The 230,686-nt window shown below is 70.6% G+C and carries 200 protein-coding genes, 2 tRNA genes, 1 other RNA gene and 3 pseudogenes (2 of these 206 cut by a window edge); 75 read left to right on the top strand and 131 right to left on the bottom strand.

The window, feature by feature from the left end:
• The 4 genes in view from F8O02_RS02345 to uraH are tightly spaced (each overlapping or abutting the next) and all read left to right on the top strand, a layout consistent with a single transcriptional unit that may run on beyond the window.
• Nucleotides 1–533: the 3' end of a M20 family metallo-hydrolase gene (locus F8O02_RS02345; RefSeq protein ID WP_158035612.1), read on the top strand. It extends 844 nt beyond the left edge of the window; 533 of the gene's 1,377 nt are visible here — the last part of the coding sequence; its start codon lies beyond the left edge, outside the window; the stop codon is at nt 531–533.
• Nucleotides 530–1,393 carry a MurR/RpiR family transcriptional regulator gene (locus tag F8O02_RS02340; protein WP_158035611.1) on the top strand — a complete coding sequence of 288 codons (864 nt, stop codon included), beginning with the start codon at nt 530–532 and terminating at the stop codon, nt 1,391–1,393. Before F8O02_RS02345 ends, F8O02_RS02340 begins: the two co-directional genes overlap by 4 nt.
• Nucleotides 1,390–2,064 carry a 2-oxo-4-hydroxy-4-carboxy-5-ureidoimidazoline decarboxylase gene (locus tag F8O02_RS02335; RefSeq protein ID WP_158035610.1) on the top strand — a complete coding sequence of 225 codons (675 nt, stop codon included), beginning with the start codon at nt 1,390–1,392 and terminating at the stop codon, nt 2,062–2,064. The genes F8O02_RS02340 and F8O02_RS02335 overlap by 4 nt, the downstream gene beginning before the upstream one ends.
• A complete protein-coding gene (uraH, locus tag F8O02_RS02330; protein ID WP_158035609.1) occupies nt 2,061–2,381 on the top strand; it encodes a hydroxyisourate hydrolase in 321 nt (106 codons plus the stop codon). The genes F8O02_RS02335 and uraH overlap by 4 nt, the downstream gene beginning before the upstream one ends.
• On the opposite strand, the gene F8O02_RS02325 is transcribed toward uraH, so the two are convergent.
• Complete coding sequence (locus F8O02_RS02325; RefSeq protein WP_225734061.1) at nt 2,366–3,001, bottom strand: nucleotidyltransferase family protein; 636 nt, start codon at nt 2,999–3,001, stop codon at nt 2,366–2,368. The genes uraH and F8O02_RS02325 overlap by 16 nt on opposite strands.
• Nucleotides 3,002–3,039: 38 nt before the next feature.
• Between F8O02_RS02325 and F8O02_RS02320 the strand changes: the two genes are divergently transcribed.
• A complete protein-coding gene (locus F8O02_RS02320; RefSeq protein WP_158035608.1) occupies nt 3,040–4,149 on the top strand; it encodes an XdhC family protein in 1,110 nt (369 codons plus the stop codon).
• A gap of 74 nt (nt 4,150–4,223) precedes the next feature.
• On the opposite strand, the gene F8O02_RS02315 is transcribed toward F8O02_RS02320, so the two are convergent.
• From F8O02_RS02315 to modA, 8 genes are all read right to left on the bottom strand, one after another.
• The gene (locus F8O02_RS02315) at nt 4,224–5,282 is read right to left on the bottom strand and encodes an adenosine deaminase (protein ID WP_225734060.1); all 1,059 of its coding nucleotides are present in this window, start codon (nt 5,280–5,282) and stop codon (nt 4,224–4,226) included.
• Between the two features lie 137 nt (nt 5,283–5,419).
• Nucleotides 5,420–8,359 carry a molybdopterin-dependent oxidoreductase gene (locus tag F8O02_RS02310; RefSeq protein WP_318655763.1) on the bottom strand — a complete coding sequence of 980 codons (2,940 nt, stop codon included), beginning with the start codon at nt 8,357–8,359 and terminating at the stop codon, nt 5,420–5,422.
• The gene (locus tag F8O02_RS02305; protein ID WP_158035606.1) at nt 8,356–9,291 is read right to left on the bottom strand and encodes an FAD binding domain-containing protein; all 936 of its coding nucleotides are present in this window, start codon (nt 9,289–9,291) and stop codon (nt 8,356–8,358) included. Before F8O02_RS02305 ends, F8O02_RS02310 begins: the two co-directional genes overlap by 4 nt.
• Nucleotides 9,292–9,374: 83 nt before the next feature.
• Nucleotides 9,375–10,478 carry a molybdenum cofactor biosynthesis protein MoaE gene (locus tag F8O02_RS02300; protein ID WP_158035605.1) on the bottom strand — a complete coding sequence of 368 codons (1,104 nt, stop codon included), beginning with the start codon at nt 10,476–10,478 and terminating at the stop codon, nt 9,375–9,377.
• Nucleotides 10,475–10,909, bottom strand: a complete 435-nt coding sequence (gene moaC, locus F8O02_RS02295) for a cyclic pyranopterin monophosphate synthase MoaC (RefSeq protein WP_233448647.1) — start codon at nt 10,907–10,909, stop codon at nt 10,475–10,477. Before moaC ends, F8O02_RS02300 begins: the two co-directional genes overlap by 4 nt.
• Nucleotides 10,910–11,082: 173 nt before the next feature.
• Nucleotides 11,083–12,375, bottom strand: coding sequence for a molybdopterin molybdotransferase MoeA (locus F8O02_RS02290; protein WP_158035603.1), 1,293 nt, complete (start codon nt 12,373–12,375; stop codon nt 11,083–11,085).
• A gap of 4 nt (nt 12,376–12,379) precedes the next feature.
• A complete protein-coding gene (locus F8O02_RS02285) occupies nt 12,380–13,186 on the bottom strand; it encodes an ABC transporter permease (protein ID WP_158035602.1) in 807 nt (268 codons plus the stop codon).
• Entirely contained in the window at nt 13,164–14,120 is a 957-nt protein-coding gene (gene modA, locus F8O02_RS02280; protein ID WP_225734059.1) for a molybdate ABC transporter substrate-binding protein, read from the bottom strand. Before modA ends, F8O02_RS02285 begins: the two co-directional genes overlap by 23 nt.
• A gap of 158 nt (nt 14,121–14,278) precedes the next feature.
• Here modA and moaA point away from each other — a divergent pair, with 158 nt between their 5' ends.
• From moaA to F8O02_RS02235, 9 genes are all read left to right on the top strand, one after another.
• Entirely contained in the window at nt 14,279–15,346 is a 1,068-nt protein-coding gene (moaA, locus tag F8O02_RS02275; RefSeq protein WP_158035601.1) for a GTP 3',8-cyclase MoaA, read from the top strand.
• A gap of 14 nt (nt 15,347–15,360) precedes the next feature.
• On the top strand, nt 15,361–15,594 hold the full coding sequence (locus tag F8O02_RS02270; RefSeq protein ID WP_179416213.1) for a MoaD/ThiS family protein: 234 nt from the start codon (nt 15,361–15,363) through the stop codon (nt 15,592–15,594).
• 150 nt (nt 15,595–15,744) lie between these two features.
• Complete coding sequence (locus F8O02_RS02265) at nt 15,745–16,815, top strand: ABC transporter substrate-binding protein (RefSeq protein ID WP_218859501.1); 1,071 nt, start codon at nt 15,745–15,747, stop codon at nt 16,813–16,815.
• 13 nt (nt 16,816–16,828) lie between these two features.
• Nucleotides 16,829–17,650, top strand: coding sequence for an ABC transporter ATP-binding protein (locus F8O02_RS02260; RefSeq protein WP_158035599.1), 822 nt, complete (start codon nt 16,829–16,831; stop codon nt 17,648–17,650).
• 79 nt (nt 17,651–17,729) lie between these two features.
• A complete protein-coding gene (locus tag F8O02_RS02255; protein WP_158035598.1) occupies nt 17,730–18,533 on the top strand; it encodes an ABC transporter permease in 804 nt (267 codons plus the stop codon).
• The gene (locus tag F8O02_RS02250; protein WP_158035597.1) at nt 18,530–19,393 is read left to right on the top strand and encodes an ABC transporter permease; all 864 of its coding nucleotides are present in this window, start codon (nt 18,530–18,532) and stop codon (nt 19,391–19,393) included. The genes F8O02_RS02255 and F8O02_RS02250 overlap by 4 nt, the downstream gene beginning before the upstream one ends.
• The gene (locus F8O02_RS02245; RefSeq protein ID WP_158035596.1) at nt 19,390–20,604 is read left to right on the top strand and encodes an acetamidase/formamidase family protein; all 1,215 of its coding nucleotides are present in this window, start codon (nt 19,390–19,392) and stop codon (nt 20,602–20,604) included. Before F8O02_RS02250 ends, F8O02_RS02245 begins: the two co-directional genes overlap by 4 nt.
• A gap of 158 nt (nt 20,605–20,762) precedes the next feature.
• Nucleotides 20,763–21,890 (top strand): amidase family protein, encoded by a 1,128-nt coding sequence (locus F8O02_RS02240; RefSeq protein WP_158035595.1) that lies wholly within the window; start codon nt 20,763–20,765, stop codon nt 21,888–21,890.
• Nucleotides 21,887–22,525 (top strand): helix-turn-helix domain-containing protein, encoded by a 639-nt coding sequence (locus tag F8O02_RS02235; protein ID WP_158035594.1) that lies wholly within the window; start codon nt 21,887–21,889, stop codon nt 22,523–22,525. Before F8O02_RS02240 ends, F8O02_RS02235 begins: the two co-directional genes overlap by 4 nt.
• A gap of 110 nt (nt 22,526–22,635) precedes the next feature.
• Here the strand turns inward: F8O02_RS02235 and F8O02_RS02230 are convergent, their stop codons facing one another.
• The 6 genes from F8O02_RS02230 to dnaK all read right to left on the bottom strand — a co-directional run bounded on the left by F8O02_RS02230 (nt 22,636) and on the right by dnaK (nt 29,966).
• The gene (locus F8O02_RS02230) at nt 22,636–24,108 is read right to left on the bottom strand and encodes a flavin-containing monooxygenase (protein WP_158035593.1); all 1,473 of its coding nucleotides are present in this window, start codon (nt 24,106–24,108) and stop codon (nt 22,636–22,638) included.
• A 112-nt stretch (nt 24,109–24,220) separates the two neighbouring features.
• Nucleotides 24,221–25,651 (bottom strand): allantoinase AllB, encoded by a 1,431-nt coding sequence (gene allB, locus F8O02_RS02225; protein WP_158035592.1) that lies wholly within the window; start codon nt 25,649–25,651, stop codon nt 24,221–24,223.
• A 193-nt stretch (nt 25,652–25,844) separates the two neighbouring features.
• On the bottom strand, nt 25,845–26,264 hold the full coding sequence (locus tag F8O02_RS02220) for a heat shock protein transcriptional repressor HspR (protein ID WP_158035591.1): 420 nt from the start codon (nt 26,262–26,264) through the stop codon (nt 25,845–25,847).
• 15 nt (nt 26,265–26,279) lie between these two features.
• On the bottom strand, nt 26,280–27,287 hold the full coding sequence (locus F8O02_RS02215) for a DnaJ C-terminal domain-containing protein (protein WP_158035590.1): 1,008 nt from the start codon (nt 27,285–27,287) through the stop codon (nt 26,280–26,282).
• Nucleotides 27,288–27,410: 123 nt separating this feature from the next.
• A complete protein-coding gene (locus F8O02_RS02210) occupies nt 27,411–28,094 on the bottom strand; it encodes a nucleotide exchange factor GrpE (RefSeq protein WP_158035589.1) in 684 nt (227 codons plus the stop codon).
• Nucleotides 28,095–28,106: 12 nt separating this feature from the next.
• Nucleotides 28,107–29,966, bottom strand: a complete 1,860-nt coding sequence (gene dnaK, locus F8O02_RS02205) for a molecular chaperone DnaK (RefSeq protein ID WP_158035588.1) — start codon at nt 29,964–29,966, stop codon at nt 28,107–28,109.
• A gap of 399 nt (nt 29,967–30,365) precedes the next feature.
• Here dnaK and F8O02_RS02200 point away from each other — a divergent pair, with 399 nt between their 5' ends.
• Nucleotides 30,366–30,953 (top strand): deaminase, encoded by a 588-nt coding sequence (locus F8O02_RS02200; protein ID WP_158035587.1) that lies wholly within the window; start codon nt 30,366–30,368, stop codon nt 30,951–30,953.
• Here the strand turns inward: F8O02_RS02200 and F8O02_RS02195 are convergent.
• Nucleotides 30,932–32,089 carry a pseudouridine synthase gene (locus tag F8O02_RS02195; RefSeq protein ID WP_218859503.1) on the bottom strand — a complete coding sequence of 386 codons (1,158 nt, stop codon included), beginning with the start codon at nt 32,087–32,089 and terminating at the stop codon, nt 30,932–30,934. The genes F8O02_RS02200 and F8O02_RS02195 overlap by 22 nt on opposite strands.
• Before the next feature lie 407 nt (nt 32,090–32,496).
• Between F8O02_RS02195 and recQ the strand changes: the two genes are divergently transcribed.
• Nucleotides 32,497–34,545 carry a DNA helicase RecQ gene (gene recQ, locus F8O02_RS02190; protein WP_218859505.1) on the top strand — a complete coding sequence of 683 codons (2,049 nt, stop codon included), beginning with the start codon at nt 32,497–32,499 and terminating at the stop codon, nt 34,543–34,545.
• Between the two features lie 12 nt (nt 34,546–34,557).
• Here recQ and F8O02_RS02185 read toward each other — a convergent pair whose 3' ends face one another.
• Complete coding sequence (locus F8O02_RS02185; protein ID WP_179416214.1) at nt 34,558–36,861, bottom strand: helix-turn-helix transcriptional regulator; 2,304 nt, start codon at nt 36,859–36,861, stop codon at nt 34,558–34,560.
• 165 nt (nt 36,862–37,026) lie between these two features.
• Here F8O02_RS02185 and F8O02_RS08975 point away from each other — a divergent pair, with 165 nt between their 5' ends.
• The gene (locus F8O02_RS08975; protein WP_179416215.1) at nt 37,027–37,347 is read left to right on the top strand and encodes a hypothetical protein; all 321 of its coding nucleotides are present in this window, start codon (nt 37,027–37,029) and stop codon (nt 37,345–37,347) included.
• 95 nt (nt 37,348–37,442) lie between these two features.
• On the opposite strand, the gene F8O02_RS02180 is transcribed toward F8O02_RS08975, so the two are convergent.
• Nucleotides 37,443–37,527, bottom strand: a tRNA-Ser gene (locus tag F8O02_RS02180).
• A 132-nt stretch (nt 37,528–37,659) separates the two neighbouring features.
• On the opposite strand from F8O02_RS02180, the gene ffs reads away from it, so the two are divergent.
• From ffs to F8O02_RS02145, 7 genes are all read left to right on the top strand, one after another.
• An RNA gene (ffs, locus tag F8O02_RS02175) (signal recognition particle sRNA small type) lies at nt 37,660–37,756 on the top strand.
• Nucleotides 37,757–38,001: 245 nt separating this feature from the next.
• Complete coding sequence (locus F8O02_RS02170) at nt 38,002–40,512, top strand: DNA polymerase III subunit gamma and tau (RefSeq protein ID WP_158035585.1); 2,511 nt, start codon at nt 38,002–38,004, stop codon at nt 40,510–40,512.
• A 160-nt stretch (nt 40,513–40,672) separates the two neighbouring features.
• On the top strand, nt 40,673–41,266 hold the full coding sequence (recR, locus tag F8O02_RS02165; RefSeq protein ID WP_158035584.1) for a recombination mediator RecR: 594 nt from the start codon (nt 40,673–40,675) through the stop codon (nt 41,264–41,266).
• 257 nt (nt 41,267–41,523) lie between these two features.
• A complete protein-coding gene (locus F8O02_RS02160) occupies nt 41,524–42,861 on the top strand; it encodes an aspartate kinase (protein ID WP_158035583.1) in 1,338 nt (445 codons plus the stop codon).
• 239 nt (nt 42,862–43,100) lie between these two features.
• On the top strand, nt 43,101–44,183 hold the full coding sequence (locus F8O02_RS02155; RefSeq protein WP_158035582.1) for an aspartate-semialdehyde dehydrogenase: 1,083 nt from the start codon (nt 43,101–43,103) through the stop codon (nt 44,181–44,183).
• 260 nt (nt 44,184–44,443) lie between these two features.
• Nucleotides 44,444–45,928 (top strand): malate:quinone oxidoreductase, encoded by a 1,485-nt coding sequence (locus tag F8O02_RS02150; RefSeq protein ID WP_225734058.1) that lies wholly within the window; start codon nt 44,444–44,446, stop codon nt 45,926–45,928.
• A gap of 410 nt (nt 45,929–46,338) precedes the next feature.
• Nucleotides 46,339–47,691, top strand: a complete 1,353-nt coding sequence (locus tag F8O02_RS02145; RefSeq protein ID WP_225734057.1) for an MFS transporter — start codon at nt 46,339–46,341, stop codon at nt 47,689–47,691.
• 5 nt (nt 47,692–47,696) lie between these two features.
• On the opposite strand, the gene F8O02_RS02140 is transcribed toward F8O02_RS02145, so the two are convergent.
• From F8O02_RS02140 to F8O02_RS02125, 4 genes are all read right to left on the bottom strand, one after another.
• Nucleotides 47,697–47,963: a hypothetical protein gene (locus F8O02_RS02140; RefSeq protein WP_158035580.1), complete on the bottom strand. Its 267-nt coding sequence runs from the start codon at nt 47,961–47,963 to the stop codon at nt 47,697–47,699.
• A gap of 31 nt (nt 47,964–47,994) precedes the next feature.
• Complete coding sequence (dcd, locus tag F8O02_RS02135) at nt 47,995–48,600, bottom strand: dCTP deaminase (protein WP_158035579.1); 606 nt, start codon at nt 48,598–48,600, stop codon at nt 47,995–47,997.
• A gap of 30 nt (nt 48,601–48,630) precedes the next feature.
• Nucleotides 48,631–51,456 (bottom strand): energy-coupling factor transporter ATPase, encoded by a 2,826-nt coding sequence (locus F8O02_RS02130; protein WP_158035578.1) that lies wholly within the window; start codon nt 51,454–51,456, stop codon nt 48,631–48,633.
• 176 nt (nt 51,457–51,632) lie between these two features.
• Nucleotides 51,633–52,679: an enoyl-CoA hydratase/isomerase family protein gene (locus F8O02_RS02125; protein ID WP_158035577.1), complete on the bottom strand. Its 1,047-nt coding sequence runs from the start codon at nt 52,677–52,679 to the stop codon at nt 51,633–51,635.
• Nucleotides 52,680–52,966: 287 nt separating this feature from the next.
• Between F8O02_RS02125 and F8O02_RS02120 the strand changes: the two genes are divergently transcribed.
• Together F8O02_RS02120 and F8O02_RS02115 are read left to right on the top strand one after the other, a co-directional pair.
• Nucleotides 52,967–53,452, top strand: coding sequence for an acyl-CoA thioesterase (locus F8O02_RS02120; protein ID WP_158035688.1), 486 nt, complete (start codon nt 52,967–52,969; stop codon nt 53,450–53,452).
• Between the two features lie 117 nt (nt 53,453–53,569).
• Nucleotides 53,570–54,595, top strand: coding sequence for a lipid II:glycine glycyltransferase FemX (locus tag F8O02_RS02115; protein WP_179416216.1), 1,026 nt, complete (start codon nt 53,570–53,572; stop codon nt 54,593–54,595).
• A gap of 87 nt (nt 54,596–54,682) precedes the next feature.
• On the opposite strand, the gene F8O02_RS02110 is transcribed toward F8O02_RS02115, so the two are convergent.
• From F8O02_RS02110 to F8O02_RS02050, 13 genes are all read right to left on the bottom strand, one after another.
• A complete protein-coding gene (locus F8O02_RS02110) occupies nt 54,683–55,936 on the bottom strand; it encodes a carboxylate--amine ligase (RefSeq protein ID WP_158035575.1) in 1,254 nt (417 codons plus the stop codon).
• Nucleotides 55,937–55,968: 32 nt separating this feature from the next.
• Complete coding sequence (locus F8O02_RS02105) at nt 55,969–57,162, bottom strand: DegT/DnrJ/EryC1/StrS family aminotransferase (RefSeq protein ID WP_158035574.1); 1,194 nt, start codon at nt 57,160–57,162, stop codon at nt 55,969–55,971.
• Between the two features lie 68 nt (nt 57,163–57,230).
• Entirely contained in the window at nt 57,231–57,812 is a 582-nt protein-coding gene (gene epsC, locus F8O02_RS02100; RefSeq protein WP_225734056.1) for a serine O-acetyltransferase EpsC, read from the bottom strand.
• Between the two features lie 38 nt (nt 57,813–57,850).
• Nucleotides 57,851–58,798: a cysteine synthase A gene (gene cysK / locus F8O02_RS02095; protein ID WP_158035573.1), complete on the bottom strand. Its 948-nt coding sequence runs from the start codon at nt 58,796–58,798 to the stop codon at nt 57,851–57,853.
• 138 nt (nt 58,799–58,936) lie between these two features.
• Nucleotides 58,937–59,623 carry a uracil-DNA glycosylase gene (locus F8O02_RS02090; protein WP_158035572.1) on the bottom strand — a complete coding sequence of 229 codons (687 nt, stop codon included), beginning with the start codon at nt 59,621–59,623 and terminating at the stop codon, nt 58,937–58,939.
• Nucleotides 59,620–60,558 carry an SDR family oxidoreductase gene (locus F8O02_RS02085; protein ID WP_179416217.1) on the bottom strand — a complete coding sequence of 313 codons (939 nt, stop codon included), beginning with the start codon at nt 60,556–60,558 and terminating at the stop codon, nt 59,620–59,622. Before F8O02_RS02085 ends, F8O02_RS02090 begins: the two co-directional genes overlap by 4 nt.
• 10 nt (nt 60,559–60,568) lie before the next feature.
• Complete coding sequence (locus tag F8O02_RS02080; protein ID WP_179416218.1) at nt 60,569–62,038, bottom strand: glycosyltransferase 87 family protein; 1,470 nt, start codon at nt 62,036–62,038, stop codon at nt 60,569–60,571.
• 149 nt (nt 62,039–62,187) lie between these two features.
• The gene (cas6e, locus tag F8O02_RS02075) at nt 62,188–62,850 is read right to left on the bottom strand and encodes a type I-E CRISPR-associated protein Cas6/Cse3/CasE (RefSeq protein WP_158035570.1); all 663 of its coding nucleotides are present in this window, start codon (nt 62,848–62,850) and stop codon (nt 62,188–62,190) included.
• Nucleotides 62,847–63,629, bottom strand: a complete 783-nt coding sequence (gene cas5e, locus F8O02_RS02070; RefSeq protein ID WP_158035569.1) for a type I-E CRISPR-associated protein Cas5/CasD — start codon at nt 63,627–63,629, stop codon at nt 62,847–62,849. Before cas5e ends, cas6e begins: the two co-directional genes overlap by 4 nt.
• A gap of 8 nt (nt 63,630–63,637) precedes the next feature.
• Entirely contained in the window at nt 63,638–63,955 is a 318-nt protein-coding gene (locus tag F8O02_RS02065) for a hypothetical protein (protein ID WP_158035568.1), read from the bottom strand.
• 138 nt (nt 63,956–64,093) lie between these two features.
• Nucleotides 64,094–65,722, bottom strand: a complete 1,629-nt coding sequence (locus F8O02_RS02060; protein WP_158035567.1) for a polysaccharide deacetylase family protein — start codon at nt 65,720–65,722, stop codon at nt 64,094–64,096.
• A gap of 209 nt (nt 65,723–65,931) precedes the next feature.
• Nucleotides 65,932–68,274: a 5-methyltetrahydropteroyltriglutamate--homocysteine S-methyltransferase gene (gene metE / locus F8O02_RS02055; RefSeq protein ID WP_158035566.1), complete on the bottom strand. Its 2,343-nt coding sequence runs from the start codon at nt 68,272–68,274 to the stop codon at nt 65,932–65,934.
• Nucleotides 68,193–69,413 carry a methylenetetrahydrofolate reductase gene (locus F8O02_RS02050; RefSeq protein ID WP_158035565.1) on the bottom strand — a complete coding sequence of 407 codons (1,221 nt, stop codon included), beginning with the start codon at nt 69,411–69,413 and terminating at the stop codon, nt 68,193–68,195. The genes metE and F8O02_RS02050 overlap by 82 nt, the downstream gene beginning before the upstream one ends.
• Before the next feature lie 562 nt (nt 69,414–69,975).
• On the opposite strand from F8O02_RS02050, the gene F8O02_RS02045 reads away from it, so the two are divergent.
• Nucleotides 69,976–70,049, top strand: a tRNA-Gly gene (locus F8O02_RS02045).
• A gap of 82 nt (nt 70,050–70,131) precedes the next feature.
• On the opposite strand, the gene F8O02_RS02040 is transcribed toward F8O02_RS02045, so the two are convergent.
• On the bottom strand, nt 70,132–72,294 hold the full coding sequence (locus tag F8O02_RS02040) for a DUF6541 family protein (RefSeq protein ID WP_158035564.1): 2,163 nt from the start codon (nt 72,292–72,294) through the stop codon (nt 70,132–70,134).
• Between the two features lie 377 nt (nt 72,295–72,671).
• On the opposite strand from F8O02_RS02040, the gene F8O02_RS02035 reads away from it, so the two are divergent.
• Nucleotides 72,672–74,768: a polysaccharide deacetylase family protein gene (locus F8O02_RS02035; RefSeq protein ID WP_158035563.1), complete on the top strand. Its 2,097-nt coding sequence runs from the start codon at nt 72,672–72,674 to the stop codon at nt 74,766–74,768.
• 113 nt (nt 74,769–74,881) lie between these two features.
• On the opposite strand, the gene F8O02_RS02030 is transcribed toward F8O02_RS02035, so the two are convergent.
• The 15 genes from F8O02_RS02030 to F8O02_RS01960 all read right to left on the bottom strand — a co-directional run bounded on the left by F8O02_RS02030 (nt 74,882) and on the right by F8O02_RS01960 (nt 88,120).
• The gene (locus F8O02_RS02030; protein WP_318655762.1) at nt 74,882–76,243 is read right to left on the bottom strand and encodes an ATP-dependent DNA helicase; all 1,362 of its coding nucleotides are present in this window, start codon (nt 76,241–76,243) and stop codon (nt 74,882–74,884) included.
• Complete coding sequence (locus tag F8O02_RS02025) at nt 76,240–77,994, bottom strand: hypothetical protein (protein WP_158035562.1); 1,755 nt, start codon at nt 77,992–77,994, stop codon at nt 76,240–76,242. Before F8O02_RS02025 ends, F8O02_RS02030 begins: the two co-directional genes overlap by 4 nt.
• Nucleotides 77,995–78,402: 408 nt before the next feature.
• Nucleotides 78,403–78,690 carry an HU family DNA-binding protein gene (locus F8O02_RS02020; protein WP_158035561.1) on the bottom strand — a complete coding sequence of 96 codons (288 nt, stop codon included), beginning with the start codon at nt 78,688–78,690 and terminating at the stop codon, nt 78,403–78,405.
• A gap of 117 nt (nt 78,691–78,807) precedes the next feature.
• A complete protein-coding gene (gene rpsN / locus F8O02_RS02015) occupies nt 78,808–79,113 on the bottom strand; it encodes a 30S ribosomal protein S14 (RefSeq protein ID WP_158035560.1) in 306 nt (101 codons plus the stop codon).
• Between the two features lie 6 nt (nt 79,114–79,119).
• Nucleotides 79,120–79,287 (bottom strand): 50S ribosomal protein L33, encoded by a 168-nt coding sequence (rpmG, locus tag F8O02_RS02010; protein WP_158035559.1) that lies wholly within the window; start codon nt 79,285–79,287, stop codon nt 79,120–79,122.
• Entirely contained in the window at nt 79,287–79,523 is a 237-nt protein-coding gene (gene rpmB / locus F8O02_RS02005; RefSeq protein ID WP_158035558.1) for a 50S ribosomal protein L28, read from the bottom strand. Before rpmB ends, rpmG begins: the two co-directional genes overlap by 1 nt.
• A 224-nt stretch (nt 79,524–79,747) precedes the next feature.
• On the bottom strand, nt 79,748–80,161 hold the full coding sequence (locus F8O02_RS02000; RefSeq protein WP_225734055.1) for a Fur family transcriptional regulator: 414 nt from the start codon (nt 80,159–80,161) through the stop codon (nt 79,748–79,750).
• 47 nt (nt 80,162–80,208) lie between these two features.
• Nucleotides 80,209–81,051, bottom strand: a complete 843-nt coding sequence (locus tag F8O02_RS01995; protein WP_158035557.1) for a metal ABC transporter permease — start codon at nt 81,049–81,051, stop codon at nt 80,209–80,211.
• Complete coding sequence (locus tag F8O02_RS01990; RefSeq protein WP_158035556.1) at nt 81,048–82,028, bottom strand: metal ABC transporter permease; 981 nt, start codon at nt 82,026–82,028, stop codon at nt 81,048–81,050. Before F8O02_RS01990 ends, F8O02_RS01995 begins: the two co-directional genes overlap by 4 nt.
• On the bottom strand, nt 82,025–82,924 hold the full coding sequence (locus F8O02_RS01985) for a metal ABC transporter ATP-binding protein (protein ID WP_158035555.1): 900 nt from the start codon (nt 82,922–82,924) through the stop codon (nt 82,025–82,027). The genes F8O02_RS01990 and F8O02_RS01985 overlap by 4 nt, the downstream gene beginning before the upstream one ends.
• 190 nt (nt 82,925–83,114) lie before the next feature.
• Nucleotides 83,115–84,101, bottom strand: a complete 987-nt coding sequence (locus F8O02_RS01980; RefSeq protein ID WP_158035554.1) for a metal ABC transporter substrate-binding protein — start codon at nt 84,099–84,101, stop codon at nt 83,115–83,117.
• A 217-nt stretch (nt 84,102–84,318) separates the two neighbouring features.
• A complete protein-coding gene (locus F8O02_RS01975; protein ID WP_158035553.1) occupies nt 84,319–85,653 on the bottom strand; it encodes a hypothetical protein in 1,335 nt (444 codons plus the stop codon).
• Nucleotides 85,634–86,428 carry a TIGR03943 family putative permease subunit gene (locus tag F8O02_RS01970; RefSeq protein WP_158035552.1) on the bottom strand — a complete coding sequence of 265 codons (795 nt, stop codon included), beginning with the start codon at nt 86,426–86,428 and terminating at the stop codon, nt 85,634–85,636. Before F8O02_RS01970 ends, F8O02_RS01975 begins: the two co-directional genes overlap by 20 nt.
• A complete protein-coding gene (locus tag F8O02_RS01965; protein WP_158035551.1) occupies nt 86,415–87,506 on the bottom strand; it encodes a permease in 1,092 nt (363 codons plus the stop codon). Before F8O02_RS01965 ends, F8O02_RS01970 begins: the two co-directional genes overlap by 14 nt.
• Nucleotides 87,507–87,517: 11 nt before the next feature.
• Nucleotides 87,518–88,120, bottom strand: a complete 603-nt coding sequence (locus F8O02_RS01960) for an ECF transporter S component (RefSeq protein WP_179416219.1) — start codon at nt 88,118–88,120, stop codon at nt 87,518–87,520.
• A gap of 323 nt (nt 88,121–88,443) precedes the next feature.
• Between F8O02_RS01960 and ykgO the strand changes: the two genes are divergently transcribed.
• Entirely contained in the window at nt 88,444–88,566 is a 123-nt protein-coding gene (ykgO, locus tag F8O02_RS01955; RefSeq protein ID WP_028245785.1) for a type B 50S ribosomal protein L36, read from the top strand.
• A 103-nt stretch (nt 88,567–88,669) separates the two neighbouring features.
• Here ykgO and F8O02_RS01950 read toward each other — a convergent pair whose 3' ends face one another.
• The 4 genes from F8O02_RS01950 to F8O02_RS01935 form a co-directional block, all read right to left on the bottom strand.
• Entirely contained in the window at nt 88,670–90,355 is a 1,686-nt protein-coding gene (locus F8O02_RS01950; RefSeq protein ID WP_158035549.1) for a dihydrolipoamide acetyltransferase family protein, read from the bottom strand.
• A gap of 64 nt (nt 90,356–90,419) precedes the next feature.
• On the bottom strand, nt 90,420–91,379 hold the full coding sequence (locus tag F8O02_RS01945; protein ID WP_158035683.1) for an alpha-ketoacid dehydrogenase subunit beta: 960 nt from the start codon (nt 91,377–91,379) through the stop codon (nt 90,420–90,422).
• A gap of 155 nt (nt 91,380–91,534) precedes the next feature.
• Nucleotides 91,535–92,779 carry a thiamine pyrophosphate-dependent enzyme gene (locus F8O02_RS01940; protein ID WP_158035548.1) on the bottom strand — a complete coding sequence of 415 codons (1,245 nt, stop codon included), beginning with the start codon at nt 92,777–92,779 and terminating at the stop codon, nt 91,535–91,537.
• Between the two features lie 29 nt (nt 92,780–92,808).
• Complete coding sequence (locus F8O02_RS01935) at nt 92,809–93,906, bottom strand: histidinol-phosphate transaminase (RefSeq protein ID WP_158035547.1); 1,098 nt, start codon at nt 93,904–93,906, stop codon at nt 92,809–92,811.
• A gap of 259 nt (nt 93,907–94,165) precedes the next feature.
• Here F8O02_RS01935 and F8O02_RS01930 point away from each other — a divergent pair, with 259 nt between their 5' ends.
• Nucleotides 94,166–95,386 (top strand): MFS transporter, encoded by a 1,221-nt coding sequence (locus F8O02_RS01930; protein ID WP_179416220.1) that lies wholly within the window; start codon nt 94,166–94,168, stop codon nt 95,384–95,386.
• A gap of 9 nt (nt 95,387–95,395) precedes the next feature.
• Here F8O02_RS01930 and F8O02_RS01925 read toward each other — a convergent pair whose 3' ends face one another.
• From F8O02_RS01925 to F8O02_RS01905, 5 genes are all read right to left on the bottom strand, one after another.
• Nucleotides 95,396–95,848, bottom strand: coding sequence for an Lrp/AsnC family transcriptional regulator (locus F8O02_RS01925; RefSeq protein ID WP_158035545.1), 453 nt, complete (start codon nt 95,846–95,848; stop codon nt 95,396–95,398).
• Between the two features lie 31 nt (nt 95,849–95,879).
• A complete protein-coding gene (locus F8O02_RS01920; RefSeq protein WP_218859509.1) occupies nt 95,880–97,076 on the bottom strand; it encodes a pyridoxal phosphate-dependent aminotransferase in 1,197 nt (398 codons plus the stop codon).
• Between the two features lie 111 nt (nt 97,077–97,187).
• A complete protein-coding gene (locus F8O02_RS01915; protein ID WP_158035544.1) occupies nt 97,188–99,203 on the bottom strand; it encodes an amidase in 2,016 nt (671 codons plus the stop codon).
• 64 nt (nt 99,204–99,267) lie between these two features.
• The gene (locus F8O02_RS01910; RefSeq protein WP_225734054.1) at nt 99,268–100,923 is read right to left on the bottom strand and encodes an amidohydrolase; all 1,656 of its coding nucleotides are present in this window, start codon (nt 100,921–100,923) and stop codon (nt 99,268–99,270) included.
• 145 nt (nt 100,924–101,068) lie between these two features.
• Nucleotides 101,069–102,397 (bottom strand): MFS transporter, encoded by a 1,329-nt coding sequence (locus tag F8O02_RS01905; RefSeq protein WP_158035542.1) that lies wholly within the window; start codon nt 102,395–102,397, stop codon nt 101,069–101,071.
• Nucleotides 102,398–102,610: 213 nt separating this feature from the next.
• Here F8O02_RS01905 and F8O02_RS01900 point away from each other — a divergent pair, with 213 nt between their 5' ends.
• Complete coding sequence (locus F8O02_RS01900; RefSeq protein WP_179416221.1) at nt 102,611–103,819, top strand: helix-turn-helix domain-containing protein; 1,209 nt, start codon at nt 102,611–102,613, stop codon at nt 103,817–103,819.
• Here F8O02_RS01900 and F8O02_RS01895 read toward each other — a convergent pair.
• Nucleotides 103,798–104,262 carry an Lrp/AsnC family transcriptional regulator gene (locus F8O02_RS01895; protein ID WP_158035540.1) on the bottom strand — a complete coding sequence of 155 codons (465 nt, stop codon included), beginning with the start codon at nt 104,260–104,262 and terminating at the stop codon, nt 103,798–103,800. The two genes, F8O02_RS01900 and F8O02_RS01895, sit on opposite strands and share 22 nt — an antisense overlap.
• A 77-nt stretch (nt 104,263–104,339) precedes the next feature.
• Complete coding sequence (locus tag F8O02_RS01890; protein WP_158035539.1) at nt 104,340–105,719, bottom strand: NAD-dependent succinate-semialdehyde dehydrogenase; 1,380 nt, start codon at nt 105,717–105,719, stop codon at nt 104,340–104,342.
• A 470-nt stretch (nt 105,720–106,189) separates the two neighbouring features.
• Here F8O02_RS01890 and F8O02_RS01885 point away from each other — a divergent pair, with 470 nt between their 5' ends.
• A complete protein-coding gene (locus tag F8O02_RS01885; protein ID WP_158035538.1) occupies nt 106,190–107,563 on the top strand; it encodes an aspartate aminotransferase family protein in 1,374 nt (457 codons plus the stop codon).
• Between the two features lie 917 nt (nt 107,564–108,480).
• On the opposite strand, the gene F8O02_RS01880 is transcribed toward F8O02_RS01885, so the two are convergent.
• Together F8O02_RS01880 and F8O02_RS01875 are read right to left on the bottom strand one after the other, a co-directional pair.
• Complete coding sequence (locus tag F8O02_RS01880; RefSeq protein WP_158035537.1) at nt 108,481–110,016, bottom strand: APC family permease; 1,536 nt, start codon at nt 110,014–110,016, stop codon at nt 108,481–108,483.
• Entirely contained in the window at nt 110,013–110,942 is a 930-nt protein-coding gene (locus F8O02_RS01875; RefSeq protein WP_179416222.1) for a universal stress protein, read from the bottom strand. Before F8O02_RS01875 ends, F8O02_RS01880 begins: the two co-directional genes overlap by 4 nt.
• Nucleotides 110,943–111,285: 343 nt before the next feature.
• Here F8O02_RS01875 and purB point away from each other — a divergent pair, with 343 nt between their 5' ends.
• Entirely contained in the window at nt 111,286–112,665 is a 1,380-nt protein-coding gene (gene purB, locus F8O02_RS01870; RefSeq protein ID WP_158035535.1) for an adenylosuccinate lyase, read from the top strand.
• Between the two features lie 33 nt (nt 112,666–112,698).
• On the opposite strand, the gene F8O02_RS01865 is transcribed toward purB, so the two are convergent.
• Nucleotides 112,699–113,688 carry an NAD(P)-dependent oxidoreductase gene (locus tag F8O02_RS01865; protein ID WP_158035534.1) on the bottom strand — a complete coding sequence of 330 codons (990 nt, stop codon included), beginning with the start codon at nt 113,686–113,688 and terminating at the stop codon, nt 112,699–112,701.
• 112 nt (nt 113,689–113,800) lie between these two features.
• On the opposite strand from F8O02_RS01865, the gene F8O02_RS01860 reads away from it, so the two are divergent.
• The 3 genes from F8O02_RS01860 (at nt 113,801) to F8O02_RS01850 (ending at nt 117,290) form a co-directional block, all read left to right on the top strand.
• Complete coding sequence (locus tag F8O02_RS01860) at nt 113,801–114,805, top strand: proline racemase family protein (RefSeq protein ID WP_158035533.1); 1,005 nt, start codon at nt 113,801–113,803, stop codon at nt 114,803–114,805.
• 82 nt (nt 114,806–114,887) lie between these two features.
• Entirely contained in the window at nt 114,888–116,144 is a 1,257-nt protein-coding gene (locus F8O02_RS01855) for an MFS transporter (protein ID WP_179416223.1), read from the top strand.
• 270 nt (nt 116,145–116,414) lie between these two features.
• Entirely contained in the window at nt 116,415–117,290 is an 876-nt protein-coding gene (locus tag F8O02_RS01850; RefSeq protein WP_179416224.1) for a universal stress protein, read from the top strand.
• 187 nt (nt 117,291–117,477) lie between these two features.
• Here the strand turns inward: F8O02_RS01850 and F8O02_RS01845 are convergent, their stop codons facing one another.
• From F8O02_RS01845 to dnaB, 24 genes are all read right to left on the bottom strand, one after another.
• Entirely contained in the window at nt 117,478–118,692 is a 1,215-nt protein-coding gene (locus F8O02_RS01845; RefSeq protein ID WP_158035530.1) for an MFS transporter, read from the bottom strand.
• Nucleotides 118,693–118,704: 12 nt separating this feature from the next.
• Entirely contained in the window at nt 118,705–119,697 is a 993-nt protein-coding gene (locus F8O02_RS01840; protein ID WP_158035529.1) for a C-terminal binding protein, read from the bottom strand.
• A gap of 47 nt (nt 119,698–119,744) precedes the next feature.
• Nucleotides 119,745–120,536: an aspartate/glutamate racemase family protein gene (locus F8O02_RS01835; RefSeq protein ID WP_158035528.1), complete on the bottom strand. Its 792-nt coding sequence runs from the start codon at nt 120,534–120,536 to the stop codon at nt 119,745–119,747.
• The gene (locus F8O02_RS01830; RefSeq protein ID WP_158035527.1) at nt 120,533–121,810 is read right to left on the bottom strand and encodes an NAD(P)/FAD-dependent oxidoreductase; all 1,278 of its coding nucleotides are present in this window, start codon (nt 121,808–121,810) and stop codon (nt 120,533–120,535) included. The genes F8O02_RS01835 and F8O02_RS01830 overlap by 4 nt, the downstream gene beginning before the upstream one ends.
• 37 nt (nt 121,811–121,847) lie before the next feature.
• Nucleotides 121,848–122,222: a RidA family protein gene (locus F8O02_RS01825; protein ID WP_179416225.1), complete on the bottom strand. Its 375-nt coding sequence runs from the start codon at nt 122,220–122,222 to the stop codon at nt 121,848–121,850.
• 106 nt (nt 122,223–122,328) lie between these two features.
• Nucleotides 122,329–123,201, bottom strand: coding sequence for a substrate-binding periplasmic protein (locus F8O02_RS01820; protein ID WP_158035523.1), 873 nt, complete (start codon nt 123,199–123,201; stop codon nt 122,329–122,331).
• A gap of 64 nt (nt 123,202–123,265) precedes the next feature.
• Nucleotides 123,266–123,910: an amino acid ABC transporter permease gene (locus F8O02_RS01815; protein WP_158035521.1), complete on the bottom strand. Its 645-nt coding sequence runs from the start codon at nt 123,908–123,910 to the stop codon at nt 123,266–123,268.
• A 3-nt stretch (nt 123,911–123,913) separates the two neighbouring features.
• Nucleotides 123,914–124,552 carry an amino acid ABC transporter permease gene (locus F8O02_RS01810; protein WP_158035519.1) on the bottom strand — a complete coding sequence of 213 codons (639 nt, stop codon included), beginning with the start codon at nt 124,550–124,552 and terminating at the stop codon, nt 123,914–123,916.
• A 1-nt stretch (nt 124,553) separates the two neighbouring features.
• Nucleotides 124,554–125,339 (bottom strand): amino acid ABC transporter ATP-binding protein, encoded by a 786-nt coding sequence (locus tag F8O02_RS01805; RefSeq protein WP_158035517.1) that lies wholly within the window; start codon nt 125,337–125,339, stop codon nt 124,554–124,556.
• 167 nt (nt 125,340–125,506) lie between these two features.
• Nucleotides 125,507–126,007 carry an SDR family NAD(P)-dependent oxidoreductase gene (locus tag F8O02_RS01800; protein WP_225734053.1) on the bottom strand — a complete coding sequence of 167 codons (501 nt, stop codon included), beginning with the start codon at nt 126,005–126,007 and terminating at the stop codon, nt 125,507–125,509.
• Nucleotides 126,008–126,234: 227 nt separating this feature from the next.
• Nucleotides 126,235–126,768: an aminotransferase class III-fold pyridoxal phosphate-dependent enzyme gene (locus tag F8O02_RS01795; protein ID WP_158035513.1), complete on the bottom strand. Its 534-nt coding sequence runs from the start codon at nt 126,766–126,768 to the stop codon at nt 126,235–126,237.
• A complete protein-coding gene (locus F8O02_RS01790; protein ID WP_158035511.1) occupies nt 126,765–127,052 on the bottom strand; it encodes an aminotransferase class III-fold pyridoxal phosphate-dependent enzyme in 288 nt (95 codons plus the stop codon). The genes F8O02_RS01795 and F8O02_RS01790 overlap by 4 nt, the downstream gene beginning before the upstream one ends.
• 36 nt (nt 127,053–127,088) lie before the next feature.
• A complete protein-coding gene (locus tag F8O02_RS01785) occupies nt 127,089–128,087 on the bottom strand; it encodes an NAD(P)-dependent oxidoreductase (protein WP_158035509.1) in 999 nt (332 codons plus the stop codon).
• A gap of 15 nt (nt 128,088–128,102) precedes the next feature.
• Nucleotides 128,103–129,080 carry a phosphotransferase gene (locus F8O02_RS01780; protein ID WP_158035507.1) on the bottom strand — a complete coding sequence of 326 codons (978 nt, stop codon included), beginning with the start codon at nt 129,078–129,080 and terminating at the stop codon, nt 128,103–128,105.
• 2 nt (nt 129,081–129,082) lie between these two features.
• A complete protein-coding gene (gene solA / locus F8O02_RS01775; protein WP_218859511.1) occupies nt 129,083–130,282 on the bottom strand; it encodes an N-methyl-L-tryptophan oxidase in 1,200 nt (399 codons plus the stop codon).
• Between the two features lie 10 nt (nt 130,283–130,292).
• Nucleotides 130,293–131,432 (bottom strand): tyramine oxidase subunit B, encoded by a 1,140-nt coding sequence (locus tag F8O02_RS01770; RefSeq protein ID WP_158035505.1) that lies wholly within the window; start codon nt 131,430–131,432, stop codon nt 130,293–130,295.
• A 43-nt stretch (nt 131,433–131,475) separates the two neighbouring features.
• Nucleotides 131,476–132,858 carry an aldehyde dehydrogenase family protein gene (locus tag F8O02_RS01765; RefSeq protein ID WP_158035503.1) on the bottom strand — a complete coding sequence of 461 codons (1,383 nt, stop codon included), beginning with the start codon at nt 132,856–132,858 and terminating at the stop codon, nt 131,476–131,478.
• A 229-nt stretch (nt 132,859–133,087) separates the two neighbouring features.
• Nucleotides 133,088–133,315: an aldo/keto reductase gene (locus tag F8O02_RS09315; RefSeq protein ID WP_263970863.1), complete on the bottom strand. Its 228-nt coding sequence runs from the start codon at nt 133,313–133,315 to the stop codon at nt 133,088–133,090.
• Entirely contained in the window at nt 133,312–133,947 is a 636-nt protein-coding gene (locus tag F8O02_RS01760; RefSeq protein WP_263970862.1) for an aldo/keto reductase, read from the bottom strand. The genes F8O02_RS09315 and F8O02_RS01760 overlap by 4 nt, the downstream gene beginning before the upstream one ends.
• Before the next feature lie 204 nt (nt 133,948–134,151).
• Nucleotides 134,152–135,594: an aspartate ammonia-lyase gene (locus tag F8O02_RS01755; protein ID WP_158035501.1), complete on the bottom strand. Its 1,443-nt coding sequence runs from the start codon at nt 135,592–135,594 to the stop codon at nt 134,152–134,154.
• Between the two features lie 68 nt (nt 135,595–135,662).
• A complete protein-coding gene (locus F8O02_RS01750; protein WP_158035500.1) occupies nt 135,663–136,097 on the bottom strand; it encodes a YibE/F family protein in 435 nt (144 codons plus the stop codon).
• On the bottom strand, nt 136,090–136,698 hold the full coding sequence (locus F8O02_RS01745) for a DUF308 domain-containing protein (protein ID WP_179416227.1): 609 nt from the start codon (nt 136,696–136,698) through the stop codon (nt 136,090–136,092). The genes F8O02_RS01750 and F8O02_RS01745 overlap by 8 nt, the downstream gene beginning before the upstream one ends.
• A gap of 13 nt (nt 136,699–136,711) precedes the next feature.
• Nucleotides 136,712–138,301, bottom strand: coding sequence for a sodium/proline symporter PutP (putP, locus tag F8O02_RS01740; RefSeq protein ID WP_158035496.1), 1,590 nt, complete (start codon nt 138,299–138,301; stop codon nt 136,712–136,714).
• Nucleotides 138,298–139,713, bottom strand: a complete 1,416-nt coding sequence (gene dnaB / locus F8O02_RS01735; protein ID WP_158035494.1) for a replicative DNA helicase — start codon at nt 139,711–139,713, stop codon at nt 138,298–138,300. Before dnaB ends, putP begins: the two co-directional genes overlap by 4 nt.
• A 719-nt stretch (nt 139,714–140,432) precedes the next feature.
• On the opposite strand from dnaB, the gene F8O02_RS01730 reads away from it, so the two are divergent.
• Complete coding sequence (locus tag F8O02_RS01730; protein WP_179416228.1) at nt 140,433–141,473, top strand: LacI family DNA-binding transcriptional regulator; 1,041 nt, start codon at nt 140,433–140,435, stop codon at nt 141,471–141,473.
• A 151-nt stretch (nt 141,474–141,624) separates the two neighbouring features.
• Here F8O02_RS01730 and F8O02_RS01725 read toward each other — a convergent pair whose 3' ends face one another.
• The 8 genes from F8O02_RS01725 to F8O02_RS01690 all read right to left on the bottom strand — a co-directional run bounded on the left by F8O02_RS01725 (nt 141,625) and on the right by F8O02_RS01690 (nt 148,210).
• Nucleotides 141,625–143,100: an APC family permease gene (locus tag F8O02_RS01725; protein ID WP_158035490.1), complete on the bottom strand. Its 1,476-nt coding sequence runs from the start codon at nt 143,098–143,100 to the stop codon at nt 141,625–141,627.
• Nucleotides 143,101–143,150: 50 nt separating this feature from the next.
• Nucleotides 143,151–144,353 (bottom strand): tyramine oxidase subunit B, encoded by a 1,203-nt coding sequence (locus F8O02_RS01720; protein WP_218859513.1) that lies wholly within the window; start codon nt 144,351–144,353, stop codon nt 143,151–143,153.
• Between the two features lie 84 nt (nt 144,354–144,437).
• A complete protein-coding gene (locus tag F8O02_RS01715; protein WP_158035488.1) occupies nt 144,438–144,851 on the bottom strand; it encodes a Rid family hydrolase in 414 nt (137 codons plus the stop codon).
• Nucleotides 144,852–145,175: 324 nt separating this feature from the next.
• Nucleotides 145,176–145,628, bottom strand: coding sequence for a 50S ribosomal protein L9 (gene rplI / locus F8O02_RS01710; protein WP_158035486.1), 453 nt, complete (start codon nt 145,626–145,628; stop codon nt 145,176–145,178).
• Nucleotides 145,629–145,658: 30 nt separating this feature from the next.
• Nucleotides 145,659–145,922, bottom strand: coding sequence for a 30S ribosomal protein S18 (gene rpsR, locus F8O02_RS01705; protein WP_158035485.1), 264 nt, complete (start codon nt 145,920–145,922; stop codon nt 145,659–145,661).
• Between the two features lie 46 nt (nt 145,923–145,968).
• Entirely contained in the window at nt 145,969–146,532 is a 564-nt protein-coding gene (locus F8O02_RS01700) for a single-stranded DNA-binding protein (protein ID WP_158035483.1), read from the bottom strand.
• Between the two features lie 2 nt (nt 146,533–146,534).
• A complete protein-coding gene (gene rpsF / locus F8O02_RS01695) occupies nt 146,535–146,870 on the bottom strand; it encodes a 30S ribosomal protein S6 (RefSeq protein ID WP_158035482.1) in 336 nt (111 codons plus the stop codon).
• A gap of 212 nt (nt 146,871–147,082) precedes the next feature.
• A complete protein-coding gene (locus F8O02_RS01690; RefSeq protein WP_158035480.1) occupies nt 147,083–148,210 on the bottom strand; it encodes a M20/M25/M40 family metallo-hydrolase in 1,128 nt (375 codons plus the stop codon).
• A 150-nt stretch (nt 148,211–148,360) separates the two neighbouring features.
• Between F8O02_RS01690 and F8O02_RS01685 the strand changes: the two genes are divergently transcribed.
• The 5 genes from F8O02_RS01685 to F8O02_RS01665 all read left to right on the top strand — a co-directional run bounded on the left by F8O02_RS01685 (nt 148,361) and on the right by F8O02_RS01665 (nt 153,334).
• Complete coding sequence (locus F8O02_RS01685) at nt 148,361–149,296, top strand: GNAT family N-acetyltransferase (protein ID WP_179416229.1); 936 nt, start codon at nt 148,361–148,363, stop codon at nt 149,294–149,296.
• Complete coding sequence (locus tag F8O02_RS01680) at nt 149,293–150,009, top strand: MurR/RpiR family transcriptional regulator (protein WP_158035476.1); 717 nt, start codon at nt 149,293–149,295, stop codon at nt 150,007–150,009. Before F8O02_RS01685 ends, F8O02_RS01680 begins: the two co-directional genes overlap by 4 nt.
• Nucleotides 150,006–151,145 (top strand): o-succinylbenzoate synthase, encoded by a 1,140-nt coding sequence (menC, locus tag F8O02_RS01675; RefSeq protein ID WP_158035474.1) that lies wholly within the window; start codon nt 150,006–150,008, stop codon nt 151,143–151,145. The genes F8O02_RS01680 and menC overlap by 4 nt, the downstream gene beginning before the upstream one ends.
• A gap of 175 nt (nt 151,146–151,320) precedes the next feature.
• Entirely contained in the window at nt 151,321–152,202 is an 882-nt protein-coding gene (locus F8O02_RS01670) for an aminodeoxychorismate lyase (protein WP_158035472.1), read from the top strand.
• A 148-nt stretch (nt 152,203–152,350) separates the two neighbouring features.
• Nucleotides 152,351–153,334: an aminodeoxychorismate lyase gene (locus F8O02_RS01665; protein ID WP_158035470.1), complete on the top strand. Its 984-nt coding sequence runs from the start codon at nt 152,351–152,353 to the stop codon at nt 153,332–153,334.
• 82 nt (nt 153,335–153,416) lie between these two features.
• Here F8O02_RS01665 and F8O02_RS01660 read toward each other — a convergent pair whose 3' ends face one another.
• On the bottom strand, nt 153,417–154,847 hold the full coding sequence (locus F8O02_RS01660; RefSeq protein WP_158035468.1) for a C1 family peptidase: 1,431 nt from the start codon (nt 154,845–154,847) through the stop codon (nt 153,417–153,419).
• Nucleotides 154,848–155,077: 230 nt separating this feature from the next.
• On the bottom strand, nt 155,078–156,337 hold the full coding sequence (locus F8O02_RS01655; protein ID WP_158035466.1) for an FAD-dependent oxidoreductase: 1,260 nt from the start codon (nt 156,335–156,337) through the stop codon (nt 155,078–155,080).
• Nucleotides 156,338–156,516: 179 nt separating this feature from the next.
• Between F8O02_RS01655 and F8O02_RS01650 the strand changes: the two genes are divergently transcribed.
• Nucleotides 156,517–157,440 carry a tyrosine-protein phosphatase gene (locus F8O02_RS01650; protein ID WP_179416230.1) on the top strand — a complete coding sequence of 308 codons (924 nt, stop codon included), beginning with the start codon at nt 156,517–156,519 and terminating at the stop codon, nt 157,438–157,440.
• A 36-nt stretch (nt 157,441–157,476) separates the two neighbouring features.
• On the opposite strand, the gene F8O02_RS01645 is transcribed toward F8O02_RS01650, so the two are convergent.
• Complete coding sequence (locus tag F8O02_RS01645; protein ID WP_158035463.1) at nt 157,477–158,565, bottom strand: NADH:flavin oxidoreductase/NADH oxidase; 1,089 nt, start codon at nt 158,563–158,565, stop codon at nt 157,477–157,479.
• A 361-nt stretch (nt 158,566–158,926) separates the two neighbouring features.
• The gene (locus F8O02_RS01640) at nt 158,927–160,564 is read right to left on the bottom strand and encodes an amidohydrolase (RefSeq protein ID WP_158035461.1); all 1,638 of its coding nucleotides are present in this window, start codon (nt 160,562–160,564) and stop codon (nt 158,927–158,929) included.
• Between the two features lie 477 nt (nt 160,565–161,041).
• Here F8O02_RS01640 and F8O02_RS01635 point away from each other — a divergent pair, with 477 nt between their 5' ends.
• The 4 genes from F8O02_RS01635 to F8O02_RS01620 all read left to right on the top strand — a co-directional run bounded on the left by F8O02_RS01635 (nt 161,042) and on the right by F8O02_RS01620 (nt 164,922).
• Nucleotides 161,042–162,055 carry an ABC transporter substrate-binding protein gene (locus F8O02_RS01635; RefSeq protein WP_158035459.1) on the top strand — a complete coding sequence of 338 codons (1,014 nt, stop codon included), beginning with the start codon at nt 161,042–161,044 and terminating at the stop codon, nt 162,053–162,055.
• Nucleotides 162,056–162,152: 97 nt separating this feature from the next.
• Nucleotides 162,153–162,974 carry an ABC transporter permease gene (locus F8O02_RS01630; protein ID WP_158035457.1) on the top strand — a complete coding sequence of 274 codons (822 nt, stop codon included), beginning with the start codon at nt 162,153–162,155 and terminating at the stop codon, nt 162,972–162,974.
• Nucleotides 162,971–163,753, top strand: coding sequence for an ABC transporter ATP-binding protein (locus F8O02_RS01625; protein WP_158035456.1), 783 nt, complete (start codon nt 162,971–162,973; stop codon nt 163,751–163,753). The genes F8O02_RS01630 and F8O02_RS01625 overlap by 4 nt, the downstream gene beginning before the upstream one ends.
• Entirely contained in the window at nt 163,750–164,922 is a 1,173-nt protein-coding gene (locus F8O02_RS01620; RefSeq protein WP_158035454.1) for a Rossmann-fold NAD(P)-binding domain-containing protein, read from the top strand. The genes F8O02_RS01625 and F8O02_RS01620 overlap by 4 nt, the downstream gene beginning before the upstream one ends.
• A gap of 139 nt (nt 164,923–165,061) precedes the next feature.
• On the opposite strand, the gene F8O02_RS01615 is transcribed toward F8O02_RS01620, so the two are convergent.
• The 5 genes from F8O02_RS01615 to F8O02_RS01595 are packed head-to-tail and all read right to left on the bottom strand — an operon-like array spanning nt 165,062 to nt 170,231.
• Entirely contained in the window at nt 165,062–166,633 is a 1,572-nt protein-coding gene (locus F8O02_RS01615; RefSeq protein ID WP_158035452.1) for a GMC family oxidoreductase, read from the bottom strand.
• The gene (locus F8O02_RS01610) at nt 166,630–167,796 is read right to left on the bottom strand and encodes an amidohydrolase (protein WP_158035450.1); all 1,167 of its coding nucleotides are present in this window, start codon (nt 167,794–167,796) and stop codon (nt 166,630–166,632) included. Before F8O02_RS01610 ends, F8O02_RS01615 begins: the two co-directional genes overlap by 4 nt.
• Nucleotides 167,789–168,463, bottom strand: a complete 675-nt coding sequence (locus tag F8O02_RS01605; RefSeq protein WP_158035448.1) for a DUF1028 domain-containing protein — start codon at nt 168,461–168,463, stop codon at nt 167,789–167,791. The genes F8O02_RS01610 and F8O02_RS01605 overlap by 8 nt, the downstream gene beginning before the upstream one ends.
• A complete protein-coding gene (locus F8O02_RS01600; protein WP_158035446.1) occupies nt 168,463–168,909 on the bottom strand; it encodes a RidA family protein in 447 nt (148 codons plus the stop codon). The genes F8O02_RS01605 and F8O02_RS01600 overlap by 1 nt, the downstream gene beginning before the upstream one ends.
• Nucleotides 168,906–170,231 carry a flavin-containing monooxygenase gene (locus F8O02_RS01595; protein ID WP_158035444.1) on the bottom strand — a complete coding sequence of 442 codons (1,326 nt, stop codon included), beginning with the start codon at nt 170,229–170,231 and terminating at the stop codon, nt 168,906–168,908. The genes F8O02_RS01600 and F8O02_RS01595 overlap by 4 nt, the downstream gene beginning before the upstream one ends.
• 362 nt (nt 170,232–170,593) lie before the next feature.
• Between F8O02_RS01595 and F8O02_RS01590 the strand changes: the two genes are divergently transcribed.
• On the top strand, nt 170,594–171,523 hold the full coding sequence (locus F8O02_RS01590) for a LysR family transcriptional regulator (protein WP_179416231.1): 930 nt from the start codon (nt 170,594–170,596) through the stop codon (nt 171,521–171,523).
• Between the two features lie 44 nt (nt 171,524–171,567).
• On the opposite strand, the gene F8O02_RS01585 is transcribed toward F8O02_RS01590, so the two are convergent.
• Nucleotides 171,568–172,029 carry a hypothetical protein gene (locus F8O02_RS01585; protein WP_158035441.1) on the bottom strand — a complete coding sequence of 154 codons (462 nt, stop codon included), beginning with the start codon at nt 172,027–172,029 and terminating at the stop codon, nt 171,568–171,570.
• Between the two features lie 93 nt (nt 172,030–172,122).
• Between F8O02_RS01585 and F8O02_RS01580 the strand changes: the two genes are divergently transcribed.
• Nucleotides 172,123–175,623, top strand: a complete 3,501-nt coding sequence (locus F8O02_RS01580; protein ID WP_179416232.1) for a glycosyltransferase — start codon at nt 172,123–172,125, stop codon at nt 175,621–175,623.
• A gap of 133 nt (nt 175,624–175,756) precedes the next feature.
• On the opposite strand, the gene F8O02_RS01575 is transcribed toward F8O02_RS01580, so the two are convergent.
• Together F8O02_RS01575 and F8O02_RS01570 are read right to left on the bottom strand one after the other, a co-directional pair.
• Entirely contained in the window at nt 175,757–176,131 is a 375-nt protein-coding gene (locus tag F8O02_RS01575) for a DUF2304 domain-containing protein (protein WP_158035437.1), read from the bottom strand.
• On the bottom strand, nt 176,128–176,856 hold the full coding sequence (locus tag F8O02_RS01570) for a glycosyltransferase family 2 protein (RefSeq protein ID WP_158035679.1): 729 nt from the start codon (nt 176,854–176,856) through the stop codon (nt 176,128–176,130). The genes F8O02_RS01575 and F8O02_RS01570 overlap by 4 nt, the downstream gene beginning before the upstream one ends.
• A 208-nt stretch (nt 176,857–177,064) precedes the next feature.
• On the opposite strand from F8O02_RS01570, the gene F8O02_RS01565 reads away from it, so the two are divergent.
• The 5 genes and pseudogenes from F8O02_RS01565 (at nt 177,065) to F8O02_RS01550 (ending at nt 182,543) form a co-directional block, all read left to right on the top strand.
• A complete protein-coding gene (locus tag F8O02_RS01565) occupies nt 177,065–177,952 on the top strand; it encodes an ABC transporter permease (RefSeq protein WP_158035435.1) in 888 nt (295 codons plus the stop codon).
• A pseudogene (locus tag F8O02_RS09125) lies at nt 177,952–178,701 on the top strand (ABC transporter ATP-binding protein); the annotation flags it as partial. The gene F8O02_RS01565 and the pseudogene F8O02_RS09125, both read left to right, overlap by 1 nt.
• Nucleotides 178,690–179,193, top strand: coding sequence for an S-layer homology domain-containing protein (locus F8O02_RS09120; RefSeq protein ID WP_225734075.1), 504 nt, complete (start codon nt 178,690–178,692; stop codon nt 179,191–179,193). The pseudogene F8O02_RS09125 and the gene F8O02_RS09120, both read left to right, overlap by 12 nt.
• Before the next feature lie 453 nt (nt 179,194–179,646).
• Nucleotides 179,647–180,213 carry a hypothetical protein gene (locus F8O02_RS01555; protein WP_158035432.1) on the top strand — a complete coding sequence of 189 codons (567 nt, stop codon included), beginning with the start codon at nt 179,647–179,649 and terminating at the stop codon, nt 180,211–180,213.
• Nucleotides 180,210–182,543 carry a hypothetical protein gene (locus F8O02_RS01550; protein WP_158035430.1) on the top strand — a complete coding sequence of 778 codons (2,334 nt, stop codon included), beginning with the start codon at nt 180,210–180,212 and terminating at the stop codon, nt 182,541–182,543. The genes F8O02_RS01555 and F8O02_RS01550 overlap by 4 nt, the downstream gene beginning before the upstream one ends.
• 98 nt (nt 182,544–182,641) lie before the next feature.
• Here the strand turns inward: F8O02_RS01550 and F8O02_RS01545 are convergent, their stop codons facing one another.
• Together F8O02_RS01545 and rfbB are read right to left on the bottom strand one after the other, a co-directional pair.
• Nucleotides 182,642–184,054 (bottom strand): sugar nucleotide-binding protein, encoded by a 1,413-nt coding sequence (locus F8O02_RS01545; protein WP_158035678.1) that lies wholly within the window; start codon nt 184,052–184,054, stop codon nt 182,642–182,644.
• 8 nt (nt 184,055–184,062) lie between these two features.
• The gene (gene rfbB, locus F8O02_RS01540) at nt 184,063–185,064 is read right to left on the bottom strand and encodes a dTDP-glucose 4,6-dehydratase (RefSeq protein WP_158035428.1); all 1,002 of its coding nucleotides are present in this window, start codon (nt 185,062–185,064) and stop codon (nt 184,063–184,065) included.
• Nucleotides 185,065–185,144: 80 nt separating this feature from the next.
• Between rfbB and rfbA the strand changes: the two genes are divergently transcribed.
• A complete protein-coding gene (gene rfbA / locus F8O02_RS01535) occupies nt 185,145–186,011 on the top strand; it encodes a glucose-1-phosphate thymidylyltransferase RfbA (protein ID WP_158035426.1) in 867 nt (288 codons plus the stop codon).
• An 8-nt stretch (nt 186,012–186,019) separates the two neighbouring features.
• Nucleotides 186,020–186,883, top strand: a complete 864-nt coding sequence (locus F8O02_RS01530; RefSeq protein ID WP_158035424.1) for a glycosyltransferase family 2 protein — start codon at nt 186,020–186,022, stop codon at nt 186,881–186,883.
• 208 nt (nt 186,884–187,091) lie between these two features.
• Here F8O02_RS01530 and F8O02_RS01525 read toward each other — a convergent pair whose 3' ends face one another.
• The 8 genes from F8O02_RS01525 to glf are packed head-to-tail and all read right to left on the bottom strand — an operon-like array spanning nt 187,092 to nt 196,282.
• A complete protein-coding gene (locus tag F8O02_RS01525; RefSeq protein ID WP_158035421.1) occupies nt 187,092–188,339 on the bottom strand; it encodes a polysaccharide biosynthesis protein in 1,248 nt (415 codons plus the stop codon).
• Nucleotides 188,336–188,698, bottom strand: coding sequence for a DUF2304 domain-containing protein (locus F8O02_RS01520; protein ID WP_158035419.1), 363 nt, complete (start codon nt 188,696–188,698; stop codon nt 188,336–188,338). Before F8O02_RS01520 ends, F8O02_RS01525 begins: the two co-directional genes overlap by 4 nt.
• Nucleotides 188,699–188,715: 17 nt before the next feature.
• Complete coding sequence (locus F8O02_RS01515; protein ID WP_158035418.1) at nt 188,716–189,405, bottom strand: glycosyltransferase family 2 protein; 690 nt, start codon at nt 189,403–189,405, stop codon at nt 188,716–188,718.
• A gap of 17 nt (nt 189,406–189,422) precedes the next feature.
• Nucleotides 189,423–191,327, bottom strand: coding sequence for a DUF6541 family protein (locus F8O02_RS01510; protein WP_158035416.1), 1,905 nt, complete (start codon nt 191,325–191,327; stop codon nt 189,423–189,425).
• Entirely contained in the window at nt 191,327–192,448 is a 1,122-nt protein-coding gene (locus tag F8O02_RS01505) for an acyltransferase family protein (protein ID WP_158035415.1), read from the bottom strand. Before F8O02_RS01505 ends, F8O02_RS01510 begins: the two co-directional genes overlap by 1 nt.
• Nucleotides 192,445–193,371, bottom strand: a complete 927-nt coding sequence (locus tag F8O02_RS01500; RefSeq protein WP_218859515.1) for a glycosyltransferase family 2 protein — start codon at nt 193,369–193,371, stop codon at nt 192,445–192,447. Before F8O02_RS01500 ends, F8O02_RS01505 begins: the two co-directional genes overlap by 4 nt.
• Nucleotides 193,362–195,065, bottom strand: coding sequence for a glycosyltransferase (locus F8O02_RS01495; RefSeq protein WP_158035411.1), 1,704 nt, complete (start codon nt 195,063–195,065; stop codon nt 193,362–193,364). Before F8O02_RS01495 ends, F8O02_RS01500 begins: the two co-directional genes overlap by 10 nt.
• The gene (glf, locus tag F8O02_RS01490) at nt 195,062–196,282 is read right to left on the bottom strand and encodes a UDP-galactopyranose mutase (protein ID WP_158035410.1); all 1,221 of its coding nucleotides are present in this window, start codon (nt 196,280–196,282) and stop codon (nt 195,062–195,064) included. The genes F8O02_RS01495 and glf overlap by 4 nt, the downstream gene beginning before the upstream one ends.
• A gap of 100 nt (nt 196,283–196,382) precedes the next feature.
• On the opposite strand from glf, the gene F8O02_RS01485 reads away from it, so the two are divergent.
• From F8O02_RS01485 to F8O02_RS09115, 6 genes and pseudogenes are all read left to right on the top strand, one after another.
• Complete coding sequence (locus F8O02_RS01485; protein WP_263970861.1) at nt 196,383–197,396, top strand: glycosyltransferase; 1,014 nt, start codon at nt 196,383–196,385, stop codon at nt 197,394–197,396.
• A 34-nt stretch (nt 197,397–197,430) separates the two neighbouring features.
• The gene (locus F8O02_RS01480; protein WP_158035406.1) at nt 197,431–197,730 is read left to right on the top strand and encodes an acyltransferase family protein; all 300 of its coding nucleotides are present in this window, start codon (nt 197,431–197,433) and stop codon (nt 197,728–197,730) included.
• A 60-nt stretch (nt 197,731–197,790) separates the two neighbouring features.
• Nucleotides 197,791–199,128, top strand: coding sequence for an ISL3 family transposase (locus F8O02_RS01475; RefSeq protein ID WP_225734052.1), 1,338 nt, complete (start codon nt 197,791–197,793; stop codon nt 199,126–199,128).
• 306 nt (nt 199,129–199,434) lie between these two features.
• Entirely contained in the window at nt 199,435–200,736 is a 1,302-nt protein-coding gene (locus F8O02_RS01470) for an ISL3 family transposase (RefSeq protein WP_158035404.1), read from the top strand.
• A gap of 361 nt (nt 200,737–201,097) precedes the next feature.
• The gene (locus F8O02_RS01465) at nt 201,098–201,268 is read left to right on the top strand and encodes a hypothetical protein (protein ID WP_225734051.1); all 171 of its coding nucleotides are present in this window, start codon (nt 201,098–201,100) and stop codon (nt 201,266–201,268) included.
• Nucleotides 201,269–201,550: 282 nt separating this feature from the next.
• Nucleotides 201,551–202,372: pseudogene (locus F8O02_RS09115) on the top strand (SGNH hydrolase domain-containing protein).
• Between the two features lie 14 nt (nt 202,373–202,386).
• Here F8O02_RS09115 and F8O02_RS01455 read toward each other — a convergent pair.
• On the bottom strand, nt 202,387–204,012 hold the full coding sequence (locus F8O02_RS01455; RefSeq protein ID WP_158035399.1) for a hypothetical protein: 1,626 nt from the start codon (nt 204,010–204,012) through the stop codon (nt 202,387–202,389).
• A 17-nt stretch (nt 204,013–204,029) separates the two neighbouring features.
• Nucleotides 204,030–204,824 carry a glycosyltransferase family 2 protein gene (locus F8O02_RS01450; RefSeq protein ID WP_158035398.1) on the bottom strand — a complete coding sequence of 265 codons (795 nt, stop codon included), beginning with the start codon at nt 204,822–204,824 and terminating at the stop codon, nt 204,030–204,032.
• Between the two features lie 83 nt (nt 204,825–204,907).
• Between F8O02_RS01450 and F8O02_RS01445 the strand changes: the two genes are divergently transcribed.
• Complete coding sequence (locus tag F8O02_RS01445; RefSeq protein ID WP_158035397.1) at nt 204,908–205,402, top strand: GtrA family protein; 495 nt, start codon at nt 204,908–204,910, stop codon at nt 205,400–205,402.
• A gap of 583 nt (nt 205,403–205,985) precedes the next feature.
• Here F8O02_RS01445 and F8O02_RS01440 read toward each other — a convergent pair.
• The 5 genes from F8O02_RS01440 to F8O02_RS01420 all read right to left on the bottom strand — a co-directional run bounded on the left by F8O02_RS01440 (nt 205,986) and on the right by F8O02_RS01420 (nt 212,143).
• Nucleotides 205,986–206,627, bottom strand: coding sequence for a YczE/YyaS/YitT family protein (locus F8O02_RS01440; RefSeq protein WP_158035396.1), 642 nt, complete (start codon nt 206,625–206,627; stop codon nt 205,986–205,988).
• 239 nt (nt 206,628–206,866) lie between these two features.
• Nucleotides 206,867–208,597, bottom strand: a complete 1,731-nt coding sequence (locus F8O02_RS09340; protein ID WP_158035395.1) for an ATP-binding cassette domain-containing protein — start codon at nt 208,595–208,597, stop codon at nt 206,867–206,869.
• Complete coding sequence (locus tag F8O02_RS01430; protein WP_158035394.1) at nt 208,597–209,445, bottom strand: ABC transporter permease; 849 nt, start codon at nt 209,443–209,445, stop codon at nt 208,597–208,599. The genes F8O02_RS09340 and F8O02_RS01430 overlap by 1 nt, the downstream gene beginning before the upstream one ends.
• Entirely contained in the window at nt 209,442–210,389 is a 948-nt protein-coding gene (locus F8O02_RS01425) for an ABC transporter permease (RefSeq protein ID WP_158035393.1), read from the bottom strand. The genes F8O02_RS01430 and F8O02_RS01425 overlap by 4 nt, the downstream gene beginning before the upstream one ends.
• 137 nt (nt 210,390–210,526) lie before the next feature.
• Nucleotides 210,527–212,143: an ABC transporter substrate-binding protein gene (locus F8O02_RS01420; protein ID WP_158035392.1), complete on the bottom strand. Its 1,617-nt coding sequence runs from the start codon at nt 212,141–212,143 to the stop codon at nt 210,527–210,529.
• 193 nt (nt 212,144–212,336) lie between these two features.
• Here F8O02_RS01420 and F8O02_RS01415 point away from each other — a divergent pair, with 193 nt between their 5' ends.
• A complete protein-coding gene (locus tag F8O02_RS01415; protein ID WP_179416234.1) occupies nt 212,337–214,220 on the top strand; it encodes a sigma-54-dependent Fis family transcriptional regulator in 1,884 nt (627 codons plus the stop codon).
• Here the strand turns inward: F8O02_RS01415 and F8O02_RS01410 are convergent.
• On the bottom strand, nt 214,184–214,927 hold the full coding sequence (locus F8O02_RS01410; protein WP_179416235.1) for a helix-turn-helix domain-containing protein: 744 nt from the start codon (nt 214,925–214,927) through the stop codon (nt 214,184–214,186). The genes F8O02_RS01415 and F8O02_RS01410 overlap by 37 nt on opposite strands.
• 150 nt (nt 214,928–215,077) lie before the next feature.
• On the opposite strand from F8O02_RS01410, the gene F8O02_RS01405 reads away from it, so the two are divergent.
• From F8O02_RS01405 to F8O02_RS01390, 4 genes are all read left to right on the top strand, one after another.
• On the top strand, nt 215,078–216,133 hold the full coding sequence (locus F8O02_RS01405; protein ID WP_158035389.1) for a zinc-dependent alcohol dehydrogenase family protein: 1,056 nt from the start codon (nt 215,078–215,080) through the stop codon (nt 216,131–216,133).
• 316 nt (nt 216,134–216,449) lie between these two features.
• Nucleotides 216,450–217,517, top strand: coding sequence for a 5-methyltetrahydropteroyltriglutamate--homocysteine S-methyltransferase (locus tag F8O02_RS01400; protein WP_158035388.1), 1,068 nt, complete (start codon nt 216,450–216,452; stop codon nt 217,515–217,517).
• A 234-nt stretch (nt 217,518–217,751) separates the two neighbouring features.
• Entirely contained in the window at nt 217,752–218,714 is a 963-nt protein-coding gene (locus F8O02_RS01395; RefSeq protein WP_158035387.1) for a variant leucine-rich repeat-containing protein, read from the top strand.
• Nucleotides 218,693–219,253, top strand: coding sequence for a hypothetical protein (locus F8O02_RS01390; protein WP_158035386.1), 561 nt, complete (start codon nt 218,693–218,695; stop codon nt 219,251–219,253). Before F8O02_RS01395 ends, F8O02_RS01390 begins: the two co-directional genes overlap by 22 nt.
• A 421-nt stretch (nt 219,254–219,674) precedes the next feature.
• Here F8O02_RS01390 and F8O02_RS01385 read toward each other — a convergent pair whose 3' ends face one another.
• Complete coding sequence (locus tag F8O02_RS01385) at nt 219,675–220,577, bottom strand: SPFH domain-containing protein (RefSeq protein ID WP_158035385.1); 903 nt, start codon at nt 220,575–220,577, stop codon at nt 219,675–219,677.
• Nucleotides 220,578–220,749: 172 nt separating this feature from the next.
• On the opposite strand from F8O02_RS01385, the gene F8O02_RS01380 reads away from it, so the two are divergent.
• The 6 genes from F8O02_RS01380 to purT all read left to right on the top strand — a co-directional run bounded on the left by F8O02_RS01380 (nt 220,750) and on the right by purT (nt 228,440).
• The gene (locus F8O02_RS01380; RefSeq protein ID WP_158035384.1) at nt 220,750–222,066 is read left to right on the top strand and encodes a variant leucine-rich repeat-containing protein; all 1,317 of its coding nucleotides are present in this window, start codon (nt 220,750–220,752) and stop codon (nt 222,064–222,066) included.
• 89 nt (nt 222,067–222,155) lie between these two features.
• Entirely contained in the window at nt 222,156–222,422 is a 267-nt protein-coding gene (locus tag F8O02_RS01375) for a glutaredoxin family protein (protein WP_158035383.1), read from the top strand.
• 314 nt (nt 222,423–222,736) lie between these two features.
• A complete protein-coding gene (locus F8O02_RS09305; RefSeq protein WP_158035382.1) occupies nt 222,737–224,332 on the top strand; it encodes a hypothetical protein in 1,596 nt (531 codons plus the stop codon).
• A gap of 242 nt (nt 224,333–224,574) precedes the next feature.
• A complete protein-coding gene (locus tag F8O02_RS01365) occupies nt 224,575–224,841 on the top strand; it encodes a PLDc N-terminal domain-containing protein (protein WP_225734049.1) in 267 nt (88 codons plus the stop codon).
• A 386-nt stretch (nt 224,842–225,227) separates the two neighbouring features.
• Nucleotides 225,228–226,736 (top strand): hypothetical protein, encoded by a 1,509-nt coding sequence (locus F8O02_RS09300; RefSeq protein WP_179416237.1) that lies wholly within the window; start codon nt 225,228–225,230, stop codon nt 226,734–226,736.
• Between the two features lie 414 nt (nt 226,737–227,150).
• Nucleotides 227,151–228,440 carry a formate-dependent phosphoribosylglycinamide formyltransferase gene (purT, locus tag F8O02_RS01350; RefSeq protein ID WP_158035380.1) on the top strand — a complete coding sequence of 430 codons (1,290 nt, stop codon included), beginning with the start codon at nt 227,151–227,153 and terminating at the stop codon, nt 228,438–228,440.
• Nucleotides 228,441–228,591: 151 nt separating this feature from the next.
• On the opposite strand, the gene F8O02_RS01345 is transcribed toward purT, so the two are convergent.
• The gene (locus F8O02_RS01345; protein WP_158035379.1) at nt 228,592–229,002 is read right to left on the bottom strand and encodes a hypothetical protein; all 411 of its coding nucleotides are present in this window, start codon (nt 229,000–229,002) and stop codon (nt 228,592–228,594) included.
• A 62-nt stretch (nt 229,003–229,064) separates the two neighbouring features.
• Between F8O02_RS01345 and F8O02_RS09365 the strand changes: the two genes are divergently transcribed.
• Complete coding sequence (locus F8O02_RS09365; RefSeq protein ID WP_325065431.1) at nt 229,065–229,460, top strand: FAD-dependent oxidoreductase; 396 nt, start codon at nt 229,065–229,067, stop codon at nt 229,458–229,460.
• On the opposite strand, the pseudogene F8O02_RS01335 reads toward F8O02_RS09365, so the two are convergent.
• Both F8O02_RS01335 and F8O02_RS01330 read right to left on the bottom strand, forming a co-directional pair.
• Nucleotides 229,429–230,064, bottom strand: a pseudogene (locus F8O02_RS01335) (LysR family substrate-binding domain-containing protein); the annotation flags it as partial. The gene F8O02_RS09365 and the pseudogene F8O02_RS01335 overlap by 32 nt on opposite strands.
• A gap of 24 nt (nt 230,065–230,088) precedes the next feature.
• Nucleotides 230,089–230,686, bottom strand: partial view of a variant leucine-rich repeat-containing protein gene (locus F8O02_RS01330; RefSeq protein WP_158035376.1) — the 3' portion only. The gene runs 2,378 nt beyond the window's last position; the window shows 598 of its 2,976 coding nt (coding positions 2,379–2,976); its start codon lies off the right edge, out of view — the gene reads right to left on this strand; the stop codon is at nt 230,089–230,091.

The raw sequence follows: 230,686 nt of genomic DNA, 5'->3' as shown, positions 1-230,686 counted from the left end.
TTCTCGGCGCGAGCCGGGCGATCACCGCGATCATGGACCTCGCCGAGCGCACCGGCGCCTCGGCCACGGTCGGGCACATCGCCGTCGCCCCCGACGCCGTCAACGTCGTGCCCGGCAGCGCCGAGTTCAGTCTCGACTACCGCACCGACGACGATGCCCGCCGGGACGCGGAGATCGAGCGGATCCGCCAAGAGCTGCTGCGGATCTGCACCGCAGGAGGCCTCGAGCTTGAGATGGCCGACACGCACCGGGCGGCGACCGTCACGTGCGCACCCGGGCTGCGCGCGGCGGTCGAGCAGGGCATCACGGAGACCACCGGCGAGCAGCGCCCGCTGGAGCTGTTCAGCGTGGCCGGCCACGACGCGATGGCGATGGCGGGGATCACCGACATGGCGATGATGTTCATCCGCTGCCGGGGCGGAATCAGTCACAACGCGGCCGAGGCGGTCACCCTCGATGACGTCGCGCGCGCGCTGGACGCGTTCGAGCGGGCCGCCTTGCTCGTCGCTGTGCGGGGAGGGGGCGGACGATGACGGCCGGCCTCCCCGCCCCGGACCCCGCGCAGGCCATCGCCGCCGCGTATGACACGCTCACCGACGCCGAGCGGCGGGCGGCGACGTTCCTGCTCGAGCACCTCACCGACGTGCCGCTGTACTCGTCGGCGGAGCTGGCCGACCGGGCCGGGGTCTCCCCGCCCACGCTCAGCCGGCTCGTCCGCCGGCTCGGCTACCCCGGCGCACGCGCGTTCCGCGGCGCGGTCGCCGCCGCCCACGCGCCGGGCCGCCCAGCCGCCGCGCCCGCCCCGTCCGGGCTCGCCGCCCATGTGCAGCGGCAGCAGGACGTCCTGCGGCGCACGCTCGCCCGCGTCGACGGCGACGCGCTGCGCGAGGCGGCCGCCCGCGTGCGCGACGCCCGCCGGGTCGTGGTCGCCGGCCTGCGCAACAGTCACCCGATCGCCCTGCACCTGCGCGAGCAGCTGCTGCAGCTGCGCGGCGGGGTCGCGCTCGCGGCGCTGCCCGGGCAGACCATCGCCGAGGAGCTCGCGGATCTCGCACCCGAGGACGTTGCGATCGTCATCGCGATGCGCCGCCGTCCCCCCGTCGTCGCCCCGCTGCTCGCCGCCCTGGCCGACCGGAACGTGACGGTCGTCGTCATCGGCGACTCCACGGCGCGCACGATCCTGCCGGCGGCCGGCCCGGTGACGCTGTTCGAGGCCGACGTCGCCGACGGGCCGGCCCTCGCCAGCTACACCGCCGCGTTCGCCCTCGCGGAGCTGCTGGCCGACGCCGTCGCGGACGTCATGCCGGACGTGCCCGCACGCGTCGCCGCGATCGACGACCTGTTCACCGCGCTCGAGGAGCTCGAGCGCCCGACCCGACGGAGGCGACCATGACCGACACCCCGCACCCGGTGTCCGCGAAGCCCGACGCGTCCACGCGCGCCGCCCTGCGCCGACGGCTGCACGACCGGCTGACGCAGCCGCTGACCCGGTGCCTGGCCGTGCCCGGCTGGGTCGACCGCGTCCTCGACCGGCTGGCCGACACGGGGGACGCGGCCCCGACCGCTCAGCGGCTCGTCACCGCGGCGCGGGCCGCGCTGCCGCTCTCGGACGCCGAGCTCGACCTGGCGCTCGCCGGCCACCCGCCCATCGGCGAGCGGGCGACGGGACCCGGCGCCGGGTTCTCCGACCGGGAGCAGGCCGCGATCACCGCGGACGCGGACGACCAGGCGGCCGTGGCCGCCCGGCTGGCGGCCGGCAACCGCGCGTACGAGCGCCGGTACGGGCACGTGTTCCTCATCCGCGCGGCGGGCCGCTCGCAGCGGGAGATCCTCGCCGAGCTGGAGCGCCGGCTGCAGCTCGATCCGGCCGGCGAGCGCGCCGAGACCGAGCGGCAGCTGGAGGAGATCACCCTGCTGCGGGTCGCGTCCCTCGCCGAGGCGGGCTCGCCGGCCGCGCCGGCGCCAGACGCGCCAGCACCGGGCGCACCGACGCCAGTCACACCAGCACCGGACGCGCCCGGGGCCGGCGACGGCGCCCCACACGCCGGAGAGGGGCCCCGATGACCACGATCAGCACCCATGTGCTCGACGCGACGAACGGCCGCCCGGCGGAGGGGATGGCCGTCACCCTGCTCGATGCGGCCGGCGAGGCGCTCGCCGGCGGGCGCACCGACGCCGACGGACGCGTCGGCGACCTGGCCGGGCAGCTGCCGGCCGGCGAGTACGCGCTGCGCTTCGCGACCGGGGCCTGGCACCGGGCGCAGGGCCGCGAGAGCTTCCATCCGAGCGTGACCGTCGCGTTCCAGACGGCCGGCGAGCCCCACCTGCACGTGCCGCTGCTGCTGAGCCCCTACTCCTACACGACCTACCGGGGCAGCTGATGTCCCGGGCGGCGGTCGACGTCCCGGCCGCAGGCGAGGTCGCGGCAGTCCGCCCATCGCACGGGATGCGTCGCGAGGTGTCCGCGCGCGCCCTCGTCCCCGTGCGCGCCCGCGACGATCGCCGCCCAGTGCGCCCGGCCGAGCCACACCGGATGCCCGGGCCCCTCTGCGTGCCGGGCGCGCACGAGCGCGCCGGCGGGATCGGCCGCCCCGCGGGCCACGGCGAGCACCCGCTCGAACGCCTCGACGCGCATCCGCGGCAGATCGACGAGCGAGACGACCGCGCCGACGACCCCGTCGGCGTGCGCCGCCAGCCACCGCAGGCCGGCGCGCAGGGAGGCGGACTGCCCGCTGGCCCACTCCCGGGCGACGACCGGCACGACCCGGGGGTCGCCGGGCAGCCGGGCGAGCGCCTCGTCCGCGCGCGCGCCGAGCACGACGACCACCGGGTCGAGCCCGGCCGCCATCTGCAGTCGGGCCGCCCGGGCGAGCCAGTCGTCGACGAGCGCCTTGGGGCGGCCCATCCGGCTGCCCGCGCCGGCGGCGAGCAGGATCCCCGCGGCGCGCGCGTCCGCCCCGGCGCGACCCGCCGACGTCATCGCGGCACCGTCCTCGTCCATGCCGTCCAGCCAAGCACATCCGCGACCCGGGAGGCGCCATGCTCGAGCTGATCGATCGCTGCGCCGCGCTGATCCGCGCCGGCCGCCCCTTCGCCCTGGCCGTCATCGCGTCCGCATCCGGCTCGTCGCCCCGCGAGGTGGGCAGCGGGATGCTCGTCGTGCCCGGAGCGACCGGGGCGCCGCCCACGCGGGCCGACGCGGCCGCCGACCCGGACCGTGACGCGGGCGCTGGCACGAGCCCCGGCTGCGGCACAGGCTCTGACGCGACCCCCGGCACAGGCGCCGGCGGGAGCTGCGCCACGGCCGCCGACCCGCTCGCCGGGCTCGACGACGTCGAGCTCGTGGGCAGCCTCAGCGGCGGATGTGTGGAGTCGGCGGTCATCGGCGCGGCGTTGGAGGCTCTCGCCGACGGCCGCTCGCGACGCGTGGTCTCGGGACCGGAGGGCGACGTGTTCGCCCCCGCGCTCACGTGCGGCGGCCTGCTCGACCTGCTCGTGGTGCCGGTGCGCCCCGGGGACGCGTTCGCCGACGCGCTGCTGGCCCAGGCGGCGACCCCACCGGGGCGACGGCGGATCGTCGTGCCGGCGGTGGACGCCACTGGAACGGCCTGCCCCGCGGTGGTCGTCGAGGCGCGGCCGCGGCCGACCACGATCATCGTCGGCGCCGAGGCGTTCGCCCAGGCGCTCGCGGCCCAGGCGGCGCTGGTGGGCGACCGGGTGGTGGTCTGCGACCCGCGCCCGCTGTTCGCGACCCGCGCCCGGCTGCCGCAGGCGGACGAGATCATCGTCCGCTGGCCGCCCCGCGCCCTCGCAGAGCTCGCGATCGGCCCGGACACCGCGGTGTGCGTACTCACCCACGATGAGCGCCACGACGCCGAGACGGTCGCCCTGGCCCTGCGGCGGGGTGCCGGGTACGTCGGCGCGCTGGGCAGCCGGCGCACGCACGAGCGGCGGCTGCGGCGGTTGCGCGCCCTCGGGGTCGAGGACGCGCTGCTCGCCCGCCTGCACAGCCCGATCGGCCTCGATCTGGGTGCGGTGACCCCGGCGGAGACGGCGGTGTCGATCATGGCCGAGATCGTGCTCGCCCGGCGAGGCGGCGGCGGGGCGCCGCTGGGGCGCACGTCGGGACCCATCCACCGGCGAGACTGAACGGCGTCGTCCGCCGGGGCGGTCCCACGGTCTGCTCTCGCCCGGCGCGTCCGCCATCCGCCGGGCCCGCCGGCTCAGGCCTCGTGCGCGGCAACCCAGTCGTCGATCTCCTGACGGATCGCCGCCTGACGCGCGGGGGTGGCGAAGGATGCGTCGACCGACTCCCGCGCGCAGGCGACCAGCTGCGCCTCGGTAAGCCCGATGCGGTCGCGTGCCGCGATGAAGTTGTCGCCGAGGTAGCCGCCGAAGTAGGCCGGGTCATCGGAGTTGATGGTGACCGGCACCCCGTGGGCGATGAGCGTCGGCAGCGGATGTCGGGCGAGGTCGGGCGTCACCTGCAGGGCGAGGTTCGACAGCGGGCACACGGTGAGGGTGATGTGTTCGTCGGCGAGGCGGCGCATGACGGCCGCACTGCCGGCGGCGGCGACCCCGTGGTCGACGTGCTCGACGTGCAGCACGTCCAGCGCCTGCGTCACGTCCTCCGGGGTGCCCTCCTCCCCCGCGTGCGCGACGAGCCGCAGCCCGGCCGCGCGGGCCCGGGCGAACACGCGGGCGTGCTTCGCCGGCGGGTTGCCCTGCTCGGAGGAGTCGAGCCCGATGCCCGTCCACTCGGTGCCGATGAGGTCGCCGTACCGGTCGAGCATCGCGTCGAGCGTGCGCAGCGAGGTCTCCTCGGGCAGGTGGCGCAGCACGCACATGACGAGCGTGCCGGTGACGCCGAGCTCGGCCTCGCCCTCGCGCAGCCCGTCCCGCAGCCCCTCGACGACCTCCTCGAGGGGCACGCCGCGCTCGGTGTGTCCCTCCGGGTCGAAGAACATGTCGACGTGCCGCAGACCCTGGGCGTGCGCGTGCCGCAGGTAGGCGAGCACGAGGTCGGCGAAGTCTCGTCGGGTGCGCAGCGCCGACATGCACGCGTAGTACAGGTCCAGGAACTCCTGCAGGCTCGCGAAGCGGTATGCGGCGCGCAGCTCCTCGACGCTCGCGTACGGCAGGGTCACCCCGTTGCGCCGAGCGAGCGCGAAGGCGAGGTCCGGCTCGAGCGTGCCCTCGATGTGCAGGTGCAGCTCGGCCTTCGGCAGGCTCATCAGCGGGTCTTCGCCTGTCGCCGCCGCCCTGCGGGTCCTCTGCTCCACGTCCATGTCGCTCCTCTCGATCGTCCGCTCCATCATCCTCCCGCCGCCGCCCGGCCGCACGGTCCGGTCGTGCCGAGCCTCGGCAGGACGCCCCGACAGTCCCTCCCCCGCACGGCGGGCCGCGGCCCGCCGGCGCCTCAGGCCGGCGGCCCGAACACCGGGTCGGGCGCCGCGGGCGGCGGCGCGACGGCGCCCGGCACGACGGGCCGGCCGCCGATGCAGGCACCCCAGTCGGGGTTCGGGCCCACGCCGCCGTAGTCGGGGCCGAGGCCGCGCCCGCGCAGGTCGAGCCCGTCGTCGACACCGGCGTCGCGCAGCGTCCGCCACACTCGGTCACGGCTGAGGGGCAGCACAGGCATGCGCACGCCGGTCGCCCGGCGCACCGCGCTGGCCAGCGCCGGGGCGACCGGGTCGTAGGGCGCCTCGCTCATCGACTTCGCCCCGCGGGGGCCGATCGCGTCGACGGTGTCGGCGAAGAGCACCTCGGTCTGCGGGGCGTCCGACATCTGCGGGATGTGGTAGTTGCGGAACGTGGCGGTGGTCACCCGGCCGTCCTGCGCGACGATCTCCTCGAACAGCGCCGTGCCGAGCGCCTGGACGACCCCGCCCTCGACCTGCCCGCGCAGCTGCTCCGGGTTGAGCACCACGCCAGCGTCGACGGCATGCACGGACTGTAGGATGCGCACGGCGCCTGTGACGACGTTCACCGCGACGCGGAATCCCTGCACGTTGAAGGCGAGCGAGCGGGGCGTGCCGTCGTGGCGTCCCGAGGCGACGAGTTCCCACGGCTCGCCACGGCCGCGGCGGGCAGCGATGATCCGCGCGAAGTCGACGGGGCCGGCCGGGGTGTCGACGCCGTCCGGGCCGAGCCGGCACGCCGCGGCGGCGCAGCCGGCGACCTCGGCCGCGGCGGCGAGGATGTCGGCGTGCAGCCGCCGGGCGGCCACGAGCACCGCCTGGCCGGCGACGACTGAGCCGGCGGAGCCGAACGCGCCGGTGTCGTAGGGCGCCGTGTCCGTGTCCGACGGCCGCAGCACGATTCGCTCCGGGCGGGTGGCGAGCTCGTCGGCGGCGAGCTGGACGTGCACGGTCGTGGTGCCGTTGCCGAACTCGGCGGTGCCGACCCCGAGCCGGTAGCGGCCGTCGGGCAGCAGCGCGACGGTGACACCGGAGAAGTGGCCGCGCGGGGGCATGGTCGCGATCATCGTGGCGGCGACCCCCTCGCCCGTGCGCCACTCGGTGCCGGTCGGTGCCGGATCGCCGGCGCCGCTGTGCAGACGCGCCTCGACGAGGTCCAGGCACTGGCCGAGCCCGTGGCTGCCGAACCCCAGGTCGCCGTCTTCGACGGCCGTGTCGATCAGCGGGTCGTCGGGGCGCACGAGACTGCGCCGACGCATCTCGAACGGGTCGAGGCCGAGCCGCTCGGCGAGCTCGTCGACGGCGCTCTCCAGGGCGAAGGCCACCTGCCCGAGCCCGTAGCCGCGGAACGCCCCCGAGGGCCGGTTGTCGGTGTAGACGACCTCGGCGTGCACGCGCTTGTGCGGGGTGCGGTAGATCGACAGTGACTCGCCGCACGCGTGGTGCAGCACGGCCGGGCCGTGATTGCCGTAGGCGCCCGTGTCGCTGAGGATGTCGACGTCCAGCGCTGTGAGCCCCTCGGCCCGGGTGCCGGCCGCGGTCACCCGCACGCGCATGGGATGCCGGCAGGGCGCCTGGGTGAACTGGGCGTACCGGTCGAGCTCGTACTGCACGGGCCGGCGGGTCGCGATGAGCGCGAGCAGCACGAGGTCCTCGACGATGAGCTCCTGTTTCGCGCCGAAGCCGCCGCCGACACGCGGGGAGTACACGCGCAGCCGGTCGCGAGGCAGGTCGAAGATCCGGCACAGTTCGTCGCGCACGAGGAACGGCACCTGCGAGCTGGTGCGGATGACGTACCGGCCGTCGCCGTCGATCCAGCCCCGCGCCCCGTGGGTCTCCATGTGCGCGTGCTGGACGCGCTGCGTGCGCCAGGTGCCGGTGACGACCGCGTCAGCGGCGGCGATCATCGCGTCCGGGTCGCCCGTGCAGCCCTCGACCCGGCCGACGATGTTGCGCGCGACGTCGACGATGCGCGACGCGAACGGGTCCTTGTCCCCGTGGATCGCCGGGGCGCCGGGCCGGCGCGCCTCCTCCGGGTCGAACACCGCCGGCAGCACCTCGTACTCGACCTCGAGGGCGCGCAGCCCCGCCGCCACGGCGTCCGGGGTCTCCCCGACGACGGCGGCGACCCGCTGGCCGATGAAGCGCATCTCGGTGTCGATCACCCGGGTGTCGTCGGGGTCGTCCTCGCGGTGCTCGTGCCGCCCGGTGGAGAACAGCACGTCCGGGGCGTCGGCCGCGGTGAGCACGCGCACCACGCCCGGCACCGCGAGTGCCGCGTCCGCGTGCACGCGCACGACCCGCGCCCGGGGGTGCGGGCTCGGCAGCACGCCGACGTGCAGCAGGCCGGCCATGGGCTCGTCGGCCATGAACGCTGCGGCGCCGCGCACGACGTCGAGGGCCGCCGGCGCGCGCAGCGGCCGGCCGTGCGGATGCTCGGTCTCCGGCCCGACGACGTTGACCCGCCCGGTGATCGCGTCGTGCACGGAGCGGTACCCCGTGCAGCGGCAGAGGTTGCTCTTCAGCAGGCGGGGCAGCTCGGCGTGGTCGGCCTCCGGGATCGCCGAGGCGGTGACGATCATGCCGGGCGTGCAGTAGCCGCACTGGTAGCCCTGTGCGTCGACGAAGCGGCGCTGCATGAGGCTCAGCCCGTCCGGGTCCGCCCGGGGCCGCTCCCCGCGGGCGGACGCCTCCTGCCGCTCCCGGTCGGCGAGCCCCCGCACCGTGGTGACCTCGCATCCGGCCACCCGCTCGGCCGGGTAGATGCACGACTGCACCGCAACCCCGTCGACGAGCACCGTGCAGGCGCCGCAGTCACCCGCGTCGCAGCCGCGCTTGACCTCCATGTGGCCCGCCTCGCGCAGCAGTGTGCGCAGGCACTGGCCGCCGCGCGGCTCGCTGTCGACCGGGTCGCCGTTGACGCTCCACCGCATCGTCATGCCTCCTCGTCCGTCATCCCCGTCGGCGTCGCCGATCCGGCGGAGCCCGGCTCAAGCCCCATGCCCCCGGCATCCGTCAGACCCCGTGCGCCCGGTCCCGCCGCGCCGACGGACGCCCCGAGGCCGCCGCCGGACGCGAGCTCGGCGCGCAGCTCCTCGGCGAGCACGCGGGTGACGTGCTCGCGCCAGTCGGCCGCGCCGTGCGGGTCGGAGTACCACGAGTCGATCCCGTCGATGGCTGCCTGCAGGTCGGCCGGCGCGGGCGGGGCGGCCCAGCGCAACACCTCGGGGTGCAGCGTCGACGCGGTGATCGCGAGGACGAAGCGGCCGTCGTCGTGCTGGCGGGCCATGAGCACCGCGCCGGAGCGGCCGATCTCGGCCTGGGCGATCTTGCGGTACCCGCACCGGGCGCCGAGCGCGTCGGCCGGCAGGTGCACCTGCTCGAGCATCTCGCCGGGGGCGAGCGTCGTGCGCAGCAGCCCGGTGACGAGCCGCTCGACGGGGGTCGTCCGCCGCGCCCCGCCCGGCCGGCGGATCGTGGCGACGCCGTCGAGCGCGACCGCGAGGGCGGTCATCGGCCCGGGTGGCAGCGCCGCGCAGATGTTGCCGCCGACGGTCGCGACGTTCCAGACCTTGAACGACCCGTACAGGGCCATGCAGCTCTGCCGCAGCAGCGGGTGGGCCCGCCAGCCGAACCGGTCGGGGATCGCGGCGACCCGGGCGATCGTGCACGTGCTCGACAGGGTCAGGCCCGTCTCGTCGGCGTGCCAGGGTCGCCAGCCCATCGCGGTCAGGTCGACGAGGCCGATCACCGCCGGCTGCGGCTCGGAGAGCAGCCACGTGCCGCCGCTCATGTAGCGCTCGCCGGGGAGCAGGTCGAGCTCCGCCTCCCCGTGGGGGCGTCGCGCCCGCACCACCGTATCCAGATCCATCGCCGCACCTCCCGCATCCGGCCGGCGCACACCCCGGCCAGCGTGTTCACCCATGAGTGAACACCAGGGATGTTTCCCGCGGGTTACCGCTCGGAGTCGGCTCCGTCGCCGGGCCGGTCGAGCGCTTCCCGAGGGGCGGTGCCGGGTCCGCTCATGCCGCTCCAGACCGCGTCTCCGGCGGCCATGAGCTGTCGCTTCCAGATCGGCACATCGGCCTTGATCCGGTCGATGGCTGCCGCGCAGGCGGCGAACGCGGCGGCGCGGTGCGGGGCCGCGACGACGAGGTGGACGGCTGCCTCGCCGACGTCGAGCCGTCCGGTGCGATGCCGGGCGGCGATCCGGGCGGCCGGCTCCCCCGCCTCGGCCAGGGCGGCGGCGAGCGCGCCGCGCAGCAGCGCGGCCGCAGCGGGATGCGCGACGTACTCGATCGCGCGCACCGCGCGGCCCGCGTCGTGGTCGCGCACGACGCCGGTGAAGGTGACGAGGGCGCCGCAGTCGTCGGCGCGCACCGCATCGGCGAGGGCCTCGCGGTCGGCGGCGGTGATCGGGGCGGGGCCAACCGCGGCGGTGACGGCTCGGGCGTCCGCCGTCGCACGGCCGTCTTCTCCCGGTCCGGCCGCGGGCGGCGGGGCAGCAGGGCGGCAGGGCGGGTTCCACCCCGCACCCGGCACGGGGGCGTGACCCCCGCACGCCGCGTCGCCCGCGCCCGGCACAGGTGCATGATCGCCGCCGGCGAGCTGGTCGAGCACGTGGTCGAGCAGCCCGTCGAGCACGCCGAGACCCTCGGCGACGCCACGCGGGGAGCCGGGCAGGTTCACCACCAGGGTGTGCCCGGCGACCCCGGCGACGCCGCGGCCGAGCGCCGCCAGCGGGGTGTGCCGCATCCCCTCGGCGCGCAGGGCCTCGGCGACGCCGGGCAGGGCGCGGTCGAGCAGCGGCAGGGTCTCCTCGGGTGTGTGGTCACCGGGGCCGATCCCGGTGCCGCCGCTGGTGACCACAAGCGCAGGGGCATCCTGCAGCGCCTGCGCGATCGCCCGTCCGACGGGCGCCCCGTCGGCGACGACGGCGACCTGCGGGTCGAGGTCGTGTGCGCGGGCCCAGGCGGCGATCACCGGGCCGGTCGCATCCGCACGCGTCCCTGCGGCGGCCCGGGTGGACGCGATGACGATGCGTGCGGCGCGGGTCATCGTCGCTCCGTCCAGTCGCCACTGCGGCCGCCGCGCTTGGCAGTCAGCCGGATGTCGCCGATGCGCGGGTGGCGGTCGACGGCCTTGATCATGTCGTAGACGGTCAGGGCGGCGACGCTCACCGCGGTGAGCGCCTCCATCTCGACGCCGGTGCGCCAGGTCGTGCGGGCCGTCGCGGTGATGACGATCCCGTCGGCGCCGTCGGGGGCGAAGTCGACGGCGACATCCGTCAGCGGCAGCGCGTGGCACAGCGGGATGAGCTCGGCGGTGCGCTTGGCGGCGAGGACGCCGGCGATGCGGGCCGTCGCGAGCGCGTCGCCCTTCGGCAGCGCGCCGTCGAGCAGCATCCGCCGCACGCGCGGGAGCATGCGCACGCAGCCGGCCGCGGTCGCCTCGCGCACGGTCGCGGGCTTCGCGGAGACATCGACCATGCGCACCCGGCCGTCCGGGCCGACATGGGTGAGCGCCGCGTCCCGCTGCCGGGGGACGCCGCCGGCCTCGGCCGCGCTGACGGCCCCGGCCGCACCGGCGAGCTCGGCCCGGGGCGACGTCCCGTCCCGTCGCGCCTCGGCCTCGTCCGGGCCGTCCGTCCGCACGTCGTCGCTCATCCTGCCCTCCATTCGGGTCGATCCGGGTGCAGGCCGTGGATGGATCTGATCTCGACCGGCTCGCCGGCCGCGACCGCGGTGCGCTCCGCGGGGATGCGGGCGAGCGCGTCGGCCCGGGGGTACGCGGCGATCAGGTGCGAGCCGGGCCCGCCCACCGGCACGGCGATCGGTCCGGTGGGCGTGTCGCGCAGGCGGATCCGGCGATACTGCTCGCGTCCGGCCGGGGAGACGACCCCCTCCGCGAGCGGCACGAGCCGGGGAGCGGGCTCGGGGGCGCCCGTCCACACGGCCCGCAGGGCGGACAGCACGAGCACCTCAAGGCTCACGAGCACGCTGACGGGGTTGCCGGGCAGGGCGATCACGGCGACGTCCCGGCCGCCGAGCCGCACCGGGCCCGCCCCCTGTGGCCCGCCGGGCTGCATCGCGATGACGCCGACGTCGAGCCCGCGCGGCTCGAGCGCCTGCCGCACCACCTCGTGGGCGCCGGCGCTGATGCCCCCGGCGGTGACGACGAGGTCCGGGGCGAGCGCCGTGACGCGGGCGTCGAGCGCGGCGGCGAGCCGCTCTGGGTCGTCGTGGGGCTGCTGCAGCGACCGCACGGCGCAGCCGGCGCCGGTCAGCGCCACGGCGAGGGCCACGAGGTCGGCGTCCGGGATGCCGGCCGGTCCGGCGGCGAGTTCGCGGCCGGTGCTCACGACGAGGACGCGCGGGCGACGGCGCACGCGCACCGCGGCATGGCCGGCCGCGGCGATCGCCGCCCACTCCCCCGCGTCGAGCGGATGCCCCTCCGGCAGCACGAGGGCCCCGGTGGGCAGGTCGCCGCCACGGCGGCGCACGTAGGTGCCCGCGGGCACGGGAGCGGGCAGCGCGATCCGCTCGCCGGGTGCGAGGAAGCGGGCGGGCAGTCCGTCCTCGACGGGCACGATGGCGTCGGCGCCGGCCGGCACCGGGGCGCCGGTCATGATCGGGGCGGCCTGGCCGGCCGCGAGCGGGCGGCCCGTCTCGCCGGCGGGGATCTCGGCGGTGACCTCGAGCCGAACCGGGTGCTCGGGGGTGGCGTCGGCGAGGTCGGCGGCCCGCACCGCCCAGCCGTCCATCTGCGCGTTGTCGAACGGGGGCAGGTCGCCGGCGGCACGCACCGACTCACCGAGCACGCGCCCGACCAGCGCGGTGGGGTCGTCCGCGAGCGCGGCGGCCGGGGCGATCGTCTCGGTCTCGGCGCGCGCGGCGGCGAGGGCGCCGTCGAGCAGGGCGACGAGCCGGGCGCGGTGGTCTGCGACGCTGGTCATGCGGTCACCCTACCCCGGGCTCCGCGGCGACACGGCCGCGGGTGAGGGCGGGCACGAGCCAGGCGACGAACACGGTGAGGAGGGCGACCGTCATGAGCACGAGCGACAGGGCGAGGGCTGCGGGAACGTCGTCCTCCCGCTGCAGGTAGATCTCGAGCGGCAGCGTCCGGGTGACTCCTTGCATGCTGCCGGCGAAGGCGAGTGTGGCCCCGAACTCCCCGAGGCTGCGGGCGAGGGCGAGCACCCCGGCGGTCAGCAGCGACCCGCGCATGGCGGGCAGGGTGATGCGCCACAGCAGCGTCCACGGCCCGGCGCCGAGAGCCCGGGCGAGCTCGACGCCCGCGCGGCCCACCCCGTCGAGCGCCTGCTCGAGGGTCAGCACCACGAACGGCAGCGACACGAAGGTCTGGGCGATGACGACCGCCGCGGTGGTGAAGCCGATCTGCACCCCGGCGGCGGCGAGCAACCGCCCGGCCGCCCCGGTGCGCCCGAACGTGTACAGCAGCGCGAGGCCGCTGACGACCGGGGGCAGCACGAGGGGAACGAGCACGATCGCGCGCAGCAGGGCCCGGCCCGGGCCGCCCGCGTGCAGCAGCAGCGCGATCGGCAGACCGAGCGCGAGGGAGGCGACGGTGGCCAGCGCCGCGGTCACGAGGCTCAGCCGCAGGGCGTCGAGGCTGGCCGCGGAGCCGAGCAGCTCGGGCAGGCGGGCGAAGGGCACGCGCACGAGCATCCCGCCCAGCGGCAGGGCGAGCAGGGCGACCCCGGCCCAGCCGACCGCGAGCAGGCTACGCGGCGCGCTGGAAGCCATGGTCGGCGAGCACCCGCTGGCCGTCGTCGGAGCGCACGAAGGCGATGAAGTCGTCGGCGGCGTCCCCGGCCGGGGCGTCCGCGAGCCGGGCGATGGGGTACGTGTTCGTCACGTTCTCGTCGTCGGGGATCGGCACCTCGCGCACCGCGTCCCCGGCGCCGCGGGCGTCGGTGACGTAGACGACGCCGGCGTCCGCCTCGCCGGAGGTGACCTTGCCGAGCACGTCGGTGACCGCGTTCTCCTCGCTGACCGGATGCAGGGTCACCCCGAGGCCGCCGGCGAGGGCCCGGGTCGCTGCCCCGCAGGGCACCTGCTCGGCGCAGACCACCAGGCGCACGCCGGAGCGGGCGATGTCGGCGGGCTGGGCGATGCCCGCGGGGTCGTCGGGTGGGGTGACGATCTCGAGCACGTTGCGCGCGAACGTCTCCGGGTCGCCGTCGACGAGCCCGGCGTCAGCGGCCTTCGTCATGTTCCGCTCGTCGGCGGTGGCGAGCACGTCGGCGGCGGCGCCCTCCTGCAGCTGCGAGACGAGCCCCGAGGAGCCGCCGAAGCTGAACCGCACGGTGGTGCCGGGGTGGGCCTGCTCGTACTGCTCGCCGAGCTCGGTGAACGAGTCGGTCAGCGACGCGGCGGCGTACACCGTCACCGTCGTCTCCGCCGTGGTGGAGGCGGCCTGGTCGCCGCCGTCGGCGCAGCCGCCCAGTGCGGCGGCGCAGCCGGCCGCGAGCGACAGGCCGATCATCGCCAGCCGGTGCTCGCGTCGGCGGGACCGACGGGCGGACGCGGATCGAGGGACGGGCGGGTCGGCGGGTGCCGAGACAGCGGACTCGTCCAGTGCGCGTCGCAGGTGTTCCGCGACCGCGCCGGTCCCGGCCTGGTCCGGGTGATCGGCTCGGGGCGCCCCCGGTGTCCCGGTGCTCGTCGACGTGCGCATGGTCCCTCCTCTCCTGTCGTCCGTGGCGGGCCCGGGCGACGGGTATGAGCGGCAGCGTACGCGTCCGCCTCCGGTTGCCGACCGGGAAGTCGACAGATTTCACGAGCCGGAAACATGGCACGGGGTCGCCGCGCCACAGTCCTCCCTAGACTCGTCGCATGTCCGCCGTTCCCGTCACCCCGTCCCCCGCCGCCCCGCTGCGGATCGCCGACGGCGCCCCGGTGGAGCGGCCGCTCGCCGACCGGCTGGGGCGCCGGGCGGCCGACCTGCGCGTGTCGCTCACCGACCGGTGCGGGCTGCGCTGCACGTACTGTCTGCCTGCCGACGGCGTGCCATGGCTGCCCCGCAGACAGGTGATGACGGACGACGAGGTCATCCGCCTCGTGCGCCTGTCTGTCATGCGCCTCGGCGTGCGCAAGGTGCGGCTGACCGGCGGCGAGCCGCTGCTGCGGCCCGGCCTGGTCGACCTCGTCGCCCGGATCGCGCGGCTGCGTCCGCGGCCGATGATCGCTATGACGACGAACGGGGTGAGCCTCGCCGAGCGGGTGGCCGACCTGCGCCGGGCGGGACTCGACCGGCTGAACGTCTCGCTCGACGCGCTCGATCCGGACGTCGCCCGCGCTGTGTCCCGCCGCCCGCTGCTGCCCCGCACGCTCGCGGGCGTCGCGGCCGCCCGCGCCGCCGGGGTACCCGAGCTGCGGGTGAACACGGTGCTCATGCGCGGGGTCAACACCGACCAGGCCGTGCCGATCGTGCGCTGGGCGCTCGACCGCGGCATCACGCCCCGGTTCATCGAGCAGATGCCGCTCGACGCGGGGCACGGGTGGCGGCGGGACGCGATGGTCACCGCCGCCGAGACGCTCGCGCTGCTCGGCGAGGCCTTCACCCTCCGGCCGGTCGACCGCCCGCGGGGCAGCGACCCGGCCGCGTCCCACGTCGTGTTCGAGGGCGACCGCCGGCTCGGCGAGGTCGGGATCATCGCATCCGTCACCGCGCCGTTCTGTGCGGCGTGCTCGCGCACCCGGCTGACCGCGGACGGTCGGGTGCGCGCCTGCCTGTTCTCCCACGTCGAGACCGATCTGCTCGGCCCTCTGCGGGACGGTGCCGACGACGACGAGCTGGAGCGGCTGTGGCGGGGCGCCCAGTGGGCGAAGCCGGCGGCCCACGGCATCGATCGGGCCGGCTTCGTGCCGCCACGCCGCCCCATGAGCGCGATCGGAGGGTGAACATGCCGCTGCGGGTGAGACTCTTCGCGGGGCTGCGCGAGGCGGCCGGGGCCGAGGTGATCGTGCTGCCCGTGTCGTCCCCGGCCACGGTCGGCTGCATCCGCGCCGCGGTCGCCGCAGCCGTCCCCTGCGCGGCCGACGCGGCGCGTCGGTCTGCGTGCTTCGTCGACGGACGACTGCTGCGCCGGGCCGATCTCGTCGTCGACGCCGCGACGGTGGACGTGCTGCCGCCCTTCGCCGGCGGGTGATCCGGCCCGGGGATGGCGCCCGGCGATCCCGTTACGCAGACGAAACACCGCGGTAACCGCTCGTGCGATCGGGCTGCGTACATTCGCGTTGTAAGCGATAGCTTCACCAATTCCGCCGCCGCGCTCCGCGACACACTGGAAGGCCAGGTCATGAGAACACACACCCGAAACCGCCGCTCGCTCTCCCGCCTCGCGATGGCCGCCGCCGTCGCCGGCGCCGCCGTGCTGGGGCTGAGCGCCTGCTCGTCCGGCTCCACCGGATCGGACGCCTCCGAGAGCGCCAGCCTCGGCACCGTGAACGTCCAGCTCTCCTGGATCAAGAACGAGGAGTTCGTGGGCGAGTACTTCGCCGACGACAAGGGCTACTACGCCGACGCCGGGTTCGACACCGTGAACCTCACCGCCGGCCCCTCCACCGGCGCCTCGGAGCTGCTGAGCGGCCAGGCCGACATCGCGCTGAGCGACGCGGCCTCGATCGGCACCGCCGTCGCCGAGCAGGACGCGCCGCTGAAGATCGTCGGCGCCACGTTCCAGAAGAACCCGTTCACGATCCTCTCGCTGAAGGACGGCGCGAACATCGCGACGCCGCAGGACCTGATCGGGAAGAAGATCGGCGTCCAGGACTCCAACGTGAACGTCTTCAAGGCGCTGCTGAAGGCCAATGACATCTCGGAGGACCAGGTGACGATCGTCCCGGTCCAGTTCGATCCCTCGCCGCTGACCGAGGGCCAGGTCGACGGCTTCTTCGCCTACCTGACGAACGAGGCGATCACCGTCGCTCAGCAGGGGCACGAGGTCACCAACCTCGCGTTCGCCGACAACGGCCTGCCGTTCGTCGCCGAGACCGTGAGCGTGACCGAGCAGACGCTCCAGGAGCGCCCCGAGATGGTCAAGGCGTTCCTCAAGGCCGAGATCCAGGGCTGGAACGACGCGTACGCCGATCGTGACGCCGGCTTCGACCTGATCCAGAACAAGTACGGCAAGGACTCCGGCCAGACCGAGGCGAAGACGAAGGCCGGCTACGACGCCCAGATGAAGCTCGTCTCCACACCCGAGACCGAGCAGAACGGGCTGTTCACGATCAGCGACGATCTGAAGGCGCAGACGATCGCCTCGCTGAAGGCCGCCGGGATCGATCTGACCGAGGACCAGCTGTTCGACACGAGCCTGCTCGACGAGGTCTACTCGGAGAACCCCTCGCTCAAGGACTACACGAAGTAGTCGGGTGTCGCACATGACCGACCAGACGACGGATGCCGGTGCCGGGCAGCGTCCCGGCACCGGCATCCGGATCTCGCATCTGAGCAAGCAGTTCCGCCTCGGCCGCGGTCGCACCGTGACCGCGCTGCAGGACGCGAACCTGCACACCGAGCAGGGCAGCTTCCTCGCCCTGCTCGGCCCCTCGGGCTGCGGCAAGTCCACGATCCTGCGCATCCTCGCGGGGCTGGAGGAGCCGACCGAGGGCACCACCCGGGTCGACGGCAAGAGCCCCGCGGAGCTGCGCCGCGCGGGGGCCCTGGGCATCGCCTTCCAGGATCACGCACTGCTGCCGTGGCGCTCGGTGCGCTCGAACATCCGCCTGCCCTTCGAGATCGCGCACCGCCCGGTGGACGACGCCTACATCGACGAGCTCATCGCCCTGGTCGGGCTCACGGGCTTCGAGAACGCCAAGCCCGCCCAGCTCTCCGGCGGCATGCGCCAGCGAGTGTCGATCGCCCGCTCCCTGGTGCTCAAGCCCTCCGTGCTGCTGCTCGACGAGCCGTTCGGCGCGCTCGACGACATGACCCGCCAGCGGCTCAACCTCGAGCTGCTGCGGATCTGGACGGAGAAGCCAGCCACGACGCTGCTCGTCACCCACGGCATCACCGAGGCGATCTTCCTCGCCGACCGCGTCGCCGTGATGAGCCCCCGCCCCGGCCGGGTCAAGGAGATCTTCGACGTGGACCTGCCGCGACCACGCACGCCGGAGATCATGCGCACCCACGAGTTCCACGCCCTCGTCGACCACGCCTCCGAGCTGCTGTTCGGCGGCGGGGACCAGCCGGCGGGGCACTGACGGGGAGGAGAAGAGGACCATGCCCGTGGACCCATCCGACGACCGGCGCCCGACCCGACAGCCACGGGGAGGCCCGGCCATGAGCCCCGTCGTGCGCCGCTGGATCATCGGCGCCGCCGGTATCGCCGGCGTCATCCTGCTGTGGTGGCTCGTCGCCGTGCTCGTGTTCCCGCCCGCCCCGGGCGCCGCGAACAGCGCCGTGCCCACGCCCGGCCAGGTGCTCGCGCAGATCGTCGCCGACGGCCCCGCCCTGTACTGGAAGTACTTCTCCGTGACGCTCACGGAGACCGGCGTCGGCTACCTGTGGGGCAACGGGATCGCCCTGCTGCTCTCCGCCGTGGTGCTGCTGCTGCCGCGCTTCGAGACGGTGCTCATGCAGCTGGCCGTGATCAGCTACTGCATCCCGATCGTCGCACTCGGCTCGATCGCCGTGATCATCCTCGGCGGGGCGAAGACCGCCGGAGACCCCTCGGCGACGGCGGTCTTCCTCGCCGCCGTGTCCGTGTTCTTCACCACCGTCGTGGGCGCGCTGCACGGGCTGAAGGCAGCGGACCCGGCGAGCCTCGACGTGATCGACGTGCTCGGCGGCAGCCGGCTGACCCAGCTGGTCAAGGTGCGCCTGATCGCCGCGCTGCCCAGCATCCTCAACGCGCTGAGCATCGCCGTGCCGGCCGCGTTCCTGGGCGCCGTGCTCGGCGAGTACATGGGCAAGATCGACGTGAGCGTCGGCACGCTCATGATCACCTCGCAGGTGCAGATGGACTCCCCGCGGGTCTGGGCGCTGTTCCTGCTCAGCGCCCTCGCGGCGCTCGTCGGCTACGCGCTGGTCGGACTCCTCGCCCGCCTCGTCACCCCCTGGTCGACCGGAAGGACGCAGGCATGAACGCCATGATCACCGACACCCGCGCCAACGCCGTCATCGAGGTGCGCGGCGACCTGCGCCGTGAGATGGTGCGCGCCACCCTGCGCGCGCTCGGCCGCTCCCTCGTCACCGCGCTGGGCACCCTGCTGATCGTGCTCGTGCTGTGGCAGGCCGTCATCTCATTCACGAAGGTCTCGCCCTACGTCGCCAAGGGTCCGGCAGACGTGTGGGCCTGGCTCGTCTCCGGCAAGGACGCGACGACGCACCTGTCCGACATCCTGGGGCTGGTCGGCGTGACGCTCGTCGACACGGTCGCAGGCTTCGTCGCGGGCATGGTCGCGGCCCTCGTGCTCGCGGTGGTCTTCCGACTCTCCCGCGGCGTGCAGACGGCCGTCATGCCGATCGCCCTGCTGCTGCGCAGCGTTCCCTTGGTGGCGATCGCCCCGGTGATCATCCTCATCACGGGCATCGGCTCACCCGCCTCCGTCGCGGTCATCGGCGGCATCGTGGTGCTCTTCCCCGCGCTGGCGAACATCATGTTCGGCCTCGCCAGCGCCAGCCCCCAGGCGCTCGACGTCGTGCGCGTGTACGGCGGCGGCACCTGGACGGCGATCCGGAAGGTCGCCCTGCCGAGCGCGCTGCCCTCGATCTTCGCCGCCACCCGCATCTCGGTGCCCGGGGCGATCACCGGCGCGCTGCTGGCCGAGTGGCTCTCCACCGGCACCGGCGTGGGCGGGATGATCAACAAGTACATCACCCAGGCCCAGTTCTCCGCCCTCTGGTCGGCGGTCGTCATCGTCACCCTCATCGCCCTGGTCCTCTACAATCTCGTGCAGCTGGCGGAGAACGTGGTGCTCACGAGGATGGGACTGCGCCGATGACCCGAGACGAGAGGCCTCCCTGGGGCCGCGTGCTGCAGCCGGACACCGCGGTCGACGCCGCGACGCCCTACCTGAGCGCCACCCCGGACCACGTGCGATGGGGCCGGCTGCCCGCACGCGGCGACCGCCCCGTGCTCACCGTGCGCCCCGGCGACACCGTCGTCGTCGACACGCTCAGCCACGAGGGCCTGCTCGAGGACCAGGGCCGCGACCCGCGCCGCTTCTTCACCCGGCAGGGCGTCGCCGACGACGCCGTGCTCGAGGACGGCATCCGCCTCGCCGCGATCGGATCGCATGACCCGGCCGTCGACGGCCCCCACGTGGTCACCGGCCCGATCGCCGTGGCCGGGACCCGGCCGGGCGACCTGCTGCTGCTGCGGGTCGACCGGCTCGAGCCGCGCGTCCCATACGGGGTGATCAGCAGCCGGCATGGCCGCGGCGCGCTGCCCGACCGGCTGCCGCGCCAGGCGCCCACAGTGAGCGTGTTCGCCCGGACCATGGTCGACGACGCGGGCCGACCCCGCGGGGTCATCCCCCGCGGGGGGCTCGACGCCATCGCCGTGGCCGCGCTCGACGAGGCGGAGGCGCGCGCCGCGCTCGACGGCCGCGACGCCGCATCAAGCGTCTCGTTCCCCCTGCACCCCTTCCTCGGGATCATGGGCGTGGCCACCGCGACCGACGAGCACCTGCACTCGGTGCCGCCCGGCCCGCACGGGGGCAACCTCGACATCCGGCTGCTCGGCGAGGGGACGACGCTCATGCTCCCCGTCCAGGTCGATGACGCCCTCGTCTACATCGGCGACCCCCACTTCGCCCAGGGCGACGGCGAGGTCGCGCTCACCGCGCTCGAGGCGTCGCTGCGGGCGACGATCACCCTCGACGTCATCCGCGCCGACGAGGCCCGGCGCCGGTTCGGCGATGTGCGCACTCCGATCGGCGTCACCGACCGGCTGCTGCTGCCCGTGGGCCTCGACCGTGACCTGGACCGTGCCGTCGAGCACGGCGTGACCGCGGCCGTGGACCTGCTGCACCACCGCTACGCGATGGACGAGGTGCACGCCTACGCGTATCTGAGCGCGGCGGCGGACGTGAACATCTCGCAGGTGGTCGATCTGGTCAAGGGCGTGCACATCCGCCTGCGACTGGACGACCTGGACGACAGCGCCGCCCGGCTGCTGCAGCCGGCCCGCCCGGACGGGAGCCGCCCGTGAGCGCGCGACACCCGGACCCCCGATCTGGTGCGGCCGCACCGTCCGGACCGGCCGCGGCCCAGACCGGACCGGCCGCGGCCCGACGGTCTGCGGACCGACTGGCGCCGGATCCGCGAGTCTGGCGCGTCCTGGGCGACCCGCTCGTCCGCGGCACCGCCATGGGTCCCCTCGCGGGGCTCACCGTGGCTGTGAAGGATCTCTACGCCGTGGCGGGGCAGCGGATCGGCGCCGGCAACCCCGCCTGGCTGGCCGAGGCGGCCGTGCAGCCTCGCCACGCCGTCGCGGTGCGACGCCTGCTCGACGCCGGCGCGGCCGTGCGCGGCATCGCCCAGACCGACGAGTTCGCCTACTCGATCGCCGGGTGCAACGACCACTACGGCACCCCGCCGAACCCGGCCGCGCCCGACCGGATCAGCGGCGGCTCCTCCTCCGGCAGCGCCGCGGCCGTGGCCCTCGGCCAGGCCGACATCGGACTCGGCACTGACACCGGCGGCTCGATCCGGGTGCCCGCCTCGTACCAGGGGCTGTGGGGCGTGCGCACCACGCACGGGCTCGTCGACCGCACCGGTCTGCTCGGGCTCGCCGAGCGATTCGACACGGTGGGCTGGCTCACCCGCGACCCGGACGTCCTCGCCCGCGTGGCCGCGGTGCTCGCTCCCGACGCGGACGCGCCCGTGGCAGCCTCCCCGATCGCCCTCGACGGGCTCGAGGAGCTCGTCGCACCGGACGCCCTGTCCGACTGGAACCGCGCCATGGCCGCCTTGACGCGACGCCTCGACGCCCCGGTGGAGCGCGTGCGCGTGGATGGCCTGGCCGACGTCCAGCGCGCGTTCACCGCGCTCCAGGGCTGGCAGGCCTGGCGGGAGCACGGCGTGTGGGTCGCCGAGCACTGGTCGGCGCTCGGCCCGGCGGTCCGCGGCCGCTTCGAGGTCGCCTCCCGGGTCACCCGGGCCGAGGCGGACGCGGCGCGCGACGAGGTCGAGCGGTTCCGCGTGCTGGTGGACGGGCTCGCCGGCGACCGTCCCCTGCTGCTGCCCAGCGCCTCCGGGTCGGCCCCGCGCCGCGACGCGGATCCCGCGACGATCGACCGGGTGCGCCGGGGCACGATGCGACTCACCGCGCTGGCCGGGGTGTCCGGCCGCCCGGCGATCTCCGCCCCCGTGCTCACCGCCTCGGGGCTGCCCCTGGGCCTGTGCGCGATCGGGCCACGGCGATCCGACCGCACGCTCATCGCGTGGGCAGCCCGTACCCTGTCCCCGCTCGCCCCGGCCGGGGGAGGACGATGACGACCAGGGACACCGCCACCAGCCCGTTCCCCGAGGGGGCCGGGCGCGACGACGAGCCGATCACCACCGAGATCGGCCCGCGGCTGCGGATGCTGCGGCACGAGCGCGGCGTCTCGCTGCGGGATCTCGCCGCGCGGCTCGGCATCAGCGCGAGCGCCCTGTCACAGATCGAGAACGGTCGGATGCTGCCCTCGGTGAATCGGCTCGTGACGATCATGGCGGCGCTCGACCTGCCGCTCGCGTTCGCCTTCGGCGGCGAGGGCTCCGGCCCGGAGGACGTCCAGACCCCCGGGCTCGGCGAGGTGAGCGTCGCCCGCGCCGGGGAGATCGAGCCGATCGTGCTCTCCACCGGGGTCGTCTACGAGCGGCTGACCCCGCGGCCGATGCCGTCGCTGGAACTGTTCCGCTCGACCTACCCGCCGGGGTCGGCGTCGAGCCCGCCCGGCGAGTTCCTGCGACACCCGGGGTTCGAGAGCGGGCACATGCTCGCCGGCGCGGTCACGGTCGAGTACGACGACGGCACCGCCTACCCGCTGGGCGAGGGCGACGCGATCTCGCATCCGGCGACCCGCCCGCATCGCATCGCGAACCGCTCTGCGCAGCCGGCCGTCATCCTGTGGCTGACCGTGCACTGAGGGCATCAGCGCCACCTCCCGCAGGGCCGACGTCAGCCGGGTCCGCACCCATCGGCATCCCTGTCGTCGGCCTGCTGGCCCGGCGCCGAGGACGGCGGCCGCGCCGGACGTCAGCGGTCCGGGGTGCGCGGGCTCGTCTGCCGGGGCGGCGTGCCCGCCGGCTGTGGGCCGAGGTTCGTCAGCTCCGGCACGTCATAGGCGAAGAAGTCCGCGAGCACCTGGTCGTCGTTCTCGACGAACACGTCACGGGTGAGATGCCAGACCAGCCGGTCGACACCGGCGGGCAGGCCGGAGAGCTGGTGGCCGGTGATCCCCATCGTCACCCGCGCGCCCTGCGCGAAGTGGAAGAGTCGGCCCAGCCAGGGGGCGTCGTGCCCTGCCTTCGGCTGGAAGGCGAACCCGTCCGTGAGGTAGGGGTAGCGGCCGAGTGCCGGCGCCTCCTCGCCCGCGGGCGGGGTGTAGCGCTCCTCCCACAGTGCGATGTCGTCGACGAACTCGGCCAGCTCCGGGCGCAGGGCGAGATCAACGCTCACGCCCGTGGCCGCGATGAGGAAGTCGAAGCGCTCCTCCGTCCCGTTCACGTCGACGATGACCCCGTCGCCGTCCACGCGCGTGGACCGCCAGGGCGACGAGAACGACAGCGAGAAGTTGTCATGAGCGAAGCACCGCCACAGCGAGGTCTGCGTCGCGGGCTGGTCCACGTCGAGCACGCGCTTGGTGAACGACCACTTGTGCGCGTCGTCCCAGTCCGCGTAGTGCTCGAGGAAGCCGGCGAACTCCATCCAGCGCAGGGGGTTGGCGACGGGCATCCGCGGTCGGCGCATGTACGAGCGCACCTCGGCGGCTCCGGCCTCGAGGGCGCAGCCGGCGTTGTCGAACCCGCTGGCCCCGCCGCCGAGCACGCCCACGCGACGGCCGCGCAGCGCGGCGAAGTCGATGTCGTCGTCGGTGTGCGCCCACAGCCGGCGGGGCAGGTGGCCGAAGAGCCCCTGCGGCACGTTCCTGTCTCCGGCGCCCTCGAGCCCGGTGGCGAAGACGATCCGCCGGGTGAGGACGGTGCGGGTGCCGCCGTCGTGCTCGAGCTCGACGGCGAACGGCCCGTCCGGCGTCGTCGGCCGGTGCACGGCGATCACCCGGGTTTCGTGCTCGACCGGCAGCCGCAACGTGGTGCGGTACCACTCCAGGTAGTCGTTCCAGTCGAGTCGGGGGATGAAGGTCAGCTCGTCCCAGCGGTCCGGCCCGAACCGGGCCTCGTACCAGGCTCGGGGCGTGAGCGACGGCACGCCCTGATCCGCCCAGCGCAGCCGCTTCGGGGTGCGCAGCGTGTGCATCCGCGCGTACGTGTTCCAGGGGCCGACGCGGCCGGCGGGCGCGGCGTCGACGACGAGCTGCCGGGTCACGTCCAGCCGGCGCAGCGCGAAGCTCAGTGCGAGCCCGGCCTGACCGGCGCCCACGATGAGCACGTCGAGGTCGTCGCCCCGATGCGGGATCCAGTCCCGCTCCGCGTATCCGGTCAGCTCGATCTCGCGACGCACCCGCTCGGTGAGATCCTCGAGCCGCTGCCGTGCTGCCTGGTCCGTCATCTGCACCCTCCTCGAGCCCGTGGCCGACCGGGCCACGCCTGACCGTCGACGCGACCGCGGCGACCTGTTAAGTGATCAGTGAACAGTGTGGTCCGGGGGCGTTTCACCATGGTTACGCGCACGACTCGACTGTGTGAACTCCGGCGCCGCGTCGCAGCAGCGGGCGGATGACACCGCGATCGACCCCGCCCTCGGCGGTCCACACCAGCCGTCCGCCGACGATCGTGGCATCGACCTGACCGGTGAGCGTCCGCCCGTCCCAGGCGGTGACCGGGTTGCGGTACTGCATCTCGGCGGCGTCCACCGGGAGCTCCGCCTCGGGATCGAACACGGCGAGATCCGCCGCGGCGCCGACGGCGATCACGCCCCGCCCGGCCAGCCCGAACAGTCGCGCCGGCGCCTCGCCCATCCATGCCGCCACCCGCTCCAGCGGGATCCCCATGCCGCGTGCGCTCGTCCACATGGCGGCCAGCCCGGTCTGCAGCGAGGCGATGCCGCCCCAGGCCCGGGCCCAGTCCCCGTCCGCGCCGAGCTTGAGGCGGGCGGTGGCCGGCGAGTGATCGCTCACCACGCAGTCGATCGTGCCGTCGAGGAGCCCCTGCCAGAGGGCCTCGCGGTTGCGCTCGTCGCGGATCGGCGGGCAGCACTTGTACTGGGTCGCCCCGTCCGGGATCTCCTCGGCGGCGAGGGTGAGGTAGTGTGGGCAGGTCTCGGCGGTGATCCGCACCCCCTCCCCTCGGGCCTGCGCGATGAGCGGCAGCAGGCGGGCGCTCGAGACGTGCAGGATGTGGACCCGGGCGCCGGTGCGCCGGGCCGCGTCGATGACGCGGGTGACCGCGGAGGTCTCCGCCGCATCCGGCCGGGAGGCGAGGAAGTCCGCGTAGACGGTGCTCTCGGCGCGCTGCGGCGCGAGCAGGTCCGGGTCCTCGGCGTGCACGATGAGCGGGGCGTCGAGCTCGGCGGTCTCGGCCGCCGCGCGCAGCAGCTGGTCGTCGTCGAGAGCGGGGAACTCGTCGACGCCCGACGGCGAGGTGAAGCATTTGAACCCGTACACGCCGGCCTCCCACAGCCGGGCCAGCTGGCCGGCGCCGAGGTTGTCCGGCACCGCCCCGCCCCAGAACCCGACGTTCACATGCGTCTGGGAGACGGCGACGGCACGCTTGACCTGCAGCGCCCGCACCGTGGTCGTGACGGGGATCGAGTTGAGCGGCATGTCGAGGATCGTGCCCACGCCCCCGGCCGCGGCCGCGGCCGTCGCGGTGTCGAAGCCCTCCCACTCGGTGCGCCCGGGCTCGTTGACGTGCACGTGCGTGTCGACGAGCGCGGGCAGCAGCACCCGCGGGGCGGCGACCAAGAGGTCGGCGTCGCGGCGGTCGGCGGCCGAGAGGGGCCGCGCGGCCACGGCGACGATGCGCCCCCGGTCGAGGGTGACGATCGCCGGCTGCAACACGCCGTCGACGAGGGCGAGCTCCGCGGCGACGGTGCGCGGCGGGCGGCTCTGTCGTGACGGGGTCTGATCCGGTTGACGCGGTGTGGAGCTCATGCAGGTAAAGCTATGACTTATCCCTTGCTCGGGGGTTGCCCACATGTTTCCGCCGCGTTACCGTCCGTGCCGCCTCGCCGTGGGCTCCGCGCCGCCCTGACACGAGCTCTGCCGCGAGCCCCGCCGTGAGCTCCGCGCCACACCGCCGCGAGTCCTGACGCGAACCCAGGCGAGTCCTGCCCGAGAGGCCCGGTCAAGGCCCCGGCCGCCAGACGACGATCTCGCCGCCCGTGAGCACGCGCCGCCGCCCCTGGTCGAGGGTGACGACCTCGCCGGCCACGCCGGCGGCGAAGGTGCGGGCACCGGGCCGGTAGATGAGCGCATCGGCGAGCGCGGTCTCCAGCTCGCCCACACGCTGCTGCAGCCGGTGCACCTGATTCTCCAGGTCGAGGATGCGGCGGATGCCCTCGAGGCTCACGCCCTCGTTGGACAGCCGCTGCACCTCGCGCAGCTGGACGACGTCGCGCAGCGAGTAGCGGCGCGAGCGCCCGGCGGTGCGCTGCGGCCGCACGAGCCCGATCCGGTCGTACTGCCGCAGCGTCTGAGGGTGCATGCCGGCCAGCTGCGCTGCCGTGGAGATGCTGAACAGCCGCTGTGTCGCGTCTGCCATCATGTCACCACCTCTCCGTCACTCCCGCTTCGCGTCGGCGACCAGCCCGGCACGCGGGTCGACGTCGTCGCCTGCGGCGACGAACGCGTCCAGGGCCTTCCGCTGCGCCGCGCTGAGCTTCTGCGGCACCACGATCTGCACCTCGGCGAGCAGGTCGCCGGTGTGCCGGCGCGTGTGCACGCCGTGGCCCTTCACGCGCAGCACGCGGCCGGACGGCGTGCCCGGCCGGATGCGCACCTTCACCGGATCGCCGCCGTAGGTGGGCACCTCGACCGTCGCGCCGAGCGCGGCCTCCGCGAAGGTCACCGGCAGCTCGATGCGCAGGTCGTCGCCCTCGCGGCGGAACACGGGATGCTCCGCCACGTGCACGGTGACGAGCAGGTCGCCGGCGGGGCCGCCGGCGCGCCCGGGCTCGCCCTTGCCGCGCAGCCGGATGCGCTGGCCGTCGCGCACGCCCGCGGGGATCTTCGTCTTGACCATGCGCCCCTGCGGCGACGCGAGCGACACCGTCGCCCCGTGCACCGCCTGGGCGAACGTCAGCCGCGCCTCGGCCTTGACGTCGCGCCCGCGCTCCGGGCCGGGCTGGAACCCGCCGAACCCGCCGCCGGGCTGCCCGCCGCCGAACAGGCCGCCGAACAGGTCCTGATACGCGCCCGCGCCCTGGCCGGGCCCGCCGGTCTGGAAGCGGATGCGCTGCCCTCCGGGCTGCCCGCCGCCGAACAGGCCGCCGAACAGGTCCTCGAACCCGCCCGCGCCCTGGCCTGCGCCGCCCGCGGTGAAGCGCGCGCCGCCGCCCATCGCGCGGATCGCGTCGTACTCCTTGCGCTGCTTCGGATCAGAGAGCACCGAGTACGCCTCGCTGATCTCCTTGAACCTCGTCTCCGCCGCCTGGTCACCCGGGTTGGCGTCAGGGTGATACTTCCTGGCCAGCTTCCGGTACGTCTTCTTCAGATCGGCGTCCGAGATGTCCTTCGACACCCCGAGCACGGCGTAGAAATCCTTGTCAAGCCAGTCCTGACTCGCCATGCAGGTCGCCTCCTTCTGTCACTGATCGCTCCTCTGCGGGCCCGGTCACGGGCCCGATGATGCGCGTCGGGCGCGGGGCGTCTCCGCACCCGCGCCCGACGCGCATCCGCATCAGCCGTGCGATCACTCGGCCGGTGCGAGCACGACCACCTTGGCCGCGCGCAGCAGGGTGTCACCGATGCGATACCCGGGCTGCACGACCTCGCCGATGACGAGCTCGTGCACGTCGGGGCTGTGCTGCTGCAGCACCGCCTCGTGCAGGTTCGGGTCGAACGGCTCGCCCTTCGCGCCGAAGCGCTCGAGGCCAAGCCCCTCCCCGACGCCGCGCAGCTTGCTCGCGATGGTCGCGAACGCGCTGCCCTCGGCGAGGTCGCCGGCCTGCTCGGCGCGGTCCAGATCATCGAAGACCGGGAAGAGCCGCTTGGCCGCATCACCCACCGCGAGCGCGTGGTCACGCTCGCGCTGGGCCTCGGTGCGCTGCCGGTAGTTCTTGTACTCGGCGGCGAGCCGCTGCAGCTCGTCGAGCAGCTTGTCCTCGCGTGAGGACTCCCCGCTTTCCTCGGCATCCGGTGACGTCTCGTCCGCGGCCGTCTCGCCGGTCTCGCCGGTCGCGGCGTCCGCACCCGCGTCGGCGCCGTCGTCTCCGGCGGGGGCGGAGGACGCCGTGGCGCCCTCCGCGGTCCCCGCAGTCGACGCGGCCGACGACGTGTCCGCGGACTGCTCCGAGGCGCCCTGCGCGGTCTCGGGCGTCTGCGCGTCCTCGTCCCGCGGCTCGTCCTGTGGAGCCGATCCCGTGGTGTCAGCCATCATCGACCGCCTTTACTTGTTGTCGTCATCGTCGTCGACGACCTCGGCGTCGACGACATCGTCATCGTCCGAGCCCGACGACTTCTTCTCGTCGCCGGCCGCGGGCTGACCCTCGGACTGGGAGGCCTTGTAGATCTCCTGGCCGAGCTTGACCTGCGACTCGTTGAGCTTGTCGAACGCGGCCTTCACCGCGTCGTCGTCCGAGCCCTCCAAGGCCTTCTTGACGGCCTCGACGTCGGCGCCGACCTCGGTCTTGACCTCGTCGGACAGCTTCTCATCGTTGTCCTTGATCAGCTTCTCGATCGAGTAGGCCAGCTGCTCGGCGTTGTTGCGCAGCTCGGCTGCCTCGCGGCGCTGCTTGTCGTCCTCCTCGTGCTCCTTGGCCTCCTTGACCATCCGGTCGATGTCGTCCTGCGACAGGCCCGAGCCGCCCTCGATGGTGATCACCTGCTCCTTGCCGGTGCCCTTGTCCTTCGCGGAGACCTTCACGATGCCGTTGGCGTCGATGTCGAAGGTCACCTCGATCTGGGGCACGCCGCGCGGGGCCGGCGCGATGCCGGTCAGCTCGAAGGTGCCGAGGCTCTTGTTGTCGCGGGTGAACTCGCGCTCGCCCTGGAACACCTGAATCGCCACGGACGGCTGGTTGTCCTCGGCCGTGGTGAAGGTCTCGCTGCGCTTGGTCGGGATGGCCGTGTTGCGCTCGATGAGCTTCGTGAAGATGCCACCCTTGGTCTCGATGCCGAGGCTCAGCGGGGTGACGTCGATCAGCAGCACGTCCTTGCGCTCGCCCTTCAGCACGCCGGCCTGGATGGCCGCGCCGACAGCGACGACCTCGTCGGGGTTGACGCCCTTGTTCGGCTCCTTGCCGCCGGTGAGCTTCTTGACCTCGTCGACGACGGCGGGCATGCGGGTCGAGCCGCCGACCAGCACCACGTGGTTCAGGTCGGAGACGCTGATGCCGGCCTCCTTGATCACGTCGTGGAACGGCTTGTCGGTGCGCTCGAGCAGGTCCTTCGTGAGCTCCTCGAACTTGGCCCGGGTGATGGACTCGTCCAGGTTCGCCGGCCCGCTCTCGGTCAGCGAGAGGTACGGCAGCTGCACATGCGCGGTGGTCTGGCTCGACAGCTCCTTCTTCGCCTGCTCCGAGGCCTCCTTGAGCCGCTGCAGAGCGATCTTGTCGCCCGAGACGTCGACGCCGGTGGACTCCTTGAACTGCTTGATCAGGTAGTCGACGAGGCGCTGATCCCAGTCGTCGCCGCCGAGGTGGTTGTCACCGGCGGTGGCGCGCACCTGGATGGTGGAGAAGTCGTCGTCCTTGCCGACCTCCAGCAGGGACACGTCGAAGGTGCCGCCGCCGAGGTCGAAGACGAGGATGAGCTCGTCCTCCTTGCCTTTGTCGAGCCCGTAAGCCAGCGCGGCCGCGGTCGGCTCGTTGATGATGCGCAGGACGTTCAGCCCGGCGATCTCGCCGGCCTCCTTGGTCGCGGTGCGCTGCGCGTCGTTGAAGTACGCGGGCACGGTGATGACCGCGTCGGTGACCTTGTCGCCCAGGTAGGCCTCGGCGTCCGCCTTCAGCTTCTGGAGGATGCGGGCCGAGATCTCCTGCGGCGTGTACCGCTTGCCGTCGATCTCGGCGGTCTTCCAGTCAGTGCCCATGTGGCGCTTGACCGAGGCGATGGTGCGATCGACGTTCGTGACCGCCTGACGCTTCGCGGTCTCGCCAACCAGCACCTCGCCGTCCTTCGCGAAGGCGACGACCGACGGGGTGGTGCGGAAGCCCTCCGCGTTCGCGATGACCTTCGGCTCGCCGCCCTCGAGGACCGCGACGCACGAGTTGGTGGTGCCCAGGTCGATGCCGACTGCACGTGACATATGTGATTCCCTTCCGCCCGGACGAGCCGGGCCACGTTCACGTCCGCGGGAGGCTCCCGCGGACCAAGTCTCTTCCGGGACTCGTTCTTGAGTCCCGCACGCTCAGGATTACACAACGGCGGAGAGGTGTCAAACTATTCCGACGAACCTGAGTCGACTCGGCTCAGGTTCAAATCAGCCCGCAGTCGGACGTGGCATCTCGACGTAACACGGCCGTGACACCGCATCCGTAGACTGCGCCTCGACGGTGAAGCCATGGGTGAACAGCCCGACACCGCCACAGCCCGGGGCACGCGTCCGACCGGATCCGGCCCCGAGCGTCCCGAGGCCCGTCCGCCCCGGGTGGAGGACCGCTGGGCCCTGCCACCGAGCCCTGCGGAGACTGGAGAAGGAGACCCCATGAGTCAGCCCGTGCTGCCCGATCACTTCGGCGCCGACCTGCCCGCCTGGGTGGCCGAGGAGGTCGCCGCCTTCGCCCCGCCGCTCACCGAGCGCGCCAACCGGATCACCCTGACGAACGTGCTCGCCGAGCGCAACTTCCGCGAGGGCTCCGGCGGTCCGTTCGCCGCGCTCGTCTACGACCTCGCCGAGGAGCGGCTCGTCTCCGCCGGCGTGAACCTCGTGCTCTCGTCGAATCTGTCGAGCGCCCACGCCGAGGTCACGGCGCTCTCGCTCGCGCAGACCGCCCTGGCCAGCTGGGATCTCAGCGCCGGCGAGATCGAGCTCGACGTCAACTGGCGCCCCTGCGCGATGTGCTACGGCGCCACGATCTGGGCGGGTGTGCGTGTGCTCGCGATCGCCGGATCCGGCGACGAGATCACCGAGTACACCGGCTTCAACGAGGGCCCGATGCGCGACGACTGGGCCGAGCAGATGCACCAGCGCGGCATCGAGGTGCTCGACGACCAGGCGAAGCCCGAGGCGATCGAGGTCTTCCGCCGCTACCGGGCGAGCGACCCGCTCGTCTATAACCCGGCGCGCGGCTGAGCCGGCGCGACCGGCAGCGTCCGTCGCGCGGTGAACCGACGCAGCCGACCGTCGACCGGATCACGGAGCGCCACAGCGACGGCGAGCAGCTGCAGCGGATGAGCCGGGTCGTCCGCCGGCGGGCCCCCCGGCCAGGCCTCCCGCACCGTCGGATACAGCGGATCGCCCGCGATGGGCAGCCCGAGCGACGCCAGGTGCACCCGCAGCTGATGGGTGCGCCCGGTGTGCGGCTCGAGCGCGATCAGGGCACGCCCCGCGGTGGACGCCACGCCCGGCAGGCCCTCGACCGCCGTGTCCTCCGCCGAGCCCGTCAGCATCGAAGCCGAGCGCCCCGACGACAGTGCCTCGGCAGCCGCATCCGCGCCCGTCGCATCCGCCGACCTGCCGCGAGCGGGCACCGCATCAGGCCGGTCGACGCGCCGCATCCGGGTGATCGCGTTCGGGTCGCCCGGCACCTCCTCCGCCTGCCAGACGCCGTGCCGCTTCCGGATGCGGGAGCACACCTCGATTTCCTCGCCCGCGAGCAGCCGGGTGCGCAGGCGGTCGCGCGCCGCATCGGCGGGAGCGGCCGCGGCGTCCGCCGCCAGCACGAGCGCGAGGTACCGTTTGCGCACGTCACGGCGCTGGAACAGCATCTGGTATGCCCCGCGCCACCGCCGCTCGGTCGTGCAGACGACGAGCCCGCTGGTGAGCCGGTCGAGGCGGTGCACCGGCTGCAGCTCGGGCAGGCCCAGCTCGTCGCGCAGCCGGGCGACCAGGGTCTCGCGCACGTGCGAGCCACGCGGAATCGTCGCGAGGAACGGCGGCTTGTCCACGACCACGAGCCGCTCGTCACGGTGGACGACGTGCAGCGCACCCGGCACGTGCGGCTCCGCGGGCAGGTCGCGCACGATCCACAGCGCCGTCCGCGGACGATACGGCTCGGCAGGGCCGACCGGTGTGCCGTCGTCGTGGCGGCAGCGTCCCTCGGCGAGCATCCGGGCCGCGTGCGCGGGGAACCGTCCGGCGACCCATGCGGCGAGAGTGGCCGGGTCGCGGTGGTCGGGACGGTGGCACGGCGGCGGGGTCACCACGCGGCGGACGCCGCACCCGGCCGGCACGGTCGCACCCTGGGGTCGGTCGGGGACGCTGGTCACCCGGCCATCCTACGGATGCGGCCGGCACCGCCCGAAGCATCCGCGCATTGGTGTCGTCGGGAACGAGCATCTTCGCGATCTCGATCGACGGTTCGGGCGTTCGTGCACTCATGGAGCCAGCCGGCTGCGTTCGTGCGCACGTCATCGTGCCCAGCGGCATTCCTGCCCACACGGCGCCGCTCCTCCCTGCCACCTGGGAACCGGACGCCCGAGTGCAGGAGGTCGAGCGCCGCGGTGCAGGAGGTTGGATACCGCGTCCGCGTTGTCCCCGGTCCCGCATGGCAATCGGCCGCCCAAGGCCGTTCGCCCCGGACGACCGCCCCCTCCTTCTCCCCGGGGAGGTCGACCGACCCCGCAGAGGAGACCGTCTCGACAGCGATGTCAGCCCCGGCGCGTAGCATGGCCGCATGCCCCGCCCCACCCCGTATGACGCCACCGCACCGACACCGGGGCACGAGGACGCGATGGCGCAGGGCAGCACCCCCATGACACCACCCGCACCCACCACAGCACAGCCCCCCGCCCCAGCGCCCACCGCCACAGCGCCGCACTCCGCGCCCACAGCCCCCACCCCCGACCCCGCTCTCCTCGCCCGGGCCAGGAGCGTGCTGCACGACGTGTTCGGGTACCCCGACTTCCGCGGCGACCAGGCCGCGATCGTCACCCATGTCGCCGCCGGCGACGACGCGCTCGTGCTCATGCCCACCGGCGGCGGCAAGTCGATCTGCTACCAGGTGCCCGCCCTGCTGCGGCCGGGGGTGGCCGTCGTGGTCTCGCCGCTCATCGCGCTGATGCAGGATCAGGTCGCGGCCCTCACCGCGAACGGGGTGCCCGCGGCGGCGCTCAACTCGTCGCTGCCCCCGGACGAGCAGCGCATGATCATGCAGGAGGCGCTGGCCGGCCGGCTGAAGCTGCTCTACCTCGCCCCGGAGCGCCTCGCCCACACCGAGACGCTCGACCTGCTCGGTCGTGTCGCGACCGGCCCCGGGCTCGCGCTGTTCGCGATCGACGAGGCGCACTGCGTGTCACAGTGGGGGCACGACTTCCGCCCCGACTATCTGCGGCTGGGCGCCCTGCACGAGCGGTGGCCCGGGGTGCCGCGCATCGCGCTCACCGCGACGGCGACCGTGCAGACGCGCGAGGAGATCGTCCAGCGGCTGGGCCTGCAGGGCGCGCGGCGGTTCGTCTCGAGCTTCGACCGGCCGAACATCCAGTACCGCATCGTCGAGAAGCACCGGCCGATCGAGCAGCTGGTGTCGTTCATCACCGCCGAGCACATGCACCCCGCAGACACCAGCACCACCGCCCCTCGTCCCGACGCCGGCATCGTCTACTGTCTGTCGCGGGCCGGGGTCGAGCGCACCGCGGCCGCGCTGAACGACCACGGCATCCCCGCACTGCCGTACCACGCGGGGCTGCCGGCCGAGACCCGCCAGTGCAACCAGGCCCGGTTCCTGCGCGAGGACGGCCTCGTGATGGTCGCCACGATCGCGTTCGGCATGGGCATCGACAAACCCGACGTGCGGTTCGTCGCGCATCTCGACCTGCCGGCGAGCATCGAGGGGTACTACCAGGAGACCGGGCGGGCGGGACGCGACGGCCTGCCCGCGACCGCGTGGATGGCATACGGGCTGGAGGATGTCGTCCGCCGCCGCCAGATGATCGAGCGCGGGGCCGGGGACGCCGCCCACCGCGAGGTGCAGCGCCGGCAGCTGGACGCGATGCTCGCCCTGTGCGAGACGCTCGACTGCCGGCGGGTTCGGCTGCTCGCCCACTTCGGCGAGGTGAGCGAGCCGTGCGGCAACTGCGACACCTGCCTCGACCCGCCGGAGCGCTTCGACGCGACGATACCGGCGCAGAAGCTCATGTCGACGATCGTGCGCCTCGAGCGCGACCGCCACCAGCGGTACGGAGCGGGGCACCTGATCGACATCCTGCTCGGCCACGAGACCGACCGGGTGCGCCAGCAGGGCCATGACACGCTCTCGACGTTCGGCATCGGCGGCGAGCTCTCCACGGCCCAGTGGCGGGCGGTGATCCGCCAGCTGCTCGCACTGGGCTACCTGCGCATCGCGAGCGACCGGTACGCGGTGCTCACGATCACTGAGGCGGCGGTGCCTGTGCTGCGCGGCGAGCGGACGCTGGAGCTGCGCCGCGACGTGATCGGCCGGGCGGGCGGGGCGTCCCGTCACCCCACCGGCCGCCGCGGCGCGCAGGATGCCGAGCCGCTGCCCGAGGCGCTGGAGCCGCTGTACCAGCGCCTGCGGTCGTGGCGCACCGCACAGGCGAAGGAACAGGGCGTGCCCGCGTACATCGTGTTCAACGACGCGACACTGCGGGGCATCACCCGGTCGCAGCCGCACTCGACGGCCGAGCTGGCCGAGGTCAGCGGCGTGGGCCGCGCGAAGCTCGAGGCGTATGGCGAGGCGGTGCTGGAGATCGTCGCAGACTTCTGACGATGAGGCGGCTCACACGAGACCGGCGTTGCGGGCCGCCTCGGCGGCGGCATGACGCCCGTTGACACGCAGCTTTCGGTACACCCCTGTCAGATGGGTCTTGACCGTGTTGACAGAGAGGTACATCCGCTCGGCGATGTCCCGATTCGTCAGGCCCTCTGCCACCAGAACGAGCACCTGACGCTCCGTCTGGGTCAGTCGGGCGAGCGGGATGGGAGACGTCAGCACATGAGGTACCTCCACCGCGTCAGAGAGCATGATCCGCAGGGTGTCGGACAGCCGGGAGCCGATCCGGTCCACGGCTTCGACGACGTCCCTGCGCGAGGCGAAGCGCAGCGCGAACTCGATGTCGCCGGAGGAGGACGTCGCCTCGACTCCGTTGAGCAGGGCCACCGCGCCGTCAGCGTCATCGGCCTGCAGACGCTGCAGCGCTGTGAGCGTCTGCAGCAGCGTCCGGGCACGCGGCACGAGCGACAAGCTCGTCCCCTCGACGAGCTCGTCCGTCGACACTGGACGGCCGGTGCCGGAATCCACGACCGCACGAGCGAGCCGCACCAGCGGATCGGCCAGGTCGTCTTTGTGAGGCTCGATCAGGTCCACGGCCTCGCCCGGGCGCCCCGCAGCGAGCGCCGCGAGAACGTGTCCGAGCAGATGCCGGCCCGGGACAGGGGCCTTCTCACCTTTCCGACGGGCCACCTCAGACCAGACGCCCAGCGCCTCGTCCGCCTGTCCGGCCAGCAGCAGCTGGAGACTGTAGCTCCAGGAGACGAACGGCTGCACGATCACCCGGTCTTGCCCGAGCACGAGATGTCTGATCACGTCGAGCCCGGTGCGATAGTCACCGTGCCACACAGCGTTCCATGATCTGGCGAGTGCTGCGAGCTCGGCCACCGATCCCCAAGCCGAGAGGTCATCACCGGCGAGCATCATCTCCGTCTCCGATACATCGGGGAGACGTGCATCGTCCGGCAGCAGTTGCTGGGCGAAGTAGCCCTCCAGCACGCTGATCCCAAGCCGGGCGACCAGACGCCCCTGTTCGTCCGTCCCTTCCGCGAGTGCTCGCAGCAGCAGCGTGCGCGCGAGCGTGAGATCCCCTCGGATGATCGCGATCGTTCCCACGATGAGGTCGGTGCGACCGGCCTCGCCTCCAGTGCACAGCCCTCTGTGCAGGGCTTCGGCTGTGGCACGTGCGACGATGTCGACCGCCTCGCCATGCGATTCCCAGAGGTCGAGCGCGGCGCAGCCGACGACGATGCCCAAGGCGCTGCGCAGCCGCTCCGGAGGGGTCCCGTTCCGCATGCGATCTTCCAGGATCGGGAACACCAGCATCGCGCGACGCGTGAGTCCGGGGTCCTCCCGAATCGTCCGGTAGGATTCCAGCGCAGCCAGGATGGTGCACATGGGCAGCTCGGCACGCCGCTCGTCCGACAGTGCGAGCATCGGGGCGAAGCCGTGCACCCGACGCGTCCAGATCATGTCGGTGAAATGCGCGGTGACGAACGTCTCGAGCTCCGCTGGTCCCCCCACGTCCTGCAACAGGGCGACCGCGGCCTCTGGCCGTCCGTGCTCGCCATACCATCCCACCAGTCGAGTGACGAACTCCGCGGCGGTGTCCGCGTTCCGATGCGGCAGACTGCGCGACCACTCGGGGATGACCGTCCGCATTCCCTCGTGCCAGTGGAAGAGTCCACCGGTGCTGGGCCGGTACTCGAGACGGACGTATCCGGCTGCCCGCAACCGGTCGACGGCATGCAGCGCACCTGGCAGGACCTCCTCAAGCGCGTCGAGATCGGCCGAGGGCACCGCGATCAGCCCGGCCATGACCCGCAGGAACGGACTCTCGCCCTGAGGCGCGCGCAGCAGCTCGAGGAACCCCACCGTCGCATACCGCATCAGGCCGACAGCAGAGACAAGCTGAGCTCGACCCACCTGGGCGGCGCTCACCTCGCGAAGATGTGCCCTGGTCTCTGGCGCGGGCGTCTGCAGGTCCACGGCATGAGCCCAGTCGCGCTCGACCCCGCCAATCACCACCCGCACGTCGTCGCCATCCGAGATCATCCGCTCGATTCCGGCGACGCGCAGCAGCGTCATCGCCGTGGCGAGCGGATGTCCTGCCGTGAGCTCGTGCACACGACCGATCAGCTCAGCAGTGGGGCGCATCCCGAAGTATGCGGCGAGCATCCCGATCTCCTCATCGCGGAAGACGAGCTCGCCATCACCGATCACGGTCAGGCTCAGGCGAGCGACGGACGCGGTCGCACGAAGTCCTGACGCGTCGAGCAGTGAGCAGAGCACGTCGACTCCGCTGCGCACCATGGCGATGATGATGCGATCCAGTGTCGGCGAGGCCTGCCACTCGTAAGCGACGAGACAGATCTGTGTCCCGGCCCAGTCGTGCAACAGGGTGGGGAGGTCCCGTTCGAAACGAGCGAGATCAGCACGCCCTCGAAGAAGGTGATCGATTCTGGGATCCTCCCGGGCATGCTGGGCGAGATCCTGCCCGACCTGCTCGGCGAACTGCTCTGCAGCCAGGGCGAGGGCCTGGGCGTCACCAACTGGGGTCTGAGGGAATTCGATGCACACGACGCGACGGGCATCGGCACCACGTCGCGCGCGGAGCTGCTCGGCACGCTGTCGGATCAAGGCCTGTTTGCCGACGCCCGGCAGACCCTCGATGATGGTGAGCGGGGCGGAGCGATCGAGTCGGTCGAGCACCCGTTCACGCACTGCGCGACCGGTGGGACGGCTTCCTGCATAGTCCATCACAGCTCCCTGACTCACCGGGCGCGTCATCGATCCTGAAGCGCTTCCAGCACCGTGCGATCAGGCCCGGCCATGTGTGACACCTCGGCGATGCCCGAGGGATGGGCCCCGCGACACGCCTCTGGAGCACAGTGCGGAGGATGGGGGATTCGAACCCCCGAGGGCTTTCACCCAACACGCTTTCCAAGCGTGCGCCATAGGCCACTAGGCGAATCCTCCAGGTCGTCCCGCCCGCCGATCGATGTGGAGACAACGAACCCGGCACGCGGCAACTCGTGCAGTCTACCTGACGACGCCGCCTCGTGCACGTCGACCGGCGGCACGGCTCCTACCCGCCCTGCTACACTGTCTTTCGGCCCCTCGTGCGACAGCATCCAGGCCAACTCCCCCAGGGCGGAGACGCAGCAAGGGTAACCGGGCTCTGCCGGGTGCGCGAGGGGCCGCTTTCATGCCCCGAGTCCGCCGACGCGCTCCGCCTCGAAAGCCTGCCGGCCGCCCCGTCCTTCTCCGGGCACGCACCCCGTCTCGAGACCTGCCCGCCATGCCGGCCGCCTCTGGGCACGCGCCGTGTTCCGCGCCCCGGCCACGCCTCTGCGACCGACCAGACTCTCCACGCCATCCCCGCCCGCGCGCGTTCGCTCACAGGGCATACCGGGCCCGTTCGATGTCGGCCCCGGCGGGTACGCTGTTCACGTGGTCACCGCACTGTATCGACGCTATCGCCCGGACACCTTCGCCGACCTGATCGGTCAGGAGCAGGTGACGGCGCCGCTGATGACCGCCCTGCGCCATGACCGGGTCGGCCACGCGTACCTTTTCTCCGGACCGCGCGGGTGCGGCAAGACGACCTCGGCGCGCATCCTCGCCCGGTGCCTCAACTGCGCGCAGGGGCCGACGGACACTCCCTGCGGCGAGTGCCCGAGCTGCCGCGACCTGGCCACCGGCGGGCCCGGCTCGCTCGACGTGATCGAGATCGACGCGGCCAGCCACGGCGGCGTGGACGACGCCCGCGACCTGCGCGAGCGCGCGGTGTTCGCCCCGGCGCGCGACCGCTACAAGATCTTCATCATCGACGAGGCGCACATGGTCACGGCCGCGGGCTTCAACGCGCTGCTGAAGCTCGTCGAGGAGCCCCCGGAGCACGTGAAGTTCATCTTCGCGACGACCGAGCCCGAGAAGGTCATCGGCACGATCCGCTCGCGCACGCACCACTATCCCTTCCGGCTCGTGCCACCGGCCACGATGCTGCCGTTCCTCGAGAGCATCCTGGCGCGCGAGCAGGTCACCGCCGAGCCGGGCGTGCTGCCGCTGGCCGTGCGCGCGGGCGGGGGCTCTGTGCGTGACACGCTCTCGGTGCTCGACCAGCTGATCGCCGGCAGCGAGGACGCCACCATCTCGTACGCGCGCACGATCGGCCTGCTCGGCTACACGCCTTCCGACCTGCTCGCCGAGGTCGCCGACGCGATCTCCGCCCGCGACGCGCAGCGACTGTTCACGAGCGTCGACCGAGTCATCCAGACCGGGCAGGATCCCAGGCGGTTCGCCGAGGACGTGCTCGAGCGGCTGCGCGACCTCATCGTCGTCAAGGCCGCCCCCGACCAGGCGCCGGCGATCCTGCGAGGCACGGCGCAGGACGAACTCGACACGCTGCGTCGGCAGGCACGCGACTTCGGCCCGGCCGATCTCTCCCGCGCCGCCGACACCGTCAGCGACACGCTCGACACGATGGGCGGCACCACGAGTCCTCGCATGCAGCTGGAGCTCATGTGCGCCCGGCTGCTCGTGCCTGCGGCCGACACGGCCGAGACCGGTGCGCTCAGCCGCATCGAGCGCCTCGAACGGCGCATCGGGGTGGACGCACCCACCGCCCCGTCCGGCAGCCCCACCCCCGTCCGTGCCGCGGCGCCGGCGCAGCCCGCGGTGAGCACGGGGTCGGCCCCGGCCGGTGGAGCGCCCGCCCGGCCGGCCGCTGTCGCGCCGACGGCCGCGAGCGCGGCCCTGCCTCCCTCGAGCGCGGCCGGACCGGCCGGGCCCGGCACACCCGCACCCGCCTCGTCCGCACCGGCCACCTCTGCATCCGGTGCTCCCGCTCGCCCCGCACCGTCCGCGCCCCCGCCAGCAGGGGCCGCACCCTCCGCACCCGCGGCCGCCACAGCGGCCCCCGCATCGACATCGGCTTCGACAGAGCCAGCCGATGCGACGGCACCCGCGCAGCCGGCCACCAGGCCAGCCGCTCCGATGGCTCAGCCCACGCCGACATCGACACCGGCGGCCCAGGCCGCCACCGCCCCGGCCGCGGCAGGCCCGGTCTCGGCGACCCCGCTGACGATCGCCCAGGTCCAGGCCGGATGGGATCAGGTGCTCGCCGCCCTCGCACAGCACAACCGTCGGGCGTGGATCGTCGCGACGAACGCACGGCCCCAGGCTCTCGATGGCGACATCCTCACCCTGAGCTTCGCCTCGGCCACCGATGCCGAGAACTTCCGCAGCAGCCGCGGAGCGACCTCCCATGCCGCGGCCGACGGGGTGCGCGAGGCGCTGCAGCAGGTGTTCGGCGTGCGGATGCGGTTCCGTGCCCACGCCCCAGGCCGGGCCCCGCAGCGGCCGACCACCACGCCGCAGACCCCGGCATCGCAGGCGCCCACTCCTGCTGCGCAGGCTCCCGCCCCCATCTCTCAGGCTCCCGCCCCCGCTGCGGGGACGACGGCCGCGACGCCGGCCGCTCCCGCCTCGACGGCGCACACCGCCCGGCGCACGTCGAAATCGGCCTCGTCGACCACCCGGCCTCAGCGCTCCCAGAGCCCCGCCCCGGCACCGGCACCCTGGCCGGAAGAGCTGCCGCCCGAGCCGGACGACTACGGTGACAACCCGGACGCCGCCGGCTACGCGCCGCGACCCGCCGGCTGTGGCGCACCGGCTGCATCCGCGGGGCCGGCCTCCCGGAACGCGGCCCCGAGCTCCAGACGGCCCACGGGTTCCGGCACGCCAGCCGCGACCACGCCCACCGACCCTGCAGCGCCCACACCAGTGGCGCCCGAGCCTGCAGCACCCGCCGCACCCGCGGGGCCGGCGACTCCCGCATCCGCCGCGCCGGCCGAGCCGGACGACGATGCGCCCGCCTCCGTGACCCCACAGCACCACGCCCGGTACGGCGAGGCCGTGCTGCGCGAGATGCTGCACGCGAAACCCATCGACGGGCAGTGAGCGGCGCTGGCCGGCGGCGTCGACCGGCGCATGGCCGGCCCCGCATCCGCCGGCAGGCACCCGCCCGGCCAGCACCCACCGGCAGGCCGGCACGCACGGGCCGACCGGCCGCCCTGCGGCAGACAGGCACCACGATAGCGACGAGAACGACGAGGAGCACATGTACGAGGGGCTGATCCAGGATCTCATCGACGAGCTCGGCCGGCTGCCCGGCATCGGGCCGAAGTCCGCCCAGCGCATCGCGTTCTTCATCGTGCAGGACGAGCACTACGACCCATCCCGCCTGGCGACCATCCTCGCCGCCGTGCGCGAGCACGTCCACTTCTGCAGTGTGTGCGGCAACCTCACCGAGCAGGAGCAGTGCAGCGTGTGCACCGACCCCCGCCGCGACCGGTCGGTCATCTGCGTCGTCGAGGAGCCCAAGGACGTCGCCGCCATCGAGCGCACCCACGAGTACCACGGCCTCTACCACGTGCTTGGCGGCGCGATCAGCCCCATCGACGGCATCGGCCCCGAGCAGCTGCGCATCACGAGTCTCATGCCCCGCCTCGCCGACGGCACCGTCAAGGAGATCATCATCGCCACCGACCCCAACCTCGAGGGAGAGGCGACGGCCACCTACCTCGCCCGCCAGCTCGGCTACCTCGACGTGAAGGTCACCCGCCTCGCCTCCGGCCTGCCCGTCGGCGGCGACCTCGAATACGCCGACGAGGTCACCCTCGGCCGGGCCTTCGAGGGCCGCCGCGCCATCTGACCCGCCACGCGCCACCGCCCCTTCCGAGACGTCCTCCCCTCACGCCGAGCCGTCTGCTCCGCGCATCCCGGATGCACCGGCCGGACGCGCCCACCGGCGTCCACCCGCCACCCGGCCCGCTAGACTGAAAGGCACGGCCCGCGCCCGGGCGTGCCGCGCGAGGACGCGAACGCCACGGGGCGACCGGTGCGACTGACGTCCCGCGACGCCGCCGCCCGCGGGCCGCACGAACACGAAGGCAGACAGGAACCTCAAGCGTGGCACTCATCGTTCAGAAGTTCGGCGGCTCGTCGGTCGCCGACGCCGAGGGCATCAAGCGCGTCGCCAAGCGCATCGTGCAGACGAAGAAGGCCGGCAACGACGTGGTCGTCGTCGTCAGCGCCATGGGCGACACCACCGACGATCTCATCGACCTCGCCCACTCCGTCACCCCGACGCCGAGCGGACGCGAGATGGACATGCTGCTCACCGCCGGCGAGCGCATCTCCATGTCGCTGCTCGCGATGGCGATCATCAGCCTCGGCGTCGAGGCGCGATCGTTCACGGGGTCGCAGGCCGGGCTCGTCACCGACGCCATCCACGGCAACGCAAGCATCGTCGACGTCACTCCGAAGCGCGTGTTCAAGGCGATAGAGGAGGGCGCGATCGCCATCGTCGCCGGCTTCCAGGGCTTCAACCGCGGCACCGGCGACATCACGACCCTCGGCCGCGGCGGCAGCGACACCACCGCCGTCGCCCTCGCCGCGGCGATGCACGCGGACGTGTGCGAGATCTACACGGACGTCGACGGCGTGTTCACCGCCGACCCGCGCGTCGTGCCCACCGCGCACAAGCTCGACTTCATCACCAGCGAGGAGATGCTCGAGCTGGCCTCCTCCGGCGCGAAGGTGCTCTACATCCGCGCCGTCGAGTTCGCCCGCCGCCACCATGTCGCCCTGCACGTGCGCTCGTCGTTCAGCAGCAAGCAGGGCACCATCGTCGCCGAGACCCGCGCCGAGGCCCGGCGACTGCGCCGCGCCGTCGACCTGAACCGGGCTGCGCCGGCCGTCGACCCCGCACAGAAAGAGGAGGACACCGTGGAAGCACCCGTCATCACCGGGGTCGCCACCGACAAGAACGAGGCCAAGATCACCGTCATCGGCGTGCCCGACACGATCGGCCGGGCCGCCCAGCTGTTCAACCTCGTCGCGGGCGAGGGCACGAGCATCGACATGATCGTGCAGAACGTCTCGGCCGCTGCGACCGGGCTGACCGATATCTCGTTCACCCTGCCCACCGGCGACGGCCCCCGCGTGGTCGCCGCGCTCAACCGGCACAAGGCCGACCTCGGCTTCGACTCGGTCGTCTACGACGACCAGATCGCCAAGCTCGCGATCGTCGGCGCGGGGATGCGCACTCACCCCGGCGTCTCGGCCCGCTTCTTCAGCGCGCTCGCCGAGCAGGGCATCAACATCGAGATGATCTCCACCAGCGACATCCGCATCTCGGTCGTCACCCGCCTCGACAGCCTCGACGAGGCCGTGCGCGCCGTGCACACCGCCTTCGGGCTCGACGCCGACGGCGAGGCCGTCGTCTACGGCGGCACCGGGCGCTGACCCGACACAGGCACCGCCCCGGCGGGTGCCGGCCCGGCGGACGCCAAGCCGACAGGCACCGACCCGCCCGGCTCCCGCGCCGCCGGGGCACCGCCGACTGTCGCACCGTGAACGACGGCGACCCCGCGGCGAGGCCGACCTCCTACACTCGAAACAGCCGGCCGCGTCCGCGCGACCGCACTGACGGCCACGGCGCCCCGGCGCCGCGCACCGTGAACCGCAGACCACACGAGGGAACCATGAACGCCACCACCGCATCCGCCCACCCCAACCGCCCGCTCAACGTCGCCGTCGTCGGCGCCACCGGCCAGGTCGGCGGGGTCATCCGCCGGCTGCTCGACGAGCGCGACTTCCCTGTCGACCGGCTGCGGTTCTTCTCGTCGCCGCGCTCGGCCGGCACCACGCTGGAGTGGCGCGACCGCACGATCACCGTCGAGGACATCACCGCGACGGCCACCGACGACCTGCGCGGCATCGATCTCGCGCTCTTCTCTGCCGGCGGGGCGGCCTCGCGCGAGCACGCCCCGCGCTTCGCCGAGGCCGGCGCGATCGTCGTGGACAACTCGTCCGCCTGGCGCCGCGACCCGGACGTGCCGCTCATCGTCAGCGAGGTGAACCCCGAGGCGCTCGCCGACCTGCGCAAGGGCATCATCGCCAACCCGAACTGCACCACGATGGCCGCGATGCCGGTACTCAAGCCCCTGCACGACGCGGCCGGGCTGCGCCGGCTGATCGTCAGCACGTACCAGGCCGTGTCGGGCTCCGGGCTCGGCGGCGTGCGCGAGCTGGCCGAGCAGGCGCAGGCCGCGGTGGAACAGGGCGCCGCCGGGCTCACCTTCGACGGGCGCGCCGTCGACTTCCCGCAGCCGAGAAAGTACGTCGCCCCGATCGCGTTCGACGTGGTGCCGCTCGCCGGCGAGATCGTCGACGACGGCACGCTCGAGACCGACGAGGAGCAGAAGCTGCGCAACGAGAGCCGCAAGATCCTCGGCATCCCTGACCTGCGCGTCGCCGGCACCTGCGTGCGCGTGCCCGTGTTCACCGGCCACGCCCTGTCGATCCACGCCGAGTTCGAGCAGCCCCTCACCGTGGCCGAGGCGACCCGGCTGCTGCAGGATGCTCCCGCGGTCGCGCTCAGCGACGTCCCCACGCCGCTGCAGGCCGCCGGCACCGACCCCAGCTATGTGGGCCGCATCCGCCAGGACCAGACCGTCGACGACGACCGCGGCCTCGTGCTGTTCGTCACGAACGACAACCTGCGCAAGGGCGCCGCGCTCAACGCGGTGCAGCTCGGCGAGCTCGTCGCCCGCGAGCGGTTCTGAGGCCCGCGGCCGGCGCTCGCGGCGCCCACGGGAAGCTGGGATGCCCCTGCCCGACCGACGACACGCGATCGAGCCACCCGCACCCGCGAGCGAGAGGATGACCCGTCCGCTTCCAGCGCCCGAGCGCGCCCGCGTCCGGGGCGCGCTCGGGCGTCAGATGACGTCGGCGGGGCGGACTATGATGAGTCGGAGCAGCGGTACAGCCGATGCGCGCCGGCAGGGACGCCGGCCAAGGCCGAAGTGAGACTGGAGACCCGTCAGTGACTACACCACTTTCCCGCAATGACCGCGACGTGATCCTCGTCGGCGCGGGCATCATGAGCGCGACGCTCGCGACGTTCCTGAAGATCCTCGAGCCGGACTGGACGATCGAGGTGTTCGAGCGCCTCCCCGGCGCCGGTCGCGAGAGCTCCGACCCCTGGCACAACGCCGGCACCGGCCACTCCGCCCTCTGCGAGCTGAACTACACCCCGCAGGGCCCCGACGGCACGGTCAACATCACCAAGGCACTCAACGTCAACGAGCAGTTCCAGCTCTCCCGGCAGTTCTGGGCGCACCTGGCGACCGAGGGGCACCTCGACCCCACCGCGTTCATCCACACCGTGCCGCACATGAGCTTCGTCACCGGCGATCCCAACAGCGCGTTCCTGAAGGCCCGCTACGAGGCGCTGAAGGACAACCCCTTGTTCCAGGGCATGGAGTTCAGCACCGACCGCGACACCATCCGCGAGTGGGCGCCGCTGCTCATCGACGGCCGCGACGAGAGCCAGACGATCGCCGCCACGCACAATAACGCGGGCACCGACGTCGACTTCGGCGCTCTGACCAAGGCGCTGCTGAAGTTCGCCTCCGAGCGCGGCACCGAGATCACCTACAACGCCGAGGTGCGCGACGTGAAGCGCGGCGACGACGGACGCTGGACGGTCACCGTCCGCGACCGCGGCAACGGCAGCACCGAGGCGTACACCGCCCCGTTCGTGTTCATCGGCGCCGGCGGCGGCGCCCTGCACCTGCTGCAGAAGAGCGGCATCCCCGAGATCGCCGGCTTCGGCGGCTTCCCGATCAGCGGGCAGTTCCTGCGCGCCAAGCGCACCGGCGTCGCCAAGAAGCACCAGGCGAAGGTCTACGGCAAGGCCGCCGTCGGCGCCCCGCCGATGTCGGTGCCGCACCTCGACACCCGCTACGTGGGCGGCGAGCAGCACCTCATGTTCGGCCCGTACGCGGGCTGGTCGCCGAAGTTCCTCAAGAACGGCCGGTGGACCGACCTGTTCACGTCGATCCGCCCGGGCAACCTGCTGCCGCTGCTCAACGTCGGCGTGACGAACTTCGACCTCGAGAAGTACCTGGTCAGCCAGCTCACCCTCGACCACAAGAAGCGCATCGCGGCGCTGCGCGAGTACTACCCCGAGGCGAGGCCCGAGGAGTGGGAGCTCATCGTCGCCGGCCAGCGTGTGCAGGTCATCAAGAAGAAGGGCAAGGGCGGCACGCTGCAGTTCGGCACCGAGGTCGTCGCCTCCTCCGACGGCTCGATCGCCGGCCTGCTCGGCGCCTCCCCGGGCGCCTCGACCGCCGTGCCGATCATGCTCAACCTGCTCGACCGCGCCTTCCCCGAGCAGTTCGAGGGCAAGTGGGCCAAGGCCGTCAAGACCCTCGTGCCCACCTTCGGCACGAAGCTCGCCGACGACCCGGCGCTCGCCAAGAAGACTTTCGAGGCCACTTCGGAGGCGCTCGGCCTCGCGAAGTGAGGCGCTCGGCCCGGCGTGAGGCGCACCTCGGGAGAGGCTCGCACTGACGGCGGGTGACCGGGACCAGCAGAAGAGGAGAACCCGGCGATGCCGGGTTCTCCTCTTCTGCGTTCCAGACGCTCTGAGACTGTCCCGTGGCATGAGACGAGGCGACACGGACCCCACGGTCACCCGCCGCCCGGACAAGCACCGGGACGCGTCCCACCACACCGCCCGCGTCACGGATTCAGCAGATCCACCTGCTCAGCACCAGACCGACCCAGACCACTGAATCCCCGTCACAACGCTGAATCCGCGAACGCAGCCCCACCGCCGGGGACCCACACCGCCACCAGGGGCCCGCACCACCGCCCGGCACCGGCGCCGACCCGCCCGGCGTGTCCGCGCGCGCCGCTGCCTAGACTTTCCGCGTGCACCTTCACACCCCCTCCCCCGATGAAGACGCCCCCGCGGAGCCCGCGACCCCGTCCGCCGTCCCGGACTCGCCGACGACCGCGTCCCAGCCCGCGCCGGCATCCGCGACCCCGCGGCGACCGGCCACCTCGACCGCCCACCGCCGCATCGCCCTGCTGTCGCTCGCGCTCGGCGGCTTCGGCATCGGCATGACGGAGTTCGTGACGATGGGCATCCTGCCGCAGCTCGCGCAGGGGCTGCTGCCCGACCTCGCCGCGACCGACCCCGAGGCCGCCAACGCGCAGGCCGGCCACCTCATCTCGGCGTACGCCGCCGGCGTCGTGGTCGGCGCCCCGCTCGTCACCGCGTTCACCGCCCGCTGGGCGAAGCGGCGGCTGCTGCTCACGGTGCTCGTGTGGCTCGCCGTGGCGAACCTCGGGGTGGCGCTCGCGCCCGTGTTCGGCGGGGTGATGATGATGCGGTTCCTCGCCGGCCTGCCGCACGGCGTGTACTTCGGGGTCGCGTCCATCGTCGCCGCCCGACTCATCGGTGTGGGCGCGCAGTCCCGCGGCGGCGCGTTCGTGCTCGGCGGGCTCACCGTCGCGAACGTCATCGGCGTGCCCTTCGGCACCTGGATCGGCCAGCTGACCAGCTGGCGGTCTGCCTACCTCGTCGTCGCCGCGATCTTCGCCCTCACTCTCGTCGCCGTGGCGCTGTTCGTGCCCGGCGAGGCCGGCGACCCCGACGCCAGCATCGCCACCGAGTTCCGCGCCTTCCGCCGCCCGCAGGTGTGGCTGACGATCGCCATGGGCGCGATCGGCTTCGGCGGCTGGTTCGCGTTCTACAGCTACATCTCGCCGATCGCGACGGACGTCGTGGGCGCCCCCGAGGCACTGGTGCCACTCGTGCTGGTCGTCACCGGCATCGGCATGACGATCGGCAACGCGCTGGGCGGACGCTTCGGTGACCGCTCGCTGTTCGGCACGATCCTCGCGTCGTTCGCGCTCATGCTCGTGCTGATGATCATCGGCCCGCTCGTCCTCGGCGTGCGCTGGGCCGGCGCGACGGTGATGCTGTTCGCGTTCGTGCTGCTGATGGGCGTGGGCTCGTCGATGCTGGGGCCCGCCGCGCAGGCCCGGCTGATGCAGGTGGCGCCGGGCAGCGAGACGATCGCCGCGGCGAGCCATCACGCGGCGTTCAACCTGGCCAACTCACTGGGCGCGTTCCTCGGCGGGCTCGTGGTCGCATCCGGCGCCGGGTACCTGGCGACACTGCACCTGGGCGTGTGGCTGACCCTCGCGGGGATGGCGATCATGGCCGTGTCATTCGGCCTCGACCTGCGCCCGCGACGGATGCCGCTGCCCCGCTGACGGGCTCAGGCCATGTCGTCGAGCGTGGCGTCGGCCTCGTCGCCCTCGTCGCTCTCGGCGTCGTGCGTGAGCTCGGCGTCGATGGAGCGGATCAGGTCGTCCGGGTCGTCGGCGAGGAGGTTCTGGAAGGTGTCGTTGTCCTCCATCGCCTCGAGGCCCGCCTCGATGGCCTCGTCGACGGTCTGTCCGGCGTCGATGGCGGTCCAGAGCACCTGCTTGTACTTCTGCAGGGCGGCCTCGATGGCCTCTTCGCTGGCGTAGTTCTCAGGCATGCACTCATTGTCGCACGCCGCGGCGGCCCGGTCAGCCGCCGATCGCGCCCTCGTCGCTGACGCTCACGTCGATGCGTGAGAAGTTCATCCATGACCGCGACGCGGTCGGCCCCCGCTGGCCCTGGTAGTGCGACCCGTACGCCTTCGAGCCGTAGGGGTGCTCGACCTCGCTGGAGAGCTGGAAGAAGCACAGCTGGCCGACGCGCATGCCCGGCCACAGTTTGATCGGCAGCGTGGCCATGTTCGACAGCTCCAGGGTCACATGCCCGGTGAATCCTGGGTCGACGAATCCGGCGGTGGAGTGGGTAAGCAGGCCGAGCCGGCCGAGCGAGCTCTTGCCCTCGAGTCGGGCGGCGATGTCGTCCGGCAGCGTGACCCGCTCGAACGTCGCGCCGAGCACGAACTCGCCGGGATGCAGCACGAACGGCTCGTCCGGATCGACCGCGATGAGCCGGGTCAGCTCGGCCTGTTCCTCAGCCGGGTCGATCACCGGGTACTTGTGGTTGTCGAACAGGCGGAAGTACCGGTCGAGCCGGATGTCAACGCTCGCCGGCTGCACGAGCATGTCCTCGCTCGGGTCGATGCGGATGCGCCCGGCGGCGAGCTCACGCCGGATGTCACGGTCGGAGAGCAGCATGCGGCCAGTCTAGCCGGCGGGCGCGGCCGCTCACGCCGCGGCCGGCCACAGCATCCCGCCCCAGATCGCGGCCGCTGCGGCGGCGAGCCAGAACAGGGCGACGAACCAGCCGTCCCGCGCCCGCCACGGGATGTCGTAGCGCTCGGTGCGGGTGGGCGCGGCCCCGAACGCGCGGGCGTCCATCGACAGCGCCACCCGCTCGGCGTGCCGGAGGCCCCCGGCGAGCAGCGGCAGCGCGTACCCCAGGCCGCGGCGCAGGGCGGCGAGCGGGCCGCGACCGGCGGAGACCCCGCGCACACGGTGGGCGCGGCGGATCTGCTCGAGCTCATGCCCGAACCGCGGCACGAACCGGTAGGCGGCGAGCGTGGTGTACCCGAGTCGGTAGGGCACGTGTGCGCGGGCGACGAGGGCCCGGATGGTGTCCGGCCCCGTCGCGGTGAGCCCGGGGACGAGCCCCAGCGCGGCGAGGGCCGCGACCCGCAGCGTGACCCCGAGCCCGCTGAGCCAGGCGCCCACGGTGAACGTCCATCCGTCGATCGTGAACAATGGCCGATGATCGGTGACCCGCCCCGGGTCGACCCACACCCCCACGCTCACGCTGAACACGAGCGTGCCGACGAGGATGCCCGCCACGATCGCCGAGAGCCGACGCCACCCCGCCCCGGAGCCCGCCACGACCACCGCGAGCGCGAGGGCACCCACCCCGGCCACGGCGCCCATCGAGGGCAGCGCGATCACCACGACGAGCAATGGCAGCACCGCGAGCAGCTTCGCCACCGGGTTGAGCCGGGCCAGCGGCGCCCGGCGCGGGCGTCGGGATGCGGGCACGAGCGGGTCGAACACACTCACCCGGCTCGGCCGCGGCGTGGCACGTCGGCCGTGCTCAGAACGGCGGGAGGGGTCGGGACCGTGGGCGGTCTCCGAGGGGTCGGCCGCCGCAGACCCCCGCCCCGAGACCTCCGCACTGCCGCCCTCGGGCACCCGCTCGAGCCGCATGCCGCGCAGCTGGCCGAGCCGGGCCACGCCGGCCCAGCCCGGCAGCTCCTCGACCGCGCGGGCGAACGGGGGCGGCAGCAGGCCCGCGGCGCGCGGGGCGGGGCCGGCCAGCACATCCGCCGCCGGCCCGCACGCGACGACCCGCCCGTCGTCGACGACGGCGACGTGGGTGGCGCTCTCGGCGACGAGCTGCATGTCATGGGTGACGATGACGACCGTGGTGCCCTCGGCGACGAGTCGTTCGAGCAGCGCGACGAGCTCCTGGGCGCGGGCCTGATCCTGCCCGTAGGTGGGCTCGTCCAGGCACAGCAGCGGCGCGCCGGTCACGAGCGCGGTGCCCACGGAGAGCCGCCGCTTCTGCCCACCGCTGAGCAGGTAGGGATGTGTGTCGCGCAGCTCGGCGAGGTCCAGCCGGTCGAGCAGCGCGTCGACCCGTGCGGCGATCTCCTCGTCGGGGCGCCCCTGCAGGCGCAGGCCGTGGGCGATCTCCTCGGCGACGGACTCGGTGATGAACTGGTGCTCCGGGTTCTGGAAGACGAACCCGACCGCGGCGGCCAGCCGGCGCGAGCTCACCCGCGCGGGGTCGACCCAGGCGCCCGCTACGTCCCGCACGGCGACCACGCCCGGCGGCGGGGCCACGACGCCGGCCAGCCGGTGCAGCAGAGTGCTCTTGCCCGCGCCGTTGCGGCCGACCACCGCGAGGAACGCGCCCCGCGGCACGTCGAGCGACACATCGTCGAGCAGCACGCGGCCGCCGCGGCCCGGCGCGTGCACGGTCAGGTGGCGGATGCGCGCGGCAAAGCCCGCATCGGACCGTGCGGGGGCCGGCGAGGTCGGTCGGCGGGAGGCGGCCACCACCGTCACGTCCGGCCCCTCCGCCGGGGTCGAGACCTCGCTCCCGGCCGTGTCACACGCCCCGTCTGTCGCACCACGCCCGGCCGCCACGACGTTCTCCTCCGCACCGGCCTCTCGTGCCCCGGCGTCCCCGCCGTCCCCGACCGGCACCGGCCGCAGCCCGGTCAGTGCCCGGCGCAGCTCGGCGGGGGTCAGCGGCAGCGGGTCCAGGCCGAGCAGCCGGCCCGCGCGCAGGCTCGCCGGCAGCCACACGCCGAGGGCGGCCACCTCGTCCGCATGATCGACGAGCGTGCACCGGGCGGGCCCGTCGAGTCGCACCCGACCGCGCCGGTCGAGCACGACGACCCGGTCGACGACGTCCATCGCGTCGTCCAGGTCGTGCTCGACGAGCAGGATGGCGTGCGTGCGTTCCCGGGCCAGCTCGCCGATCAGCCGGTAGACGTCGACGACCCCCCGCGGGTCGAGGTTGGCGGTCGGTTCGTCGAGCACGATGACGGGCGACCCGAGCGCGAGCGCGCCGGCGATCGCGAGCCGCTGGCGGCCTCCGCCGGAGAGGTCGGCCGGGTCATCGAGCCGCCGCCCCCACAGCCCGACCCGGCGCAGGGCCCGCTCGGCGCGGGCGAGCACCTCGGCGCGCGACAGGCACAGGTTCTCGACGCCGAAGCACACCTCGTCGAACACGGTCGCGGTGACCAGCTGCGCGTCCGCGTCCTGGAACACCATCGCGACCGTGCGGGCGAGCTCGGCGACGGTCGCGTCGACCGTGCGGCGGCCGGCGACGACGACCTCGCCGGTCAGCTCGGCGTCCGACTGCAACGGCACGAGCCCGTCGAGGGTGAGCGCGAGCGTTGACTTGCCAGCGCCGGAGGGGCCGAGCAGCAGGGTCACCTCGCCGAGGTGCAGGTCGAGCGTGGCGCCGTCGGGGGCCGGGTGCGGCGCGCCGGGATGCGTCACCCGCACCTCGGTCGCCCGCACGATCGGTGCAGATGACGAAGGTTTGGGCATGCCGACCATCGTCGCAGCACCGGCCCCACGGGGCAACCGGGCACGCGGCGGTGGGCGGCATCCGATCTCGTGGACGGGATGAGCGGCGCTGTGCGCCCGGCTCGCCACGTCGGCGCGGGCCGCTGGGTGTGCCGCCCGGTCCCGCGGGCAGGATCGGCGCCGCAGGATGCGACCGATCAGGCCGCGCCGAACACCCGCCGCACGTCGTCCGGGTCGACCTCGGACAGCCGCGCGGGGTTCCAGACGGGACTGCGGTCTTTGTCGATCACCTGGGCGCGCACGCCCTCGCGGAAGTCAGGCCGGGCGGTGAGCGCCGAGCAGACCCGCAGGTCGGTGTCGAACACCTGCTCGAGCGTCTGGCCGACGGCGAGATCCAGCGCATGCCGTTCGACGGCGAGGCTGAACGGGCACATGCCCGCGATCGTGTCGGCCAGCTCGTCGGCCTCGGCGATGCCGCGGTCGCGCAGCGCGTCGATGACCGCCTGCGGGTCGGGGTCGGCCAGATCCTGATCGATCATCGCCTGATGCTCGACCAGCCGGGAAAGGGGCGGCTCCACCTCCGCGTCGGCGATGACCGCCCGCACGGCACGACGCCCCGCCTCTCCCGAGCCGACCCCGCCGGCGAGACCGTCGACGATCTGGTCGAGCCAGTCACTCGGCACGAAGTGCCTGGCCAGCCCGACCGCGATCGCGTCCTGCCCGGTCATCTCGCCGGCGGTGTACGCGAGCAGGTGGCCGAGCCGCCCCGGGGCGCGGGCGAGCAGGAAGTTCGCCCCGACGTCGGGCATCAGCCCGATGCGCACCTCGGGCATCGCGACCCGCGAGCGCTCGGTGACCACGGGGAACGCGCTGTGAGCGGTGAGACCGACGCCGGCGCCCATGGTGATGCCGTCCATGAACGCGACGATCGGCTTCGGATGCCGGGCGATCGCGAGATCGAGGGCGTACTCGGCGTCGAAGAAGTCGTAGCGGGCGAACGCGGACGCCTGGGCGAGCCAGCGGATGTCGGCGCCGGCGCTGAAACCCCGCAGGCCGGCGCCGCGCAGCACGATCGACTCGACGCGGTCGTCCTCGGCCCAGTCGTCGAGCAGCGAGTGGATCGTCGTGACCATGTCGAGGGTGACCGCGTTGATCGCGCGCTCCCGATCGAGGGTGAGCTCGGCGACACGACCGACCGTGCGCCAGGCGACGTGCTGGGTCTCGGAGGTCGATGCGGTGCTCATGACGACGATCAAACCAGATGCACCACCGGGATGGCATGCCCGGCCGTGATGATATATGTCCGCGCGCACCCGCCGACGCGCGCCCGGGCTGTCGGCCGCGGATGCCGCTACAATCTGTGGGCATGAGCGCACAGGCGATGGGGCATGGCGACGCCACGGGGCGACCCGCCGACGAGCAGACGACCGACCAGCAGACCGACGAGCAGCAGGAGCAGGGCACGGGGAGGGCGTTCACCGCGGAGAGCGCCGACCAGTACGAGGACCGCCCGCTCGGCAACCGCCGGCACATGAACTTCTACAGCCGCAAGTGGGTGCGGCCCGAGGATCTCAACGCGAACGGCACCCTCTTCGGCGGCTCGCTGCTGAAGTGGATCGACGAGGAGGCCGCGATCTACGCGATCGTGCAGCTCGGCAACGAGCGGTGCGTGACGAAGTTCTACTCCGAGATCAACTTCGTCTCGAGCGCCTGGCAGGGTGACCTGATCGAGATGGGCCTCGTGGCCACGCACTTCGGCCGCACCTCGCTGACCATGAGCTGCATGGTGCGCAACATGATCACACGCAAGACGATCCTCACCATCGACAAGATCGTCTTCGTCAACCTCGGCCCGGACGGCAAGCCCGCCCCGCACGGCTACACGGAGATCACCTACCTGCGCGACCGCATCCCGAAGCGCACGACCGCGCCGATCCCGCGGCAGCCGATCACCGAGGTGATCCCGGTGCAGCGCCCCGAGGAGGCCACCTCGATCGACATCGTCGACCCCCGCTGACCACGACCTCGCCCGGCGTCGTCGCGCCGCCCCCTGCGCCGGGGTGCACGGGCCCGCCGACATGCCACTGTCGGAGGGCTCCGGAGGCCGTCCGCCGGCTGATCTATGATGCAGAGCATGACTTCCTCCTCCGCCTCCGCCGGCCTTCGTGTGTCCGAGCTGACCGATCGCGCCGCCTGGGATCGTCTCGTGGACGACCACGCCGGCCACCCGCTGCAGCTGTGGGGCTGGGGCGCGGCGAAGGCGCACGGCGGACGCTGGACGCCACGGCACCTCGTCGTCACCGATGACCAGGGGGTCGCTATCGGCGGCGCCCAGGTGCTCGTGCGGCGGCTGCCCCTCCCCTTCCGCCGGCTCGCCTACGTGCCGCGCGGGCCGTTCGGCCCGCAGGAGCGGCTCGGTGACATCGCCTCGGCGGTCACCCGCTGGACGAGCGAGCACGTCGGCGGCGTCGGCATCACCTTCGAGCCGGACGTCGACGCGGACGTCCCCTTCCGCGTCGGCGGCGGGCGCCCGCAGCAGGGGCACGTCCTGATCCCGCGCACCCTCATCCTCGACCTGCGGCAGACGCCGGACGAGCTCATGCACGCGATGGCGAAGAAGACCCGGCAGTACATCCGCAAGTCGCTGCGCGAGCCGATCGAGTACCGGCGGATCGTCTCGGACGCCGAGCTCGAGCAGTGCCTCGACCTCTACGACCTGACCGCGCAGCGCGCCGGGTTCCCCCTGCACGACCGCGCGTACTACCGCACCGTGCAGCGCGAGCTCGGCGAGGCCTCCCCGATCTACGCGGCGTTCCACGAGGGGCGGCCGATCGCCTTCCTCTGGCCGGCGGCGAGCGCGACCACCTCGTTCGAGCTCTACGGCGGCGTCGACGAGACCGGCCAGCGGCTGCGCGCGAACTACGGGCTGAAGTGGACGGCGATCCTCGACCTGCAGCGGCGCGGCGTGGTGCGCTACGACCTCAACGGGCTGCTGAACGACGGCATCTCGACGTTCAAGATGGGGTTCGCCAGCCACGAGGACCTGCTGCACGCCGGCGTCGACGTGCCGTTCTCCATGTGGCGGTACCGGGCGTGGGTGCGCGCGCTCCCCGCCGCGCAGGGCGCCATGCGGCGGGTCGCCGGCCTGCTGCACCGCTGACCCGCCGCCCCGGCTGGACGCTGGCCAAGCGGCCCTGACGGGGCCGAGACCGACCGGTCCGACCTCGGCCGGGCCGGAGTGGGCCAGTCAGAACCCGTCGGACGAGGGTCGCGGGTAGTAGGCGCCGAACTTGCGGTACTGGTTCGCCATGGCCAGCAGGATGTAGCGCGTGCGGGCCGGGGAGCGATCCCGGGCGTTGCGCAGCGGGTGCACCCGCCGTCCCCCGCGCTGGAGGCGGACGACCTGTGCGCGCAGCGCCGGGTCGACCAGATAGCGCAGCAGCAGCCGGTGCGGGATGATCGAGTACAGCCGCTCCGCGGCGGCGACCTGCAGCGGCGCCTGGCGGTGCTCGATCTGGTCGGCGACCAGCACGGTCATCGGGTTGACGCCGGCAGCGTGCACGTAGAACTGGTTGCGGCCGATGCGGGGGTTCACCTCGAGGAACAGCCAGCGGCCGTCCCGCGGATCCCGCTTCACGTCGAAGTTCGCGAACCCGCGGTAGCCCACGGCCTCCAGGAACCGGCGGGCCGGCTCAAGGATCTCGTCATGACGCTCCGTGATCATGGCGCACGGGTTGCCGAGCGTGGCCGGGTGATGTTCCTCCAGCAGCACGTGCGCGGAGCTCAGCAGCGTCGTCCGCCCGCCGCGGTCGACGTAGGCGGTGATCGAGTACATGGCGGTGTCGTCGCCGGGGATCATCTCCTGCACGACGAACGTGCCACGGAACCCCGCCTCGCGCAGCCGTCGCCACAGGTCGTCCAGCTCCTGCCGGTCGCCGATGCGGTAGACCTTCTTCCGCCCCTCGAACGCGAGGTTCTCGTAGTCGGCGCTGACGGCCGGCTTCGCGATGACCGGCCAGCCGAGGTCGTCGGGCGGAGGCGTCGGCCGCCAGTCGGGCCGGTCTGCCCCGGCAAAGTCGACCACCGTGGTGCGGGGCACTGCGAGGCCGAGCTCCTCGGCGCGGCGGGCGAACGCGACCTTGTCGGCCACCAGGTCGATGACCTCGAGCGGCGGCACCGGCACGATGTACCCGTGTGCCTCCAGCTCCTCGCGGTGGACGGCGAGCGTGCGGATGCGCCAGTCGGTGTTGGCCAGCAGCAGCAGCCGCTCGCCCGCGTGCCGGTCGGCCAGCCGGCCCAGCTGGGCGACGAGGGCCCGCTCGTCGCGGTCGTCGGTGAAGGTCACGTGCTCGACGATCCGGGAGTGGGCGATGGCGCCGGTCTCAGCGGTCGAGGCGATGATGCTGCGCACGCCATACGCCTCGTCGAACTCCCGCGCCATCGCGTAGGTGCAGATGTCCGACCCGAGGATGACAGGAGTGAAGGCGGGGGCTGCGGTCATGCGCACGATTCTACCCGCGCGCGAGGCCCGGCTCAGTCGCCCGGCGTCGCCGCGGAGCGGGCGATGACCTCGACCGCGGCCCGGGCGCGATTCGGCCCGACGTCGGTCGGCAGGTTCAGGATGCGGGCGATGATCCGCTCCCCGGGCCGGTTCTGCGGCGCGGCGGGGTCGTAGCGGTACGCGGTCGGATCGGTCACCCCGGGGTACAGCGCGGGCCGGTACCAGTCCGTGGCGTAGAGGCCGGCGTCCCGCAGCTCGGCGATGAGTCGCCGGGCCCGTGCCGTGTCGGCGACGAGCAGCGGCAGGCGCAGCAGCGGCTGCACCGGATCCTCGCGCACCAGCTCGGGCAGCTCGACGCCCGGCACCCGCCCCAGCTCCCGCCGGTAGACGGTCACCGTGCGCCGGCGCAGCCGCTCGTTGGCGTCGAGCCCGGCGAGCCCCGCCGCGACCTGGCGCAGCACGAGCGCGGAGGGCCGCATCGGTCGACGGCTGACCCCGCCGCGCCGCTCGACGTCGGCCACCGCCGGCTCGAACAGCCCGGCGTCGGTCAGCATCCGGCGCAGCGGCCGGGCGACCGGGGCCGGCAGGTGGGTGAGCACGCGCAGCTCGGTGCGATAGCCGCGCACGAGCAGGTCGGCACGATGTCCCGCCTGAGGCAGGCCGTCCAGTGCGGAGACCAGCCGGGTGCCCAGCGGGGTGTCGGCCAGACCCGGCGCGATCCACACCGCGCCGCCGAACCGGGTCGGCAGGATCTTCTCGATGCCGAAGGAGTGGACGGACACGTCGGCGAGCGGCCGCCCACCCGCGTCGCGCGCCAGCCGGCCGACGCAGTGGGCGCTGTCCTCCACGAGCAGCGCGCCGACGCGATCGGCCCGCGCCCGCAGCCCGGCCGCGCCGGCGTCGTCGACGAGCCCGAAGGTGTGCTGCAGGACGATCGCCCGCGTGCGGTCGGAGGCCGTCAGTGCCTCCGGGTCGAGGGCGAGCGAGCGCGGCGAGACCGCGCCGTAGGCGGGGACGAGCCCGGCGGCGATGATCGGGTCGACGGCCGTGCAGCAGGTCAGTCCCTGGGTGAGCACCTCGCCCTCGCCCCGTGCGGAGCGCAGCGTCTCGAACAGCACCTGCATGCCGTGCCGTGCCTTGGACACGAGATGCCACTGCCCGGCCTCCGTGCCACTGTGCGCGGCCAGCGCCTCGCGCACGCGCGCATCATCAGCCTCGATTCCCATGCCACCGAGTCTACCGGCGCGGCGGGATGCGGGCCCGGCGTCAGTCCGAGCGCCACGCGGCCGACGGCTCAGATGAGCAGCGCCGGGTCCTGGTACTCGGTGAGGTCCTCCGGCTCCGGGTCGGCGGGTCGCTCCGGACGGCGGGGCCGGGGCCGGGCGGGGATGCCGACGAGCAGCGAGTGCTCGGGCGCGTCCTTCACCACCACGGCGTTCGCGCCGATCGCCGAGTACGCGCCGACGGTGACCGGCCCGAGCACCTTCGCTCCCGCGCCGATGAGCACGTGGTCGCCGATCGTTGGGTGCCGTTTCTCGGCCTCGAGGCTCGTGCCGCCGAGGGTGACGCCATGGTAGATCATCACGTCGTCGCCGATCTCGGTGGTCTCACCGATGACCACCCCCATCCCGTGGTCGATGAAGAAGCGGCGCCCGATCGTCGCGCCGGGATGGATCTCGACACCGGTGAGGTGCCGCGACGCCTGTGAGAGGAATCGCGCGGTGCCCCGGTGGCCATGCATCCACAGCCAGTGGGCGACTCGGTGGTTCCACACCGCGTGCACGCCCGAGTACAGCAGGAACACCCCGATGGCGGAACGCGCCGCCGGGTCATGCCGGCGCGCGTTGTCGACGTCCTCTCGGATCCTGCTGAACACCCCACCGACTCTAGTCGACACCCCGGTCGGGCCCCGCGTCAGCCGAGCAGATCCGCGTACAGCGACGTGGAGAGGTACCGTTCGCCGAAGTCGGGGATGATCACCACGATCGTCTTCCCGGCCGCCTCGGGGCGCTTCGCGATCTGCAGCGCGGCCCACGTCGCCGCTCCCGCGGAGATGCCGGCGAGGATGCCCTCGCGGTCGGCGAGCCGGCGCGCGGTGGCCGTGGCGTCGTCGAACGCCACGTCGATGATCTCGTCGTACAGCTCGGTGTCGAGCACCTCGGGGATGAAGTTCGCCCCGATGCCCTGGATCTTGTGCGGGCCGGCCTTGCCGCCGTTGAGGATCGGCGAGTCGCTCGGCTCGACGCCGACGACCTTCGCGTCGGGGTTCGCGGCCTTGATGATCTGCCCGGCGCCGGTGAGCGTGCCGCCCGTGCCGATGCCGGCGACGAACCAGTCGACGCGTCCCCTCGTCGCCTCGATGATCTCGGGGCCGGTCGTCGCGCGGTGGATGGCGACGTTGGCGGGGTTGGCGAACTGGCTGGCGAGGATGGCGTTGTCCGTGCTCGCCACGATCTCCTTCGCCTTCGCGACCGCGCCCCGCATGCCCTCCGAGCCGGGGGTCAGCACGATCTCGGCGCCGTACGCGCGGGCCAGGACGACGCGCTCCTTCGACATCGTCTCGGGCATCGTGAGGATCACGTGGTAGCCCTTGGCCGCGCCGATGAACGCCAGCCCGATGCCGGTGTTGCCGCTGGTGCCCTCGACGATGGTGCCGCCGGGACGCAGCTCGCCGTTGCGCTCGGCCGCCTCGACGATGGCCGCGGCCAGACGATCCTTGACACTGCCGGCGGGGTTGGTGAACTCGACCTTCGCGAGCACCTGGGCGCCCTCCTGCGCGCCTGCGTCGGCGGGCAGCCGGTGCAGGCGCACCAGCGGGGTGTCGCCGATCGTGTCAATGATGCTGTCGTGGATCTCTGCCATCTGGAGGCCTCCGTCTGGTCCGTGGTCGGCGCCGGCCGGCCGGCCGGCGCATCAGAGTGCACACTAGCGCGTCCTGTCAACACCACCCGTAACGGTCAGACGCACTTCGTAACATTCGTCGGGGCGGGACGCGCCCCGTCAAGCCGCGGGCAGCGTCCAGTCGACGCCGCGGCCTGTGCGCTCCTCCAGCCAGGCGCTCGCACGGCTGAACGGGTGCGAGCCGAAGAACCCGCGATGCGCGGAGAGCGGGCTCGGGTGCGGCGACTCGATCACATGCGCGTTCGGCAGCATCGGCTTCGTGGCCCGGGCGTCACGGCCCCACAGGATGGCGACCAGTGGCTCCTCACGCGCACCGAGAGCACGGATGGCGCGCTCGGTGACGGCTTCCCAGCCGATCCCCCGGTGCGAGGCGGGGTGGCCGAGCTCGCAGGTGAGCACCCTGTTGAGCAGCATCACGCCCTGCTCCTCCCATGGGCGCAGGTCGCCGTTCGCCGGCGTCGGCGCGCCCACGTCGTCGTGCAGCTCGCGGAAGATGTTCTGCAGCGACTTCGGGATCGGTCGCACCTCGGGGCGCACTGAGAACGACAGCCCCATCGCGTGCCGGGGGGTCGGGTAGGGATCCTGCCCGACGATGAGCACGCGCACGTGGTCCATCGGCTGCCGGAACGCGCGGAACACGTTCGGTCCACCCGGCGCGTAGTGGCGCCCCTCGGCGACCTCGGCGCGCAGGAACCGGCCGATGTTCGCGATCCGCTCGGTCTCGGGGGCGAGCACGGGCGCCCACGAGGCGTCGACCAAGTCGGCGACCGGGTGCGGGGCGGTCATTCTGCCGTGCCGGCCGCGCCATCCACCGCGAGGCGACCGGCCGCGTCCGCGGGATGCCGGTCGTCGCCCGCGACGCCCCGCACCCGCAGCGGGCCGTGGTGCAGCTTGTGCTGGGCCGCCTGGGCGACCGGGCGCACGACGACGAGGTCGAGGTTCACATGCGGCGGCAGCTCCAGCGACTGCACGATGACCTGGGCGACGTCCTCCGCGGTGAGCGGGTGATCGACGCCCGCGTACACGTCGTCGGCCCGGCGCTGATCGCCGTGCAGCCGGTTGAGCGAGAACTCGGCGGTGTGCACGAGGCCGGGCGCGACGGCCATCACGCGGATCGGCTCGCCGTTGAGCTCGAGCCGGAGCGTGTCGACGAGCGCCTGCTCGGCGTGTTTGGCGGCCGTGTACCCGGCGCCGCCCTCGTAGACGATGAGCCCGGCGGTGGAGGTGACGGTGAGGATACTGGCCGAGCCGTGCACGGCGGCGGTGCGGCGCAGGGCGGGCAGCAGCCCCTGGGTGATCCGCAGGGTCGCGAGGGTGTTGATCTCGTACATCCGCAGCCAGTCGTCGAGGGCGCCGGTCTCGATCGGGTCGACGCCGATGGCGCCGCCGGTGACGTTCACCAGAGCGTCCAGCCGCCCCTGCTCGGCGACGAACTCGACGAGGTCGGCGACCTCGGCCTCGTCGGTGAGGTCGGCGGCGAACGGGATCACCCCGGTCTGCTCGGCGAGCTCGGCGAGTCGTTCCTCGCGGCGGGCGACGGCGATGACCCGCCAGCCGTGCTCGCGCAGCAGGACGGCCGTGGCGCGTCCGATGCCGCTGCTGGCGCCGGTGACGAGCACGGTGTGCACGGCGACCTCTCCGCTGCGGGGGCCGCCCGTCGTGGCAGACGCCTCGTCGAGGGTGACGGGCGTGACCGTCGGTGCTGGATTCGTAGCAGTCATACAGGGCATCCTACGCAGACGCGCCGCTCCGGCCCCGCAGCGCGGCGGTGTGAGCGGGCCGGCACGCCAGCCCGGCGATCGCGACGATCGACCAGCCGAGCAGCACGACGAGCAGTGCGTTGCGCGCGGTGATGACCCACAGCATCCACGGGGCGAGCCCGAGCAGCCAGCCGTACAGCGACGGGTAGATCGTCTGAGTGAGCCCGAGGACCACGCCGATGAGTCCCACCGGCGCCCACCAGCGCGGCGGGCGGGCACCGGCGAGCAGCAGCGCCGGGGCGATGAGCCACCCCTCGAACTGGGGCGAGCCGACCTTGTTGCACACGATGAACGTGACGACCAGCGCGAGCACCGTCCAGGCGAGCAGGACGGCCGTGCGGGCGCGATCCTCCCTCCGGGCAGGGTCTCTCTGTCGGGCGGCGACGGGGGCGGGATGCGACGCCGGACGCGCGGCCCGCCACGCGAGCGCCGCGATCGCCGCCGCGACGACCGCCATCAGGACGGTGACCACGGCGGCGACGGCCGGCGAGGAGGCGCTGATCAGCTCGTTCGTGTAGATCTCATCGTTGTAGACGACGGCGCCATGCCCCGCATGCGCCGCCCACAGGCCGGGGGTCGCGGCGACGGCCTCGACCTGCAGGTTGCGCGAGGCCTGCCCGCCGATGAACCCGAAGAGCACGGCGAGGCCGGAGAGCCCACGGCCGGCGATCGCGGACGCCGCCGCCGCGAGCACGGCAAGCCCGGCGGTCAGCCACACGCCGGGGAGGACGAGCCCGCGCCGCATCCGCCGCTCGCGTCCGTGCACCGCGAGGGCCGCGAGCAGCACGGCGGCGGGCCACACCTTGATCCAGGCGCCGAGGGCGAGCAGCAGCCCCGCGACGGCCGGGTGTCGGTCGAGCAGGGCGAGCGCCATGACGACGAGTGCGAGGGCGACCGTATCGATGCGGCCGAGCGAGACGGCGCCGAGGGCGAGGAGCGCGGCCGGCCACAGCCAGGCGACGCGGATGCGGGCGGTATCGCGCAGGCCGTCCGTCAGCACGGCGAGCGCGAGAAGGTCGAGCGCGGTGACGAGGATCAGCCACGCCACCGTGTAGGTGACGCCGAGCACCGTCGCGATGACGAGGGTCGCCGCCATCGGCGCCAGGGCGACCGCCGGGTACACCCAGGTCTCGAGAATGCCGTACCAGTGCCCCTCGGCGAGCGCCTGGTACGACCACCAGTGGTAGACGCTCGTCACATCGCCGAACGGGCGCCCGTACTGGGTGATCCCCTTCGCCCCGAGCCACACGTGCACGGCGAGGAACACCGCGGTCAACGCGATCGGGCTCGACCACACCCGCAGGCCCGCGCGGCGGGTGCGCCCGGAACGCGGGGTGCGCCCGGAACGTTCGCCGGTCGGCGGACGCCGCTCACGCAGTCGACGGCGGGGCAGCACGGCAGCGTCGGGAGCGGGCAGCGGGCGCGGGGCGGTCGGAGTCACCCGGCCATTCTCGCGCATGCCGACCGGGAACGGCCTGCGCGGGGCGCGGACCATCCGGTGCGAGCGCGGGGCGGCCGGCGCGGCACGGCGCGGCACGGCGCGCGGACGCCGCCCGCCCGGCTCCGCCCCGCATGTGACCGGGCCTCGACTCATACCCGGGCGATGGTGAGCAGGCCGCACCCGTAGGCCTTGCCACGACCGATGCCCTGGGTCAGCGTCTGCCGCAGCAGCTGCCGGTCAGTGCATTCGAGCACGCCATCGAACTGGGCCTCGCGCAGCGTGACCGCACGGCGTCCGCCCGTGTGCCGGTCGTTCTTGACGAAGTGCCGGTCAGCCCGGCCGGTGACGGCGGTGAGGCTCGTGCCATCCCGCTCGACGAGGGCGAACCCGTGGCGCCCGGCACGCTCGGCGAGCCAGCCGAGCTGCTGCTCCGGAGTGACGTGCGGGACGATCCGGCCGCGTCGTCCCCGTCCGGCGGAGACGGACCGCACCGGGTTGGCTCGCAGGCGGAACCGCCAGGTGGTGCCGAGCTCGACCCGGTCCAGCAGTGGCCCGTAGTCCAGGATCTGACCGGGCTCGGTGGACCACCCGGCCTGTTCGGACAGCGGACGCAGGTCAGGCCGTGCCGGGCTGACGATGTACAGCGTGTAGCGCGGGTGCTGCTCGTCCAGCCGCCACAGGACTCGCCCGTTCGCCGCCACGTCGGGTGGGAAGCAGGCGAGCACCGCGGCATGCATGACGTGGGCGTTGGTGATCAGCCGGCGCCCCTGGCGCAGGTTGGGGTTGATGAGCACACGGGAGAACCAGGTCATGCGTTCCGCACCTCCTCGAGGAACGGGTCCGTCACCAGACCCTCGTCAGCGATCGCGTCGGCGTCGGATTCCTCGTCCCGATCGGATCGGCCCTCGGGGTTGTCCATCGTCACGGCCAGTCTGGTCACCGCACGGTCTCGGTAGTCGCGATGCTGAGGATCAAAGGAGAGCGGGGCATCGTGCAGGATGTCACCGGTCTCCCCTCGCCTCGCGTCGACGAGCAGGGGCAGCCTCACCGTCTTCGGCAGGGTCTGCCGTACTCGGGAGGCCGCTCGCCAGGCGGCCTGCTCGAGCACGGTCCGGGGATCGCCCGGCCGCACGGCATGACCTCCGGCGACGCCGTCGTGCTCATGCTCGTCGAGGAGGTCCCAGTTGGCCGGACACGATCGACGCCCGAGATACAGCGGCCGGGCCGGCCGCCGCAGCGCCTCGGCGAGTGACTCCAGCGCGTGCTGCTCTCCGCCGATGGCGACGAGGAACCGGGCGTCGACGAGGTAGTGTCGGGTGCTCAGGCGCGTCTTTCCGCCGCCGTCGAGGTCACGTGCCGTCTGGTAGTCCTGCAGGAGCGTCCCCGGCTGTTCCTGCCGCACTGCGAGCTCCAGCGTGGCGAGGTCGTCGACCGGATCCCGCCGACCGCGTCCCAACGCGTTGGCGAGCAGTCCGACGATGCCCGACTTCGTCGGCATGGGCTCGGTCTCCCGTGAGCGGAAGCGGCTGCCAACGCCCCAGGACTGCATCGGTGCGGCGAGGTACAGCACCAGCGAGTGTGTGACTGACATGCGTGGCCTCACGCCTGCTGGCCGCTGAGCTCGCCCCGCAGTCGCTCGAGCAGCTGGGGCAGCGTGACGTGCTCACCGAGCTCGTCCGGTGCGCTGAGCGGGGCGATGGTCATGACGTACGAGGCCTGTGGCTCGGTCCCGTACACCTCGTCGATGTTCAGAGCCTCGTCGGCGAGCCGGGTCAGCGCCTCCTGACGGCGGCCTTCCCCGGGGTGCTCCCCGCGCGAGCGGGGATGAGCCGTTTTGTCCTTGTAAGTGGCGATGATGGCGCTGGTGCTCCCCGTGCAAGCTGGTGCTTCACCGTTCCGCCAATGTCGCCCCCGCATACGCCCCACTGTGAACGAACCGAGACACAGGCCTGCCTGCCTCTCCATGGTGTGACCTGGCTACGGCGCACAGGGGTATTTCGTCCTCGTCGATAAGACCGGCAGGTGTCCACGCCACATCGACTGTCCCGCCCCGGCTCACCCCTGCGGCTCGATCGCCGTGGCCCGGTGGTCCATGAACTCGCTGTTCCCGGCGAGCGCGTCGCCGAACAGCTGCCCGACGGTGACGAGGGTCATGCCCCGCGCCCGGTAGTCGTCGATGATCGCCGGCAGCTGGTGCACCGTGCCGTCGAGCCGGTCATGAAAGAGCACGATCGCGCCGGTGTGGGCATTCTCCGTCGCCGTCCGGTACTCCTGGTCCTCCCCCGGCTTCGACCAGTCGCGCGTGTCGACGTCCCAGAGCACGGCCGGGATGCCGGCGAGGCCCCGCACCCGGTCGTCCACGTCGCCGTACGGCGGCCGGTAGATCGTGGGCCGACTGCCGGTGACCTGCTCGATCTCGTCCAGCGAGCGCTGCAGCTGCGAGCGCACGTCATCGTCCGACAGCTTCGTCAGCTGGGGATGATCCCAGCTGTGACTGCCGATCTGGTGCCCGGCCTCGGCGATCCGTCGCGCCTGGTCCGGAAACGCCTGCACCTGCCTGCCGAGCAGGAAGTACGTCGCGGTCGCCTGCTTCTGCGCGAGGATGTCGAGGATCTGCGGGGTCTGCTGGTCGTTCGGCCCGTCGTCGAAGGTGATCGCGATACACGAGACGAGCTCGCAGTCGACGTGCTGCCGTCCCACGGGCACGGCCGTGCCGGCGTCGAACGGCGTCTGGCCGACCACGGCGTCGCGCACCTGCCGGCCGAGGTCGCCGAGCAGCCCGTCGAGGGCATCGGCGGGGATGGCGAGCACGACTGGGGCGTGCCCCGCCGGCAGCAGCGCGCTCGGCACGGGGATGGCGGCCGAGCCGTCCGCGGCGATCGTGGTGCCCTGCAGCAGCAGGCTCAGCCGCGTGTCCGCGGCGGACGCGTCGGCATCGTCCCCGGATGTCTCGCCGTCGGCGTCGCTCGCGCCACCGTCCTCCGTGCCGTCACCGCTCGTGCCGTCATCCACGGAGCCACCGAGCAGGTCGCCCAGACCGAGCCGGTCGGCCGCCTCGTCGACCGCCTGTGCGATCTCTTCGCGCCGACTGTCGTCGAACAGTCCGTCGCCGGTCGTGGCGGATCCGTCGGCGGTGCTGCCGTAGACGGTGATCGTGCGGTCGTCCGCGACGGCGGCCGCGGTGCCCTGCACGGCCCGCACCCGCTCCCCCGCGATGGACCCGGACGCCGCGATGACGTCGCAAGTGAGGTCCAGCCCGTCGCCGGAGGCCAGCGCGGCGGCGACGGTAGTGGTGCCCTGCTGGCAGGCGCGGTCCTCGAGCCCAGCCGGCTCCCTCGTCGCGTTCGGTTCATAGGCCACGCCGACGGCGTTCACCTGCCGCTGAATCGCGTCGCGCACGAACGCGTCGACGTGCTCGCCGAACGCGTCCGAGGCGGGCAGGTACCCGAAGCGCCCGCCGGTGTGCGTGTCGGGATTGAGGATGCGCTGGCCGGTGAGCCCGACGGCGTCCGGGACGAGCGGGGCCGGCAGCGTCCCCATGGTGATCACCGCGGCGAGATCGTGCACCTCGGCCCGGGCGTCGGAACCGTCGACCACGTCAGGGATCGAGCAGCCGCCGAGCACGAGCCCACACACGGTCAGGACGATGACACGGCCAATCGCCGTGAACGGTTCAGCGAACACCAGGACTCCCGTGGGACAGGGCACGCCCCCCGCCGCGCGCACTGCCTCTCAGTGTAGGCGCGCCCACCGACACCGGCGGGGCGGATTACGGGCGGAGGTGTGAGCGTGTCGTGGGCCGGGCTCAGTGCTCCGCGGGCACCGGCCCCGGAACGACGGACGGGGCCCGCCGGGAGAGGATCCCGACAGGCCCCGTCACCGCCTGGTCTGCCTCAGGCGTCCAGCCGGGCCCGCTCGCCGCGGGCGGCCTCGACCATGTGGGTCAAGGCCGGCACGACCTCCTCGTAGCGGCGGGTCTTCAGCCCGCAGTCGGGATTCACCCACAGCTGCGAGGCCGGGATCGAGTCGAGCGCGATGTCCAGCAGCTGCTCCACGTCGTCCTCGGCAGGCACGCGGGGCGAGTGGATGTCGTACACGCCCGGTCCGATGCCGCGCGCGAACCCGGCGGCGCGGATGTCGCGGACGATGTCCATCCTCGACCGCTCTGCCTCCACCGAGGTGACGTCGGCGTCAAGGCCGTCGACGGCGTCGATGATCTGCCCGAACTCCGAGTAGCACAGGTGCGTGTGGATCTGCGTGCGCGTGCGCGCCCCGGAGGTCGCCAGCCGGAACGCCGACACCGACCAGTCGAGGTAGTCGGCGTGGTCGCGGCGCTTCAGCGGCAGCAGCTCGCGGATGGCGGGCTCGTCGACCTGCACGATGTCGATGCCGGCCGCCTCGAGATCGGAGATCTCGTCCCGCAGTGCGAGGGCGACCTGGTCGGCCGTGTCACGCCGGGGCTGGTCGTCGCGGACGAACGACCAGGCGAGGATCGTCACCGGACCGGTGAGCATCCCCTTGACCGGCTTCTCTGTGAGCGACTGCGCATAGCGGATCCACTCGACCGTGAACGGCTCCGGGCGCACCACGTCACCCCAGAGGATGCTCGGGCGCGTGCACCGCGACCCGTACGACTGCACCCAGCCGTTCTCGGTCACCGCGAAGCCCTCGAGGTGCTCGGCGAAGTACTGCACCATGTCGTTGCGCTCCGCCTCGCCGTGCACGAGCACGTCGAGCCCGATGCGTTCCTGCAGCTCGATGACATCGCGGATGTGCCCGCGGATCTCCTCGCGGTAGGTCGCCTCGTCGATCTCGCCTCGGTTGTGGCGGGCACGTGTGCGCCGGATCTCCGGCGTCTGCGGGAACGACCCGATCGTCGTGGTCGGCAGCAGCGGCAGGTGCAGCTCGTCGGCCTGCACCGCGGCGCGCTCGGCGTACGGCGCACGGGCGAAGTCCGCGGGCGTCAGCCCCGCCAGCCGCTTCGCGACCTCCGGACGGTGCACGCCGGCGTGCGCGCGACGGCTCGCCGAGGCGGCCCGGGCAGCCTCGAACGCGTCGATCACGCCTTCCCGGTCGCCGTCATAGGCGCGGGCGAGGGCGACGATCTCGGCGACCTTCTCGTCGGCGAACGCGAGCCAGCCGCGCAGCTCCGGGTCGAGGCTGGTCTCGTCGTCGAGGGTGTGCGGCACGTGGAACAGGGACGTCGAGCTGGACGGCACCACCCGGCCGGCGAGCGGACGCAGCGCCTCGAGCCGCTCGAGCGCGGCGTCGAGGTCGGCCCGCCAGATGTTGTGGCCGTCGACGACGCCCGCGACGACGAGCTTGTCGCGCAGGCCGGCGACGCCGGGGGCGTCCGCCGTGGGGACGTCCCCGCGCACGAGGTCGATCGCGACGCCCTCGATCGGCGTCTCGGCGAGCGCCGGCAGTGCGTCATCCAGCGCCGCGTAGGACGCCTGCGCGAGGATCTGCGGACGCTCGGCCAGCTCGCCGAGCACCTGGTAGGCGTGGCGGGCCGCGACGAGGAGACGCGCCCGGTCGACGGGCACGAGCTCGCTGACCAGGGCGGACTCGTCCAGCTGCACCCACGGGGCATCGAGAGCGGCGAGCCCGGCGAGCACCTCGGCGTACACCGGCAGCAGGTCGTCGAGGCGGTCGAGTGGCTCGAAGCCCTCCGGGGCGCCCTCGGCGGGCTTCGACAGGGCGAGCAGGGTGACCGGGCCGACGATGACCGGGCGGGTGACGAACCCGTGCGAGAGGCCCTCGGCGAACAGCAGCGCGGGCTGGTCACCGCTCAGCCGGAACTCGGTGTCCGGGCCGATCTCCGGCACAAGGTAGTGGTAGTTCGTGTCGAACCACTTGGTCATCTCGAGCGGGGCCACGCGGTCGACGCCGCGGGCCATCGCGAAGTAGCCGTCGAGGCTCAGTCGGCCGGCGTCGTCCCGCCACTGTGCGAAACGCTCCGGGATCGCGCCGACGAGCACGGCCGCGTCGAGCACCTGGTCGTAGTATGAGAAGTCGCTCGGGATCGCGGCGTCGTGCGCCTCGAGGCCGAGGTCGTGCAGCCGGTTCCAGGTGCTGGCGCGGATGTCCGCGGCCGCCTGGGCGAGGGTGTCTGCGTCGATGCGGCCGGCCCAGTGGCCCTCGAGGGCTCGCTTCAGCTGGCGGCGCCGCCCGATGCGCGGGTAGCCGAGGATGGTGCCGCCTTCGAGGCCGGCCCCTGTGTGTCGATCTGCCATGATGTGCTTTCTGCACCGGTGGCCTGGTGGCCGGGGGTGCGGTCGGGGTGGTGACGGTCGAGCACGTCGTCGAGCATCCGCAGGATGCGCACGGCGGTCGTCGCGTCGTTCATGGTGAACAGCTGTATGCCCGGGGCTCCGGCATGCGCCAGCCGTTCGGCCAGCTCAGCTGTCGTGCGCACCGCGATGTCGCGGCGGGTCTCGTCGTCCGGCGCCTCGGCCAGCGCCGCGGCAAGCGCCGGCGGCGGGGTGAGGTCGGACAGCTCCGCGATGCGCTCCAGACGACGCACCGACGGGGTCGGGGTGAGGCCGGGCACGACCGGCAGGGTCGCCCCGGTGCGGTCGACGAGCGTCATGAACCGCTCGTAGTCGGCCGCGTCGAAGAAGTTCTGGGTGATCGCGAAGTCCGCGCCGGCGTCCTGCTTCCGGGCGACGTTCTCGGCGTCCTCGACGAGATCGCGGCTGTCCGGGTGCCCGGTCGGGAACACCGCGACGGCGATGCGCAGCGGGTCATCGGGGGCGCGTCCGGCCCGCTCGGCGCGCTGGCGGACCCGGGCGATGAGATCCGTCGCATGCGGCAGCACCAGCCCGCCACCGTCCGCCACAGGGTCGCCACGCAGGGCGAGCACCCCGGTCACACCGAGGGCGAGCAGCTCGTCGATCGTCGCGTCGAGCGCGGCCAGGTCGGTGGCCTGGCAGGTCAGGTGCGCGTAGGTGGGCACCCCGGCCTCGACGAGCCAGCCGACGAGCTCCTTGGTGCCGGCCTGCCGACTGCCCGCGGCCCCGTAGGTGACCGTGACGAAGTCCGTGCCGAGCCCCAGCATCGTGCGCACCGAGGCGACGTTGCGGCGCAACTGCCGCAGGCTGCGGGCGGGGAACACCTCGATCGACCGGGTCGGCGCGGCCACAGAGGGCAGGGGCACCGCGTCCGCATGCCGCTCGCGCAGACGCCGGGCGCGATGCTCGGCGCGCAGGGCGCGCAGCTCGCCGTCGAGGTCGGCCACGGCGCCCGGATCGTCGGCGTCGTCGAAGACCGCCTCGTCGAGCTCGTCGAACCGGCTCGCGCTGAACCGCCGCTCGTCGGGCTCGTCGAACCCGGCTGCTGCGGCGCTCCCGGCGGACGGGACCGCTGCGGACACCCCGCTCCCAGCGGGCGCGGCGGGCACGCCGTCGCTCCCTGTGGGCGCGACAGTGCTCCCGACAGACACGGCCGGCGTCGCACCGCCGGGCACGGCGGATCGCCGCTCGTCGCGAGCGGGCATGGGAGGCCGGGCGGAGGAATGCATGATCGCTCTCATCCTAGTGAGGACGGGGCCGGACGGACATCCCCCGGCGGCCTGTGTGACCTTGTATGACCTCGTGTGACGCCGCATGGCCTCGTGCGACCTCATGTGACGGCCGCGACAGCCACGAATGCGTCGCCCTGGGCACGACAGCGGGAAGCGACAGCCACGAACGCGCTACCCACTCCGCGGACGACCACGAGAGTGCCACGATCTGGCACATTCATGGCTGCCCGATCACGGGGTGGCGCATTCGTGGCTGACCGCCGAGGCGACCCGCGCTGGAACGGCCGGTTCCCGCCCTCCTGCAGAACTCCCGACGCGAGTCCAAGCCCGCGGATGGGGCACGGCCCCACGCGAGACCGAACCCTCACCACCCGGCCGCGATCTGGTACCATGACTGTCGGCTTCACGCCACGCGGCCGTAGCTCAATGGCAGAGCGCACGCTTCCCAAGCCTGATACGCGGGTTCGATTCCCGTCGGCCGCTCCACCGCGAAGATCGTCGCCACCCCCACCGGCGGTCAGATGTGCAATCCTCCTGACCCGGCCCCCGCTCGCACACCGCGGCCCGCTCAGTCCTCCCCGTCGTCCTCCCCGTCCCAGCAGCCCGTGAGCTCGACGAGCCGGGCCTCGCCCTGCTGGTAGACCGTCGTGCCGACCTCGGCGGGGATCCCGCTCAACCCCGGCTTGTACACGGAGTCGACGAGTGCCGCGCCGAAGTCGAGGGTGTAGTGCAGATCGTGCGCGCGCACGATCGGGCAGGTCTGATCCATCCACGCCGGGTCGCTCAGATGCCAGTCGAGCACGTGCAGATCGTCCGACACCCCGCTGAGGATGTGCACGCGCGTCACCCGGTAGTTCTCGAACGCGTACGCGAGCGCCCCGCCGTTGCCGGGGTCGACGAGCAGGGTCTGGTCCGCGGGCACGTAGTCGTGCAGGTGGGCGAGCACGTCGCGCTCATCGCGGTCGAGCAGCTTCGAGGTGTCGGCGATCACGTAGTCGCGCTGGGCCCACGCGATCACCTGGTCGATCGGCCCGATCCGGATCGGCACCACGATCGCGGCCGCGAGCGCGAGCGCGAGGATCCTCCCCAGCGTCCGCCTCGCCATCCGGCCGGCCCGGCCCGATCGCGCAGCCGCCCGCCGGCCCAGCCGCCGCGTCCCGGTGAGCAGCAGCGTCCACAGGGTCTGCAGGCCGATGGCTGCCAGCGGCAGGTAGCCAAGGACGGTGAGGCCGGCGATGCGCTTCGGGTCGCGGTAGAACCCGCCGGTGAGCGCGTCGCGCAGCCAGGCGACCGGCACGTCCGAGACCACGAGGTACAGCACGGCGACGAGGCCGAACACCGCCAGCGGCCACCAGCGGCGACGGTGCACGGTGACGATCGCGCCGACCGCGGCGAGCACGCTCACCGCCCATGCCCGGGGTCGGTCGACCGGGCCGTTCGTGACGAGATCCCACGCCGACTCCCAGAGGCCCTCGTCGGCCTGCCAGGGTGCGACGGCGAGCCCGGTGCGCGCGAGCCCCCACAGGCCGACGGTGATCACGGTGATGGTGCCGACGAGGGTCCAGGCCCGGCGAGTGCCGAGTCGGGACACGATCGTGCCCGCGAGCACGCCGGAGGGTGCCGCGCCGCGCCGCGCGGCCCGCCGGAGGGCGCACAGCTGCGGCACGGCAGTGGTGAGCACGACCATGAGGCCCAGCCCGGTCGCGGCGAGCAGCGCGTTGGGATGCCCGAGCGCGATCCCGGGAGCGATCAGCAGCGCCGCGGGCAGCGCGGTCAGTCGCATCCGCCAGGTGCGCGGTCGCCGGTCGAACGCGAGCACGGTGACGGCGAGCAGCGCGGCGATCAGGGAGTTGCCGAGCAGGTTCGGGTACAGCGGCCCCCAGTGCAGGAACAGCCAGGGGAACGCGGGGAAGCACGCGGAGAGCAGCCCGGCCGCGAGGCTCGCCCGCGCGTTCGGCCCGCCGATGACCTGGCCGAGCCAGATCACCCCGAGCGGCCACACCATGGCGATGACGACGAGGGCGAGGACGTTGACCGCCTGCGGCACGCCGATGCCCGCGATCTGTGCGACGAGGGCGACGAGGTCATGCCAGGCGGCCGGGTAGAACGAGGTGTTGTCCGGCTTGTTCGTGATGCCCCACAGCGTGAGCGAGGAGCCGTCGCCGCTGTCGAGGATCGCGCGCACCGCGTTCAGGTGGAACACGTTGTCGAACAGCTGCATGATGTACTCGCTGTCCGGCACGAGCCGCAGGAACGTGCTGCCGAGCAGCAGGGCCGCGATCGCGAGGGCGACGACGCCGGTCAGCAGGCCGGTGCGGTCGCGCGCGGCGGCTGCGGCGGACGCCGAAACCGGGGTGTGCGTGGGCGCGACGGCACCCGAGGACGTGGACGCGCCGGGCTCGGGTGTGGAAGCCTGCGACGGCGCGGCGTCCGCCGCCGCCCGCCGGCGCACCGAGCGATCCACCGGCCAGCGCAGCAGCAGGGTGAGCGCGAGGGCGACCGCCCAGCCGAGCGCGACGCACCAGATGGACCACCGCATCCCCAGCCACGGGGTAACGACCGCGCTGATGGCGATGACGCTCGTGGAGATCGCCGGTGCCGGCCCGAGAGCGTGCATGCCCCGCAGGCCGAGCGCGCGGGAGAGGGTCGCACCGGGCACGAGCAGCAGGAGCAGGGCCACCGCGATCGCCGGGACCAGGCTCGCCCATCCCTGGGCCTGGGTGAGGTCCATCCGCTCCCTTCCGATCGGCTTCCGCCTGGGTCATGGCGACGGCCGCGCGGAGACCGCTCGAGCCGTCTGACCGCGGTGTTCGCGTGGCCTCGGCCGCCCGACTCATCCGAGCCGCACAGCTCATCCGGGCCGCACGAGCGCGAGACGTCGCCGGACGCGAGCCCCGGCTGAGCGTCGCCTGTGCGCATCGTCCCCATTGTGCCCCGAGCGATACGCTGGATGCAGCACCAGGTGATGACGCACAGTGCCGTCACAGCGCTCCGGGGTCTCCGGCGGCGTCCGCACCGGTCGGCCACCGCCGCCTGTCGACGCGCCGGCCACCGGGCGCGAGCCGGCACCGGCCGGCCGCCGGATGCGAGAGGGAGCAGAAGGGGAACATGACCACGAGCGATCCCGATTCCAGCCCCACGACGGGCACCGGGGCGGACCCCGCCGGCTCACCTGACTCCCCCGCCCGCAGCCTGCCCCGCCGCACGTTCCTCGGCCTGCTCGTCGTCGCGGGGGTGATCGGCGCCGGGGCGGTCACCGCGGCCCGCGACCGCACCGCCGCCGCGCGGGGGTTCACCGCGATCGCCGGGACCGCCGACGCCTCGCTCGCCCCCGTGGCCGAGGCGGGGTTCGGCGACACCGTGCCCGTGCTCGACCGGCCGGTGACCGGGCTCGGCGTGCAGCGGGCGTTCTCGCTGCATCCCTCGCTGTCGCTGGGCGGCCGCTGGCCGGTGCTCACCGGGCAGGACGCCTTCAACGGCCGGGTCGAGGCGTGGGTGCGCCAGGCGGTGGCCGACTGCGCGAACAAGTACGCGAACGCCGGCGTGTTCACCCCCGTGGCCACACCGGTGCCCGGCCATGCTGCCGACGGCTCGTACGTCGCTCCCGCCGACGCGGTCGACGCCGCGGACGCGATGCGCGCGAACGGTTCCCCCGACCGGGCGGACGCGGCCGAGACGGTCGGCCTGTTCGCCGGCAGCGTGCTCGACACGTCCGGCCTCGCCGGCTCGACCCGCGGTGACATTGACACGCTGCTTGCCGACCGGGCGGAGTTCCCGGCCCCGCAGGAACACGGGCACCTGATCGCCATCGCCTGCGACACGACGCTCGCGGCGGGCACCGTGCTCGGGGTGCAGCTGCGCGCCTCGCGCGCGGCGACGATCGACGGCGCGCACCGGTCGCTGTTCGAGCAGCGCCAGAGCGTGTTCGTCGACATCGCCACGGGCACCTGTGGCGCCGGCGACAGCCTGCTCACCGCGGCCGGACGCGACACGGCGATCGCCCGCCTGCGCACGCTGCTCGGCTCCGTCGCACCCGCCGACATCGGCACGTCGCGCCGGGACGCCCCGGCCTACGACCCGCTGCAGGACGCCCTCGACGCCGGCACGCTGCTCGACGACGTCTCGGTCGACCCGGCCGGCCAGCTCGTCGTGCGGCTGGCCGTGACCGCCGACCGGATCGACGACGCACAGCGCCATGCCTGGGCCGACGGCCTGCGCACGCCCGGCCTGCTCTGCATCCGCGTCGCCCTCGACGACTCCGCCTGGACCGACCTCGGCAGCACGGTGCGCGCGGCAGCGATGGCGGAGACGCCGTGGGCGGGCCCGGCTCGCGCGGCGGCCTCGGACGCGCAGGCCGCCGGCACCCAGGCGACCTTCACCACCGGGGACGCCCTGCCCGCGTCCGCCCGCGCCCGGGCCGCCGGGACCACGCCCGCCGACGCGGCCGGGGCGAGCGCGGAGGAGGCCGCCCGGTCGGCGACCCTCGTGGCGGGGACGACCACGACGTCCGCGGTGCCGACGCGCACCGCCGACGAGGTGACCGTGCCGACCGAGGACGGGCCGGTGCGGCCGACCGCGTACGCATGGCCGGTGCCGTGCGACCTCGTGCCCGCGGCGGCAGTCACCTTCGACGACGGCCCGGGCGAGTACACCGCGGAGATCCTCGCCGCCTTCGCCGCGGCCGGCGTGCATGGCTCGTTCATGGTCGAGGGTCAGCATGCCGAGCAGTACCCGCAGCGCGTGCGCGACGAGATCGCCGGCGGGCACACCGTGTGCGACCACTCGTGGGATCACCCGGCGCTGACCGATCTGACGGCGGCCCAGGTGCGCGACCAGATCACCCGCACGGACGACATGGTCGAGCGGGTCTGTGGGGTGCGTCCCCGGTTCGTGCGCCCGCCCTACGGGTTCTACGACGACACGGTCGTCCAGGCCTCGCCGCACCCGCTGGTGGTCTGGGATGTCGACTCGCTCGACTGGGAGGAGCCCGGCCAGCGGGTCGTGCACGACAAGATCCTGCGCGAGGCGAGCACCGGGTCGATCGTGCTCATGCACGACGTGCACGAGCCGACGAAGGCGATGATGCCGGGGCTGCTGCGCGACCTGCGCGCGGCGGGGTTCACCGTGGTGAGCCTGGCCACGCTGTTCGCGCACGCCGACGACCAGGCCGAGCAGGCTGTCATCCGCCGCCTCGACCTCGCCTGAGCGGGGCGGGCCCGTCGCGTCCGCATGCCAGCGGGTGCGACGGGTCCGCACACCGGATCGCACGCCCCGGGGCACCTGCGGTGCCGCGCTCGTGCCTTCCCGGAGCGGTGGCGTCAGAACATCGGCGACGACGCGGTGCGCATGAACTCCTGCACGCGGGCGTCGACGATGATGTCCCGCTGCCGCACGGGGCGGGTCAGGTACAGCCCGTCGAGGCTCGTCAGCCGGCTCAGGGCGACGTACACCTGGCCGGGGCTGAACGCACGGGCGCCCAGGTCGATGACCGCCCGGTCGTAGGTCTGCCCCTGCGACTTGTGGATCGTGACCGCCCAGGCCAGCCGCAGCGGGAACTGGGTGAACTCCCCCACCTGCTCCTGCTCGATCGTCTGGGTCTCGTCGTCGAAGGTGTACGCGTACCGCTCCCACACCACCGGCTCGACCTCCACGTCGGAGCCGTCGAGCTCGACGATCACCTTGTCCGGGCGGATGGCGACGACGGTGCCGATCGACCCGTTGACCCACCGGCCGTCCGGGTCGTTGCGCAGGAACATCACCTGCGCGTCGGGCTTCAGCTCGAGCTCCGGGTCGGCGGGGAACGCGCTGCCGAACTCGCCCTCGATGTCCGCCCGTGCGACGCTGGAGCGTCCGGGCAGTCGGGCGAGCTCCTCGGCGTTACGCCGGTCGACCGTGCGGTTCGTCGTCGCGAGGGTGATGATCGGCTCGTCGGCGGGCGGCTGGCGGTGGCCGATCTGGTTGAGGCGGGCGATCCAGTGGTCGGGCACGCGCCCCTCGCGCACCGCGTCGAGCAGTTGCTTGAACCCGTCGTGCCGCTGCCGGTGGATGTTCGTCAGTTCGTAGACGCTCACCTGCGCCTCCTGCCACACCTGTGCGTCGAAGAACCACTGGCTCTGGTAGCGGTGGGTGTAGAACGCGCGCTCGTCGGGGGTGCGCGGCGGCACGGGCGCGAGCTGGTAGGGATCGCCGAACATGATCAGCTGCGCTCCGCCGAACGGGGCGCGCGACCGCCGCTTCGCCACCCGCAGGCTGCGGTCCATCGCGTCGAGCAGATCGGCGGAGACCATGGAGACCTCGTCGACGATCACGGTGTCGACGGCGGCGAGCACCTCGCGCGTCTCGCGGCTCATCGTGCGGCTGATCCGGGTGACGTCCTGCACCCCCACCCGCAGCCCGAACAGCGAGTGGATCGTCTGGCCGCCCACGTTGAGCGCCGCGACCCCGGTGGGCGCGCACACCACGACCTTGCCGGGCATCTCGCGCACGAGCCGGGCCAGCAGCGTCGACTTGCCGGTGCCGGCGCGCCCGGTGACGAATACGCTCTGCCCGCGCTCGGCGGCCTCGAGCACCGCCTGCTGCTCGCCGGTGAGGGTGATGCCCCCGGCGGACGCCGCGGCCGAGGGATGCCGCGAGCTCGCGTCCGTCTCGACGCCCTCCGTCGCTGCGGTGCTGTCCGTCACCGTCTCCTCCTCGTCCGGGCCGTGACGACGAGCGCCGCGAGCGCGATCGCCAGGGCGACGAGCGCGCCGCGATGCTGGTCGTCGAGCGGCGTCGGCCCGTCGACCCGCCCCAAGGCACCGTACCAGCCGGCCGCGAGCAGCCCCGTCCCGCCGGCCACCGCATGCCACGCCGCGGCGGCGGCGACCACGGCGAGCAGGGCCAGCAGAGGCAGGCGTCGTCCCTCGGGCAGCGCGACCAGCGTCGTCATCGCGCCGAGGCCGAGGGTCAGACCGGCCACGGTGACGGCGAGGTCGACGCCGGCGACGCCGACCGCTGCATCCCGCAGCGGGGTGAACGCGACGAGCGCGCCGAGCACGACCAGACCCAGCGTCCAGCCCCAGGCGCGCGCGGTCGGGTGGCCCGGAACGTCGGGAGCCGCCCCGCACAGCTCGCCGAGCAGCGGGGCGGCGAGCGCGGGCACGGCCAGTGCGATGAGTGCGAACCGCACCGTGGCGGCACTCGCCAGCACCGGGGCGAGGGCGCCCGCGCCGCCGCAGGCCGCCCAGGCCAGCAGCAGGCCGGCGATCAGCCCGGACATCCCGGCGGCTCGCCCAGCGGCTCCGGCGCCACGCCCCGACGCCCCGGACGCTCCAGCGGCCCGCGACCGCCGGAGCGTGCGCAGCGCGAGGAGGATCAGCACGACGGCCGCGGCCAGCCCGAGCGGATCCGGGGTCAGCGCGGTCAGCCAGGCCGAGCCGGCCAGCCCGTCGGGCAGTGGCCGCCCGGTGAGCAGCTCGGCCGGGGTGAGGGCGATGTCCCGCATCCGCTCGGCGCCGGCGACGGTGAAGGCGGCGGCGCCGGCGACGCACGTCCACCCGCACACCGTGACCACACCGAGCAGCGCCCCGAGGACGGCCGGCAGGGCGGGCTGCCATGTGGCCCTCCCCGCGCTCGGCTGCTCGTCCGCCGGCACCTCCAGGTGCACGTCCTGCCGCGGCCCCTGTGCTGCGTCCTGGCCCGCGTCCCGCTCCGCCTGCCCGCCGGCAGCTGCGTCCTGGCCCGCGTCCCACTCCGCCTGCCCGCCGGCATCCGACGATGGAGCCGTCCGCTGCCGCGGGCCGCGGGTGCGGGCCAGCAGCGCGACGATCACGACGACCACGAGGATGCGCAGCAGTTCCGCCGCGGCGATCGTGCGCGGGGCGCCCTGCGGAGAGACGACACCCGCCTGCCCGATCAGGCCGAGCACGGCGACGGGCAGCAGCGCGCGCGCCGTCCACTGGCCTGGGAGTGCGCCGAGCAGGGCGACTGATGCGGGGGCCACGAGCGCCCAGCTCTGCGGCGAGAGCGCGAACGCGGCCATCCCGTCCACGCCTGCGACCGTCGGGGTGGCGGCGAGCGTGCGCCACCAGGCCTCGCTGAACGTTCCCTCGGCGCCGGCCCACATCGCCGCGACGGCGGCCAGCGCCGAGACGGCGAGGGCGGCGAGCGTCCAGAGACCGGCGGTCAGCGCGGCGAGCTCGGGGGCGAGGGGCCTGTGCGCGATCGGCTCGGCCCCTGCCATGCGCACGCAGCGTGCGGACCGGGCCAGGAGAAGCAGGGTCAGCGCCGCGGCGAGATCGCGGGCGAGCAGGGTGAGCACGCCGAGCAGGTGCACCGTCGTCGGCAGGTCCGGCACGGACGCGGCGGGGCCGGGGGCGAGAGCGGGCAGCCAACCGGGTGCCCCGAGCAGGCCGAGCACACCGGCGACGGCCGCCGCGACGAGGCCTGCCATGGACACCGCGAGACCTCGATCGTGACGTGGCGTGCCGGGGACAGACGTGCCCCTGTCCCGCTCCTGGCCTGATTCGGGAGGGACGATGGCGGCAGACGGTGCTGGATGGGACGGCTCGGGCACCCGATCAGCCTACCCATCCGCCGGGGTGTGCTCTGCTCACGGGTGAACCACCTGCTCGACGAGCATCGTTGCGCCACGTCTCCCGCCGGCAGCCCGTGTTGCGCCACAGGCTGGCGCAGAACGGGCTGTCCCGACGCACCCTGGCGCGTTCGTGGCGGCATGACCCTCGGGAACGAACCGCGGCCAGGGCCGTTCCAGCCCCTGCACACGAAGAGAGGGAGCGCACCCGAAGGTGGCTCCCTCTCGAACGATGCCGCGCGAACGCGGCTCAGCACATGGCTGACGTCACTTCACCGCAGCCTTGAGCTTGCTGCCGGCCGAGATCTTCACGCCCTTGCTGGCGGGGATCTGCAGGGTCTCGCCGGTCTGCGGGTTGCGGCCCGTGCGAGCGGCGCGGTTCGTGCGCTCCACGGACAGCCAGCCCGGAACGCTCACCTTGACGCCCTCGGCGACGTTCTCGGCGATGGTCTGGAAGACCGCGTCGAGCACGCCGTTGACCGCAGCCTGCGTCTCACCGGTCTTGCTGGCGACCTCGGCAACGAGCTCGCTGCGGTTCAGAGTCTTGTCAGCCATGTGTACTCCCTAGTTCGGTTCGGTATTGGCTATGTACCTCAGCGGCTGATCACAGTCACTGACGGGCTGAACCCGCCCGGAACCCCGCTGTGAGAGCGGAACGGGCGGGTTCTCAGGCTACCAGCTCGACTTGGTGATGCCGGGCAGTTCGCCGTTGAGGGCCATCTGACGGAAACGGACACGGGAGATCCCGTACTCGCTCAGGTTTCCGCGGGGGCGACCGTCGATGGCGTCGCGGTTGCGGACGCGCACCGGAGAGGCGTTGCGCGGGAGCTTCTGCAGCCCGACGCGGGCGGCCTCACGCTGCTCGTCGGTGGCCTCGGGGTCGATGAGCTGCTTCTTCAGCTCTGCACGGCGCTCGGCGTACCGGGCGACGATCACCTTGCGCTGCTCATTGCGCGCGATCTTGCTCTTCTTTGCCATGAAAACTCAGCGCTCCTCGCGGAATTCGACATGCTTGCGGACGACCGGGTCGTACTTCTTCAGCACGATGCGGTCAGGGTTGTTGCGGCGGTTCTTGCGGGTCACGTAGGTGTACCCGGTGCCGGCCGTGGAGCGCAGCTTGATGATGGGGCGGATGTCGCTCTTCTTGGCCATCAGAGCTTCACCCCCTTGGCGATGAGCTCCTGCACGACGGCGTCGATGCCCCGGGCGTCGATCACCTTGATGCCCTTGGTGGACACGTTGAGGGTGACCTTGCGACGCAGCGACGGCACGTAGTACGTCTTCTTCTGCACGTTCGGGTCGAAGCGACGCTTGTTGCGCCGGTGCGAGTGCGAGATGCTGTGCCCGAAGCCCGGCTTGGCTCCAGTCACCTGGCAGACTGCTGCCATCGGTTCCTCCTGTACCGTGGCCGTCTCCGGCCACCCAAGATCTCTTGTCGGCGCGCCGCGGGGTTCCGCGGCGCACGATGCGAACGTGGAAGATTCGCAACCACGTCAGTCTATGGGAGCACAACCGCGCGCGCAACCGCGCGCATCTGTGCGTAATCACGCGCACCCGGCCGCCGACCGCGGACGTCGTGGTCACCGGGCGCCGTCGGCCCGGATCCGCGCGGCTACCGCTTCCCGGCCAGCTCGCGCGTGCAGCGCGGGCACAGGCCGATCACGTCGATGACGTGGGTGACCTCGGTGTAGCCGTGCTCGCGGGCCACGCCCGAAGCCCACCGCTCGACCGGCGGCGCGACGATCTCCACCGCCGCGCCGCAGCGCCGGCAGATGAGGTGATGGTGGTGCGGCTCGTCCCCGCACGCGCGGAACAGCTGCTGGCCGTCCGGATCGATGTGCACGTCGGCCAGACCGTCGTCGGCCATCCGGCTGAGCACTCGGTACACGGTGGCCACGCTGACGGTCGACCCCGCCTCCAGCAGCCGCTGGTGCAGCGCCTGCGCACTGAGGAACCCCGCCTCGTGCTCGAGGGCGTCTCGCACCGCCGTCTGCTGCCACGTGTTGCGCCGCTTCATCACTGCCATGATGCCCCATTGTGTCACCCCGTGGATGCTCTTGCCCAGCCTCCTGTTCAGGCCCGGACCCGGCGCGTGCGGCTCACTCGGGCACGGTCGAGGAGCCGGCGGGCACCCCAGGCCGCGCCCAGCGCGGCGGTCGCCACGAGCACGATGGCCGGCCCCGCCGCCACCGCCCAGCGCGCCGAGACGAGCACTCCGACCACGGCACAGCCGGCGCCGATGAGCGGGGAGGCGACGAGCATCCCCCGCCAGTGCAACCCGGCACGGGCGGCGGCGAGTGGTGGTGCGGCGAGCAGCGCGATCGCGAGGATCGCCCCCACTGCGGGGGTGAGTGCGACGACGGTCGCCGTGATCAGGGTCAGCACCACCGCGTCCACCGCCCAGGGTGCGAAGCCGGCCGCTCGGTACCCGGTCGGATCGAACGAGGAGTAGAGCAGCTGCCGGCGCAGCGCTGCGGTCACACCCACCGCGATGACGAGCACGGCCCCGGCGAAGACCACGTCGGCGAGGTCGACGGTGAGGATGCTGCCGGTGAGGAACGACTGCACGCGCACCGGCAGCGTGGGGTTTAGTCCGGAGAGCGTGGTGCCGAGAGCGAAACCGCCGGTGAGCACGACGCCGCTGGCGACGGCCGCTCGCTGGCGTCCCCAGGTGGTCAGGGCGAGCATGACCAGGGTGAGCGCGACCGCGAACAGCGCGTTGCCGACGAGCACGTTCCAGCCGACGAGCACCGCGATGATGCCGCCCGGGAACGTCGCGTGGGTGAGTGCGGTGGCGAAGAACACCCGGCGGCGCAGCACCACGAGCACGCCGACGAGACCGGCGAGGGCGCCGACGAGCGCCGCCTCGACCAGCGCCTGCCCGAGCCAGCCGACGAGATCGACGAGCGCGGTCATCTGCGGACTCCTGACTCCGGATCGACGGCATGCAGGCTCGCCACGCCGCGTCGCATCGAGGGCATGGCGGGAACGTCGTCGCACGGAGCGTGGTCGCCGGGCGCCGCGGGACTCCCCCGGCGCTTGCCGGCATCACGTCGGCCGAGCCGGCGCAGGGCCAGCACGACGAGTGACACCGCGTGGATCGCGATGAGCGCGCCGACGATCGCACCGCTCGGCGAGAGGCTCACCCGGTGCACCACGGAGGCCTGGAACGCGGTGACGAGCCCGGCCCAGCCGCCCAGCAGCGTGAACGCGCCCGCGAGCACGACCATGCCGCGCACGCCCGCCCCGAGGTTGCGCGCCGACGCGGCGGGAATGACGAGCAGGGCGAGCACGAGCAGGTTGCCGAGCACCTGCGAGCCGGCGACCACCGCCACCGCGAGCGCGAGGTTGAGGACGAGATCGGTCTTCAGCGGCGGGAACCCGCCGGCGCGCGCGCCGGTCGGGTCGAAGGCCCGGTACAGCTGGGCACGGCGGGTTGCCCACATCATCGTCGCGGCCAGGGCCGTGGCGGCCCCGATCGCCCACAGCTGCTCGTCACGCACGGCGAAGACCTGTCCGAACAGCAGCGTCTCCAGCTGACCGGGGTACCCGCCTGCGGAGACGATGATGACGCCGATGCTGAACGCGGTGGTGAGCACGACGGCGACGGGGGCGTCCGCCCGCCCCACCCGAGAGGCGACGAGGGTGAGGATGACCGCGGCGAGAGCACCTGCGACGAGCGCGCCGAGCAGGGCGCCGTCGCGTCCCCAGGCCGCACCGACCGCAAGCCCGGGGAACACGGCGTGAACGAGGCCGTCGGAGGCGAACTCGAGGTCGCGCAGTGCGACGAAGGCGCCGACGGCCGCGACGAGCACGGCGAGGATGACGAACGCGATGAGCGCCCGCTGCATGAACGCGTAGTCGAGGAACGGCCCGACGAGCACCTCGGTCATCGTGTGCTCCCCCGCCGGCTCGCTGGCGTGTCATCGGCGACGGGCCCGCCGGGGGCCTCCGCCGCCGGCGCGTCGCGGAACGGCGCGGCGTACACGGCGGCCACGTCACTGCGGCCGGAGTACGCGGCGGTGATCACCGCGGGGGCGAGTGCCTGCGCGATGGGCCCGAAGGCGAGCTGACGGCCCGCGAGCACGGCCGCGTGCGTGCACACCGCGCGGGCCAGGCCGATGTCATGGGTGGAGAGCACGATCGACATGCCGCCGGCGGTGAGCTCGGCGAGGATGTGTTCGAGGGCGTCGCGGTTCGTCTCGTCCAGACCGTTGAACGGCTCGTCGAGCAGCAGCAGCCCGGGGTCGCCGGCGAGGGCCCGGGCGAGCAGGACGCGCTGGCGCTGCCCGCCCGACAGCTCGCCGAAACGGCGGCGCGCGCGGTCGGCCAGCCCGACCCGCTCGAGGGCGTCCGTCACGGCGCGACGGTCTGCGGCGGAGGCGGGGCGCAGCCAGCCGAGCGGCCGGTCGGTCTCGCGGCGGTAGCGTCCCATCGCGACGACCTGGCGGACGGTGACGGGAAAGGTCGGGTCGACCTCCGCGGTCTGCGGCAGGTAGCCGACGTCCCGCCGGGCGTCGGCCGGTCTGCGACCGAGCACGCGCACCGTGCCGCGCACGGGACGGGTGAGCCCGAGCAGGCCCTTGAGCAGCGTCGACTTGCCGGAGCCGTTCGGGCCGATCAGGGCGAGTGCCTCACCGGCGTGCAGCGTCCCCTCGACGCCGGTGAGCACCGCAGTGCGACCGTCGTAGCCGAGATCGAGCCCGTGCAGCTCGACGGTGACGGGCGCCGCGGGGGACGCTGGACTTCCCTGTGCCGTGGTCCGCCCTGTCGTGGTCTCCGTCGTCATCGCCAGTCTGCCTCCGTCCGCGCGCCGCGCGGCGCACCCGCCTGCCATTCTCCGCCATTCTCGCGACCGCCCGCCGACGAGGTTCCTCGCGTCGACGGCGTCCGCCGACCCGTCATTCCCGCGGCCGGTCTCGACACGGTCCCGGCCGGCTCGCGCGGGGCGGGCCGGCCGGGGATCGGATCGGGCTGGGTCAGAGCTCAGGTGCGGTGAGGTCGAGACCCCACGACTGGCCGATGAGCGTGACGTTGTGCACGGTCGCGTCGATGTAGGTGGCCCCGTCGCTGCCCTCGGTGCCGAGGGAGTCGCCGTAGAGCGCGTCATCCCCGGAGTAGAGCCGCACACCGGACTCCTGGGCGATGCGGTCGGCGACCTTCGGGTCCACCGATGCCTCGGCGAAGACCGCCTTCACCCCGGTGGCCTCGATCTTCGCGACGAGCTGTTGCAGCTCCGCCTCGCTGGGCTCGGCGTGGTCATCGAGGCTGCCGAGCACGGAGTCGTCCTGGGTGATGTCGTAGGCCTTCACGAAATACCCGAAGGCGTCATGGGTGGAGACGAACTTCCGGTCATCCGGGGCGACCGGCTCGAACGAGGTCGTGATCCACTGGTCGAGCGCGTCGAGCCGCGCCTCATAGGCCTGCGCGTTGTCCTGGTAGGCGTCCGCATGGTCGGGGTCGGTCCTGGCCAGCCCGTCGGCGATGTTCTGCACCATCTGTCGCGCGTTCTCCGGCGCCGTCCAGATGTGCGGGTCCTCGGCACCGTGGTCATGCCCCTCGCCCTCGGATGCCTCGCCCGCTTCGTCCTCTTCCTCGCCAGCCTGCAGGGTGATGCCGGTGCTGGTGTCGATCACCTTGTCAGACGCCGCGGCATCGCTGACGATGTGGTCGAGGTCCACCCCGTTGACGATCACCGCGTCGGCGCCCTCGATCGCGGCGGAGTCGGCGGCCGTCAGCTCGATGTCGTGCGCGCTCTGGTTCGGCTGCACGATCTGGGTGATCTCGGCGCCGGTGTCGCCCACCACGTTGCGGGTGAAATCGGCCACCTGCGTGGTCGAGGCGACGATGTGGACGGACTGGTCGCCGCCGTCCGCCTGCTCGCCCTGGCTGCAGCCGGTCAGCGCCAGCCCGGCCGCGGCGACGAGGCCGATGACGGATGCGGTGCGGAGGTGATGTCTGGTCATGTCTGCTCTGGTCTCTTCCCTGTTCACGATGACGCGCCGCCGAGGTCACGATGACGTGTGACCCGCTTCACGAGTTGACCCGGTTCACGACGCCACGCCGTCCCGCCCAACCTGGCGCGGTCGGCTCGATGGCGCGATGGATCCGAGCGTAATCGCTATTGTGAATCGTTGTCAATACGAGCCGGGGCGCCCCACCCTCGTCACACCCGCACCCACGTCACGCCGCGGTCACCGGCACCCGCTGGAACGTCTGGCACCACTCCGGCAGCCGCCCCGGCAGGTCGCCGACCGCGACCGGCTGATCGACCGGCAGCACCGTGGTGGTGAAGACGAGCGGCCCCGCGTCGAGCACGTAGCCGTCGTCGGCGGAGCCGTCAGCCCGCGTCGTGACGGCGACGAGGCGGCCGTCCGGCGCGGGGCACACCCCGGTGATCGCGTCCTCCCCGTCGACCGCGGCCAGCCGGGTCGCGCCGTCCACGCCGAGTCCCCAGACCTCCTGCCGGATGCCGGCGTCCCCGACCCGCGCGTACACCGCGACCGCCCCGGTCGTCGTCGGCCACAGCGACACGAGCCGGGCATCCGCCGGCACGCCGGCCGGCAGTGAGGCGTCGAGCCGCTGCCGCGCCCCAGACCCGACATCGACGAGCAGCCAGCCGCCTGACGCATCGGTCACCATGAGCTCGCCGGTCGCCGACCAGCCGGTGACATCGTCCGCCGCGCCGAGCGGCAGGGCCTCGCGCTCCGCCGCGTCATAGCCGGCGTCACCGGCCACCGCGTCCGGCAGTGGCAGCCGGACGAGCGTGCTGTCGGCCTGTCGCAGCAGCAGGAACCGGCCGTCCCGGGTGAACAGCACGAGATCCGCGAGCGCGGCGGTGCCGTCGGGCATCGTCACGAGCGTCGCGTCGGCCTGCGCCGCGCCGGCCGACGTGCTGCTCGACGGGCTGGGTGACGGACCGCCTGTCGTGCCGTCTGACACGTCCGTCGCCTCCTCGAGCCGCCACACGAGGGTCTGATGGCTCTCCTGCGCGAGATCGAGCGGGGTGAAGGTCGCCGTGACCAGGTCGCCGTGCACCGCGAGCCCGATGACCGTTCCCGGGGTCGGCAGGGCGAGGGCGACCGTGTGCGCGTCACCAGCGTGCACGCCGGCCGGGTCCGCCTCGACCGCGGCCCGATCCACCGCGGTGAGCGTCGTGGCGGTGTCGGTCTGGCTCGCCGCCGCGACGACGACCCACCGGTCGTCGGCGACGTACGTCTGGATGCGCGGGGCGGTGAACACCGTGCGCTGGTCGCCACCGGGCGTGGACAGGACGATGCGGTCGTCGCCGCGCATCGCGTCCTTCGCCGTGTAGGCCCCACCGCGCCGCAGCACGAGCGACGGGGTGAGGGCCGCCGCGGCCTCTGCATTCGCGTCGGTGAGCACGCGGTCCTCCCGCTGCGACCACCGCTGCGTGCCGATGAGCACGGTCAGCAGCATGACGAGGACGCTCGCGAGCGCGACCCGCCAGGGCCAGCGGCGGGGCGTCTCATGCCGGTCAGCCGAGGTAGGGGTCATCGGGCTCCTCGATCGCGTGCAGGTCGTCCGGAGCGAACACGATCGCCGCCGAGCTGGTGGTGCTGGGGTTGACGGCGAAGCCGCCGGTGCCCTCCACCCAGGAGTTCACCGGGAACCGGTCGCGCCAGCCGGGCAGGTGCACGGGGATGCCGACCGGCTGGGCGTCGAGCGTGCAGCAGGTGATCCGGAAGCGGGTGATGAGCAGCACGTCGTCCGGGTCGGTCTCGTCGGGTGTGACGAAGCCTGAGAACGTCGCCTCGTGCCCCGCGTAGAAGGCGAGGTCGCCACGCAGCTGCATCGTCGCCGCCCAGTCGACCATCGTGTAGTCGTCGATGCTCGCGCCGAGGTCGATCTGGCCGGTGAGAGTGCGGGCGAGCGCCGTGCCGCCGGAGGCGACGTCACGCCCCAGCGCCTGCCGAGAGCTCAGCGTCGTGGGTGTCACGACCGCGAGGGCCGCGACGACCACGACCGTGCTCAAGGCGACGAGCACCGGGGGACGCCGCAGGCGCGCCGGGGCCGCGTCCCCATGTCCGTGGCCGGGCAGCGCGATCGCCACCCCGACGAGCGCCAGGGCGATCACGGCCATCACGATCGAGAACCACAGGTAACGCGGATGCACGTACAGGTCGAGCCGTCCGGTGGCCGCCAGCCACAGGGAGAACAGCGCCGTCGCCGTGGCGACCACCGCCCCGGACCAGCGGCGCACCCCGGCGGACAGCCGGCCCGGCCAGCGGGCGGGCGTGGGTGTGGCGGCCGGCCGCTCAGACGAGCGCATTGACCACCACCCCCGTCGTGATCGAGAACAGCACAACGATCGCGAGCAGCCAGCCGAGCAGCCGCCAGCGGAACGTGGTGCGCAGCAGGGCGAGCATCCGCACGTCGAGGATCGCGCCGAGCAGCAGGAAGGCCACGAGCGCCCCGGGCAGGAACGTCGACCCCACCGCGAGGATGAAGAACGCGTCGACCGTGGAGCACACCGACACGATGAAGGCGAGCACCGTGAGCGCGACCACGCCCCACAGCGGGTCTCCGCCCAGCGCCACGAGCGTCGACCGGGGCACGAACACCTGGATCGCGCCGGCGATCGCCCCGCCCGCGACGAGGGCGAGCAGCATCGAGGCCGTCTCGGACCGGAACGTGTCGCCGCTCTCGCGCAGCCGGCGCAGCATCCTGCCGCCGCCCGCATGGGCGTGGCTCGCGTCGCATCCCGCGGCGAAGGCGGGCACGAGCAGCGACCGGGGCTCGGGATGCAGGCTGAACAGCCAGCCGACCAGGTTCGCCAGCAGCAGCGCCCCGCCCACGCGGGCGACGAGCACGCCGTTCTGCCAGCCGAACGCCTGCCAGGTCGTGATGATCGTCACGGGGTTGACCACCGGCGCGGCGATGAGGAACGTCAGCGCGTCGCCGACGCTCATGCCGCGGTCGAGGAACCCGCGGGTGACCGGCACGTTGCCGCATTCGCACACCGGCAGCAGGATGCCGAACAGCGAGATGACCGCGCGCCGCGGGATGCCGCGCCGGGGCAGACGGTTCAGCAGCAGCCCCGGCGGCAGCCAGTGCCGCAGCACGATCGCGATGACGATGCCGAGCACCACGAAGGGGAATGACTCGACGAGCACGCTGAGCGACAGGGTCAGCCAGTCGGAGAGATCCTCGCCCGGCGTCGCATCGGACAGCGGGTTCGCCCAGCGCACGGCGAGGAAGCCCGCGGCGGCCGCGAGCGCGACGGCGAGCGCGATGATGCGGCGGGCAGGCGCCGCGGCGGCGCGGAAGGAGTCGGGGGTCGCGGCGGCCTCGGGCGAGAGGTCGTGGCCCGCCACGGTGTCGCGGGAGGCATCGGGGTTCCGGGCCATGGCGTCCTCGATCAACGCGAGGTCGAGACGTGCACGCCGGCGCGCGCCAGCATCCGCGCGACGACGACGCCGAGCGCGGCCCACACGATCTGCGCGCCGACGAGGGAGACGGCGGTGCCGATCTGCAGGGCCGGCACCATCTGGGACATCCGCCACACGAGCCAGTGAATGCTCAGCAGGAAGGCGCCGTTGAGCAGCGCGGCGAGCAGCACGCCGTACCAGGTGAGCATCCGGTACCGGCTGACGAGCGCGGCGAGCTCGACGGCGATCGCGACCACCGCGGCCGCGACGAGGTTGCGCGGGTTGAAGCCGCCGAAGGGGGTGACCACGATCGCAGCGACGGCCCCGGCGACGAGGGCCGCGCCCGGACGCCGGATCAGGCTCGCCGCGAGCACGCCGACGAACAGGGCGGTGCCGGTCATCGGCGCGGCGAGCACCGGCGAGATCGCGTACAGCGCGGTGGCCGCGGCCTTCGTCGCGGCGGTGAGGGCCGCCCCGAGCGCGCCGATCGTCGCGGCGACGAGCAGCTCCCGCGTCGTCCAGTGCCACACGCCGCCGGGACGTCCGGCCTGCGTCGGTCGCGTCGGCTGCGTCAGTTCGGGCGCGTCGTTCATGTGCATCTGCTTCTCTCCACCTGCGGCGACGGTGATCCCTTCAGGTGTTCGGGTGTGCCGGCTCAGGGAGAGGGCACCGCACCACTATCGCTCACGAGTCGCAATAACCGTAGCATCCTCGGCCGGCTTCTCTGCATCCGTGTCTCGGGCGCCGAGTCCCTGCATTCGTGCGCACATCCCGGCGTCACACACCCGGCACGCCGACGGATGCGCTCCGCCCGTGAGTGCGATATGATCGAGCGTCGGGCTCATGCCCGTGCAGTCTTTCGTGTATTTGCCGGTCTCGGTGAATGGCACGCCCACCGAGAAGAGAAGGAGTGACCATGAAGGTTCGCGCATCGCTCAAGTCACTGAAGAACAAGCCCGGCTCGAAGATCGTTCGTCGTCGCGGCCACACCTACGTGATCAACAAGAAGAACCCCCGCTGGAACGGCCGTCAGGGCTGATCCACCGGATCGTTCGACAGAGCGGCCCCGGAGCGCCTGCTTCGGGGCCGCTCTGCGTCCCCACCCCAGCTCTCGCAGGCATCGCAGCCCGACGCGACTGCCCTCACACGTCGAGCAGCAGCGCGGGCTCCTCGAGCACCGAGGCGACGTCGGCGGTGAAGCGACTGGCGACGTCCCCGTCGACGCAGCGGTGGTCGAACGAGGCCGACACCGTCGTGACGTAGCGGGGCCGCACCTCGCCGTCGACGACCCAGGGCTTCTGTCGGATCGCGCCCATCGCCACGATCGCCACCTCGCCCGGGTTGAGGATCGGCGTGCCGGCGTCGACGCCGAACACCCCAATGTTGCTGATCGTGATCGTGCCGTGCTGCATGTCCTCCGGGGGCGTGCGCCCGGCCCGGGCGGTCGCGGTGAGGTCGCCGAGGGCGCGGGCGAGCTCGCGCAGGCTCAGCCGCTGGGCATCCTTGATGTTCGGCACGAGCAGCCCGCGGGGCGTGGCCGCGGCGATGCCCAGGTTCACGTAGTGGTGGATCGTGATCCGCTCGTCGTCGAAGCTCGAGTTCGCCTGCGGGTTGCGCCGCGCCGCCCAGATGACGGCCTTCGCCATCACGAGCAGCGGCGAGACCTTCACGTCCGCGAACGACGGCGAGTGCTTCAACCGCTGCACGACCTCCATCGTGCGGGTCGCGTCCACGTCGACGAAGACGGTCACATGGGGCGCGGTGAACGCGCTCGACACCATCGCCCGGGCGATCGACCGGCGCACCCCGTGCACGCGCACGATCTCGTCGCGCAGCGCGTCCGGGCCGACAGCGCCGTCCGGGCCGGCTCCAGCCCCGCGCGACACATCCGGCGCGACGGCGGACGGGCCCGCATCCGATCCCGCCCCCGACGCAGCACCTGCCGTGTTCGAGACCCCCGGCACAGCACCCGCAGCGCCCGCGACGTCCGACGCGGTGTCAGCGACATCCGCGACACCCGAGCCCGCAGCATGGCGTACGGGCACGACCTGCTCGCGCTCGGCCGGCCAGTCCGGCGTCTCGATGTTGCGGAAGACGCTCACCTGCCGCGCGTGCGCGAGCACGTCCTCGCGGGTGACCTCGCCGCCTCGACCGGTACCGTGCACGTCCGCGAGCGCGACGCCGAGATCGCGGGCGAGCCGGCGGATCGGCGGGCGGGCGATCGCGGGCGGGCGGCGGTCGTCGTGCGCGCGCGTCGGCCGGCCCGTGCCGCGGGCGGATGCCGTGCGCGCGTCGGTCTGCGTGTGCTGGGACGCGCTGTGGCCGTGCCGGCGGTGCGCGCGTCGCGACCTGGGGGCCGGGCTCGCCCCGTAGCCGACGAGATTCGCGACGGGGCGCTCGTCCGCGTCGTCGGCCGCGGCCCGGGCGTCCGGTGAGGGCACGGTCGCCGCATCCGTCACGCCGCCCGACCGTGGTGCATCCGCACGCCAGTCGCCGGCCGCATCCGCCGCATCCGCCGCATCCGCCGCAGCCGCCGCAGCCGCCGCAGCCGCCGCATCCGCCGCAGCCGCCGCAGCCGCCGCAGCCGCCGCATCCGCCGCGACGGTGAGCAGCGGGCCGCCGAGCTGGACGATCTCACCCTCCGCGGCGTGCAGCGTCTCCACCGTGCCGGCGAACGGCGAGGGCAGCTCGACGACCGACTTGGCCGTCTCGATCTCCACCACCGTCTGGTTCACGGCGACCGTGTCGCCGGGGGCGACCAGCCACCGCACGATCTCGGCCTCGTCCAGGCCCTCGCCCACGTCGGGCAGTCGGAATGTCTCGCTCATGCGGACTCCTCGCATCCTCGGTCCTCTTGCGTCTTCACGTCTCTGCGCCCTGACCGCGCCCGGCTCAGTACTCGAGCACCCGATCCACCGCGTCGAGCACGCGGTCGGCGTCGGGCACGTAGGATCCCTCGAGCCGGGCCGGCGGGAACGGCACGTCGAAGCCGGTCACCCGCGCCACCGGGGCCTCCAGCGAGTAGAACGCCCGCTCGCCGAGCTGGGCGGCGATCTCGCTGGCGACCGACACGGCGCCCGGGGCCTCGGCGACGACGACCGCATGCCCGGTGCGCTCGACCGACTCGACGATCGGCCCGTAGTCGATCGGCGAGATCGAGCGGATGTCGACGACCTCGACGCTGACGCCCTCACCGTCGGCGATCTCCGCGGCGTCGAGCATCACCGGCACCATCGACCCCCAGCCGATCAGGGTGACCCGGTCACCGGGACGCACGACGCGGGAGCGGTGCAGCCCGGCGGGCGGGGCCTCGAACGAGACCGGCCCCTTCTGCCAGTAGCGCCGCTTCGGCTCGAGGAAGACCACGGGGTCGTCGCTCGCGACGGCCTGGCGGATCATCCAGTACGCGTCGTTCGCGGTGGCCGGGGCGACGACCCGCAGCCCCGGGGTGTGCGCGAAGTAGGCCTCGGGGCTCTCCTGATGGTGCTCGATCGCGCCGACCCCGCCGCCGTAGGGCAGCCGGATGACGACCGGCATCGACAGGGAGCCCTCGTGCCGGTTCGTCTGCCGGGCCAGCTGCGAGGTGATCTGGTTGAAGGCGGGGAACACGAAGCCGTCGAACTGGATCTCGACGATCGGCCGCCAGCCGCGCATCGCCAGGCCGATCGCGGTGCCGACGAGGCCCGACTCGGCCAGCGGCGAGTCGTACACGCGGCGGACGCCGAACTCGCGCTGCAGCCCGGCGGTCACGGTGAACACGCCGCCGAGCGCGCCCACGTCCTCCCCGTACAGCAGCACCCGGTCGTCCGCGGCGAGCACGTCATGCAGCCCCTTGTTGATCGCCCGGGCCATCGGCAACTCGCGCACGCGTGCCGCGCCCGCGGCGCCCGCCCCGGTCCCATCCGCCCGACGGCCATCCCGCCCGGCTCCCCAGGCCGCCGTGTCGTCCCGGGCCGCCGCATCCGTCCGTGTCGCCCCGACCTGCGAGGTCTGCTCTGCCGCCACCGTCACGCCTCCTCGTCCTCGAAACCGGCCTCATAGTCGGCCAGCCAGGCCGCCTGCGCCTCGGTGACCGGGTTCGGCTCCGTGTACACGTGCGCGAACATGCTCACCGGATCAGGGTCGGGCAGGGCGGGCACGGCCTCGCGCACGCGGCGAGCCTCGGCCTCGGCGAAGGCGGCGACCTCGTCGAAGAACGTCTGCGGCACGTCGCGGTCGTGGCGCAGCCAGGTCTCGTAGCGGGCGATCGGGTCACGCTCGGCCCAGGCCTGTTCGAGCTCGCGGGTCCGGTACTTCGTCGGGTCGTCGGAGGTGGTGTGCGCGCCCATGCGGAACGTCACCGCCTCGACGAGCCCCGGCCCCTCCCCCGCGCGGGCGGCGTCGAGCTGTGCGCGCGTGACGGCATAGGCGGCGAGCACATCGTTGCCGTCGATGCGCTCGGCGCGCAGGCCGAACCCAGCGGCGCGGTCGGCGATCGGTCGGGCGGCCTGCACGCCGGTGGGCACCGAGATCGCCCACTGGTTGTTCTGGCACAGGAACACCTCGGGCACGTGCAGGCTCTCGGCGTAGACCATCGCCTCGGAGACGTCGCCCTCGCTCGTCGCCCCGTCTCCGAAGCAGGTGAGCACCGCCGTGTCGCGGGCCGGGTCGCCCGTGCCGACGAGTCCGTCGAGGGCGACACCCTGGGCGTACCCGGTGCCGTGCAGGGCCTGCGTGCCGATCACGAGCGTGTAGAGGTGGAAGTGCGTGGCACGCCAGTCCCACCCGCCGTGGGTGACGCCGCGCAGCATCCGCAGCAGGTCGACGAAGTCGACGCCGCGGATCATGCCGATCACGTGCTCGCGGTACGAGGGCATCACCCAGTCCTGGGCGCGCGTGGCGCGGCCGGCGCCGACCTGCGCGCCCTCCTGACCGACGGACGGCACCCACAGCGCCAGCTGCCCCTGCCGCTGCAGCGCGGTCGCCTCGGCGTCGAGCCGGCGCATCACCGCCATGTCGCGGTACAGGGCGCGCAGCGTCCCCTCATCCAGCGCGTCGACGATCGCCGCGTACGGCTCGTTGCGGGCGTTGCGGCGCAGCCGCCCGTCAGGGGCGAGGAACTGCACCCCCTCGGCCGGGTCGAACGGGGCCGCCGAGGTCGCCGTGTGCGCCGCCTCCGCGGGGCGCACCGCCGCGAACGACGCCGCCCCGGGGCGATCGGCTGGGGATCGATCCGGGGCGGGCCGTGCTGGAGCTGTCGAGGGACGCGTCATGTCCCCCATCGTGACATCGATGGTTGGTATCAAACCTCCAGACCACGCACAATTTCGGCCGTGGCTGTTAGGAGGGGTTCGACAGATTCCCGCTCGCCGACGGTGACGCGGATGCCCTCGGGGAACACCCGGGCGATGATGCCGTGGCGCTCGAGGATCTCCGCGGCCCGCAGCGTGTCGTCGCCGGTGGGCAGCCACACGAAATTGCCCTGGGACGGGGTGACGTGCCACCCCTGGTCGATGAGCCCGGCCTCGATCCCGTTGCGGCGGCGCACGATCGTCTCGATGCGCTCGTCGAGCTCGTCGCGGGCGTCGAGGGCGGCCTTGGCCGCCTCGATCGTCACGGTGGTCAGCTCGAACGGCAGCCCCGAGGCGCGCACGGCGGCGATGACGGCGGGGTCGCCGATCGCGTACCCCGCGCGCAAGCCGGCCAACCCGTAGGCCTTGGAGAGCGTGCGCAGGGTGACCACGTTGCGGTGGTCGGCGATGAGCGCGAGCCCGTCCACGGCGTCCTCGTCGCGCACGAACTCGAGATACGCCTCGTCGATGACGATGAGCACGTCGGAGGGCGCGGAGGCCACGAAACGCTCGACCTCGTCATGGGTGAGCACGGTGCCGGTCGGGTTGTTCGGGCTGCACAGCAGCACGGCCCGGGTGCGGTCGGTGATCGCCTCGAGCATCGCGTCGAGGTCATGCCGGCCGTCGGCGCCGAGCGGCACCTGCACGGAGGTCGGCCCGTTGAGGGTCATCACGCTCGGGTACCCCTCGAAGGAGCGCCACGCGTACACGACCTCGTCGCCGGACACGGCGACGGCGGTGACGAGCTGACGCAACACGGCGATCGACCCGGGGCCGACGGCCACCTGCGACTCGTCGACGTGGTGCATCGCGGCGAGCCTGCGCACGAGCCCGCGCGCCGCGGAGTCCGGATACCGGTTGATCGTCTCGGCCGCGCCCTCGATCGCGGCCACCACGCTCGGCAGCGGCGGGAAGGGGGTCTCGTTGGAGGAGAGCTTGAAGCCGCCCTCCGGTGCAGGGCGCCCCTGCTGGTAGACCGCGGCGTTCGCGATCTCGGGGCGCAGCTTGATGGGTGCCGTCTCAGACGGCTGTTGTCGCGGATCGTCCATTCTCCCAGTCTATGCCCCGTGGTCGCCGACGCGACCGCGGGCGACGCCGCGCCATCACCTCGCCCGGGAGGCGGCGGTCGCGGGTTCCCACCCGGCCACCCCGTCTGAAGCACGCCGGTGCCTCACGAAGACGCCGCCCTGCCGCGCGCCCCCGGCATGTGCGACAATGCCAGCGACCGCGTCAGGCGAGCACGCCGGCGGCCGTCCCGCATCCCCATGCCCCAGACCCGCGGCCCGCCCGCGTGACCAGGAGGTGACCATGTCCGCACTGACCGACGTGCTGCACGTGCGCGGGCTCGTGCGCCTGATGGGCGCGCAGCTCGTGGCCCGCATGCCCCAGGGGATGCTGAGCATCGCCCTGCTCATGCACGTCCAGCGCGTGCTGGGCGGCTACACCGCCGCCGGCCTCGCCGTCGCCGCGTTCTCCGTGGGCGCCGCCGTCTCCGGCCCGCTGCTCGGCCGCGGACTCGTCCGTCTCGGCGCCCGCCGCGTGCTCGGCATCACGCTCGCGGGCAACGCGCTGCTCACCGCCGTGCTCGCATACGGCCCGCACACGCTCGCGAGCCTGCTGCCGACGGCGCTCGCGCTCGGACTGCTCACCCCTCCGATCCTGCCGATCGCCCGCAGCGTCTATCCGATCATCACCCCGCGCGGGCTGCTCGCCGAGGTGTACTCGCTCGACTCGATCACCCAGGAGCTCATCTGGATCGCCGGCCCGGTCATCGTCACGCTCGTCGTGCCCGCCGCCGGCACCTCGGTGGGCCTGCTCGTGGTCGCGGCGCTGGGACTCGGCGGCGGGCTGCTCGTGCTCACCGCACCCGCCGTGCGCGAGGCGCGGTTCGCTCCCAGCGGCAAACGCCTCGGCCGGGTGCTGCTGAAGTGGCCGGTGCTGGTCACGGTGGTCTCCGGCACCCTGCAGAACGCCGGGTACGGCGCGACCGAGACCGCGCTCGTGGCCATGTTCGCCGACCAGGGGGTGACCACCGGCGTGATCATCGCCGTGTTCTCCCTCGGCTCCGTCCTGGGCGGGCTGTTGTTCTCCCGCGTGCCGATGCGGCCATGGTCGATGGCGACCCGGCAGGTGGCGCTCGCCGTCGGCACGCTCGCCGCCGCCGCGTCCACCGACCGCTGGTGGGTCGGGCTGACGCTGTTCATCGCGGGCATGGGCACCGCGCCCTCGCTGGCGGTCATGTACAACGTGGTCACGTCAAGCCTGCGCAGCGCGGACGCCGCAGAGGCGTTCGGCTGGCTGTCGAGCGGGCTGCTGGCCGGCATCGCCTGCGGCAGCTCGATCGGCGGGGCGGTCATCGACGCGGCCGGAGCACAGGCCGCCCTGCTCGTGGCCGGCATCCTGTGCGCCCTGGCCGTGCTCGTGCCGGCGCTCACCGCCTCCCAGCTGCCAGATCTCTCTCGGCACAGCGGGCCGCTCACCGACACCAGCGCGGTGCCGGTCATCCGGCTGGGCCGCCGCGCAGACTGACCGAGGCCGTCAGACGGCCGCGGGCGGCGGGACCGGTCGCCCCTCGAAGTATGTGCGCAGCACCACCCTCGTGCGCGTGCTGACGTTGGCCGCGGTGCGGATGCGCTGCAGCAGGCCCTCCAGATCGCTCGGCCGGGGCACGCGGACGAGCAGCAGGTAGCTGGCGTCACCGGCGATCGAGTAGCAGGCCTCGACCCCGTCGACGTCCTCGAGCCGGTCCGGGGCATCATCCGGCGCGGCCGGGTCGAGCGGGGCGATCTCCACGAAGGCGGTCAGCGGCAGCCCGATCGCGTCCTGGTCGATCACGGCGCGATAGCCGCGGATGACCGCGGACCGCTCGAGTCGCTGCACCCGGGACTGCACCGCCGAGGTGCTCAGCCCCGACGCGGCGGAGAGCGTCGACAGCGTCGCGCGCCCGTCGGTGGCGAGCACGGCGAGGATGCTGCGGTCGATGTCGTCCATGGAGCGATTGTAGTTCCAGGGGCGACTCTGCTCACGCCCGAACGCGCTGCCCGTCGGCGAAGGCGACCAGTCGGCGCATCCCCTCGCGGATGTCGTCGGGGTCGCCAGCGTATGACACACGCACGAAGCCGCTGCCGGCCGCGCCGAACGCCTCGCCCGGGACCACGGCGACGTGCTGCTCGGCGAGCAGGCGCCGGCTGAACTCCGCCGAGGGCATACCGGTGCCGCGCACATCGATGAACGCGTAGAACGCGCCCTCGGGAGCCGGTGCCCGCAGCGTCCGCGAGCGGGCGAGCGCGGCGAGCACGATGCGTCGCCGCCGGTCGTAGGCCAGGCGCATCCGCTCGACGTCCGCGTCCAGCCCGTCGAGGGCGGCCCGGCCGGCGTGCTGTGCGGGCGTGTTGTTGGAGGAGTGGACGAGCTCGGCGATCTTCGCCGTCTCCGCGATCAGTCCGGCGGGGGCGGCAAGGTAGCCGATGCGCCAGCCGGTCATCGCGTACGTCTTCGAGAGGCTCTCGACGATGATCGTGCGCTCCCGCATCCCGGTGCGCGCCGCGATGCTCGGGGCGACCGCGTGCGCTCCTGTCACGGCCGCCCCGTAGACGAACGCGTGATAGACCTCGTCGGAGATCGCCCACAGCCCGTGTTCGACGCACACGCGGGCTATCCGCTCCAGCTCGTCGGCGCCGGTCACCGCACCGCTGGGGTTGCCCGGAGAGTTGATGATGACGGCCTTCGTGCGCGAGGTCACCGCGGCGGCGATGTCTTCGGCGTCGAGCCGCATGCCGTTCTCCGGCCGCAGCGGCACGTACACCGGCCGCCCCTCGCACAGCAGCACCTGTGCATCGTACGACGTGAAGTGGGGCGAGGGGATGATGACCTCGTCACCGGGGTCGAGCAGGGTGCGCAGGGCGAGGTACAGCCCGAAGGTGGCCCCGGGCACCGCCTGGATCTCGGTCTCGGGATCGTAGTCGAGCCCCTTCGCCCGTCGCGTGTAGTCTGCCGCGGCGCGCCGCAGCTCGGGCAGGCCCAGCACGTCGGTGTAGTGCGTCTCCCCGCGCCGGATCGCCGCGACGGCGGCCCGGGCGGCCGGGGCGGGCACGGACTCGGCGGGTTCGCCCAAGGCCAGCGAGATCGCGTCGGGCACCTGCTCGCAGGCGTCGAAGACGTCACGGATGCCCGAGCGCGGGGTGTGCTGGGCGATCGAGGACAGCAGTGCGGGGACCACGGGACGACCTCCTCATGCTGAGTATTCCGGCTTACTCCCCGCACCTTACCATTCTTTTATCGTTCAAGCGGATGTATTCAGGATTATTTCCAGTTTCATCGTGTTCTTCAGTCATCCCACCGACGTCGTGTCCGCCCAGGCCCCGGCCACCGACCTGCCGGAGGCGTTCACGAGGACGGCGGTGGCGAGCGCGCCATATGGCCCCCGCCACGTGCTGTGCAGCCGGTAGAGCTCATGGGCGTCCACCCTGGCCCGGGCACGGAACCCCTCCTCGGCCCAGGACACGGGGACGCCACGGCCCATCACCGTCACCCGCACGCCGTGGACGTCACCCTCGACCCGGCCGGTCACGGTCACCGAGACCAGGCCATGGACGTCGCTCGCCCCGACCTCGGCCCGCAGATCGACGATGCGAGCGGGCCGGTCCGCACCGGGCGTCGCCGAACGGATGGCGACAGCCGCGTCCTCCAACGCTGCGTCTGCCAGCCGGGTCGGCCGATGCCGACCGAAGGGGCCGCCCGCGTCGACGAGCATCCGCTCGATGGCCAGGGCGATGCGGAACAGCAGCCGGTCGGAGCCCGACGGACCGAGGACCGTCACGCCGATCGGCATGCCGATGTCGGGCAGCAGACCGAGCGGCACGGTCACGGTCGGGATGCCGAGATGCCGGATCGCCTGATTGCCGTTCGCCACCCACGTGCCGTTGCGCATGGCGATCCGGTTCGAGGCGGGGTTGAAGTCCGCGTCGAACGGGCCGATGTCCGCGACCGTCGGCAGCAGCACCGCGTCACGGCCGGCGTCGGCGAGCCACTGCTCGAGATCCACCCGCCGGGTCGCCTCGAGCCCCTGCAGCCCCGCGGCCAGCTCGTCGATCTCCGCGAGCGTCGGCACGTGCTCGCGCGCCCACTGCACGTAGTCGGCGATCGTCACGTCCGTCTGGTCGCTGAACGGCACAGCTCCCGGCGGCTGGGGGAAGATCATCGCCCCGTCCACGTCGGCGAGCGCGTGCAGGTCGGGGTCGTCGTTGAGTCGCAGGAAGCGATCCCAGGCGTGAACGGTCAGCCCGTGGCGTTCGGCGGTCAGGAAGCCCGGGGGGACGATCCCGCGGGTCGCGAGCGTCGGGGCGCCGGGCCGGTCGCCCTCGTACCGGGTGATCACGGGGAAGTCCGTCCGGTCGATGCCGGCGCCGCGCTCCCGGAGCATGGCGAGCATCCGCTCGAACAGGTCGATGACGCTCGCCCTGGTCTCGATCGGCGTGGTCGCCTCGCGATCCCGGCCCACGTACATGTCCGGCACCGCCAGTCGCAGTGCGGCGAGATCGGCCGGATCCACCCCCGCCACCGGCGGGTCGACCGGCGGCAGCTCCACGCAGGGCTGCTCCCGCCAGAAGTCCCCCGCCGTGTCGGGGTCCGGCTCCGCGAGCGCGGCGGAGACGATCGCGAGATCCTCCACCGAGCGCGCGTACGGCACGACGACGTCCATGGTCGGCACGAGCGGCCAGTTGCCGCGCACCGAGATGACTCCTCGCGACGGGGTGTAGGCGGCCAGCCCGTTGTTGGACGCGGGGGCCCGCCCCGACGACCAGGTCTCCTCACCCAGCCCGAAGGCCGCGAACGACGCCGCGACGCCCGTCCCCGACCCGTTCGAGGAGCCCGACTGGTAGGCGGCGGTGAGGAAGTCGCGGTTGTACGGGCTCTCGGCCCGCCCGTACAGCCCTCGCTGCATGCCGCCGTCCGCCATCGGCGGCATGTTCGTCAGTCCCAGGAACACCGCGCCCCGCCGACGCAGCACCGCGATCGCATGCGCATCCCGACCGGCGATAAGCCGGGCGAAGGCCGGCGAACCGGCCGAGACCGGCATGCCGCGCACCGAGAAGCTGTCCTTGGCGATGAAGGGGATGCCGTCGAGCACCCCGCGGTCCTCGCCCCGGGCCCGCCGGCGGTCCGAGGCCTCCGCCTCGGCGAACGCGGCCGGGCTCAGGCGCACGACCGCGTTGAGCAGCGGGCCGTGCCGATCCCAGGCGGCGATCCGGCGCAGATACGTCTCGACCAGCTCGACCGCGGTGGTCTCGCCGGATGCGAGCGCACGGGCCAGCTCGGTGATGCTGCTCTCGGCGACGTCGAACATGGGGGCTGTCTCCTTCATCTCGTGTGGTGGCGGGGCGCTGTGGCAGCGGGAGCGCGTGCCCCGGTCAGAGCGCCTCGTGGGTGAGACGACCGCCGACCAGGGTCGCGCGGACGGGGATGTCGGCGATCTCGTGGGGCTCCACCGCGCGCGGGTCGGCGCCGAGCACGACGACGTCGGCGAGCATCCCACGCCGCAGCCGTCCGCGGCGGTCGGCCATGCCGGTCGCCTGCGCGCTGCCCACGGTGTAGGCGCGGAGCGCCTGGTCGACGGTCAGGCACTCCGCGGACGTGCCGAAGACGGCGCCGGAGGCGGTCTCGCGGGTGACGAACTCCTGGATGCCGACGAGCGGCTCGCCTGGAGCGCACGGCCGGTCGGAGCTGCCGGGCAGCACGATCCCCGCGTCGAGCAGCGAGCGGCCGCGGTAGGTGATCGCCGCACGCTCCGCACCCAGCGAGCGGATCATGCCGTCGCCGATGTTCGCGAAGAACGCCGGCTGGGGGGTGGGGACGATGCCGAGCTCGCGGATGCGGGCGATCTGGTCGTCGCGCAGTACGGCCGCGTGCTCGATGCGGTGCGGGATCGGCGGCCGGCCGGCCAGCCGCATCCCCTCGGCGATCGCGTCGATGGCGACGTCGATCGCCCGGTCGCCGATCGCGTGCGCGGCGACGGCCCATCCCGAGCGGGCGGCCTGCACGATGCGGTCGTGCAGCAGGTCGGCCTCGTCCTGCAGATACCCCGAGAAGTCGTCGTGGGTGTGGTAGTGCTCGGTGAGCGCGGCGGTCTCGCCGGAGAGCGCCCCATCGGTGAAGATCTTGGTCGGACCGATCGACAGGCGGTCGTCGCCCAGTCCGCTGCGCATCCCCAGGTCGAGGCCGATGCCGAAGTCGTCGTCCGCGTGGGCCGGGATGTCGTGCAGTGTGCCGATGAACGGCATCACCTGTGCCCGGGCGTGCAGCCGCCCGGCGTCGAGTGCCTGCTGGTAGGCGAGCAGCTCCACGGGGCTGTAGCCGATCCAGCCGCCGGCGATGCCCGCGTCGGTGAAGCTCGTCAGGCCCTGCCGGGCGTACTCGGTGGTGGCGCGGTCGAGTGCGGCGACGATCGCCGCGGTCGAATAGGGCAGGGTCAGCTGCTGCACGATCGTCTGGGCCTGCTCCTCGACGAGCCCGGTCGGGGCGCCGTGCGCGTCGCGGACGACCCGCCCGCCCTCCGGGTCGCGGAAGCCCGGCTGAAGCGCGCCGATCATCCGCAGGGTCACCGTGTTGACGATCGACGAGTGGCCCGAGGTCTGCCGGATGAACACGGGATTGTCCGGGCTGATCCGGTCGAGCTCGCGGATGTCGGGGCGTTCGCCGCCGTAGAGGTGGTGGTTGAACCCGGTGCAGCGGATCCACTCCCCCGGCCGGGCCGCGGCGACGGCGTCGCCGACGCGTGCATAGAGGTCCGGCAGCGTGTGCAGATCGCCGAGGTCGACCTCGGCGAGGGTCAGTCCGTACCAGGTGGTGTGGCAGTGCACATCGTTGAAACCGGGCAGGGCGAGCCCGCCGCGCAGGTCGAGACGCTCGACGGCGTCGAGCCCGTCGAGGTCATCGTCGACACCCGCGATCCGCCCGCCGAGCACGCCGACGCGGTGGGCGACCGGGTGCTCATCATCCATTGTGAGGAACGTCGCGTTCTCGAGGATCGTGTCGAGTCGGAACATGTCAGAGTCCTTAGCCTTCATCTCGCAGCTGGATTGTTCACGGGGCGCGCGACGCGTCTCGCGGCGGCCGCTGCACCAGACCGCCGGCCGGATCCCGGCTCCCGCACCAGCGCAGGAGGGCTCCGCGGCCCGCCCGGGGATCCGGACCGGCCGGGCCGCGGAGGTTTCAGGCGGCGGGCTCGAGCACGGCGGAGCGCCGGGGTGCGAGCATCGAGCCGACGAGGGTCAGCCCGGCCACGACGACCAGCAGCACGGCGACCGGCCACCAGGCGCCACCCTGTCCGGCCACGAGCGCGGTGGCGATCATCGGCAGGAACCCGCTGATCAGCGAGGCGATGTTCATCGAGATCGACACGCCGGAGAGCCGCAGCCGGGCCGGGAAGAGGTCGGCCATGATCGCCCCCTGTGCGGCGTAGGGGATGGAGACGGCGACGACGCCGATGACCATGCCGAGCACGACGAGCGCGGGCTGCCGGGTCGTCACGAGCAGGAAGACGGGGAACGCCAGCGCGAGGGAAAGCACACTGCCCACGATGGCGACGCGGACGGCGCCGACGCGCATCCCGATGCGCCCGCCGATCCAGAGGACGACGAACTCGCACACGGCGGCCACCATCGCGGCGAACAGAAGCAGATTCGCGTTGAGCCCGAGCGTCGTCTTGCCGTAGCTGACGATGAAGGTGGTGACCACGTAGAATCCGCCGACGCCGGTGAACGCGACCATCGCGCCGATGAGGATCTGCCGCCACGAGGTGCGGAAGACCTCCCGGATCGGCTGCTCGGAGAGCTCCTGCGCCTCCTCGAGGCGGGTGAACTCCGGAGACTCCTCCATGTGCTCGCGGATGATGACCGAGACGATGAGCAGCGGGATCGCGAACAGGAACGGGATGCGCCACCCCCAGTCCATGAAGAACTGCTCGCTCGACAGCGCCGAGACGAGGAAGAACCCGCCAGAGGAGAGGATCGTGCCAATCGGCGAGCCCAGCTGCGGGATCGCCGCGTACCGCGCCCGCTGCCCTTCCGGCGCGTGCTCGATCGAGAACGTCACCGCCCCGCTCCACTCGCCACCCACGGCGAGCCCCTGGGCGAAGCGGAGGATCACCAGCAGCGTCGGCGCGAGCACGCCGATCTGCCCGTAGGTCGGCAGGGCGCCGATCAGCGCGGTGACCACGCCGATGCCGATCACCGTGATGAGCAGCACCCGACGCCGGCCGATGCGGTCGCCGAGCGCCCCGAACAGGAGCCCGCCGATGGGTCGGGCGACGAACCCGACGGCCAGGGTGGCGAAGGACGCCATGGCCGCGACGAATGCGTTCTCGTTCGTGAAGAACTCCACGTTGAACACGAGGGCCGCGGCCGTCGTGAACAGGAAGAAGTCGTACCACTCCATCGCCGTGCCGACGAACGCCGCGATCGACGCCCGCCTGGCGGTGGCCGTGTCCGCCGCGGATGCGGTCCCGCCGTGCGGCTCCAAGCCGCTGTGTTGCTGAGACATGTCACTCCTCTGGTCCCGGTTCACAGCCCGCCGCCCCTGCGAGCCTCGTGGCCCGGACGCGCTGTCTTTCTGACTGCTCCCAGCAAACCAGTCGGTATGACCAATGTGCACGGATATATGCCGCTGGATCAGCACGGTGTATTGTGCACATGCACACCCGAGGACATCTTCCACCTCGACATCCCCCGAATGTTTCAGGCAGGTGAACACGCTGTGACAGTCAGATCACCGATCGCGACGCCCGACGCGGCCAGCGACGCTCGCTGGCGGACGCTCGTGGCCCAGATGCGCGAGCACGTCGAGTACCTCGTCGCGGCCTTCCTCGACGAGCTGCACGCCCTGGACCTCTACGCCGGCACCCCGGTGGACGGCCCCGAGCTGACCCGAACGGCCTTCACCTCATACAAGGCGATCCTCGACGTCATCCTGGCCGAGAGCGCCAGTCGGGACGCGGCCTTCACCCGACTCAAGACCGTCGCCGCCGACCTCGGCCGGGCCCGCGCCGAGGCCGGCGTGAGCGCAGGGCAGCTCGTCCAGGCGATCCAGATCGACTTCCGCATCATCTGGCGCAGACTCCTCCAGCTGGCCGACCCCGGAGATCTGGACGTCATCGCCCTGCACACGGAGGCGCTGTGGAACGCCGTCGACGGGTACGCTCACGCCGCCCAGAACGCCTACCACCAGCACCGGGCGGCACTCGCCCGGCGCGACTCGGAACAGCGGGCCATGCTCGTCGGCCGGTTCCTGTCGAGCGATCCGCCGGATCGGCTGCTCGTCCAGGCAGTGGCCACAGCGCTCGGCATCCAGGCGGACCGCCCCTGCGAGGTCGCCGCCGGCCGCAACATCCCCGAGATCGACCGCGCCCTCACCCGCGTGCGCGCCTACACCAACCGAGCGGCGTTCCAGATCCTGCCCGAGCAGACCTGGGTGCTGTTCTGGCCGGCGGATCTGCCCGCCTCACCAGACCATCCGCGCTCCGCGCTCGAGCGGCTGCCATGCGGGCTCGTGGACACCGCCGACCTGGGCGACGTCCCCGCCGCGGCACGCGCCGCGACTCGGATCGCCGGCGTGCTCGACCCGACCGAGGCAGGCCCGCATCGCCCCCGCGCCGTGTGGGCACGCCTCGCCGCCCATCTGCTGCACGAGAAGCTGCCACAGGACTTCGACGCGCTCGCCACCCGGATCGGGGGCCTCGGCGCCCACGAGCGGCAGACGATGCTGGAGACGGTCGAAGCCTGGCTCGACCACGGCAGCGTCTCAGCCACGGCGACAGCACTGTACTGTCACCGCAACACCGTGCTCAACCGCCTGCACCGCTTCCGCGAGCTGAGCGGGCTGGACGTCACCCGACCGCGAGACGCCGCCTACGCCCTCGTGCTGCTCGAGAGCACGCCGCTGCGTCAGCGCGTGCCCCACTTGTAGCTCTGCTTGACGAGCTTCAGATACATGAACGTCTCGGTCGCCGCGACCCCCTCGATGCCGCGCACACGGTTGGTGAGCAGATCGAGGTACTCGTCGTCGTCGGCGGCGATCGCCTCGGCGAGCAGGTCGAAGCGCCCCGTGGTGATGAGCACATAGTCGACCTCGTCGATCGCGGCCAGCTCCTCGGCGACTCGCTGCAAATCGCCATCCACCTTGATGCCGATCATCGCCTGGCGGGCGAAGCCGAGCTGCAGCGGATCGGTCACCGCGGTGATCTGGATGACCCCCGCGTCCACCAGCCGCTGGGTGCGCTGGCGCACCGCGGCCTCGCTCAAACCGATCTGCCGGGCGATCTCGCTGTAGGAACGGCGACCATCCTCCTGCAGGTGCTCGATGATACGCTTCGAGACATCATCGAGCCGAAACCCGTTCGCGTGCTGCATGCGCCACTCCTCGCCCCCGGTGCGACCGCCCGGGCCGGGACGATTATCCCAGCCCGGGCGGTGCGGCGCGGGCCGACTCAGCGGGCGAACAGGTCGTCGCCCGAGTGGATGAGCTTCTTGTTGACGAACTCGGTGATGCCGAGACTGCCGAGCTCGCGCCCGAAGCCCGAGTTCTTCACCCCGCCGAAGGGCAGCTCGGCCGAGTCTGCGCCGACCTCGTTGATGTAGACCATGCCCGCCTCGATGCGATCGGCCACGCGCAGCGCCTGCTCCCGGTCGGTCGTGTACAGGTACGACCCCAGCCCGAAGGGCGTGTCGTTGGCGATGCGCACCGCGTCGTCCTCGTCCGCCGCCCGGTAGACCTGCGCGACGGGGCCGAAGAACTCCTCGCGATAGGCGTCGTTCTCCGGCGTGACCCCGGTGAGCACGACCGGGCCGAAGTAAGTGCCCTCATGCTCGGGGCCGCCGAGGACGGCCGTGGCCCCCTGCGCGATCGCGCGGGACACCTGCTCGAAGAGGTGGTCGGCGGCGCGCTGCGAGGACAGCGGACCGAGCGGGATGTCGGGGGCGACCGACGGATCCTGCGGGGTTACCTTTGCCAGCGCTTCGGTGAACCGCTCGAGGAACGCATCGTAGAGGTCGTCGATGATGACGAAGCGCTTGGCGGCGTTGCAGACCTGACCGTTGTTGTCCAAGCGCACGGCGACCGCGTCGGCGACCGTCCTGTCCAGGTCGTCGGTGGAGAGCACGATCATCGGGTCGGAGCCGCCGAGCTCGAGCACGACCTTCTTCAGGTGCTGGCCGGCCTGCTGGGCGACCGCCGCACCAGCCCGCTCAGAACCGGTCAGCGACACCCCGCGCACACGCGGGTCGGCGATGACCGTGCTGATCTGCTCGTTCGTCGCGAACAGGTTGACGTACGCGTCGCCGGCGCCGGCCTCATGCAGGATCGCCTCGATCGCGGTGGCTGACTCGGGGCACTGCGGGGCGTGCTTGAGCAGCACGGTGTTGCCGATGATCAGGTTCGGGCCCGCGAAGCGCGCCACCTGGTAGTACGGGAAGTTCCAGGGCATGATGCCCAGCAGCGGGCCGAACGAGCCCTTGCGGATGATCGCCGAGCCGTTCTCCGCCGCGACCGGCTCGTCGGCCATGAACGCCTCTGCGTGATCGGCGTAGTACGCGTAGATGTCGGCGGAGAAGTCGACCTCGCCGAGCGCCTGCTCGAGCGGCTTGCCCATCTCGCGGGTGATGATCGCGGCCAGTTCCTCGCGGCGCTCGCGGTGCAGCTCGGCGACGCGGCGCACGACGGCGGCGCGCTCCACGAGCGGACGACGGCGCCAGGTCTCGTGCGCGGTCGCGACCCGGTCGACCGCCTCACGCACCTGCGCGTCGGTGTCGGTCGGATACTCGGCGACGGTCTCACCGTTCGCGGGATTGACGACGGCGTAATAGGACATGCTCCACTCTCCTCCGGGAATCAGTCAGTCCGGGAAGACTCGCACACCCGGGTTACCGGGACGTTTCCTGTGGCAAGCCTCCGAGCCCGGCTGGCGGCTGGCGCACCGGGCGCCGCATCCACTCGACGCCTCGCGGACGAGCGCGAGACGTCCCGGATGCGACAGTTCGCACGCTACCATGCCAGCCTCCTCCGGCGCACCGCAGCACCCAGTCCAAACACACGAAATCACGCGTGTTTTCATATTTCATGTTTCAGTCTCGTGAAATCACTCCCTGATCTTTGCGATTCACGCTGCAGCCGGCCTAGGCTCATGACAGCATCCCGATCACCGGCGCCGCGGCCGGCGGAGGCGACCAGCGCCGTCCGCCCGCGCGCCCGGCCCGCGGGAGCGCTCTCGTTCGCCAGGCCGGTCGAGAGCGAGGAACGACATCGACCCGGTGCCAGGCCGACCGGGGCTGGAAGGCAGACATGGCTGTGAACATCGACAGCGAGCGCGTCGCTGAACTGACCAAGATCGAGTCCGACAAGCTGAACGCCCGCACGCAGGGCTCGAAGCGAATGTTCGCCGAGGCGAAGGAGCACCTCAGCGGCGGCGTCGCCTCGTCCTACCAGCTGCGCGACCCGTGGCCCATCTACATCGAGCGCGGCTCGGGGCCGAAGATCTGGGACGTCGACGGCAATGAGATGTGGGACTTCCACAACGGCTTCGGCGCCATGGTGCAGGGCCACGCGCACCCCGCCATCGGCCGGGCCATCGCCGAGCGCTACCCGAAGGGCACCCACTTCGGGTGTGCGACCGAGGACGACATCATCGTCGCCGACGAGCTCTCCTCCCGCTGGGGCCTGCCGAAGTGGCGCTTCACGAACTCCGGGTCGGAGTCGACGATGGACGCCATCCGCATCGCCCGCGCCTACACCGGCCGTGACACCGTGCTGAAGATCTTCGGCTCGTACCACGGCCACCACGACACCGTGATGGTGTCGATCGGCGTCGAGTACGACCAGATCGGCGACCACTACCACCTGGCGTCGCTGCCCTACGGTGGCGGCATCCCGCAGGCGACCGTCGACATGACCTACGCCGTGCCCTTCAACGACGCGGACGCGATGGAGCGTCGCATCATCGAGCTCGAGGCCGAGGGGCACAAGCCCGCCTGCGTCATCATGGAGGCCGCGATGATGAACCTCGGCGTCGTGCTGCCAGAGCCCGGCTACCTCGAGGCCGTGCGCGACATCACCAAGCGCCACGGCATCGTCCTGATCTTCGACGAGGTCAAGACCGGCCTGTGCATCGCCGCCGGCGGTGCGACCGAGAAGTTCGGTGTCAAGCCCGACCTCGTCACCCTTGCCAAGGCGCTCGGCGGCGGCCTGCCCGCCGGGGCGATCGGCGGCACCGAGGAGGTCATGCGCGTGGTCGAGGACCACACCGTCTACCAGGTCGGCACCTACTCGGGCAACCCGCTGTCGATGGCAGCGGCGCGCGCGTCGCTGCAGGAGGTGCTCACCCCCGAGGCATACGCGCACCTGGCCCACCTCAACGACCGCATCGTCAACGGCTGCCAGGCCGTCATCGACAAGTACGACCTGCCCGGCTACGCGGTGGGCATCGGGTCGAAGGGCTGCGTGACCTTCTCAGATCAGAAGGTCGTCGACTACGAGACCTACAAGGCCAGCCAGCGCGGCGATCTCGCCGAGCTCGCGTGGCTGTACAACCTCAACCGGGGCATCTTCATGACGCCGGGCCGCGAGGAGGAGTGGACGCTGTCGGTCACCCACACCGACGAGGCCATCGACGCGTACGTGGCCGCCTTTGAGGCACTCGCCCGCGACCTGACGAAGTGACGAAGTAGCGTCCGCCACCCGGGCCGCACCTGCACCCGGGCAAGGATGAGGGGCCGGGATGCCGCCGATGGCATCCCGGCCCCTCGCCCGTTCTCACACGCCGACCCGCCAGCGGGCACCCCCACTCAGGAGAGCATGGCGATCGCCCGCAGAATCGCGTCCAGCACACGCGGCCATTCCTCCATCAGCTGCCAGTACGACAGTCGGGTCACAAACATCCCTGACTCCGTCGCCTGCAGCCCCTTAGCCAGATCGATCCCATACTGCCGCGCGTCATAGTGGTCCCGCCCGTCGAATTCCAGAGCGAGACGCCCCTCCACGCGCCGGCCGCCCGGCAGCCCTGACCTGCTCCGTCACCTGCAGCCCGACCAGCCGCAACAGCGTGGCGACGTGCAGTTCGAAGCCGTTCTTTCATCCTGACGCGCTGAGGCGCCAGATGCGCCGGCTCTCCGGACGCTCCATGACGATGCTCTGCAACATCCTGCAGCCGGCCCAGCCGGCCTCCGACCGTGGTCAAGCAGTCGACAAGGGAGACCTCGACGAGATGATGCCGCAGCGCCACCGGCCACGGGGCGACGCCCTCGCCCAGCTCACGGGGGAAAGGCGGGGCCACGCGTGCATTCGGATCGCGATCACGTCATCGGACGTGAACGTGGACGTGGCCATGACTGCTCCCGCATCCGTCACCGAGGGCGTGCGTTGGAACGCCGGCGAACGTCCTGTGGACTCCTGCGGGACGCGAGTACTCCGGGACGGCATCATCCCGTCCGCGAGCGCCTCCGGCACCTGTCCGAGCACCGACCGGCCACGGAACCCCTCAAACGCACAGACCTGCCAGTCACTGGCAGATCTGTGCACAACTGGCAGGTCCGTGCACGAGACCCCCGATCGACCACCCCCGTGCACGGCCCCGACCGCTACCCGTGCAGCAGCGCCTCCTCGGCGTCCCCCGCCACGCCCGCGCGCAGCCCGGTCTCACCGCGGAAGAACGCCGGCGACCGGAAGTATCGCCAGACCATCACCACCACGCCCGAGAGGATGAGCACGAGCCCCAGGATGAACACGAGCCCGATTCCGCCGATGCTCGACCCCGACCCGTAGTCCGGGTCCAAGGAGTCGACGAGCGTGACGAAGAACAGGATGACGAGGACGAGCCCGCCGACGAGCGGGAACAGGAACGTCTCCAGCGCGTTGCGCACGCTGCGGAACCACTCGTGGCGGAAGTACCACACCGCCGACAGGGCGGTCAGCCCGTAGTAGAAGCAGATCATCATGCCGAGCGTCGTGATCGTGTCCCACAGCACGGCCTCGCTGAGGAACCGCATGACTGTGTAGAACACGGCGGCGACCACGCCCGAGACAACCGTCGCGAACCCCGGGGTGAGGTAACGCGGGTGCACGCGGGCGAACCGCCTGGGCAACGCCCCGTAGTGCCCCATCGACAGCAGCGTGCGGGCCGGGCCGACCGCGGTCGACTGCAGCGACGCCGCCGACGACATCAGCACGGCCAGCGATACGAGGATCGCCAGCGGCCCGAGCACCGGCCCGGCCAGGGCGAAGAACACGTTCTCCTGGATGTCCGGGTTGTTCAGCCCGTACTCGCCGTCGCCGACGCCCGCGAACGCCATCAGCCCCACCGTCACGAACAGGTACAGGCCGATGATCACGAAGATCGAGATCGTCGCGGCCCGGCCCGGCGTGCGCTCCGGGTCCTTCGTCTCCTCGTTCATCGTGAGGATGACGTCCCAGCCCCAGAAGATGAACAGCGACAGCGAGATGCCGCTGGCGAACGACGAGAACGAGTCGATCGTGAACGGGTTGAAGTCGTCGAGCGTGATCGCCGTGGCGTCGAACGCGGTGCCGTTCGCCACGTGCCACAGGGCGACCCCGCCGAAGAGCAGCATCACGAGGATCTGGAACCCGACGAGGGCGTACTGGAACTTCTGCGTGGTCTGCATGTCACGGTACGAGATCGCCACTGCGATCGCGATGAACGCCAGACAGGTGATCACGTTGATCAGCGGGTCGTCGGTGAGGTCCGCCAGGTCAGGGTTGCTGAACAGCTGCGACAGCGCGAGGTAGAAGAAGTCGACCGCGATGCCCGCCAGGTTCGAGAGCACCACCACCGTGGCGACGATGAGCCCCCAGCCGGCCATCCAGCCGACCCACGGACCGAACGCCCGCGTCGCCCAGGTGAACGAGGTGCCCGAGTCGGGCATGCGTGCGTTGAGCTGCTTGTACCCGAACGCGGTGAGCAGCATCGGGATGAACCCGACGATGAACACCGCGGGCACGTGCGTGCCGACCACGCTGACCGTCGGGCCGAGCGCCCCGGTGAGCGTGTACGCGGGCGCGATGCACGAGATGCCGATCACCATCGCGCCGAGCAGGCCGACCGTCCCCTTGCCGAGCCCCTTGCGCGAGGTCTCCTGTGCTGCCGGTGTCGTGCTCATCGCTCACCGCCCCGCTCGTCCGTGGCCGTCGGGGCCGCTCCGGACGCATCCGCCGCGCCGGTGCGCATCACATCGTCGCGCGGCACGACGATCATCGGGACGCTCAGCGTGCGCACGAGCTTCGCCGCAGTGGAGCCGAGGAACATCGACCGCGCCTGGGCCAGCCGGCTGGAGCCGATGAGCACGATCTCGGCCGGATCCCAGTCGACCTGCTCGACGGCCTGGTCGATGCGCCCGGCGACCTCGACGCGTGTGGTGATGTCGAGATCGTGCGGCAGGCTGCTGACGGCCGCGGTGCCGAGCGTCTGCACGGCCTGGGTGCGCGCGCGGTCGGCCGCCGCGCTGCCGCGGCCGGGGTCGACGGTCGCGAGTGTGAGCAGACGCACGGGGATGCCACGACGGCTCGCGATGAACGCGGCGGTGTCGAACAGGGTGCGGTTGCCGCCGAGATCGCCGACGGCGACGGTGACCCGGGAGATCGGCGCGTCCTGCGCGACCTCGCGGGCGTCGTCCGGGGCGAGGGTGACCGGCACATCCGAGGAGTGCAGCAGCGCGTTGCTCACGCTGCCCAGGGTGAAACGGCCGAGCAACCCGCCGGTCGCCGTGCCGAGCACGATCACCTCCGCGTGCAGGCGGTGGGCGGCATCGAGGATGCCCTGTTCCTCGGAGTCGCTCACCTCGATCTCGGTGTGCAGCTCGATGTCACCGGCGACCAGGCTCGCGGCCTCGGCGAGCCATCCGCCCATCTGGTCGAAGACGAATCGATCGTACGAGGCCGACGGTGGGGCGAACGTGTCATGCTCGACCTCACGCGGGATCACGCTGACGATGTAGAGCTTCGTGCCACGGCTGCGTGCCAGGCGCGCTCCGACGCGCAGGGCGTCTCTGCCGGCCGACGAGTGTCGGTAGGCCACCATGATGGGCATCACGTCCTCCTTCTCGGGCGCTGGCGCGCCTCGTATCACCTCTTCCAACGGACGCATCACCCCGGTGGCGACACTGCCCGCGTGAATGCCATTCTTCGTGGCGAAACCTCTTGAGTGCAAGTGATTCCGTTGCCCATCATCATTCCGAATCAAGATTTCGTGCGTGTTACAGATTGTTGCTATGAATCTCGCACCTCACGTCGGCGCGATGGAGCACCCGTGGCCACCGGTGCCGCCGTCACCTCGGCGCGCCCGGGAGCCCGCCGGCCATGCGACTAGAATCGAGGGGCCGGCCCGCGGCACGGACGCACCCGCGACGGCACGCAACCACACAGGAGAGCACGTGAGCACCCTCGACCATCAGCCCCTCAGCCCACTCGACGGCCGATACCGGAAGGCAGTGGGCGCGCTCGGCGAATACCTCAGCGAGGCCGGGCTGAACCGCGCCCGCGTGCACATCGAGGTCGAGTGGCTGATCTTCCTCACCGACGAGGGCCTGTTCGGCACGCACCCGATGAACGACGCGCAGAAGGCCGGGCTGCGCCGGCTCGTGACCGACTTCGATCAGTCCTCGATCGACGAGCTCGCCGAGCTCGAGGCCGTGCGCAAGCACGACGTCAAGAGCGTCGAGGTGTTCATCCGCCGGCACCTGCCCGCGCTCGGCCTCGCCGACCACGCGGAGCTCGTGCACATCGCCTGCACGAGCGAGGACGTCAACAACCTGTCGTACGCGACGATCGTGCGGGACGCGATGCGCGAGGTGTGGCTGCCCCGGGCCCGCGCGCTGGTCGAGCGACTGGGCGACATGGCCACCGAGTACGCCGAGGTGCCGCTGCTGTCGCACACGCACGGCCAGCCGGCGACCCCGTCGACGATGGGCAAGGAGCTCGCGGTGTTCGTGCACCGGCTCAGCCGTCAGCTCGCGCACATCGAGCGGCAGGACTATCTGGGCAAGTTCAACGGTGCGACCGGCACGTACGCGGCGCACGTCGTCGCCGATCCGACCGCCGACTGGCCGGACGTCTCGCGCCGGTTCGTGGAGGGGCTCGGCCTGACCTGGAACCCGCTGACCACGCAGATCGAGTCGCACGACTGGCAGGCGGAGCTGTACCACACCGTCGAGCTGTTCAACAGCATCCTGCACAACCTCGCCACCGACATGTGGACGTACATCTCGATGGGCTACTTCCACCAGATCCCGGTCGCCGGCGAGGTGGGCTCGTCGACGATGCCGCACAAGATCAACCCGATCCGCTTCGAGAACGCCGAGGCGAACCTCGAGCTGTCGAATGCACTGCTCGGCTCGCTGGCGTCGACGCTGGTCACCAGCCGAATGCAGCGGGATCTGACCGACTCGACCACGCAGCGCAACATCGGCGTCGCCCTCGGCCACTCGCTGCTGGCGATCGACAACCTCGTCAGGGGCCTCGGCACCGTCGAGCTCGCCCGCGACACGCTCGCCGCCGATCTGGACCACAACTGGGAGGTGCTCGCCGAGGCGATCCAGACGGTCATCCGCGCCGAGGTGGCGGCCGGCCGCTCGCACATCGACGACCCCTACACCCTACTCAAAGGCCTCACCCGCGGCCACCGGGTGACACAGGCCGACCTCGAGGAGTTCGTCTCAGGGCTCGACATCGGCGACGAGGCGAAACAGCGCCTGTTCGCCCTGCGCCCGGAGACCTACATCGGCCTGGCCGGGCGGCTCGCGACCGAGCGGTGACCCCGTCCCACCGGACCAGCCGACGCCAAGCGGTCAGACGCCCGCCACACGGATGACATGGTCGGCGGCGATGTCGAAGCCCCGATGCCGGCTGCCGTCGGTCAGCCACGCCTGATGCGGGGTGACGAGCACGCCCGGTGCGGTCAGCAGGGGGTCGCCCGCCCAGTCCGGCGGCTCCGGATCGAGCACGTCAAGCACCACGCCGCGCAGACGGCCATCACGCAGGGCGCGGACCACCGCAGTAGGCTCGACAAGCCCGCCACGTCCCGTGTTGACGAGCCCTGCACCGGGACGCATCCGGGCGAGGAAGTCGGCGTCGACGAGGTGCCTAGTCTGATCGGTCAGCGGCACGTGCAGCGAGACGACATCGCTACGGGCGAGCAGATCGGCGATGTCCGGCACCGCCTCCACGAGCTCGGCGCCGGGGCGCCCGGCGATGTCCGAGCGATTCCACACCAGCGTGTGCACCCCCAAGGTGTGCAGCAGGCGGGCGACATGGCGGGCGATCGTGCCGAAGCCGACGAGTCCGACCGTCGCGTCCGCGAGAGCCCGGGGGCTGGCCCGGCGGGCGTCCCAACGCCGCTCGGCGACGAGCCGCTCTCCCGTGGGCAGATCCTTCAGCAGCATGAGCACGGCGGTGAGCGTGTACTCGGCGACCTCGAGCGCGTTGTACCCGGGAGCGCTCGCGACCGCCACCCCTGCGGCCGCTGCCGCGGCGAGGTCGACGTGGTCGGTGCCGACCGAGGGCGTGGCGACGACACGCAGGTCGGGCAGCCGTGCGATCGTGGCCGCGTCGACGGGACAGGCCGGGATGGCGATGAGCGCGACGACCCCGCGGGAGTCATCGAGGGTCTCGAGCCGGCCGCTCTCGACGGCGAGTCCGTGCCCGGCCAGGCGCGCGCGCAGCCGCTCGGCCTCGTCATGCGCGATCGCGCCGCCGAGGACGACGACACGGGCGGGAGAGGGTCGTGGCGTGGGAGAGGCGACATCCGGATGCTGCCGGGGGTGCGCGTGTGCGGGCATGCCGGCATCGTACCGCGGCTAACATGGATCCGACGCCGCAGCCCAGAACACGCGACGCCACGACCGTGGGCCACGGAGACGACCACATGCCACGGAGAGGGAAAGGGCTGCCATGCGCACGGGACGCGTCCTGCACACCGTCGAGTCTCACACCGAGGGGATGCCGACCCGGGTCGTCGTCGGCGGGGTCGGCGCCCTGCCGGGCGACACCATGGAGGAGCGGCGGGTGCGCTTCATGCGCGAACGCGACGGGCTGCGCACACTGCTGATGGAGGAACCGCGCGGGCACGGGGCGATGAGCGGGGCGATCCTGCAGCCGCCGACGCGGCCGGACGCGGACTTCGGTGTGCTCTTCATCGAGGTCTCGGGATGTCTGCCGATGTGCGGCCACGGCACGATCGGCGTCGCCACGGTTCTCGTCGAGACCGGGATGGTCGAGGTGCGCGAGCCGGTGACCACGATTCGGCTGGACACGCCGGCGGGGCTCGTCACCGCCGAGGTGCAGGTGCACGACGGCCGCGCCGAGTCGGTCACGATCCGCAACGTTCCCTCGTTCCCCGTGGCCCTCGACCACGTCGTCGATGTGCCCGGATACGGCGCAGTGCCGTTCGACCTGGCGTTCGGCGGCAACTTCTACGCCGTCGTCGACCTGGAGCGGCTCGGCCTGCCCTTCGACCGGGCTCGCAAGAACGACCTGCTGGAAGCGGGGCTGCGGATCATGACGGCGATCAACGCCTCGCCTGACCGCCCGGTGCATCCGCTCGACCCGGCCATCCACGACTGCCACCACGTCTATCTGAAGGCCCCGGGCTCGACCGCCCGGCACTCCCGCCACGCGATGGCGATCTACCCGGGCTGGTTCGACCGCTCCCCATGCGGCACCGGCACGAGCGCCCGAATGGCCCAGCTGCACGCCCGGGGCGAGCTGCCGCTGGAGACCGACTTCGTCAATGAGTCGTTCATCGGCACCCGATTCATCGGCCGGCTCGTGGCTGAGACCGAGGTGGCCGGCCGTCCTGCGGTGATCCCGACGATCACGGGTCGAGCCTGGGTGACAGGCACGGCGCAGTGGATGCTCGACCCGGCTGATCCGTTCCCGAATGGCTTCCTGCTCTGACCCCGGCCGCGTAACACAGCCGAGACATGGGCCCCGTTAGAGTATTTGCGGGCCCGAGCCGGCCCATGACCCAGGAGTGACTTTGTCCGACACCGCGCACGACGCGACCGACCGTCTGTTCCACCGGATCATCCTCGCCCTGTTCGCCGCGGGCTTCGCGACCTTCGCACAGCTGTACGCGGTGCAGTCGGTGCTGCCGGATCTCTCCGCCGACCTCGGCGTCGACCCCTCGCACGCCGCACTGACGATCTCGATCGCGACCGTTGGCATCGCCGTGGGCGTGCTGCCCTGGGCGTTCGCCGCCGACTGGTGGGGGCGCGTGCAGGTGATGAAGGTCTCGGCCGTCACCGCGGCGGTCGTGGGGCTGGCCACGCCGTTCCTGCAGACGATGCCGCTCATGCTCGCGTCACGATTCGTCGAGGGGGTGACGCTCGCGGCGATCCCCGCGATCGCGGTGACGTACATCTCCGACGAGCTGCCCGCCCGCCGGGTGACCGCGGCGGCGGGCGCCTTCGTCGCCGGCAACAGCATCGGTGGTCTGCTCGGCCGGCTGATCTCCGGGCTCGTCGCCGACTGGCTCGGCTGGCGCACGGGGCTGGCGACCGTCGCCGTGCTGTGCGTAATCGCCTGTCTCGCCTTCGTCGCGATCGTGCCCGCCCCGCACGGATACCTGCCCTCCCGACTGCGCCGACAGCGGCGGGACGGCGTGGCCGGGCTGACGATAGCCGAGCGGCCGACCGCCTGGCAGCGGTTCGCCGGCGCGCTCACGAACCGCACGCTGTGGGGCTCGTACGCGCAGCCGTTCCTGCTGATGGGCGCGTTCATGACGCTGTTCAGCTACCTCGGCTACCATCTGCAGCGCGACCCGTACGACCTGAGCACCGCGGTCACGAGCATGATCTTCACCGTCTATCTCGTCGGCACGTTCACGGCCCGGTGGGCGGGTGGCGCGGCCGGGCGTCTCGGGCACCGGCGGATGCTGCTGGTCGGCATCGCGCTGATGGCCGCCGGTGCCGCCCTCACCCTCGCGGGCCCGCTGTGGCTGGTCGTCATCGGCGTCGCGGTGTTCACGGCCGGCTACTTCGTGACGAGCCCCGTGGCCAGTGCGATGACCGCGTTCATCGCCGGATCCTGCCGGTCGCAGGCGACGGCGATCCACCAGCTCGTCTTCTACGGCGGCAACAGCCTGTTCGTGTGGTCGCTCGGCCGCGTGTTCGAGGCCCTCGACTGGCCCGGTGTGGTGGTCGGGCTCGTCGTCCTGTGCGCGATCGCGGCGACCGTCGCGCTCGCCGTGCTGCCGAGCCGGGTGGGCGGCCGGCTGGACACCGCCACGGACTGACTGGAGGCGACGGCGATGGGCCGAACGGGCATGATCTGACGGTGGCCGAGCGGAAACCTCCCGGACACATCAGCCTTCGGTCCCGCCGAGGAGTCCCGACCAGCGACAAGAGACAGACGTGCCCTGCTCCGCCCGCGACAATGATTGGGAGAGACCGCCGACCGCAGATCGGAACGCCGCCGTCACATGCCGGAAACCCCCCGATGACAGGCTGAAGGTGTTTCGGACGTGTTGCGGGCCGACCGACCCGCGTCTCGCAGAGGAGGAATCGTGTCTGTTCTCGTCGCCTACCGTCGCAGCAGCCCAGCCGGCAGAGACGCCCTACAGCTCGGCGCTCGCATCGCGAACCATATCGGCACCGGTCTTGACATCGTCAGCGTGAGCCGGTTCGAGTCTGCCGCCGCGGTGGCGCTGCGCGGCCCGGAACAGGGCGATGAGGCTGATCCACGCACCGCGCTGCACCTCGCCGCAGAGCTTGTGAAGGTCGACGTGCCCGTGCACACGCACGCGGTCGTCGACGACTCGACGGCCAGCGCGATCCTGCGCACGGCCCATGAGGTCGGGGCGAGCATCATCGTGCTCGGCACCACGTCGAACGGCCTGTTCGGCCGATTCTCACTCGGCAGTGTGAGCAACATCTTGTTGCACAGCTCGGACATCCCGGTGGCCCTCGCCCCGGACACCGCGCGCGACACGCCGCAGGACGCTCCGTTCGGGCGTGTCTCGGTGGCGATCGGCGACATCGGCGGCAACCGCACCATGTTCGACACCGCGAACCTGCTGGCCGGCGCCGACGTGCCCGTGCGTCTGCTCACGCTGGCCGCGGTCAGCAGTGGAACGGACGCTGAGCGACGTACCCGCACCGAGGCCATCGCCCGTCTGGACCATCTCGCCGACCTGTACCGCCCGGAGCGCGCCTCGACGACCACGGCCCAGGTCGAGGTCGCCGGCCGCATCACGAAGGCGATCGACCAGGTGTTCTGGGAACCGGACGAGATCGTGCTGATCGGCTCGGCCCGGATCGCCCGTGAGCACACGACGTTCATCGGCTCGACCGCAACAAAGCTGCTGCGCGCGCTCACCGTCCCGATGATCGTGGTGCCCCGCGACGACCAGGTGCCTGAGACGAAGGCGGCGAAGGCGTAGCGCCGCGCAGCAGCACCCGCATGCCCCGACCTGTCTCCTGTCGTGACAGGCCGGGGCGTCATGCGCTCGGAGGCGGCGACCTCGACACGGCCCGATGCGCCACGGAACCGGTGCGGCTGGGCCAGAGGACACCACGAGGACGGTTGTGCCACCCGGCCGGGACGGGCCCCGCCGGTCTGGTCCCCGCTCAGCGTCCGAACCGGATGACCGGGATGGCCGAGGTGTCGTCAGGCGGCCCGGTGCGCTGGCGCAGATCCGGCAGCAGCGGTCTCCCACGCAGCCCGAGCAGGATCCCGACCGCCGTGACCGCGGCGGCGAACACGAACACACTCACCACGCTCACGTGATCGATGAGCACCCCGGCCACGGCGCTGCCGAACGCGATGCCCGCGAGCATCGCGCTGCCCATCCATCCGTAGGCCTCGGCGGCGTCCGCCGGGCGCAGGCTTGACGAGACGATGCTCTGCATCACCGCGAGGGCCGGCGAAGCGCCGGCGCCGTAGACGAACACGCACACCCCGACCCACCAGGAGCTGCCCAGCAGCACCGGCAGCACTGCGAGGGCGGCGAGGCTCGGCAGCTGGCGCAGGGCGAGCGATGCCGGGCGCATCACGTGCGAGCTCATCAGGAGCCCGGAGAGGATAGAGGCGACCGCGTATCCGGTCATGGCCATGCCGGAGACCAGCTGATTCGTCTCGAAGCGGGCGACGATGCCGGCCTGGGTGGCCCCGTAGGCGATGTTGAGCATGAGGGAGGACAGGATCGCGATGAGCACGGGCCATTTGAGCAGCACCGCGCCGAGCCGGCGCCCGGAGCCCGCCATGGGCACGCGGCCCATCGCAGGCGACGCGGAGAGCACCGCCGCGCCGAGCAGTCCCGCGCCCCCGATCAGTGCGAAGGCCGAGACCGGGCCGGTCCACGGCAGCAGCACGGTCGCGAGCACGGGGCCGACGGCCCAGATGAGCTCCTGCGCCGAGGCGTCGATGGAGAAGATCGTCGAGCGCAGTCCGAGGGGGACGAGCACCGGGTACAGTGTCCGAGCCACGGGCAGCACCGGCGGGGTGAACAGGCCGATCACCGCGCCGGCGACGAGGAACGCCGCCTCGTTCGCCGGCAGCACGCCGAACGCGGCGATGGCGAGCGAGTCGACCGTCGCCGTGACCAGCAGCACGCGACGCAGTCCGAACCGGCCCAACAGTCGCCCGGTCAGCGGGCTCGCCACCGCCGCAGTGACGGAGAACACCGCCACGACGATGCCGGCCACCGTGTAGCCGCCGAGGACGTCTCTGGCCCGGATGAGCATGATGATGCTCAGCACGCCCTGCGGCATCCGCGCGAGGATCTGCGACCAGAGGACGGTGCGCACCCCGCGCTCGCGCAGCGCCTCACCCATGGCCCCCATGCCGGCCGCCGGTCAGATCACCAGGTCGGGGTTGACGTGGTACCGGGGGGCCGTGCCGCGCACGAGGCGGTCCACCAGGCACTCAAGGGCCATGCGTCGGGCGGCGAGGAACGACTCCTCCGACAGGAAGGCCGAGTGCGGGGTGATGACCACGTTCTCGAGCTCGCGCAGCTCCGTCTGCTCGGTGTCCTCGTCCTCAATCACGTCGATGCCGGCGCCGGCGATCGTGCCGTCGCGCAGGGCGGCGACCAGATCACGCTCGACGACGACCCCGCCGCGGGCGGTGTTGATCAGGAACGCCGTCGGCTTCATCAGCGCGAGCTGCTCGCGGCCGATCAGCCCGGTCGTCTCGGGCGACAGCGGGGTGTGCAGCGAGACGAAGTCGCTCTCGCGCAGCAGTTCCTCGAGAGTGTCGACCTTCCGCGCCCCGCGCTCGGCGACGTACTCGGCGGTCTTGGTGGGCGCGTACACGAGTGCCTCGAGCCCGAGCGCCTGCAGCATCGGCATCATCCGCTGCGGGATCCCGCCGAAGAACACGAGACCGACCTTTTTCCCCGCGATCCGGTGCGGCATCGGCGCGTCCATCGGATCCCACTTCCCCGCGCGCACCGACCGATCGAGTCGGGTGATGTTGCGGGCGAGGTCGATGATGAAGCCGACCGTGTGCAGGGCGACCTCGTCGACGCAAAAGCCCGGAGTATTGCTCACCGCGACCCCGAGGTCGGTGGCCCCGGGAATATCGATGTTGTTCACCCCGATGGACTGCACGCTGACGATCTTGAGACTCGGCATGCGCAACATCACGTCACGCGTGACCCGGTAGTACTCGACGACGACACCGTCGGCATCGCCGGCCGCGTCGAGGAAGGACGCGTCCGAGTTATCCGGCCGATGCGCGTCGACGAGCTCGATGTCGTCGGCGACGCCCCAGTCCTCGAGCAGCTCGTGCTCGTAGTCGAGCCCGCCCTCGATGTTGAAGTAGACGACCTTCGGTCGCTCGGTCATGATGCCTCCGTTCGTGTGTGCTGTCTGGCGGTCGTCAGCGGCCCGCGTCACAGGAACCCCTGGTACGGCGTCTGGGCAACGCTGGACTCGAGCCAGCGGATGAGGGTGATGAAGTCGAACACCGGCACGCCCGCCGCGCGCTGCACGTCCGAGGCGTAAGGCGGCATGTCGCTGCATTCAAGCAGGATCGCCCCGATCGGCGCGCCCGGAGTGGCCATGAGCTCCCTGGTGGCCGCGATCATCTCCTGCCGCACCCCGCCGTTGTCGAACTCGCCCCGGGAGTCGACGATGGCCGAGAACTCCGGCTCATCCTGCAGCCCCCGGATGACGAGGCGCTCGGGATGTTCGATACCACAGCCCTCCAGCAGCTTCGGCGTGATGTCGGGCGCCGACGCGGTGAGCACGCCGATGCGCTCGTCCGACTTGATCACCTGCTCGATCCAGGGAACCTGGATGAGACTCGACAGCCCCACCGGGATGTCGAGCGCCTCGCGCACCTCGCGCTGGAACGTCCCGAAGAACCCGCAGCCGGAGCTGATCGCCCGCACCCCCTCCCGCTGCAGGGCGAGACAGGTGTCAATCACCCGGTCGCGCAGGCTGCCGTCGGCGGCGAACAGCTCACGCACCTCAAGCCCCTCCACGGCCCGCATGCGCACAGGGAAGTCGTACGTCCACCCGTTGCAGACGTTGCCGGGCAGATACGGGTAGCGCACCCCGTCGATGAAGATGATGCCGATCGGGAACCCGCCCAGGTTCTGGCCCGGGCCGATCCGCAGTCGGATGTCGTCCGTGCCGGGGGCGAGGTGACCGTAGCGACGGTTCGGCCAGGTGCAGCTCATCGCCGGCCTCCCAGCGACAGCCGACGGACGAACCGCTCCGGCGACAGCAGCAGGGCGTCGCTTTCGAGCCGTTCGCCGGCGACGATGCGCCCGACGAGTGTTGCGGTCGCCGGCGCGTAGGTTAGACCGAGCATCGCGTGCCCGGTGGCGAGTATGGCGTTGTCGGCGCCCGGGAGCGCGCCGATGACCGGCACCCCGTCGGCACTCATCGGCCGCAGACCCGACCAGCCGAGGTCGAGCTCCGCGGACACGTGGCGCAGGGTCGGGTAGAGCTCGTGGAGGTGGCCGACCATGCGCTCAAGACGACGCTGGGAGACGCCTGGGGCGCGCTGGCCGATGATCATGCCGGTCGCCACCCGCAGCCCCCGGTCCAGGGGGCTGATCGCGATGTGTGTGCGACCGGTGATCACGCTGGTGCGCGGCTGCACATCGTCCGGGCAGGCGATGTCGAGCGAGTACCCGCCGCCGCCGAACAGCGGCAGCGCGAAGCCCAACTCGCGGGCGAGTCGACGCGAGCCGACGCCGGCGGCGATGACCACGACGTCCGCGTCGAACGCCCCGGACCGGGTCAGCGCGGCACGCACCGTGCCGTCGGCATTGCGCACGAACCCCTCGACCGGGGTGTGCTCGAGGACCTCAACGCCGTGTTCGCGCAGCGCGCCGACCAGGGCGTCCATCAGGCTGACCGGTTCGACCTGACGGTCCTCAGGCGCGAAATAGCCGTGGGTGAACGCGGGGTCGATGCCAGGGTCGATCTCGGCGAGGGCTGCGTGGCCGACCACCGGCTCGACGCGCTCACGGATCCGGGGGAAGCCTTCGAAGAGCCGCATCGCCGCGTCGTACTCGGCGGCGCTCTCGAACACGTGCAGCAGCCCCTTGCGGTGCATCTCGAATGAGAGGCCATCGGCGACGAACTCATCGAAGCCGTCGAAGGTGATCCGGGAGAGGACGTCCTGGGCGATGGTGCCCCGCACGAACGCGTGCTCGCGGGTCGCCGCGGCCATCCGCAGCAGGAACTCCGGGTAGCCGAGGTCGGGGTTGCACGCGATGCTGATCGGGGCGTCGGGCCGGGCGAACGACCGTGCCGCCTGACTGATCGTGCCGGGTGCCGGCACCGGGAACGACAGGATGTTGGTGACCATCGCGTCGTTGCCGTGCGACGGCCCCTCGCCGTAGGCCCCCGACTCCAGAACGGTCACATCGTGCCCGTCCTTCATCAGCCGGTAGGCCGTCGACAGTCCGACCACTCCGGCGCCGATGATGATGACTCTCATATCACTCGCTCTCTTTCTCGGCCATCTCGCGGTCGTCTCAGTCCTCCGGCAGCGCCGCGATGGCGGTCAGCTCGATGCGATAACCGGGCAGATGCGACCCCACGGTCGCCCTGGGCGGATGCGGGGCGGGGATCATCTCCTTGTAGACACGGTCGAACCCGGCGAAATCCGCGTCGATGTCGTCCAGATGGACCTGCACCTGCAGCAGGTGCGCCGTGTCGGTGCCAGCAGCGGCCAGCACCCGTTCGAGCAGCGCCAGCGACAGCCGGGTCTGCTCCTCGATCGTCTCGCCCCGCACCGCGCCGGTGTCAGGGTCGTGCGGGGTCATCCCCGACGTGAACACGAGTCCCCCGCTGACCGTCGCGTGACTGTACGCCGCGACGCTCGATCCCACATTGATCGTCCGCACCATTCGGTACCCCGTCCTCTCTTTCCATCTCGCTGTCGGTGTCGACGCGCTAGCACCGGCGGCGGGGGCGACCGCCGGCATCCGGTCGCCCCCGCACTGCCGTCTCGAATCAGGCCCCGATGATCTTCAGCTCGGTCTCGGCTGGCACGACGATGCTCGGGTCGAGCCCGGCGCCCTTGACCAGGTCGGCCAGGGTGCCGTCCTCGCGCATGGACTCGAGATCCTCATCGAGCGCCGTCTTGAGGCTGTCGTTTCCCTTCTTCAGCGGCAGCACCGTCTGCGCGGGCTCGACGCTCGCGATCACCCGGTCGTCGGCCTCGGTGATCTCGACCTGGTAGCCGCTCTGGTCCTTGTACTCGTAGACCTGGGTGCCGTAGGAGTCGACGCCGGCGTCCAGGCGCCCGTTGAGAATGTCCTGCTGCAGCTCGACCGAGCTCTGATACGTCTTGAGCTTGTCGCCGAGCAGCGTCTTGAGGTCCTCCGTCCACAGGTAGCCGTCGACCGTACCGACGCTGTCGAGGGACTCAAGCTCCGAGACACTCTTGATCCCGGTCTTCGAGACGATCGACATCGAGTCGGTGTACATAGGCCCGGCGAAGTCGACGACCTCGTTGCGCTCGGCGGTCGGGTACCAGGCGCCGGTGGTGACGTCGATCGCCTGCTGCTGGCTGATCATCGGGATCGAGTTGGCGTAGGTGGCCTCCTTGAACTCGATGTCCAGGCACTCCATATCGGCGATCTTCTTGACGATGTCGATGTCGAGGCCGGTCGGGTCGCCTCCGCTGACGTTCTGGCTGAACGGTGGCAGGTCCGTGACGCCGACCGTGAACGTGCCCGAGGCCACCGTGCTGATGTCGCTGTGTTTCGGCGTGCAGTCGGATCTGGTCGACGAGCCGCTGTCGCTGGAGCAGCCGACGAGCCCGGCGCCGGCGACGCCGATGATGCCGATGGCCGCGATGATGCGGGTGTGCTTCGTGTTCATCTCTGGTCTCCTTCTCCTTCGTGGTCTCCCCCGCGGCGCGGGAGGTCCCGCCCGGTGTCCCGAGTCAGGCGTAGTTGCGGTTCATCCGTCGTTCGATCCAGACGGTGGCCCACGTGGTGGGCACCGAGACGGCCGCGTAGATCAGCCCTGCGAAGAGGAACACCGTCAGGTACTGGAACGTGGCGTTGCCGACCTGGTAGGCGGCGCTCATCAGCTCAGGCACGGCGATCGAGTAGGCCAGCGACGTGGCCTGGAACATCTGGATGGCCAGGCCCATCAGCGACGGGATCGCGCTGCGCATCCCCTGGGGGATCACGACCCGGCCGAGCACCGTGCGCGGCTCGAGCCCGAGGGCGTGTGCGGCTTCCACCTGGCCGCGCGGCACCGACTGCAGTCCGGCTCGGATCATCTCCGCGGCGTACGCGCCGGTGGTGGTCGTCAACGCGATCATCGCGGCAATCGTGTTGTCGAGCATGATCTGCACTGCGGGCAGGCCGAAGTAGACGATGTAGAGCATCACGAGCGCCGGGGTGCCGCGACCGAGTTCCACGATCGCGATGCCGGGCCAGGTGAGCCACCGGGTGCGGCTCATCGTCATGAGGGCGAGCAACAGGCCGAGCACGAACCCAGCGAGCACCGACACGACCGTGATCTGGAGGCTGAGCCCCAACCCCTGCAAGAACCTCGGCAGGTACTGGCTGATGTCCATGGGTCAGGCCTCCTTCCGCAGCCGGGCGTCCAGTCGACGGGCGACGACGGCCAGCGGCACGCTGATGACGATGTAGACGATCGCGGCGATGAAGAACGGGGTCAGCGCGTCGGCGCCGGGGTTCTGCCTGGCGTAGTTCATCGAGTAGTAGACCATCTCGGTCACGCCGATCGTCGAGGCGATCGAGGAGTCTTTCAGCAAGCCGATGAAGTATGTGGCCACCGACGGCGAGGTGATCCGCAGCGCCTGTGGCACGATGACCCGCAGGAAGGTCGTCGACCGGGGCAGGCCGAGTGCCTCACCGGCCTCCCACTGACCGAAGTGCACCGACTGGATGCCACCACGGATGATCTCGGCGAGGTAGGCGGCCGAGATGATCGAGAAGCCCACGATCGCTGCCTGCACCGGTTTGAACCGGAAGGTGCCGATCACGACGCCGAAGAAGATGATGAACAGCCACACGATGATCGGGATGCCGCGGATGAAGTCCACGAGCAGGCGCACCAGCCAGCGCAGCGGGGCGAACCGGCTGCGCAGCCCGATCGTCACGGGGATCGCCAGGACGAGGCCGATGGCGAACGACGCCGCCGCGATGAGCAGCGTCAGCGGGAGTCCGAGCAGGACGGCCTTGAGCGCGAGCATGTCAGCGCTCCAGCACCGCGCGGAGGAAGCGCTTCGTGCGCTCCTCCTTCGGGTCGGTCATGATCTCGTGTGGGTCACCCTGCTCGATGATGTGGCAGTCAGCCATCACGACCAGGTGGTCAGAGACGTCCCGGGCGAACGACATCTCATGGGTGACCACGATCATCGTCATGCCCTCCTCGGCGAGCTCGCGCATCACCGCGAGCACCTCGAGACCGAGCTCGGGGTCGAGCGCGCTGGTCGGCTCGTCGAAGAGCATGATGCTCGGGCTGAGCGCCAGAGCCCGCGCGATCGCGATGCGCTGCTGCTGGCCACCGGAGCAGCGGGCCGGGTGGCTGCTCGCCTTGTCTTTGAGCCCCACGCGGTCGAGCAGGGCGAGCGACCGGGCGTCCGCCTCCTCCCGACTGCGTCCGAGGATCTTCTCCTGCGGGAAGCTGACGTTGCGCAGCACCGTCATGTTCGGGAACAGGTTGAACGACTGGAAGACCATGCCCACAGTGCGGCGCAGGGCGGTGAGCTCACGTGCCGGGATACGACGCCCGGTGACGATCTCGTGATTGTCGACCCTGATGATGCCTGAGTCCGGCCGCTCCAGCAGGTTGATGCAGCGGAGGAAGGTGCTCTTGCCCGCACCCGAGGGACCGATCATCGCTGTGACGCTCCCCGGATCGACGTGGAGCGACACGTCGTCGAGCACGGTGTGATCACCGAACCGCTTCGAGATGTGCTCCAGGTCGACGCCGAGATGCGTCGCCTCCTGCGGTGCGACTGCGTCGAGAACTGCCATCCGAATCCCTTCCCACCAAACCACCAGGTCGATTCCATCGATTTCCCTGCAGAGTATGGGCGGTGTGTTTCTCGCCGATTTCCGTTCGATGACCCGGGTGTCTCCCTTGTGTTCCAATCACGCTTCCTGACCCGCGCCCCGCCGCGCGCGAGCCCCCGTCTCCCCTGTCAGACGGCCGATGTGCCCCGTCCCGGCCCGTTCACACGCTGGAAACACGCGCGCCGTGCCAAGCGTGGTCGGGCCTCGACCGCGGGACGGCGCCGCAGCCTCCCGCGGCGCTGCGCGGGAGGCCGGGATCGGTACTCGTCCTCGAACCGGCAGTTGACGGTCAGACGCGCCACGGACGCGGTGTTCGGCAGCCCCATGACCGTGCGGGCCAGGTGTGCGAGGTCCTCGGGCGCAGTCATCTCCGCACGCGGCACCTTCGTCGTGTCCGCAGTCATGTCGGTGTGCACGAGCCCCGGGCACACGGTGCACACCCGCACCCCGTCGTCCCAGCCCTCGCGACGCAGGGTGTTCCCGAGGGCGACGACGGCGTGCTTCGCCTCCGAGCAGGCGATCCGATCGTTGCGCACGCGCAGGCCGGACAGCGAGGCGAGCAGGAGCGCGCGGCATCCCCCCAGCGATCGACGGCGACTCGGGGATGCTCGCGCAGGTCCGTGGGGCACCCGCGCGGGGTCGCGAACGCCCAGGGCGAGCGTCCAGGGCGAGCGTCCACCCGGCGTCGCGCAGCTCTCGGGCGATGGCCGCGCCGATCCCCCTGGGGCCGCCGGTGAGCATGGCCATGCCGGGCTCGATCATCGCAGCGCCCCCTGTGCGGCGAGCTCGTCGAGTGTGACCGCCGTCTCCGTGAGCAGACGGTCGGCGTCGGTGAACACGAGCGGTGACCGGATCTTCAGCACGTTTCCGCGGGGCCCGCGGAGGAGATGAGGACGTGCCGCTCCCGCAGTCGGTTGACCACCTCCTCGGCCAGCCAGGTCGCCGGCGCGAATGCGTCGGCGTCCTCCACCAGATCGACGCCGATGTACAGGCCCTCGCCGCGGACCTGGGCGACTTGTTCGAACCCCGCCGTGGCCCGGGCGAGCCCGGCGCGAATGCGGTCGCCGTTCCGCGCGCCCTGGGCGACGAGTCCACGCTCTTCGAGCTCGTCGAGCACCGCGCCCGCCGCGGCGATCGGCATACTGCTGCCGCCGAAGGTGTTGAAATAGCGCACCCGGCGGCCGAAGTCGGCGAGCAGCGCGGCAACCCCGCATCCGTGCCGGCGCAGGTCGGCGATCGCCACCTCCGTCGCGTCCCGCATGGCGGTGCGGAAGCCCTCGGGCGACAGGCGCGCCCGCAGCCGGTCCGGGGCGGTCAGCAGCCTCACGTCCTCGCCGAGCGGCACGCCCTCCCCGAGCGACGGGGAGCAGACGGCGACCTGCGCGGTCACCCGTGATAGGCGTTGGCGGTGACGAGGACGCCGGTGTGCCCGGTCGCCTCGCGCGCCACGCGCAGCGCCAGGTCGTTGGCCTCGGGGCCGGAGCGGGTGAACATGGTCTGCTCGACGCCCTCCGGCAGCAGCGCGGCCAGCCGCTCAGCGTACTCCACCACCCCGCGCTGCAGGTACCGGGTGTTCGTGTTCAGCCGGTCGAGCTGGGCCGCCACCGCATCGTGCACACGCGGGTTCGAGTGCCCGACGACCGGGACGTTGTTGTAGCAGTCCGGCAGGTCCACACCGGCGGCGTCGTCGCGGGCGCCCGTGCTCCCAGCTCATCGGCCATCGTGTCCTGCTCCTCTCCTCGTCCGTCGCTCCGTCTGAGGTGGAGTGCCTGCCTCACGCATCCGCTCCGCGATCCGTCCGCCCGTGAACTCGTACAGTCCCACCGCGCTCTCCGGCGAGTACCAGGCCATGTGTGGGGTGGCGATCGTGCGCGGATGCGTCACGAGCGCCCGCATCATCTCCTCCTGCCCCGTGTCGAGCACGTCGAGCCCGGCGCAGGTCAGGTGCCCGGAGTCCAGTGCCGCCAGCAGCGCGGGCTGGCTGACCACGCCGGCCCGGGCCGTGTTCACCAGGCGGGCGCCCGGCCGCATCTCCTGCAGCTCCTGCTCGCCGACGAGCCCCCGGGTCGCCGGGGTGAGCTGCACGTGCACCGACACCACGTCAGCCCAGCCCAACAGCGCCGGCAGGTCGGTGGCGATCTCGACCCGTCCGGCGAAGACCGCCGGAACCCCACTGCGGTTGTGCACGCGGACGCTCATGCCGAGGGCGAGCGCTTGCTCGGCGACGAGGCGGCCCACGGCGCCGAAGCCGATCAGCCCGAGCCGGGCGCCGCGGATGCGCAGCGGATGGGTGCGGGTGATGTCGAAGGCGTCCTCGCCGACCGTGCGCACGCCTCCGGGGAGATCGCGCAGCACGGCGAGCACGAGCGCGAGGGTGTGGTCGGCCGCCTCCCAGCGGTTCGCACCCGGTGTGTTGAACACCTCGATGCCGAGGGCGCGCGCCGCGGGCAGGTCGATGTTGTCCAGGGCCACCGAGGGCACCCCGACCCAGCGCAGGTCCGGGGCCTGACGCAGGTCGTCACGACGCAGCACGACATCCGGCTCGAGCACGCAGGCGACCGCGTCGGGCGCCTCGGCCAACGACGGCACCCGCACGACGCGGGCGAGGCCGCGCAGCCGGTGCTGAAGCACCTCTCGCTGCCGCTCCAGCGGCACGTTTGTGATGAAGGCGACCGTGGGCTCCTCCCCGGTCGGCGTCCTCCTGCTCATGATCTTCCCCCTCCCTCATCCGCACGCGACGGCGGTGTCGCGGGCATGACGCAGATCCTCTGCACGCGCGGCGACCGGGATGTCCAGCACGCGGCGCAGCGTCGCCGCGAGGGCGGGCGCGTGCGAGGCGAGGTAGCGGCCGCGGTCAGGCGACACGGAGGCGGCATGGGCCTGCATGAGCGCCCTCAGGGCGAGTCCCCCCGGTGCGGCGACGGCCACCACGGCCAGCTCGTCGTCGGTGAGCGGGTGCACCAGGCTGCGGCTGGCGATCATCGGCCCGGCCAGCTCCCAGCCGCGCCCGTCGCCATCGAGCATGCTGCCCACGGCCACGGCGAGATCCAGCGCCCGGGCGGTGCGCACCGTGTCGCCGAAGTCGATCACGCCGGTGACGACGCCGGGATCCGTCGGGTTCGCGAGCACATTGAAGCGGGTGAGATCGTCGTGAAGCACCTGGCGCGACAGCGTCGCGGGGCGGGGCAGCGCGAACCGCTCGAACTCGGCCACCGACCGTTCGATCTGGCGGGCGAGCGCTGCGTCGGCGACGAGTTCGAGCAGGCCCGCGGCGACCGACAGGCGCTGCAGATCCCAGACGATCGGACGCTCCTCGGCCGGGTGGGTGAAGCCCTTCAGGCTGTCGGCGACCTCCGCGCACACGGTGCCGATCCGGGCGAGGCGGGCCGAGGTGAGCACACCGCGCGGGTCGGTCGGGTCGCCGATGGGCGCGTCGGGCAGGTACTCGATGGCCCGCAGGACACGCGGGTGCGGCCCCGCGCCAACGTCCGGCTCGCTCTGCCGTCGCCCGGCGCGGTCGGAGCGCACCCGAGACAGCCGCACGTCGGCCGGCGCGTGCGCGGAAGCATAGACCATCGCCCGGGTCTGCAGGTCGACGACCGTCGGGTCCTCGTGCGGTCTGGAGACCTTGACCGCCCAGCGGCCGTCCGGGGCATCGAGCAGCATCGCGAGATCCAGCCGGTCGTCCGCGCCCCGTCCCATGGTCAGCCCTCCGCGATCCTGGGATGTGCGGCGATCGCGTAGTCATCGGCGATGAGCTCGCTGACGCGGTCTGTGGCGAACTCTGCGGCGATCTCGCCGATGGCCGGGGCGAGTTTGAAGCCGTGGCCGCTGAAACCGGCGAGAGTGAGCACCGCGCCGTCGGCGGCGATGTCGACGATGGGCACGTGGTTGGCGGTGAACGCGTCGTGGAAGACGCCCCAGTGCACGGGCTCCGGGTTGAGATCCGGCAGGAACCGCTGCGCCGCGACCCCGATCGCGCGCAGCCGCTCGGCGTCGATGACGCTCGGCACGTCGGCGACGTCGGCGACCGGATCATGGAAGCGGCGCGGGGTGACCTTGACGCTGTAGCCGTCGAAGGAGGGGGCGCCGAAGAAGTGCACCCCGCCCTCGTCGCGGATGAAGGCGGGAAAGCGCTCGGGGACGAACCGGTCGAGGTGATGGGGCATGAACCAGATCAGCGGCAGCGGCTGCACCACGAGGGTGCTCGCGAGCCCCGAGGAGAGACGGCGTGACCAGGAGCCCTCGGCGATCACGACGCGGCCGGCGGTGATCACGCGCCGGTCGGTGGTCACCGTCACCGACCCGCCGCCGGGCTCGACGGAGAGCACCCGCTCGTTCGCCAGCACGGTCGCGCCATGCGCCTGCGCCTGTTCGACGGCGCTGAGCACCGACAGCTCGGGGCGCAGCCCTCCGCCGTAGACGTCGAGCACGCCCATTGCCCCGTCGCCGACCGCGTGCTGTGGGTACCGCTCGCGCAGATCGGCCGTGCGCAGCACCTCGTGGGGCAGGCCGAACTCGCGGACGCTGGCGAGCACGTTGCCGAGGTCGGTGTCGCTCTCATGGCCGATCGAGAGCGTGCCGACCTGCAGCAGCAGACGGCGGCCGCTCTCGGCCTCGAGCTCGTGCCAGAGCTCCCGGGCCCGCAGCAGGGTGGGCACGTACCGGGTGCCCTCGTGGTAGGCGGTGCGGAACAGACGCGACTCGCCGGTGAACGATCCGTGGCTGTGGGCGACCCCGTACTGCTCGACGCCCACGACGCTCGGCTCGCCGAGGCGGGCGATCCGCCACAGGGCCATCGATCCCATCGTGCCCAGGCCGATGACGGCGACGTCCGCGCGCACGTCCTCGGCGCGGCCGCCGGCCGGTGTCGCGGCCCTCGCCCGCTGCTCGTCCGCGCTCATGCCGTTCCTCCTAACTCAGCTCCGGCGTGTCCCAGACCGGCAGCACCGTCCCGATGTCCTCGGACCGGGCGCGATCCAGCACCCGTCGTCCCCAGGCCATGTCCTCGACGGGCATGCCGCCGACGCTCAGCACGAGAATCTCGTCGTCGGAGACGCGCCCGGGGCGTTCGCCCTTGATGACCTCGCCGAGGTCGGTGACCGCCTCGCGGGCGATGGCCCCCTCGCGCACGAGGTCGAGGAACTTCGTGCCGATGATGCCGATGTACTCGTGCAGCCTGGGCACGGGGAACTCGCTGGCCCAGGATTCGTAGAGGCCGTAGTGGTCGACGAACAGGCGTGCGCCGCTGATGAGCAGCTCGTCCTCGAGCTCGAGGTTCGCCGGAACGCACAGCAACGCGCCGGGCTTGATCCACTCGCTCGCGATGAACGGGTAGTTCGCGACGCCTCGGGCACCGGTCGTGGCGCTGCTGACGATGTCGGCGCCGCGCACGGCCTCCTCGATCGTCTCAGCGATCGTGATGTGCTTCACCTGGGGGAAGTGCTCACGAACGTAGTCGGCGTACCGCTCGGCGGTCACCCGACGCCGGCCGTGCACCTGGACGGTGTCGATCGTGGGCCGCACGGTCAGGTAGCCCTCGAGCGCAGTGCGGTTCATCACGCCGGGGCCGATGATGCCGACGACTCGGGCGTCCTGGCGGGCGAGGTGGCGCACGCCGACGCTCGGGATCGCGCCGGTGCGGTACGCGCTGACGAGGTTGCCGTTCATGACCGCGATCGGCGCGCTGGTGGTCTTGTCGTTGAGCACGATGGTGTGGATCGAGCGGGGCAGTCCGATCTCGCGGTTCGCCGGGTTCGAGCCGTACCACTTCACACCGACCGAGTCGAACGAGCCGCCGATGTAGGCGGGCATCGCCATGAAGCGGCGGTCCGGGCCGTTGAGCGGCATGTTCGGGAACGGGGAGGTGTCAGGGAAGGTGACCATGATGCCGTGCGCGTTGTGGTCGGCGCCGCCCATGCGGTAGTCGCCGTCGTGCAGCAGCGCGAGCACCTCCTCCATCGCGTCCACGCAGCCGGCCATGTCTTTCACCCCTGCCGCGACCATGTCCGGCTCGCTGAGATACCGCAGCTCCAGCGCTGTCGACGATGCCATTCCGCTTCCTCTCGATGTGTCGGTCATCCGTGATCCGCCGCCCTCAGCCGGCGATCTCCCCGGCGCCGATGACCTTCTGGTTGACGAACTCGTAGAGTCCGAGATCCGTGTACTCGCGGCCGTAGCCGGAGCGCTTCGTGCCGCCGAACGGGGTGTCGGCCCCGCCGATGACGGGCCGGTTGATCGCGACCATACCGGTGTCAAGCCGCAGTGCGACCCGGCGGCCGCGCGCCTCGTCCCCGGTGAACACCGACCCGCCCAGCCCGTACGGGGTGTCGTTGGCGAGCCGGATCGCCGCCTCCTCATCGGCGACGCGGTACAGCTGCGTCACCGGGCCGAAGAACTCCTCGGCATAGGCGGGGTTGTCGGGGGTCACGCCGGTAAGGATCACCGGGCGCATGAACCACCCATGGTCGGGAAGCGGGATGTCGACCTCCTCGGCCGTGGCGCCCGCGGCGACCGCGCGCTCCACCTGCGCCTGCAGATCCGCCCTGGCCTGCTCGGAGCTCAGCGGCGCGTAGGTCGTGGCCGGGTCGAGCGGATCGCCGGCGACAAGACCGGCCACCCCCTTCCGATACGCGGCGACAAACGCGTCGTAGACCGCGTCCAGCACGATCATCCGCTTTGACGAGACACACACCTGACCGGAGTTGCGGTGCCGCCCGCGCACCGCCCAGGCGGCTGTGCGGGCGACATCGGCGTCCTCAAGCACGATGAGCGCGTCGGAGCCGCCGAGCTCGAGCGTGCTGCGCTTGAGTGCCGCGCCCGCCTGCGAGGCCACGATCGCGCCGGCGCCCTCGCTGCCAGTCAGCGCGACACCTGCCACCCGGTCGTCGGCGATGACCGCAGCGCTCTGGGCGTGGCTGATGAAGAGGTTGACGAGCAGCCCCGGGCCGGCGATCTCCTCGACTAAGCGCTCGAGCGTCACCGCCGCGGTCGGCACGATCGACGCGTGCTTGAGCACCACCGTGTTCCCGACGAGCAGCTGCGGCACGAGCACGCGGGTCACCTGCGAGTACGGGAAGTTCCACGGTTCAACGGCATAGACGACGCCCGTCGGGGTGGGCACGATCTCGTATACGCCCCCCTTGTAGTTCACGCCGTGCTCACGGCGCGGCCGCAGCAGCCGCACGCCATTGTCGGCGTACCACACGGAGGTTGCGATGCACCCGTCCACCTCGGCGAGTGCCTCCGCCTTCAGCTTGCCCATGTCGCGGGTGAGCACCTCGGCGAGCGCGTCGCGCCGCTCCGTCATCGCCGCGGCGAGCCGCCGCAGCGTCTCGCACCGCTCGGGGACGGGGGTTTCGCACCAGGTCAGGAACCGCTGGTGTGCGAGGGCGAGCCGGGACTCCAGCTCCGCATCTGAGATGGATGCGTACTTGTGCTCGACCTGCTCGGTGTACGGGTTGCGGGAGATGTACGCCATGTCGATGCTGCCTTCTCTGTCGTGCCCGCGACGGAGGGTTCCATCGCATGTGCCAAGCAGACTAGAAAGCGGGGATTTCCGCGATGTTTCCGCGGCATTGCCCATGGATGCCAGCACCGGCCCGCATGGCTCGATCCCGGCGACCGCAGCCCCGTCACCGGGCGCGCATGCGACCCGGAGCGGAGGACAGAGCGTAACCTCCCTGCAACCTCCGCTGCGACAGGTCGATTCAGCACCTCTCGAAGACGTTCGGATCCGGCCCGACGCGTTCGCCGGTCTCGAGACCGGCGATGTCCTCCCACTCCTCCCCAGAGAGCTCGATCCCCTCCACGGCGATGTTCTGCCGGATCCGTTCGGGGTACACCGATTTGGGAATGACGATCTCGCCGTTGTCGAGATGCCAGCGCAAGAGCACCTGCGCGGCAGAGCAGCCGTGTGCCTCGGCGATCGCTCTCAACGTGGGCTCCGAGAGCAGGGTGTTGACCCGGCCGCGCCCCCGTTCGCCTTCGGGTTCGTCGTGCCGCCGAGCGGGCTCCAAGCCTCGGTCTGCACCCCATGGCGGCGGTTGAACGCCTGGGTCGACCACTGCGGCAGATGCGGGTGCAGCTCGATCTGGTCGACCGCCGGGACCGTGCCACCGAGATCGAGGATGCGCTGCAGATGATGCGGCTCATGGTTGCACACCCCGATCGCTCGGGCGCGCCCGCTGGCCAGGATCTCCTCCATCGCCTCCCACGTGCTGTCGATCAGCCCGAGCGACGGGCACGGCCAGTGCACGAGGTAGAGATCGACGTGGTCCATCCCGAGCCTGGCCAGACTCGCATCGATCGCCCGCAGTGTGGCCGCATGCCCCTGGTCGGCGGTCCAGACCTTCGTGGTCACGAAGATCTCGTCCCTGGCCGCCCCGGATGCTCGGATGCCCTCGCCCACCGCGGCCTCGTTGCCATACACGCTCGCGGTGTCGATGTGCCGGTACCCAGCCTCGGCGATGGCGAACCTGACCGCCTCCACCGTCTGCTCCGCCGGGGCCTCGAAGACCCCGAGGCCGAGGCGTGGCAGGACAACGCCGTTGTTCAGGGTGCAGCTCATGGATTCTGTCATCATGTCGATCTCCGTTCCCGCGGGGCCAGGGGCGGACCGTCCTACTGGGAGGGTAACCGGGCCCTGTTTCCGACATGTTGAATGCCCGGATGTGCGCGGGACCGGCATGCCCGAGGGCGTGCCGCCTCCCCCAGACGTCGAGGGCCGGCACACCCGTGAGTGTGCCGGCCCCGTCCGAGGACGTGTCGCCGCTCAGTCCTGCGTCGGCATCCAGGGGTGCGTCAGGTGCGCCGGGTCGAGGGCGGCCTCGAGCTGCTCATCGCTCATGATGCCCTCCTCGCGCACGATGTCGGGGATGCTGCGGCCCTGCGCCAACGCATCCTGTGCCACGCGGGTGGCCGTCTGATAGCCCAGCACCGGCGACAGCGCGGTGACGATCGACACCGAGTGCCAGACCTCCTCGCGCAGGTGCTCGGCGTTGGCGGTGATCCCCACGATGCAGCGGTCGGTCAGCGTGCGCAGCGCCCGGGTGAAGTGCCCGATCTCCTCGAACAGCGAGTGGGCGATGATCGGCTCGAACGCGTTCAGCTGCAGCTGCCCGCTCTCAGCCGCCAGCGAGATCGTCACGTCGTGGCCGATGATCTCGAAGGCGACCTGGTTGACCACCTCGGGGATCACCGGGTTCACCTTGCCCGGCATGATCGACGAGCCGGCCTGGACCGGGGGCAGGTTGATCTCGCCGAGCCCGCTGCGCGGGCCGCTCGACAGCAGCCGCAGGTCGTTGCAGACCTTGGAGGTCTTCACGGCGATGCGCTTGAGCACGCCGGAGAGCTGCACGAACCCGCCGACATCCTGTGTCGCCTCCACCAGGTTGCCGGCGCCAGTCACGCCCAGACCAGTGAGCCGGTTGATCTCCTCGATCATCGCGGGCGCGTACTCCGGCGGGGTGTTGATGCCCGTGCCGATCGCCGTGCCACCGATGTTGAGCTCTTTGAGCAGCTCGCGGGCCGCGGCGAGCACCTTGATGTCCTCGCGCATCATCGTCGCATACGTGCCGAACTCCTGCCCCAGGGTCATCGGCACCGCGTCCTGCAACTGCGTGCGCCCGAGCTTGAGCACGTCGGCGAACTCCGCCGCCTTCGTCTCGTACGCACAGGCCGTGTAGTCCATGGCCTCGAGCAGCTCGTCGAGCATCGTCAGCAGAGCGAGCTTGATCGCCGTCGGGTAGACGTCGTTGGTCGACTGGCAGCAGTTGACGTCGTTGTGCGGGTCGACGACGTCATAGCGGCCCTTCGGCAGGCCGAGGTGCTCGAGCGCCGCGTTGGCGACGACCTCGTTGGCATTCATGTTCGTCGAGGTGCCCGCCCCACCCTGGATCGTGCCGACGGCGAACTCGTCGTGCAGCTCGCCGCGGCGGATGCGCTCGCAGGCCGTCTCGATCGCCTCCGCCGTCTCAGTGCGGATCAGACCCAGCCGCGCGTTGACCGCGGCCGCCGCCTCCTTGAGCACCGCGAGCGCGTCGACGAACTCCGGGTACCGTCCCACCGCCTTGTGGGTGATCGGGAAGTTCTCGAGTGCGCGCAGGGTGTTGATGCCGTAGTAATGTCGGTCGTCGATCTCCCGGGGGCCGAGCAGGTCGGTCTCCATCCGTGTCGCGGATCCGGTCGCCGGAGTCTCATCGTGCTGGTCGCTCATCGCTGTCGTGCTCTCCTCACGGGGGTCACTCTCCTGCCCGGCCGAGGATTCGGCCGGACAGGGTGATGCTAACGAGCCTTCATGTCCGGAGTGTTTCCGGATTCCTCGCCATCATGGCCACCCGACTGGCCCTCACGGCGATCTGCCTCCTCGTTCAGCCGCTGCGCCTCGAGCCGGATCGCCTCGTCGATCTCGCGACGCTGCTGGGCGAGGCGGATCTCCTCGCGCTCGGACTGGTCGGGCTTGACGATGAGCGCGAAGGTCGCGAAGGCGACGAGCATGACGATGAACGCGACGCCGAAGGTGACGAGCGCGTACTCGCCGCGACGTGTGCCGATGAATACCACGGTGGCGCCGAAGACGGCGACCATGCCGGCCAGCGAGACGATCTCGTAGGGCTTCACCCGCGCCCGCATCGGCGCGGCGGGGCGCTGCCCGGCCGGGTCGTGCCCGGGCTCGGGATGCTGCTCGGGCCGCCCGGCCCCGGAACTCGTCTCAGCCATGTGCTTCCTCGCTCCTCTGCCCCGCGTCGTCGCGGTCGCGCTCGTCGCGCAGGCCGAATCCGGCGATCATCTGCTGCACGCCGACGAGCGCCAGGTAGAACCCCAGCAGCCCCGCGCCCCACACCGACTGGCCCGCGCCGGACTCGGCGAGGCCGAGCAGCAGGCCGAGCACGCCGGCGATCAGGTGGTCGCTGCGCATGGCCTCCCCCGCCTCCATGCGCAGGGCGGCGAGCGTCTCGACCGCGCCGGCGACGAAGGCCCACACCATGATCAGCCGGGCCGTGGGCTCCGGGGACGCGGCGGCCCAGAACGGCGCCATGACGCCGGCCAGCAGGGTCACCCCGGCCACCACGCCGAGGTAGAAGCGGGTCATCGTGTCCTCGACCCCGCGGATCGCCCACCCGCCGATCAGCACGCCGGTGACGATGCCCCAGGCCGCGAACGTCCACGCGGTGAACGCGCCGGTGTGGTCGGCGTTGAGGGCGATGACAACGGCCACGGCCGCGGCGACGACGCCACGGCCGAAGGGCCACAGCCAGCGGCGCGCGGAGCGCGGCGCGGTCTCGACGCGCCCGGGCACGCCGTCAGGGTTCTCTCTCATCTCGTCGCCGAGTCTACCCGAGCGCCGCGGTGTCGGAAGCCGTCCCCGGGATCCCCGCCAGAGCGTCGCCGGCGTCATCGCCCGCCGCGCCGCCACGGCCCGTCGACCGGCCGTGCACCACGGCGACCGTGCGGTCGAACTCGTCGTCGATCACGGCGCGGTCGGCGCCGCGCGTGCGCGCCGTGGCGAGACTGACCAGCACGGCGACGACGAGGTTCGCGGCGAACGCGGGGATGATCTCGTACAGCCCGGTGTCCAGCGCGCTCCACACGAAGACGAGCACGGCGCCGACGGTCATCCCGCTCAGCGCGCCCCACGCGGTCAGCCGACGCCAGAACAGGGCGAGCAGCACGATGGGCCCGAACGCGGCGCCGAAGCCCGCCCAGGCGAACGACACCAGGCCCAGGATGCTGTCCTGCGGATCCAGCGCGAGCAGCGCGGCGATGACCGCGACGAGCAACACCGCGCCTCGACCGAGCGCCATGAGCCGACGCACGGGCGGCTGACGGCGGGCGACGATGCGGTAGAGGTCCTCGACGAGCGCCGAGGAGCACACGATCAGCTGGCTGGAGATCGTGCTCATGATCGCGGCGAGCACGGCGGCGAGCACGAGACCGGCGACGATCGGGTGCAGCAGGACACGGGACATGGCGAGCATGACCGTCTCCGGGTCATCGAGGGGCTCGCCCGTCTCCGTGAACCAGACCAGGCCGATGAGCCCGCCGCTGACCGCGCCGCCCATGGAGAGCAGCATCCACGCGATGCCGATGCGCCGGGCGGACGAGGCCTGCGCGACGTCCCGCATCGCCATGAACCGGGTGATGATGTGGGGCTGGCCGAAGTACCCGAGCCCCCAGCCGAGCGCCGAGACGATCGTGAGCGTCGCCGCGCCGGTCAGCGCCGACCCGCCGAGCGCCGACAGGTGATCGGGGGCGATCTGCTCGAGGCGGGCGATCGTCTCGCCCGGCCCGCCGAGGCGCACGACGGCGATGACGGGAACGACGAGCAGGGCGAGCATCATCAGCGTGCCCTGCACGACATCCGTCAGCGACACCCCGAGGAACCCGCCAAAGAGCGTGTAGGCGAGGGTGACGCCGGTGACCAGCAGCATCCCGGCCAGGTACGAGGAGCCGAAGCTGTCGCGGAAGAACACGCCGCCGGCGACCATGCCTGAGGAGATGTAGAAGGTGAAGAAGACGAGGATGACGAGGCCCGTGACGATGCGCAGCAGGTGGGTGCGGTCACGCAGCCGGTTCTCCAGGAACGTCGGGATCGTGATCGAGTCGCCCGAGATCTCGGTGTACGCGCGCAGCCGGGGCGCGACGACCTTCCAGTTGAGCCACGCGCCGACCGTCAGGCCGACGGCGATCCACCCCTCGACGAGTCCGCTGACGTAGATCGCGCCCGGCAAGCCCATCATGAGCCAGCCAGACATGTCGGCCGCGCCGGCGCTGAGCGCCGCCGCCCAGGGCGACAGGTCGCGCCCGCCGAGCAGGTAGTCCTTGTGGCTGGTCGTGTGCCGGTACGCGTACCAGCCGATGGCGAGCATCGCGACGAAGTAGACGACGATCGCCGCGAGGTGGAAGATCTGGTCGGAGTTCACTGGACGGGCTCCTCGAGGTCGCTGTAGGCCATGTTCGCGAAGCGCGACAGGTGCCCCTGGAACGCCACGCGCAGGTTCGCGGTGGGTCCATTGCGGTGCTTGGCCACGATCATCTCGGCCTCGCCCATCCCGGCGACGGAGCCGGGCTCGTAGCTCGACTCGCGGTGCAGCAGGATCACCATGTCGGCGTCCTGCTCGATCGAGCCGGACTCGCGCAGGTCGCTCAGCGCGGGGCGCTTGTCCTGGCGCTGCTCGGGACCGCGGTTGAGCTGCGACAGCGCGACGACGGGCACGTCGAGCTCCTTGGAGAGCAGCTTCAGCGCGCGGGAGAACTCGCTGACCTCCTGCTGGCGCGACTCGACCTTCTTGCCGCTCGTCATCAGCTGCAGGTAGTCGATCACGACCATCTTCAGCCCGATCTGCTGCTTGAGCCGGCGGCACTTGGCGCGGATCTCCACGAGCGTCAGGTTCGGCGAGTCATCAAGATACAGGGGCGCGTCGTTGATGCGCCCGTGCGTCGCGGCGATCGTCGTCCAGTCCTGGCTGTCGAGGGTGCCCTTGCGCAGCTTCTGCAACTCGATGCCGGACTCGGCCGAGAGCAGGCGCATGGCGATCTCGGTCTGCCCCATCTCGAGCGAGAAGAACGCGGTGGGCAGCCCGTGGGCGATCGCCGCCGAGCGGGCGAAGTCGAGCGCGAGCGTCGACTTGCCGAGACCAGGTCGGGCGGCGATGATGATCAGCTGCCCGGGATGCAGCCCGTTGGTGAGCTTGTCCAGGTCGACGAAGCCGGTGGGCACGCCCGTCATCGAGCCGTCGCGTCCCTTGGCCGACTCGATCTCGGCGATCGCGGCCTCCACCGCCTCCGAAAGCGGCTTGACATCCTCGGCTTGGTCCTTGCCGCCGACCGCGTAGATCTCGGCCTGCGCCTCGTTGACGAGATCCTCGACCTCGCCCTCGGCGTTGTAACCGAGCTGGGCGACGTGGGTGCCGACCTCGACGAGCCGGCGCAGCAGCGCCTTCTCCTGCACGATGCGGGCGTAGTAGCCGACGTTCGCAGCGGTGGGCACGATCGCGGTGAGCGTGTGCAGATACTCGACGCCACCGGCGCGAGTGAGCTGGCCGCTCTTGGTCAGCTCGTCAGTGACGGCGATGACATCCGTCGGCTCGCCCTTCGAGTACAGATCGAAGATCGCGTCGAAGATGATCTCGTGGCGGGGCTGGTAGAAGTCGGTGTTCTTGACCTCCTCCAGCGCGGTGGCCACGGCGTCCTTGCTGAGCAGCATGCCGCCGAGCACCGACTGCTCGCTGAGGTCGTCGTGCGGCGGGGTGCGGTCGACGCCGATCGTGCCGACGGATCCGTCGACATCGCGGCCGCGCGGGCCGGAATCCCCCATGATGCTCGCGATGCTCATCATGCGCGCTCCTTCCCCGGTCTCGTGTCCGACCTCTCCCTGGTCTCCGCCCAGCCTCGGTCAGCCCGAGACACGCTGGCGCCCGCTCAACCATAGCCCCGTCGCAGCCGGCCGAGATCGCGGTCCGGGCGTGTTCTCCACAGGCGTCGGCTCACGACTGTGGAGAAGTCGGGGATAACTCTCCCCACCCTGGGGAGGGCCCTGTGGAGAACCGGTGGAGAAGACCCCAGTTATTCACATGCTTCCTGAAGATCCCCGGAATCATGCGGATCCTCCTGTGGAGAACGCATCACGTCCAGTTCACCTGAAGTTCTGATCGAAGGTTCCTTCCGACGCGCCGACGACTTGACAGCGCCCTCAGCACCGCGCTAACCCCCGGTTGTCCACACTGTTATCCACAGGGCTGGTCGCCGGGGGCGGGCCTGCCGGGGGGAAATGAGAACCCACCAAGGGGCGGGCCGGGGCCAGACCCGCCAGCGTGCGGACGCACCTGAGAGACACAAAGGAGGCTTACGGGTGCCCCTGCCAGGCCCGCCAGCGTGCGGACGCACCTCATCCGGCGTCCGGCGTACCGACCTGCCAGACGTGCACCGACCAGCCACCCAATGGCAGGTCGGTGCACCAGGGCCCGCTCACGGCAAGTCCGTGCACCCAAAGCGCCCCAGGGCCACATGACTACACTTGCAGGACGCCTATCGCACGCCGAGGGGAGGAGCCAGGTGAGTCCGTCACGACGGATGACCCTCCGCGAGCTTGCCGCACTCGCCGGGGTTTCGGTCTCCACCGCGTCGAACGCGCTCAACGACACCGGCCGCATGGCCGAGGAGACCCGACAGCTCATCCGCCGTCTGGCCGACCAGCACGGCTACCGGCCGAACGCCGCCGCACGCAGCCTGCGGCGCGCGTCCACCGGCACGATCGCCTTCTTCCTGCACCCCCGCACGACTGGCATGGGCTATTACCGCTCGATGGTGATGACCGTCTTCCACCTCGCGATGCAGCATGGACTGCAGATCCAGCTGATCGGTCCGACCGAGCTCGACGCCGACTGGCTCGTCACCCATGTCGACGGAGTCATCCTCTCGGACCCATTCTTCGGACATCCCCGCACGCGCGCGCTGCTGTCGAGCGGGCTGCCGGTGGTGACGGTCGAGCGGCCGGATCCGGCGATGCCGGCCCCCGCAGGTGTCGTCCGCTCCGCACACGACATCGTGATGCGCCGGCTGCTCGACGGGTTACGCTCCCGGGGGATGCGCCAGCCGGCGCTGGTCACGGCGGGCACGGACTTCCCCACCGACTGGAGCGGCCTGGTCGGCGAGGCGTACACGAGCTGGTGCGCGGAGCACCGGCGGACGCCGCTCGTCCGCCCCATCCCTTTCGACGCGACGCATCGCTCCGTCCGCCGCGCGGTGCATGACCTGCTGCGGCAGCACCCGGCCGTGGACGCGGTCATCGGCGGGCATGAGGGCATCGCCATCGGCGTGGCCGGGGCGATCGCCGAGGCGGGTCGGCAAGTCGGCGAGGACATCGCCGTGGCCTCCTGCGTCGACGACGCGGTGCTGCAGTACTGTGCTCCGCAGATCACCGGCATCGACCTCTTCCCAGAGCGCGCGGTGACCATGGCCTTCGACCTGCTGCTGGAGGCCATTGACGCCGACCGGCGGGGGGCGGTGGACGACGCACCGACACCGCGCGTCCTCGATCTGCCCCCGGTGATCCGCTGGCGTGAGTCAACTCCGGGGAAGAGCCCGAAACGCTGAGCGCGCACACCGTCAGTGTCACGGCGCCGTCCGTGCCGTGCCTCCGACACGACCCGCTGCCGCGGCAGGCGACTCGCGGGGCGGCGTCGAGGACGTCATCTGCCGGCATACGCGGGCGGGGAGCGCCCGTTCACGCCCCCCGCCGGGTCGATCAGATGTCGAGCAGACCCTCGTACACGGCAGCTCGGCGGGTGCGCAGCAGCACCGCGACCGTCATCCCGATCAGGAAGGCGAACGCCGTGGCCGCGATCACGGCGAGGCCGACCGTCAGATCGCCGACGAGCAGCTCGATGTTGGCCGTGACCAGCACGGTCAGCACGACGAAGGCAACCGCCGAGAGCAGCGGGGCGATGATCGACCGCCCCACCCCGAACGTCTCCCGCCGGCTGGCGTCCCGGGCGAAGAACGCCACGACGGAGATGCTCGTGAGCGCCATGAGCACGATGTATGCGAGGGTGGCGAGGCCGACCGCGGGCGTGTACACGTCCGCGAGCGGGTCGAGGCCGCTCAGGGCCACGGCCACCATCGCGATCAGGCTGGCCACCGAGACGGCGACCGACGCGGCGGAGGGCGACTTGTGCACGGCATGCACCTGGCTGAGCCGCTGGGGCAGGATCCCGTTGCGAGCGAGCGAGAATCCGTAGCGAGTCATAACGTTGTGGAAGGCCAGCGCGCAGGCGAACGTGCTCGACACCAGGAAGATCTGCATCAGGAGGGAGAATCCGTCACCCAGATACGTCGCCCCGATGTTGAGAACGAACCCCTCCGGATCATCGACTGCCATGGCCACGGCGTTCGCGCCGCCCACGCCGTTGATGATCGCCCAGGCGGAGAACGTGTAGAACAGCCCGATCACCGCGGCGGAGAGGTACGTCGCCCGTGGGATCGTGCGGTCGGGATCACGGGCCTCGTGGCGGAAGACCGCGGTCGCCTCGAAGCCGATGAACCCGAGGATGGCGAACATGATGCCGAGGGGCGCCCCAGCATCGGTCAGGTGCATGGGGCTGAGCGACTCGAGCGAGAGGCCGTCCGCGCCGCCCGCCCCGATAACAGCGAAGTCCATCACGAGCACGATGAGCGTCTCGGCGACGAGCACGAGGCCGAGCACCTTCGAGCTGAGCGTGATGTCGCGGTAGCCGAGCACCGCGACCACGGCGACGCACACCAGCGAGAACAGCCACCAGGGTAGGTCGACCGCTCCACCGGTGAGACTCTCGACAAGGTTCGCCCCGGCGATGCCGAAGTACGCGTACACCCCGATGTTCAGCGCCAGGTAGGCGAGCACCGCGAGCGCCGACGCTCCGACGCCGACCATCCGGCCGAGCCCGGCCTGGACGTACGAGTAGAACGCCCCGGCGTTGCGCACGTACTTCGACATGCTCACGTAGCCGACCGAGAACAAGATCAGCACCAAGGTCGACATCAAGTAGTACACCGGCATCCCCGTGGAGTCGGAGACCCCGATCAGCACCGGCATGCTGCCAGCGACGACGCTCATCGGGGCGGCCGCTGCGACCACCATGAAGAGGATGGATCCGACGCCCAGCCCGCGGTTGAGCGTGCGGTCCACCTCCGCGTAGTCCATCAGTCCGTGCAGGCCGGAGTCCACCGGCTGTGCTGTGCTCATGTCACTCACCTCTCTCTGCTTCGCTCTTGCCGCATCTCTTCTCACCTGGCTCACACGAGCACGGGTGTGTCCCACAGCCGCAGGGTCTCGCCGACGCCCTGCTCGATGGCCCGGCGGTACAGCTCGGTGCCCCAGGCCACGTCCTCGACCGGCATGCCGCCGATGGAGAAGAGCACGATCTCGTCGTCCGAGCGCCGGCCCAGCGACGGGTCGTTGACGATGGCGCCCAGGTCGACCAGCTCGGCCGGATCCATCCGCCCCTGCTCAATCAGATCCATGAACCGGCAGCCAATGATGCCGAGATTGTCGTGGTGCGGGGCCGGGATCTCCTCCGCCCAGGCCTCGTACAGGCCCCGGTTGTCGAGCACCTTGCGCACGTCCTGCCGTTCGAGCCCCTCGTCGATGGCGAGGTAGGAGGGCATGCTCAGGAACGCACCCGGTTTGAGCCACTCCCGCCGCAGCGGCGGGAAGGTGTCGGCGCCGACGCCGCCCGTCGTGCAGTAGGAGACGATGTCGGCGCCGGCCACGGCTGACTCGTAGTCGTCGCACACGATCACGTCAGAGATCTGCGGGTGGCGGGTGCGGACGTACTCGACGAACGCGTCCACGCTTCCCCGGCTGCGGCCCTTGACCCGGACCGTGTCGATGCCGGGCCGGGCGGCGATGAACGCCTCTAGTGCGGTTCGCCCCATCACCCCGGGGCCAACGATGGTCACCGTGGTGGCGTCCTCACGAGCGAGGGCGCGGGCGCCGACGCCGCCGACCGCACCGGTTCGGATGGCGCTGATGAGGTTCGCCGACATCACGGCCAGGGGCGCTCCCGACTCGGTGTCGTTGAGCACGAGCAGGTGGATAGAACGGGGCAGGCCGCGACGACGGTTGTCGATGTTGGAGCCGTACCACTTCACCCCGGTCATGTGGAACCGGCCGCCCACATAGGCGGGCATCGCCATGAACCGGCGGTCGTCCCCGCTCAGCGGCATCCCCGGGATGTCGGACGTCTCGGGGAAGGTGAGCATCGCGCCGTGCGAGTTCACATTCGGGCCGGTCATGCGATAGTCGCCGCGGTCGAGCAGCGAGAACATCTCCGTCAGCACGTCCATGCAGTCGGCGATGTCGGTCACGCCGAGATCGACCATGGCCGGCTCGTCGAGGTAGAGCATCTGCAGTCGGGGGCCGGGCGACTGCGGCGCGACGCCGAGAGCGGAGAGCGACAGTCGGGCTGTGGGAGTGGTGTGGGTGATGATGGTCATCGCGGTCCCTTCTCTGTGGTCCTGGTTCTGTGCTGCGATCCGGGCCGTCCTGTCTGGCCGGGCAGCGGCGGATGCGGTCTGGGGTCAGCCGAGCGAGATGTGCTCGTGCGTGTCCGATTCGGCACCGTGGTAGGCGGTGGCCTCGAGCTCGACGGCATAGTCGCCGGCGAGCGGTGTGCAGATGATCGTCATGGCCGGATCAATGCCACGAAAGGCCTCGCCGACGACCGGCATCAGCCGACGAACGTTCGCCCGCTCCGGAATGCGCACGGTGAGGCGGACGACCTCCGCGAGCTCGCTGCCGGCAGCGGCGAGCGCTCGGGAGACGTTCGTCACCGCCTGCCGCATCTGCTGCTCTGGGTCTGTGGAGAGCTCGCCGGTCGTGTGATCACGCCCCGCGGTGTTCGCGAGCAGCAGCCAGGGGCCGACCGTCACGACACGCGAATAGCTGTTGATCTCCTCGAAGTGGTTGTCGGTCTTCAGCCTGCGGATCTCCATGTCGGCTCCTCGTCATCGTGACGTCTCACATCTGGTGGAACGTTTCACCACAACCTACGAAGCCGCCGTTTCGATGATGTTTCACCAGCGGAACGGCTCTGTGACACGCTCGCCGCCACGGCAACCGGCCCCGTGTGTCGACCTGCCGCACGAGCACCGACCTGCCACCCAATGGCTGGTCGGTGTGCCAAGGCCCGCTCGCGGCAGGTCCGTGCACAGGCCCCATCTGCGCACGAGCGCGCATCCCCGCCGCCCACGCCCCGAACACGACGAAGGCCCCCGAGTCCATGCGGACTCGGGGGCCTTCGACAGATTCGGCGACGCCTACTTCTTGGCGACGACCTGCATCGAGATCTCGGCGACGACCTCGGGGTGCAGCTTCAGCTGCGCCCTGTGGTCACCGGTGGTCTTGATCGGGTCGGCGATGACGATGCGCTTGCGATCGACGTTGCCGATGCCTGCGGCCTCGATGGCCTCGGCGATGTCAGCGGCCTTCACCGCGCCGAACAGGCGACCCTCGCGGCCGGCCTTGGCCTCGAGACGCACGCGCACGTTCTCGATGCGCAGCTTGAGATCCCTGGCCTCCTCGATCGTCGCGAGCTCGCGCGCGGCCCGGGCCTGGCGCAGCTGCTCGACCTGGCGGGCGCCGCCGGCCGTCCACGCCACGGCGTAGCCGTGGGGCAGCAGGTAGTTACGGGCGTAGCCGGCCTTGACGTCGACGATGTCACCGGCCGTGCCGAGTCCGTCGACCTCCTGGGTGAGGATGAGTTTCGACATAGTGCTTCAGTTCCCTTCGCTTCTCGCGGCTCAGTGACGGCCCGCGCCGGAGTACGGCAGCAGGGCGAGCTCACGGGCGTTCTTCACCGCGCGCGCGATGAGACGCTGCTCCTGGACGCTCACGCCGGTGATGCGGCGCGAGCGGATCTTGCCCCGCTCCGAGACGAACTTGCGCAGGGTGTTGACGTCCTTGTAGTCGACGACGTCGACGCGGATCACCTTGGAGGGCACAACCTTCTGGTTGAGCTTGGCGTTGCGCGCGGCACGTGCCCGCGCGGCTCCCTTTCCGGCCATGATGGTTCTTCTTTCTGTAGGTCTGTGTATGTCTGGTGGTGACGGATCAGAACGGGGTGTCGTCGAGGTTGACCCCCGGCGTGTTCCAGCCGTCGCCCGCCGCCGGCTCGCCCCAGGCGTCGCCCGAGGATGCAGGCTGCTGCGGAGCGGCGGGCTGGCCGAAGCCGCCCTGCTGGCCGCCGCCCTGCTGGGCGCCGTATCCGCCGGCCTGCTGGCCGCCGAAGCCGCCCCGCTGGCCGTCGCCGCGCGGGACGCGCTCGACCTGTGCCGTCGCATACCGCAGCGACGGGCCGATCTCGTCGATGTCGATCTCGTAGCTGGTGCGGTTGTTGCCCTCGCGATCCTGATATGACCGCTGGCGCAGCCGCCCCTGGGCGATCACGCGCATGCCCTTCGTCATGCTCTTGGCGACGTGCTCGGCGAAGTCACGCCAGACCGAGGCGCGCAGGAAGAGCGCCTCGCCGTCCTTCCATTCCCCGCTGGCGCGGTCGAACGTGCGCGGCGTCGAGGCGATCGTGAAGGACGCCACGGCCGTGCCGCTCTGCGTGTAGCGCAGCTCGGGGTCGGCGGTGAGGTTGCCGACGATGGTGATGACGGTGTCGCCGGCCATGGTCAGCTGGCCTTCCGCGGCTGACGCAGGACGACGTGAGCCTCCTCGGCGCGCAGCACCTTGGTGCGAAGCACGGAGTCGGACAGACGTAGCAGACGGTCGACCTCGTTGATGGTGTCGGGGGTCGAGCTGATGCGGATGAAGGCGTAGACGCCTTCCTTCTGCTTCTTGATCGGGTACGCCAGCTGACGACGGCCCCAGATGTCGACGTTGTCGACGGTGCCGCCCTCCTTGGGGACGACGGCCAGGAACTTCTCGAGGGTCGGGGCGACCTTGCGATCATCGACAGACGGGTCGAGGATCACGGCCAGCTCGTACTGCTTGGTGTTCTGAGACATGAATCACCCACCTCCTTCGGACTCGAACGGCTGCAGAGCTCTTCTGCAGCAGGAGGGTAATCTCAGCCCGGCCCCGCGGCGCAGGTGCGCGCGAGGCACAGACTGGACGATGCTACCAGCTTCCCGCCCCTTGGCGCCAGCCCGGCAGGCACGTGCGGCGCGGGGCCGGCCCGCCCGCTCGGCAGGCCGGCCGCCCGCCCCCGGTGATCCGACTATCCCAGCACCGCCGCGAGCAGCTCGACGCGCTCGTACAGCGTGTGCAGCAGGATGTGCTCGCTCGCCGCGTGCGCGCCGCCGCCGAGCGGCCCGAAGCCGTCAACGGTGGGCACGCCGAGGGAGCCGACGAGGTTCGTGTCTCCCGCACCGGCCGCCGGCCGCCCGGTCACGTGGAGCCCCAGCGGCGCCCCGGCGGCTGCGACGCGTTCCAGCAGCGCCCGGTCGGCCGCGGATGCGAGCCATGCCGGCCGGTGGCTGAGCGTCTCGACCGTCACGACGGCCCCCTCGCGCACCGGGGTGAGCCCGTCGAGCACGGTGAGCACCCGATGCTCCGAGTCGGCGTCGATGAAGCGCAGCCCGAGCTCCGCCTCCGCATGGGCCGCGACGACGTTCGCCCTGGTGCCGCCGGAGATCGTCCCGCTGTTGCACAGCACCTCGACGTCCTCGCTGGCCCGGGCGATGATGCCGCGAATGGCGAGGAGCTGGTCGACGAGCTCGTCGATCGCGCTGACCCCCCGCCCCGGGTCGAGCGCGGCATGCGCGGCGCGGCCGGTGACGTCGATGCGCACGCGCGTGCTGCCCCGTCGGCCGACCTTCAGCGCGCCGTCGGGATGCGGCGACTCGAAGCCGATCGCGCCGTCCACTCCCTCGACCACCTGCCGCAGCAGGTTCTTCGAGGTGGGAGAGCCGACCTCCTCGTCGCAGGTGACGACGATGCGCACCGGCCGGTGCGAACGCCCCTGCAGCAGCTCGATCGCGGCGAGCATGATCACCAGCCCGCTCTTCATGTCGTACACGCCGGGGCCACGCACCGTGTCGCCGACCTCGACCCAGGGCACGTCCCCGTCGAGCGTCCCCCGCGGCCAGACCGTGTCCGAGTGACCGATCAGCAGCAGCGGTGCCTCCTGCGCCCGCGCTCCGGCACCGGCGACCTCCATCACCAGGTGCACGCCCGCCTCGGCTGGAACGCGCTCCACCGTCGCGCCGGCCGTCTCGAACCAGCCGGCGAGCACGTCGGTGATCGCCCGCGAGGCGGTGACGTCCCGCGAAGGCGACTCCATGCCCACCAGGGTTCGCAGCCGTTCAAGGGCCCGCCCACGCGTGGTCTCGTCCATCAGGGTCATCGCTCCGTCTCCTCTGCTCCTCGAGTGGGCAGCATCGCGCCGCTCCTCCGTACCCGCGCTGCATCTTGGGACATGTGGCCTGATCCTACCGCGACGACTGCGAGAGATTTGCTTACGCGACTGAAACATAGGTTACATATAATGCCCACTGTGAACCGATCAGCATCAGCGGCTGGCACACCCCGAGTCACCGCGGAGGCCCCACATCTGTGGAGCGGCACACTCTCCGAGCACAGCGAGTTCCTCGAGGCGAGCGAGCTGTACAACCGCGTGTTCCGATACGGATCCAAAGGGCTCGCCCTCAACAGCAACCTGCTGAGCGCCCTCGTGCACAACGGCGGCTCGGCTGTGGGCGTGCGCGCCCCTGACGGACGCCTCATCGGCTTCGCCTACGGATTCCCCGGCACTGACGGCCAGACCGGCTACCACTACTCCCAGGTAGCGGTCGTCGATCCCGCCTGGCAGGGGCACGGCATCGGCCGGATGCTCAAAGAAGTGCAGCGCCAGGTCGCCCTCGGCTGGGGCGCACACACGATGAGGTGGACGTTCGACCCGATGTTCTCCCGCAACGGCCACTTCAACTTCAACACCCTGCGTGGCGTCGGCGTGCGCTTCTTCGAGGACTACTACGGCCGCGAGCGCACCGACCGCGTGCTCGTCGAGTGGACGCTGGACGACCGCCCCGACCCGCTCGCCAGTCTGCGAGATCTGGCCCCGGCAGCGGACTGGGGGCATGACGACTGGGGGCAGCCCCGGCCGGACGCCGCCGAAGACCGTCTCGTGTGGGTGCCCATCGACGCCGGCGTCGTCGCCGGCGACACGGAGACCGCGGAGATCGACTGGGGACGGGCCGCGCTGCGCTCGACGCTGCGCGACCTGTACGACGATGGACGAGTGATCATCAGCTGCCTGCGACTGACGCACGACACCTCGGTGTACCTCACCGTCCCCGGGGAACTCGCCGAGGCCGGCGACACAGGCGGCACAGAGACGGGACCACATGCCGATCACGACGAGGCCGACGCGACGTCCGCCGCCGAGGCACACACGTCTGCCGGGCAGGCGGGCACAGAGGAGGACGCATGACCGACGACGCCGACGAGATCGCCCAGGAACGGCGCGAGCGGCGCCGCGACCGGGAGCTCGCCTCGCCGCAGCAGCGCTTCGGCGCCCGGCTGCGCGCGAACGCCTCCGCGGAGATGCTGCAGGCCAAGCTCATGGACACCGAGCTGGCGTCGCTGCGGCACACGTTCGAGCACATGCGCACCACGAACGCGCTGCCCGCCGCGTCCGCCGCGCTGCTCGCCGCCCGCCGGCGGTACGTCGCCGGGGCCGGCAAGTCCGGCGCCTACGCCGCGCTGCTGAACGCCGACCTCTCCGCGACGCTGTCGAACGTGTTCCTCGTGGGCGGCCACGGGCTGTCGGAACTGGCGGTGCTCAGCGACGTGCGCGCCAGCGATGTGCTCGTGGTGTTCTCGCTGCGCCGCTACCGCCGCGAGACGGTGCGCTTCGGGCGCCTCTTCCACGAGGCCGGCGGGCGACTCGTCGTCGTGACCGATTCCGCCGGCTCGCCGCTCGCCGGGTTCGCCGACGCACTCGTGCTCGTCGACACCGGGTCGGCGTCGTACGCGGACTCCCCCACCTCGGTCGCCGCGACCTGTCACGTGCTCAGCACGCTCACCGCAGCAAGCGCGAAGGGCGCCCGGCGCCGGCTCGCCCGCCGCGACGAGATCAGCGCCACCCTCGACCTGTACCACCACTACGACCCGGCCGAGGACGGCCCGAAGGAGGAGCGATGAGGATCGCCCGCATCCGGCTGCACGAGGTGCGCGTGCCGCTCGTGCACAGCTTCCAGACGAGCTCGCACCGCAAGTCGAGCCTCGACCACATCCTGGTCGAGATGGTCGACGCCGACGGGGTGACCGGCTGGGGCGAGATCGCCTCACCGGCCGACCCGTACTACTGCTCGGAGACGACCGACACCGCCTGGCTCGTCGCGACCCGCTACCTGGTGCCCCGCGCGCTCGAGGCCGAGTGGGAGCGCCCCGAGGAGCTTGAGACGGCCTGGGCGCGCATCCGCGGTCACGAGTTCGCGAAGGCCGGCTTCGTCGGCGCGGCCTGGGACCTGTGGGCCAGACGAGCGGGGATGCCGCTGGCGCGCGCACTGGGCGGCGAGCGCACGCAGGTGCGCGCCGGCGTCTCACTCGGCATCGAGCCGACGATCGACGCCCTGCTCGCACAGGTCGAGCACCAGCTCGCCGCCGGCTACCACCGTGTGAAGCTGAAGATCGCCCCGGGATGGGATCTCGAGCCGGTGCGCGCGGTGCGCGCGGCCCACCCGGACATCGACCTGCACGTGGATGCGAACGGCGCGTATCCGAGCGATGACGAGACGATCGCGTACCTGGCCCGACTCGACGAGCTGCGGCTGACGATGATCGAGCAGCCCTTCGCCCCCCGCGACCTGACCGGGCACGCCCGGCTGCAACAGCGGATGTCGACGCCGGTGTGCCTCGACGAGTCGGTCGTCACGCTCGACGATCTGCGCACGATGCTCGCCCTCGACGCCGGTCGGGTGCTCAACATCAAGGTCTCGCGGATGGGCGGGCTGACCGTCGCGCGCGCCGCGCACGATCTGGCGACCGCGCACGGCATCCTCGTGTGGTGCGGAGGCATGCACGAGTTCGGGATCGGCCGTGCCACCAACGTGGCCATCTCGTCGCTGCCCGGGTTCTCGCTGCCGTCGGATGTCTCCGGATCGGACAAGTACTACGCCCGCGACGTGATCGTGCCACCGGTGGTCGCCCACGACGGCACGGTCACCGTGCCCTCGACGCCCGGCATCGGCTACGAGGTCGACACCGCCTGGATCGCCGAGAACCGGCTGCGGTTCCTCGACACCGCCGAGGCGGACGTCGCGGGAGCGCCCGCCTGACCAAGCCGGAGCAGGGCCGGCATGCCCGGCTTCTCACGGCATCCCGAGCACGGCATCGGACCCTGCCCCGCACGGGCGCGGCACCGGGACGCCCCGGGCCGATGCCCCTGCAGCCACCCGCACCCGTCACCATCCTGATCGCATCACCCAACACAGCTGAGAGAAAGAAGCACCCATGTCCACCCCGACTCTGTTCTTCGTCGACGATCTCGCCGAGGGCGTGCCAGCCACGCCGACCCGGTTCCACCAGGCGGATCCGGCGGCCGGCCAGATCAACGTCATGGATCTGAGCGTCACCCGCGGCGACGGCATCTTCGAGACCGCCGGCTTCCAGCACGGCCACCCGATGGCACTCGAGGCACATCTGCGGCGATTCGCGAACTCCGCGCGCATCCTGGACCTCCCCGCCCCCCGCCTCGAGGTGTGGCGCGACGCGATCCTCGCCGCGGTCGCCGCGCACGAGCCAGAGCCGATGCTGTCGGCGAAGTTCATCATGACCAGAGGCGTGGAGGGGACCGGCCTGCCGATCGGCTGGGTGTATGTCTTCGGCGGCGACGAGCACGCCGTCGAGCGACGCGACGGCATCGCCGTGGTCACCCTCGACCGCGGGTACCGCCATGACGTCGCGAAGACCTCCCCTTGGCTGCTGCAGGGCGCGAAGACGCTCTCGTACGCGGTGAACAAGTCGGTGCTGCGCGAGGCGGCCCGACGCGGTGCCGACGACGTCATCTTCATCTCCAGCGACGGATTCGTGCTTGAGGGGCCGACCTCGTCGGTGATCGTGCGCCACGGCGACACGTTCGCGACCCCGGCGACCGATCAGGGCATCCTCGCCGGCACCACCCAGGCGAGCGCCTTCGCCTGGCTCGAGCAGCAGGGACACACGACCGAATACCGCGAGGTGCGCCCGGAGGAGCTCGTCGACGCGGACGGCCTGTGGCTGCTCTCCTCAACCCGCTGCGCCGCCCCGGTGCGCGAGCTCGACGGCCGGCAGATGCCGATCGACCGCGAGACCACCGACGCGATGAACGCGGCGCTGCTCACACGAACCGCCTGATCGGCAGCGGGGGCGGGGCTGGCCCGACCTCGGCCGGACTTCCCCAGGCACCCGGCCCGTGCACGAACATGCCACCCACTGGCAGATCCATGCACAATCGGCAGGTCTATGCACACCGACACGGGCCGCGCAGGAGGATGATGGGGGCATGGCAGCACCCGCACCCGTCCTGTTGGTCATCGACGACCCGGTCGAGGCACCCGCCCCTTCGCGCTCATCGCAGGTTCCAAGCCCTCGCGAGCGGTCGGGCCCAGCGGGGAAGCCCGGCGCGTATCCGGCCGCCACGACGTCCGCAGTGCACCCCCCGGGCACCCCGCCGTACCACCGCGCCGATCCCGACGCACCCCTCGTGCCGGCCGACGATCTGGGCCTCACCCGCGGCGATGGCGTGTTCGACACGGCCGCGTTCGTCAACGGGCGTCCGCTCGCGCTCGACGAGCACCTGCAGCGGTTCGCGCACTCTGCCGCGCTGCTCGGCCTGCCCCGCCCGCGCCTCGACGTGTGGCGCGCGGCCGTGCTCGCCGCCGTCGCCGCGCACGTTCCAGCGCCCGTGCTCTCCGCGAAGCTCGTGCTCACCCGCGGCCGCGAGGGGATGCGCCGGCCGATCGGCTGGGTGCGCGTCGCCGCCGCCCGCGATCACGCCGACGAGCACCGCGACGGGATCACGGTGGTCACCCTCGACCGCGGATACCGCCACGATGTCGCGACCACGTCGCCCTGGCTGCTGCAGGGCGCGAAGACGCTCTCGTATGCGATCAACCTCGCCATGCTGCGCGAGGCGCGGCATCGCGGCGCGGACGACGCGATCATGGTCTCCGCCGACGGCTGGGTGCTCGAGGGGCCGACCGCGTCGGTCGTGCTGCGCGAGGGCGACGCGATCGTGACGCCGAGCACCGACGAGGGCATCCTCGCCGGCACCACGCAGCGGCGGGTGTTCGACATCGCCGCCGAGCTGGGCCTCGCCGCGCACTACCGGCGGGTGCGGCCGGACGAGCTGCTCGCCGCCGACGGCGTGTGGCTCGTCTCGTCGTCGCGCGGCGCCGCCCCGGTGCGGGCGGTGGACGGACGGGCGGTCGCCGTCGACCGCCCGCTGACCGACGCGCTCAACGCCCGCCTGCTGCCCGGGGTGTGAGGGCGGGGCGTTCAGCCACGGAGCGCCGGCCTCGTGCACGGGCGGTGGGTCTGCCGCACGGCCGGTCAGCCGGGCGGGGTCGTCAGGCCAGTGCGCCCATCGGATCCCACGCGTCGAGCACGATCGGCTCGGCCGTCGCGGCCCGCTGCAGCTCGGCGGGCAGACGATCCTTCCGCACCACCACCTCGAAGACGTACTCGTCGAACCACGAGTCGTCCATCGTGCAGAAGCCGTTGTCGAACTTCTCGGTGCCCCAGCTGTTCTCGACGCGCCAGCGCCGGGGCACGCCGTCGGCGAGATCCACGCCGGTGAGCAGCATCGCGTGCGTCATCCGTGACTCGCCAGTGCGCACGCGCTCCTCCTTCGTCATCCCCAGGTCGACGCCGTACACGCCGGCATGATCGAAGATGTCGGCGGCCCACACGCCGTCCTCGCGGTCGAACTGCGGGACGACGTCGCAGCCGAACCACACCGGCTCGCCCTCGACGATCGTCTCGGCGGCGATCCGCTTGATCGTCGCGATGTCCGCGTTCAGGTACCGCACCGGCTCGGCGCCGACCACGTTGCCGAGGTGGGCGACGGTCATGGTGGCGCCCTTCGGATGCTCCGGGCGCGGGTCGTCCACCAAGCAGATGTAGTCGCGCAGGTCGATGTCGGTGTACTCGTCGAGGAACTCCTGCGGGGTGAACGTGCCGGCGCGGTGGAACTCGCGGTCGTCGTCGTTCCACTGCCACTCGAACGACGTCGGCGGCACGCCCAGGTGGATCGTGAGGATCGCATGGGTCTCGGCCAGCAGCTCCTGCTTGAGCGCACGGGCCGCGGCGAGGCTCGCTCCCCCGCGTACCACGGCGCGCAGGCGCAACGCCGCACGCCGCAGCTGCGAGCGCAGGGACGCGTCCATGCGCTGCGTGCTGCTCGACGACTCCGTCTCGGGCATGAGCTCCTTCGGCACCACGCCGTGCTTCAGGAAGACGCCGACCTCCATGTCCCACTGGCCGCCATCGCTCAGCAGCGTCTCGCTGGAGAGCAGGAACGACACGAGCCGGTCGTCGAGATCGCGGTCGGCGAGGGCGATCATGTCCTCGAGGAAGTAGTTGGCCCGCTCGATCTTGTCCCAGTACATCGCGTGGTTCTGGCTGAACTCGAAGTTCTTGACGTTGAGCTTGCGGCGGGCGTCGCCGCGCAGCAGGTTGAGGGCGGCGAACAGCCAGCAGCGGCCGCTGCGCTTCTGATCGGTGGCGTCCCAGTGATCCAGCCGGTTCGACATGCTGCGCGGGGTGGCGAGCAGGCGGGCGCGGTTGAGCGCGACCCGGTCGATCGAGGTCGTCGCCACCGCGTCGAGCGCGCGGATTCGGCTCGGGTCGGCGAGGAACCCCTCGCGCAGCTCGCCCAGCCGCGCCTCGGTGAGCTCGCCCGTGGTGGCCGTCTCTGGAGTCGCCGCCCCGATCCGGTCAGCGGCCTCCGTGGCCTCGCCCGCGGCTGGTGTCCCCTCGCTCTGCTGCCTGTCCGTCATGGTCGCTCCTCACGTATCGCCGGTTCAGGGCCAGCGTAGTCATCGGTCGCCGTGCGCGATTGCACGCCGAGTCCTCGCGCTCGCCTCCCGAGCACCGCGACATCCCTTGAGATCACAGGGGCGACGCCGGGGGCGCCATCGAGATCGGGTGCTGGCCGACGAACGCTGTGTGCAGTCGCGTACAGCGGCGGGGCAGCGATCCGCCGCACCGCGCAGAGGCCGATGCGCTCCTACAGGCCGAAGCGCCCCAGCGCGAACCGCGGCAGGGCACGGGCGTCGGGATCCGTCGCCAGCTCGGCCAGCATCCGCCCGATCGCCGGGGTGAACTTGAACCCGTGCCCGCTGAACCCGGCGCCGACCACGATCGGGCCGCGCCGGTCGACGACGAAGTCCTCGTCCGGCGTCGTGGTGTACAGGCAGCTGATCGGCTCGAACCGGTCGGGGTCGACGCCGGGCAGCCACTCGCGCACGTAGCGCCGCAGGTCGTCCATCTGCGCGGGCTCGGGCGCGAAGTCCCGATGATCGGGATCGACGACAGGCCCCGCGCCGTGCCAGCCGACCTTCACGCCCTCGCCCGGGGTGAGCATCCCGTACACCTCGCCGCGCCACCAGGCAGTGCGCGCGTCACCCGGCGCGGGGATGTGATTGAAGCCGGGCCAGCGCTCCTGTGTCGCCGGGTCGAGGCCGTCGCCGCCGTCCGCGAGCGCGAAGTGCGCCGGCTGTTCCTGGGTGACGCGCAGGGGCGGCAGGTCGACGAGTCCGTCGAGCAGGACGCGCGCCCAGGCCCCGGCGGTCACGATCACGGTGTGTGCGGTGGCGGATCCCGCGTCGGTGACGACGCGCACGCCGGAGCCGTCGTCGAACGGCTCGATCGCGCGCGCCGGGGTCTCGTGGCGGAGCACCGCGTCGTGTCGGGCCGCGGCGGCCTGCATCGCGGGGATCGCGCGGTCGGGGTTCAGGCGCCCGCCCTCGGGGGCGTGGAGCACGCGGGTGTCGAAGCGGATGCCGGGCCAGCGCTCGTGGGCCTCCTCGGGACGCAGCGTCTCGGCCTGGAAGCCGTGGGCGCGCAGCAGCTCGTCGTGCCCGTCGAACTCGCCGGCGCCGTGGTCGACGAGCCCGACGACGTCGAGGAGGCGCTCGCCGGTCTCGTCCTCGAGCTCGTGCCAGATACGGCCGGCCTCGGCGACCAGGTCGAGGTAGTCGCCCTCGGTGTACGAGGCCATGTTGAAGTTGCGGCTGGGGCCATGCGACGAGCCGTTCAGATGCACCTGCGTGAAGCGCTCGAGCAGCAGCACGGAGCGACCGGCCCGCGCGAGGCGCCAGGCTGCGGCGGAGCCCATCGCTCCTCCGCCAATGACGATGTGGTCGAAGTCGAGGGCGGGCTGCAGGGTGGGCTGCGGGGCAGCAGGGGCAGCAGCGGGGGCGGCAGGGGCAGCAGGGGTGGCAGGCGACTCGGCGGGCTCGGGACGAGAGGCGGGAGATGCGGTCATGCGCACAGTGTAGGCGGCCGAGGTGGTGGGCCAGCGGCGGGTCTCACGGGTGCTCGCCTCGCCGCTCCGCCGACGGCGTACGCGGTTACACGCCGAGTTCGCCCCGACCCGCCGGCGAGGCACAGCCCTCGCTCGATCTGCCCAGGCAACCCTGCCCCACCGGCACGTATCGTGGAGACGTGCCCGAGAACCCCGCATCGACTTCAGCCCCCGCACCCCTCGACCCCTCGGCACCCACGACCGCCCCAGCCGTTGCAAGCGCCCCGGCGACCGCCTCACCCCGCGCCATCCGCCTGCCCGGTCTCGTGAACCTGCGCGACGTGGGTGGCCTGCCCGCGGCCGGCAGACGCATCCGCCGCGGCCGCCTCTACCGCGGCGGCGCCCCGCGCGCCCTCTCCCCCGAGGCCGCCGCGTGGATCGCCAGTAGCCCGATCGACACCGTGTTCGACCTGCGCACCGGCCAGGAGCGCGACCGCCTGCCCAGCGCGTTCGCCCGCCCCGGCGTGCACGAGGTGAGCGTGCCTCTGCTGGAAGGGTCGCTGCAGGCGAACCTCGCCGGCCTCCCCCGGCTGCCCGACCTCTACCGCACCATGCTCGACCACGACCACGCCGCGTTCGCCCGCGTGGCCCGGGGCGTGGCGCGCGCGGCCGGCAAGGCGATCACCACACATGCGGATGCGGCCGCCCGAGAGCCCGCCGCGAGCGACACGCTCGACCGCGCCGGGCACCCGACCGACGCACGCGAGAGCCCCGGCGCCGTGCTCGTCCACTGCACCGCGGGCAAGGATCGCACCGGCGTCACGATCGCCCTGCTGCTGCTCGCGGTGGGCGTGCCGGCGGATGCGGTGGTCGCCGACTACGCCCTCACCACCCGCGAGCTGGCCGGCCCGTGGCTCGACGAGACGCTGCAGAGGGTGCGCTCGGCCGGCGGCACGATCACCGACGAGCTGCTCGTGCTGATCGCGGAGGCCCCACCCGAGGCGCTCGAGGCCGCGCTCGATCATCTGGACACCCGCTTCGGCGGCGCCGCGGACTACCTCGCCCGGGCAGGGCTGACCGACGCCGAGCTCGAGCTCCTGCACGACCGGCTCGTGGACGGCTGAGGCTCCCCAGCATCCCTTGACCGCCGCCCTGGACTCCTACCACGCCCGCCGGCACGGGCCCGGCGCCGGCACCGGGTGCCGCAGCTCACGCGAGGCTCGCAGGGGCAGGTTCGGGTCGCGCAGCAGGGCGCGTCCCATCGTGACCACGTCGGCCTGCCCGCTGACCAGGACCTGCTCGGCCTGTGCGGCGTTGAGGATCATCCCGACCGTCGAGACCGGCATTCCCGTCTCGCGCCGCACCTGCGCGGCGAACCGCACCTGGTAGCCGGGGCCGGCCGGGATCGGCGCCGAGGGGGTGTTCCCTCCGGTCGACACGTCGACGAGGTCCACCCCGTGCTCGCTGAGCCACCGCGCCACCTGGATGGTCTCGGCGGCGGTGAGGCCGCCGTCCACCCAGTCGGTGGCCGAGAGGCGGGCGATCACGGGCACGTCCGGCCCCACCGCCTCGCGCACTGCGTCGGCGATGCGCAGCAGCAGGCGGGCGCGGCCGGCGAGGCTGCCGCCGTAGGCGTCGTCGCGCCGGTTGCTCAGCGGCGAGAGGAACTGGTGCACGAGGTACCCGTGCGCGCCGTGCAGCTCGACCAGGTCGAATCCGGCGGCGACGGCACGCCGCGCGGCCTGGGCGAACGCGTCGACGACCGCGTCGATGCCCGCCTCGTCGAGTGCCCGCGGCGTTGCGCAGTCGCCGAAGGGGATGGCCGAGGGTGCGACCGTCGGCCAGCCGCCCTCCGCCTCGGGCACGGTTCCCTCGAGCGGATGCCCGTCGCGATCGAACCCCCACTCCGGCCAGGTGCTCGCCTTGCGGCCGGCGTGGATGAGCTGCACGCCGACCGCCGCGCCCTGCGCGTGGGCGAACGCGGTGATCCGCTCGAACGCGTGCTGCTGGGCGTCGTTCCACAGGCCGAGGCAGCGTGGGGTGATGCGCCCCTCGGGGCTCACGCCGGTCGCCTCGAGCACGACTGCACCAGCGCCTCCGGCGGCGAGCCCGCCGTAGTGCACCAGGTGCCAGTCGGTGGGCATGCCGTCGCCGCCGACCGCGGCGTACTGGCACATGGGCGACACCCACAGTCGGTTGCGCACGGTCAGTGACCGCAGGGTGATCGGTTCGAACAGGGCGTGTGACATGCTGCCTCCTCAGATGCTCGGGTGCGACCGGCGGGCACGGCACTCATGCGGGTGCGGCCGGGCCGCTCGGGCCGGCGGGCCGGCCCCACCTCGGCTGCTCGGCGCCGACGGACGCCCGAGCGGACTCGCGTGCGGTGGCCCGTACACGTCAGAGGATGGCACACTCCCGTGCCCGGCGACAGGACCGGCAGCGGGTCTCGGCAAGACAGGCCGGACTCCCCCGCCGTGCACCAACCTGCCGCAGGCACTCGCTCAGGCACCGGCCTGCCACCCTCTGGCAGGTCCACACGCATCCGGCAGGTTCTCTCGTACCCGGGGAGATCGGGCCCGGGCACGCCGGCCGCTGACGCCGCGCCCCGGATCACTCCCCGTGATGGACGCTGTGGCCGGCGACGAACGTCTCGGCCACGCCGACCCGGGCCAGGTCGGGCGCGGTGCGCAGGTTCGCGTCGAGCACCACGAGGTCGCCCTGCAACCCGGGAGCGAGGCGTCCGGCGACGTCGTCGAGCCGGTTCACCCAGGCGGCGCCGGTCAGGAAGGCATCGAGGGCGGTCGTGAAGTCGAGGCCCTCCTGTCGCTCGAGCGGATGGGTGCGCGCCTCGTCGCCGATCGCGTGCACGTCCGTGCTGGGGGCCGTCCGCCGCATCCCCGTGTGGATGGCCCACAGCGGGTTCGGATCCGACACCGGCCAGTCGCTGCCGGCGGCAAGCCGCGCCCCGGCACGGGCGAGCGACCCGAACGGGAACTGCCAGGGTTCACGGTCGGCGCCGAGCTGGGGGAGCTTGCGCTCGAGCATCTCCTTGTCCCGGCGGGCCCAGAGCATCTCGATGTTCGCGGTGACGTCGAGTTTCGCGAACCGGGGCAGGTCGTCAGGGTGCACCACGTCGACGTGCGCGATCTGGTGGCGCCGGCCGGCCCCGCCGCCGCGGGCGCGCAGTGCCTCGACCGCATCCAGACACTCGCGGACGGCGCGGTCGCCGCAGGCGTGGAAGTGCAGGTCGAAGCCGCGCGCGTCGAGCTCCGCAGCGATCCGCACGAGCTGCTGTGGATCGATGAAGGACGCGCCTGTGTCGTCGATGTCGGCGTAGGGGTCGATCATCGCCGCGGTGTGGTTCTCGACCATGCCGTCCTGCATGATCTTCACCATGCCGGCGCTCAGATGCGGCAGGTCTCGCACCGCCTCGCGACGCTGCTCGAAGCGCTCGATCTGCTCGAGGCCCGCTCGGCGTTCCCACCACTGCCCGAGCACGACGCGACCGGTGAGCAGCCCCGCGCGCTCGAGCTCGAGGTAGGCCTCGAACGGGTCTGCGGAGAGCTCGGAGTCGCCCACCATCGCGTCCGCCCAGGCGGTGACGCCGAGCGAGTGCAGGAACGCCTGCGCGGCGAGCAGGCCGTCTGTGAGGGTGCGCCGGGTCTTCTCGGGGCGCAGGCCCGCCACCAGCTGCATGGCCCCGTCGAGCAGCACCCCGGTCGGGATCCCGTCGGCGTCGCGCAGCACCCTCCCGTCAGCCGGGTCGGGTGTGTCGGCCGTGATGCTCGCGGCGGCCAGCGCCGCCGAGTTCGCCCACAGACTGTGTCCGTCGTGGCCGTTGAGCAGCACGGGGCGCTCCGCCTCCGCGCGGTCCAGGAACGCCGCGGTGGGCATGCCACCCGGGAAGAGGTCTCCGTACCAGCCGTTGCCGATCAAGACGGCTTCGGCGGGGTGGCTGCGTGCATACGCCCGCACGAGGTCGAGGTAGCGGTCGGCGTCGTGCACCGCGGTCAGGTCGATGCCGAGCAGGCCGGAGCCGCCGTGCTCCGGATGCACGTGGGCGTCCTGGAAGCCCGGCAGCACGCTCGCCCCTCGGGCGTCGACGTGTCGCCCGCCGCCGCGGGGGAACCGCTCCGGGCTGACCTCGACGATCACCCCGTCGACGCAGCGAAGGCTTCCCCGCCGCCACACCCCATGCCCAAGGTACAGATCGGCGTTCCCGATCGTCAGCTCTCGCGTATCCGTCATCCCGTCGTCTCCTTCCCCGGGCCCCGTTCTGAGGCGCTGGGCTCCCGGTCTGAGGCCCATGAACGGCTGGAAGCGCCATCCGGCCGGTCTCTTCAGTCACCCGGGCCGAGGCGGGCGACGCTCGCATCCGGCCGGCCATGGCCGCGCACCTGCCGGCCCGCCCGGTCTGCTGTCTCGAAGACTATGCGGCACACGGTGCGCGAAGTGGATCGAAATCGCAGATGCACCGCATCGCGAAGCCCTCTGTGTATCGATCATGTGAACGGATCCCGCTCCCGAGGAGGTCGGGGAGGACCTCGCGTTGCGCGCCTGTTACAGATTCATTTCTTCTGCATGAAATCCGCCCTGACATCTGAATTCCAGATGATGGGGGCGCAGACTTCCTATTTGCACGCCCCCGCCGACGGCTGAATTCTGAGAGGCATCCGCTGGCGCCGACAGAACCGGCCGCCCCACCCCGCAGAGAGGGAGAATCGCATGCTCACCCGAGTTCGTTCACCGCACCGCACCTGGACCCGCCTCGCCGCGGGCGCCATCGGCATCGCCACAGCCGCGGCCGCTCTCGCCGGCTGCTCCACCTCCGGCGATGACGCCCAGACCTCCGCGACCGACACGATCAACATGTCCACCGAGCCCTGGCTCGGCTACGGACCCTGGTACATCGCCCAGGAGAAGGGCTACTTCGCCGACCAGGGCGTCACCGTCAACATGACGAGCTTCGACGACGCGACCGACACCACCGCGGGGCTCGGCTCCGGCGACATCGACGTGGCCAACGCCGCGTCGCACACCGTGCTCCAGTGGCTGCAGCAGGGGCAGGAGGGCTACATCGTCACACTGCTCGACACCTCCATGACCGCCGACGCGGTGCTCGCCGGCCCGGGCATCGACTCGATCGCCGATCTGAAGGGCAAACAGGTCGCGTTCGAGGAGGGATCGGTCAGCAACCTGCTCCTCGACCACGCCCTCACCGAGGCGGGCATGTCCATGAGCGACGTCACCCCGGTGCCGATGTCCCCCTCCGACGCCGCCGTCGCGCTGTCGGCCGGCCGGGTAGACGCCGCGGTCACCTACGAGCCGTACATCTCCGACTCCATCAGCCAGAACAGCGACATCAAGAAGCTGTACACGGCCGACCACGAGCCCGGCCTGATCTCCGACGTGCTGTTCGTGACGAAGAAGGCCATGGAGGAGAAGCCCGACGCAGTGCAGAAGGTCGTCAACGCCTGGGGCCCCGCTGTGGACTTCTACGAGTCCGACACCGAGGAGGCCCAGCAGATCATCGCCGAGAACATCGGCTCCGACCCCTCGAGCCTGACCTCGGCGTTCGACGGTGTGAAGTACTTCACCGCAGAGGACAACAAGACGCAGCTCGGCGGCGACTACCTGGAGAACGTGCTGCCGAACGTGCAGAAGGGCGCGCTCGACGCCGGCATCATCGACAAGGAACAGGATCTCACCTCCCTGGTCGACACCCGCTTCGTGAAGTGAACCGACCGGCATGACCAGCCCCGCCGTGCGCACGCCCGCATCGGACCGAGCCCAACACGAACGACATGACCACGATGGCACAGAAAGGACCGGACGCATGACCGGAACAGTGACGACCAGAGGAGGACGGCGCTGGCGCTCCGTCTTCCCGAGACCGCTGAGCCGGCGGGGATACATCGAGATCGCGGTGCTCTCGTTCATCGTGGTGCTGCTGCTGTGGGCGGGCATCACGGCGACGGGGCTGGTCAAACCGATGTTCCTGCCGTCACCCACCAAGGTGCTCGGCGCCCTCGTCGAGAGCGCGGCTGACGGTCAGCTGTGGTCGGATGTCGCGGTGAGCGCGTACCGGGTGATGGTCGGCTACATCGTCGCGACGGTCATGGCCATCCCACTGGGCATCCTCACCGCCTCCGACCCCCGCATCGAGGCGTTCATCGAGCCGTTCCTCGACTTCGTGCGCTACATGCCGGTCGTGGCGTTCGTGCCTCTGACGATCCTCTGGGTCGGCACGAACGACCTGCAGAAGTTCCTCATCATCTGGCTCGGCACCTTCTTCCAGGAGGTGCTCATGATCTCCGACGCGGTACGTCAGGTGCCCAAGAGCTACCAGAACCTCGGGGCCACCCTGGGCATGAGCCGGGGGCAGATCCTGCTGCGGATCGTCCTCCCGGCGGCGATGCCCCGGGTGTGGGACGCCCTGCGCGTCTGCCTCGGCTGGGCCTGGACCTGGCTCGTCGTCGCGGAGCTCGTGGCGGCCACCAGCGGCATGGGTTACCGCATCACTCAGGCGCAGCGCTTCCTCGCCACGGACGTGATCATCGGCTACGTGATCGTTCTGGGCGTCATCGGCCTCGTCTTCGACCAGATCATGCGCGCGATCGGCCGGCGCATGTTCCGCTACCTGAAAGGACGCTCATGAACTCCGCCGCCGCCGCCTCGCCGCGCACCGGGACCACCCCGTCCGTGGTGCACGTGGAGAACGTCACCAAACACTTCGGCGAGGTCACCGCCGTGCACGATGTCACGATCGATCTGCACCGTGAGGAGTTCGTCTCGGTCGTCGGCCGGTCGGGCTGTGGCAAGTCCACGCTGCTGTCGATGATCGCCGGGCTGGAGGAGGCCTCGGACGGCGTCATCGAGATCAACGGATCACCCATCACCGGGCCAGGCCGCGACCGAGGGGTCGTCTTCCAGTCGGCCACGCTGCTGCCCTGGCTGACCGTGCGCGACAACGTCCTGTTCGCGCTGCGCGGCGAGCCCGGGCTCGACCGCGGTCGGGCCCGCGAGATCGCCGACGAGCACCTCCACCTGGTGGGTCTCGAGGGCTTCGAGGACAAGTTCCCCAGCCAGCTCTCCGGCGGGATGCAGCAGCGTGTCGCCCTCGCCCGCTCCCTGTCGTACCGCCCGAAGGTGCTGCTGATGGACGAGCCGTTCGGCGCGCTTGACGCGCTGACCCGGCGCAGCATGCAGGAGCTGCTGACCCGTATCTGGGAGCAGCACAAGCTCACGGTCATGCTCATCACCCACGACATCGAGGAGGCCGTGTTCACCTCGGACCGGGTCGTGATCATGTCGTCGCATCCGGGCACCGTCAAGCGCGAGGTGCGCATCGACCTGCCGCGGCCGCGCGGCAAGGAGATCATCATGAGCGATCACTTCCGCGAGCTGTACGCCGACATCCTGAGCGAGTTCCAGTGACCGGCGGGGAGGAACCCACGACGGGCCGCGCGACCGGCACGGCCGAGGGCACCGGCGCGGGGGACGGCGCCGCGATGGCCTTCCGCTATCTCGACGAGCCGTCGCTCGTCGCCGCCGGCGCGCTGGACATGGCCGCCTGCATGGATGTGCTCGAGGAGACGTTCCGGCTGCTCGCCGCAGGCGACTGCGTGATGGCCGGGGAACTGGGCTCCTCGCACGGGCTGGAGATGGGATTCCCCGCCTCCAGCCCATTCCCTGGCATGCCTCTCGACGGCCCGGACCGACGGTTCGCGGCGATGCCCGCGTACGTGGGCGGCCGCTTCGACATGCTCGGGCTGAAGTGGTACGCCTCGAACGTGGCCAACCGGGCGAAGGGGCTGCCCCGCTCGATCCACATGATCGCACTGCACGACAAAGACACGGGCGTGCCCCGCTGCATCATGTCCGGCAACCTGGTGAGCGCCTTCCGCACCGCCGGGGTACTGGGCGTCGCTGCACGAGTGCTCGCCCCCGAGGAGGCCCGGGTGCTCGCGATCATCGGCCCCGGCGCCATCAACATCGCGGCGGCGGAGGCCTACCTCGTCGCCCGGCCCGGCATCGAGCGGATCATGGTGCGCGGCCGCTCGCAGGCGGGCGTCGAGCGTTTCTCCCGCGCCGTCGCCGAGCGACTGGGTGCGTCGCGGACGCCCCGGATCGTCCCCGTCGACTCGATCGAGGAGGCCGTGACCGACGCCGACATCGTCAGCGTGGCCATCTCCGGCGACGAGCCGCCCCTGCTGCCCACCCGGGCGCTGCGTCCCGGCGCGCTGGTGTGCCTGCCCGCCGACATCGCGCTTGACGAGGAGGCCTGGGGGCAGGTGACGATCGTCGACAGTGTGCGCCTGTACGAGCAGTGGATGCTCGAGATCCCCGCGCCGCGCGAGTCCATCCGCGATCTCTTCGGCGTGCAGCTCGTCGAGCGACGCGACCGCGGGGAGGCGGTGCATCCGGTCTCCTTGGGCGACGTGCTCACCGGCGGGGTGCGCCGAGCGGACGACGCGGTGGTGTTCTTCGGCACCGGCGGCCTGCCCGTCGAGGACGTGGCCTGGGCGACGGAGCTCTACCGTCGGGCCTGCGAGCTCGGGCTCGGGGTCACTCTTCCGGTCTGGGAGCACGCGGCCCTGCGCTGACCGCACCGGTTTCACGGATGGCCTGTGGAAGGCTGCGGACGGCCGTCCGGCGGGCTCGGTCTCCTCCGGTTGAGTGCGAGAAGACCTTCTTCGCGGGGGCCGGGTCCCGGCCGCCCCCACGAAGGCGCTGCGAAGGCGTTCAGACACGCGGGATGAGATCGGCGGCGCGCTCCGCGAGCAGCATGATCGTGATCACAGGGTTGATCGACGTGATCGTCGGGAACGCAGAGGCGTCAGCGACCCACAGACCGGTGGTGCCGCGCACCCGCAGCGATGAGTCGAGCACGCTGTCGGCATCGTCGTCGGCGCCGATCCGGCAGGTGCCGCAGGGATGGTAGACGGTCTGGTGCACCGCACGCTCGGCGGCCGAGAGGTCGGCGTCCGAGACGACATCGGGCCCGGGGAACACCTCGCGCACGATCTCGGCGGCGAACGGGTCGGCTCGGGCCACCTGACGGGCGTTGCGCACGCCCTGGACGAGCACCTGCTCGTCATGGCCGTCTGGGTCGGTAAAGTACCGGAAGTCGATCCGCAGCTCGGCGTCGGGGTCGGCCGAGTCGATCCACACGCGCCCGCGGCTGCGCGGGCGCGCCACGTTCGGGGCGACGCCGGCGATGTGCTCCGGCAGGGCGACGCCGGCGCGGAGGAGCTGCTCGACCCAGGGTTCGCGGGGGATGTGCGTGGCGACCTGCGGCACCGGCGGCAGGTCCGCCAGCGCGGGGTCGTCGGCGTGGTCGTCGCCCCACAGGTAGCCCGCGTCCCATCCGGTCGCGCTGGGCGCCTCGACCGGGCCGCGCGTCTCCCACACGACGATGCCCTCGGCGTGATCCTGCAGCCCCCGGCCCACGCCGTGCAGCGGCACGCGCACGGGCACACCGGCGGCGCGCAGCACGTCCGGGTCGCCGATGCCGGAGAGCATCAGCAGGCGCGGGGTCTCGAAGGCGCCGGCGGCGAGCACCGTGGTGCGGGCGCGGATGCACCACTCGGCCCCGTCCGCGTCGGCGATCACCGCGCCGGTGACCGTCGCGTCGGTCATGGTCAGTCGCAGCGCGCGGTGGCCGGTGAGCAGGGTGAGGTCGCCGCGCAGGCTCGCCCGGGTGAGCAGGTCTCGGTAGGCGTTCGAGCCGCTCGAGCGCTGGTTCGTCTCGGGGATGTACCCGATCTCGAAGAACCCGGCACCGGGCCGGTAGTCGTGGTCGTTCCACTCGATGACCCGCTCGAGGTCGAGGGCGGCGGTTGCGGCGTCGATCACCCGCGCGAGCCTCGGGTTCTGGTCTGTGGGCGGGATGACGGAGATCCGCGTGCGCAGCCGGCTCGCGTACGGCAGCAGGTCGTCCGGCCCCCAGCCGTCCGCGCCGCGGCGCTCCCACTCCAGCAGGTCGCCGCGGAACGGCAGCCACGAGATCATCGTGTTGGCCGTCGAGCAGCCGCCGAGGATGTGCAGACGGGTGTGGTCGATATGGCTGTTGCCACGTGTCTGGGGCACGCTGTGGTGCTGGACGGCGTACTCGCTGTCGACCATCTCGTCCCAGCGGCGGATCGTCTGGGCCCGGGGCTCGGCGGCGTCGTCCGGGCCCCATTCGACGAGCGCGACGCGGGGATGCCCGGGGCGGTCGGCCAGGCGGGCAGCGACGATGCAGCCGGCCGTCCCGCCGCCGATCACGAGGTGGTCGAACACCTCCGTGTCCGCAGCGGTCGTGATGGTGGTCATGCGCGGGTGTCCTCTCTGTCGTCGATGACGGTCAGCGCCATGAGCAGCGCCCCGTCGATCACGGCCCGTGTGCCGGCGGGGGTGATGGTCGCGTCGGCGAAGGCCGCCTGGTGGTTGACCGCCGGCAGCGAATCGATGCCGAGATACGGGTGGATCGCCCGGATGCGGCGGGAGACGTTGCCCATGTCGGTGGAGGCGGTGTTCATGCCGCCGGGACGACGCTCCTCGAGATCGAGGTCGCGGCCGGCCGCCCGCGCCTCGGCGGCGAAGTGGCGCAGCAGCCGCTCGTCGTTGCGGAACTCGCTGTATCTGGGGCTCGTCTCCTCGAATGTGAACCGGCATCCGGTGGCGAGCGCGCCCGCCTCGAAGCAGTGGATGACCCGGGGGAACAGCGCGTCGAGCTCCTCCAACGTGCGGGCGCGGACGTACCAGTGGCCCACGGCCGTCGCGGGGATGGCGTTCGGGGCCGTGCCGGCCTCCGTCACGACGCCATGCACCCGCACGCCGTCGGGCAACTGCTGGCGGAGCATCCCGATGGCGACCTGGGCGATGATCATCGCGTCGCTCGCGTTGACGCCCTCCTCCGGGTAGGCCGCCGCATGCGACTCGTGCCCGGTGAACCGCACGTCGAGATGGGCGACCGCGAGAGGCCTGGCCCAGCCCGCGTCGACGGGGCCGGGGTGGATCATCATGGCCAGCTCGAGCCCGTCGAACACGCCGGCGTCGAGCATCAGGATCTTGCCGCCGCCGCCCTCCTCGGCTGGCGCGCCGATGGCCTCGACGGTGATGCCGAGGTCGTCGGCGACCGTGGCGAGAGCGAGTGCCGCGCCGAGGCCGGCTGCGGCGATGATGTCGTGCCCGCAGGCGTGGCCGAGGCCGGGCAGGGCGTCGTATTCGAGGACGATCCCGACCCGCATCGGGCCGTGGCCCGCCGTGCCGACGAACGCGGTGGGCAGGCCGGCGACCCCGGTGGTGACGGCGAAGCCGCCGCGCTCGAGTTCCCGGACCAGCAGGGCCGCGGAGTCGTGTTCCTCCCATTTCGTCTCGGGGTGGGCGTACAGGGCGTCCCGCACGGCGACAAGCCGTGGGGAGAGGACGCGCACGGCGTCGCGCACCCGGTCGCGCAGGCTCTCGTGGGAGCACGGCGCCGTGTGGTCACTCATCGCCGGGCACCCCGTAGCTCGGTGCGGCCTCCGGGTGCACCGCACGCACGGCGTAGTCGTCACGCTGTGGCAGCCAGAGCTCGAGCAGCCGGCTAAGCTCGGCGATCGGCTCGTCGGCGTCGTCGACCCGCAGGTCGGTCAGCAGCCAGGGGCGGTCGGCGACGACCGCGAGGCCGGCGGAGCGCACGGGGCCGGCCTCACCGCCCCGGGCGAGGCCCGCGGCCAGGCCGGCGAGCAGGCGCTGCTCCAACTGCGGCGCGGTGCTGGCGAGGGCGGCGTCCACCATCGCCTGCGGCACCGTCGGGTCGGCGAGCATGTTGCCCGCGGCCACCGCGCCGGGACCCTGGGCGAAGGCGTGCGTGCCCAGCGTCCCCGTCCCCTCGAACACGGCCGAGCGGCCCTGCGCGTCGAGCACCGTGACCTGACGGTAGGCGATGTGCTCGTCATGCTCGGGCAGCCGGGCTGCGACCTCGTCGGGGGTGAGGCCCGCCTCGAGCAGGCCGAGAGCGAGCGGCCCGAGCCCGGGATTGGTCACGTTCTGCGAGGAGGCGGCGCCGACCCCGGCTCGCAGGTTGACGCAGCGGGCGGCGACGGCCGGGCTGGAGGAGCTGACGGCCATCCCCAGTCGCCCGGTGGCCGGATCGGTCAAGGCGAGTGAGAAGGTCATCAGGACTCCGCCGTGACCTCGTGGTCGTCCGCGGGGTCGCTGATCACCGCGGTCGCATCGATCTCCACAAGCCACTCGGGGCGGGCCAGGGCGGAGACGACGAGGCCGGTCGAGACGGGGAAGACCCCCTTCAGCCAGCGGCCCACGACCCGGTAGACCTCCTCGCGGTAGCGGATGTCAACCAGATAGATCGTGATCTTGACGATGTCCTCGAGCCGGCTGCCAGCCTCTTCGAGCAGCATCGCGATGTTCGACATCGCCTTCTCGGCCTGTCCGCGGGCGTCGCCGACGGCCACGTTTTCGCGGGTCTCCAGGTCCTGGCCGATCTGGCCGCGCAGCCAGACGACCCCGCCGGCGACGACGGCCTGGCAGAGGTCGTTGTCGAGGTGCTGCTCCGGGTAGGTGTCCTTCGTGTTGAAGGGACGGATGCGTGTGTGTGCGGTCATCGTGAAGCCACCCTCTCTGTGCTGGTGTTCGATGCGTCCGCGCCGGGTGTGGCGCGGTGGGCTGCGGGGTCGCTGTAGTGGACGTAGTTGCGCTGGATCATGATCTGGTCGGCGATGTACTTGGCGTCGTGCCACACACCCCAGATGAAGCTGGAGCCCTTGCCAGACAACCAGGGCAGGCCGAGGAAGTACACGCCGGGCTCGGCGGAGACGCCATGGTCGTGGACGGGGCGCCCCTGCTCGTCGAAGATGTCGAGGTGAATCCAGCTGTAGTCGACGTGGAAGCCGGTGGCCCAGATGATCGTCGTGACGCCCGCGGCGGCCAGGTCGAGCTGGTCGACGGGGTCGAGGACCTCGGCGGGCATCGACCCGAACGCGCGTGCCTCGGGCTCCTCCGGCAGGTCCATGCCGTTGCGCTCGATGAAGGCGTCCGCCTGGTCGAGCAGACGCAGGTATCCCGCGTCACCGCGTTCGATCGTCTCCAGCAGACCGGGCTCGAAGCGCACCGCGCCGTCCTCATACCCGCCGACCCGGCCGACGAGGTGGATGCCGCTGTCGGCGAGCTCGCGGAAGTCGATGGTGTGCCCGCCGTACGCGCCGCTGACCGCGAGCGCGGGATGCTGCACGTCGCGGCCCTTCGGTGCTGTCGGGTCCTCCCAGATGCCGAGCACGCCGAGCCACCAGCAGTAGTCGAGGCCGCGGTAGGTTCGGGGCATCCGCTCGTGATCGCTGACGGCGAGCCAGACGTCGCGCCCGGAACGGTGCAGTTCGTCGGCGATCTGCACGCCCGAGGAACCGGAGCCGACGACGAGCACGCCGCCGGCGGGGAGCTCGTCGGGGTTGCGGTAATCGCTCGAGTGCATCTGGTGCACGGGGGCGTTCGTCGGCACGATCGGGGGCACTGAGGGCACCTGGAAAGGGCCGGTCGCCGCGACGACGTATCTGGCGTCGACGGGGCCCTGCGTGGTCTCGACGTGGAAGCCCGGGCGGCCCTCGTCGCGCTCGACGGAGGTCACCTCGACGCCGCACACGATCGGCTCGTCGAACTTGCGGGCGTAGGCCTCGAAGTACTCGGCGACTCGCTCATGGGGGACGAACGAGTCGGGGTCGGCGTCGAGGTGTTCCATGCCGGGGAAGCGATCATGCCAGGCCGGTCCGTTCATGACCAGGGAGTCCCACCGCCCGGTGCGCCACCGCTCGGCGATGCGGCCCCGCTCGAGCACGAGGTGGGGCACGCCAGCCCTGGTGAGGTGTTCGCTCATCGCGACACCGGCTTGGCCGCCTCCGACGACGAGCACTTCCGTCTCCTGCTGAATCGACATTCCAACTCCGTTCCCGAGGTAAGCGCCGTTCCGGGGCAGGCCTCGGAACGGTGACGATGCGACGCGTCCGGCGTCGGCTGGGGCCAAATGTATGGGCGGGCTCGTCGCACAAGCAATTGACGACAGCTGCTGCAGCGCATCAGTTATCCAGATGTTGTCGACGATCGGCATCGGGGAAACACATCTGTAACGTGATCGGCACCATGCGGTCACACAACCCCGGAAAACCGCGCGTTCTGAACCCGTGGGCATCAGCATCACGCAAGCTGTGCATCATGGATGCAGATGCGCTTCAGGCGCGACCACGGCGAAACATGATGGCAACACCGCCCGCATACGATCCCTGGCAGGCAGGAGGCTCCATGGTCGTCACACCCGGCATCTCGATCGCGCAGCTGATCTACTTCGTGCACGCCGCGGAACAGGGCAGTATGACCGCGGCCGCCGACGAGCTGTTCGTCGCGCAGTCCGCCGTCTCGACGGCCATCGGCCAGCTCGAGGCCCGACTCGGCACGCAGCTGTTCATCCGACGACGGGCGAAGGGGCTCGAGCTGACCGCGGACGGTCAGGAGCTGCTAGTGCGCGCCCGGCACATCCTCACCTCGATCCGCGACGCCGTGGACTCGGTGAGCCCGGATGCCCTGAGCGGGGTGCTGAAGACCGCCTGTTTCAAGACCCTAGCCCCGTTCCACCTGCCGCCCATCTGGGCGCGGCTGGCCGGCCGGCACCCGCAGCTGCACGCGCAGGTGACCGAGCTCGACTGCCCGGAGACGCTGACGGCGCTCAAGGAACGGCGGATCGACGTCGCGCTCACCTACGACATCACGAGCGACCCGGCCGTGCATTATGAGGCGCTGCAGCAACGGCCGGCGTACATCGGCGTCTCGCCCGACCACCCGCTGGCGTCGCGGCCGATGATCTCGCTGCACGAGCTCGCCGACGAGCCGTTCATCCTGCTCAACCTGCCCGCCAGCCGGGAGTACTTCCTCAACGCGTTCGCCTCCAACGGGGTGACCCCGCGCATCGCCTTCGAGTTCGAGAGCTTCGAGACCGTGCGTGGAATGGTCGCCGGCGGGCACGGCTACACCATCCTCAACCAGGTGCCCTCCAACGAGCTGACCTACACAGGGCTGCCGATCGCCGCTGTGCCGATCATGGAGCCCGTGCGCGCCCTGCACGTGGTGCTCGCCTACCGCGCCGACGAGCCGATGACCGCGAAGGCCCGGGCATTTGCCGCCATCGCCCGCGAGGTCGTCACCGAGGGCGCGCACGAGACATCAGGGCGGCGCTGAGGGGGCGTTCGCCCAGTCCTGCTGACCAGCCGCGCCACCAGACCTCACACGGCAGGTGGCATGCCACGGTCTCGCACAGCTGAGCGTTGAGGGTTACACGTGGGCACGGCCGACGAGGCGACCGTTGACACCGCTCTCGCAGCGGATGCGCCTCGAACCACGACCGCATGCAGTGCGAGCCACACCGCCGCCGCGATGAGCATGCCGACGGCGAACCCGTTGATCGCGCCGTCGAGCCCGGCCAACAGCACGCCGATGATCAGCACGGCGAACTGCAGCAGGGTCTGGGCGATCCGCCCGACGAGCAGCAGACGAGTGGAGAACTGGCCACAAGCGACGAGGTAGAGGAAGTAGACGACGGTGTTCGCGAAGACGAAGGCCGCCGCGGAGCGTGTTGCGCGACGTCCCCCAGCATGCTCATCGGGAAGAGGCGCAGCAGATCGACGACCTGCAGGGCGAGACAGACGAGCCCGGACAGGAAGGCGCCGCCCAAAGGCAATTCGCATACAAGCCCGCAGGGCATCTCCTAATGAACACTTAAGAACATGACTGGCTGTAATTCTATAACAGTGACGACACCACGCGAGTACCATGACATCATGTCTAAGCCCCAAGACCTCGCCGTCATCATCACCGTGCATGCCGAAGGTCGCCTCATGACCCCGACCTTCCGCGCGCTCGCCCGGGCCCTGGCCACGGCCAGTGCTGACGGTGTGCACGCCGAGGTCGTGATCGTCGAGGACTGCGCCGATCAGGCGACTGAGGAGACGGTGTCAGCGCTGCTGGAACGTGGTGTGCTGCACAAGGCGGACCGTGTGCGGGTGCTCCCCGTCCGACACGGCGATCTCGGCCTCGCCCGAAACGCGGGCATCGCAGCCACCGACGCCGCATTCATCGGCGTGCTCGATGCGGACAACCTCCCCTCACGCAACTGGCTGACATCAGCATGGCAGCTGCTCCGTTCCCGCCACGGGCCGGCGATCATCCATCCCGAGACGATCATCACCTTCGACGGCCGCCGCGAGTGCTGGCCTCTGATGGCTTCCGGCTCGGAGGACTTCCATCCGGGCGCTCTGAACTGGGTGAACCCATGGGATGCCTTCTGCCTCGCGTCACGCGAAGTCTTCGAGCGCTTCCCCTACCCGGAATGCCGGCCGCAACAGGGGTTCGGCCCTGAGGACTGGGCTTGGAACTGCACGACGGTCGCCGCTGACGTTCCCCATCTCGTCGCCGAGGGCACGACCTTGTTTTACTGGGCTCGGGGCGGGTCGCTGGCGAGCGCACATGGCGACAGCTTGCTCCCCCGGAACGCACTGATGACCTCGACCGATGTCGCTACCAGCGAGATCGAGCGGCTTGATGCACTGCTCGCCCCGGCCGATCCGGCTCAGAACGTGCCGCTCACCCCCGCACGCCAGGCGCTGCAGCGAGCCCGCGAACGGTCGCGCCTCGTCGACCTGAGCTGGCGAAGCGCACGCTATCTCGCTCGTCCGGTCCGTGACCGGCTGCGTCGACGTGGAACGTCCCAGCCGGCCGGCCCTGATCCGCTTCCCGACGCCGTCGCCGCGGTGCCGCGCGACCAATGGGCCGAAGCGCATGAACTGCAGCCGCTCGTTCCCTATCCGTCGATGGAGAATCTGCGGTCGTACCACGTCTGGGGCACCGACTGGGACGCGTTCATGCTCCCCGACCGCAGAGCCTACTGGCGAGCCATCGCAACACTGCCCCAGCGGATCGATCTGCTGTACATCGTGCCTTGGATCGGCACCGGCGGCGCCGATCGGCTGGCCGTGCATTACATCACCGCGGCCCGCCGACTGCGCCCAGACGCCTCCATCGCGGTCATCACCACGGAGCCGACGCCGTCCACACGGCTCGATGCGCTCCCGGACGACGTGGTCGTCCATGAGCTCGGCCGGGATCTTCTGCTCCCCCAGTTTGCCACAAAGGTCATCGGGATGCTGCTCGCACAGCTGCGCCCCGGCACCCTGCACGTGATCAACTCGACTGTGGGATATGACGCCGTCGACCGTTTCGGGCGGCAGATCGCCGCTCACACGAGGATCTTCCTGTCGACCTACGTCATCGACCGCTTGGCGAACGGAGCGACGTGGTCGTTCCTGTACAACCGGTCACGGGACTTCTACACGCACGTCACCCGCGTGCTGACCGACAATCTCTCGTTCGTGCACCGCATGGTTGAGGAGACAGGCGCCCCTCGTGATGCATTCAACGTGCATCATCAGGCGGTGGCCGGCGCCCCGCACCAGCCACTACCCGACCGTTTCGATGCCAGTCGTCCCCTGCGGATGCTCTGGTGCGGCCGGCTCGATCATCAGAAGCGCCTGGACCGGCTCGCCGCACTGCTCGAGACGCTGCGAGCACGCTCGCTTCCAGTGACCCTCGACGTCTATGGGGAGCCGGTGATCGGCGACGCCGACGACCTGGAGCAGACCTGCGCCCGACTGACCCGGCTGGGAGCCGTGCTGCACCCGGCCTACCGAGGAGACCTTCGAGCTGTGTCGCCAGATCGATTCGATCTGCTGCTCATGACCTCCGACTGGGAAGGTGTGCCCAACACAATGCTCGAGGGCATGGCGAACGGGCTGGTCATCGTCGCCACCGCGGTCGGCGGGGTGATCGAGGTGCTCGACGAATCGACCGGCTATCCCGTGCCCATCGTGCAGGTCGAGAACGTGGTCAACGAGCGGGCGACCGTGGACGCGCTGGCCGAGGCCCTCGCACAGGTCATCGCTGATCCCGCCGATGCGCGCCGCCGCATCCGCACGGCCGCCGAGTTCGTCGCCGACCAGTTCTCTCCGCAGGCGTTCGAGGCCGCTCTGAAGGAGCTGCCCGGGTATCTTCCGGCGCACCTACCCGCACATATCGAGGCCGACGAGCACCCACTCACCTTCTTCACGGACAGGGCAACGCGTGCGCTGCTGCGTTCAGGCCGCCCGATCACCCTGCTGTACACCGGGTCGAACGGACACTCGAACTTCGGCGACATCCTCCAGAACAAGAACGTCCTCGGTTACTGGGACTCCCGAGATGACGCCCAGCCGGTGCTGCTGCTCCCCGCGTTCAGCGGCCGCGCAGGGCGTGCCGCCCGGCTGCGCGCCTGGTACACGCCGAACATCGTCTTTTTCGCGGAACGGTCTGCTGCGCCGGCGGCTCTGCGCGCGCTGGCGGACGACAGCACCGTGCAGCTCGACGAGTCTGATCTGGCGCGGGCCGACACGCCACTGCTGCATGTCGTCGGCGGCGGGTATCTCAATCGCATGTGGGGCGATTCGCATCTCTCCATCATCGAGGAGGCCTCCCGAGCCTGGCGCACTACCCGAGTGGTGATGTCCGGACTGCAGATCGACAGACACGGGGCTGCCGGCCTCCGCCGCTTGATCGATGACGGGCTGCCCGCGACCATGATCGGGTTCCGCGACCGCGCTTCTCTGGACGTGGCCCGCGAGCACGGGCTGGGGTCACTGGCCCGGTATACCTTCGACGACCTCACCGAGATGCTCCAGGACTGGTCTGGTGCCCGCGTTCCCCGGGCGCTTCCCGCCGCGCACGGCGTGCGCTACGCGGTGCACATGAACTCCTCGGGTTACGCCGGCGGCCCGGCAGCACTGTCGCGCTGGGGGGACGTGCTCGACCACATCGCCGCGCAGCAGCCCGACGAGGTGATCCTGCTGCACGCGTACGAGGACGCACGCGTTGAGGTCCAGGACACCTTGGACACGGCCGCCGCGCTCGGGGAGCGCTTTCCGTTCATCACCTTCCGAGTGATCAGCATCGCCAAGGCCGCACTCCGATCGACCCCCGGCGACGGCCTGCCCGAGGAGCTCACCGCCCTGCGTGGGCTCACCGCCGGTTTCAGCGCCAGCTACCACACCGCGCTGATGCTCACCTTCCTCGGTGTACCGGCCTATCTGGTCAACGCCTCCGATTATTTCGCGCAGAAGGCCAAGCTGTTCCAGCTGCCATCGATTGACGAATTCCTCAACCGCCCGGAGACCGCGCTCCCCGACCTCACCGCCGAGATCGACGCCCGCACCACGTGGATCGAGGACCTCAGTGGCCTTCGTCTCGACCGCTGACTGGCATAGATGGGACTTGGCAGAGCACTTCGCACTCGTCTGGTTCTCCTTGCAACAGATGCGCAGTCGCCTTGGACAGTGGCGGTAAGAACGTCCTCGCGGGCATGACCATGGGCTTGCAGAGATGAATCAGTCAGTGCCCTTCCGCGCCGTGCTCTTTCTCCCCCGCCTGCACCCGCTCAAGCCTCTCGACCTCCAGCCGCAACAGCGCCGCCTCCTCGGCGAGGCGACGAACACGTTCCTCGCTGCGCGACGCCTCCCACGAGAGGTGCACTGAGATCCCGGCGAGCAGCGCGAGGGTGATCGCGAAGAGCAGGTTGGCCGGCACCTGCACACCGACGACCTCGGATGCCCACCAGAGGATGCCGGGGAACAGCAGCAGCACGATCGTGGCGAGGGAGAGCACGATCCAGAGGATCGCGTACTTCTCCCTGAGCTGTCGATGGCGCACAAGCTGCACGATGCCGACAAAGGCGACGATGAAGAAGATCAGGGCAAGATATCTCATCGTGGCCTCGCCGTCTTGATGGGGACCCCGGTCACCGGGGAGCCGTCACGCGTGCGGATGAGTGCGAAGCTGAGGGCGATCGCCGAGCGCCCCAGCGACCAGGCCGCCGCGAAGGGAGAATGGCTCGGCTTACCACCCTTACGTTCACGCATCGCCACAGGCACCTGCGCCACCCGGCAGCCGGAACGAGCCGCAGCGACGAGCGAGTCGACGGTGTCACCCAAGTACTCTGCCGGGTACTGTCGCACGTACTGCTCAATGGCCCGGCGGTTCGCAGCACGGAACCCCGATGTGGCATCGGTGAGCCGCACACCAGTGACTCGACTGAGCACGCGAGCGAGCACCCACATGGCCCAGCGACGAGGCCCCCGGACCTCGTAGTCGCCGGCGTCAGCGAATCGCGCGCCGATCACGATGTCGACGTCGCCGGCGTCGAGCCGGTCGAGCAGCAGCGGAATCTGCGCCGGATCGTGCTGCCCATCGGCGTCGACCTGCACCGCCCGCTGGTACCCCATCCGCTGCGCGTATGTGAACCCCGCACGCATCGCCGCGCCGACACCCATGTTGAACGGCATGCGCAGCACCTGCACGCCGGCCTGCTCCGCGATCGCCGCGGTGTCATCACTCGACCCATCGTCGACAACGAGCACGTCGCAGACCGGGCCGTGCTCGCGCAGCTCAGCCAAGAACGCTCCGATCACCGCCGACTCGTTCCAGGCGGGCATGATCACCAGCGGGTTTGATCCCAATGCCGTCCTCTCGACCTCTCGGCAGCAACCGACGCTGCAGATTTTGCAAGGCTACGTACTCCCCCATGTCAGGTGCGGCCACGACAGCCATGCCCGCGATTGCTCGCACGCATGATTCTAGATGTCGGCTAGACTGAGCTGCTGCAGCAGCCGGGCTTTCATGCCCGCTTCACAAGACCGAAGGATGTGCGTTTTGTCCGCAGATCTCACCGCGGGCATGACCCGACCCGGACGGGGCCATGGCCTGCTCGATGTGTTCCACCGCCGCTATCTGCTGCGGCTGCTCGTGCGCAAAGACGTGCAGATCCGCTACCGCGGCTCCGTGCTCGGCTGGTTCTGGTCGTTCATCAAGCCCACCGCGCAGTTCATCGTCTACTACGTGGCAATGGGCCAGTTCCTGGGCCTCAACCGCGGCATGGAGAACTTTGCGATCTACCTGTTCTCGGGCCTCGTGCTGATCAACTTCTTCAACGAGTTCTTCGGCAACGGCACCCGGTCGCTCGTGGACAACGCGGCGCTGATCAAGAAGATCTACCTGCCGCGGGAGCTCTTCCCGGTCTCCTCCGGCTTCATCGCCCTGGTGAACTTCCTGCCGCAGGTCGTCGTGCTGCTCATCGTGTGTCTGTTCTTCGGGTGGCACCCGAACGCCAGCCAGCTGCTGGCGATCCTGCTGGCGATCATGATCGTCTTCGTGCTCGCCCTCGGGCTCGCCCTGCTGTTCGGCTCGATCGACGTGAGCTTGCGCGACGCCGAGAGCGTCGTCGAGATGATCCTGATGTTCACCACGTGGCTGTCGCCGGTGCTGTACAACCTGCCGCTCGTGCAGACGACGACCTCGCCGACCGTCTTCTTCACCTACCAGCTGAACCCCATCACCGCGGCGGTGAACCTCTTCCACTTCGGGTTCTGGGCTCCGACGCAGTCCGATGCCTCGCCGGAGCACATCGCCTCCTTCGTCGGCCCACATGTCATGCAGTACGCCGTCTACGGGCTCGCGATCTCGTTCGTGTTCCTGCTGATCGGCCAGCTCGTCTTCCGCCGTCTCGAGAAGAACTTCGCCCAGGACCTGTGATGTCGACGACCTCTCTCACTCAGCACCCCGCCTCCCGCCCCGCGATCGTCCTCGATCACGTGACCAAGGAGTTCCACCTGCGCCACACGCACTCCATGAAGGAGACGGCGATGGCGCGGATCAAGCACAAGCCGATCAGCGCTGATTTCCTTGCGCTCGACGACGTGTCGTTCACGATCGACGAGGGCGAGTCGGTGGCACTGCTCGGTCTCAACGGCTCGGGCAAGTCCACCTCGCTCAAGCTCGTCAGCGGTGTGCTGCTGCCCACGAAGGGGCAGGTGCTCACCCGTGGGCGCGTGGCCGGCCTCATCGAGGTCGGCGCCGGCTTCCATCCCGATCTCAGCGGCCGCGAGAACGTCTTCCTCAACGCCGCGATCCTCGGCATGAGCCGGGAGGAGACCGAGGCCCGGTTCGACGACATCGTCGCGTTCTCGGAGATCGGCCAGTTCATCGACACCGAGGTGAAGCACTACTCCTCGGGCATGTTCGTGCGCCTCGCCTTCGCCGTGGCGATCCACACGCAGATGGACACCCTGCTCGTCGACGAGGTGCTCTCCGTCGGCGACGAGCCGTTCCAGAAGAAGTGTTTCGCGAAGATCCAAGAGCTCCAGCAGCAGGGCAAGACACTCATGGTGGTGAGCCACGATCTCGAGACAGTGCAGCGCATCTGCCAGCGCGGCATCGTCATGTCGCATGGGCAGGTGGTGTTCGACGGCCCGATCGAGGGAGCGGTCGAGGTGCTCAGACAGGTCACCTTCGCCGATGTACCAGAAGACCACCCTCAGCACGATGCGATCGTCTGGCTCAGCCGCAAGGGGATAACCACCGGATGGGCGATGCCGGGTGGGACTCGAGAATTCCGCCCAGACAACCAGCTCTCGCGTGAAGCGATCGCCGCATTCCTTCAGCGTCTGGCGCAGAAGGGCTACGGGCGCATCCCGATTCAGGCTGACGAATCTGCGATCTCTTTCTCAGACGTCCCCGCTGAGGCTCCGTTCGAGTCCGCGATCCGATGGGCGGCTGCCCGCCTGCCGAGCGCCTTGAACGTGTCCAGCCGGTTCCGACCTCAGGCTCCGTTGACCAGGCAGGAATTCCGCGCCATTCTCCACGCCTTCGGCGGGCAGCGGGGCGACGCCGTCGCCCGTGCGCTCTTCCATGACGATGAACCGCATGTCACCCGCGCCGAGATGGCTGAGGCCTTCTACCGTTACGCAGGCTCGCCGCCCATCCGCTCTATCTGACCGCCGAACAACAGCCAGGCACAGGACCAGAGGCAGCCCTTTACACTGATGGTCATGCCCCCCGTCATACGTGTCCACCGGCCACTCGCCTTGATCGCCTCGCCCTTGGTCAGCGTGGCGCTGCTCGCGGGCTGCTCCGGTACGCCGGTACCGGAGAGTGATTCCGCTGCAGCGTCCAGCTCTTCGTCTCAGATGCACTCGAGTTCGTCTGAGGAGCATCCGGCGAGCAGCTCTGCGCAGCCCTCGACCGCCTGCGCGTGCGCTACGTGGTGATATCCGCCGGCCAGTTCGACGGGGGCGACCCGTCTGGGAACAGATTCGCAGGCGTGCACGCAGCGGCTGATGCAGGACGCTTCACCCCCCGTTCTCTCTGACGGCACGTCGACGCTCTACCGCATCGACCAGTGCGGCGGCGGGTTCGACTGACCATACTGCGGCTTCTAGACTGACGGTATGCCCATCCGACGCCCTCGTCACTCCCTGAGCTCCACCGCGACGCTGCTCGGCATTGCTGTCGCGCTGGCCGGCTGTGCCTCCGGGGATCCCGCTGCTCCGGACGATTCGGCCACGACGGCCGCACCATCCGCCTCACCTTCGGCCACGACCTCCACACCGGAGAGCGAGAGCGCTCCGCCCCCCGCCGATGCCGCTGCAAACGACCCCGGCGATGGCGTCGCCCGCGACACTCCGGATCCCACGCCCTCCGTGCCGGCCGACGACGGCCGACTGCAGGCGACGGTGATCATCACCCGATGGGGCGGCACCGACCCGTTCGAGGCCGGGGGGTTCGTGCAAGGCGTCGTCGAGGAGGGCGGCACCTGCACGCTCACGCTCACTCGCGGTGACATCCAGCTCCAGGCGACCGGCGCCGGGCAGGCTGGCCCCAGCGGCACCGACTGCGGCGACGGCCTCGCCATCAGCGACAGCCGGCTCACCGGTGACGGGTGGCGGCTCGTGCTCTCGTACTCCTCACAGGGGTATTCCGGCAGTTCCACTCCGCAGGAGGTCTCGATCTCATGACCGGCAGCATCCCCCGGCTGCTCGCACATCTGACCCGGCCGCTGGCGATCGTCGCCACGACACTGCTGGGCGCCATCGGCCTCGCCGCGATCCCCGCGGGTGATGTCTCGAAGGCTGAGGCCGCCAGCGGCTGGGACTTCGACGCCGGGTACATCATCAGCGACTCGAACTTCTACGACTCGAACAGCATGGACGCGAACAGCGTGCAGGCGTTCCTGAACGCCCACGTGCCGACCTGTCATCCGGAGTGGGACAACAACCCGAACGACATCACCTGTCTCAAGGACTACTGGACGCAGACGACGCAGAAGAGCGCGGACGCCTACTGCAGGGGCTACAACAGCGCCTGGCAGTCGGCGGCGCAGATCATCGACGGTGTGGCCCGCAGCTGCGGCATCAGCCAGAAGGTGCTGCTGGTGACTCTGCAGAAGGAGAACGCGCTCGTCGACCACGCCTTCCCCAGCTCCTGGCGGTACACGACGGCGATGGGCTACGGATGCCCCGACGGCGCCGCCTGCGACGCCCAGTACTTCGGCCTGTTCAACCAGATCTACAACGCGGCCCGCCAGTTCAGGGTCTACGCCGCACACCCGAGCTGGTACCGGTACCGTGCCGGGCAGAACAACTACATCCAGTGGAACCCGGATGCCGCCTGTGGCGGGTCCACCGTCTACATCCGCAACCAGGCCACCGCATCGCTGTACAACTACACACCGTACCAGCCGAACAATGCGGCGAAGGCCGCAGGGTACGGTCTTGGCGACGGATGCTCCAGCTACGGCAACCGCAATTTCTTCCTGTATTACAGCGACTGGTTCGGGAATCCGATAACGCCTCCTTCTCCTCTCGTGCAGGAGTCCGGGACAAATCGCGTGTTCTTCCTCAGCGCGGGCACGAAATATTACATCTCGACGATGGACGTCCTGTACGGATATCAGCGCTTCGGCCAGCTCACCCGTGTATCCTCGGAATATCTCACCAGTTTCGTTGACGGAACTACACTGCAGACCACTTTGATAAGGAATTCTGCCACCGGCGAGATCGCTTTCTTCTCACCCAGCGGCTGGCGCCACAATTTCACCACTTGTACCCAGATGGCAGACTTCGGCCTGCCATGCCAGGCGCCGAACGTCTCAGAGGCGATTTTCAAGTCCTTCCAACAGGGGGACGCGGTGGCCTCGGGCCTGGTTCGGACCTTCCATAATCCAGCCGTTTACAGCATCCAAAGCAAGGCACTGCATCACGTCGTGTCGAACGGAGCCTGGCAGCGTCTCAACCCCGATGCAGCAGCTGCACTCATGCTGCCCACACTGCCAGATCTCCCCTTAGGCGATCCAATCTTGGCCGATGGCGACATGGTGCGGACGTCCAACAGCCGTGATGTGTACTACTTCGCCAATGGACGACTTCGATACCTGAGCTCTCTCGAGACCGGGGTCGCCCTTGGTGCATCATCTCAGACGGTGCTGACCACGATATCTTTCGGAGATCTACCCATTGACCGCCAACCGGCCTCGCTCGCGGTGAGCTGCGATTCCACACCCTATCTGCTCACCGGTCATGAGCTCCACGCGATCGATGAGGGACAACTCGACGCGACACCTGTAACGCTGAGCACGTCCCAGTGCTCTCGGCTCAAAGTCGGTGCCGCCCTCGGCGGCCAGAGCATCCTCATCGGCACGGCTGGCAGCCCTGACCTGTATCTTCTCGATGCCGACGGCACCGCCCATCGGATCCTCACTTGGGACGCTGCCATCTCCGCAGCAGGAACAGCCACTCCCGTGACTGCGTGGGTGGACAAGAGCACTCCCGTCACGAAGATCTTCCGTATGGGGAGCCCGATCTACCCGGCGGTCTACCTTGCAAAGAATAATTCGGCCCCTGAGGTGTTCCTCGTCGATGATCAAGGATCCGCAGCGCACATCCCCTCGTTCAGCACGACGTCCTTGCTCGGGCTGGACGCCAGCTCGATTCTGCCTTTAGAAAACCGACAGCCGGTTCAAGACCTTGTCGGCTACAGCCCCCTGCTCAAATGCGACACAGAGGTCTACACACCCACAGCCTCAGGCCTGCTCAGGCTGCCGGCCGCCGGAGCCTCGCGCCTCCACGCCTTCTCCCTGTCGGCATCCGCCTGCGCGATGTTCTCCAGCAAGGTCCTGCCGTCCAGCACCCCTGCCATCCTCAAAGGGTCAGGGCCAGAGGTCTACCTGTACGCGAACGGGACCCTCACCTGGCTGAAGACGATGGCCGCAGTCAACGCCGCTGCGGGGAGTACGACGCCGCAGATTCTCAAGACTTCCGATGAGGTGCTGACTGCATTGCAGAGCTGAGCCGGACCAGAAACACCTAGTCTGCAGCCGTCGGCCGCACACTGACGCCTGTGGCATCGCCGCCGCGCTGCACGGAGAGTTCCCCTCCGTGGAATGCTTCACGGCCGCGACAGGTATTCCTTGAGCTTCTGGTCGGCGTTCTCGGGCTCGAAACCGGTGTTCTGGATTTTGGTGAGGTCGAGGGTGCTGTGGTGGGGGCGTGGGGCGATGCCGGTCTTGCCATGGTAGTAGTCGGTGGTGGTGGTGGGGGTGACGTCGTCGGGGTTGGCGCCGAGGGCGGCGTAGACGGTTTTGGCGATGTCGGCCCAGGAGTGTTCGGGGCCGGTGTTGGTGAGGTTGTAGGTGCCGTATGGGGCGTGGGTGTCGATGAGGTGGCGGATGCCGCGGGCGAGGGTGTCGGTGAAGGTGAGTCGGCCGATCTGGTCGGCGACGACGGTCGGGCGGATGCCGCGGCGGGCGAGGGAGGCCATGGTGGTCACGAAGTTGTGGCCGTCGCCGATGACCCAGCTGGTCCGGATGGTGTAGTGGGCGGGCAGGGTCGCGGTGATCTGGTCGCCGGCGGCTTTCGTCTGCCCGTACACGCCCAGGGGTGTGGGGGGTTCGGTCTCGTCGTGGATGGGGCGGGTGCCGTCGAAGACGTAGTCGCTGGAGATGTTCACGAGGGTGGCGCCGTGGTCACGGGCGAGGGTGGCGAGCTGGCGGATCGCGGTGACGTTGGTCTGCCAGGCGTTCCGGCGGCCGGTGGGGGCCTCGGCGCCGTCGACGTCGGTGTGGGCGGCGGCGTTGATGATCACGCCGACGTTCGACCAGTCGTAGTCGGTGGCGATGGTGGGGCTGGTCAGGTCGACGACGTCCCGGCCGAGAACCACAGCCTGGTCGCCGTAGACGGCGTGGAGGGCCCGGCCGAGCTGGCCGTTGCCGCCGAGGATCACAGTCTGCTTGGGTGTGACGGGGCGGGCGCCGGCTAGGAACGGGTGGTGGCGGTCCTTGTCGGACAGTTCCGCCTGTTCCAGTGGGATCGGCCACGGGATCGCGAGGGTCGGGTCGGCGAGGTTAACGAACGAGTACTGGTCGAGTTTGTCGGCGGACCAGTGGTCGTTGACCAGGTACGTGTAGGCGGTGTGGTCGGTGAGTGTCTGGAAGGCGTTGCCGACCCCGCGGGGCACGAAGATCGCCTGGTCGGGGCGGATCGTCTGGGTGTGCACGGCACCGAACGAGGGGCCTTCCCGCAGGTCCACCCAGGCACCGAAGATCGCCCCGGTCGCCACAGAGATGTACTTGTCCCACGGCTCGGCGTGGATGCCGCGGGTGACCCCGCGCTTCTCGTTGAAGGAGACGTTGTTCTGCACGGGCCCGAAGTCCGGCAGTCCCAAAGGCACCTGCTTCGCCCGCTGCCAGTTCTCCTTGAACCATCCCCGGTTGTCCCCGTGGACGGGCAGGTCGAAGACCACCAGCCCCGGGATCGCGGTCTCATGGGCGGCCAGCGGCCGCTCGTAGACGATGTCATCCATGCTGTCGGTCACTGTCCCGCCTTCGCGTACGTAGCCTCGACCTGGGCCTTGACCGGCTCCCACCAGTCTCGGTGAGCCGTGTACCAGTCGATCGTGGCCTTCAGACCCTCCCGGAAGTTCGTGTATCGGGGCTGCCAGCCGAGCTCCTCCTGCAACTTCGTGGAGTCGATTGCATACCGGCGGTCATGGCCGGGCCGGTCGTTGACATGCTCGAAGTCGTCCGGGTCACGCCCCATCAGCTCCAGGATCATGCGCACCACGGTCAGGTTGTTCTGTTCCCCGTCCGCGCCGATCAGGTACGTCTGCCCGATCCGGCCGTGCTCGAGGATCTCCACGACCGCGGAGGAATGGTCCTCCGTGTGGATCCAGTCCCGCACGTTCAACCCCGCCCCATACAGTTTCGGCCTGATGCCGGAGAGGACGTTCGTGATCTGTCGGGGGATGAACTTCTCCACATATTGGTACGGCCCGTAGTTGTTCGAGCAGTTCGAGATCGTCGCTTGGACGTTGAATGACCGCACCCACGCCCGCACCAGCAGGTCGCTGCCCGCCTTCGTCGACGAGTACGGCGATGACGGGTTGTATGGGGTGTGTTCTGTGAACCGGGCCGGGGCATCCAGCGCCAGATCCCCATACACCTCGTCCGTGGAGATGTGATGGAACCGCACCCCATGCCGACGCACCGCCTCCAACAGGGTGAACGTCCCCACCAGATTTGTGTCCACGAACGGCCGAGGGTCCCGCAGCGAGTTGTCATTGTGCGACTCCGCCGCGAAATGCACCACCGCATCCGCAGCGCCCACCACGCCATCCACCACATCCGCGTCCGCGACATCCCCACGCACGAACGCCACCCGGTCCTCCGGCAGACCAGCCAGATTTGCCAGATTTCCCGCATATGTCAGCTTGTCCAACACCGTCACATGCCACTGGGGCCTGACCCGTACTACATGCCGCACGAAATTCGACCCGATGAACCCCGCTCCACCGGTCACCACAAGCTCAGTCATGCCCACCAGTCTACCGGGCCACCCGCGTGCCCGAGGCTTCGCAGAGCGTCGGGCGTGCGCCGTGTGGGAGAATGGGTTGCATGCGTGGCATCATCCTCGCCGGGGGGACCGGCTCCAGACTGCATCCGATCACGTACGGCATCAGCAAGCAGCTCGTGCCCGTCTACGACAAGCCGATGATCTACTACCCCCTGTCCACCCTGATCCTTGCCGGGATAAGGGATATCCTCATCATCACCACTCCGCACGACCAGGAACAGTTCCGCCACCTGCTCGGCGACGGCTCCCAGTTCGGCATCGACCTCACCTACAAGGTCCAGCCCTCCCCGGACGGGCTCGCCCAGGCCTTCATCCTTGGCGCAGACCACATCGGTTCCGACAGCGTCGCCCTTGTTCTCGGCGACAACATCTTCTACGGTGCCGGGCTCGGCACCCAGCTGAAACGTTTCAACCACATCACCGGCGCCGCCGTGTTCGGCTACCAGGTCTCCGACCCCACCGCCTACGGCGTCGTCGAATTCGACCACACCGGCAAGGCCATCTCCCTTGAGGAGAAGCCCGTCCACCCGAAGAGCGACTATGCCGTCCCCGGCCTGTACTTCTATGACAACCAGGTCATCGACATCGCCAAGACCCTCAAGCCCTCACCCCGCGGGGAACTCGAGATCACCGACGTCAACCGCACTTACCTCGAACGAGGCCAGCTCCACGTCGAAGTCCTCCCCCGCGGCACCGCCTGGCTCGACACCGGCACCTTCGACAGTCTCAACGACGCCACCAACTTCATCCGCACCGTCCAGGCTCGGCAGGGGCTGTTCATCGGCTCCCCCGAAGAAACCGCCTGGCGGCAAGGATTCCTCACAGACGACGACCTCCGCCGCACCGCCGAACCACTCCGCAAAAGCGGATACGGCAAACGGCTACTCGAACTGCTCAGCAAGATTTGAAACCTGTCATGCCTGCAAAGAGCTCATACGTACACTTCTTCATCCCATATTACGGCTCTGTAGATTTTCTCCAGCAGACGGTGATGAGCGTGCTCAGGCAGCCCGGGGACTGGCGACTGACCATCGTCGACGACCAGAGCCCATATGGGGACATTCGCCCTTGGCTCGACCAGCTCGACAACAACAGGGTCACCTATCTGAGAAATGATGTGAATCTCGGCCTGGGGTCTAATTTCCAACGTTGCTTGACCCTGAGCACGGGTAAGTTCACCGTTTTCCTCGGTGATGACGATCGTCTCCTCCCCGGGTATGCTACAAGGCTGTGCGCCGCGGACGCCGCGCACCAGTTCGACGTCTACCAACCTGTTGTTCAGGTCATCGACAAGTCCGGAACTGCGACCACACCCCTGGCAGACCGCGTCAAGGCAGTGCTCCGCCCACATCGCGGAGTCCCCGGCATCCATAGTGGCGATCGGCTTGCGGCGAGTCTCATGAGCGGCAATTGGAGCTATTTCCCGTCGCTTGCATGGCGAACTGATGCCATCCAGCCGCTAGGCTTCGACACGGAAGCCCTCGTCACAATCGATCTCGATCTCTTGGTGAAGGTGCTCGTCCGCGGTGGGGCGATGTTCATTGACGGGGGTGCACCAACATTCCAATACCGCCGTCACGCTCGTTCTGTGTCATCTGCACAGGCAATAAATGGCCCGCGATTCACTGAGGAACAGCACTTCTTCGAGGCTCAAACCGCCATCTTCGAGGCCCTTGGCTGGCGACGGTCCGCACGTGCATCTCGACTGCACATCACCTCACGCCTGCATGCGATGCTGGCCCGCTTGCGCACTCATCTCATTCCCAAATCGACTCGCTGACCGATTTACTTGAGTCGACAACAGGCTTTCGCGTGGAACGCTTCGGCCGGACCGATCTTCCCTATTGGCTGACAGGGGAACGGCATCACCTGGAATTCTCAGAACTGTATCAGTATTCGCCCACAAACCTCCAAAATAAAACCCAGATTTCCAGCAGAGCAGCAGGCCGACTCCCATTGGAGGGGCTCTCCGCAAAGCAATTAGTCGCCTACATAGACAACGGTAAAGAACCATCTCGACTGTTGTGTGCAGACAGAAATACTCCGATCAACACGCCAGTCAAAGGGCCCAGCGTCAGAGCAATTATGGTCCTCGACCAGGGGTCAAACGGGATGAGAAGGCACCCGATTGTGCCGACCGCTCCTGCAGCCCAGACAAACAGGTAACCGCTCTGGCTCCCCCTAGCGAGCACCCATGCCCCAGTGAGAAACAACAGCGCCAGACTGATCGAGGCAAATGTCGCCCCGAACAGGATCCACCCGGTGGCCGCGTAAGCGTCTCCGAACAGCCAACGCAGCAGCAGCGGCCCAATCATGCCCGCCAACGCAGCCAGAAAGATGCCTCCCCCGATCACAGCCACCACGGTCTTGAGCACAATCTGAATGTCCAACCGTCGTTTCACGAGATACGCCACAATGGTGCTCTGAAAAGCAGTGAGCGGCATCATCAATGGTGCCCGAGTGAGCGTCACGACGAGAATGATCGTACCCAGTGTGCCCGCATCCGCTCCCAGGAGCATCCCTGAGAGCAGCGCCGGCATGCCTGTGGTCAATAGGCCGGTCACCAACGCGGCGGCACCGACCGTCAGGTACGACCGAAGCTGTCGCCGCCAGCTGCCCTCACCACGCACGGCCACTGTTGTCCTCACCCATCCGGTTGGAATTCCCACTACGAACCAGGCGAGGAATGGAACCATTGCATAGATTACCAGACTGAACAGATCACCACGGAGCAGGGACACAGCAGACAACAGGAACAGGGCCAGCCGAACCCCGGATTCGACAATAGTCACTGACGCATAAGAGGCGAGCCGATCAGTGCCGACCAGCGCTCCCGACAGAAGCATCTGTCCAGCGATGAAGAACACCATGAACGAGACAAACCAGATCGCCCCGTCAGCAAGCATGGCGTAACCCGGGACAACGAAGAGGACGACAACAACGTCCAGCCCCACGACGAGAGCCAGCAGCAGCACGGCCGGCATCGCATGGTCCCCCGGCTGTCGAGTACGCTGCAGCTCCGTCGTCGATCGCGCTGTCTCCTGTTGAACACCGTTCAGCGCTGCGACAGCCATATACAGAATCGCCCAGGCCGTGGCGAACTGCGAATACTCAGCGGGCTGAAGCAGTCGCGCAGCGAGCAATGTCACGACAAAGCCACTCGCGGCAGCGAACACTGTCGCCGATGCGACGCTGGCGACACCGGTGCCAGCGAGACCTGATCGTCGCGTGCTCACCTGCTCGAAGCGTCAGACGCCCCGGGAAGACGAGGATTGTCGATAGCGATGCTGCGAGCGAGTTCTGTGATAGCGACCTCCTGCATCTTGATCTTCCGGCGCAATGAGAATGAGACGCCGAGGAAGACCACTATGAGTCCATAGAGCAGCAGGTCGGTGCCGCGCCCGATGCCGAGCGATCTGGCCAGTTGGCTGATCCATGATGGGAACAGCACGGCCAGGGCCGCTCCAGCAAAAAGAAGCAGATAGACGATCTTGCGAATGGCCAGCCCACGCTGACCGGATATCGGCGCTATGAGGTACAGCGCGAGCAGCCCGAAGGCCACGATGAGAACGATCTTTATGAGAATCTGACTCATGGAATGTGCTCCTTCGATCAGCGCAGCCACAGATCGCCGAGGATGTTGACGGCGTTCCACACCGACTGCCCCTTCGCTCTGCTGTAGTCCGTATACCGGATGTGCACCGGCTCTTCTGCATACCGGAGATGTGCATGCGCGATCTGGGAGGTGATCTCCGACGCGTGCGCCATCCTATTCTGTGTGATGTGAATCTGCTGGGCCCCGTGCCGGCTGAAGGCGCGAAGACCATTATGCGCGTCCGTCAGACGGATGCCGGTGGTGAGGTTCTCGAATACGACAGCTGCTTTCAGAATCACGCGCTTCAATCTAGTCATATTCGTTTCATCATCAAGGAATCGACTGCCGAGCACCACGTCCAGATCATCGTCATCGAGTCTGCGGATCATGTGCTGCACATCCTCGGTGCGATGCTGTCCGTCAGAGTCAAAGGTGACGAAGAAACACGCCTGCGGATCATGCCCGAGCGCAAAGGTCAGACCGGTCTGCAGCGCCGCTCCCTGTCCCAGATTGATCGGGTGTCTCAGCACGACGGCTCCGGCGTCCAACGCGACGTCACCGGACCCATCGGAACTGCCATCATCGACACAGACGATGTGTGGAAATGTCTTGACCGCCTCGGCGATCACCTCCCCGACGACTGGCCCTTCGTTGTATAGAGGGACAATCAGCCACGTGAGTTCCTCGCGACTGCTCTTCCGCGTCATCTTTCCCTTCCGTTCCGTCAGTCCAGCCCGCAGGCGGTGATCTTCAACAGTCTTGCATCCCCATCCTGCTCGATCAGCCGGGTGTTGTTGGCCCCCCCATCTTCGAGGTCCGGACCGCTGGGAATCCCCACTGTGATCCTGTTGAAATCGAGGAGGTATCGGACATCCGAGTCCTGCAGTGCGGCGCAGAGCTGTGGCGTCGAAGATTCATCAATATGCTCACGGATGTACTGCTCTGCGTCGGTCTCCGTGTAGAAGAAGTGTTCAGGGGTGACCTCTCTGCCGGTCAAGGCATAGGCGAAGACGCCTCCACCGATCGGAATCACCATGACCCTGTCATCAGCCGGCACGTCACGGGTCAGGTCTTGAACGACTTCCATCTCCGAAGATCGGATCATGACCGAGCTGTCGAAAACCTGAAAGGACCAGTGCAGATGGTCGAGACCTGCTGACTGCGGCCAGACGATTCCGGGAATGACGATCATCACGGTCAGCGCACGAGCCGTGTGGGGGCCTCGCCATCCACCAAGCCGTTCAAGCATCGTGCTCATGCCAAATGCAGCCAGCAGCACCGCAGGCACAGCAAGCAGAGCAGCGATCCGGTTCGCATCCTGGTAGAAGACTCCGCCGAAGAGCAAGCGCAGGCGCGCCGATGGACTGCCCGCGACGATGACGAATGTCATGGCAGTCAATGCCCAAAGTACAACGACGAAGAGATCCCGGCGTCTGATCAGCAAGTATCCCCCAACCAGCATGAACGCAGAGACCACCGCAACGACGACTCCGCTCCCCTGCGCATTGGTGAGCACCTCCCCGATTGCGTGGGCGCTTGTCAGCCCAGATTCCAGATGAGCCTGCGTCGGGTCTGGCCGCACAGTGCGCCAGACCAAGAGCAAAGCCGACCACAACAGAACAACGGAAGCGATCATGCCCATTCGAGCAGCGCCCGACCACCAGTTCCAGTGGGCTTTTGCCTGAACCACTGCCTGTACCGATATTGCGATGACCATGGCAGCAATCTCAGCAAGCAGCGCGTTGGGGTGCGCAAGCCCCAACCCAGCCACTGCCACGGCGAGGATGATCAGGCTGCTGATCGTCGACTCGGCATCGAGTTGCGGCACGAGTCGCACCGCTCGGAGCCCGATGACCAAGCTGGCCGGCAGCACTGCCAGCCCCAGCAGATTCGGATACAACGATCCGAAGTAGAAGAAAAGGAACGGATAGCTCGGCATCGCAGCGGAGAGAACACCGGCGGCGAAACCCGCCCAGCCTTGCGCCGGCCAGAGAGCCCAGGCCAGGAAGGCCATGCCCAAAGGCCAGACGCCCCCGATGATCACTGTGTTCAGCGCGTTGGCCGCGAGTGGAACCGGAACACCTGTGGCCATCACAACCAGTGAGACCAGATCATGCCAGGCAGTCGGGTAGAAACCGCCATTCCCCGTCATCGACGAGACGGTCAATGCCGACCCGTCTCCGTGCTGCACGATGTACTGAACCGCGTTGAGATGGAAGGCAGTGTCGAAGGTCTGTTCGAAGGCCTCCGGGGCCGGCAGTGCCTGTAAGAAGAGGACAGCCAGCGTCACGCCACCGATGGCTGCTCCACACCATGCCCGCCTGAACCCTATGCCCGATGCTGACCACTGCCATTTCGGGGCTCGAGACACACGCAGCACGACGCCGAGAAGCACAGCACTGACGATGACAACAGCTCCGGCGGATGCCAGAGTCCACGATCCGCCGATCAATTGCAGCATCACGGCAGCGACGCCGACCACCGCAACGCTGATCACTGGAGGCACGGCAAGGAGTGCTCCCAATGGGGCTCGATGGTGGGCGATGAGCAGAGCGACCAGCCCTGGCACCCAAAAGAGCACCACCCCCACTACGACAGCTATGCTGAACGCCCACCAGTTGTCAGGCATCACGAGATCACCTTCTTCAACATTCTTCGGGCCGGTTCTTCGATGAAACGCCAGAGCAGGTATCCGGCGAGCGTGACCACGATCGGGATGAGCAGGAAGCCGATCTTCGCCGCGGGCTGATCAGGGCTGCATGTGCTCTTGTGGTATGTCTGCAGGTACCAGAGAATCTCGATGATCGGCATGTGCACCAAGTAAATGCTGTAGGAGATCTTTCCTCCGAGTTGTGCTGCCGGCAGCTCCATCAGTCTGGCGATCCACTCACGGTCGATGGACAGCGCCGTCAGGAGGAAGGGGAAGAGCACGATGACGATGTTGCCCCTGTCATGCTCCCCCAGACCGAGGCAGAAGCTGAGCCAGAGAAACGCGCCGACAAGCGAGATGCCGACAAATGCCCCACTCCAGCGCTTGGCCCATGTGCGGCCACGGATGCGAAGCATGAGGAAGAAGGCCATGTAGCCAGCACCGAACGAGCAGGCGATGCGCAGCACCCACATCCATGGAGCATACAGCCCTGATCGCATCGCCACGATCCCCAACGGCAGGATGAGCAGCAGTGTCCAAGCGGCTAACGTGCGAGCTCGTGCCTGACACACATGCCGATGCACGATCAACGCGAAGGCCGGAAACACCAGATAAGCCAGCATCTCCGCGGAGACTGTCCAAGCGGCTCCATTCCACGTGAGCCGATCACTGTTCGGCTCAGTCCAGAGCACGATCATCAACGCTTGCCGGAGAAAGCTCCCCCATGACAGGTCACGAGGAGCCACCGGATCGGCGATGTCTCTCCAGACGAAGCTCAGATGCCAGAAGGCGGTGAACAGCAGCATGAAGAAGTAAGCCGGCCAGATCCTAGCGAAGCGAGCCCAGTAGAACTTCCCAGTCGCCTTCCACGACCACCGCTGGCCAAGCCGCTCACTGTATGCGAGAGCTAGGACGAACCCGCTCAGCGCGAAGAACAGATCGACACCATACTCGCCGTAGGCAATCACGGGTTCCACCACACGATAAGCCACCGGGTATTCCTGCTGAAGATTACCCCGAATGTGGAAGAGCACCACCCAGATGGCAGCAAAGAACCGCAACCCGGTGAGCGAGTCTATACGCAGACGCCCAGCGTTCATGCTCCCAGCTCCGCGACTTCAGCGGAAGGAGTCGGGTAGTCGATCACCGGGTTGAACCGGACAGCCGCTAGAAGTTCCTTCGTCATCTGCACGCGGAGCCGCGGGTCCACCCCGCCTCGACGCATCTGACGCTCGACAGTGGCGCAGAACAGTAGGTATTCGGCTCGTCCCTCATGATGCAGGTGATATGAAGCCTCGTTGCGGATGCCGTGGCGGAACTTCCACGCATTGTGCTCATCGATCATGCCAAAGTTGACACCTTTGTTGCGCCCCATGTCATGGATCACCACACTGTCGAGAACCTGCACACCTGGACAGGTCCGAGAGATTCTCGTCGTGTATTCGGCATCGTCGAACCAGATGAAATACTCCTTGTACGGCAGCCCGTACATCTCCAGCACCCAGCGCGGGATCAGGACGGAGACAAACGAGCAGCGTTCGACGGTCACAACGTTCACCCCGAGTGCGAGTGCTCGCCCCCAGTCCCATGTGGGCACTGGATTGTTCATCTCACAGATGGTCCCATCGATGAATTTCACCATCGAACAGGCGAAGGGCACATTGGGGCCACTCACCTGAACAGCGGCCTGATACCCGGCTTCGAGCCGTTCGAGGGCTTCCGGCTCGGGGTAGCCATCATCATCCATGACCCAGACAAAGTCAGCGCCGAGCGCATACCCTCTGTTCATCCCCGCAGAGAATCCGCCCGCACCACCCGTGTTCACAGACAGATGCGTCACATCGATGCGGTCGAACGGCCCTTGGTATGCATCAAGGAATTCCCGAGTCCCGTCTGTAGAGGCGTTGTCGAGCAGAACCAAGGCATCGGGCCGTCTAGTCTGCCGTTCGAGAGCAGCGAGGACTTTCTTCAGCTTCTCGAGACGGTTGTACGTGACGACGACCGCGGCGACCTTCACGCCCATGAGTCGATCCTGCCTCTCATCCATTCCGTGGCCGACGGCCGCGCTGTGAACTGATCGATCAGACGTCGTTCCTCGCTCCACAGCTGGAGGCGAAGCGCCTCATCCGCAGCCAGGTTCTGGACTACCTGTGAGCCACTGCTGACCATGCGTGCTGTTCCACGTGGGAGCAGGCCCTCGGATGGAATGACCGTCCTCTGCGAGCCGACATCCGTGGAGAGCACCGGAACCCCGGCAGCAGTAGCTTCAAACGTGGTGAGGGTGATCCCCTCGTTTCGCGAGGTGATCACCAGCAGATCAGATTCACCGAGCGTGTCACGCACGGGCTGATCCGACCGACGCCATTCCAGAACAGAGGCGAGACCAAGGCGGGCGATCAACGCTGCCACGGTCTCATTCATCTCGCCGTCACCGTGCAGAATGAATCTGTAGCCTCTTGGGTTCTCCCTCATCAGCCTGCGAGCGAGAAGAAGGAAGGCATCCGGCCGTTTCTGCCGTGCAAGACGCCCAACGAAACTGACGACGAACGGTGCTGATGCCTCCCGCGGCTCAGGTGACCGGATGTCCTTCACAGTGAGGCCAGACAGAGGTGCCAGTACAACCTTTGCCGGATCGATGCGATTCGTCTTCGTCAGCCAGTCGCTGAGCTGCGGAGAGATCACGAGATGTTCATCGATGAATCGATCCTCATGCACTCCTGCAGCGGGGAAGCCACCCCCCGTGTACTCGATTATGTGCAGATTGTCGATGGCCTCCGCCTGCGGTCGAAAGCGCTTCAGCTGAGGGAGTCGATCATACAGCCACTGACTGTGATGCACGAGCACTCCGCGAAGGTCGAACGCCTCGATCAATGCTCGGAGTAGCGGTTCGTCACCCGCGCGCTCCTGACTAGGAAAGGTGAGCGGGAGCACCAGAGCGCCGTCCATCTCAGGCCGCGTGATCCATGGCTGCTGCGACTCATGGTCAGTGATGACGATGGGCAGCAGACCAGCCTGTTTAACCAGCTCGACCGTCTCGATTGCCCACCGCTCTGCACCGCCGGTCTGCAGCCAGTGCATGCCGACGATGACCGCTGGACGTGCACCACTCACCGGATCCCCGGGCGTGACGTCCTGAACCGGCCTCCGGATGCCCCGGGCCCGGGCTTCCTCCGAGGCCGTGAGTACACGCCGTGGAGGCACCTGCTCATGCAGATGGCGCAACCGCCATCGGGTCGTCTGCTCCCTGATCACGTCAAGGATCGCAGGAGCCGTGCGCTCAAGCTGATCGTAGACACGCTGCGGGAACCTCTCCTGCCATGCCCCGCGAACATCCGCATCTGTCGCTTCATCGGGGGTGAGCAGAATGAACCGCTGATTCGGATCCGGTGCCAGCTGATCACCGATGCAATAATGCGCGGGAAAAGCAGTCGTGTGAGGAGCGACTCCACGCGCATGGACGATACCCAAGCTTTCGGTGTCATCGACGAGAACACCATCCAAGGATGAGCCGTCCGTCAGCCGCGGGTACTGGTCTTTGCGACCGAGCCCGAATCGGTACTCCAACTCCCGGTCGGGGTTGAGCAGCGCATGATAGGACATGGCGGCGATCGCCAGACGACGCTGACGCTCCGTCAGCCGCTCGTTAAGCTTGTCCCATTCGTCCGGGCGGGAGAGCTCGAACAGATGCCCAATCGGCGAATATTCTTTCTGACTCATGCGAACCACCCGCGCACGACGTTGTCGAACCGGCTGAGGGCCGAGCCGATCGCCATGTGCATGTCCAGATACTTGTAGGTGCCAAGCCGGCCGCCGAAGAGCACGTTCGGCTCGGCCTCGGCGAGCTTGCGGTACCCCTCGAGCTTCTCGCGGTCTTCCGGCGTGTTCACCGGGTAGTACGGCTCGTCACCGCCGCCGGCGAAGCGCGAGTACTCGCGCATGATGAGCGTCTTCTCCGTCTGGTAGTCACGCTCGGGGTGGAAGTGCCGGAACTCGTGGATGCGGGTGAACGGCACGTCCTCATCCGAGTAGTTCATCACCGCGCAGCCCTGGAAGTCACCGGTGGGCTTGACTTCCTTCTCGAAGTCGAGCGTGCGCCAGGAGAGCGCGCCGAGCGTGTGATCGAAGTAGCGGTCGATCGGGCCGGTGTAGACGATCGGCACCTTCCCAGCCATCGCGGTCTTGTTCAGCGGCTGCGACTCGTCGAAGAAGTCGGTGTTCAGCCGCACCTCGATGTTCGGGTGATCGGCCATCCGCTCCAGCCACGGCGTGTACCCGTCGACCGGCAGGCCCTCGTGCGTGTCTTTGAAGTAGTGGTTGTCGTAGGTGTACCGCACGGGCAGCCGGGTGATGATCTCAGGGCTGAGCTTCGTCGGGGCCGTCTGCCACTGCTTGGCGGTGTAGCCCTTGATGAACGCCTCGTACAGCGGGCGGCCGATGAGCGAGATCGCCTTCTCCTCCAGGTTCTCCGGCTCTTTGCCGCCGAGCTCCTGCGCCTGCTCGGCGATCAGCGCACGGGCCTCGTCCGGGCCGTAGGCCGCACGGAAGAACTGGTTGACGGTGCCCAGGTTGATCGGCAGCGGGAACACCTCGCCGTTGTGTGTGGCGTAGACCCGGTGCTGGTAGTTCGTGAACGAGGTGAACTGGTTGACGTATTCCCACACCCGCTCGTTCGAGGTGTGGAACAGGTGCGCCCCGTATTTGTGGTACTCGATGCCGGTTTCGGGGTCGATCTCGCTGTACGCGTTGCCGCCGATGTGGCCGCGCCGCTCGATGATGGTGGCCTTGAGGCCGAGCTGGGTGGCCGCTCGCTCGGCGATGGTGAGGCCGAAGAAGCCGGAGCCGACGATGAGGAGATCAGTGTCTGCGTCTGTCACGATGGAGTCGTTGTCCTTTCCGATGGCGCGGAAGCCTGCGGCCGCCCAAGACCACGTCATGCTAGCCTACCCGGGCGAGGGCGCCGTCAACGCTGCTTGCCCTGCCCCCGAGAACCGATCAGAGAGGACGTGTGGCATGCACGGTCAGCGGCAGTCCTCGGTGGCTATCATCATCCGAACGAAGAACCGCCCATATTTCCTGGCCAGAGCCCTCGATGACGCCCAGCGCCAGAGCTACGCTGACTGGTCCGCCATAGTCGTCAATGATGGTGGCGAGCCTGCCCCGGTAGATGAGATCGTCGACGATCTTCCTCCTGACACACGAACCCGAGTTCAGGTTCTGCACCGACAAGAGAGCACAGGGATGGAGTCCGCTTCAAACGCGGGCATCCGAGCCTCGTCATCGACTTTTCTCGCAATCCACGACGACGATGACACATGGCACCCGGATTTCCTCAACCAGACGGTTCGATACCTCGAATCCTCCGATTCCAGAGCAGTGATGACCCGCACTGAGATCGTGCATGAGCATGTCGATGGGAACCAGATCATCGAGGATTCCCGTGAACTCTATGCCCCGGAGATCACAGAAATCGATGCCAGCCGCATGGCGATCTCCAATCAGGGCGTGCCCATTTCCTGCCTCTATCGACGCGATCTCCATGATGAGGTCGGGTTGTACGACGAATCGCTCCCCGTCGTCGGCGACTGGGATTTCTACCTCCGCGTACTGACCGTGACCACGATCGGTTTCATAGACGGGGAACCCCTTGCGTTCTACCATCAGCGTCCGAAAGGTTCCGCTGGCACAGCTGGAAACACCGTCAACGAATGGGCAGACCTGCACCAACAGATTGACAGACTCGTCCGAGAGCGACACTTTCTGGCTGACGTGCAGGCACGTGGCTGGGGCGACCGGCTGGTCCGAGCGAAGCTGTTCGAGCAGCAGGCTCAGAGTCTGCACGAGCACCTGCACAGTGCGACCATGGCAGTGCTCGCACGCCAGAACGAGATTGAGAAGAACCTGGACATCCGACTGGATCAGCTCAATCAGAACGTCCAGAAACTCGCCCAGCAGCTCTCAGCCCTTCAACAGGTCACTGAGGCGAATACACCCGGCCGTTTCCTCCGTCGCACACTTCATCAACTGTTTCCTTTCTCACGGGCACGCTGACAGCGCATCGAGGTGCCCCCGGCATGACTCGGTCATGCCTGAAAAGCCCACCTATCGCTACGACATCCAAGGACTGCGCGCCATCGCCGCACTGCTCGTGGCCGCTTACCACATCTGGTTCCACCGCGTCTCCGGTGCTGTCGACCTGTTCTTCTTCATCTCCGCCTATTTCATGACGGGCTCGCTGCTGCGCCGACTGCCCGGCGTACGCGTCCGCGAGGCCTGGGCACAGGTGCGACGCTTCTGGGGGGGGTGTCCCTATCGTTTAGTGACTCTTCGTACTTCAGGTGGGGGTGGTTGTGACACGCCGGTGAGGCTGGGGTCGGTGGTGTAGGGGGTCGGGGCCCTCAGGATCAGGAGTTACCACACTTCTGACGAGCAAGGACCCCGACCTGTGTCTGAGCCTACGGGCTGCGCGGCGCGCTGCCATCATGTTGATGAGTACTGCTCCAATTGTGATCTGTTGGTCGGCCTGGACGGGCTACACGTGATCGGCGTCGAGCGGGCCGGTGACGGTTCGCTGACGATCACGATGGAGTCGGCCCCTGGCGTGGTGGGCTGCCCGGGGTGTGGGGTGGTCGCGTCGAGTCATGGCCGGCGCACGGTCCGGCTGGTCGATGTGCCGTGCATGGGTCGGCCGGTCGTGCTGCGGTGGCGGGAACGGACCTGGGAGTGTGTCGAGCCTGCGTGCCCGGTCCACACGTTCACCGAGCAGGACGAGCGGGTCGCCGCGCCGCGGGCGATGCTCACCACCCGGGCGTGCTGGTGGGTGGTGCATCAGGTTCGTCGTGAGCACGCCAGTATCGCCGGTGCCGCTCGCCAACTCGGCGCGAGCTGGCGCACCGTGTGGGAATCGATCAAGCCGATCCTGGAGGCCGCCGCCGCGGACGAGGCCCGATTCGCCGGTGTGATCATCCTGGGTGTCGATGAGCATCTGTGGCATCACGTCAGCATCGCCAAGCGTGGCCCGAAAGAGTTGACCGGGATGGTCGATCTGACCCGTGACAAGCACGGACGCATCCGAGCTAGGTTACTGGACCTGGTCCCGGGCCGCTCCGGCACCGTGTACAAACAGTGGCTGAAAGAACGAGGTCAGCCGTTCCGTGCCCGCGTCGAGGTCGCGACGCTGGACCCGTTTCGTGGCTACAAGAACGCCATCGATGACCAACTGCAGGATGCGACCGCGGTCCTGGACGCCTTCCACGTAGTCAAACTCGGAACCCAGATGGTTGATGATGTCCGCCGCCGCGTCCAGCAAGACCCCCTCGGGCACCGTGGACGCAAAGACGACCCGCTGTACAAGATCCGCAACATCCTGCGCGCCGGGGCCGAGAACCTCACCAGCCGGCAACTCGCCCGACTCAATGCGGCGATCACCGCCGACGACCGCCACGACGAGGTATGGATCGCCTGGCAATGCGCGCAACGTGTCCGAGCCGTGTACCACGCCGACACCCCCGCCCAGGGCCGTGAGCTCGCCGAGAAGATCCTGGCCGGCTTCCCGACCTGCCCGATCCCCGAAGTCGCTCGCCTGGGCCGAACCCTGAAACAGTGGCGCGATGCGTTCCTGGGCTACTTCACCACCGGCGGCGCAAGCAACGGCGGAGCAGAGGCCGTCAACGGCCTGATCGAACTCCACCGCCGCATCGCCCGCGGCTTCCGCAACCTCGACAACTACCGACTAAGAATGCTCCTCATCGCCGGCGGACTCGACAGGGTCATCCCCACCTGAAGTACGAAGAGCCCGTTTGCCTCAGCACGTTTCGGCTGGGTCGTGTCCCTATCAGCAGTCACCCGGCACTCTGACACTCGGCGACAACACCCCCCGGATCATGACAACGACAGGGCAAGACAGTCATACCAAGGCCAGCAACCACCCCCAACCATCAGGGGCACCTAACACGGTAATGGGCAATCTGGCTCTTCGTAATGATCGGTGTAGTGGTGGTGTTGCTGTGAGGGGTTGAGTGCGGGGGGTGAGGGCCCCGCGAGAGAATCGGAGTGTCTAGATCTGACTCTCTGAGAGCAAGGCTTTCACTTGCACCACGCTATCTTCGACGTACCCGATCTGAATACTTTCGCCCGTCTCGACGAGCTCGGTCTGGAAGCCGTGGGCCAACGCGTGGATTCGTCTCGGGCGGTGATCGCCTGCCGCGTCGTTGACGCAGACGACTGGTGTCACGCTTGCGGCGGGCGTGGCGTTGCCCGGGACACGGTGGCCCGCCGGCTCGCGCATGTCCCGTTCGGACGGCGGCCCACGACGCTTCAGCTCCGGATCCGCCGCTACCGGTGTGCCGAGTGCGGGAAGCTCTGGCGGCAGGACACCGGGAAGGCGGCGGAGCCGAAGGCGAGGCTCTCCCGGGCAGGCGCGGTCTGGGCGTTGGAGGCCATCGTGTGCGAGTACCTCTCCGTCGCAGCGGTCGCCGCGAACCTCGGGGTGTCCTGGCACACCGCCAACCGGGCCATCACCGGCGAGGGCAGGCGCGTCCTGATCGACGACCCCCACCGTTTCGACGGGGTCACCGTGATCGGTGTCGACGAGCACGTCTGGCGACACACCCGGGCCGGAGACAAGTACGTGACCGTGATCATCGACCTCACCCCCGTCAGGAACCGGACCGGGCCCTCACGGCTGCTCGACATGGTCCCCGGCCGCTCGAAACAGGCGTTCAAGACCTGGCTCGCCGAACGCCCCGACGGCTGGAAGCAGCACGTCGAGGTCGTCGCGATGGACGGATTCACCGGGTTCAAGACCGCCGCCACCGAGGAGCTCCCGGACGCGACGACGGTGATGGACCCGTTCCACGTCGTCCACCTCGCCGCCGACGCCCTCGACCGCTGCCGGCAGCGCGTCCAGCAGACCACGACCGGGCATCGTGGCCGGGCCGGAGACCCGCTCTACACGGCCCGACGCACCCTGCACACCGGGGCCAGTCTGCTCACCGACCGGCAACGGGAACGGCTCATGATCCTGTTCACGAGCTCGGAGCACGTCGAGGTCGAGGCCACCTGGGGCATCTACCAGCGCATGCTCTGCGCCTACCGGGCCCCCGACCGAACCGCCGGCAGGACCGCGATGGAAACGCTCATCGAATCGGTCTCGAACGCGGTCCCCGCAGCCCTCACCGAACTCCGAACGCTCGGCCGCACCCTGAAACACCGGGCCGCTGACATCCTCGCCTACTTCGACCGCCCCCACACCTCCAACGGCCCCGCCGAGGCGATCAACGGGCGCCTCGAACACCTCCGCGGGATAGCCCTCGGGTTCAGAAACCTCACGAACTACACCACCCGAGCACTCCTCGAAACCGGAGGCTTCAAACCCCAACTACACCGATAGATGCGAAGAGCCGCATCATGCTCGGCTCACGCCGCATCTAGCGACGGATCGCGGTCGACATCGAAGACCAGATGCTGCGCCCGAAGGTCCCGACCCGGGAGACGGTCAGAACCCCGCGGAGCAAGCCGGCGGTGACAGTGAACGGCCCCGGTCAGGTCTGGTCATGGGACATCACCGACCTGCACGCGCCATAGCGCGGGGTCGTGATCAAGGCCTACAAGATCACCGACATCTTCTCCCGACGGAGCATCGGCTGACGAGTCGAGCACCGTGAGTCCGACCAGTCCGCCGTCGAGATGCTCGCCACCGCGATCGCCACCCACGGGCCCCGCAGGTCGTGCATGCCGACAACGGCTCCGCGATGACCTCGAACCTGCTGCGCGACCACCTCACCAGGCACGGCATCGAGCTCTCCCACAACAGGCCGTACGTCTCCGATGACAACCCGTTCTCCGAGCCTGGCTTCCGAACCATGAAGTACCGGCCCGGCTGTCCCAAGGCATTCACAGACCTGGACACCGCTCGCTCCTAGCTCGCCGGATACGTGACCTAGTACGACCACGGGCACAAGCACTCCGGCATTGCCCTGTTCAACGACGGCACCTGACACCAGACCTGGCAGACCCGCGAGACAGCCCTGCAACGATACTTCCAGACACACCCAAAACGCTTCTATACCCGACCGAGCACACCCACGCCCGCCCACGCCGTCGGAATCAACCTTGCCAAACGAAAGCCACAGAACACGAACACGTGGCTCCACACAGCTTAACAACGCGCGGAATGGCCGGAATGGTCTCAGACCTGTCACACGATCAAGCGGTACGGACAGCAGATCTCGGGATGCAAGCTCGATGCTCGTGCTGCCGATGACGTCACCGCACCGGCCGTCTTCGTCACCGGCAGCCCACACGTCGACGCCTGGACGCCTCTGCTCGGCGATCTGGCACAGCAGAACGGCTGGCGCATGCGCGCGATCGTCGACCCCGGATGCGACATGCACGCGGAGTCTGATGATCAGCCGGAACTCGCCGTGAACACCACCACCACGGCCGTCTGCGCCGCACAGAACCAGATCGCCCTAGACGAGATCCGCCGTGAACACCCTGACGTCGTGTTCACGACCGGCAACCGATTAGTCTCGGGCTAGCCGGACATCCAGCGGGACTCACGCTTCCTGACCCGTGTCGAGCAGCTGCGCGAGCTGGACGTGCCCGTCATCGCCCTGCGCGACAATCCGCGGTTCACAGTGGCGCCGAGCAGCTGCCTGGCACAGCTCTCGGCCACCCGCACCGGTGCTGAGCGCTGCGCGGTTCCCGTCGAGACGGTGCTGGACCCGAGATCATACGACTCGTTCTTCCCCATCCCCTTGGCCGAGGATCCCCAGCTCGTCACTATGGATCTCTCCGAGCAGTTCTGTCTGAACGGCCTGTGCCAGGCCGAGATCGGCGGCGTGGTCGTCTACCTCGACGCGAACCACCTACCCGCACCTATGTCGAGTCGATGGCCCCGGTCTTCGACGAGGCGTTCACTGCGGCGCTCGCCCAGACACAGACGGCGGCCACCACCGGCGCCGCACCTGATGGCGGCCAGCCCCGACAGACCAGCAGAGCGCACCCCCTGCCCCCATGCCTGACAGGACGAAGAAGGTCAGAGCACTGCCTGACATCGCTGAAAGTGCGCAGCCTGCGCCAGCGGCGTGCCGCAGCTCGTGTCTCCCGCTGGGAGGATGCGCTCCACCCCCTGCACGGTCGACGCGTCTTGCTCGTACGTCTCGGTGCCGACATCCTCGCGATCGGCGAGGACGTCGAGGTTGACGACATGCGCCCCGGTGAGCACTCCCATGCTCACGGTGAGCCCCCATGGGACAGCGATGGCATCCGCGGACGGCCGGAGCGCCTCCGCCTCGACGCGCTGCTCGTCGAGCGTGAACACGGCGGGCTGCGCGACCTGACCGCGGACATACCCCGCGCACTGGGCTCCGACGCCGGCGACGATCACCACGGCGATGGCAGCCGCCCACATCCCACGCCCAGCTGGAGCATCCACGTCGTCCGACGCATCTTGCTCATGACCGCCGCCCGCCCGGCTGATCGCCTCACCGAGCAGTGCGAGCACCGCGGTGAACACCACCGGGACGAAGGTGATGACCCCCAGCGCTGGATGGCGGATCCACAACGGCGTCGCGGTCGAGTTCACCCACCACAGCGGGTAGCTCAGCGCACCGATGAGCGCGGCGACGGCAACCGTGGCGCGCGGACCGAGCCGCACCAGACCGGAGCGGACACGCCGTCCGTCGTTTTGCGCACGGGATCGCGCCTTCCTCCAGGACAGCACGACGCCACTGCCGAGAACCAGCACTCCCAGTGCCGCCACGATCGCGGGGGGCAGGAACCACGCCTCGGCGAACAGCCGCAGCTTGTCGACTCGTGAGGTTCCGCTGTCGTAGCCGCGCAACACGAACGCGACCAGCCCACGCACATGCTCGTACCGGTAGCTCCACCAGCCGAGCGTGAGCAGCACCCAGAATTCGTAGAGAGCCGTGGGGATCATGGCCATAACCCCGGCATGGCTCACTCGGCCGAGGCGGGTTCGCATCGTGCCGCTCTGCAGCAGCACGGCGATCACGAGCCCGGGCACTGCGAGCAGGGTGACGAGCTTGGACTGCACGGCGAGCCCCACCAGCAGCCCGGCGAGTCCGGGTCGCCGGGGCAGCACGACCAGCGCCCAGACCAGCAGCGCAGCCGCCGGGAACTCGCCGAGGACGTCCGCCGGCCCCTGGATCGGCGACACCGTCAGCCAGGTGTCGAAGGTCAGCGGGACGAGTGCGGCGACGAGCCCGACCCAGCTGATGTCACCTCGCACACGTGAACTGTCCGCCCCCATGCTGGAGACCGGCCGACCCACGAAACCGGCATGCTGTATCCGGACCCCGAGCACGTACAGGCCCACGGCCAGCGCGAGCGCATACCCAGCGACCACCAGACGGCCGGAGAGCACGAGGTCGATGCCGAGCCAGTGCAGCAGGGCTGCGGGCAGCAGCACGACCGGCCCGGTCGAGATACGCGCATCGAACGGGGCGAGATGATTGCCGCTCAGTGCACCGTCGCTGGTGTAGCCGAGACCGTCGACGAGGTTGCGCACGACCGTGAGGTTGAACGCCTCGTCCTCCCAGAGCATGTGGACGAACACGCTCTGAAACAGCACCACCGCCCACACGCCGGCGACCAAGAGCGCGGCGAGGGTGCCTGTCAGTCTGCGAGTGCGAACCGGCATGGACGTCACCGCCTTCCTCACCGAGACACCGTGCGGAGCGAGGAGCACGTCCGAGCCGTGGATCCAGGCCGCAGCGACCACCGCCACAGCTCCCGCAGCGCGACGAGCACGAAAGCGAGCAGCCGAGGCGGCGGCAGCAGCGGGACGCGTCGTCCGCCCCACATCGAGCCCTGTGCCGTCGCTCCCCGACGGGGGATCGAGTGGACCGGCAGCGCGGCACGGGTGAGACCGCCGCGCACCTCGGCCAGCGAGAAGTGGACGTGCGGCACCACGGCATCCTCGGGGATGATCCCGAGCAGCGCACGCAGCGCCTGCGGTCGGTACACCCGCAGCGGCGTGTTCACATCCGGCACGCGGGCTCCGGCTGCGACGGCGATCACCAGACCGAGCGCCGCGGTCAGCATGCGTCGGTACCAGGGATCGGTGCGTCCGGTGCGGACACCATGGACAACGTCCACATCGGTTCGCTCGGCGAGTCGCAGGGCGCGCACGATGTCCTCCCCGAGGAACTGCCCGTCACCGTCGACAAAGACCAGCAGATCAGGATGCCGTGCGAGTCCCTCACGGTACGCGTTGAGCGCAGTGGGCCCATGGCCACAATTCCGCGTCGCGTGCACCACGCTGAACTCATGATGCGACCTCGCGTAGTCATCGAGCACCTCAGGCATGCTATCCGTCGAATGATCGTCGACGACGACGCAGGTCACCTCGTACCCTGCACCCTCGAGCGCACCGATCACCTCGTCCAAGAATCCGACGATGCCGTCCTGCTCGTTGTACGCCGGCATCACCAGCGCCACACGTCGGCCCACATGCACTCCTCATCTCAGGGAACGGAACAGCCCACCATGCCCGGGCCTCAGCACCCCAAGCCTACGTCTAGACTTGACCGGTCATGTCCCAGCAGTCCACCGTCTCCACGCGCCCGGCCTCGCCCCTGCGGCGGCTGCTCGCGACCTCGGGACGCTTCCTCGCCGTCGGCGCGCTCAGCAGCGTGATCGAGATCGGCTCGTTCAACGCGCTGCTCTGGCTGGGCTGGGGGGCCGTCTGGGCGAAGGTCGGCGCTACTGCGATCGCCACAGTCAACGCCTACTTCGGCAATCGGCAGTGGGCGTTCGGTTCCCGGGCGCACCGCGGGCGCACCGCCGAGCTGATGCTGTTCCTCGTGGCGAACGCGGCCTGCCTCGGCCTCGGCGTGGCGCTGGTCTGGGCGGGTGACGCGCTCGTGGCGCAGGCGACCGGCCAGCCGGCCGGGCCGCTCGTGATCAATCTCGTCAACATCCTGAGCATCGGGCTCACCACACTCGCGCGGTTCGTGCTCTACCACTGGGTCGTGTTCCCGGTCGGGCCGAAACCTGCGGTGGATGAGAAGACCACGACCGCCGCGTAGCCGACATGGTCTTCCCCGTCCGGGCAGGTCAGGGTGACGTTGCACAGATCGATCCTCGGTTGCTCTCGAGTGCGGTGAGGGGTCAGCATGGGTGACGGTTCGCAGGGCGGATGCGGCTCCTGCGAGCCCCAGCACGGCCATCGCCGCGGCCGGGACACGGTGGTCAGCGGGCTGACAACGAAGGGCAGTGCCCGGCCCGCGTGCGCGGCGATCTCTGACCGGAACGTCTCCAGCGCCGAGAGCGCCTGCAGCGGGGTGCGGGCCGCCGTGTGGGGCGCGGCGCCCACGGCATCCCGGTCGGGGTCGCCGGTGACGGCCAGGCGTCGGCTCGCCGGTGCCGCCGAGGGCGCGACTGGCCACCGCCCAGGCCGCCGGGGCCATGGTGATGACCGGTGTGTGGGCGTACCAGAGGTCGTCGCCGATCACGGCGACGGTGAACCTCGTGCCCGCGATGGCGACGGGGCCGACGGGGGCACGCTCGCCTGGCTCGGCGCGCTCACGCTGCTGTGGGCGGCGCTCGTGTGGCTGAGCCTCGAGGGGGCCTGCCTCGTGTTCCCGCCGATCAGCACCCGGCCGAGTCGACCTACCCCTCGTGGCTCGGCAGCAGCGCGGTGATCACCCGGATCACCAACCCGACCAGCAGCGCCGAGATGACCGTTCCCTCGCGCACCCCGACGAGGCCGTGCAGGATGGCCAGCGACAGCCCTGTGGCAAGGATGACGAGCGACACGTCGAAGGCGATCTTCAGCGCACTGAACTCTCGTCTGGTGCGCAGCGCGAGCGCTGCGACGAGCCCCTCACCCGGGTTCATGGCCAGGCCGGCCCGCACCTCGAGCACGATGCCCGCTGCGAGCACGACGCAGCCGATCAGCAGCACGACCAGACGCTGCCAGTACGCGCCCGGGTCGAGCCAGGTGAACAGCACCATCGAGACGTCGATGAACACACCGAACACGGTGCCCACCACGAGCTGCAGCCACTGGGCCGCGCCGAAGCGGCCTCGGAGCACCGGCCACTGCACGACGACGAGCAGCGCGTTGAACGCGATCATCACCTCGCCGTAGCTGAACGGCAGCGCGAGGCTGAGCACGTACGGCACCGCCGAGATCGGCGGAGTGCCCAGGTCACTTCGGGTGATGAGCACCACCCCCACGGTCATCACGAACAGGCCGACGATCAGCATGGCCACACGGGCGGGAAGCCGACGGGACTGGGCAGCGCTCACGAACACCTCGATGCGAAGACGAACCCGACCGGCACGGGGATCAGCGCGTCCGCGACCGGAGGGGAAAAGGAGAATGTAATGATTGTAGAACTTCTCAGGCGCTTATGGACGACCGCCCCACATCCCTGCGCACAGCCCCGACCACGTGCTCCCAGGCTGCAGCGCTGTTGACACTCTGGGAGACAATCTCATGCATATGAGACATTCTTTTCGCAGTCTGCCAGCCAGCACTGGGCACCTCACGCCCCCGGCAGCACCGGCATCGCGTCGAGCAACTCGGCCGTGTAGGCCTGCTCGGGCGCGCTGAAGACCCGCTCCGTGGGCCCCTGCTCGATCACCCGGCCCGCGTGCATCACGATGACCCGGTCGCACAGCGCGCGCACGACGCCCAGGTCGTGCGACACGAACACGAGGGTGAGTCCCTGCTCGGCGACGAGCTCGTCGAGCAGGTCGAGCACCGCCCCGCGCACGGTCACATCCAGCGCCGAGACGGCCTCGTCGGCGAGCAGCACGCGCGGTGCCACGGCGAGGGCACGGGCGATCGCGATGCGCTGCCGCTGGCCGCCGCTGAAGCGATGCGGATGCCGCCCGGCCGCGTCCTCGGGCAGGCCCACCCGGCGCAGCAGTGCGGCGACCCGCTGCCGCCGCTCGGCCCGGGGCAGCCTGGCTAGCCCCTCGGCGACGATGTCGCCGACGCGCATCTGCGGGTCGAGCGAGCCCATCGGATCCTGGAAGACGAGCTGCACGACACGGCGCAGCCAGCGCAGTGTCCGCTCGCTGCCGGCGACGGGGCGCCCGGTGACGGTCACCCGCCCGGCCGTGGGCCGGTCGAGCCCGGCGATGAGCCGCAGCAGGGTCGACTTGCCGCTGCCGGATTCCCCGACCACCCCGAGCCGCTCCCCCGGCCGCACGTCGAACGTCACGTCCGCGAGCGCCGGGGTCGCCGCGACGCGCGGCCACCCGCGCCGGTGCACCGGCCCGTAGACCATGGTGACTCCGTCCACCCGGATGATCGGCTCGACGGGATCGCAGGCGTGCACCGGGTGCGTCCCCGCGGTCTCCGCACGTATGCCGTCTGCGGCATGCACGCGGGGCAGCGGCCTGGCCTCGAGGCGCGCGGCCGCCAGCAGCCGCCGCGTGCAGGGATGCCCCGGCGCGCGGAAGACCCGACCGATCGGCCCCGCCTCGACGACGCGGCCGCGCTCCATGACGAGCACCCGCTCACACAACCCGGCGACGACCCCGAGATCGTGGGTGACGAACAGCAGGGACGTGTGCGCGTCGGCGACCTGCTCGCGCATCAGATCAAGCATCCGCCGCTGCACGGTCGTGTCGAGGGCGGTGGTCGGCTCGTCGGCGAGCAGCAGGTCGGGTGTGTTCGCCATCGCCATCGCGAGCACCACGCGCTGCCGCTGGCCGCCGCTGAGCTCGTGCGGCCAGGCCCGGGCGACCCGCTCCGGCAGCCCCATGCGGGCAAGCAGGTCGGCGACCCGCGTGCGGATGCCACGGCCACGCCCGCCGCACGCCTCGGCCACCTGGTCGCCCACCCGCATGAGCGGGTCGAGCGCGGTCATCGGCTCCTGGAACACCATGCCGAGCCGGCGACCGCGCAGCCGAGCCATCGCCCGGTCGTCGAGCGTGGCCAGGTCGATCCGCGTGGCCGCATCGCCCGGATCTGCGACACCCGAGGCACCCACGCCGGCCGCGCTGCCCGGAGCAGCCACGCCCGGGCCGTCCACACCACTCGCGGCGCCCGCGAGCTCGATCGTGCCCGCGCGCTCGAGCCCGTCGCCGAGCAGCCCCATGATCGACAGGCAGGTGAGCGACTTGCCCGACCCCGAGTCGCCGATCAGGCCCACCCGTTCCCCGCGGCGCAGGTCGAGGTCGATCCCGTCGACGAGCGTCCGCTCCCCGGCCCGCACGGTGAGCCCGCGTACCCGCAGCAGCACGTCGTCAGCATCCGCCGCCATCACGCCTCCTCCCGCGCGTCGAACCGGTCACGCAGCCCGTCGCCGAGCAGGGTGAGCCCGAGCACGGTCAGCCCGATCGCGAGCGCCGGCCACACCACGAGCAGCGGCTGCACGTAGATGGAGCCCTGCGACTCCTGCAGCAGCCGCCCCCAGGACGGCGCGGGCGCGGCGGTGCCGAGCCCCAGGTACGACAGCCCGGCCTCGGCGAGCACCGCCATCGCGAACCCGACGGTCGCCTGCACGGCGAGCCCGCCCCGGATGTTCGGCAGCACATGCCGCACCGCGGTGAACCACGCGCCGCGTCCTGAGGCGCGCGCGGCGAGCGCGTACTCCCGCGAGAGCACCTGACGGGCCCCGCTGCGGACGATGCGGGCCACGCCCGGCGCGGCCCCGATGCCGAGCGCGACGGTCGCGGTGACCGTTCCCCCGCCGTAGACGGCTGCGAGCACGATCGCCAGCAGCAGCGCCGGGAACGCCTGCGCCACATCGCTGGCCCGCATGAGCAGCGTGTCGACCCAGCGCACCCGCCACCAGTCGGCGGCGAGGGCGGCGAGCAGCCCGTACGGCAGACCGAGCGCGAACGAGATGGCCACGGCGCCGACCCCGACGAGCAGGGGCGGCCGGGCGCCCGCGAGCAGCTGGCTGGCGACGTCGTGACCGAGCGTGTCGGTGCCCAGCGGATGCGCCGCGCTCGGCCCCTGCAGCCGGTTGATCGCGTCCGTGGCGGTCGGGTCCATCGGCGTCCACACGAGCGAGAGCAGCACGGCGGCGACAGCCAGGCCGACGAGCACGGCGCCGACGATGAAGGGGACGCGTCCCGCACGCCGCCGCACCACCCGCGCGCTCATGCCCGCTCCCGCAGCCGGGGGTCGACGATCGCCTGCAGCACGTCGACGAGCAGGTTCACCAGCAGCACGAGCACCACGACGACGAGCACGATCGCCTGGATCATGGCCAGATCGCGGGTGCCGACCGCGCGCAGCAGCAGCGACCCGAGACCGGGGATGACGAACACCTGCTCGATGACGACCGCGCCGATGACGAGCGAGGCGAACTCGACGCCGCTGGCCGCGATGACGGGCACGAGCGCACTGCGCATCCCGTGCCGCCACATGGCCTGCCCCGCGGTCAGGCCGACCGCGCGGGCGGTGCGCAGGAAGTCCTCGTGCGCGACGTCGCGCACGGAGCCCCGCAGCCACCGGGCGAGCACAGAGCCGTGCACGAGCCCCAGTGCGAGGGCAGGCAGTGCGAGATGCGCGAGGAAGTCGCTCACGCCGTCCGCGGGGGCCGTCCACCCGCCGGCGGGCAGCCAGCCGAGACGCACCGCGAACACGATGACGAGCAGCAGCCCGGCCAGGAAGCTCGGCACCGAGATGCCGACCTGCGCGACGAGCCCGGCGACGACGCCCTCGGGGCGGTGGGGGCGCATCCCCGCGAGCGTGCCGAGCACCAGCGCGATCGCCCAGGCGACGAGCAGGCCCGCGAGGACGAGGATGAGCGTCACCTGCGCGGCGTCGAGCACCTGCGGGGCCACCGGCGTCTGCGTGGCGTACGAGGTGCCCAGATCTCCGTGCAGCAGCCCGCCGAGCCAGTCGCCGAGACGCACGAGCAGCGGGCGGTCGAGGCCGAGCTGCGCGCGCAGCCGGGCGACGTCGGCGTCGGAGGCATCGATGCCGAGCTGGGCGCGGGCGACGTCCCCGGGCAGCACGGCCAGCAGCAGGAAGGCGAGCACGGCGGCGGCGAGCGCGGAGAGCGCGAACGCGACGACGCGACGCACAATCCTCGTGAACATGACGGAAGTCTAGTGCGGGGCGGGCATGCGGAGGACGGGGCCGACCGCCCGATGGCCTTCACTCACGGCCGGCGGCGGCACACCGGAGCGGGCCGGCCTGGCATCCGCCCGACCAGCCCGTCACGCCCGCGCGCACGCTACTTGTGGAACGAGACCTGCGCGAACTCGTAGCCGGCCCCGTAGTAGTTCTCGGGCAGGCCCTCGGTGTTCTTCGCGATCACGACGTTCGGCACGTTGTACAGCCACACGGCAGCTGCGTCATCGATCAGCTTCGACTGGGCGGCCTTCATCGCGTCGGTCTTCTGCTGGTCGTCGGTCGTCGCCACGGCGTCGGCCAGGTCCTGGTCGACCTCGGCGTTCGAGTAGCTCCAGTAGTACTGGTCGTTGCCGAAGTTGAACATGTTGTGCGCCTCGACGTGCGCGACCACGGAGAGGTCGAAGTCCTGGTCGCCCATGGTCTTCTGCACCCACACCGCCGGGAACTCCTGCGTCTCCAGGTTCACGGTCACGCCGACCGCCTGCAGATCGCTCTGGATCACCTGCGCGGTCGCCAGCGCGTACGGCCGGTTCGGCACGGTGAAGGTGAGCGTGAGCCCCTCGGCACCCGCCTCGGCGAGCAGCTGCCGCGCCTGGTCCGGGTCGTAGGCGCCAGCCTCCTGCGCGGCCTGGTCGTCCGCGTCGTACCAGGCGTCACCGGGTGCGCTCGGGCCGTTGAGCACCGTACCGTGCCCGCTCGTGGCGGCGGCGAGCACCGCGTCCTTGTCGATCGCGTGTGTGATCGCCCGGCGCACCCGGACGTCCGCGAGCTGCGGGTTGCGCTTCTGGTTCATGGAGAGCACGGTCACCGTGGGCGTCGAGCCCTCCGAGACCGTGTACGCCGAGTCACCCTTGAACTGGTCGATCTGGTCGAACGCCTCGGCCGCGTACAGCGCGTTGAGCTGGCCGCTGCGCAGTGCGTTGGCGGCGGATGACGCGTCGGCGTAGTAGTAGAGGTCCAGCTCCGCTGACTGGGCCTTGTCGCCCCAGTAGTCGTCGTTGCGGTTCATCACCATGCGCGTGCCGGGATCGTACGAGCTGAATCGGAAGGGCCCGGTGCCGTTCGGATGCGTGGCCAGGTCGGCCACCGAGTCCGGCGCGATCATCACGCCGAGCACCGTCGACAGCCAGAACAGCAGCTCGCTGTCCGGCGTCTTCAGCACCACGTCGGCCTGCGTGGGCGAGACCACCTCGACGTGGTCGATCGCCGCGAGGTTCTTCGGCGTGTTCGCCGTCCACTGTGGCACCCGCTCCAGCGACGCCTTGACCACGTTCGCGTCGAACGGGGTGCCGTCGTGGAAGGTCACCCCCTCACGCAGCTGGAACGAGTAGCGCAGCCCGTCGTCGCTGATCGTCCAGTCCGTCGCGAGCAGCGGCTGGATCTCCCCTTGATCGTCGAGGCGCACGAGCCCCTCGTACACGTTGCCCACGAGCGCCTGGAACACCGCCGCCCCACCGGTCGTGGTGAAGTCCAGCCCCGAGGGCGCGGCGGAGAGGCCGATGTGCAGCGTGGAGTTCGTGGCCGCGGGCGCGGCCGTCTGCGAGCCCGCGCTGCAGGCGGTGAGCGAGACGGCGGCGATGACCGCGATGGCTCCAGCGACGAGTCGGCGCACGCCGCGGGCGACGCTGCCCGATCGACGTGCGCGACTGTGGCCGACGCTCGAGCCGACCGGTCGAGGCGAGTACTCCGGCCGGTGCGACAGCTTCAGAATCGACATGGTGCTCCTCTCTCTTCTGTTGAGCGAGTTCTGCTCATCCCACTCTAGGGCCTCGCGGGAGGCGATCCCACCACGGTCTCAGACAGGTGTAGACAAGTTCACTCCACCCCTCGGTGGACCGGCGACGGCGTCTCGGCGGACTGACAGCCGGTCCACGGTTCCGCTTCCGGCGTCCGAGGGGCAGAATGAGAACATGATCAGCGACGCCGCAGCACTCGCCGAGGCCCGCCGCCGTTTCCTCGCGGACCACGTCCCCGGCACGACGCCGACGCCGCCGACGGACGCGACCGTGCCATTGCCGATCATCGGCTCGTGGCAGCGCTCCGCCCACGCGGGCGTGGACGCGCACGGCAGCGCGAACCGCCACGTCACCATCACCAACGACACCCCGCTCAGCCGCTGCGCCCGCGACCCGATGCGCCAGCTCGTGCACGCGCTCGGCAGCCTCGACATCGGCGTCGTGCTCTCCGACGCGCACTCGCACGTGCTCGCCCGGGTCGACAGCGGACGCGACGCCGCGTCGCTGCTCAACGGCATCGATCTCGCCCCCGGCTTCGACTTCAGCGAGGGGTTCGTGGGCACGAACGGGGTCGGCACCGCCATCGAGACCCGCCGCCCGATCTTCGTCGCCGGCCCCGCGCACTTCCAAGAGCGCTTCCTCGACGTCGTCTGCGCAGGCGCCCCGATCATCCACCCGATCACCGGCCGTCTCGAGGGCGTCATCGACCTCACCTGCGGGCTGGCCGACGCGAGCCTGATGATGCAGACGATCGCGGTGCAGACGGCGCGCGCGATCGAGGCGGAGCTGCTGCAGGCGTCCTCGCCCGTGGAACGGCGGGTGTTCGAGGCGTTCGCCCGCGCCGACGCAGAGGCCGCGGGGCGCTCGCGCCGGCTCGTGCTCGCCGCCACCGGCATGATGGCCCTGCACAGCGGACGGGCCGGGCGCCTGCTCGACGAGCCGACTCGCCGCGACCTGTGCCACCGGGCGCGTGCGGCCACATGTGACGCCGACCAGGCGCGCTTCCGCTTCGAGGCGGCCGCGCGGGACGCCTCGGACGACACTGCCGCGGCACCCGACCGGATGCTGCTGGACGTCGCCGCCCGACGCATCGGCATGGGTGCCGACCGCGGCGTGCTCGTCGAGGCGACCGTGACCGGCGCCGCGCGCCCGGCGTCCGCCGGCCGCCCCGCCAGGGCGCCGACCGCTCGCACCGCGTCGCCCGTGGGCCCGGATGTCGTCGACGGCACCCCCCTCGGCCGCGGCAGCGTCTCGAGCGCCTGGCGTCTCGCCCGGCGCGAGCTCACCCAGAGCCTGCAGCGGGAGGAGGCGGCGCTGCTGCTCGGCGAGATCGGCGTGGGCAAAGTGTCACTGGTCAACGAGGTCGCGGCCGCACAGGGACTGCACGTCCACGTGCTCTCCCCTGAGCTCGTGCGCGAGGCCAGAGGCGTGCGCCGGGCGCTGGCCTCGTTCGCGCACACCGACCGCCCCATCGGCGACCCCGTGCTCGTGATGCGCAACGTGACCCTGCTCGACGACGCCGAACGCGCCGAGGTCACCCGATTCCTGCGCGCCCCGCGCGTGCACGGAGACCCGGTTCGCCTCGTGCTCACCGGCGAGGGCGGCGAGATCGACGAGGCGTCACCCCTCGCGCCGATGCTGCCGTTCATCGGCCGCACGGTCATCGTCCCGGCCCTCCGCCAGCGGCAGCGGGATCTGCCCGGCATCGTGGCGAGCCTGCTCGAGGCGCTGCAGCCGAGCGCCCACCGCGAGGTGTCCGTGTCCGCCCTGCGCACGATCGCCGCCGGGCACTGGCCGGGCAACATCCACCAGCTCACCGACGCGCTACGGTACGCACTCGCCCGCCGGCCCAGCGGGCCGATCCAGGTCGCCGATCTGCCCCCGCACGCGTTCAGCGCCGCGCTGCGACCGCTCACCACGCTCGAGCAGCAGGAGCGCTCCGCGATCATCACCACGCTGTACCGCACCCACGGCAACCGCACCGCGACCGCCCGGGCGCTCGGCCTCTCCCGCTCGACCCTCTATCGCAGGCTCGCGGAATACGGGCTGCGCGACTGACCGAGCCCCCGCACGGCCGCGCGCACCCGCCCCGCGAACGCCGTGAGGGCGTCATCGCTCGCATCGACCCGGGGACGCGCCGCGAGCAGCCGGGCCACCTCGCGTCCGCCCGCGTCCACGACGCCCGCGCCGGCCAGCTCGACCAGCACGACCCCGCCGGCGCGCACGGCCCGCCCCGCGGTCAGGTCGCCGTCGAATGGCTCGGCATCGGCCGGCACGCGCGAGCCGGGCTCGGCGAGGATGCACGCCATCGCCGCCTCGACCGCCGCGCCCCCGGCGATCCCCAGCGCGGCCGCCGGGCCGATCCGACCAGCGAGCACCCCCTCGACATGCCGCACGCACGTCCAGGTGCCGCCGGTCTCGAACCAGAGGGTGACCACCGCCCCGGTGTCCTCCACCAGCGCGCGCACCGCCCCGTCCGCCGCATCCCAGAACCCGCCCGGCACCCGACTGCGCAGCCGCGCCAGGGCGTCGATCTCGCCGCCGAGCGCCCAGCGGCCGTCCGCGTGTCGCTCGGCGAACCCCTCGACCGCGAGCGCGCGCAGCAGCCGTGCCGTGGTTGGCTCGGTGAGCCCGGTGCGCCGGGCGATCCAGGCGATGCGCCGGCCGTCCGCCTCGCCGTCGCCGGCCGCGAGCGCGCGCAGCACGAGCGCGACCCGGTGGACGCTGCGCGCGCCCGGCACGCCGACCTCGTCCGATTCCCTCACATGGTGGAGGATACCGTGTGTCAGCCTGCAACACCCCGACCGCGCCGCCCCACCCCGCTCCTCCCCCGCCGCTGAGACCATGAGAGATGGGTCGACGACCCGCCGGCGGCGATGACGCAGCCGGCACATCCCGCATCCACAGGAGGAATCATGAAGGGTCTTGTCTACGGCGGTCCTGGCGTTCGCGAGTGGAAAGAGGTGCCGGATCCGGTCATCGAGCAGCCCACGGACGTCATCGTGAAGATGACCGCCACCACGATCTGCGGCTCTGACCTGCACGTGCTCAAGGGTGACGTGCCGGAGACCCCGGCCGGCACCGTGCTCGGCCACGAGGGCGTCGGCGTCGTCACCGAGGTCGGCTCGGAGGTCGAGAACATCAAGGTCGGCGACAAGCTGCTGCTCAGCTGCATGACCACGTGTGGCCGCTGTGCGAACTGCCGCAAGGGCCTGCTCAGCCACTGCCTCGCACCCGAGGGCGCCTCGGGCGACGCGTGGGCGTTCGGTCACTACATCAACGGCACCCAGGCTGAGTATTGCCGCGTGCCGTACGCCGAGACCTCGTGCTACCGCATCCCCGAGGGCGTGGACGACCGCGACGCGATCCTGCTGAGCGACATCCTGCCCACCGGCTTCGAGATCGGCGTGCAGAACGGCCGGGTGAAGCCCGGTGACACCGTCGCGATCATCGGCGCCGGCCCCGTCGGCCTGTCGGCCGTCGCCACCGCCGGCCTGTACGGCCCGGCCAGGATCATCTCGGTCGACCTGGACGACAACCGCCTCGCCGAGGCGAAGAAGTTCGGCGCCACCGACGGCGTCAACTCCGGTGCCGTGGACGCGATCGACCAGATCAAGGCCCTCACCAACGACGGCGAGGGCGTCGACGTGGCCATCGAGGCCGTCGGCATCCCGCCGACGCTGCAGCTGGCCACCGAGATCGTGCGCCCCGGCGGCCATGTCGCCAACATCGGCGTGCACGGCAAGCCCGTCGAGATCGCCATGGAGAAGCTGTGGACGAAGAACATCGACATCACGATGGGTCTGGTGAACACCACCACCCTCGAGATGCTGCTCAACCTCGTCGCAGCGAAGAAGCTCGACGTGAGCGGCTTCGTGACCCACGAGTTCTCGTTCGACGAGTTCGAGAAGGCCTACGACGTGTTCGCCGACGCGAAGAACACCAAGGCGCTGAAGGTGTACGTGCACTGATCGCCTGACTCCTCCGCCGGCAGCGGCCGCGCTCCGGGCACTCCCCGGGCGCGGCCGCTGCCGGCAGCCGGCCGTCCCCATCCGGGCTGCACCCATCACCGAGTGTGCACAACAACGGCCTATCGGCCAGCCCAAAAGCAGTTCTTCTACACTCTCGACACGGGCAACCAGCACAACTGCACACTCAATGAATGGATGCCCCAGTCACCCCGCTGCCGACATGCGCCGAGATGCGCCGCGAGCCTCGGGCATCCCCCGAGGCCTACACTGATGTGCATGACCAAGCCCCCCATTCCGCGCCGACCAAGTCGGCAGCCTGCTGCGCCCCGCATCCGTTCATGAGGCCCGTGCCCGCTTCGAGCACGGCGAGATCGACGCCACCGCACTGCGGCACGTCGAAGACGAGGCGATCCTCCATGCGATCAGCCGCCAGGAGCAGGTCGGGCTGCACGCCGTAACCGACGGCGAGTTCCGCCGCGCCTTCTGGCACTTCGACTTCTTCGGCGGGCTCGACGGCGTCGAGATCGTCGCCGAAGACTCCGGCATGGCGTTCAAGGGCCTGGCGCCCAAGCCGCACGCCGTGCACATCACCGGCAAGGTCGGCTTTCCTGCCGACCACCCCATGCTCGAGCACTTCCGATTCGTGCGCGACCACGCGAGCGTGCTGGCCAAGCAGTGCATCCCGGCGCCCACGGTGATGCACTTCCGTCTCGCCCCCAAGAGCATCGACAGTGACATCTACCCCGACCGTGACGCCCTGTTCGCCGACCTCGCCCAGACCTGGCGCGACGCGATCGCGGCCTTCTACGCGGAGGGCTGCCGCTACCTGCAGTTCGACGACACGGCGTGGGCGTACCTGTGCTCCGAGACCGAGCGTCAGCGCGCCCGCGAGCGCGGCCTCGACACCGAGGGTCTGGCTGATGCGTACTCGGCGCTGCTCAACGAGATCCTGCGCGATAGGCCGGCCGACATGACCATCACAACGCACGTGTGCCGCGGCAACTTCCGCTCCACGTGGATCGCGTCGGGAGGCTACGAGCCGGTGGCGCGGCAGCTGCTCGGCGAGACGGGCTACGACGACTTCTTCCTCGAATACGACACCGAGCGCGCCGGAGGCTTCGAGCCGCTGCGCTTCCTGCCCCGCGGCGACCAGCGCGTGGTGCTGGGCCTCATCACCTCGAAGTCGGGCGCCCTCGAAGACCCAGAGGCCGTGCGGGCCCGTATCACCGAGGCTGCGCAGTTCGCGCCGATCGAGCAGCTGGCGCTGAGCCCCCAGTGCGGGTTCGCCTCCACTGAGGAGGGCAATGTGCTCACCGAGGCCCAGCAGTGGGCCAAGCTCGCCGAGATCGTGCGCATCGCCGACGAGGTGTGGCCCCGGGTCTGAGGTTGCGCGCTGGGCGCCGGGCTGAGGGTGCACCGCGTTCTGTGCGAGGATTCTGCACTCATTCTGGAGTTATTCATGCAGAAACAACACGCAAACCCGCCGGCTGTGGACGCGGCCCGGGGGCGCGTGAGCGCCGGGCCGTGGCCGTGTCGGTGGGTTTTGATACCCTTGCCGTGGCACATCACGCCACGGCTCGACCCACCCATGCCGGTCGCCGAACGCTCAGGGGGAGCAATGAATGACCAGTTCGCACCGAACAACGCCAATGGGGCGGCGGGCACGCCGGTGGATGCCCTGCTCGCGCAGGTCCGAGACCTCACCACGACTGCCGCACAGCTGCAGCAGATCGCGGCACACGCTCCCCAGCATCCTGAGCTGATCGCGCCGCTGCTGGCCCATCCCAACACCTATCCGCAGCTGGCGCAGTGGCTGCGGGGCCTGCAGCCGCAGAACGATCCCTCCGCCGCACGATACATCGGGCCCGCAGTCTCCGGCATCGGGGCGTCGGCGGCCACCACCATCGGGTTGGCCACCAGTCAGGCCTCCGGCACCGGCACCGCGGCAGGCACAGACCTCGCCGGGGCCCCGGGCGCAACGGCCACTCCCGCGTCCTCCCCGGTCTCCGGTGTCGCACCCGCCAGTGCGCCGGGCGCCCCCGTCTCTCCCGCCGACCCCTCGGCGATGTCTCAGACCTTCACGCCTGCCGCACACGTCGACCCCGCCGCAACGTCACAGGCATTCGGCGGCATACCTCCCGTCAACACAGCCGGTTCCGCCGCGCAGGCGGCGGCCGCGGCGGGCAGGGCGGGCGCCACGGTCGGCGCCAAGGCTGGCGGTCTCAGCGCCGGCAAGGTCATCGCCGGGCTCGTTGCCGTCGTGCTGGTCGCTGGCGGCGGCACGGCCGGCTACCTCACCCTGAACGGCGGCCTGCCCTGGGGCGGCGAGACCTCGGGCGACGCGGCGACCAGCCCACCCGTCGAGCCCTCCGAGACCGGCCCGGCCGCAGCATCCCTGAGCGATGACGAGCTGCTGGCGCTGCTGCAGACGGCGCCGGCCGGTCAGCTCGAGCGCGACTACATCTCGTCGATCGCCAGCGCCCTCGGCGGCTCGGCCACGGCGCCGTCGAACTACACCGGCTCCGTGCTCAGCGCCTCGTTCAACGGTCCACCGTCCGTGTGGTCAATGACGGCACGCTGATCACGGAGTCCGAGTTCCCCGGTCTGTCGTCGTACCAGGCGAAGCGCAGTCAGCAGCCGGCCATCCGCGACGTCGACGGCGACGGGGTGCGCGACATCGTGACCATCGTGACCAACCCGGTGCCCGAGGCAGGCGTCTCCTCCAACGGCTCGGCCGACGGCTTCTCGGCGCTCACCGTCTACACGCCCACCGACGACGGCTCTGCACTCACCGTGCGTGCGCAGCTGGCCGTCTACGACGAGGCCACCAGCATCTACGACCTCCAGGCGAGCGCCGACGCTGCGCTCGACGAGGCGTACCTCGCCGCCGGGGGCTCGCATACCGCCTCCTCGGTCTCGGGCTCCGGGTACACCGCGCTCTCGCTCTCCGAAGACGGCAGCGAGTTCACAGTGCGCCGCACGAACTACTGGGGCACCGACGGCGACACCGACCCCGATCAGGGCACCGACCTGGTGACCTACCGCATCGGCTTCAAGAGCGACGCGATCACCCTCGACGACGCGACGATCGAGCCGATCAGGGCGATGGCCTGGTCGTGACGCCGTGTGCCAGCGCGGCGGGCGCGCTCCCGGGGCCCGAGACCGCACGCTGAGGGCGCAGCCCCACCCGGGCGGCGCGTCGTCTCTGTGTCGAACATGCGCTTCAGCGCCCCGCAGAACCGCACGAACGACACCGAAGCTGACAGCTGCTGGGCGGCACCCGGCCAGCAGCGGGGCCGACCGCGCCGTGACGCACCTGTGGGTCGTGTCTGCACCCATCCCGCGTGTATCAATCAGTCTGACAAAGAGGGCATTCCGCGAGTATTCGTGTAGAAACCCCGCACAAACTTTCCGGCAGGATGCACCCCGCATTCTGCGTGTCGTTGATGCGGTTATGCGCCCCTCATTCCGACACCAACGACACCACACCTCGCGCCTCCACAGCGCCACCCGGGCCCAGCAGGTTCGGCGCGCCCGGCGCCTACTTCTTCTCGTCGTGCACGTTCGGCACCGCCCCGGCGACCAGCAGGGCGTTGCGAATCTCGTCGCCGAGCTGTGAGACGCCCTGCGGTGAGCCGGGCAGCAGCACCGTGGTGGCACCGTCTTTGCCCAGTGCGGTGAGCGTGTCGAAGTACTGCGTGAGCAGAATGAGGTTGATCACATCGGCCTCGCGGATGCCCTGCTCCTGCAGCTCGGCGATTGAGGCGTGCAGGCCATCGATGATCGCCTTGCGCTGATTGGCGATGCCCTCGCCCTGCAGTTGCTTCGCCTCCGCCTCGGCCCGAGCCTCGGTGACCACGCGGATGCGATCAGCCTCAGCGAGATCCTGGGCGGCGACCCGCTCCCGCTGGGCGGCGTTGATCTTGTTCATCGCCGCCTTCACCGAGGCATCTGGGTTCACGTCCGTTACCAGCGTCTTGACGATCTGGTAGCCGAAGCCACCCATCTCGCCGACGAGCGCCGCGCCGACCGTCTGTGCGATGTCGTCCTTTCGTTCGAACGCCTCATCGAGGGTGAGAGTCGGCACCGTCGCGCGCACCGCGTCGAACACGTAACTCTTGATCTGCGCCTCGGGATCCTCCAGCCGGTACCAGGCGTCGACCGCCCGCTCCGGGATCACCGCGTACTGCACCGAGACCAGCACGAGCACGAACACGTTGTCGCGGGTCTTCGTCTCGATCTGCAGGTCGAGCTGCTGGACGCGCAGGCTCACCGTGCCGGCCTTCTTCTCGATCAGCGGGATCTTCGCGTTCAGGCCCGGCCGGGCCACCCTGACGAACCGGCCGAACCGCTCGATGATCACGTTCGTCTGCTGCTGCACCGTGAACAGCGTGCCGAACAGCACGAGCACGATGAGGACGAGGAGGATGAGGAATCCGATCATGTGGGCAGTCTACGGGGCGGCGTCCGCCAGCTGTGGGTGTTTCACGTGAAACATCCCGGGGCCTTCCTGCGGCAGGCGTGATGGGGAGGACGCCCCACAGACCGCGCCGCAGGGTTGCATTACACTCGCCACAGGGGTCAACCGCAGCCCTTGATCTCACGAAGGGGAGCATGTGAGCACGCCGTTCCCGGGTCCGTCCGCCACTGCCGGATCGGGGCCACACCCATCCGTCGCGGACGCACTGCGGGCGCTGTCCAATCCGGCGCTGCCGCCGCAGACGCTGCAGCGCATCGCGACCGACCATGCCGCCGACCCGCGTGTGCGGGCGGCGCTGCACGCACATCCGCACATGTACCCGCAGCTCGGGGCCTGGCTGGCCGGGCTCGACGAGCAGTCCGACGACCATCACCACGCGGCCGCCGCGAGTGCGGCCGCCAGCGCCACCGCAGCGTTCGCGGCGAGCATGCCCGAGTCGACCGCTGCCGCACCGGATGCCGCCGGCATCAGCATGGCGACGCCGAGCGCCCTGCACCACACCGCCGCACACGCCGCACTCGCGCCCGCGATGCAGACAGCCCCGGTCACCGCGAAGTCCGGCATCGGGGCGCTGATCGCGAAGATCGCCGCCGGACTCGCCGGAGTGGCCCTGATCGGCGGCGGCGGATACTGGTTCTACGACCACGGCGGACTGGCCGGCCAGTCCCAGGGCGAGGGAGGGGTCGCCGCCGCTCCCACAGGCCAGGCGCAGGACACGCAGCCGGTGGTGAGCGATGGCCAGCTGCTCGAGCTGCTCAAGACCGCCCCGCTGGGGGATGCGGACAAGACCTACCTGCAGAATGCTCCGCTCTCCGCCACGGCGACCCCTCCGGCGGCGTTCACCGGCTCGCTGGCCAGTGTGCAGGACTTGTCTCCGGCATCCGACTCCGACACTGTCACCATCACCAATGACGGTCGTCTGCTGAACGCGGCACATTTCGCCCGCCTCGCCTACCCACACCTCCCCCTCGAACAGCAGCCCGTCGTCACCGACGTGGACGGCGACGGCACGAGAGATGTGGTCACGATCGTCACGAACCCAGTGGTGCACTACGAGGCGGACAGCATCGCCTTGTCCGAGGAGTACTCAGCGCTCACCGTGTACACCCCGAACGCCGAGGGCAGCGCGCTCACGGTGCGCAGCCAGATGCTCATCATGGACGCCAACGAGCTGTTCTCCGCGCAGAGCGACACGGGGTTCGCCGACGCCGCGCTCGACAGCGCTTACGCCGCCGGGGGCGGGATCCATGCCGACCGCACCGGCTACTACACCGCGATGAACCTGTCCCAGGACGGGAAGTCCCTCACGGTCCGTCGCGTCATCAGCACTGCAGACGACTCCACTGCCGGCGAGGGCGAGGAGGATGTCGTGTTCCCGGTGGTCTGGCAGAACGACAGGATCACCGTCGGCGCCGCGACGACGTTCACCGCGGTCGGTCCGGGCGGAGAATGACCACTGTTCGCCTTGACCGAGGGCGAGCGCGTTCGGCCTGGCTGAGGAATGCCTCTGACCATCCGGGCCGCAGGGGCTATGCTCACGCCATGACTGCTGAGCACAAGACCCCGATCACGTTCTACGGCGCGGGATGGTGCGGTGACTGCCGCAGGTCGAAGGCGCTGCTCGACCGCCTCGCCGTGCCCTACGAGTATGTCGACCTCGTCGCCGACCCGGATCGCGCCGAGGAGGCACACGCGCTCAGTGGACGGACGAACATCCCAGTGCTCGTCTTCTCCGATGGATCGCACCAGGTCGAGCCGACCGACGAGGAGCTCGAGACGCACCTGCGTGCACTCGGCCTGATCGACTGATCTGCCCCGGCGCACGCCCGCTGCACCCGGCGTCTGGCTTCCAGGGGGCACCGGAAGCGCCGGGGTGCGGGAGAACCGTGGTACTGAGAACGACGATGGGCGCCGGGCACACCGCCGAGCGCGCCATCCATCGTGGTGACACGCCTCAGCGGGGCCTGGTCCCGGTCGGCGCCACCGCTCACGGCGGCGCGATGGCCGCAAGAGCCTCTGCCCGTCGCCATGTCCCGCATGGCCGATGTTTCACGTGAAACAAGGATCGTCGGCGGTGTTCATGCGGCAGCCGAGCAAGCGCATCCGAGGGGGAGGGACCCACCATGCCGCACACGCCGTCGCCGGAGCAGCTGCTGGCGTGGGCGAGGGATCCGCGGCTGACTCCGACACAGCTGCAGCAGCTGGCCGCGTGGGTGCCGCAGCTGGCGCAGCTGGCGCCCGTCCTGCTCGCCCACCCCGCCATGTACCCGCAGCTGGCCGCCTGGCTCACCCAACAGCAGGCCACCACAGCCCAGGACACAGCCACGACAGCCACCCCGACCGCAGCCACCGGCATCGCCCCGACAGGAACGCCCGCACTGCTCGACCCCGACGATGACGAGACCGTGCTCACATCGGCCGTGTCCCGGACAATGGACCCTCACGAGGGGTCATCCGACTCCGTCACACCGACCGATCAGGCCACCCCACCCGACGATGACGACGATGACGACGATGAGACCGTGCTCACATCGGCCGTGCTGCCCGGGGTCGCCGCTGCCGGAGCCGCAGCCGCCGGAGCCGCAGCCACGGGGATCGGCCTGGCCGGCACCAGCGCCGCAGGCACAGCCGGAGCGAGCGCAGCATCAGCCACCGGGGCCGAGGCCGCAGGCCTCGCCGCTGCCGCACCCGCGGCAGCCGCGCACACCGGTGTGACCGCAGCATCCGCCACCGGCCTCGGCGCCAATCTCACCGGCACCAGCGCCGCAGGCACAGCATCCGCTGCCGGAGCCGGCAGCACCGGGGCCGCACACACCGCGGCCGCAGCCGGCGCCGCCAAGGCCGGCGGCCTCGGGCTCGGCGCGAAGCTCGGCATCGGCGCCGCAGCCGTCACCCTCGCCGCCGGCGGCGGCACCGCCGGCTACACCGCCTGGCACAACGCCCAGACGCCCGCCACCGAAACCACCCAGACCACACCATCCCACGCATCCTTGACCGAAGACGCCCTCCGACAACTCCTCAAAACCGCACCACTCACCGACAACGACATCAAGGTCACGTCTTATCGCAGCCATTCGAACATGGACCGTGTGACCACACCAAGGCATTTTTCCGACGGCCTCATCGACGTGACTTACCAGGACATGCAAGCCGCGTTGACCAACGATGGTCGCGACGAGTTCACTCCCATCGGTGACAGCAACCGAGCAACTCTCACGTCACAGGATCCATATCGGGCTCCAGTCGTCACCGATGTCAACGGTGATGGTGTCAATGACATCGTGTCCTTGGTCAATCTGGCGATATACCCTAGCGATGAATGGGGCTCCAGCTACACTGCTGTCACTGCATATACCCCGACATCTGACGGCCAGGCGCTGGAGGTGTTGGGACAGCTCATGCTCACCGATGGCTATGGCGACACCGTCGGTGGCCTCGCAAGCGACCCAGACTGGCCGGGATACAACAGCGCTCTTGACGATGCACTCAACACAACTACGGTGACCAAGCTGCAAGGCGAACAATACACGACGATGTACTGGGCGAAGACGCTCACCGTCGAAGACGATCAGATCAAGGTGGGATTGGCTTACCAACAGGTGCAATGGGAACCCGACTACGAACCCGGTGTATCCGCAACGCTCGCCTACCCCATCGTCTGGCAAGACGGTGTGCTCACCCTCGACACCCCGACGATCAGCGATCTTCAGACGAGGTGAACCTGCACCGAACACTGCTCGGCCATGCCGAGCGCCTCTGCCGAAATGAATGGTCACGGCCACCTTGATTGCGCTGTGAACGGCATAGCCGCACCGCATCCATTGCAACCGTTCACCGCCGAACAGAGTCATGGCGCAGATTCCTGGACACCACATCCAACCGTCCACCCTCGGCAATCTTGATGTAAAGCACACTGCATTGACCGGTATATGAGGGCTCGCCTACGCGATAGGCTCGCATCATGAACGCACACACGAAGAGCACCGACACCACCAGGAAGATGAAGAAGCGGCTCTCCCGCGGGCAGCGCGTCACCGTGACCGCGCTCACGGCTGCACAGCTCGCCCTCGCCGCCGCGGCCGCGACGGATCTCGCCCGCCGCCCGAGCAGCGACATCCGCGGGCCGAAGTTCCTCTGGTCCCTGGCCATCCCGATCAACTGGGTCGGCCCGATCGCCTACTTCACTCTCGGCCGAGTGAACCCACGGGAGCTGCCCCGGCTGAAGTGAACCCGACCTGCGGGTCCCCGGCATCCGCCGGAGCACGCGCCTGCCCCATCCCACGGCGCCGCCATGGGGAGATCGGCCCATGGTCGCTGCCGACACACGAGCGATAGAGTCGTGAGGTACGCTGGAACGTGACGGTACGTCACCGAGTTCAACCCACCAAGGACATGCGCCACCGACATGGACGGATGAATAGGGACAGGCCGTCCGGCCAGCCTCTATCTGGATGTTTCACGTGAAACATCCAGAGTCAGCCTGACGAGACCCGACCGGAGCGCAAGAGCAGAAGAGAGATCACCATGCCGAACACGCCGTCGCCGGAGCAGCTGCTGGCGTGGGCGAGGGATCCGCGGCTGACTCCGACACAGCTGCAGCAGCTGGCCGCGTGAGTGCCGCAGCTGCCGCAGCTGGCGCCCGTCCTGCTCGCCCACCCCGCCATGTACCCGCAGCTGGCCGCCTGGCTCACCCAACAGCAGGCCACCACAGCCCAGGGCACAGCCACGACAGCCACCCCGACCGCAGCCACCGGCATCGCCCCGACAGGAACGCCCGCACTGCTCGACCCCGACGATGACGAGACCGTGCTCACATCGGCCGTGTCCCGGACAATGGACCCTCACGAGGGGTCATCCGACTCCGTCACACCGACCGATCAGGCCACCCCACCCGACGATGACGACGATGACGACGATGAGACCGTGCTCACATCGGCCGTGCTGCCCGGGGTCGCCGCTGCCGGAGCCGCAGCCGCCGGAGCCGCAGCCACGGGGATCGGCCTGGCCGGCACCAGCGCCGCAGGCACAGCCGGAGCGAGCGCAGCATCAGCCACCGGGGCCGAGGCCGCAGGCCTCGCCGCTGCCGCACCCGCGGCAGCCGCGCACACCGGTGTGACCGCAGCATCCGCCACCGGCCTCGGCGCCAATCTCACCGGCACCAGCGCCGCAGGCACAGCATCCGCTGCCGGAGCCGGCAGCACCGGGGCCGCACACACCGCGGCCGCAGCCGGCGCCGCCAAGGCCGGCGGCCTCGGGCTCGGCGCGAAGCTCGGCATCGGCGCCGCAGCCGTCACCCTCGCCGCCGGCGGCGGCACCGCCGGCTACACCGCCTGGCACAACGCCCAGACGCCCGCCACCGAAACCACCCAGACCACACCACCCCACGCATCCTTGACCGAAGACGCCCTCCGACAACTCCTCAAAACCGCACCACTCACCGACAACGATCGCACGGTGCTCAGCGACGGCACCGATCTGTCGACGCCCAGCACGCTCAAGAACTTCACCGACGGCAAGGCCTACGCCGAGAACTGGACGTCGCCCACGCCCGATGCCAGCGGGTGGACGTATTATGCCGACGAGCAGCCGCGAGAACTGTCAATCGGCGTTGCGGTCCCCAACTACTACACCGGAGACACTTCCGCCGCGGGCACCGCACTGCCGCTGAGTGAGACCACCGCCGTGTTCGACATCAACGGCGACGGCGCCGACGACGTTCTCGCCTTCGTGACCGACACCAGCGTGCACGGCGGCACCGACTCCAACGGCATCTGGTATGCCGCACTCACCGCATACACGCCGACGGCAGACGGTTCCGCCCTCGAGGTGCTCGATCAGCTGGTGCTTGTGCAAGACAACGCGGCGACCACTGCATGGGCTGACGTGTACACCGGCATCTACCCGGAGAACAGCGACCACAGCATGTTCAACGGGTCCCAGTACCTCCGATATGCACTCGCCCGAGCGCAGACCGTCGACGGCTCGGCTCAGGCCACACTCTACCGGTACACGTACGGCCCCAACGACACCACCGGCGGCGACGTGACCTACCGCATCAGCTGGCGGAACGATACTCTCGCCCTCGGCGAGCTCGTAGCCGACAAGCAGCAGCACATCGACTGACCAGATCCCTGACCTGGGACCATGGCACCGAGATGGCCCGGGCCGCAGAGTTCACCATCACGACCGAGTGCCCCGAATACTTCTGCGACCCGCACTCGCCCTGGCAGCGCGGGCCCAGCGGAGACCTGAACGCACTCATCCGCGACGTCTCCCCCAAGGGCACCGACACCGCCGAGGCCGCCGGCCAACAGATCACTCAGATGCAGGACCTGCTGAACATAAGGCCCCGATTACGTTCTATGGCACGGGAGGGTGCGGCGGCTGCCGCAGGTCGACGGCGCGAGCGACATCCTCGCCTTCGTGACCGACACCAGCAGCAACACCGACACCGCCAACCCGGCTGGGTCGCGGTGAACGCCGTGTCCGCTGGAGGCCTGAGACGCCGGCCCGCGGTCCAGGCGCAGAATAGAAACCATGAGCACGCTCAAGACGACCACCGCATCCGCAAGCCCAGCGCCTGAGGGTGTGACGATCGGCACCCCGCTCTCCCCGCACGCCAAGCGGGCGATGCTGCTCGGTTCCGGCGAGCTCGGCAAGGAGGTCGTGATCGAGCTGCAGCGGCTCGGTGTCGAGACGATCGCCGTCGACCGCTACGAACACGCCCCGGCTCACCAGGTCGCCCACCGCGCGCATGTCATCGACATGCAGGACGGAGACGCGCTCCGTCAGGTGATCGAGGCGGAACGACCGGACCTCATCATCCCAGAGATCGAGGCGATCGCCACCGGCACGCTCGCCGAGCTCGAGGCGGAGCAGCCCTGGCCGGTGCGAGTCGTGCCCACGGCGCGGGCGACCGTGCTGACGATGGATCGCGAGGGCATCCGCCGCCTCGCCGCCGAGACGCTGGGGCTGCCCACGAGCCCGTACCGCTTCGTCGACTCCCTCGCCGAGCTCGAGGACGCGGTGACCGACCTGGGCCTGCCGGCGGTGATCAAACCGGTCATGTCGTCCTCCGGGCATGGCCAGTCCGTCATCCGCACGCGCAAGGACGTCGCCACGGCCTGGCAGGCCGCGCAGGCCGGGTCGCGGGGCCACGCCACAGCCGGCCACAGCATCCGCTGCATCATCGAGGGCTTCATCGACTTCGACGAGGAGATCACGCAGCTGACGGTGCGGCACGCGGGCGGCACCACCTTCCTCGATCCCGTGCACCACATCCAGGTCGACGGTGACTACGCCGAGTCGTGGCAGCATCCCGCTGGCGCCGAGGGAGCCGACGGCTCCTCGCCGCTCTCCCCCGCCGTGCTTACCCGAGCACGGGATATCGCCCGCACCATCACCGACGATCTCGGCGGCTGGGGGCTGTTCGGCGTCGAGCTGTTCGTGCGCGGCGACGAGGTCATCTTCAGCGAGGTCTCACCCAGACCGCACGACACTGGCCTGGTGACCCTCGTCAGCCAGGATCTCAGCGAGTTCGCCCTGCACGTGCGGGCCGTGCTCGGGCTGCCGGTGGCCGCGCCCGAGCGTTTCCCGGGCGCAGCGGCGAGCGTGCCGGTCAAGGTGCGTGGCACTGGCGTGCCGGTCTGCCGCGGCGTGGACGCGGCCCTCGCCGCCGCCCCGACCGCACAGTTGCGCCTGTTCGGCAAGCCGCGAGTGGACGGCGCCCGTCGCGTCGCCGTGGCCCTGGCTCGGGGCGCGGACGTCGCCGAGGCACGCGCACGAGCCCATGCCGTGGCCGATGCCCTGCACGTCGAACTCGTCTGACCCGGGCCGCACACCGGCCCCTCACGCGCATGTTTCACGTGAAACATGCGCCGTCCGCGGGGCATCGGACCGCCCTGCAGACCCCGACACGGGAACAGCAACGGCCATTCGGGAATCCTCCGTCATCGCCGGAGCAGGAGGTCGCGCAGGATCAGTCCGCGTAAGCGGTCTCCGCATGGAGCGCCTCATCCAGCCCTATCTGCTCCGTCTGCTCGTCCACACGGATGCCAATCGTCTTCTTGAGCGCCCAGGCGATCAGCGCGGTCATCCCGAAGGAGTACAGGCAGGTGGCCGCCACGGCGACAAGCTCTCGCCAGATGATCGAGGGCTCCCCGCCGAACAGCACGCCCGTGATCCCCGCCGGGGCTGCGGACGAGCCGATGAGCACCACGCAGATCGTGCCGGCGATGCCGCCGACGCCGTGCACCGCGAAAGCGTCGAGCGTCTCGTCGATGCCCCACTTCGTCTTCCACGTCACCGCCCAAGAGCCGATCATGCCGGCGAGCAGACCGACGATAAGCGCGCCGATCGCGGTGATGTCGCCGAACCTGCTGAGCGCCATCCATTCGGCGGCTTCACCGGCGTGCTGGATCGTCTCAGCGAGGGCTGTGGCCGGAGCTCGCCGTGCTCAGCGCCCAGGAGCAGGTTCGGGTCGGCGGTGCCGAGCTGTACGGCCATGAGCGGGTGCTGAGTGTCACCGAGGAGCCGGGACATGTGACCACCCCACCGGACGTGTCGTGTACGCCGACCGGCTGGTCGTCACGACGTGCTCCTGGACTGCGGAGCTGCATCCCGAGCCCGCCCATTACAGCGTGCGCCGGGAGGGCTTCACCGAGGGGCAAGGTGCCGATCATCGACCGCAGTCCCTCCGGCCCGCTCATCACGGTGACCGGGCTCTCCGGCCACGGCTTCAAGTTCGCCCCAGTCTTCGGAGAGCTCGCCGCCGAGCTGACGATGGGCGAGACCCCCGAGCTGTGGAGCCGCCGGTTCAGCATCGCGGGTCATCTCGACGCGGCCTGACCCGCTGCGCAGCGGCCCGCTCCGCCAGTGCGAGTGCTGCAGAGCGGGCCACCGCGCTGTCGGGCGCATAGCGAATGGAGAGCGGCGTCGTCGCGCCGGGGTCGACGATCCGCGCGTACCGCAGCGCCGCAGCGGTGATCCGGGTGAGGCTCTCGGGCACGATGCCGATGCCCTCGCCGCAGGCCACCTTGCCCAGGAAGTCCCCTTCGTCCGTGTAGTAGTGCACGATCGGGAACCTTGCGCCGCTGCGACGAATCACCGAGATGATCGCGTCATAGGCCACTGGGGCGACCTCGCGACGGAAGATCAGGAATCGGCTGCCGGCGAAGTGCGCGAGCGGCATGCTCTCAGGGGCCTTCGCGCTCCCGCCGGACGCCCGACGTGCCACGTACAGCGGCTCCAGCGGCAGCGGAATGAACCCCTCCCGTCGCTCCCCGCGAGTGCGCTGAAGCCCGACGTCCAGCTGCCCGTCGGCGAACCCCCGAGCCTGCTCGGCCTCGCTGGCCTGGCGGATGACGGGGCTCGTCCCGGGTTCCAGGGCGTCGATGAGCTCGGGCAGCAGCCCCATGAGAATGCTGGCCGCAGCTCCGATCCGCAGCGACCGCCGGGCCTGTCCCCGCCGGACGGATCAGATGTCGTTCGGTCCGAACGTGGCCACCCCGTAGCGTGTCGCGATCGACGTGTTCCACGTGCCCGTGAACACCTGCTTCGCCGTGGTCGCGTCGACCGAGTGCTCGTTGCCCGCGTCGAACGAGGCCGATCCAGCCCCGCATCCACTTGAGATGATCGCGTCGGCCCATTGCTCGTATGCCTTGTCGGCGTCGAGCGAGGCCTGCAGCGCCGTGCGCAGCTGGACCATCATCCGGTCCCCGTCCTCGATCCTGTCGACCGGGGCCGAGCTGATCGCCGCGAGCAGATCCTGCCGGTTCTGCGTCACGGTGCGCAGTGTGGCGCGGGCCTGCGAGAACTGGCCGGTCCGGCAGCTGCTGAAGACGTCGACCGCCGGCTGCAGGGTGGTCCGGGCGGCCTTCGAGCGCTCGAGCACGTCGACGATGTACTGCACCTGGCTCTGCGCGCTGCCCGAGGGACGCTGGGCGCCGAAGGCCCCGGAGCTCGCGCTGGCGTCGTCCTGCCCACGCTGCCAGGCCGAGGTCAGGCCCGTCTGCACCCGTTCGGAGGCGCCGTCGACGACGACGCTGCCCGGGTTGGCGAAGAAGCAGACGGAG

Source organism: Pseudoclavibacter caeni (genome assembly GCF_008831125.1).
GTDB lineage: Bacteria > Actinomycetota > Actinomycetes > Actinomycetales > Microbacteriaceae > Pseudoclavibacter_A > Pseudoclavibacter_A caeni.
The sequence above is the reverse complement of the archived record's forward strand: the minus strand, read 5'-3'. Positions and strand labels throughout refer to the sequence as shown.

Coding starts and splice junctions, on each gene's coding strand:
- F8O02_RS02335 (WP_158035610.1), top strand. CDS start 1,390: ATGACCGACACCCCGCACCCGGTGTCCGCGAAGCCCGACGCGTCCACG.
- F8O02_RS01975 (WP_158035553.1), bottom strand. CDS start 85,653: ATGACCCCTACCTCGGCTGACCGGCATGAGACGCCCCGCCGCTGGCCC.
- F8O02_RS01510 (WP_158035416.1), bottom strand. CDS start 191,327: ATGCCTGACAACTGGTGGGCGTTCAGCATAGCTGTCGTAGTGGGGGTG.
- uraH (WP_158035609.1), top strand. CDS start 2,061: ATGACCACGATCAGCACCCATGTGCTCGACGCGACGAACGGCCGCCCG.
- F8O02_RS02245 (WP_158035596.1), top strand. CDS start 19,390: ATGACCCGAGACGAGAGGCCTCCCTGGGGCCGCGTGCTGCAGCCGGAC.
- F8O02_RS02250 (WP_158035597.1), top strand. CDS start 18,530: ATGAACGCCATGATCACCGACACCCGCGCCAACGCCGTCATCGAGGTG.
- F8O02_RS02220 (WP_158035591.1), bottom strand. CDS start 26,264: ATGATGGCAGACGCGACACAGCGGCTGTTCAGCATCTCCACGGCAGCG.
- F8O02_RS02200 (WP_158035587.1), top strand. CDS start 30,366: ATGAGTCAGCCCGTGCTGCCCGATCACTTCGGCGCCGACCTGCCCGCC.
- F8O02_RS01395 (WP_158035387.1), top strand. CDS start 217,752: ATGAATGACCAGTTCGCACCGAACAACGCCAATGGGGCGGCGGGCACG.
- F8O02_RS01960 (WP_179416219.1), bottom strand. CDS start 88,120: ATGAACGACGCGCCCGAACTGACGCAGCCGACGCGACCGACGCAGGCC.
- F8O02_RS02000 (WP_225734055.1), bottom strand. CDS start 80,161: ATGGCAGTGATGAAGCGGCGCAACACGTGGCAGCAGACGGCGGTGCGA.
- F8O02_RS02340 (WP_158035611.1), top strand. CDS start 530: ATGACGGCCGGCCTCCCCGCCCCGGACCCCGCGCAGGCCATCGCCGCC.
- F8O02_RS02215 (WP_158035590.1), bottom strand. CDS start 27,287: ATGGCGAGTCAGGACTGGCTTGACAAGGATTTCTACGCCGTGCTCGGG.
- F8O02_RS01890 (WP_158035539.1), bottom strand. CDS start 105,719: ATGTCCTATTACGCCGTCGTCAATCCCGCGAACGGTGAGACCGTCGCC.
- F8O02_RS01755 (WP_158035501.1), bottom strand. CDS start 135,594: ATGAGCGACCAGCACGATGAGACTCCGGCGACCGGATCCGCGACACGG.
- F8O02_RS01415 (WP_179416234.1), top strand. CDS start 212,337: ATGATCAGCGACGCCGCAGCACTCGCCGAGGCCCGCCGCCGTTTCCTC.
- F8O02_RS01700 (WP_158035483.1), bottom strand. CDS start 146,532: ATGGCCGGCGACACCGTCATCACCATCGTCGGCAACCTCACCGCCGAC.
- F8O02_RS08975 (WP_179416215.1), top strand. CDS start 37,027: ATGCTGGGCGAGATCCTGCCCGACCTGCTCGGCGAACTGCTCTGCAGC.
- F8O02_RS01555 (WP_158035432.1), top strand. CDS start 179,647: ATGCCCATCCGACGCCCTCGTCACTCCCTGAGCTCCACCGCGACGCTG.
- F8O02_RS01605 (WP_158035448.1), bottom strand. CDS start 168,463: ATGACCTTCTCACTCGCCTTGACCGATCCGGCCACCGGGCGACTGGGG.
- F8O02_RS01905 (WP_158035542.1), bottom strand. CDS start 102,397: ATGTCTCAGCAACACAGCGGCTTGGAGCCGCACGGCGGGACCGCATCC.
- F8O02_RS01720 (WP_218859513.1), bottom strand. CDS start 144,353: ATGACCATCATCACCCACACCACTCCCACAGCCCGACTGTCGCTCTCC.
- F8O02_RS01930 (WP_179416220.1), top strand. CDS start 94,166: ATGTCCGCACTGACCGACGTGCTGCACGTGCGCGGGCTCGTGCGCCTG.
- rpmG (WP_158035559.1), bottom strand. CDS start 79,287: ATGGCCAAGAAGAGCGACATCCGCCCCATCATCAAGCTGCGCTCCACG.
- F8O02_RS01875 (WP_179416222.1), bottom strand. CDS start 110,942: ATGCCCATCATGGTGGCCTACCGACACTCGTCGGCCGGCAGAGACGCC.
- F8O02_RS01430 (WP_158035394.1), bottom strand. CDS start 209,445: ATGAGCGCGCGGGTGGTGCGGCGGCGTGCGGGACGCGTCCCCTTCATC.
- rfbB (WP_158035428.1), bottom strand. CDS start 185,064: ATGACTGAGCTTGTGGTGACCGGTGGAGCGGGGTTCATCGGGTCGAAT.
- F8O02_RS01980 (WP_158035554.1), bottom strand. CDS start 84,101: ATGACCAGACATCACCTCCGCACCGCATCCGTCATCGGCCTCGTCGCC.
- F8O02_RS02130 (WP_158035578.1), bottom strand. CDS start 51,456: ATGCCCAAACCTTCGTCATCTGCACCGATCGTGCGGGCGACCGAGGTG.
- cas5e (WP_158035569.1), bottom strand. CDS start 63,629: ATGTCAGTCACACACTCGCTGGTGCTGTACCTCGCCGCACCGATGCAG.
- F8O02_RS02120 (WP_158035688.1), top strand. CDS start 52,967: ATGAACTTCTACAGCCGCAAGTGGGTGCGGCCCGAGGATCTCAACGCG.
- F8O02_RS01760 (WP_263970862.1), bottom strand. CDS start 133,947: ATGAGCTGCACCCTGAACAACGGCGTTGTCCTGCCACGCCTCGGCCTC.
- F8O02_RS09340 (WP_158035395.1), bottom strand. CDS start 208,597: ATGGCGGCGGATGCTGACGACGTGCTGCTGCGGGTACGCGGGCTCACC.
- F8O02_RS02305 (WP_158035606.1), bottom strand. CDS start 9,291: ATGGATCTGGATACGGTGGTGCGGGCGCGACGCCCCCACGGGGAGGCG.
- F8O02_RS01840 (WP_158035529.1), bottom strand. CDS start 119,697: ATGACCGAGCGACCGAAGGTCGTCTACTTCAACATCGAGGGCGGGCTC.
- F8O02_RS02105 (WP_158035574.1), bottom strand. CDS start 57,162: ATGGGAATCGAGGCTGATGATGCGCGCGTGCGCGAGGCGCTGGCCGCG.
- F8O02_RS09305 (WP_158035382.1), top strand. CDS start 222,737: ATGCCGCACACGCCGTCGCCGGAGCAGCTGCTGGCGTGGGCGAGGGAT.
- F8O02_RS01550 (WP_158035430.1), top strand. CDS start 180,210: ATGACCGGCAGCATCCCCCGGCTGCTCGCACATCTGACCCGGCCGCTG.
- F8O02_RS01385 (WP_158035385.1), bottom strand. CDS start 220,577: ATGATCGGATTCCTCATCCTCCTCGTCCTCATCGTGCTCGTGCTGTTC.
- F8O02_RS01765 (WP_158035503.1), bottom strand. CDS start 132,858: ATGGCGTACATCTCCCGCAACCCGTACACCGAGCAGGTCGAGCACAAG.
- F8O02_RS02290 (WP_158035603.1), bottom strand. CDS start 12,375: ATGACCAGCGTCGCAGACCACCGCGCCCGGCTCGTCGCCCTGCTCGAC.
- moaC (WP_233448647.1), bottom strand. CDS start 10,909: ATGGTCGATGTCTCCGCGAAGCCCGCGACCGTGCGCGAGGCGACCGCG.
- F8O02_RS01925 (WP_158035545.1), bottom strand. CDS start 95,848: ATGGACGACATCGACCGCAGCATCCTCGCCGTGCTCGCCACCGACGGG.
- rpsF (WP_158035482.1), bottom strand. CDS start 146,870: ATGTCTCAGAACACCAAGCAGTACGAGCTGGCCGTGATCCTCGACCCG.
- F8O02_RS01480 (WP_158035406.1), top strand. CDS start 197,431: ATGCCTGAAAAGCCCACCTATCGCTACGACATCCAAGGACTGCGCGCC.
- F8O02_RS01570 (WP_158035679.1), bottom strand. CDS start 176,856: ATGCCCGCCTGGAACGAGTCGGCGGTGATCGGAGCGTTCTTGGCTGAG.
- F8O02_RS02155 (WP_158035582.1), top strand. CDS start 43,101: ATGAACGCCACCACCGCATCCGCCCACCCCAACCGCCCGCTCAACGTC.
- F8O02_RS01970 (WP_158035552.1), bottom strand. CDS start 86,428: ATGCGCTCGTCTGAGCGGCCGGCCGCCACACCCACGCCCGCCCGCTGG.
- F8O02_RS01635 (WP_158035459.1), top strand. CDS start 161,042: ATGCTCACCCGAGTTCGTTCACCGCACCGCACCTGGACCCGCCTCGCC.
- F8O02_RS02085 (WP_179416217.1), bottom strand. CDS start 60,558: ATGACTGCTACGAATCCAGCACCGACGGTCACGCCCGTCACCCTCGAC.
- rpsR (WP_158035485.1), bottom strand. CDS start 145,922: ATGGCCGGAAAGGGAGCCGCGCGGGCACGTGCCGCGCGCAACGCCAAG.
- F8O02_RS02310 (WP_318655763.1), bottom strand. CDS start 8,359: ATGACGATGCGGTGGAGCGTCAACGGCGACCCGGTCGACAGCGAGCCG.
- F8O02_RS01665 (WP_158035470.1), top strand. CDS start 152,351: ATGGCAGCACCCGCACCCGTCCTGTTGGTCATCGACGACCCGGTCGAG.
- allB (WP_158035592.1), bottom strand. CDS start 25,651: ATGAGCTCCACACCGCGTCAACCGGATCAGACCCCGTCACGACAGAGC.
- F8O02_RS02025 (WP_158035562.1), bottom strand. CDS start 77,994: ATGGCAGGCCTCGTCGCGGCGGCCGTCGCCGGTGTGCTCGGCCTGCTC.
- F8O02_RS02140 (WP_158035580.1), bottom strand. CDS start 47,963: ATGCCTGAGAACTACGCCAGCGAAGAGGCCATCGAGGCCGCCCTGCAG.
- F8O02_RS01610 (WP_158035450.1), bottom strand. CDS start 167,796: ATGAGTGACCACACGGCGCCGTGCTCCCACGAGAGCCTGCGCGACCGG.
- F8O02_RS01615 (WP_158035452.1), bottom strand. CDS start 166,633: ATGACCACCATCACGACCGCTGCGGACACGGAGGTGTTCGACCACCTC.
- F8O02_RS01785 (WP_158035509.1), bottom strand. CDS start 128,087: ATGAGCAGGAGGACGCCGACCGGGGAGGAGCCCACGGTCGCCTTCATC.
- F8O02_RS01420 (WP_158035392.1), bottom strand. CDS start 212,143: ATGTCGATTCTGAAGCTGTCGCACCGGCCGGAGTACTCGCCTCGACCG.
- rplI (WP_158035486.1), bottom strand. CDS start 145,628: ATGTCGAAACTCATCCTCACCCAGGAGGTCGACGGACTCGGCACGGCC.
- F8O02_RS02235 (WP_158035594.1), top strand. CDS start 21,887: ATGACGACCAGGGACACCGCCACCAGCCCGTTCCCCGAGGGGGCCGGG.
- F8O02_RS01625 (WP_158035456.1), top strand. CDS start 162,971: ATGAACTCCGCCGCCGCCGCCTCGCCGCGCACCGGGACCACCCCGTCC.
- F8O02_RS01595 (WP_158035444.1), bottom strand. CDS start 170,231: ATGTCGATTCAGCAGGAGACGGAAGTGCTCGTCGTCGGAGGCGGCCAA.
- solA (WP_218859511.1), bottom strand. CDS start 130,282: ATGAGCGCGGACGAGCAGCGGGCGAGGGCCGCGACACCGGCCGGCGGC.
- F8O02_RS01715 (WP_158035488.1), bottom strand. CDS start 144,851: ATGGAGATCCGCAGGCTGAAGACCGACAACCACTTCGAGGAGATCAAC.
- F8O02_RS01505 (WP_158035415.1), bottom strand. CDS start 192,448: ATGAACGCTGGGCGTCTGCGTATAGACTCGCTCACCGGGTTGCGGTTC.
- F8O02_RS01425 (WP_158035393.1), bottom strand. CDS start 210,389: ATGTTCACGAGGATTGTGCGTCGCGTCGTCGCGTTCGCGCTCTCCGCG.
- F8O02_RS01880 (WP_158035537.1), bottom strand. CDS start 110,016: ATGAGCACGACACCGGCAGCACAGGAGACCTCGCGCAAGGGGCTCGGC.
- F8O02_RS01580 (WP_179416232.1), top strand. CDS start 172,123: ATGTCTAAGCCCCAAGACCTCGCCGTCATCATCACCGTGCATGCCGAA.
- rfbA (WP_158035426.1), top strand. CDS start 185,145: ATGCGTGGCATCATCCTCGCCGGGGGGACCGGCTCCAGACTGCATCCG.
- F8O02_RS01495 (WP_158035411.1), bottom strand. CDS start 195,065: ATGAGTCAGAAAGAATATTCGCCGATTGGGCATCTGTTCGAGCTCTCC.
- F8O02_RS02265 (WP_218859501.1), top strand. CDS start 15,745: ATGAGAACACACACCCGAAACCGCCGCTCGCTCTCCCGCCTCGCGATG.
- F8O02_RS01520 (WP_158035419.1), bottom strand. CDS start 188,698: ATGAGTCAGATTCTCATAAAGATCGTTCTCATCGTGGCCTTCGGGCTG.
- cas6e (WP_158035570.1), bottom strand. CDS start 62,850: ATGACCTGGTTCTCCCGTGTGCTCATCAACCCCAACCTGCGCCAGGGG.
- F8O02_RS01660 (WP_158035468.1), bottom strand. CDS start 154,847: ATGACGGACAGGCAGCAGAGCGAGGGGACACCAGCCGCGGGCGAGGCC.
- F8O02_RS01865 (WP_158035534.1), bottom strand. CDS start 113,688: ATGCCCGCACACGCGCACCCCCGGCAGCATCCGGATGTCGCCTCTCCC.
- F8O02_RS01820 (WP_158035523.1), bottom strand. CDS start 123,201: ATGAACACGAAGCACACCCGCATCATCGCGGCCATCGGCATCATCGGC.
- F8O02_RS02300 (WP_158035605.1), bottom strand. CDS start 10,478: ATGACCCGCGCCGCACGCATCGTCATCGCGTCCACCCGGGCCGCCGCA.
- metE (WP_158035566.1), bottom strand. CDS start 68,274: ATGGCAGATCGACACACAGGGGCCGGCCTCGAAGGCGGCACCATCCTC.
- F8O02_RS01815 (WP_158035521.1), bottom strand. CDS start 123,910: ATGGACATCAGCCAGTACCTGCCGAGGTTCTTGCAGGGGTTGGGGCTC.
- F8O02_RS02040 (WP_158035564.1), bottom strand. CDS start 72,294: ATGGACCTCACCCAGGCCCAGGGATGGGCGAGCCTGGTCCCGGCGATC.
- F8O02_RS02240 (WP_158035595.1), top strand. CDS start 20,763: ATGGGTCCCCTCGCGGGGCTCACCGTGGCTGTGAAGGATCTCTACGCC.
- F8O02_RS02020 (WP_158035561.1), bottom strand. CDS start 78,690: ATGGCTGACAAGACTCTGAACCGCAGCGAGCTCGTTGCCGAGGTCGCC.
- F8O02_RS01445 (WP_158035397.1), top strand. CDS start 204,908: ATGTCCCAGCAGTCCACCGTCTCCACGCGCCCGGCCTCGCCCCTGCGG.
- F8O02_RS01600 (WP_158035446.1), bottom strand. CDS start 168,909: ATGACCGCACACACACGCATCCGTCCCTTCAACACGAAGGACACCTAC.
- purT (WP_158035380.1), top strand. CDS start 227,151: ATGAGCACGCTCAAGACGACCACCGCATCCGCAAGCCCAGCGCCTGAG.
- recR (WP_158035584.1), top strand. CDS start 40,673: ATGTACGAGGGGCTGATCCAGGATCTCATCGACGAGCTCGGCCGGCTG.
- F8O02_RS01830 (WP_158035527.1), bottom strand. CDS start 121,810: ATGAGAGTCATCATCATCGGCGCCGGAGTGGTCGGACTGTCGACGGCC.
- F8O02_RS01825 (WP_179416225.1), bottom strand. CDS start 122,222: ATGGTGCGGACGATCAATGTGGGATCGAGCGTCGCGGCGTACAGTCAC.
- F8O02_RS01940 (WP_158035548.1), bottom strand. CDS start 92,779: ATGACGCGTCCCTCGACAGCTCCAGCACGGCCCGCCCCGGATCGATCC.
- F8O02_RS02185 (WP_179416214.1), bottom strand. CDS start 36,861: ATGGTGCGCAGCGGAGTCGACGTGCTCTGCTCACTGCTCGACGCGTCA.
- F8O02_RS02115 (WP_179416216.1), top strand. CDS start 53,570: ATGACTTCCTCCTCCGCCTCCGCCGGCCTTCGTGTGTCCGAGCTGACC.
- F8O02_RS01405 (WP_158035389.1), top strand. CDS start 215,078: ATGAAGGGTCTTGTCTACGGCGGTCCTGGCGTTCGCGAGTGGAAAGAG.
- modA (WP_225734059.1), bottom strand. CDS start 14,120: ATGCGCACGTCGACGAGCACCGGGACACCGGGGGCGCCCCGAGCCGAT.
- F8O02_RS02210 (WP_158035589.1), bottom strand. CDS start 28,094: ATGGCTGACACCACGGGATCGGCTCCACAGGACGAGCCGCGGGACGAG.
- F8O02_RS01950 (WP_158035549.1), bottom strand. CDS start 90,355: ATGAGCGAGACATTCCGACTGCCCGACGTGGGCGAGGGCCTGGACGAG.
- F8O02_RS02285 (WP_158035602.1), bottom strand. CDS start 13,186: ATGGCTTCCAGCGCGCCGCGTAGCCTGCTCGCGGTCGGCTGGGCCGGG.
- F8O02_RS01985 (WP_158035555.1), bottom strand. CDS start 82,924: ATGACGACGGAGACCACGACAGGGCGGACCACGGCACAGGGAAGTCCA.
- F8O02_RS01995 (WP_158035557.1), bottom strand. CDS start 81,051: ATGACCGCGCTCGTCGATCTCGTCGGCTGGCTCGGGCAGGCGCTGGTC.
- F8O02_RS01915 (WP_158035544.1), bottom strand. CDS start 99,203: ATGTTCGACGTCGCCGAGAGCAGCATCACCGAGCTGGCCCGTGCGCTC.
- F8O02_RS01810 (WP_158035519.1), bottom strand. CDS start 124,552: ATGCTCGCGCTCAAGGCCGTCCTGCTCGGACTCCCGCTGACGCTGCTC.
- F8O02_RS01465 (WP_225734051.1), top strand. CDS start 201,098: ATGACCTCGAACCTGCTGCGCGACCACCTCACCAGGCACGGCATCGAG.
- F8O02_RS01670 (WP_158035472.1), top strand. CDS start 151,321: ATGTCCACCCCGACTCTGTTCTTCGTCGACGATCTCGCCGAGGGCGTG.
- rpsN (WP_158035560.1), bottom strand. CDS start 79,113: ATGGCAAAGAAGAGCAAGATCGCGCGCAATGAGCAGCGCAAGGTGATC.
- F8O02_RS02035 (WP_158035563.1), top strand. CDS start 72,672: ATGACCACGAGCGATCCCGATTCCAGCCCCACGACGGGCACCGGGGCG.
- F8O02_RS01500 (WP_218859515.1), bottom strand. CDS start 193,371: ATGGGCGTGAAGGTCGCCGCGGTCGTCGTCACGTACAACCGTCTCGAG.
- F8O02_RS01805 (WP_158035517.1), bottom strand. CDS start 125,339: ATGGCAGTTCTCGACGCAGTCGCACCGCAGGAGGCGACGCATCTCGGC.
- F8O02_RS01990 (WP_158035556.1), bottom strand. CDS start 82,028: ATGACCGAGGTGCTCGTCGGGCCGTTCCTCGACTACGCGTTCATGCAG.
- F8O02_RS01630 (WP_158035457.1), top strand. CDS start 162,153: ATGACCGGAACAGTGACGACCAGAGGAGGACGGCGCTGGCGCTCCGTC.
- F8O02_RS01935 (WP_158035547.1), bottom strand. CDS start 93,906: ATGGACGATCCGCGACAACAGCCGTCTGAGACGGCACCCATCAAGCTG.
- F8O02_RS01895 (WP_158035540.1), bottom strand. CDS start 104,262: ATGCAGCACGCGAACGGGTTTCGGCTCGATGATGTCTCGAAGCGTATC.
- F8O02_RS01780 (WP_158035507.1), bottom strand. CDS start 129,080: ATGGGACGGGGCGCGGACGACCGGCTGGATCTCGCGATGCTGCTCGAT.
- F8O02_RS02255 (WP_158035598.1), top strand. CDS start 17,730: ATGAGCCCCGTCGTGCGCCGCTGGATCATCGGCGCCGCCGGTATCGCC.
- F8O02_RS01655 (WP_158035466.1), bottom strand. CDS start 156,337: ATGACCGCATCTCCCGCCTCTCGTCCCGAGCCCGCCGAGTCGCCTGCC.
- rpmB (WP_158035558.1), bottom strand. CDS start 79,523: ATGGCAGCAGTCTGCCAGGTGACTGGAGCCAAGCCGGGCTTCGGGCAC.
- F8O02_RS01545 (WP_158035678.1), bottom strand. CDS start 184,054: ATGGATGACATCGTCTACGAGCGGCCGCTGGCCGCCCATGAGACCGCG.
- F8O02_RS01910 (WP_225734054.1), bottom strand. CDS start 100,923: ATGAAGGCTAAGGACTCTGACATGTTCCGACTCGACACGATCCTCGAG.
- glf (WP_158035410.1), bottom strand. CDS start 196,282: ATGACGTGGTCTTGGGCGGCCGCAGGCTTCCGCGCCATCGGAAAGGAC.
- F8O02_RS01455 (WP_158035399.1), bottom strand. CDS start 204,012: ATGCCGGTTCGCACTCGCAGACTGACAGGCACCCTCGCCGCGCTCTTG.
- F8O02_RS01725 (WP_158035490.1), bottom strand. CDS start 143,100: ATGAGCACAGCACAGCCGGTGGACTCCGGCCTGCACGGACTGATGGAC.
- recQ (WP_218859505.1), top strand. CDS start 32,497: ATGCCCCGCCCCACCCCGTATGACGCCACCGCACCGACACCGGGGCAC.
- ykgO (WP_028245785.1), top strand. CDS start 88,444: ATGAAGGTTCGCGCATCGCTCAAGTCACTGAAGAACAAGCCCGGCTCG.
- F8O02_RS01965 (WP_158035551.1), bottom strand. CDS start 87,506: ATGGCCCGGAACCCCGATGCCTCCCGCGACACCGTGGCGGGCCACGAC.
- F8O02_RS01590 (WP_179416231.1), top strand. CDS start 170,594: ATGGTCGTCACACCCGGCATCTCGATCGCGCAGCTGATCTACTTCGTG.
- F8O02_RS02125 (WP_158035577.1), bottom strand. CDS start 52,679: ATGAGCACCGCATCGACCTCCGAGACCCAGCACGTCGCCTGGCGCACG.
- F8O02_RS02065 (WP_158035568.1), bottom strand. CDS start 63,955: ATGCGGGGGCGACATTGGCGGAACGGTGAAGCACCAGCTTGCACGGGG.
- F8O02_RS02110 (WP_158035575.1), bottom strand. CDS start 55,936: ATGACCGCAGCCCCCGCCTTCACTCCTGTCATCCTCGGGTCGGACATC.
- F8O02_RS01860 (WP_158035533.1), top strand. CDS start 113,801: ATGCGCACGGGACGCGTCCTGCACACCGTCGAGTCTCACACCGAGGGG.
- F8O02_RS01565 (WP_158035435.1), top strand. CDS start 177,065: ATGTGCGTTTTGTCCGCAGATCTCACCGCGGGCATGACCCGACCCGGA.
- moaA (WP_158035601.1), top strand. CDS start 14,279: ATGTCCGCCGTTCCCGTCACCCCGTCCCCCGCCGCCCCGCTGCGGATC.
- F8O02_RS02230 (WP_158035593.1), bottom strand. CDS start 24,108: ATGACGGACCAGGCAGCACGGCAGCGGCTCGAGGATCTCACCGAGCGG.
- F8O02_RS02260 (WP_158035599.1), top strand. CDS start 16,829: ATGACCGACCAGACGACGGATGCCGGTGCCGGGCAGCGTCCCGGCACC.
- F8O02_RS02320 (WP_158035608.1), top strand. CDS start 3,040: ATGCTCGAGCTGATCGATCGCTGCGCCGCGCTGATCCGCGCCGGCCGC.
- dcd (WP_158035579.1), bottom strand. CDS start 48,600: ATGCTGCTCTCCGACCGTGACATCCGGCGTGAGCTCGCCGCCGGGCGC.
- F8O02_RS01640 (WP_158035461.1), bottom strand. CDS start 160,564: ATGACGGATACGCGAGAGCTGACGATCGGGAACGCCGATCTGTACCTT.
- F8O02_RS02090 (WP_158035572.1), bottom strand. CDS start 59,623: ATGACCGCCCCGCACCCGGTCGCCGACTTGGTCGACGCCTCGTGGGCG.
- F8O02_RS01690 (WP_158035480.1), bottom strand. CDS start 148,210: ATGACCCTGATGGACGAGACCACGCGTGGGCGGGCCCTTGAACGGCTG.
- F8O02_RS01745 (WP_179416227.1), bottom strand. CDS start 136,698: ATGAGAGAGAACCCTGACGGCGTGCCCGGGCGCGTCGAGACCGCGCCG.
- F8O02_RS01680 (WP_158035476.1), top strand. CDS start 149,293: ATGACCGACGACGCCGACGAGATCGCCCAGGAACGGCGCGAGCGGCGC.
- F8O02_RS01945 (WP_158035683.1), bottom strand. CDS start 91,379: ATGGCCCGGGCGATCAACAAGGGGCTGCATGACGTGCTCGCCGCGGAC.
- F8O02_RS01845 (WP_158035530.1), bottom strand. CDS start 118,692: ATGGGGGCCATGGGTGAGGCGCTGCGCGAGCGCGGGGTGCGCACCGTC.
- F8O02_RS01515 (WP_158035418.1), bottom strand. CDS start 189,405: ATGACGCGGAAGAGCAGTCGCGAGGAACTCACGTGGCTGATTGTCCCT.
- dnaB (WP_158035494.1), bottom strand. CDS start 139,713: ATGAGCATCGCGAGCATCATGGGGGATTCCGGCCCGCGCGGCCGCGAT.
- F8O02_RS01375 (WP_158035383.1), top strand. CDS start 222,156: ATGACTGCTGAGCACAAGACCCCGATCACGTTCTACGGCGCGGGATGG.
- F8O02_RS01770 (WP_158035505.1), bottom strand. CDS start 131,432: ATGGCATCGTCGACAGCGCTGGAGCTGCGGTATCTCAGCGAGCCGGAC.
- F8O02_RS01835 (WP_158035528.1), bottom strand. CDS start 120,536: ATGAGCTGCACCTGGCCGAACCGTCGCTACGGTCACCTCGCCCCCGGC.
- F8O02_RS01750 (WP_158035500.1), bottom strand. CDS start 136,097: ATGGCTGAGACGAGTTCCGGGGCCGGGCGGCCCGAGCAGCATCCCGAG.
- F8O02_RS01575 (WP_158035437.1), bottom strand. CDS start 176,131: ATGAGATATCTTGCCCTGATCTTCTTCATCGTCGCCTTTGTCGGCATC.
- F8O02_RS01530 (WP_158035424.1), top strand. CDS start 186,020: ATGCCTGCAAAGAGCTCATACGTACACTTCTTCATCCCATATTACGGC.
- cysK (WP_158035573.1), bottom strand. CDS start 58,798: ATGGCAGAGATCCACGACAGCATCATTGACACGATCGGCGACACCCCG.
- F8O02_RS01645 (WP_158035463.1), bottom strand. CDS start 158,565: ATGTCACACGCCCTGTTCGAACCGATCACCCTGCGGTCACTGACCGTG.
- F8O02_RS02325 (WP_225734061.1), bottom strand. CDS start 3,001: ATGGACGAGGACGGTGCCGCGATGACGTCGGCGGGTCGCGCCGGGGCG.
- menC (WP_158035474.1), top strand. CDS start 150,006: ATGAGGATCGCCCGCATCCGGCTGCACGAGGTGCGCGTGCCGCTCGTG.
- F8O02_RS01365 (WP_225734049.1), top strand. CDS start 224,575: ATGAACGCACACACGAAGAGCACCGACACCACCAGGAAGATGAAGAAG.
- F8O02_RS01585 (WP_158035441.1), bottom strand. CDS start 172,029: ATGCGAATTGCCTTTGGGCGGCGCCTTCCTGTCCGGGCTCGTCTGTCT.
- dnaK (WP_158035588.1), bottom strand. CDS start 29,966: ATGTCACGTGCAGTCGGCATCGACCTGGGCACCACCAACTCGTGCGTC.
- F8O02_RS01345 (WP_158035379.1), bottom strand. CDS start 229,002: ATGGCGCTCAGCAGGTTCGGCGACATCACCGCGATCGGCGCGCTTATC.
- F8O02_RS01885 (WP_158035538.1), top strand. CDS start 106,190: ATGGCTGTGAACATCGACAGCGAGCGCGTCGCTGAACTGACCAAGATC.